This window comes from Pseudomonas sp. 2(2015) (assembly GCF_000955865.1).
GTDB lineage: Bacteria > Pseudomonadota > Gammaproteobacteria > Pseudomonadales > Pseudomonadaceae > Aquipseudomonas.
The window spans coordinates 111,078-337,935 of sequence record NZ_JYOF01000001.1; the positions used below are offsets into that span (position 1 = coordinate 111,078).

Genomic DNA, 226,858 nt, shown 5'->3' on the forward strand with positions numbered 1-226,858 from the left:
CTCGATCAGTGCATCGCCCAGCCACAGCCAGTCGTTGCCGTCGACATCCTGACCTTCGCCAGCGGTGCGCAACGCGGTAATTGCCGCCAGCGCCGCTTCGCGAGCCTCTTCGTCACGTTCGTGGGCAGCCAGCACCCGCGCCCGGCGCCGGTGCTGGTCGGCATCGTCCCAGGCCCGCAAGGCATGGCGGCCGGGGTTGATCAACGCCAGGGTGTGACGCACCTCGATGGCCTTGAGGGCAACGTCGAGGGTGGTGTGCTGCAGATCGTCGAAAATGCGGTAGCGCCGGTACTGTTCGATATCGAACGCCAGCGACTCGTTGCTCAGTTGCTGCAGGGCGTCGAGGGCCTGCAGCAGGCCTTGCTCGTCTTTGAGGTAGTTGCACAGGCGCAGCTGGTAGATCAGCAGGTTGACCTTGAGTTCGTTGCGCGCCTCTTCTGGCGTCGCCTCGATCAGCGCCTGGCCGTCGTCGGCCAGCACCGCCCTGGAGGCGTCGGCGTCTCCGGCGTTGACCCACAGCACGTGCAGACGGTCGATCGATTCCAGCGAGGCTGCCTTGAGCGGCTGGGCGCGCAGCAGGCCCAGCACGTGGTCGTCACCGTGTTCCTGATGTTCGACCTCAAGACGGTCGATGAATTGATCCAGCTGGATTCCGGACAGCACGGTGCTGTTCTGCGTCATTGTGAACTCCATTTGCGAATGACTGTGCATCGCCCGATGCGCCCTGCGCCGGCGCCCTTGAACGGGCCAACGGGTACTCGTGTACGTCGGCCCTGGACAGGCAACGATGACGAAAGGGATCGGGCAATACAGCGAGGTGCTGCACGCTACCAGTTGGCGTTTGAAAATCCAAGCGGGTGCGGGGTGTGGGCGCGCTGATTAATGCGCAAACAGCGGATCGACACTGTGCAGGCAGCGCTTGATCGAGTCGAGGTCCGGTGCCGGCGACAGGCACAGTTGAATCCTGGCATTGACCGGCACCGAGACCCGCGAGCAATCGGCGCGTTGCCCTTCATAGATCAGCGCATGGCGGATGCGCGGGTTGTCGTGGCAGAACTTCAACAGGTTGAACTGCCGGGAAGGCACCAGCACCGTGTTGACGATCAACAGGTCGAAGGGTGTGCCCTGTGCCCGGGTCGCGGCTTGCAACGCTTGAAAGCTACTCAAGTGGGCAACGCGGCTGTACCCCAGGCGGTTGAGCATGTTTTCTATCTTGCTTCGCTGATCCTGCTGCCGATCAGCGATCACTATGCGCAATGCTATGTTTGACATTCGGTAAACCTGACAGATGGGCTCCGCGAGTCTTTATAAACGCTGCGACTCGCTGAAGTACTGGCAAGGTTACCGTTGGTCGTGTGCAGAGACTCTAAGACAATTCTCAAACGCCCTTACGCCCAAGCCTTAAGGCGTGGTCAGGGTAATCAGGTAGGCGCCGGAACTCAGGGCCTTGCCGGAAGCATCCAGCAGCGCGTACTGCTGGTTGTAGTAACGCCCGGCCGTGCCGCTGTCGGCCACCAGCCTGACGTTGACCGGCGCATGGTCGGGCGTAGTGACCGAAGCCTGCGGGACGACCTGCTGCAGCTCGATGCGCGTACCCCGGGCCTGGGCCGGGCAATCGCTGAGGTTCAAGGCACCGGCCCGGGCCGAAGGCGTGCATGGCGACTCGACGATGCTGCCGGTGAAATTGATCACGCCCTGGGCAACCGGCGTGGCGGCCATGCAGGCCCCGCTCAGACCCAACAGCAACCCTGCAGCGATAGCAACATACTTACCATTCATGCCGACACTCCTGCGATAACGGTTGATACCTTGAGTGTCGGCCGGGCGGCGCAATGTTTAAGGATTGTCTGATAGGCAAAGTTGCGCTTTGCCAAGCAGGTCGCAGAACCGGACAAATAAGCCCCTGCGGGCTGGCCAACGCATCCGCCAGGGCTTATGTTTAAGGATTGTCTGATGTCTGCAGCATTCGCGACTCACTAGAGTCGGCGAATGAGATTAAAAAGCTACCTGCTGCAAATCAGCCCGCTTCTTTCCAGCCCCGAAGCTGCCCGCCGCTTGCTGCGGTTGTTCGCCGTGGTTTTGCTGATCGGCATCTTCAGCGGCGTGTACAACTTCCTGTTGTTCACCTTCAACAACGACATCTCCCAGCGTCGCGGCTACATGAGCAGCGCGATCGCCGAGGCGCACACTTTCTTCACCAACCGCGAGGCCTTGCTCGAGAGCCTGAGCCTGTCGGCGGTGCGCAAGTCGAAACAGGCAAGGCCCCTGGTCTACCTGCCGTCGAGCGAAGAAGTGCACCTGCAACTGGGCAGCACCAGCGACAACCGCTGGAGTATCTGGCTGACCCAGCGCATGCGCGACTACATGAAGGACAAGCAGGTCAGCCTGCTGTATGTCGACACCGGGCCGAACGCGCAGGTCAGGCGCCTGTACAACTCCGCCCCCGGGGTGCCGGGGTTTTCGCCGCGCATGCTTGAGCAGCTACAGGCGCTCAAGGACAACACCCCCTACCCCGCCGCCGAGCTGTGGCTGACCGACCAGACCGAGCAGCGCTCGTACCTGTACATCTTCATTCGCCTGGATGAGCGCGACGCCGAGTCGGGCTGGCTGGGCCTGGAAATGGACAGCCGCGAGGTGTCGGCGGCGCTCAATGACCAGAGCGCCGGTGAGTTCATGATGCTCAACTCCGAAGGCATGCTGGTGTTCACCAACAGCCACGATACGCAGTTGGGGCGGATGCTGCTCAACTCCCAGGGGGAAAACTTCTTCGGCTTTGTCGGCGACGGCTGGATCCCCGACCACCTGGTGATCCGCAAGCACCTGAAGTCCTCGGACTGGCAACTGGTGTACTCGATCGACCTGCTGGCGGTGCTGGCCGGGTTGTGGAAGCAACTGGTCGGCTCGCTGCTGTTCTGCCTGTTTACCGTGACCTTGATCCTGCTGCTGATGCGCCGCATCGAACATCGCTTCATCGCACCGGCGATCAACCGCATCCAGGCCCTGATCGAAAGCGAGGCGTTCAGCCGTGATGTGATCCAGACCGCGCCGGTGGCCTTGTGCGTATTGCGCCGCACCGACGGCAAGGTGGTGCTGGAAAACACCCTGGCACAACAATGGCTGGGCGATGGCCTGGAGCGCGATGTGCTGTGCGCCGGCTGGATCAGCCAGGCCTTCGCCAGCCAGCAAGCCGAGCGCAGCGATTACTTCGCCACCGCCGATGGTCGCCACCTGTACCTGAGCAGCGCGCCGACCCGCTACAACGGCGAGGACGTGCTGTTCTGCGCCTTCAGCGACATCAGTGCGCGCAAGCAGGTAGAAGCGGCGCTGGAAGAAGCGCGGCAATCGGCCGATGCCGCCAACGAGGCCAAGACGCTGTTCCTGGCAACCATGAGCCATGAAATCCGCACCCCGCTGTACGGCGTGCTGGGCACTCTGGAACTACTGGCGCGCACCCAGCTCGACGCCCAGCAGCGCGATTACCTGCACGCGATTGAAGGCTCGTCGGCGACCCTGTTGCAGTTGATCTGCGACGTGCTGGATGTGTCGAAGATCGAAGCCGGGCAACTGGCCCTGGAGCTGAGCGAGTTCTCGCCCGCGGAGCTGGTCCACGAGGTCATCCAGGGCTACAGCGCCGCGGCCCAGGGCAAGAACCTGCAGTTGTACGCCTGCTTCGATCCGCAACTGCCGGAGCGGCTGATTGGCGACGTGACGCGGATCCGCCAGATCCTCAACAACCTGCTGAGCAACGCAGTCAAGTTCACCGACAGTGGCCGGGTGGTGTTGCGGGTCAAGCTGATCAACCGCGATGGCGAGCGTTCAAGCCTGATGTGGCAGGTGTCAGACACCGGCAAGGGCATCGCCGAGGAAGACCACCCGTACATTTTCGAACCGTTTTACCAGACCGAAGGCAATACCAACGTGGTGGCCGGCACCGGCCTTGGCCTGCCGATCTGCCAGCGCCTGACCCAGTTGATGAACGGCCAGTTGCGCATGGTCAGCGAACTGGGCCTGGGCAGCAGTTTTACCCTGACCCTGCCACTGGAAGAAGCCTTGGCCAGCAGCGACCTGCCGGCCAAGGGCAGCCTGTTGCCCGAGACCATTTACGTAGTCTCACCGATTCGCGAGCTGGCGCAGTCGATCAGCGGCTGGCTGCGCCGCTGGGGCGCCCGGGCCCAGGTCGGGCGGCCGACGCCAGCGGATGCCGCCAGCGGCCACCTGCTGCTCGAGCTGCACCCCGGCAGCGCCGAGCAAGCGCTGGTGGCCGACTGGAGCGGGCCGCTGATCCTGGCAAGCGCCCATGGCTGCTGCGAGCCGCAACTGGAGGACGGCCGCTGGCAGGTCAACCTCAACCACCTCAGTGCTCTGTACCAGGCTGTCCGCCAGGCCCAGGGGTTGTGGATCGCCCGTACCGATGACCCGCAAAAGCGCGAAATACAAAAACTCGACCTGCACATCCTGGTGGCCGAAGACAACATCATCAACCAGTTGATCCTGCGTGATCAGCTCGAAGAGCTCGGCTGCACCGTCGAGCTGGCGGGGGACGGCACCGAGGCCCTGCAGTTGTGGAAAAGCGGGCACTTCGATGTGGTCCTGACCGATGTGAACATGCCCAAACTCAATGGCTACGAACTGGCCAGAGAACTGCGCCGCCAAGGCTGCTCGATCCCGATCATCGGAGCGACGGCCAATGCCATGCGCGGCGAAGCCGAACTATGCCTTGCAGCCGGAATGAATCATTGCCTGGTCAAGCCTTTCGCGTTGCGGGCCTTGTTCAACTATCTGGCGCCTTATCAAGAGACCTCTAATGAAGCCCTATAACATCTTGATCGTCGAGGACCACCCGTTCCAGCACATGTACTTGCAGCACCTGTTCAGCGAACTGGGCGATTTCCATTTCGAAGCGGCCCAGGACGGCAAGGAAGCACTGGAACACCTGCAGCGGCGTGACTTCGACCTGGTGCTGACCGACCTGCTGATGCCGGGCATGGACGGCGTGCAATTCATCCAGGGCCTGGCCAGGCTGCGCAGCAAGCCGGACCTGGCAATCATGAGCGCCGCCTCCAAGCGCATGCTCATGGCCGCAAGCCTGGTGGCCAAGAACCTTGGCGTCGAAGTGATCGGCCTGCTCTCCAAACCGGTCAAGCCCGATGCCCTGCGCAACCTCACCGATCAGCTCAACGGCAAGAACCGCAGTGCGCCGCCAGTGCCGCCGGCGGTGGCGCAATTCGACTACCAGGCGCTTATCCATGGGCTGAGCAACGGCCAGTTCCAGGCCTGGTTCCAGCCGAAAAAATCCCTCAGCAACGGCCGCATCGTTGCCGCCGAAGCCCTGGTGCGCTGGATGCACCCGGAGCAAGGCGTGCTGCTGCCCGGCGCGTTCCTGCCGGCGTTCAAGACCTTCGAACTGGAAGAGCGCCTGCTGTGGCTGATGCTCAAGCAGGCGATCCACGCCCAGGCGCGCTGGCGCCAGCAAGGGTATGACATTCCGGTATCGATCAACCTGCCGACCCACCTGCTCAACAGCCATGACCTGGCCGACCGCCTGCTGGAGTTCGTCCTGCATCACCAGGGCATCCCCGGCAAAATCTGCTTCGAGCTGATGGAGTGCTCGGTGCCCCAGGACATCAGTAATTTTTACGCCGGCGCCTGCCGCTTGCGCATCAAAGGCTTCGGCCTGTCCCAGGATGATTTCGGCAAGGGCTACAGCTCGTACATGAACCTGGTCTCGACACCGTTCACCGAGCTCAAGATCGACCGCGCCCTGGTCCAGGGCTGCCATGAAAACGAAAGCATGACCTCGGCGCTGACCAGCATCGTCGCCCTGGGCCGCAAGCTGGGGCTGACGGTGGTCGCCGAAGGGGTCGAGACGCCCCAGGAGCTGGCCCTGTTGCGCAAGATCGACTGCAACCAGGCCCAGGGTTTTCTGATTTCCCATGCGGTGTCGTCCGAGCAGTTCCAGCAACTGCTCACCAATGACGGGCCGGCCACCTTCTATTGAGTGGCCGCAGCGCCCTTGAACTGCCAGCAGAGGTACACTCCATCCAGCCACCATTACCGATACTGCGGAAGTTCCTGATGAAGCACGACAACGCCCTGCTGGAAAAACTCACCCGCAGTTCGTTGCGTCTGAACAAAGGGCTGATGGTGCTGCTGGGCCTGGCGTTGTTGTTGGTCGGCACCAGCTATTGGTCGTTTCAGCGCCTGATCGAAGAGCAGCACGATAACGTGCGCTTTCATTTTGCCCGGCTGATGGAAAACATCCGCGAGCAGGAAGTGTTCTTGCGCAGCCTGGCCCAGCGCAGCCACCAGGGCGAACTGCTCAAGGACGAGCATACCCAGGTGCGCTTGCTCAAAGCCTTGCCGGAAGAAGGTCCGAATATCTATCAGGGCCAGGAGTTTTCCTACTCCATGCCCTTTAGCGCCAAAATCGACCCGGAGAAAATCGCTGCCAGCGAATACGCCAAGATCTTCTCCCTCGGCGCGCACCTGGCGAGCTTCTACAGCGCCTTCTGGTCGACCTCGCACTACCAGTCGCCGCATGTGTTCCTGTTCAACCAGCACGGCAACTTCGACATCACCGTGCCAGCCGCCGGCCATGCAGGGGGCAAGACTGTCCCGCACAACGAAACCTTCGTCGACATTGTCAGGACCGTGATCGATCGCCTGCCACGCGACCATCAGCTGCTCCGCGAAGGTGAAGTCTGCTGGCAACACTATGGCCCGAGCGCCACCAGCCCCGGCCCGGCGCGCATGCTGGCGTACATCGGCATCCAGCTGGCGGCGGACGAGATACACATCAAGGGCGCCGATACGCGGGTGATGATCGCCAGCATCCTCGACCTGTCCCTGGCCAACGACTACGAACGCATCATGGAGTGGTCTATCTATGACCACTTCACCCTGGTGGCACCTTCCGGCCAGGTGCTGATCGGTGCGCTGTGGCCAGAATCGCCGTTGCATGAAGGGATCAACTTCAAGCCCGAAGGCCTGGTGTTCAAGCTGGTCAACCACAACGGCCCGGGGTGGACGGCGGTCTATGCCCTCAACTACCGCAGCTTCTTCGGCTATGCCCTGTGGCCGCTGGCAAGCCTTGGCGCCTTGCTGCTCGCAGTTGTGGCCATGGGCTGGGGCGCCAATCGCTGGTACCGCCGCCAGGTGATCCTGCCGGCGCGCCAGGCGCATGCCAGCATCGCCGAGAGTGAAGCCTTCAGCCGCGTGGTAATCGACACCGCGCCCACCGGCCTGTGCGTGGTGCGCCGCGCCGACAACCAGGTGCTGATGGAAAACCAGCGGGCCCAACAGTCGCCGGGCAGCGCCAAGCTGATCAGCGCCCTGGAGCGGCGCACCGACCAGGGCGAGGTAGGTGAAACCTACCTGGAAATCGACGGCCGGCACCTGCAGGTAGGTTTTGTCTCGACCCGCTACCAGGGCCAGGATGTGCGCCTGTATGCCTTCAACGACGTCACCCGGCATATCGAGGACGCCACGGCCCTGGAAGAAGCGCGGCGCGCCGCCGATGCCGCCAACGAAGCCAAGACCCTGTTCCTGGCGACCATGAGCCATGAAATCCGCACCCCGCTGTACGGCGTGCTCGGTACCCTCGAACTGCTCGGCCTGACCCGCCTGGAGCCGCGCCAGCAGGAATACCTGCAGACTATCCAGCGCTCGTCGGCGACTTTGTTCCAGCTGATCAGCGACGTGCTCGACGTGTCGAAGATCGAGTCCGGGCAGATGGCGATCGAAGCCATCGAGTTCTGCCCCCTGGACCTGATCGAAGACACCCTGCACACCTACGCCGCCTTCGCCCAGCGCAAGGGCTTGCAGCTCTATGCCTGCACCGACGCCGCGCTGCCCGAGCGCCTGCTCGGCGACCCGATGCGCATTCGACAGATCCTCAACAACCTGTTGAGCAATGCCATCAAGTTCACCGACACCGGCCGCGTGGTCCTGCGCACCCGGGTGCTGGCGCGAGAAGATGACAAGGTCAGCCTGGAGTGGCAGGTCACCGACACCGGCATCGGCATCTCCACGGCGCAGCAGGCCAAGCTATTCGAGCTGTTCTACCAGGTGCAGGACGCCTGCAGCGAAGGTGGCGCCGGCCTGGGCCTGCCGATCTGCTGGTGGCTCAGCGAAATGATGGGCGGGCAACTGAAAGTGGTCAGCGAACCGGGGCTGGGCAGCAGCTTCGCCCTGCGCATGAGCTTGCCAGTGCTGGCAGGCCATGCCACCAGCAGCGCGCCAGCTGCAGCCGCGTCGATGCCGGTTTACGTGCGCGCCCCGGTGCAGGAGCTGGCGCAATCGCTGGTCGACTGGCTCATGCGCCTGGGCGTACACGCAGCCCTGGCCCCCCAGCCACTGGTAGCCAAGCATGCCCCGGCGGTGTTGGTTGACGCACTGCCAGCGGCCAACGCCCCGGCCTGGCCGGGGCCAAGGGTGCTGTGCACGGCCGGCGGGCGCAACCCGCCGGAATACACCGGGCAGGGCTGGAATGTCGACCTGCACAACCTGCGCGCCATCGCTGATGCGGTGGGCATGGCCCGCCTGGGCGCGCCGCAGGCATCGCAGCAGGCCGCGCAGCAGCAGACCGACAATCTGCAGCTGCGCATCCTGGTGGCCGAAGACAACCCGATCAACCAGGCGATCATCAAGGAACAGCTCGAGGCCCTGGGCTGCACCGCGGTGGTCGCCAGCAACGGCGAGCAAGCACTGCACCTGTGGCAGCCCGAGGTCTTTGACCTGGTGCTGACCGACGTCAACATGCCGGTCATGAACGGCTATGAACTGGCCCGCACCCTGCGCGAGCATGATCCGCAACTGCCGATCATCGGCGTCACTGCCAACGCCATGCGCGAAGAGGGCATGCGCTGCATTGCCGTCGGCATGAACGCCTGGATCGTCAAACCGCTGAGCTTGCAGACCCTGCGCGGCCATCTGCTCAAGCTCTGCCGCCCGGCCTTGCACAGTGCCGCGGTGCGGGTCGAGCCAGACACCCTCACCGCTCCCGCAGCCGTCCCGGCCAGCGACAGCCTGCAGCTGTCAGAAAGGATGCGTCCGCTGTTCATCAGCACCATGCGCGATGACTTGCAGCTGATCCACTGCGCGCTGGAGCAAAGTGACGGTAGAATCGTCGCCCAAAGGCTGCACAGCATCGCCGGCGCCCTGGGCGCGGTACAGGCCAGTGAGCTGGCCGAGCACTGTACGGCGCTTGAGTGCCGCCTGGCTGGTGCGGTGCTGAATGCCTCACTGCGCCTTGAAGTGCAGCAGATACTGAGCCGGCTTGCCGCTGTTGTGGATGCGCTCGAGTAACAACAATCAGGCTTACCTGCGGCCGTATGGACACCCCCTAACCTTCTATACCGGTACTACGGACAGCCACTATGGACAAACTCAAAGTCATCATCGCGGACGATCACCCGATCGTGCTTCTCGGTGTGCGCGAACTGGTAGAACGTGACGAACGTTTTTGCGTGGTCGGCGAGGCCGTGTGCTCGAAAGGCCTGATCGAGCTGCTGGAGCAACAACCGGTGGACCTGGTGATCACCGACTACAACATGCCGGCCGACTCGCCTTATGGCGACGGGCTGAAACTGGTCGATTACCTGAAACGGCACTTTCCACACCTGCAGGTGCTGATCCTGACGATGATCTCCAATCACCTGATCCTCACCCGCCTGCATGAGCTGGGCGTGGTCGGGGTGATCCAGAAGAGCCAGTTGCACACCGAAATCCAGTTGGCGCTCAAGGCCGTGGCCCAGCAAAGCCAGTACCGCAGCCTGGAACCTGCAAAGACCTCGGTCATCGAAACCACGGCGGCGATCGAGGACCGCTTCGCCACCCTGTCACCCAAGGAGTTTGAAATACTGCGACTGTTTGTCGCCGGTAAAAGTGTCAGTGATATTGCCCGCAGCCAGAACCGAAGTGCCAAGACCATCAGCGCACAAAAGATTTCAGCCATGCGCAAACTTGATGTTAATAGTGACCAGGACTTACTGGCTTATTGTCTGGCGCGCAGTATCTTCAACTAAGTTACAGGGCAACAAGGTCAGCGGCCGATATAGACTTTGTTGCCAGAACGCCCGCCCCAGCTGGGCTCAGACCTTATAAGAATCGTCTGATGTTCGGTAAACACCCCCCGCTCTATTGTGTATTGGCATTTTCATGCAGCACTTTCCAACCAATACAAATGGACATCACCATGAAGAAGTTCTCACTGGCCCTTATCACCCTGTCCGTACTTGCAGCGTCCGGCGCTGCCCTGGCTGCGGACCCAACCCCGGTTCAAGGTGGCAGCGGCAAGATCACCTTCACCGGCGTGATCAACAACGACGCCTGCTCGGTTGACGGCGCCAACGCTGATCGCGTGATCTCCGTGGACATGGGCACTGTATCGATCAAGGACATGGGCACCGCTGAAAGCCCAGCCTCGGGCCGTGTAACCGGTAAAGACTTCAACCTCAACGTCAACTGCAACCTGGGCACCAAAGTCTCGATGATCTTTGACGCCGCCAGCGGCGGTTCGGGCCTGGTCACCGGCAAGAAAGTCCTGGCCCTGACCAAAGGCACCGGCACTGCAGCCAACGTCGGTATCGCCCTGCTCGACAGCAACGGCGCGCTGATCGACCTGAGCTCGAAAACCACCGCCATGATCCAGAGCGACATGCACGGTACCGGCGCTGCCGGTGGTGACGCGATCCTGAACTTCTCCGCCGCCTACGTCACCACTGGCGCAGCGGGCACTGCCACCGCCGGTCGCGGTGACGCCACCCTGCCGTTCATCCTGCAATACGAATAAGTCGTAGCGCCTGAACTGCTTTGTGCGAGGCCGCCCGGCCTCGCCATTGGCCCTGAAGCAAAACCCTGAATCAAACGGTACACACCATGTTGCGTCGTTCTATTCCCGCATGCCTGGGGTTGCTCGGCATGCTCATGGCCGGCCAGGCCATGGCCAGTATTTCGCTGAGTGCCACGCGGATTGTCTTTGATGGCAACCACAAGGAAGCCAACGTCACCGTGCGCAATGGCAACCAGGATGTGCTGATTCAATCCTGGGTCGACGACAGCGATGCCCAGCGCAGCGTGCCCTTTGCCGTAACCCCGCCACTGGCACGGGTGTTCGCCCGTGAACAGCAGTTGCTGCGGGTGCTGTACGAAGGTGCCGGGATGCCTGCGGACAAAGAGTCGGTGGTCTGGCTCAACGTCCAGGAAATCCCCCAGGCCGCGGCCGCCGCCAACACCCTGCAACTGGCCGTGCGCCAGCGCATCAAGATTTTCTTCCGCCCCGCAGGCTTGCCGGGCAACGCCCTGATGGCGCCGACCGAATTGCAATGGCAACTGCTGCGCCAGAACGGCAAGACCCTGTTGCAGGTCAGTAACCCGAGCCTTTATCACGTCTCGATGGCGGATATAAAACTTGAGGCGGGCAAACAAAGCGAACTGGCAGCGGACTCGACCATGGTCGCGCCGGGTGAAGTAAAGACATTCCCGGTTAAAACCCTGGGTGCTGAAAACAACGTGCGCCTGATTTTTTCCAGCATCAATGATTACGGTGCGCAAAATCAGTACACCACGACACTGTCCAGCGGCCAGGCAAGTACCGCTGCCGAAGCGCCGAGCAAACAATAACGGTTAATGCCCAGGCGTTAATCCTGCGCGTAACTGCGCCCCTCGCCGCGCCCAGTCGTTATTCGGGATACAAGGTTCCTTCGCATGTCTTTATCTTCCGGTAACAGGCCAACTCATTGCGCCGGCCAACGTGCGCGCGCTCAGTCTGCAACTGCCCGCCTGTGGAAGTTGAGCGCCCTGTCGCTGGCCGTGCTTGGCGCAATGCCGGTGCTGGCCGCGCAGGACGCCAGCGACGAGCAGCAACTGGAAGCCTTCAACACCACCTTCCTGCAAGGCGCACCTTCGTCGGTTGACCTGCAACTGCTACTGTCGGCCAACAGCGTATTGCCGGGCAACTACCGGGTCGACCTGTACAGCAACGAAGTGCTGGTGGGCCGGCGTGACATCGATTTCAACCGCAACCCGGCCACCGGCCGCGTCGAACCGTGCCTGACCCTGGAACTGCTGCAACAGCTGGGCATCGACCTGAACAAACTGCAGGCCCAGGGCAAGTTCGACCCGAACACCCCGCAAAGCTGCTACGACCTGCCGGCGCTGATCGACCAGGCCAGCCTGCGCTATGACGCCGCGCGCCTGCAACTGGCGGCCAGCGTGCCGCAAGTGGCAATGCAGCGCGGCATCCGTGGCTACGTCGACCCGGCGCTGTGGGATGACGGCGTGCCGGCGGCGTTCATCAACTACCAGTACAACAGCAGCCGCAGCGCCGGCGATGCCGACACGCGCATCGCCAATAACCTCGGCCTGCGCAACGGCATCAACCTCGGTGCCTGGCGCTTTCGCAACGAGTCAAACTTCACCAGCAGCACCGGTCGCCCGAGCACCTTCAAAAGCAATCGCAGCTATCTGCAACATGACGTCACGGCCATCAAGGGCCAGTTCAGCGCCGGGGACATCTTCAGCGACACCGACCTGTTCGACAGCGTGCGCTATCGCGGCGTGAAGCTTGCGTCCGACGAAGGCATGCGCGCCGACAGCGAACGCGGCTACGCGCCGATAATCCGTGGCGTGGCGCAAACCAACGCCACCGTCGAAATCCGCCAGAACAACTACATCCTGTACACCGCCAGCGTGCCGCCAGGGCCGTTCGAGATCAGCGACATCTACCCGTCCGGCTCCAACGGCGACCTGGAAATCACGATCGTCGAGGCTGACGGCCGCCGCCGGGTAACCACCCAGGCGTTCTCCAGCCTGCCGATCATGGTCCGTGAAGGCCAGGTCAAATACAGCGTCTCGGCCGGCCAGTTCAACAGCAACAGCGACGGCATGGCGACGCCGAACATTCTCAGCAGCACCCTGGCCTACGGCATCAGCAGCAGCCTCACCGGGATCATCGGTGTACAGGCCAGCGACAATTACAAGGCGCTGTCGCTGGGCGCCGGCAAGAACACTTCGCTGGGCGCGGTGTCGTTCGACGTCACCCATTCGAGCAGCCGCGCACTGGGGCAAACCACCCAGGGCAACAGTGTGCGCGCCCTCTACGCCAAGACCTTCACCGGCACCGACACCAACTTCACCCTGGCCGCGTACCGCTACTCCACCGAAGGCTTCCGCACCCTGACCGACCACGTCCAGGACTTGAGCAGCGACCTGGAGCGGCGCCCGGGCAACTCCAAGACCCGCACCGACCTGACCATCAACCAGAGCATGGGCCGCAACCGCGAACTGGGCAGCCTGTACGTCAACGCCAGCGACCAGCGCTACTGGAACCGCGGCGGCTCGCAGAGCTTTTCGGCCGGCTACAGCAACAACTGGGGCGAGGCCAGCTACAACCTCGGCGTCACCCGCACCAAGGATTTGGGCGACGGCTACGGCGGCTCAAGCAGCGATACCCAGTTCAACCTCTCGGTGTCTTTCCCGCTGGGCAGCCGCGCGCGGGCGCCGCGTGCGTTCATCACCACCAGCACACAAAAAGGCGGCGACAGCACCCAGGTTGGCGTCAACGGCTACCTGTCCGAGACCAGCGACACCTTCTATTCGGTCCAGGGCGGCAACAGCAGCTCCGGCGGCAACTCCGCCTCGGCCAACCTCAACACCCGCACCTCGGTGGCCGACATCACCCTGGGCTACAGCCAGGGCCGCGGCTACGACTCGCAGAACCTCAACGTATCGGGCTCGGTGGTTGCCCACCAAGGTGGCATCAACCTCGGCCAGACCGTCGGCGAAACCTTCGCCCTGGCCCAGGTGCCGGGCGTCAAAGGCGCCAAGATCAGCAGCTACAGCGGCGTCGAAACCGGGCACAACGGCTACGCAGTGATCCCCAACGCGCAACCATACCGGGTCAACTGGATCAGCCTGGACACCCGCGAACTGGGCGGCGACATCGAAATCGACAACGCTACCCAGCAACTTGTACCGCGCCGCGGCGCCGTGGTGGTTGCCCGCTATACCGGCAAGAGCGGGCGGCGGGTGCAGTTCGAACTGTTCGACGAACAGGGGGCGATGATCCCGTTCGGCGCCTCTCTGGAAGATGCCAGCGGCAAGCAACTGGCAATTTCCGACCCCAACGGCAAGGCGCTGGTGCTGCTTGAAGAAGACCAGGGCAGCCTGACCATCAAGTGGGGCGAGCGCCAGTGCAATGCGCCGTATAGCCTGCCGGAGCGGGACAAGGCGTTGAACTATGAGCGTCAGCGCTTGGTGTGCAGGCCGTAATCGTCAGTGCTAGGCGCGAAAGCTGCCCGGAGTGACCCCGACCACCTTCTTGAATGCCCGAGTCATGTGGCTCTGGTCAAAAAAGCCACAAGTGAAGGAAGCGTCGGCGATGCTCGCGCCAGCCCGCAGCAGACGCTGAACCTGGGCAATTCTTAGCTGGATCTGGTAGCTGTGGGGCGAAATTCCCACGCTGTTCTTGAATACCCGGATCAGGTAAAGCGGTTCCAACCCCACCAGACTGGCCAGGTGTTCCAGCGACAGTTGCTGGTCGAAATCCGCTTCAAGCTTGCTGCGTACTCGCTGCACCGCCTCCCTTTCACGTCCAATGACTGCAGGAATCAGCGCTCCGCTGCGTTCAAAGACCTGACTCAACAACCCCAATAGCAGGCTTTCACGCTCAAGGCTGCAAGGCGACTGCTCGAGCGCCTGGTGATGGTGGAGGAAGGTACAGGCCAGCGGCGGCAGGTGCTCGAACGCCGACGTGAACAGATGGATATGCTCATGCCCCTTGTGCCCAAACAGCGTCTGGTTGAGCCACTGCGGATCAAGGTAGAGCATGCGGTACATCCAGCCCTGCTCATGCCCTGGCAGCCCGTCGTGGATTTCGCCGGGGCTGATGGTCACCACACTGCCCGCGCCAGCCAGGTGGTTGCTACCCCGGTAATACATGCGCTCGGCGCCGCCGCTGATCACCCCGAGGGCATAGCGGTCATGGCAATGGCGGCCGAAAGCCTGCTTGCTGAAACGCGCCGACAGCAGTTCAGCGCCGCCTTCGGGTATGCGCGTGAATGTGACGAAGTCCTGAGTCGCAGCCATCTGCCTTGCACTTCCCTGCCAAGCCGCAGCATGTCCAGTTTTTTACAATACTGCCCGAAAAGCCCTGGGTAATGTTAGCCCTGCCGGCCTGCCCCGCCGTGGGTGCTGCTGGCTTCTGAGCCCGCTTGATCCTCATCAATGGAGTCGCCCATGTCGACCAACAGCAATCGCTCAATTCTCGAGCTGGCCATTGGCGGCCTGATGCTCAGCCTGTCGGCCCTGGCCGTTGCCTTTGCGCAGATCGGCGCTGGCGGTGCCGGCTTCTACCGCATGCTCTTCGCCTCGATGCTGTTCTGGCTGCTACTCAAGGTCCGGCGCCAACCGGTGCTGCTAAAAAACGCCAAGGCCCGCCGCTACACCGCCCTTGCCGGCGTGTTCCTGGCCATCGACCTGGTGCTCTGGCACCAGAGCATTTACATCGTCGGCCCCGGTATCGGCTCGATCCTGACCAATTGCCAGGTGTTCTTCATGACCTTCCTGGGTTTCTACCTGCTTAAGGAAAAGCCCTCTGGATACTTCATCATTTCCATTAGCCTGGCCTTCATCGGCCTGTACCTGTTGCTGATACCGGAAATGACCAGTGCCCTGGGGATCAAAGGCGTGGTGTATGGCGTTTTGTCAGGGCTGGCTTACGCAGTGTGCGTCTACTTTCTGAAGGTCAACACCGAACTGCCTGACGGCGGTGGTGACAAGATCGCACAGATGCTCAACCTCAGCCTGTGGGCGGCGCTGGTGCTGCTGGGCTATGCCCTGGTCAATGGCGAAAGTCTGGCGATCAACGACGGCCAGACCCTGCTGATGCTGGTGATCTATGGTGTGCTGGTGCAGTTCATTGGCTGGCTTCTGGTCAACCGCTCGATCGGCGCCATCAGCCTGGGCCTGGCCGGCTTGATCCTGCTGCTGGAGCCGGTCATCACCTACTTCATCGACATCGCCTTTCTCGGCAAAGCCAACTCGGCGCTACAGATCTGCGGCGCCTTGCTGACCATCGTCGCGGTGTACATCGGCTCGATCAAACCGCCGGTGAAGGCAGGCGCGGCACTGGCCGAAACGGCTTGAGCAGCTGGTTTCTCCCAAATACCAGGCGCAAAAACACAAAACCCCTGATTCTTATGCAGAATCAGGGGTTTCGCGTTTACATGTAATGGCGGAGAGATAGGGATTTGAACCCTAGGTACTGTTGCCAGTACAACGGATTTCGAATCCGTCCCGTTCGGCCACTCCGGCATCTCTCCAGTGGCGCGCATGATACCAGCAGTTTGCCGAAAGGCAAAGCCTGTTTGCGAAAAAAATTCGCGTGGTATCAGGCGCTTGCGTGAACTTGCCGGTTACAGCGGCACGCCCAGGCGTTTGGCAACTTCTTCATAGGCTTCGATAACGTCGCCCAGACCCTGGCGGAAGCGGTCCTTGTCCATTTTCTTGCGGGTTTCTTTGTCCCACAGGCGGCAGCCGTCCGGGCTGAACTCGTCACCGAGGACGATCTCGCCGTGGAATACGCCGAACTCGAGCTTGAAGTCCACCAGCAGCAGGCCGGCGTCGTCGAACAGCTTGTTCAGCACGTCGTTGACCTTGAGCGACAGCTCTTTCATCTTCGCCAGTTGCTCGGCGGTGCCCCAACCGAAGGCCACGACGTGGGATTCGTTGATGAACGGGTCGCCCTTGGCGTCGTCCTTGAGGAACAGCTCGAAGGTGTGCGGGGTGAGCTTCATGCCTTCCTCGACGCCCAGGCGCTTGACCAGGCTGCCGGCGGCGTAGTTACGCACGACGCATTCAACCGGGATCATGTCGAGCTTCTTGACCAGGCATTCGTTGTCGCCCAGCAGCTTGTCGAACTGGGTCGGGATGCCGGCTTCTTCAAGCTTTTGCATGATGAAGGCGTTGAACTTGTTGTTCACCATGCCCTTGCGGTCGAGCTGTTCGATGCGCTTGCCGTCGAACGCCGAGGTGTCGTTGCGAAACAGCAGGATCAAGCGGTCAGCGTCGTCGGTCTTGTAAACCGACTTGGCTTTGCCGCGGTAGAGTTCTTCACGTTTTTCCATGATGGGCTCCGCTTGCTAAATGATGGGCTAGGCGATTTCACGCCAGTCGAGCCCGGAATCCTGATTGGCCACTTGCAGCCAGTCCGGGTCGCAGCCGAGGGTATCGACGAAGCATTGCCGGGCCAGCTGTGGCTGGTTGTTCTTGCTGCTGAGATGGGCCAGCACCAGGTGTTGCAGGTTCTGCCAGTCCAGCTCCGACACCAGGCGCGCGGCCTGATGGTTGTTCAAGTGTCCGTAGTCGCCACCCACCCGCTGCTTGAGAAACATCGGGTAAGGCCCGCGTCCGAGCAGGTCGCGACAGTGGTTGGCCTCGATCAGCAGGGCGTCCAGGCCCTGGTAGCTGCTGAGCAGGGCCGTATCATACGAGCCCAGGTCGGTCAGCACGCCAAAGCGCCGGCTGCCATCGCCAAATACGTACTGCAGCGGCTCCAGCGCGTCGTGAGTGACGCCGACGGCGGTAACGCTCAGGTCGCCCAACTGCAAGGTGTCGTTGGCGGCCAGGAAGCCTGCGGCCTCGACCGGCTTGCGCATGCCGCGCAAGGTGCCGCGGCTGAGGTAGACCGGTACATTGTAGCGCCGCGACAGCAAGCCGACCCCATGCACGTGGTCGGCATGTTCGTGGGTAACCAGCACCGCGCTCAATTGCGCCGCAGAAACGCCGAGCAGCGCCAGGCGCCGCTCGGTTTCACGCAGGGAAAAGCCGCAGTCGACCAGTAGCAAGGTGTTGCCACTGGCGATCAGCGTGCCATTTCCCTGGCTTCCACTTCCAAGTACGGCGAAGCGCACTTAACCCAGGTTGTCCTGAATCACGCTCAGCACGCGGCGGGCAACGTCTGCCGGGGCCACGGTGTTGATGTTCTTCTCGACGGTGACCTGGACGCTTTCGCCCACCTTGCTCAGGCGAACCTGATAGCGTTCGGCACGGGCTTCACGCTCTTCCTTGCTCGGCGCACTGCCGAACAGGCGGCTGAAGAAGCCTGGCTGCTCTTTGGTCTCGGCCTTCTCGGCAAGGTTGATGTAGTACAGGCCCAGGCTGCGGTTGATGTCTTCAACGCGCCATTCACCCTGCTCCAGGGCACGGCCAACGCTGGACCAGGCGCGATCGAGGTCGGCGCCCAGGTTCAGTACCGGGTTGCCGCTGCCGTCTTCGCTGAGGCTGACGCGGCTCGGGGCATCGAAGTCGCGTGCAGCGAGCAACGACACCGAACCGCCCTTCTCGGCGCTGCGGGTCATGCTGGCAAGCATTTCGTCGACCAGGATGGCGTCAACACCGGTGTTGGCCGAACGTGCCGGGAATTCCTGCTCGGCAGTGCTGCCGGCCGGGCGTTCGACGGTCACGACGTAGACTTCACTGGTGTTGCGCTGCACGCCCGGCTCGATGCGGATGCGCGCACGGACTTCGTTGTCGCTGCTGCTCGAGGCACTGGCCAGGCGCTTGGCCATGGACGCCGAGAGCTCGTCGAAACGCTGCCAGGTGGTGTTGAACTCGCCGGTTTGCGGACGCTCTTCGGCAATCCGGAAGCCGTTGTCTTCAAAGAACTGACGGGCCACCGGCCAGACTTCGGCCGGCGAGCGCTGGGCCAGCACCCAACGCGAGCTGCCGCTCTTCTGCAGGCTGAAATCGCTGATGTCGGCCGCGGCGTTCAACGGCAGCGGACGCGGCACTTCAAATTCGCCCTTGACGTTGTCGTCGGCGACGTTGCGCGGGATCGGCAGCAGCGGGTCGAGCCGCTTGGCGCTGCTGACGTCCGGTGGTAGCTGCATTGGCGGCTTCTGGGTGGCCTCCAGATAATCGCTGCCACGGTCACGGAAGTAACCCTCTTCGCCCCAGAGCCAGCCGCAACCGCTGGTACTGGAGATGATCAAGGCAAGGGCGGAAAGACCAGCCAATCGCTTCATGCGGTGTACGTCCTCAATTAAAACTTCAGGCCGCACTGGCGCATCGCCTGGCGTACCGTATCGTGACAGGATTCGCTCAGCCAGGTCAGTGGCAGGCGGATGCCCTTGTGCATCAGGCCCATTTCAACCAAAGCCCACTTCACCGGAATCGGGTTGGCTTCGATGAACAGGTCCTTGTGCAGCGGCATCAGTTGTTCGTTGATTGCACGAGCCTTCTCGGCATTGCCCTCAAGGGCGGCTTCGCACAGATCGGCCATTTCTCGCGGGGCAACGTTGGCGGTCACGGAAATGTTGCCCTTGCCGCCCAGCAGGATCAGTTCGACAGCGGTCGGATCGTCACCGGACAGGACGATGAAGTCCTTGCTGACGCCGTCAAGGATGGCCTTGGCGCGCTTGAGGTCGCCGGTGGCCTCTTTGATGCCGATGATGTTCGGCACGCTCGACAGGCGGATCACGGTCTCGGCCTGCATGTCGCAGGAGGTGCGGCCAGGGACGTTATAGAGGATCTGCGGGATGTCGACGGCTTCGGCAATGTGCTTGAAGTGCTGGTACAGGCCTTCCTGGGTCGGCTTGTTGTAGTACGGCACCACCAGCAGGCAGGCATCGGCGCCGGCGTTTTTGGCGTTGCGGGTCAGGTGCACCGCTTCGCTGGTGGAGTTGGCGCCGGTACCGGCGATCACCGGGATGCGGCCGGCAACGCGCTTGACCACGAACTCGATGACCTTGATGTGTTCATCGACGTCCAGGGTCGCGGACTCGCCGGTGGTACCGACGGCGACGATGGCATGGGTGCCCTTCTCCAGGTGGAAGTCCACGAGCTTGCCGAGGCTGTCCCAATCAAGACGCCCTTGTGCATCCATGGGTGTGACCAATGCCACCATACTGCCCGCAATCATGAAACTGCTCCTGCCGGAAAAAGAGAGCGGTAATGGTACTGGCGCCATCGGCCTTGCACAAGCGAAGCAGGCGGGCGGAGCATTCCCCTCGGCGGCCATTTTCGCTACCCTTCTGTCTTTGATCGGTACATAGTGGCCCCCCGGGCTGCCGACAACGCGCGTAGCCAGCGCCGCAAGGCTCGATCCTGAGCCCCGGGCGCCTGCCTACCGGCCTTTTTGCCACGTCAGGTACCGACCGCTCATCGCTTTAGGAATGCTGCATGTCCACCCCCACCGTTCGCGAACAATTCCTTGTCATCAGCGCCCTGGGTGCCAATCCCATGGAGCTGACCAACATCCTGTGCCGGGCCAGCAACGACAATCGTTGCTCGGTCGTCACCTCGCGCCTGACCCGCCACGGCGAGTGCAGTGCCCTGGTTTTGCAGGTCGCCGGCAGCTGGGACGCCCTGGCGCGCTTCGAAGGCGCCCTGCCGGGCCTGGCCAAGAAGCACACCTTCACCGTCAACGTGGTGCGCAGCGCCGAGCTCGAAGTACGCCCGCTGTCGCTGCCGTACGTGGCCTATGTCAGCGCCGCCTACCGTCCGGACATCATCAACGAGCTGTGCCAGTTCTTCATCGACCACCATGTGGAGCTGGAGAACCTTACCTGCGACACCTACCAGGCCCCGCAGACCGGCGGCACCATGCTCAACGCCACCTTTACCGTGACCCTGCCGGCAGGTACCCAGATCAGCTGGCTGCGTGACCAGTTCCTGGACTTCTCCGATGCGTTGAACCTGGATGCGCTGATCGAACCGTGGCGCCCACAGAACCCGATGTAAGGAAGCTTTTCATGGCCGTTGAACTCGACCAACCCGTCGCCGATTTTGAGGCCCAGGCCACCAGCGGCCAGACCGTCAGCCTGGCTGGGCTTAAAGGCCAGCAGGTGGTGCTGTACTTCTACCCCAAGGACAGCACCCCGGGGTGCACCACCGAAGGCCAGGGTTTCCGTGACCAGCATGCAGCCTTTGCAGCGGCCAACACCCAGGTGTTCGGCGTATCGCGTGATGGCATCAAATCCCACGAGAACTTCAAGGCCAAGCAGGCCTTCCCCTTCGAGCTGATCAGCGACAAGGACGAAGCCCTGTGCCAGCTGTTCGACGTGATCAAGCTGAAGAAACTCTACGGCAAGGAATACCTGGGCGTGGACCGCAGCACCTTCCTGATCGACAAGGACGGCGTGCTGCGCAAGGAATGGCGCGGGGTGAAAGTGCCAGGGCATGTCGATGCCGTACTGGCGCAAGCGCAGGCGCTGAACAAGGCCTGATAGCGCTTTACCTGTGGGAGCTGGCTTGCCAGCGATTGCATCACCGCGCTGGCCGCAAGGGCCAATGCGCCTGTATCGCTGGCAAGCCAGCTCCCACAATGCTCAAAGCAGCGGCGCCACCACCGGCTCTCGCCGCGGCCAGGCATCCAGCACGGCCTTGAACAGGGTCGCCAGCGGGATGGCAAAGAAGATCCCCCAGAACCCCCACAGCCCGCCAAACAGCAGCACCGCGCAGATGATCGCCACCGGGTGCAGGCTCACCGCCTCGGAGAACAGCAGCGGCACCAGCACGTTGCCGTCCAGGGCCTGGATGATCGCGTACACCGCCATCAGGTAAATGAACTGATCACCCCAGCCCCACTGGAACAGCGCAATCAGGGTTACCGGTACGGTCACCACCACCGCGCCGACATAGGGCACCACCACCGACAGGCCGACCAGCAGGGCCAGCAACGCCGCATAGTTGAGCCCCAGGCTGATGAAGGCGATGTAGGTGGCCACGCCACAGATCAGAATCTCGATGCCCTTGCCGCGAATGTAGTTGGCGATCTGCCGGTTCATTTCTTCGGCCACCCGGGTCATCAGCGCCCGCTCCTTGGGCAGGTAGCCACTGACCCAATCGGCGATCTGCTCGCGGTCCTTGAGAAAGAAGAACACCAGGATCGGCACCAGCACCAGGTAGATCATGATGTTGACCAGCAGCGGCAGGCTCGACAGCGAGAAGGTCAGCGCCCACTGGCCGAACTTGCCGATCTCGCCGCGCATCACCTCGATGGCCTGCAGCACCTGCTCGTCGGAGACCAGGTGCGGGTAGCGCTCGGGCAACAGCAACAACAGCGACTGCCACTTGCCGAGCATGCCCGGCAGTTCATTGAACAGGGTGATCAACTGGTGCCAGAGCAGCGGCACCAGCACCAGCAGGAACACCGCCAGGGCGCCCATGAACAGCATGAACACCAGCCCGACCGCATAGCGCGTGGGCACCCGCAGGCGCTCCAGGGCGTTGACCAGGCCTTGCATCAGGAACGCCAGAACCATCCCCGCCAGCACCGGCGCGAGCATGCCACCGAGGGTCAGGACGGCGGTGAACGCCAGAAACAGCAAGACCGCCAGCACCACCGCTTCTTCATCGGAGAAGTAGCGCTGCATCCAGTCGCGAAGCACCTTGAACATTGACGATCCTTTAACAGAAAAAACTCAGGCCTTCTTCAGCCAGTAGGTGTAAACACCGGCCTCGGCCTCTTCGAGCAGCAGCGTATGACCGGCCAATCGGGCAAAAGTGCGAAAGTCGCGCTGGGAACCGGCGTCGGTGGCAATCACCTTGAGCACCGCGCCAGTGGCCAGGCGATTGAGCTCCATCTTCGCCTTGAGCAGCGGCAGCGGGCAGTTCAGCCCGCTGGCGTCGAGTTCGGCGTCATGGGTCGGGGTCTCGCTCATGGGGGTCTCCAGGCAGGAATGCGGGCACAGGTAGCATTTTGAACAAGCCCGGTAGGATACCGCCACTGGTCGCCAACGTGCGAGCGGGCTACAGTAAGGTTCTTTGTCGACCAGAGCTTCGTGCATGAATTTTCTGCGCCCTACCCTGCTGACGCTGGCCTGTTTGATGGCGCTCCCCAGCCATGCCGACGACCTGCCGTCACTCGGCGACGCCAGTTCTGCCATTGTCTCCCCGCAACAGGAACACCAGCTGGGCCGCGCCTGGCTCAGCCTGCTGCGGGGCAATGTCAACCAACTGAACGATCCCCAGCTCAAGGATTACGTCGAAACCAGCGTCTACCGCCTGGCCGAAACCAGCCAGCTGCAAGACCGGCGCCTGGAGTTCATCCTCATCGACAGCCGCGAACTTAACGCCTTTGCCGCCCCCGGCGGGATCGTCGGGGTCAACGGCGGGCTGTTCCTCAATGCCCAGACCGAAGGCGAATACGCCTCGGTACTGGCTCACGAACTGGCGCACTTGTCGCAACGCCACTTCGCCCGCGGCGTCGAGGCCCAGCAGCGCATGCAGTTGCCGATGATGGGCGCGCTGCTGATCGGTATCGTCGCCGCCGCGGCAGGTGCCGGTGATGCCGGTATTGCCGCAATTGCCGGCACCCAGGCGGCCGCCATCCAGGAGCAGCGGCGCTTCTCGCGGCAGAACGAACAGGAAGCCGACCGCATCGGTATCCTCAACCTTGAGAAGGCCGGCTATGATCCGCGCAACATGCCGACCATGTTCGAGCGCCTGATGCGCCAGTACCGCTACGACGCCAAGCCGCCGGAATTCCTCCTGACTCACCCGGTTACCGAATCGCGCATCGCCGACACCCGCAACCGCGCCGAACAGGCGCCCAAGGGTGGCACCGAAGACAGCATGCGCTACCAGCTGATTCGTGCCCGGGTGGCGCTGATCTACGAGGGCACCCCCGGCCTTGCCGCCAAGCGCTTCCAGGCCCAGCTCGACGAAAACCCGCAGATGGACGCCGCCCGCTACGGCCTGGCGCTGGCGCAGATCAAGGGCGGGCGCCTGAACGAGGCGCGCGAGAACCTCAAGCCGCTGCTGGCCAAGGCGCCCAACGACATCACCTACAACCTGGCGCAGATCGACCTGGACATCACCAACAACCGCCTGCCCGATGCCCAGCAACGGGTCGAGCGGATGCGCAGCCTGTACCCGGCCAACTACCCGCTGCAACAGGCGCGCATCGACCTGCTGCTCAAGCAGAACCGCCCTGCCGAGGCAGAGAAGGCGCTGGATGCGCTACTCAAGAACCGTCCTGAAGACCCGGACGTCTGGTATGACGTGGCGGAAGTGCGGGGCTTGTCGGGCAACACCATCGGCCTGCACCAGGCCCGCGCCGAATACTTTGCCCTGGTGGGCGACTTCGACCAGGCCCTGCAGCAGCTCGACTACGCCAAGCAGCGCGCCGGCAACAACTTCGTCCTGGCGTCGAAGATCGATGCGCGTCAGCGCGAGCTGATGGAGCAACAGCGGATGGTCAAGGACATGATGCGCTAAGCATCGCGGGGCAAGCCCGCTCCTACCGTAGGAGCGGGCTTGCCCCGCGAAGGCGTCGTCAGGCGTTACCGGACAACTTCATCCGCGCTGCCTGGGTGAAGTCGAGCATGCGCTTGAGCGGCTTGATCGCCTGGGGGATCAACGCCGGCTCAACGAAAATCTCGTTAGTGCCTTCGCGCAGGCACTGCAAGGTGCGCTCCAGGGTATTCATCGCCATCCACGGGCAATGCGCGCAGCTGCGGCAGGCCGCGCCGTTACCGGCGGTAGGCGCTTCGATAAAGATCTTGTCGGGGCACAGCTGCTGCATCTTGTAGAAGATGCCGCGGTCGGTGGCGACGATGAAGGTCTTGTTCGGCAGGGTCTGCGCCGCAGCAATCAGCTGGCTGGTGGAGCCCACTGCGTCGGCCAGGTCGATCACCGCCTCGGGCGACTCCGGATGCACCAGGATTGCCGCATCCGGGTACAGCGCCTTCATGTCGGCCAGTTGGCGCGACTTGAACTCTTCGTGGACGATGCAGGCACCGTCCCACAGCAGCATGTCGGCGCCGGTCTGTTTCTGGATATAGCGGCCCAGGTGCTGGTCCGGGCCCCAGATGATGGTCTCGCCGTTGTCCATCAGGCTTTCGACGATTTCCAGCGCGCAGCTTGAGGTCACTACCCAGTCGGCGCGGGCCTTGACCGCCGCCGAGGTGTTGGCATACACCACCACGGTGCGCTCGGGGTGCTTGTCGCAGAACGCCGAGAACTCATCCACCGGGCAGCCGAGATCGAGCGAGCAGGTCGCCTCGAGGGTCGGCATCAGCACGCGCTTTTCCGGAGTGAGGATCTTGGCCGTCTCGCCCATGAAGCGCACCCCGGCGACCACCACGGTCGAGGCCGCGTGGTTCTTGCCGAAGCGGGCCATTTCCAGCGAGTCGGACACGCAGCCGCCGGTTTCCTCGGCCAGGGCCTGGATCACCGGGTCGCAATAGTAGTGGGCAACCAGCACCGCATTTTGCGCCTTGAGTTCGGCGGCAATGGCGGCGCGGTAGTCGGCCTCTTGCTCGGGCGAAAGCGGCTTGGGCTGCTTGGCATCGAGGTGAGCCTGGACGAGAAGGCGTTCGGAAATCTGGGTCATGATCGCTGGACCTGCAGGCGCTTGAGCGCGTAAGTCGAGTGTATCACCGAGCCCTGGCAAATCGGCTACAGGCTCCGCAGGCAGGGCAATGCAGCCTTGCGCACAGAACCACGGACCAGCTGCGGCCTCGGGTTTTTATAGGATGCCGAAGGCTACAGATAATCGGATGAATTCAAAAGGTTTTTTTAGTGAAACAAGCCCGGGGCGGGCGCCCCGGGCCTGAACATCAACCGCCGGTCGCCTGCATTGCGCTGGCGTTGGCCATGATCACGCTGGCGAACTGCTCAACGGTCATCTTCTGGCCGTTGAAGTCGACCATGCCATCGGCATAGTGCAGCGAGGTAACAATGTCATTGCCCTCGACCTTGGCCATCTGGCTCTGCACCGCCATCATGCTGACCATTTCCCCGGCCTGGGCCGCTTGCTGGGCAACAATGGCAGCATCGGTCTGGCCTTCGAACTGCGCCTGCAGGATTGCCAGGTCGCCGATCATCGGCTTGGACAGCGACATCTTGCTCTGCAGCTGGGTGATCAACTGCTTGGACAGCTCCTCGGGCGGCAGCTCCAGGGAGGTCGGGTTAGCCAGGTCGACGCTGAAGCTGAAGCGGCTTTCGCCATTGGCAGTCTTGAACGACAGGTTCTCCAGGGCGATCTGCGGCTTGGCCGCCAGCAGACGCTGCACATCGCTGCGCACCTGGGCCGTTTCAGCCTCGGTCATCGCCAGGTCCGGCATGCCTGCACCTTCGGCAGCGGCCTGCTGGAACTCAGGCAGGCGGCTCTGGTACCAGCCGATCAGTGCCTGCATGGCCGGGATGTCGAGACGCTTGAGACTCCAGACCATCTCGCCGGCACCGATGGCCTTGCCGTCAAAGTTGATGTCGCCAACCTTGTATTCCATGCGTGCCGAGAGCTTGTCGCCGTCGTTCTTGTACTCGTTGTTCTGCGCCAGGCCCTTGAGCTTCAGGACCTTTTGCTCATCGCCGAAGGTGGCGACCGTATCAGCCACGGCCATATCCATCTTGCCGACATAGAAGCCGAACGGCGTCTTGGTCATGTCGCCGGTCAGGCTCAGGCCCTTGATCTCGACTTTCAGCACTTTGCTGTCAGGGTCGACCAGGTTCAGGCTCAGGCCGCCCGACTGGCCGGTGAGCTGCACGTGTTCGGCGCCTTCGTTGCCGTGGCCGGTGACTTCAAACCCGGAGAACTTCAGCGACGAGCCGTCCTTGCTCCACTCGATCGGCGCCACCTGGAAAGCGCTGTCCATCGAGCGATCGTAGCCGTAGGCAACCTGGCCTTGCAGCGGCGAAACGTCTTTGGTCAGGGCGAACCAGTCGGCGGTGGCCGCGTCTTTTTCCAGGCTGTAATGACTGGCTGCCATGACCGGCATCAGCTTCAGCGCCTTGACCCGCGACAGCGGCAACGGCCCGTGTTCGATCTGGTCGACAAAATTCAGCTCGAAGCTTTTGCTGTCTTCGCCAACCTGCAGGTTTTTTACCTTGAGGCGGTATTTGGCGGTACTGCTGAACAGATGGCTGTCCAGCGATACCAGCTCAAGCTCCACGAGGGTGTCCATACCCACCAGCGCCTGCTTGGTCTGGGCGTTGGATTCGGCGATGGTGGTTGCCAGCACGCCTGGCAGTTGCTTGCCGGTGTACCAGGCACCCGCGGTGCACACCGCTGCCACTGCCACTGCGAGGCCGAGTACGCCTGTAGATTTCTTCATGAATTGTTTCGCTTCCATTTGTAGAGAGTTGTTGCGTTGACTAAGCCTTGCGGCCTATTCGTTGACGTCCATGTACTCGCGGGCCCAGACGATGTAGTCGTCCGGTTGCGTGTAGGTATGGGTGAGTTCGGTGGCGCTCAGGTCCGAGGTGCTGCTGGTGATGCCGCGCTGCTCGCGCAGGCAGTCGTAGGTGGCCTTGATCGCGGCAAAGTAGGCGCCATGGCCATCGACGGCAATGCGCACGCCCAGCTCGGCCAGGCGCGCATCATCATGCAGTTGCGGGTTGCCGTAGGTGACCAGCATCAGCGGCACGCTCAGGTGCGCGGCAATCTGCTCCAGGTGTTCGAAGTCGCGGATACCGACAATGCACAAGGCGTCTGCGCCGGCGTTCTGGTAGGCCACGGTGCGGGCGATGACTTCTTCGGTGGCAATCAACGCCGCGTTGGTGCGGGCAATGATCGACAGCTCCGGATCAACCCGCGCCTCCAGCGCCGCGCGGATCTTGCCGACGCCTTCGGCGATGCTGATCAGGTCGGTGGACTTGCGCCCGAACTGGGCCGGCAGCAGGGTGTCCTCGATGGTCAGCGCGGCAATCCCGGCACGCTCAAGCTCGGTCACCGTCCGCATCACGTTGAGCGCGTTGCCATAGCCGTGGTCGGCGTCAGCAATTACCGGCAGTTGCGCCACCCGGCCGATCCGCGTCGCCTGCTCGGCGAATTCGCTCAGGCTGATCAGGGCAAAGTCAGGGGCGGCCAGCACCTGCAGGGAGGCCACCGAACCGCCGAGGATCCCCACCTCGAAGCCCAGGTCAGCGGCAATGCGCGCCGACATCGGGTCGAAAACAGAGGCGGTGTGGTAGCAGGCAGGTGAGGCAAGCAGTTGGCGGAACGCGCGACGCAGGTCTTGGTGGGAGGCTCTTGGCATGGTCTTTCCAGGCTATCGACTTCATTTAGTAGGTCGAACATTACCACTGCTGGCTATCTGACTGACAGCGCCACGCGCTTCAAGGTCTCGCTGGGCAGCTCCTTGAACAGCTTGCGGTAGCTGTCGGAAAACCGTCCCAGGTGCCAGAACGACCAATGCATGGCCACTTCGGCGACGGTGGTATCGCTGGGCGTGCAACTGAGCAATTCACGCCGTGCACTGTTGAGCCGGCGCAAGCGTAGCCACTGCGCCGGGGCCATGCCGGTGAAGGTCTTGAAGGCGTGCTGCAGCTGGCGCAGGGACACCCCGGCAACCTGCGAAAGCTCAAGCAGATTGAGGGTTTCTTCCGGGCAATCTGCCGCCCATTCGCCAACCTTGCGCATGATTGCGCGCTCTTCGGTACGCCGCCACAACGCCCCGCGATCGAGGCAGATACACGCGTTATCGAGGATGAACAGGCAGTCTTCCAGCAACTGCGCGGCCAATGCGTCCTGGCTTGGCGGGTCGATGGTCTGCGAGATGCGCGTGAGGGTGCCGCTCAGCCAGCGGCTGAACAGCTCGTTCTGCATCGAGTTCAACGGCGCCATGAACAGCCCGTCGAGGCGGGCGATGTCCAGGCTGTGGCGCTGGACGAATTCCGGGCCGAACACCACGGCCACTTCCTGGTAGTTCTCCGGGGTGATCCAGATGTTGCGGCTTTCGCCATTGAGCACGTAAAGGCTGTGATCGTTGCGGTCGAAACAGAACGCCAGGGAGCCGGCCGGCGCACTGAAATTCTGCTCGACCCGGGTGTTCATGCACTCTTCGTATATCTCCACGCCCTGCAAATCGAGGCAGCGCAGCTGGCCGGCGAAATGCCCGGGAGACATCTGTTGGTAATGCTGGGTCCAGCCCGGGGTGGCACGGACCTGTTCGGTGACATCGGCGGTGTTGAAAGCTTGAACCCGCAAAGGCGTTGACGCTGTCATGAGCTGCTCTTTATGCACTCTTTTGGTGCATTTTAGTCTTGCTGAAAGTGGATAGATCGAATGCGCAAGCGTCACCCAAGATAGACCTCAACGCGCTACAGGGGAAGCCGCTTGGGTGGCAAGCCGGTCGCAACTGCCGGTCCTGGCGTGGATAAAACCAACAACGAGGTCTTTATGAATGCCCCTTTCGATCAGCTGTCTGCGTGGCTGAAAGAACACAAGATTACCGAAGTCGAGTGCGTGGTCAGTGATCTGACCGGTATCGCCCGCGGCAAGATCGCACCGACCAACAAGTTCCTGCATGAACGAGGCATGCGCCTGCCGGAAAGTGTGCTTCTGCAAACGGTAACCGGGGACTTTGTCGACGACGACATCTACTACGACCTGCTTGATCCGGCCGATATCGACATGGTCTGCCGCCCGGATTCGGCGGCGGTGTACGTGGTGCCATGGGCCATCGAGCCGACCGCCGTGGTGATCCACGACACCTTCGACAAGCAAGGTAACCCGATCGAGCTGTCGCCGCGCAACGTGCTCAAGAAAGTCCTCAAGCTCTACACCGACAAGGGCTGGCAGCCCATCGTCGCCCCGGAGATGGAGTTCTACCTGACCCAGCGCTGCGAAGACCCGGACTTGCCGCTGCAGGCGCCACTGGGCCGTTCGGGCCGGGCCGAAAGCGGCCGCCAGTCGTTCTCGATCGATGCCGCCAACGAATTCGACCCGCTGTTCGAAGACGTCTATGACTGGTGCGAAGCCCAGGGCCTGGACCTCGACACGCTGATCCACGAAGACGGCCCGGCGCAGATGGAAATCAACTTCCGTCACGGCGACGCCCTCGACCTTGCCGACCAGATCACCGTGTTCAAGCGCACCATGCGCGAGGCGGCGCTCAAGCACAACGTCACCGCCACCTTCATGGCCAAGCCGGTGGGCGACGAGCCGGGCAGCGCCATGCACCTGCACCAGAGTGTGGTCGACATCGCCACCGGCAAGCCGATCTTCGTCGACGACAACGGGCAAATGAGCGAGCTGTTTCTGCATCACATCGGCGGCTTGCAAAAGTACATCCCCAAAGTGCTGCCGATGTTCGCCCCCAACGTCAACTCGTTCCGCCGTTTCCTGCCCGACACCTCGGCGCCGGTGAACGTCGAATGGGGCGAAGAGAACCGCACCGTGGGCCTGCGCGTACCGACCTCGAGCCCCGAGGCGATGCGCGTGGAAAACCGCCTGCCCGGCGCCGATGCCAACCCCTACCTGGCGATTGCCGCCAGCCTGCTGTGCGGCTACCTGGGCATGGTCGAGAAGATCAACCCCAGCGCTCCGGTCCAGGGCCGCGCCTACGAGCGGCGCAACCTGCGCCTGCCGATCACCATCGAAGACGCCCTGGCGCACATGGAAGACTGCCCGACCATCGAGCAGTACCTGGGCAGCAAGTTCGTCCGCGGCTACGTGGCGGTCAAGCGTGCCGAGCACGAGAACTTCAAACGGGTGATCAGCTCCTGGGAGCGCGAATTCCTGCTGCTCAGCGTCTGAGCCCGAGCTTGTAACAAGTATCGAAAACAACAATTCGAAAAGGTGTCGATATGCGTCCCATGAAAACAGTCGTAACTGCAACCCTGGCGCTGCTGGTCAGCGCCGTGGCTCAGGCCCAGCCCAGTGTCAGCGTGTACAACTGGACCGACTACATCGGTGAAACCACCCTGGCGGATTTTCAGGGCAGCACCGGTATCAAGGTCATCTACGACGTGTTCGACTCCAACGAAACCCTGGAAGGCAAGTTGCTCGCCGGTCGCACCGGCTACGACGTGGTCGTGCCTTCCAACCACTTTCTGGCCCGTCAGGTCAAAGCCGGGGCCTTTCTGAAACTGGACCGCGAGCAGTTGCCGAACTGGAAGAACCTCGACCCGGTGCTGCTCAAGTTCCTCCAGGAGAACGACGCCGACAACCTGCACTCGGTGCCCTACCTGTGGGGCACCAACGGCATCGGCTACAACGTCGACAAGGTCAAGCAGGTGCTGGGCGTCGACCACATCGATTCCTGGGCAGTGATGTTCGAGCCCGAGAACCTGAAAAAGCTCAGCCAGTGCGGCGTGTCGTTCATGGACTCGGCCGACGAACTGTTCCCGGCCATCCTCAACTACATGGGCAAGGATCCGCGCAGCGAAAAGCCTGAAGACTACAAGGCGGCCGAGGCCAAACTGCTGACCCTGCGCCCCTACATCACCTATTTCCACTCGTCCAAATATGTCTCGGACCTGGCCAACGGCGATATCTGCGTGGCCTTCGGCTATTCGGGCGACGTGTTCCAGGCCGCCAACCGCGCCAAGGAAGCCAACAACGGCGTGAACATCGCCTACGCCATTCCCAAGGAAGGCAGCAACCTGTGGTTCGACCTGCTGGCGATTCCTTCCGACGCCAGCAACCCGAAAGAGGCCTACGCCTTCATCAACTACCTGCTCGACCCGAAAGTGATCGCCAAGGTCAGCGGCGTGGTCGGCTACGCCAACGCCAACCCGCCGGCCAAGCAGTACATGGACGCGGAGCTGGTCAACAACCCCGAGGTGTACCCACCGCAAGCAGTGCTCGACAAGCTGTATGTGTCCAGCACCCCGACGCCGGCGATCATGCGCCTGATGACCCGCTCCTGGAGCAAAGTGAAGTCGAACAAATGAACCAGTACAGCCCTGAACACGCCCGCTCCTACTACAGCGCCACGGCCCATGACCTGGCGCCCTACCCTGCCCTGGGCGCCGATCTGCAGGCCGATGTCTGCGTGATCGGCGGCGGCTTCACCGGGGTCAACTGCGCCATCGAACTGGCCGAGCGCGGGCTTTCGGTGATCCTCCTCGAAGCCCGGCGCATCGGCTGGGGCGCCAGTGGTCGCAACGGCGGCCAGCTGATTCGCGGCATCGGCCATGAAGTCGATGGCTTTGCCCGCTACGTTGGCCAGGACGGAGTGAAGTACCTGCAACGCGCCGGCATCGAATCGGTCGAGGTGGTGGCCGAGCGCGTCCGCACCCACGGCATCGATTGCGACCTGCGCTGGGGCTTTTGCGAACTGGCCAACACCCCGGCGCAGTTCGCCGCCTTGCGGGCCGAGCAGCAAAGCCTGGCCGAGCAAGGCTACCGGCATGAAACCCAATTGATCGGGCCCGAGCAGATGCATCAGGTGGTCGCCTCCGACCTGTATGCCGGCGGCCTGATCGACCGCGGCTCGGGCCACCTGCATCCGCTCAACCTGGTGCTGGGCGAGGCACGCGTGGCCGAGACTCTCGGCGTGCGCATCTTCGAACAGAGCCCGGTGCTGGAAATCAGCCATGGCGCCACTGCGCAGGTACGCACCCGCCACGGCACGGTACGCGCCGGCAGCCTGGTGCTGGCCTGCAACGCCCACCTGGATGAACTGGAACCGCGCCTGAGCGGCAAAGTATTGCCCGCCGGCAGCTACATCATCGCCACCGAACCGCTGTCCCAGGCGCAGGCCGAGCAACTGATTCCGCAGAACCTGTCGCTGTGCGACCAGAAGGTTGGCCTGGACTACTATCGGCTGTCGGCCGACCGCCGCCTGCTGTTCGGTGGTGCCTGCCACTACTCCGGGCGCGACCCTGCAGATATCGCCGCCTACATGAAGCCGAAGATGCTCAAGGTGTTCCCGCAACTGGCCAGCACCCGCATCGACTTTCAGTGGGGCGGCAAGATCGGCATCACCGCCAATCGCTTCCCCCAGGTCGGCCGCCTGCAACAGCACCCGAACGTGTTCTATGCCCAGGGCTACAGCGGCCATGGCCTGAACGTCACCCACTGGACCGCGCGGCTGCTGGCCGAGGCCATTCACGCCGGGCACAGCCAGGGCCTGGATGTGTTCAGCGCGGTGCCGCACCTGACCTTCCCCGGCGGCAAGGCCCTGCGCTCGCCGTTGCTGGCGTTGGGGATGTTCTGGTACCGGCTGCGCGAGGTGCTGGGCTAAGGACGGTTAGCCGTCCGACAAACATCCTTCTTTTCCTTGCGACTGACCCAATTGCAGCTACTTTCAGTTAAGTCTTTGTTTCAGCGCATGACAGGCTTCGGAGGGAATCGAAGGATGATCGCAGGTCTCAAGCTCTACCCGCGCCAGCACGAGCTGGCCGCCAGAACCCTCGAAGGCTGCAAGCCCGGAGCTTTCGTCATCACCTTGCAGTAGGCCCTCAAGCGACTTGTAACGTTTGCTTCGCGCAACCCTGCGCATCGACCCGAACAGCGCCGAGGACCCTGCACATGAGGCTTCATCCAACCGCCCTTGCAGCCGGCCTGTTTGGCCTGATGGTGCTGCCCACCCACGCCGACAACGCCCGTGACTGGCAGAACCTGCCCAAAGACCTGAACATGGTCTTTGGCTACTACAACCGCATCGACTCCAACACCCCGATCGATACTTCGTTGCCCGTCGACGGCCTGTCGCTGGATGCCGACCTGTACATCCTGCGCTACGCCCGCTCGTTCGACATCGCCGGACGCAACAGCGCCATTCAACTACTGCAGCCTTATGCCGATGTTTCGGCGTCGTTCGACAACGCCCGGTTCTTCGACGGCACCAAACACAACGGTGGAATGGGCGACACTCAGGTGGTGTTCGTGCACAACCTGTTCGGCGGCCCGGCATTGAGCATGGAAGAGTTCACCCACTGGACACCGGAGACCTTCCTGACTGGCGCCGTGTGGCTGACCGTGCCCAATGGCGACTACGACAAAGACCGCGTGATCAACATCGGCGCCAACCGTTGGGTGATCAAGCCGGAAATCGCCTTCGGCCACCCCATCGGCCCGACCTGGCTGGAACTCAACACCTGGGTCTCGCTGTATGGCGATAACGACGACTACCAGGGCAACAGCAAGCTGGAGCAGAACCCGCTGTACGCCGTCGAGGGACATTACAGCTACACCTTCAACCGCGCCCTCTGGGCTTCGCTTGATGCCACTTACAGCACGGGCGGCGAAACCAGGGTCGATGGCGTGGGCCAGGACAACAAGCAGGAGAACGTCCTGCTCGGCGCCAGCATGGGCTTCATGCTCTCGCCGCAGTTTGGCGGCTTGATCGCCTACAGCGATACCGTCTCGGAACGCAACAAATCACCTGACGTTAACACCTGGACCTTGCGCTTGCAGTACGCCTGGTAAGGCCGCACCCCACCCGATTGCAACCGCCGCTGGATCGCAAAGGAGCTTGCCATGATCTTCAGAACCACCGCCCTGGCCCTGGCCATTACATTCTCAGCTCAGGGCGCCTTCGCTGCCGTGGAGCCGAAGGAAGCCAGCGAACTGACCAAATCCCTCAACGCCCAGGTGCTCAAAAGCCTGCCATTTGCCGACAAGCAGGATTTCGAGGATGCCAGGAAAGGCTTCATCGCCACCTTGAATCCAATGACCATCAAGGGCGCCGACGGCAAAGTCAACTGGGACCTTACCAGTTACGGTTTCATCAAGGGTGAAGCACCCGACACGGTGAACCCCAGCCTGTGGCGCATTGCCGAGTTGAACCTCAACAATGGCCTGTTCCAGGTCACCGATCGGGTTTATCAGATTCGCGGTTTCGATTTGTCCAACATGACCATCATCGAAGGCGACAGCGGCCTGATCATCATCGATCCGTTGGTCACCACCGAAGTGGCCAAGGCCGGGCTAGACCTGTACTACGCCAACCGCCCGAAAAAACCGGTGGTGGCGGTAATCTATACCCACAGCCATGCCGACCACTATGGCGGTGTCAAAGGCGTGACCACCGAGGAGGACGTCAAGGCCGGCAAGGTCAAGATCCTCGCTCCCGAAGGTTTCCTCGACGAAGCAGTGAGCGAAAATGTCCTGGCTGGTACCGCCATGAGCCGTCGCACCCTGTACCAGTACGGTGCCATGTTGCCGCGCAACGCTCGCGGGCAACTGGACGCAGGCTTGGGCAAGACCACCTCGATTGGCACTTTCACTCTGATTCCGCCCACCGACACCATCACCAGAACCGGTGAAACCCGTACGGTGGATGGCGTCGAGATGGAGTTCCAGATGGCTCCCGGTACGGAAGCGCCATCAGAGATGCTGATTTGGTTCCCGCAGTTCAAGCTGCTCAACACCGCCGAAGACGCCACCCACACCCTGCATAACCTCTACACCCTGCGTGGTGCGCAGGTACGCAACGCGGCCAACTGGTGGAAGACTCTGAACCAGGCCATCAACCAGTATGGCGACAAGGTCGAAGTGGTACTTGCGCAACACCACTGGCCGACCTGGGGCCAGGAACGAATCGTAAGTTTCATGGCCGACCAGCGCGATATGTTCAAGTACCTCCACGACCAGTCGCTGAACCTGGCCAACAAGGGCTACACCATGACCGAGATCGCCGAACAACTGGAGCTGCCCTCCAGCATCGGCGAAAAATGGCACAACCGTGGGTACTACGGTTCGGTCAACCACGACGCCAAGGCCGTCTACCAGCGCTACCTGGGCTGGTACGACAGCAACCCCGCCAACCTGCATCCACTCCCGCCTGCCGAGGCCGGCAAGAAGTATGTCGAATTCATGGGCGGAGCCGACGCGATACTGGCCAAGGCCCGCGAATCGATCGCCAAGGGTGACTACCGCTGGGCCGCTGAAGTGCTCAAACATGTAGTTTTCGCAGACCCGGACAACAAGGCGGCTCGTGAACTGCAGGCCGATGCCTTCGAGCAGTTGGGCTATCAGACCGAAAACCCGACCTGGCGCAACGAATACCTGATGGGTGCCTTTGAGCTGCGCAACGGCGTGCCGGACCTGCCGGCAATCAGCACCGCCAGCCCGGACATGGTCGCAGCCATGAGCCCGGAGCTGCTGCTGGACTACATGGGGGTGCGCCTCAACGGCCCGAAAGCGGCAAGCAAACAGCTTCGCCTGAACTGGAAGCAACCTGACGGCAGCAATTACGCCATCGAGCTGCGCAATGGCGTGCTCATCTACAGTGCAGGCAAAACCCTGGACAAGGCCGATGCCACCCTCAGTGTCGACAAGCTCGGTTTCGCCGGGCTGATGATGGGCGGTTCGACTCTGGACAAGGAAGTCGCCGATGGCCGGGCCAAGGTCGAAGGTAGTCAGGACAAGGTCAGTGAGCTGCTAGCGCTGCTGGATAACTTTCCGGGAATGTTCAACATAGTCACCCCTTGAGCAGTGTGCCGGCTCGAACCCAGGTTCGAGCCGGGCACTTCAGCCGGCCGCCGGCAACACGCTCAGCGGATCGATCGGCTTGCCGTTCTGGCGGATTTCGAAGTACAGCTGCACGCGGTCGGTATCCAGGTCGCCGGCTTCGGCGATCTTCTGGCCCTTGCTGACGGTCTGGCCTTCCTTGACCAGCAACTTGCTGTTGTGGCCGTAGACGCTGGCATGGGCGGTGCCATGCTGGAGGATGATCAGGTTGCCGTAGCCACGGATGTTGGTCGCGAACGCCACTTTGCCGCCGAGGCTGGCGTACACCGGCTGGCCCGGGGTGGCGGCGATGCGGATGCCTTTGTTGAGCTTGTCGGCGGACGAATAGCGGCGGATTACCGTACCCTGCAACGGCCACGCCCAGCCGCGCAGGGTGACCTTGGTGGTCGGCGTCACGGGCCTGGCCTTGCTGGCAGTGCTGGTGGTGCGCGTGGTGGTTTTCGAGCCGCCGAAGCGGATGGTCTGGCCGACATTCACCGCGTAGGGCGCACTGATGCCGTTGTAGCGCGCCAGCTCCTTGAAGTTCCAGCCATGGCGCGAGGCAATCGAATACAGGGTATCGCCGCGCTTGACCTTGTAGGTGCCGGCCACGACTTTGTTGGCGGAGCTACCGGGGCTTGGGGAATGCGAACTGCATGCGGACATCGCCAGCATTACGGCGATCAGAACAAACCTGAAAAACACACCACTTCCTTTTCCCGGAGACGCCGTTGACGAGGGCGCTACTATAAATCAGTCCGCCGCGTTACGCGGCAATGTCCGTGCAAGTTCGATAAAAGCCCGGGTCGCGGGCGAGATGATGCGCTCATCGACCACCGCCAGCCCCACCCTCCGCTTGACCGGCGGATCGAGCGGGCGCTGCACGTAACCCTGGGTAGGCCGCAGCGGCAAGGATGATTGCGCGACAATGCTCAGGCCGTCACCGCGGGCAACCATCTCCAGGGTGCTGAGCAGTTGCGAGGTGCGGTAGCGAACCCGGGGTTGCAGCCTGGCGGCAAGAAACAGCCGCGAGACGATCTCGGCCGAACCTGCCTCGGTCAGCACGAAAGGGTCGAGGCACAGCTGCCTGAGCGTCACTGAAGGCAGCTGCGCCAGCGCATGGTCAGCGGGCAGCAGCGCAACCATCTGGTCCTCCAGCAGCGGGTAGCTGTCGAACTGCTCTTCAGGCAGCACCACGAAGCCGACATCGATGCGCCGCTCCTGCAGCCAGTGCAGTACCTGGCGGTCCGGGCCTTCGTCGACATGCACCTCGATACCGGGGTACGCCTGGCGATAGGCGGCAAGAATCGCCGGCAGTAAACGCACCGACGCCGTCGGCCCGAACGAGCCGATACGCAGCGTCCCTTGCTTCATGCCACGGGCATCGAGGGCTTCCTGGCGCAGGGTTTCAGCCAGTCCGAGCATGGCCTGCGCCCGTTGCAACAGGCGGCTGCCGATATCGCTCGGTTCGATCTGCCCCTGCCGACGCTCGAACAAGGCAACGCCCAACTGCTGCTCGAGGGCGCGAATGGCGTGGGACACCCCTGATTGCGAGATTTTCAGTTGCGCAGCCGCGAGGGTGAAGCTTTTGCGCGCGGCGACGACGGCAAAGATTTCCAGCTGGGTCAAAGTCATCGGCAGACCATGAGCGATTGCTCATTTCCCTATGAGTTGGCATTCGGACAAGTATGGCGTATCACCTCTACGCCGTCAGCCGGGGCCAACGATGCCGTCTCAGCTTTGCACCTACCTGAAACTCGCACTGGTCTCGATGATCTGGGGCGGCACCTTTGTCGCTGGCCGCGCCCTGGCCAGCGGGATCGACCCGCTGCTGCTCGGCAGCCTGCGCTTTGCCCTGGCCAGCCTGGTGCTGGTGATCATCTTGCTGGTGTCGAAAAAAGGCTTTGTCCGGGTGACCAAGACCCAGGCCATGCAGATCGCCGGCCTGGGGTTTGCCGGCATCTACGCCTATACGCTGTTCTTCTTCCATGGCCTGCAATACACCGATGCCTCCCGGGCTTCGCTGATCGTGGCGAGCAACCCTGCGGTCATGGCGATCATGGCCTACCTGTGTTTCAGGCAGCGCCTGGGCCGAGCGCAGGTGCTCGGCGTCGCCCTGTGCCTGCTGGGGGCCGGCTGGGTGGTGCTGGCCCGGGCGCCCGCAGCGATTGGCCAGGGCAGTTGGCTCGGCGATGGCTTGATCTTCGGCTGCGTGCTGAGCTGGGTGTTTTTCAGCATGTTCTGCACCAGGCTGGTGACGCAGATCGGCGCGCTGTACACGGTGACCTACGCAGTGTTCGCCGGGGCAGCAATGCTCGGCGTGCACGCCCTGGTGATTGGCAGCATGAGCATGAGCTCATTGCGCTTGTTGTCGATGCGCGACCTGATTAGCCTGGGGTACCTGGGCGCACTGGGTTCGGCGCTGGCGTACGTGCTGTATTACGACGCCATCGCCAGGATCGGCGCGACCCGAGCCGGCAGCTTCATCGCCCTCAACCCGCTGACCGCCGTGGTAGCCGGAGCCTTGCTGCTAGGCGAGCAACTGACTGGCGCCATGCTCGCCGGCGGCACCTTGGTAATCACCGGCATCCTGCTGGTCAACCGCATACCTGCAGCGCTCAGTTGTCCTGCTTCCAGTGCAGGTTCACCTTGCCGGACTGACCAGGAACCAGGTTGACTGCGCCCAGTTGCTGCACGCCATTGCGCGAGGCGACCAGGTTGTAATGACCCGGCGGCAGCTTGACGTAGACCATCGGCCCGACCTGGCTCAGTTGCAGCAGGGTTTGCCCCTGCACGCCCTGGATCGTCAGGTCGACATCCGGCACGTACTTGTTTTCCGGGCCGGTCGAGAAGGTCAGGTGCAGGTTGTAGCCCTGAACCTGCTGAATGGCCCGCGACTCATCGATACCGATACCGCCAGTGACATAACTAATGCCATTCTGCTCCTGGGGCTGCAGCTTGACCCCGGACGCATCGACAGGCTCCTGGTACTCCGAAGCCTGCAAGTGCTGCGCTGGCCAGGCCAGCAGTACAGCGGCCAATGCCGTGAATAACGCGAGTGTGCTGAAGGATTTCATTGCCATGACTCCTGCGCGACAGCGTCCAGACCATTTTACCCCCCTCGTTCCCACGGCTTAGATCGATTCGGCGCAGGGCGCGCGGGCGATACAATGAGGGTTTCGCCGCGTGCTAGAGTCTGCGGCCCAATCCGAAGGTGGACCACGAATGGAACTCTCCCCCGCCGAACATCAGCTGTTGCAGGACCACCACCTGGCCCTGTTCGAAGGCTGCGTGATCTTCGATACTCAACCTGCAATCGACGCCGCCACCCTGGCGCGGATCGAAGCCCAACTGAGCGGCCCGCTACCCGCAGGGCTGTTGCAGCTGTGGCAGACCTGCCTGGGCGGTCGCGTCGGTTACGACCTGGAGGTGGTTTACGACGGCCATCGCCACCCGTTCTCCTTCAGCGAGCTGTTCTACCCGGATAGTGACGGCTACCGCGACCTCTGGGGCTGGATCGAGCACGAACAGGAGCAAGCCGAAGAAGCCGCCCGGGAACACGGCCGCCCCTGGAACGGCAAGCTCGACTACCTGCCGTTCGGCGGATTCGAATATCTGGAGCGCTTGTACGTGTGCGTCACCCCGGGCCCCAACCATGGCGCGGTGATCGCCTGGAGCCGCGGGCTGCCGCCAGCCTGGGCCGGCAGCCTGCACCAGGACAGCCTGGCACGCATCGCCGACGACATCGCCGGGCTGTTCCACCTGCTGGCCTATGAACAAGACCCGTTCGACCCGCAGGCCGAGTACAGCAGCGCCAGCGAACTGCTCGAAGCGCTGGATGAACTGCAAGCAGCCGGTGAGTCGGGCGTGACGCTCAAGGCGCGGCTTGAGACCTTGCTACGCGAACGAGTACTGGACTGGCGCCCGGCACTGGCTGACGGCAGCCTCGCCGGACAACCACGCCTGCGCCAACTGGCGCTGCTCGATGCGGCCAGCCATGGCGATATCGAGCGCCTGGCAGCCCTGCGCAGGGCCGGCTGCGACCTGAGCGAAACGTTGCGTGGACACGGCGCCAGCCTGGAATGCTGCCTGCAGCATGGACACCTGGAAGCTGCCAGTTGGTTGCTCGACCAGGGCATGCCGGTGCAAGCCGACACGCTGCTGGTAGGCGCTGCGCAGGTAACGCCGGCGCTGGCCAAGCGCTTGCTGGGCCTGGGGGCGATTAGTGAACCCAGTGCGGTGCTCAGCGCCATCGCCCAGGACCACCTGGACAGCGCCGAGATCATGGCCCGGCCACTGCTTGAAGCCTCGCCGGACAGTGCCAGTGCCTTGCAAAAGGCGTTGCTCGAACGCGCCGAGCAGCAGCGGCGCGATGCCAAGCGGATCAAGGCCGGCACGTTGTACAGCAACCTCAGTGCCGCCGACTACCTGGCCGAAGCCGAACGCATCGACGCGCTGCGCCAGCGCCTGTTCAACTGACTGTCAGCCGTTACGGGCCTTGATGTAGGCAAGAAAGCTATCAAGGTCCGAGCTGCTGAGCATCCGCGAGACAGCTTTGACTTCATCCATGGGCCAGTCCCACCAGGCCGCTTCGAGCAAGGTGTTGCGCACCTCTTCGTCAAACCGCCACCTGATCTGCTTGCACGGGTTGCCGCCGACCACCGCAAACGGCGGCACATCGCGGGTCACCAGCGCACCGGCGGCGACAATCGCGCCATGGCCGATGGTCACGCCCGAGAGGATCACCGCGTTGGTGCAGATCCAGCAGTCGCTGCCGATCACCACATCGCCCTTGCTCGGCGCATAGTCCTTGATGTCCTTGACGGCATCGACCATGGCCGGGAACGGGTAAGTGGTCAGCCAGTCGGTACGGTGCTCACCGCCGAGCAGTATCTGTACGCCCGCTGCGATCGAGGTGTAGGAACCGATCTTCAGCACTGTATCGTCACCGAACTCGACAACTTCCGGAATCCCGTAGGTGCCCACCCCGACGCTATAACGTGGGTAACGCAGCCTGATCTTTTCTGCCGCACGCTCAAGCTTGTCCATCGAGCGCAGTCGTTTGCGCTCACGCCGCTGTTTCAAGAGGTCGAATAACTTCACAAAGGGGTCCTTGCTGATCAACGGTGCAGTACGAGGCGCTTCAGGCGTTTGAATGTGGTGCGGTTGTAATGGCGTAGCGGGATCGAGCGCAACAGCTGCCAGGCAAATTTCTTGTCGGCGACCACCGCATACTTCAATGCCTTGTTGATCAGCACCGTCCTGCCCTTCTGATAGCCAGGGTGCGCCTTGAAGGGCGCCATCGCCAGCATATCGGCATCCAGCAGGACCTTGAACTTTCTCGACAGGTTGTTGGGGTGGCGGCGATAGCGCGTCACGCACACCGGCAACTCGTGAATCTGGTAGCCCTTGCTGGCGATCCTGAGGGTGATCTGAAAATCCTGGACCTTGATCGCCGGGTCGTAGAATTGCGCCGCGCGCATCGCCTGCATGCGGTACAACGCGCCCGGCGCACCGATGACCACTGCCTCGCGGACGATCTGGTCGAAGCTAAAGGTCTTTACCTCGGTGCGCTGCTGGGTCTTGGTTTCGGCGCCATCGCTGTCCATGTAGGCGATCAGGGCGCCGACGCAGCCGACCTCGGGGTGCTCGTCCAGGTACCTGGCCCTGACGCTGAGCGAATGCGGGAGCATGATGTCGTCCAGGTCCGGAGTGGACACATACACGCCCCGGGCATGCTTGAGGCCATTGTTCAGCGTGGCACTGACGCCCTGATTGTGCTGGGTCAGCAAGGTGAAAGCGTAGGTATCCTGCAGCGCCCGGAGCATGGCCAGGCTGTTGTCCGTCGAGCCATCGTCGACAATGATCACCTCGAAGTTGGGGTAATCCTGGGCAAAGATGCTCTGCAGCGCGGCCTCAAGGTACTTCTCGGCGTTGTAGCAAGGAGCGACGACCGAGATCAGTGGCGGCGACTGGGAAGGCTGCTGGGCGTGTTCTTGGGTCATTACGGGTAAAAGCCTTATGCCGGCCTCACGACGGAGGCGGGTCATCTTTGAGTTCGAAGTGGCACCATGATGCTGGAACTCTGCCTGGTTGTCATGGTTCGCTCCAGAAACATGTCGAAACACCTACAGCTGCAAGAAAGGTAAGCGGCGAGATTATCATCAGCAGCGTAACTGCTAATAATTCTCATAAACACTTACATTTAATTTTCACTGGGGTGAAACTTTACATGTCTTGCGAACTTGCTCGTGGTCGTTCATCACATTCCTTCATGGCTTCAGCACTGGGCCTTGCCGTCGCTTCGACATCAAGCTATTCGCTCGCCGAGAAGGCGTCCAGCCCGCCTATGGAGCTGGGCAATATCAACATCGATGCCAAGGCCAGCAGCGACTACAAGACTGAACGCTCGGCGTCGGGCAAGTACACCACCACCCTGCTCGACACCCCGCAGACCATCACCGTGGTGCCCTCCCAGGTAATCAAGGAGCAGCAGGCCCTGAGCCTGCGCCAGGTCCTGTCCAACGTCTCCGGCATCACCTTCAACGCCGGCGAAGGCGGTGGCGGCTCGGGCGACAGCATCAACATCCGCGGCTTCTCGGCCAACAGCAATATCCAGATCGACGGCTTGCGCGACAGCGCCCAGACCAACCGCACCGACACCTTCAATGTCGAGCAAGTCGAAGTCATCAAAGGCCCCAACTCGGTGTTCGGCGGTGCCGGCACCACCGGCGGCAGCATCAACATCATCAGCAAGCAGCCCCAGGACCAGGCCTTCACCCGCCTGGGCGGCAGTGTCGGCACCGACAGCTACTACCGCATGACCCTGGACAGCAACCAGCCGCTGGAGGGCGTAGGGCATGACAGCGCGTTTCGCATCAACCTCATGGGCCACCAGAATGATGTGGCCGGCCGCGAACAGATCGACCGTGAACGCTGGGGGCTCGCCCCATCGCTGCGCCTGGGCCTGAGCGAATCCACGCGCCTGACCCTGAGCGCCTTCCACCAGGTCGATGACAACCTGCCCGACTACGGCGTACCGGCCCTGGACGGCAAACGCCTGGCCGGCGTCAGCCGCGAAGACTACTTCGGCTGGAAGAACCTCGACAAGGAAGAGATCGAGCAAAGCTCGTTCACCGCCAACTTCGAACACGACTTCAACGACAACCTGCGCCTGCAAAACCTTACGCGCTACAGCCACATTGCCCGCGATACCACGGTTTCGGCTTCGCACGTCAACACCACCGGCCTGCCGCCTGGCCGCTATCGCCCCGCCGGCCCCCAGGGCTACGGGCGCGACGCGACCACCGAAATGTGGATCAACCAGACCAACCTGATCAGCAACTTCAAGCTGCTGGGCATGCGCCATGACCTGGTCACCGGCATGGAAGTGTCACGCGAAACCATGGACCTGAAGACCTACGGCTACGGCTTGAGCAACGCCCTGTATCCGGCCAATGGCTATGACTTGAGCAACCCGCCGGGGCATTGGTCGGGGCCGGCCAACAAGGCCACCAGCGGCTATACCGACACCGAACTGACCAACCAGGCGCTGTACATCTTCGATACCATCGCCCTGCATGAGCAATGGGACCTGAACCTGGGCCTGCGCTACGACAAGTTCAAAGGTCAGGCCCAAGGCTACGACGCCGGGCATGTACGCACCTCCGACTTCGACTCCACCGACGAGAAACTCAGTGGCCGTGCCGGGCTGGTCTACAAACCGACTGAGAACGGGCGTATCTACCTGGCCTGGGGCAACTCCTTCAACCCTTCGGCAGAGAGCCTGGCCTCCACCGGCGGCGGCCTGAGCGCGGCCACCGAAAACCTCGCCCCGGAAAAGAACGAAACCTGGGAACTGGGGACCAAATGGGAGCTGCTCGACAAGCGCCTGGAACTGGACGCGGCGCTGTTTCGGGTAGAAAAGACCAACGCCCGCGAAACCATGGCCGACGGCTCCACCCAACTGGCCGGCAAGCAGCGTGTACAGGGCGTCGAAGTCGGGGTCACCGGGCATATCACCGAGCAGTGGGATGTGTTCGCCAACTACACCTTCCTCGACAGTGAAACCCTCAAGGCCGCCAACACTGCAGCCGGTATCGCCCGTGAAGGCCAGGCCCTGGGCAACACCCCGCCGCGCTCGCTGAACCTGTGGACCACTTACCAGCTGCCGGCCGGCTGGACCCTGGGCTATGGCGCGCGTTATGTCAGCGAACGCAACGTCACCTCCAGCACCAGCGCCAAGCTTGACGCCTACTGGCTGCACAACGCCATGGTGGCGTACCGGGTCAACGAAGACCTCGACCTGCAGCTGAACGTCAACAACCTGTTCGACAAGGATTACGTTGAGCGTGTGCGCCAGCAGAACGGCACCGATGCGCGTTCTTCGGCCATAGAGTACGGCGATGCGCGTTCGGCGATTCTGTCGGCGACCTACGCGTTCTGATAGGTAGGAAACGAAAAAGCCCGCGACCTTTGCAGGACGCGGGCTTTCTCTTACAGCGTATGGTGGGTCGTGTAGGATTCGAACCTACGACCAATTGGTTAAAAGCCAACTGCTCTACCAACTGAGCTAACGACCCGTTGGATGGCGCGTATAATACTGATTTCTAACAGGAAATCAACACCCCATCGCAAAATAATTTAAAAATATCTGGTCGGGTCCTCTACACCGGCGGCTTTAAAGCCGTCGGCGCGCAGGCGGCAGCTGTCACATTTGCCGCACGCACGGCCTTGATCGTCGGCCTGATAGCAGGAAACGGTCAGGCTGTAATCCACCCCGCGGGCCATGCCGGCCTGGACGATCTGCGCCTTGCTGAGGTTCTGCAGCGGTGCCTGTATGCGAAAGCCGTTGCCTTCGACACCGGCTTTGGTAGCCAGGTTGGCCATGCGCTCGAACGCCTCGACGAACTCCGGGCGGCAATCCGGGTAACCGGAATAGTCCACGGCATTGACGCCGATGAAGATGTCGCGGGCTTCCAGTACTTCTGCCCAGCCCAGGGCCAGGGACAGGAACACCGTATTACGTGCTGGCACGTAAGTGACCGGGATGCCTTCGCTCGGCGCTTCAGGTACATCGATGCTGCTGTCGGTCAGGGCCGAGCCGCCAATACCGTCCAGGCTCAGGCCGATGACCTTGTGTTCGACCACGCCCAGGTCGCGGGCAACCCGCGCTGCGGCGTTGAGCTCGGCGCGGTGGCGCTGGCCGTAGTCGAAGCTCATGGTGTAGCAGCTGTAGCCCTCGGCCTTGGCCATGGCAACAACAGTGGCCGAGTCGAGGCCGCCGGAAAGCAGAATTACCGCACGTTTCTCAGTCATTGCATCACTCCTGTCAGCGTCCCGGTTCGTCGTTCCACAGCAGTTTGTGCAGCTGCATCTGGAAACGAACCGGCAAATTATCGGCCACGATCCAGTCGGCCAGGTCGGTGGCGCTCACCTGGTGGTGGCTGGGCGAGAAGAGTACGTCGCCAGCGCGTTTTTCCAGGCCATATTGAATGAGCTTGGACACCGCCCAATCGTAGTCTCCACGGGAACAGATAACGAACTTGACCTGGTCATTCGGGGTCAGCAGCTCGATATTCTCGTAACGGTTGCGGTGAACTTCCTCGGAGCCTGGGGTTTTCAGGTCGACCACGCGACTGACCCGAGTGTCGACCCTGGAAATATCCAGGGCGCCACTGGTCTCCAGCGAAACCTCGTAACCGGCGTCGCACAGTTGCTTGAGCAAAGGGATGGCATTGGGCTGGGCCAGCGGCTCGCCGCCGGTGACGCAGACATAGCGCGGCTTGAAGCCGGCGACCTGGTCGAGGATCGAGTCGAGGGTGCGGATGCTGCCGCCACTGAATGCGTACTCGCTGTCGCAATACTGGCAACGCAGCGGGCAGCCGGTGAGGCGGACGAATACCGTGGGCAGCCCAGCGGTACGCGTTTCACCCTGCAAAGAGTAAAAAACTTCGGTAATGCGTAATGTGTCTTGCATAGTCGCCACGGGCGTAACAGCTAAACAGGCTGTCCGCCTCCGTCAGGCACTGCTGAGAACCCGTCATCGCGTAGTTCGCAGCAGCGTGTTTCATAAAAGGGCAGTGATTCTAACGAAAAAACCCGCGACTAGCGCGGGTTTCTTTTAAAACGGCTGGTTCAGAGCTTTTGCAAATCGCGCTGGGCCAGTTGTGCAGCCGAGGTACCCGGGTACTGGGTAACCACCTGCTGGAGAATGCCCTTGACCCGGTCGGTGTGACCCAGGCGGCGTTCCACGTCGGCGAGCTTGTACAGCGAATCCGGCACCTTGTTGTGCTTGGGATACAGCTGGCTCACTTTGGCAAAGGCTTGCCCTGCCGCTTGCAGGTCACCTTTGGCCAGGTTTACTTCACCGAGCCAGTACTGGGCGTTGCCGGCGTACTGGCTGTTCGGGTACTTGCGCAGGAAGGCGTTGAACGCCTGGCTGGCCTTGTCGAAATCCTTGGCTTTGATCAGGTCGAAAGCAGCGTCGTAATAGAGCTTCTCTTTCGCCGGATCGCCAGGTTCGCTGCTGGCGGCAGGCTGCTGGCCGGTGGCAGCACCGGTGGCAGCGCCTGCAGCAGCACCGGCGGCTTCGCCACCGGCTGGGGAATTGGGCGGAGTGGCGGCAGGTGCAACACCGCTTCCGATACGCCGATCCAGGTCCTGGTAACGCTCCAGGCTCTCCTGTTTCATGCGTGACACGTCATTTTGCAGCTCTTCAATGACGCCTTGTTGACGCGCTATCTGCTCCTGCATTTGCTGCAGTTGCATGAACAGCTGGCCCTGTGCCGAGGCAGGGGCCGTAACCCCTCCCCCGGCATAGGCGCCGTTCGTACCATAACCCGCAGGCGGATAGCTGCTTGCGCCGCTATAGCCTGCGTTGTCATCAACAACAGGAACCTCAGCCCAGGCCATGAGAGGCAGGGTGAGAGCCAGGACGGTTACAGCACGACGGCACGTTCGCATATCGAATTACTTACGCAGTTCGACGCGACGGTTCTGAGCCCAGGACTGCTCGTCGTTACCGGTAGCAACTGGACGCTCTTCGCCGTAGGAAACCAGTTCCAGCTGGGCAGGAGAAACGCCTTGCAGTACCAGGTAGCGTTGAACGGCTTTCGCACGACGCTCGCCCAGAGCCATGTTGTATTCGCGAGTACCACGCTCGTCGGTGTTACCTTCCAGAACGACGCGAGCGCCGTTGCCTTTCAGGTCCTTGGCATGAACGTCCAGAGCGCGCATGGCTTCTGGCTTCAGGTCCGAGCTGTCGTATTCGAAGTAGAAGGTGGTGATTGCGCGCAGAGCAGCTTCTTCGCTCAGGCTGCCGTCAACAGCGCCAGTGTTGGCACCGTAGCCAGCGTTAGGATCAACCTGGCCTTGACCAGCATCGTCGCCGCCTTTCGAGGAGCAACCTACAGCTACGGCCATGGCCAGAGCCAGCGCAGCAAACTTACCAAACTTCAGCATTTCCATCGTGAAACTCCTAATGAACCCCAGTGTGTTAAGTAAAACGTAAAGCGCCGCGTCAGTTCAGGTAAGGGGACCAGGACGGTTCTCTGACTTCGCCTTGAGCGGTAGGAAGCGGGAGCCTCACGCGTCCGTTGAGAGAGACGAGCATCAAGACTCCCCGGCCCTGCTGGCGGGTGGCGTAGATTAGCATGGTGCCGTTGGGCGCAACAGTGGGTGACTCATCAAGACTTGTTTCCGAGAGAATCTTTACACTGCCGCGTTGCAAATCTTGTGCAGCCACTTTGAAGTTGGTGAAACCTTGTTGGCGATGAATCATCACCAGGGTCTTTTCATCCGCCGACAGTTTAGGGTTGGCGTTGTAGTTACCCACGAAAGTTACCCGCTCTGCACCACCACCGGAAACATTGGTTTTGTAGATCTGTGGTTTACCACCGCGGTCGGAGGTGAAGTAGATGGTCGAGCCATCTTTACCCCAGAACGGTTCGGTGTTGATACCCGGGCCTGCAGTCACGCGTGACAGCTGGCGCGAACCCATGTTCATCACGTAGATGTCCGGGTTGCCGTCCTTGGACAGCACGAACGCCAGGCGCGAACCGTCCGGCGACCAGGCTGGCGCACCGTTGAGGCCTTCGAAGTTGGTGATCTGCTCACGGCGACCGGTATCGATATGCTGGACGAAGATGCGCGGACGCTTCTGCTCGAACGACACGTAGGCAATGCGCTTGCCGTCTGGTGCAAAGCGCGGCGACAGGATCGGCTCACGCGACTGCAGCAGGGTTACCGCCCGCGCACCGTCGTAGTCCGAACGCTGCAGGGTGTAACGGGTGTTGTTGGTCGAGAAGCGCTCGGCGGTCACGTAAAGCATGCGGGTAGAGAATGCACCCTTGATGCCGGTGAGCTTTTCGAACGACTGGTCGGCGATGTAGTGCGACATGTCGCGCAGTTGATCGACGCTGCCCGAGACGCTGCCGGTCAGCACTTGCTGCTCGGTGGCGACGTTGAACAGCGCGTACTGCACCTGCAGGCGGCCGCCGGACGGGACGATACTGCCGACCATCACGTACTGGGCGCCCAGGGCTTTCCAGTCACGGAAGATCACTTCGCTGGCCTGGCTCGGCTGGCTGATCATGTTCTGGCGCGGGATCGGCGAGTAATAACCGGAGTTGCGCAGGTCATTGCCGATGATGTCAGCCATGTCTTCAGGCAGCACGCTGCCGCCCTGCAGCCCGAACGGCACGACCGCGATCGGCGTGGCGCGATCGCTGCCGCTGGTGACCAGAATGTTCTTTTCATCTGCTACGGCCAACCCTGCTGCACAGCAGAGAACGACCAGCAGTCCTCGAAGAAGGTTAATCACAAGGCTAGATCCTCAGGTGTGAATGTCATCTTGAATGAACGATAGGGATTGAATTCGCTCGGTTTCAAGCCCTGCATTTCGGTTAAACGACCAATGTTCTTGACCGCTGCCACAGCCGAGCTGTCAAACGGACCGTCACCACTGGAGCGGGCTACGCTCACCGAGGTAATGGTGCCGTCCGGCAACATGCCGATCTGCAGGACCACCGTCATGTTCTTGCGCGCAGAAGGCGGACGTGCCCAGCCCTCGGCCGCACGTGCACGGATCAGGTCGTCGAAATCGCCGGCTACCTGGTCACCCTGCTCGTCAGCCAGGGCCTGCTGCCGTTCGGTGGTATCGGACAGAAGCTCGGCCAGGGCCTGGGCTTTCTTGTCTTCCGCCGCCTTGCGGGCTGCATCCTGTGCCTTCTTCTTGGCCGCATCAGCTGCGGCTTTCTTCTTGGCGTCTTCGGCGGCTTTCTTCTTCGCCTCTTCAGCCGTTGCTTTTTTCTTGGCGTCCTCGGCCGCCTTCTTCTTGGCGTCCTCGGCTGCTTTTTTCTTGGCTTCTTCAGCCGCCTGCTTCTTGGCCTCTTCGTCAGCCTTTTTCTTGGCTTCCTCTTCGGCCTTCTTCTTGGCGATGTCAGCCTGTTGCTTCTCGGCAGCCTTCTTCGCCTCTTCGGCTTTCTTGGCTTCGGCGGTTTTCTTCGCTTGCTCGGCCTTCTCGGCCTGTTCGGCTTTCTTCGCTTCAGCTTCGGCTCGCGCCTCTTCGGCCTTTTGAGCCGCTTCTTCTTTCTTTTGTTCCGCAGCCTTCACTGCCTGCTGCTCGACCTTCTTCTGTTCCATCTGTTCTTCTTCGGTTTGACGCGAAGCAGTCTTCTTGGCCTCACCGGCAATCTTCTGATTGGTCTGGGTGGTGGCCTGGCTCTTGGATTTGAGCTGGTACAGGGTTGCCTGGACAATAGGCTTGGCCGGCGGCAGCTCCGGGGTCATGGCAAAGCTGACGAACAGCATGCCGAACACCAGAACGTGCAGCGCAATGGCCCAGACACTGGGCCAGAAATAGCTTTCCGAGGCGGATGGCTCTCGCTGTTGCATCAGGGCGCCTCGGTAATCAGGCCAACGTTACCGACACCTGCCTTCTGCAACCCGCCCATGGCACCCATGACCGCGCCGTAGTCGACGGACTTGTCGCCACGGATGAAGACCTGGGTCTGCTTGCCCTGGTCACGGCCGGCGCTGATGATCTTGGTCACGGCGTCGGTCATTTGCGGCAAGGTCATGGCCTTGTCCATCTGCTTGTCGGTGTCGACTTCGCTGCCAAGGTTCCAGTAGTAGGTCTTGTCAGCCTTGATCGAAATGGTCAGGACCTGGGTGTTGTTGTCCTGCGGCAAGGCTTCACTGGAAACCTTGGGCAGGTCGACCTTCACGCCCTGGTTGAGCATCGGTGCGGTCACCATGAAAATCACCAGCAGTACCAGCATCACGTCGATGTATGGCACCACGTTCATTTCGGCGACCGGCTTGCGTTTGTGGCGAACTCGGGCCATGGGCTTTTACCTGATCACTCTTCGCTGGTGTGCACTTTACGGTGCAGGATGGCCTGGAACTCGTCGGCGAACGTGTAGTAACGGCCGATCAAGACTTCACTGCGGGCAGCGAAACGGTTGTAGGCAATAACCGCAGGGATCGCGGCGAACAGGCCGATCGCGGTGGCGATCAGGGCTTCGGCGATACCCGGGGCCACGGTGGCCAGGGTCGCTTGCTGCGCCGAGGCCAGGCCACGGAAGGAGTTCATGATGCCCCAGACGGTACCGAACAGGCCGATGTACGGGCTGGTGGAACCGACGGTGGCGAGGAACGGCAGGCTCTGCTCGAGCTTCTCTTCCTCGCGGGAGATGGCTACGCGCATGGCCCGGCCAACGCCTTCCATGACCGCGTCCGGGTCGACGCCTGGCTGTTGGCGCAGACGCGAGAACTCTTTGAAGCCGGCGCGGAACACCTGCTCTACACCCGAATCCGGGTCCGGGTTGCTGCCAGCCTGACGATACAGCTTGGACAGGTCGATACCCGACCAGAAGCGCTCTTCAAAGCTGTCCAGCGCACGACGACCGGCGCGCAGCATGGTGCTGCGCTGGAAAATCATGATCCATGACGTTACCGATGCGGCCACCAGAATCAGCATGACCAGCTGCACCACGATGCTGGCATTGCTGACCAGGCTCCACATGGAGGTATGGTCGACGACGTTAGCTTCCACGCTTAATCTCCTGCATTTGAATGAGTACCCGGATCGCCCGCCTCGGCAAAGGCCGCGCGCAGCGCTTGGGGGATGGCCCGGGGTTTGAAAGTATCGGCGCGCACACAGGCCACCAGGAACTGCCCCTCACAGAGCAGCGTTGCATCTTTTTCGCGCCACACCTGCTGCACGAAGCGCAGGCTGGCGCGGTTCAATTCAAGCACTTGCGCGGTAACCCGCAACTCGTCGTCCAGCCGCGCTGGCGCGTGATAGCGCGCCTCGCTGGAATGGACCACGAACAGCAGGTTGTCCTGCGCCAGTGCCGACTGGGCAAAGCCCAGGTCACGCAACCGCTCGGTGCGGGCACGTTCCATGAATTTCAGGTAATTGACGTAATACACCACGCCGCCGGCATCGGTATCTTCGTAATAGACACGACAACGATGTGCGAACGGCTCTAGCTCGTTTTGCGCGCGCATACTCTAGTGCTAACTCCTCAGCTTGCCAATCCGCCCCGGCAACTGTTTTTCATCGATTATGTCGTATTGCCAGCGCGACTGAGGCATGCCCGCGGATAGGACCACAGAAACGCTGGATAAATCTGTCATTCATCGGTCTGGGCGGAAAAACCCTCGCCGCTGATCGATTCGCCCAGGCGGTTGGGAATGTTCAGGCCGAAATGCAGGTAGGCATGCCGGGTCACCACCCTGCCCCGTGGCGTGCGCATGATGTAGCCCTGCTGGATCAGGTAGGGCTCGAGCACGTCTTCGATGGTGTGTCGCTCTTCGCTGATGGCCGCGGCCAGGCTGTCGACCCCCACCGGGCCGCCGTCGAACTTCTCGATCATGGTCAGCAGCAAGCGCCGGTCCTGATGATCGAAACCGCGCTCGTCGACGTCCAGCAGGTTCAGCGCCATGTCGGCCACCGGCTTGGTGATGTGGCCCTTGCCACGCACCTCGGCGTAGTCGCGCACCCGCCGCAGCAGGCGGTTGGCAATCCGTGGCGTGCCACGGGCGCGGCGGGCGATCTCGAAGGCACCTTCGTCTTCAATGGGCAGGCCGAGAATGCCACCGGAACGGCTGACGATGGTCGCCAGGTCCTCGGTGTTGTAGAACTCAAGGCGCTGGACGATGCCGAAGCGGTCACGCAGCGGGTTGGTCAGCATGCCGGCACGGGTGGTGGCGCCGACCAGGGTGAACGGCGGCAAGTCGAGCTTGATCGAACGCGCCGCCGGCCCCTCGCCGATCATGATGTCAAGCTGGAAGTCTTCCATGGCCGGGTACAGCACTTCTTCGACGATGGGCGACAGGCGATGGATTTCGTCGATGAACAGCACATCGTGCGGCTCAAGGTTGGTCAGCAACGCGGCCAGGTCACCCGGGCGTTCGAGGATCGGCCCGGAAGTGCTTTTGATCGACACGCCCATTTCCTGGGCAATGATATTGGCCAGGGTGGTCTTGCCCAGGCCCGGCGGACCGAAGATCAGGGTGTGGTCGAGGGATTCGTTGCGCCCGCGGGCGGCCTGGATGAACAGCGCCATCTGTTCACGCACCACCGGCTGGCCGATGTATTCGGCCAGGCGCAATGGGCGGATCGCCCGGTCCTGGACCTCTTCACGGTCGCGCCCGGTGGCGGCTATCAGTCGATCGGCTTCAATCACTTAGATCATTCCCTTCAGGCTGCGACGGATCAGCTCTTCGCTGCTCAGGCCCTTGGCATCCACGGCGGCGACCGCCTTGCTCGCTTCCTGGGGCTTGTAGCCCAGGGAAATCAGCGCGCTGACGGCGTCGGCCTCGGCGCTGGAAACGCTGGCAATCGGCAGTGGACCATTGGGCACAAGGGCAAACATGGCCGGGGAGGTTTCCCAGGCCTTGAAGCGGTCCTTGAGTTCGACCAGCAGGCGTTCGGCGGTCTTTTTACCAACCCCCGGCACCTTGACCAGGGCCGAAGCATCCTGGGCCTGGACACAGCGTACCAGTTCGTCGACCTCCAGGCCCGACATCAATGCCAGGGCCAGCTTGGGCCCCACGCCATTGAGGCGGATCAGCTCGCGAAACAGCTCGCGCTCGCGCTTTTCATGGAAGCCATACAGCAGGTGGGCGTCTTCGCGCACCACCAGGTGGGTGTGCAAGGTCACCACTTCGCCAACCTTGGGCAGGCGGTACAGGGTGGTCATCGGCACTTCGAGCTCATAGCCCAGGCCGTTGACGTCGACAATCAGGTGCGGCGGCTGTTTTTCAGCCAGGGTGCCGCGCAAACGTCCAATCACGTTCCGATCCTTCCTCATGGGTACCGGCAAGCGACCGGTCAACCCTAACAGCAAATGCAATGGCCGATGGCATTGCCCAGGCAAAATTTGTTTCAGCAGATGATGCTATCAGAGCCGCAAGCGCCCGCTGCGACTGCGCGCCGTGCCCAGGCCGTGTGGCACCAGGCTTGAGCGGGTATGGGCATGGCACAAGGCGATGGCCAGGGCGTCGGAGGCATCGATCTGCGGCTTTTGCGTCAGTTTCAGCAGGTGCATGACCATCATCTGCACCTGCTCCTTATTGGCCCCACCGGTGCCGGCCACCGCCTGCTTGACCTGGGTGGCGCTGTACTCGGCGATTTCCAGGCCTTCTTCGATAGCCGCGACGATCGCCGCGCCGCGGGCCTGGCCGAGCTTGAGCGCCGAGTCGGCGTTGCGCGCCATGAACACCCGCTCGATGCCCATGGTCACCGGGCCGTGCTGGCGGATGATTTCGCGCACGCCGCGAAAGACGATCTGCAGACGCTCCGGCAGCTCGCCGGCGCCGGTACGGATGCAGCCCGAAGCCACGTACTCGCAACCCCGCCCACTATGGCGCACCACGCCATAGCCGGTAATGCGCGAGCCGGGGTCGATGCCAAGAATCAGAGTCATACGTCTTTGCGCCATAGTAAAAACAGAAGCCGGACCGGCTCGCAGGTGCAATGCAACTGCAGGCAGATCCGGCCTCGGGCCGGTAGGAGCGGGCTTGCCCCGCGATTGCGCACTACCACCCAATCGCATCGCGAGGCAAGCTCGCTCCCACCTAAATGAACAACTTGAGACTAGCCGAGCTGTTCCATGACTTCGTCAGGAATTTCGGCATTGGAGTAGACGTTCTGTACGTCGTCCAGGTCTTCAAGCATGTCGATCAGCTTGAGCACCTTCTGTGCGCCGTCCAGGTCGAGTTCGGCGCTGGTGGTCGGCTGCATGACGATTTCCGCGTCAGCGGCCTTGAAACCGGCCTCTTCCAGGGCGTTGCGCACGGCATAGAAGCTGTTGAACGAGGTAAACACGTCGAACGAACCGTCCTCGTTGCTGACCACGTCGTCGGCATCGGCTTCCATCGCCGCTTCCATCAGCGCGTCTTCATCGACGCCGGCGGCGAAGCTGATCTGCCCCTTGCGCTCGAACAGGTAAGCCACCGAACCGTCGGTGCCGAGGTTGCCGCCGCATTTGCTGAAGGCATGACGCACAGCGGCGGCGGTACGGTTGCGGTTGTCGGTCATGGCCTCGACCATGATCGCCACGCCGCCCGGGCCGTAACCTTCGTAGCTGAGCTCTTCGACGTTGTCGGCTTCGGCCGTACCAGCACCGCGGGCAACCGCCCGGTCGATGATGTCGCGGCTCATGTTCGCCCCCAGCGCCTTGTCCAGGGCCAGGCGCAAGCGCGGGTTGGAGGCAGGATCGCCGCCGCCCTGCTTGGCGGCAACGGTCAGCTCACGAATCCACTTGGTGAAGATCTTGCCTCGCTTGGCATCCTGGCGCTCTTTGCGGTGCTTGATGTTTGCCCACTTGGAATGACCTGCCATAACGCACTCCGAATCCTTTGTAACAATGCCACGCCGCGGCCGCGCTCACGCCCGGCCGAGACCTTTAAATTCATGCGCCTTAACGCAAAGGCGCATCCATCTGGATGCGCCCGGGGCCTGCTTACTCAGCCTTGGGCTGTTCGCGCAGACGGATATGCAACTCACGCAGGGCCTTGGCATCGACCAAGCCAGGGGCCTGGGTCATGACGCACGCGGCGCTCTGGGTTTTCGGGAAGGCAATGACTTCGCGAATCGACTGGGCGCCGGTCATCAGCATCACCAGACGGTCAAGGCCGAAGGCCAGGCCGCCGTGCGGCGGTGCGCCGAACTTCAGGGCGTCGAGCAGGAAGCCGAACTTCTCTTCCTGTTCAGCCGCTTCGATACCCAGCAGACGGAAGACCGCCTGTTGCATCTCTTTGCGGTGGATACGGATCGAACCGCCACCCAGCTCGGTACCGTTGAGGACCATGTCGTAAGCACGCGACAGCGCAGTGGCCGGGTTGGCCTCGAGCTCTTCGGGGCTGCATTTTGGCGCGGTGAACGGGTGGTGCAGCGCGGTGAAGCTGCCGTCGTCGTTCTCTTCGAACATCGGGAAGTCAACCACCCACATCGGGGCCCACTCGCAGGTGAGCAGGTTGAAATCGTTACCGACCTTGATACGCAGGGCGCCCAGCGCCTCGCTGACAATCTTGGCCTTGTCGGCGCCGAAGAACACGATGTCGCCATCGACCGCACCAACGCGATCGAGGATCACGTTGAGGTTGGCCTCAGGGATGTTCTTGACGATCGGAGACTGCAGGCCTTCAACGCCCTTGGCGCGCTCGTTGACCTTGATGTAGGCCAGGCCCTTGGCACCGTAGATGCCGACGAACTTGGTGTACTCGTCGATGCGGCTGCGCGGCATGCTCGCGCCACCTGGCACGCGCAGGGCGGCAACACGGCTCTTCGGATCGTTGGCCGGGCCGCTGAACACCTTGAATTCGACGTCCTTGAGCTGGTCGGCAACGTCGACCAGTTCCAGCGGGTTACGCAGGTCAGGCTTGTCGGAACCGTAGCGGCGCATGGCTTCTTCGAAGGTCATGTGCGGGAATTCACCGAATTCCAGGTCCAGGACTTCCTTGAACAGCTTGCGGATCATGCTTTCGGTCAGGCCCATGATCTCGGACTCATCGAGGAAGCTGGTCTCGATGTCGATCTGGGTGAATTCCGGCTGACGGTCGGCGCGCAGGTCTTCGTCACGGAAGCACTTGGCGATCTGGTAGTAGCGGTCGAAACCGGCAACCATCAGCAGCTGCTTGAACAGCTGGGGCGATTGCGGCAGGGCGAAGAAGCTGCCGGCGTGGGTACGGCTCGGCACCAGGTAGTCACGCGCGCCCTCAGGGGTGGCACGGGTGAGGATCGGCGTTTCGACGTCGAGGAAGCCGTTTTCGTCGAGGAAGCGACGGATGCTGGTGGTGATGCGCGAACGCAGACGCAGCTTCTCGGCCATCTCTGGACGACGCAGGTCGATGAAGCGATAGCGCAGGCGGGTTTCTTCGCCAACGTCGGAGTATTCGTTGAGCGGGAACGGCGGGGTTTCCGCTTCGTTCAGCACGGTCAGCTCATAACCCAACACTTCGATGGCACCCGAGGCCATGTTGGCGTTGACTGCGCCAGCCGGACGCGGACGCACCTTGCCGGTAATCTGCACCACGTATTCGCTGCGCACGCGGTCGGCGGCGGCGAAGCTTTCTGCGCGATCCGGGTCGAAAACGACCTGGGCCATGCCTTCGCGATCACGGATATCGAGGAAAATCACCCCGCCGTGGTCGCGGCGACGATGGACCCATCCGCAAAGGGTAATTTCCTGACCTTCCAGGCTCTCGTTCAGTTGGCCGCAATAATGGCTGCGCATCATGATGGTGGTTTCGCTTCTCGTCATTCGTATGTTCAGTGGAGGCCTTGCAGCCCCAAAGGGCTAATAGTGCAAGACCCTGCCGGTGCAATCAACTCAGTCGGCCTTGTCGCCGCCTGCCAGGTTCTTTTTCGCACCGGTCTTGAAGTCGGTTTCGTACCAGCCGGTACCACCCAGGCGGAAGCCCGGGGCCGAAATCAGCTTCTTCAGCGCTGGCTGCTCACACGCCGGGCAATCGGTCAGCGGCGCGGCGCTGAGCTTCTGGAGGACTTCCAACTGGTGGTTGCAGGAAGCACATTGATAGTCGTACATGGGCATAGGCGTGTCTCGTTAACCACAGCGCAGGCTGGTTCGGGCAGTAAAGCGCGGGATTATATATGGTTAAGGAGTGCTGTGCAGCCCGGCAACCGACTAGCGTGCCACTGGCAAGCCGAGCAAATAGACCACGCAGACCACGCGGATCAGCCCGCTGAAATTTTTTACCCCGCCATGACGCAGGTGTACCTCACGGTCGATGTAAGACAACACGGCATTGACCGAGCACTGATTGGCCTTGGCGATGCGTTCAAGAATAGTCCAGTAGATCTCTTCCAGGCGCAGACAGGTGGCAAAGCCGTTGAGGCGCACCGACCGCGACAGCGGCTGGGCCAGGCCCATGTTGAAATTGGCCTCGAAAGGGTCGACGCCATCCTTGTGCGGCACGCAGGCTACGCGCCCCGTGCGATTCATCCATGCCGACATAGTCGTACCACGCCACTGTTTAACCGGGAAACAAACCCGCGTGCGTTATGCACGCGGGAACATGCCCTTAATAAAGCGCTGTGTAACGTGGCGGTGCCAGCAGACACCCTAACTCTGAATGTAGGAATACTCGGCACTGGAGCCGGTACTTTAAAACACCGGAAAGTGCTTCCGTACTAACTGAAATGCCCGAACTTCGCACAAAAGTTCGGGCATTCGAATAACAGGGTTAAATCTGCCGGTTACTTGCCTTCAAGTAGCGAGCGCAGCATCCAGGCGGTTTTTTCATGCACCTGCATGCGCTGGGTCAGCAGGTCAGCCGTCGGCTCGTCGCTGACCTTGTCGAGCAGCGGGAAAATGCTGCGCGCCGTGCGGGTTACCGCCTCCTGGCCTTCGACCAGTTGTTTGATCATTTCGTCAGCAGGCGGCACGCCCTCTTCTTCCTTAATAGAAGAAAGCCGCGCGTAGATCGAGTACGCCCCGGGTGCCGGGAAGCCCAGCGCGCGAATACGCTCGGCGATCGAGTCGACCGCCAGGGCCAGTTCGTTGTACTGCTCTTCGAACATCAGGTGCAAGGTACGAAACGCAGGGCCAGTGACGTTCCAGTGAAAGTTGTGGGTCTTCAGATAAAGTACGTAGGTATCCGACAACAGGCGCGACAAACCATCGACGATGGACTTGCGATCTTCTTCGCTGATACCGATATCGATTGCCATGTAGTTCCCCTTTCCTTAGTGCTTGCTGATCAAGCCGGTACAAACCACTGTACCAAGAGTTTTCCACCCCTGCAGCCTCATGCCTGCGACACAAGGCTGCAGGCCGCGCGACACACGGTTGGCCGCTGATTTGAGAAGCCCGGGGCTTTGCTGTTAAATAGGCAGCGTGCCGCCCGCGCCGATTGTCATTGCCCGGGCGCATAGGCTGGCCTTCTCACGTTTTTGCGCTTTTTTACCCGTGCGCGCCGTGAAGCCAGCTCTTCCTGTGATCCGCCTTATCAATGTGAGCCAACCAACATGTTCAAGATCGTCCACCTGTTGACGGGCGTTGCAGCTTTGCTGCTGTCCTTCATACCCAGCCTCAGAACCGAAGCCATACCCTTCCTGCAGCAACCGGAGGCGGTTTACCTGGCGCTTTTCGGCCTGCTTAACCTGCTCATCGCTCCTGTGCTCGCACAGCACTACCGGGGCGTGCGCCAGCAACTGCAGCGCGCTGCCAGTGCCTTGCTGGTGCTTACCGTGATCCTGCAGACCGTGACCTTGCTGGCCCGTCCGGAGCTTGGCAACCTGCCAGCCCTGGCTTGCGCCCTGCTGGCCACCATCCTGCACTTGATTGCCGGTTTTGCCAAAAGCGCTGTGGCCCGTAGCCAGAACACCCAGTACGACATGTCCAATCGCGATACCGGCACGGTGAAGTGGTTCAACACGTCCAAGGGTTTCGGCTTTATCTCCCGCGATTCGGGCGATGACATCTTCGTCCACTTCCGCGCCATTCGCGGCGAAGGCCACCGGGTGCTGGTCGAAGGCCAGCGCGTGGAGTTCTCGGTGATGAACCGCGACAAGGGCCTGCAGGCCGAAGACGTGATCGCCGCCCCACGGCGCTGATCAGCAGCAACAAAAAAACCGCGACGGCATCACTGCCCATCGCGGTTTTTTTTCGCCCCCGAATCAGTAATGCGGCGGCGGTGCCTCTTCTTCACTGGCCTCGTACTGGCCGACCATCTCTTCATAGCGCTTGAGCAGTGCTGCCATCTGCAACTGCAGGCGCTCAACGACGCGCTGCTGTTCGACCAGCACATCATTCAAGGCCAGCAGGGTATCGTCCTGAAAGGCCAGCCGGCTTTCCAACTCGGTCACGCGCGCTTCAAGGGTCATGATTCAAGCCTCCGCGAACTGAAAATCGTCAACCAATACCTCGGCCAGGCGCAAACGGATCTCAGCCACCTGTTGTGGCGCATATTCAATTGCAGGTTTATTGCCCCACACAGGTGCCGGCCAGGCCGGATCAGAACGATGACGAACAATCACATGCATATGTAGCTGGCTAACTACATTGCCGAGGGTTGCCACGTTCATTTTGTCGGCGGCAAAGACGTCCTTGAGGATCTGGGCCAGGGCGTTAGTTTCTTTCCAGAGTTGCTGCTGATCGCTGTCATCAAGTTGAAACAATTCGCTGATTTCGGCCCGACGCGGCACCAGGATAAACCAGGGATAGTTGCCATCCCTACTCAGCAACAGACGACAAAGAGGAAAGTCCCCCAGGCAAAAGGTGTCTTGTTGAAGACGTTGATCCAGAACAAACACTACGAAATCTCCTACAACAGCTTAATACCTTGCTCACACGACCCTCCGTGAGCCACTGCCAGCAGGATACTCCTGATCGCTCGTCGGGGCATTGCCTGCTGCCTTATTAATGAAGCAATGCACCGAATTAGCCCCTTCCCCTCACCCAAAAGGCCTAGGCGTACGTCGGTGTTACGCTGCCCGGGCAAGGAAACGCTACTTTTCGCACCAAAATGAAGCCGTCCGTCGGCGTTTCGCCCAGTGAACATCCACAAACTACTCAGCTTTAGCCTTCAACGGTAACGCTTTGACTTTACGGGCAACTTTTGCCCTTATTCCAACGGGATCGGCCACGGCGAACCAAAAGTTCTTTGACCCCCGGTTTATCGGCACCTGAGGCCCCTGCGGTGGTGGAAAAGTGAAAATTTCGTGAAGCTGTTCGATTTTGTGCACGCTTGTTGCATTGTCATCCGCCACGGTCGGCACGCCCTCTGCACTGATGCAGCGAGCGGCGACAAATAACAACAGCTGCATGGGTTAACCAGGGAGTTTCGGGGGGCAGGGGCTAGATTGTTTTTACCTATCCTTAATCCGCTTGAAACAGCGCTGGAGTTGTACGGCCCGCGAAACCCGGGGCGTGGTTTGCGACAAGGACATAACTGTTAGCGACATGACCGTAAAGTTACCGAAAGGTTCTCGACAGGCATATCGCCAACGCCGGTCAGCGTGATATACATTTCCGCCGACACAAAAAGAAAGAGCCGCGCTGTATAAAAAAACCAAACAGCGACGGCAGTACTCTTCCTAAAAACCAAAGGAGCAAATCACGATGCGCGTGATGAAGTGGAGCATAATCGCCCTGGCTGTTGCAGCCGGCACCTCGCAATTGGCAGTGGCCTCTTCTCAGGATGAGTCCAAGGGTTTTGTTGAAGACAGCAAACTCAATGTCAAAACCCGCATGCTGTACTTTAGCCGTGACTTCCGTAACGTGCCTAACGGCGACCAAAGCCGCGTTGAAGAAACCGGCCTGGGCTTCCTCGGCACCTACCAGTCGGGCTTTACCCAAGGCACCGTAGGTTTCGGTGTCGACGCCATCGGCATGCTCGGCCTGAAACTGGACAGCGGCAAAGGTCGCGCCGGCACCGGCCAGTTCCCGCTGGGCGCAGATGGCCGTTCGCAGGACTCGTTCTCCGAAGGTGGCGCGGCGGTCAAGTTCCGCATCTCCGACACCGTGCTGAAGTACGGCACCCAGTTCACCGCCCTGCCGGTTCTGGCAACCGACGACAGCCGCCTGCTGCCTGAAACCGTCGAAGGTTTCCTGGTGACCAGCAAGGAAATCAAAGGCCTTGAGCTGAATGCCGGTCACTTCACCGCCCTGAATGCTCAATCGCAGTCCTACCACGACAGCATCGGTGGCAAGAACCGCACTACCGGGATCAAGAACCCTGGCCTGACCCAGGCTGACGTGTTCGGCGGCACCTATGCCTTCACCGACACCCTGAGCACCAGCCTCTACTACTCCAAGGTCGAAGACTACTGGCGTAAATACTACGCCAACGTCAACTGGGCACTGCCGATCAACGACAACCAAGGCCTGGTGTTCGACTTCAACATCTATGACACCAAGAGCGACGGCAAGGCCAACGTTACCGCCTTCGATGGTGACAAACTTGATAACCGTGCGTTCAGCCTGTCGGGCGCCTACAACATTGGCGCGCACACCTTCACCCTGGCCTACCAGAAGGTTACCGGTGACGGCGACTATGCCTACGGCATCGACGGCGGCGGCACCATTTTCCTGGCCAACTCCATCGCTCGTTCCGACTTCAACGCCGAAGACGAGAAATCCTACCAGGCACGTTACGACCTGAACTTCGCCGAATACGGCGTTCCAGGCCTGAGCTTCATGACCCGTTATGTCAAGGGTACCGGCGCCAACGTCACTGGCACCGACAACGGCAAGGAATGGGAACGCGACATCGAGGCCAAGTACGTTCTGCAGGAAGGTCCGGCAAAAGACCTGAGCCTGCGTGTACGTCAAGCCACCTACCGTTCGGGTGACGGCGTTTACTACGGTTCGCCATCGATCGACGAACTGCGCCTGATCGTCGAGTACCCGCTGAGCATCCTGTAAGCCTCGGGCTTTCAGTATCCCCAGTACGAAAGGGCCCGGCACTGCCGGGCTTTTTCTTGTCTGAATTCGGGCTGACAACGCCTTCGTGCTCCGGCATCCTGTACGCCACCGAATCGCCCCCGTACAATGCGGGGTCATTTAAAGTCTTAAGCAACCGACAACGGCCTACCATGCGCACCAGTCAATATTTGCTCGCAACTCAAAAAGAAACCCCTTCCGACGCGGTCGTCATCAGCCACCAGCTGATGCTGCGTGCCGGCATGATCCGCAAGCTCGCATCCGGCCTTTATACCTGGCTGCCGATGGGCCTGCGGGTAATGCGCAAGGTCGAAGCCGTGGTCCGCGAGGAAATGAACGCCGCTGGCGCCCTTGAAGTGCTGATGCCGGCCATCCAGCCTGCCGAGCTGTGGCAGGAATCCGGCCGCTGGGAACAGTACGGCCCGGAGCTGCTGCGCCTCAAAGACCGTCACGGTCGCGAGTTCTGCGTGGGCCCGACCCACGAAGAGGTCATCACCGACCTCGCCCGCAACGAGCTCAACAGCTATAAACAGCTGCCGCTGAACATGTACCAGATCCAGACCAAGTTCCGTGACGAGATCCGTCCGCGCTTCGGCCTGATGCGTGGTCGCGAGTTCATCATGAAGGACGCCTACTCCTTCCATGCCGATCCGGCTTCCCTGCAGCAAACCTACGATCGCATGCACCTGGCGTACAGCAACATCTTTACCCGCCTGGGCCTGGACTTCCGCCCAGTGCAGGCTGACACCGGCTCGATCGGTGGCAGCTACTCCCACGAATTCCACGTGCTGGCCGAGTCCGGTGAAGACGATGTGATCTTCAGCGACAGCTCCGACTACGCCGCCAACATCGAGAAGGCCGAAGCCATCCCACGGGAAACCGTGCGCCCGGCGCCGACCGAAGAGCTGCGCCTGGTCGACACCCCGGACGCCAAGACCATCACCCAGCTGGTCGACAACTATGGCCTGGCGATCGAAAAGACCGTCAAGACCCTGATCGTCCACGCCGCCGAAGAAGGCAAGCTGATTGCCCTGATCGTCCGTGGCGACCACGAGCTCAATGAAATCAAAGCTGCCAACCTGGCAGAAGTTGCCAGCCCGCTGGTCATGGCCAGCGACGAAGAGCTGCGCGACGCCATTGGCGCCGGCGCCGGTTCCCTCGGCCCGCTGAACCTGCCGCTGCCATGCATCATCGACCGCTCGGTTGCGCTGATGAGCGACTTCGGCATCGGTGCCAACATCGACGACAAACACTACTTCGGCGTCAACTGGGAGCGCGACCTGCCAGTTCCGCAAGTGGCCGACCTGCGCAACGTCGTCGAGGGCGACCCAAGCCCGGATGGCAAGGGCACCCTGGTGATCAAGCGCGGCATCGAAGTCGGGCACATCTTCCAGCTCGGCACCAAGTACAGCGAGGCACTCAAGTGCCAGGTACTGGGCGAGAACGGCAAGCCGGTAACCCTGAGCATGGGTTGCTACGGTATCGGCGTATCGCGTGTGGTGGCTGCGGCCATCGAGCAGAACTACGACGAAAACGGCATCATCTGGAGCGATACCCTGGCACCCTTCCAGATCGCCCTGGTGCCGCTGCGCTACGAGACCGAACAGGTTCGCGAAGCCACCGACAAGCTGTATGCCGAGCTGACCGCTGCCGGCTTCGAAGTGCTGCTGGACGACCGCGACAAGAAGACCAGCCCGGGGATCAAGTTCGCCGACATGGAACTGATCGGCATCCCGCACCGCATCGTCATCAGCGACCGCGGCCTGGCCGACGGCAACCTGGAATACAAGCACCGCACCGAGCGTGACGCACAGCCGCTGCCAGTGGCCGAGGTGCTGTCGTTCCTGCAAGCCCGCATTCGTCGCTAAGCCAACGCAAGAGTAATCATGTTCAAGCGAAGTACCATCAACCTGGGGGGCGCCGCACTGTGCGGCGCCCTGCTCCTCAGCGGTTGCGCCAACCAGATGTCCCAGCGCAGCGAGCACGAGGAGCGCATCGAGCGCAAGCTGCTCGAACACAGCCTGCAGATCGATGTTGGGGACCCCAAGGTACTCGAGCTGCCGCAACGGCGTGTGCGCATCCACGAACAGAAAAACTTCGAAGTCACCGAGTTCGAGGTTACCCGTCGCTACGATCGCTACACGCCTTACCAACCCTGGCGCGAAGTCTATGAGATTCCGCTGGGTGCGGTGGCGGTGGTGGCCGGTGTCGGCGCCAACGTGGTCAATGTCTTTGCCCTGGGCAACCTGCCCGACAGCGTGACCCATGACTGGTTGAGCTATGGCTTCGACGGCCTCAACCCGTTCATGAACGCCCAGTCCAACGGTCGTGCCCAGCAGAACCTGGCGGGCATCACCGAAGTGCAAAAGGACAAGCGCCAGGAATACACCAGCGTCCCCTGGAGCGAGCGGCCGGTGTCGGTCAAGGCCGGCAAGATCGACCATGAGCTGACCACCGACCGCAATGGCGTGCTGCACCTGAACCTGCTCGACAGCCCGTTCAGCGAGCAGAACCTGACCCACATCGGCACCCTGCACCTGCAGGTGGTCGATGAAGACAACAACGTGCGTGGCGATGCCAGCCTGCTGATCAGCGCCGGCCTGCGCGGCAAACTGGTGGAAGCCCACGAACTGATTTTCGATGATCTGGAAGACGACGAAGTCAGCCAGTGGGTGCATCGGGTCAAGCGCCTGTCGGAGCTGGGCCTGGAAGAAGAAGCCAGTGAACTGGAGCAAAGCCTGATCGAGCTGACCCGCAACGATCCGGAGCTGCAACAGGAATTCCTTAAGTCGCTGACCAAGGACGCCGGCCGCCTGGTTGCCGACCCTGGCGCGCACTGACCTTCGCTGTACCCGGAGAGCGCCAGCCTGCTGGCGCTGCCCTCCTCACTCCCGAGTGAACAGCTCCAGCTGTTCATGCGCACCGCGCAAATCCTGCAAGCGCACACCAATCCCCAACAGCCTCACCGGCTTGCCGCCACGGGCAAAGGCCTGGCTGAGCAAGTGTTGATAGCTGCCCAGGTCACGCCCCGCCCCTGACTGCTCAAGGGTGGTCTGGCTGAAATCATGGAACTTCACTTTGACGAACGGCTTGCCCGGGCGATAACTGTCGTCGATGCGGGCCATGCGCCCGGCCAGGGTTTCCATCAGCTCCGGGAGTTTTTCCAGGCAACTGGCCAGGTCAGGCAGATCGGTGTCGTAGGTGTTTTCGACACTGACCGACTGACGCCGGCTGTCATTTTGCACCGGACGGTCATCGATACCCCGCGCCAGCCCCCACAACCGCTCACCAAAACTGCCGAATTCACGGGCCAGGGCCAGGCGACTCCAGTCGCGCAACTCCAGGCAGGTGATGATGCCCAGGCGGCCCATCTTGTCGGCGGTGACCTTGCCTACGCCATGCAGCTTGCTCACCGGCAAGGCAGCCACGAAGTCTTCGACTTCATTCGGAGTGACCACAAACAGGCCATTGGGCTTGCGCCAGTCGCTGGCGATCTTGGCCAGGAATTTGTTCGGCGCCACGCCAGCCGACACAGTGATATGCAACTGTTGGGCAACCCGACGGCGAATATCGGCGGCAATCCGTGTAGCGCTGCCCGCAAACCAGGAACTGTCCGACACATCCAGGTAAGCCTCGTCCAGCGACAAGGGCTCGATCAGGTCAGTGTATTCGCGAAAGATGCCGTGAATTTCCCGCGAGGCTTCTTTATAGGCATCCATGCGCGGCTTGACGATCAGCAGGTCCGGGCACAGCTTGAGGGCATGGTGCGAAGACATCGCCGAACGCACGCCGAACGCCCGCGCCTCATAGTTGCAGGTAGCGATCACCCCGCGCCGCTCCGCCGAACCGCCCACCGCCAGCGGCCGCCCGACCAGACGCGGGTCGTCGCGCATTTCGATGGCGGCGTAGAAGCAATCGCAGTCGATATGGATGATCTTGCGTTGAGACATAGGGAGCGTAAGAACAGGTTTAAAGTGATGTAAGCAGTATCTCACCCGCTAGCGGCCCATGCATCACAACTAATTCATTCCCCCCCGGAACCTCTGCAAGGCCCGCCCTTGCTGCCTTGCAGCCCTTTTCAGCGGCGCTAAGCGATTGAAGGAGAAAGGATTTCTGCAAACAGGCTATTGACAGCCCCGGGCAAAACTGTAGAATCTCATCTCACAGGCGCGGGATGGAGCAGCCTGGTAGCTCGTCGGGCTCATAACCCGAAGGTCGTCGGTTCAAATCCGGCTCCCGCAACCAGATTCAGGAAAGGCCACTCTCACGAGTGGCCTTTTTCTTTGCCCGGAATAAAGCCCCAGGTAATTTTTTATTGTAAATCAACAATTAAGCGTTGACAGCCAAGCTCAACGCTGTAGAATCCGCCCCACAGACGCGGGATGGAGCAGTCTGGTAGCTCGTCGGGCTCATAACCCGAAGGTCGTCGGTTCAAATCCGGCTCCCGCAACCAAACAACAGAAAAGGCCACTTTGAAAAAAGTGGCCTTTTTTGCGTCTGCCTTCCAGCTAATCAGCCCGCCCCCTGAACGCCCTTCGCCGCTCAGGCAATATGAAACTTCTTTAACTATCCTCAAGGTGCTCAGCGGCCCGATCATATCGGACATTACGCTTCCAAAGGGATTGGTACTTTGACCGGATACACCCTGCTTCCCCTGCGCAAGCCACGAGGTGGCTGATGCGCACCCAGACGCCTGAAACACAAGCCCCTGTGACCGTCGCATTACCCAATGCCGAGCAACGCCTGCGCTGGCTCGAACGCCTGAGCAAGTACCGCCAGCCCATCGGCCTGGGCGTAACCTTGCTGCTGTTCGCTGTCGCCCTGATCGCCTGCCGTCACCTGCTCAGCGAGCTGGACATCTATGCCCTGCATGATTCGCTGCTCAGCGTGCCGCCGCCAGCATTGGCCGGCGCACTGCTGGCGACGGTGGCCGGCTTCGTCATCCTGCTGGGGTACGAGTGGTCGGCCAGCCGCTATGCCGGCGTCCAGCTACCGGCTCGCACCCTGGTAATGGGTGGCTTCAGCGCCTTTGCCATCGGCAATGCCATTGGCCTGTCGCTGCTGTCCGGTGGCTCGGTACGCTATCGCCTGTATGCGCGCCATGGCATCGGCGCCGCCGAAGTGGCGCGTATGACCCTGTTCGCCAGCCTTTCCCTCGGCTGCGCGTTGCCGCCGCTCGCCGCCCTGGCGACCTTGAGCAACTTGCCGGCTGCAGCTTCAGCCTTGCACCTGGCGCCTGCGTTGCTGGCAGCGATCGCCCTGGCGGTACTGGGCTTGAGCGGCGCACTGGTCTATGGCCTTTATCGTCGTCGCCTACCCGAACAACCCCAGGCTGACAACCTGCTAGTACAAGTAGGCCGGCGTACTCTGCGCTTGCCGGGCGCACGCCTGACCCTGCTGCAACTGCTCATTACTGCCCTGGACGTAGCCGCTGCCGCCACCGTGCTGTACCTGCTGCTGCCCGAGGCGCCGCCGTTTGGTGCCTTCTTGCTGGTCTACCTGCTGGCGCTGGCGGCCGGGGTGCTCAGCCATGTGCCCGGTGGCGTTGGGGTGTTCGAGGCGATCCTGCTGGCGGCCTTTGCCGACAAGCTCGGCGCCGCGCCACTGGCCGCCGCATTGCTGCTTTATCGCCTGATCTATGTGGTGCTGCCACTGCTGCTGGCCTGCGTCCTGCTGCTGGCCAGCGAAGCCAAGCGCCTGCTGTTTGCCCAGCAAGCGATCAGGGCCGCTTCCGGGCTCGCAGCCCCGGTGCTGGCGGTGCTGGTGTTTCTCTCCGGCGTGGTGCTGCTGTTTTCCGGCGCCACCCCGGAAATAGACGAGCGTCTGGAGCATCTGGGCTTCCTCGTACCGCACCGGTTGATCGACGCGTCGCACTTCGGCGCCAGCCTGATTGGCGTCCTCTGCCTGCTGCTGGCCCAGGGCCTGCGCCGGCGCCTGTCGGCCGCCTGGATCCTGACCACCGTCCTGCTGCTGGTCGGCGCCCTGCTCTCGCTGCTCAAAGGTTTCGACTGGGAAGAAGCCAGCATCCTGACCTTCACCGCCTGCCTGCTGGCGGTGTTCCGCCGTTCCTTCTATCGCCCCAGCCGCTTGCTCGAACTGCCGTTCTCGCCGGTTTACCTGGCGGCCAGCGCCTGTGTACTGGGCGCTTCGGTGTGGCTGCTGCTGTTTGCCTATCAGGATGTGCCCTACAGCCATCAGCTGTGGTGGCAATTCACCCTCGACGCCGATGCCCCACGCGGCTTGCGCTCGGCCCTGGGCAGCGCGGTACTGCTGGTGATCGTCGCCCTGACCTGGCTGCTGCGCACCGCGCGCCCGGTTATTCACCTGCCCAGCGCCGACGAGCTGCAACGCGCCAACGCCATCCTGCAAGCCTCCGACCAACCCGACGGCGGCCTGGCCCTGACTGGCGACAAAGCCTTGCTGTTCCACCCCAACGACGATGCCTTCCTTATGTATGCACGTCGCGGCCGCAGCCTGGTGGCGCTGTACGACCCGATCGGCCCGGCCCACGAGCGCGCCGAAATGATCTGGCAGTTCCGCGACCTGTGCGATGTACACCATGCCCGCCCGGTGTTCTACCAGGTTCGGGCCGAGAACCTGCCCTTCTATATGGACATCGGCCTGACCGCAATCAAACTGGGCGAAGAAGCCCGGGTCGACCTCAAGCGCTTTGACCTAGAAGCCAAGGGCAAGGAGATGAAAGACCTGCGCTACACCTGGAACCGCGGCGGCCGCGACGGCCTGAGCCTGGAAGTGCACGAGCCGGGGCAGGCTCCGCTGGAAGAACTCAAGACCATCTCCGACGCCTGGCTCACTGGCAAGAACGTGCGCGAGAAAGGCTTCTCCCTCGGCCGTTTCAGCCCGGAGTACCTGCAGCACTTCCGGATTGCCCTGATCCGTTTCGAAGGGCGCCCGGTGGCCTTTGCCAACCTCCTGGAAACCCGCAGCCTGGAGCTGGCCAGCCTCGACCTGATGCGCGCCCACCCGCAGGCGCCCAAGCTGACCATGGAATTCATGATGATCGGCCTGATCCAACACTATAAGCAGCACGGCTATGGGCGCTTCAGCCTGGGCATGGTGCCACTCTCCGGGCTGCAACCACGGCGCGGCGCACCGCTGACCCAGCGCCTGGGCTCGATGGTGTTCCAGCGCGGCGAGCAGCTCTATAACTTCCAGGGCCTGCGCCGCTTCAAGGACAAGTTCCAACCGGACTGGGAACCTCGCTACATGGCCGTGCCGGCCGGACTCGATCCGCTGGTGGCACTGGCCGACACCGCCGCCCTGATCGCGGGCGGCCTGACTGGATTGGTGAAACGCTGATGATTCGACGCTACTGGCTGTACCTGCTGGTTCCCCTGCTGCTGGCCTTGCTGGCTGCCGCTCTTGGCTTCTGGCTGTGGACCCGGCCGGCCCCCGAAGCCTCCCTTGAGCACCTGAGCCTGGCCGATGGCAGCAGCCTGGTCCGGGTCAACCCCGGCACCCGGGCCAAGGCCCGCGTGGCCATCGCCGTGCCCCCGGACCAGGCCCTGAGCGACAAGCAACTGCTCGACCTGAGCCAGAGCGGCGAGGCGCAGATGGTCCAGGTGGTCCTGCCGCCAGCCGATTGCAACAAGCAGCAACAGGCGCTGCAGCAAGCCATGCAGCAACTCAAGGGCGCGCCGACCCTGGTAGCCGGTATCGGCCCGGGCGCAGCCCAGGCCTGGAGCTGGCTGGCCAGCCAGAGCGATGACAAGGCCCTGGCCATCTCGGTGGACTTCAACCTCGAACAACCCGGCTGCGCCACGCCGCTGCCCAAGTCCGCCGCCCACGGCCACTGGAGCGTGGCCTGGAACGACAACCCGGATGACGCCAGCGCCGCCTTCGTGCGCGACCAGGCCAATGCCGAGACCAGCATCAGCGACTACGACATCCACCTGCCGCAGGTACTCAAGGCGCAACTGACCCAGGCACTGGTGGGTGAGGACGGCAACGCCATGAGCATCCCGGTAGTCGAAGTACCTGCCGGGCAAACCACCGACACCGTCACCCTGTTTCTCTCGGGCGATGGCGGTTGGCGCGACCTGGACCGCGACGTCGCCGGCGAGATGGCCAAGCTCGGCTATCCGGTGGTGGGCATCGACACCCTGCGCTACTACTGGCAGCACAAGACCCCGGAACAAAGCGCCATCGACCTCTCCGAGCTGATGCAGCATTACCGGCAGAAATGGGGCACCAAGCGTTTCGTACTGACCGGCTACTCGTTCGGCGCCGACGTCTTGCCGGCGATCTACAACCGCTTGCCGGCCGAAGACCAGAAGCGCATCGATGCCGTGATCCTGCTGGCCTTTGCCCGCAGCGGCAGCTTCGAGATCGAAGTCGAGGGCTGGCTGGGCAATGCTGGCAAAGAGGCACCGACCGGGCCGGAAATGGCCAGGCTGCCAGCGTCCAAAGTGGTCTGCGTGTATGGCGAGGAAGAGGCCGACGAGAGCGGCTGTACCGACCATACTGCAGTCGGCGAGCGCCTGAAGCTGCCTGGCGGGCATCACTTCGACGAGAACTACCCGGCGCTGGCCAAGCGCCTGATCGGCGATATCGAGAACCGCCAGGGCAAGACCAGCGTCGCCGAGCAGGATTGAAGCGCGCCTCCGGCGCGCAGCTGCAAGCTACAAGTCTCAAGCGCCGCTTGAGACTTGTAGCTTGCCGCTCCCTATATCTCTACCTGAGTGCCAAGTTCGATCACCCGGTTCAACGGCAAGTTGAAAAACCTCAGGTTGCCGTTGGCATTCTTCAGCAAGAAGGCAAACAGCAGCCCCCGCCAGCGCGACATGCCCACCAGCCGCGACGGGATCACCGTTTCGCGGCTGAGGAAATAGGTCGTGCGCATCGGGCTGAAATCCAGCCCTTCCAGGTGACAGAGCTTCAATGCCGCCGGCACATCCGGCTCATCCATGAAGCCAAAGTGCAACAGCACCCGGTAGAAACCCTCGCCATACGCCTCGACCTCGAAGCGCTGCTGCGCCGGCACCCGCGGGGTGTCCTCGCTGACCACGGTCAACAGCACCACCTGCGAGTGCAGCACCTGGTTGTGCAGCATGTTATGCAACAACGCGTGAGGCACGGCATCCGCCCGTGCGGTGAGAAACACCGCCGTGCCTTCGACCCGATGCGGCGGCTGCACGCGAATGCTGCTGATGAACAGCGGCAACGGCAGGCTGCCTTCGTCCAGGCGTTCGACCAGAATCTGCTTGCCGCGCTTCCAGGTGGTCATCAAGACAAACAGGACAATCCCCGCCAGCACCGGAAAAGCCCCGCCCTGAACGATTTTCGGCACGTTGGCGGCAAAGAACAGGCCATCGACAAAGAGAAAGCCCAGCAAAATCGGCACCGCCAGCAGCGGCGGCCACTTCCACAGCAGCAACATCACCGTCGACACCAGCAGCGTGGTCATCAACATGGTGCCAGTCACTGCCACGCCATAGGCCGAGGCCAGCGCCCCGGAAGACTCGAAGCCCAGCACCAGCAGGATCACCCCGACCATCAGCGACCAGTTCACCGCACCTATATAGATCTGCCCCTGTTCGTCACTGGAGGTGTGCTGGATTTGCATGCGCGGCACATAGCCAAGCTGAATGGCCTGGCGGGTCAGGGAGAAGGCCCCGGAAATCACCGCCTGGGAGGCAATCACCGTGGCCAGGGTGGACAAACCGACCAACGGTATCAACGCCCAGTTCGGCGCCAGCAGATAGAACGGGTTGCGCGCTGCCTCCGGGTTTTGCAGCAACAGCGCGCCCTGGCCGAAATAGTTGAGCACCAGCGCCGGCAGCACCAGGGCAAACCAGGCGCGGGCAATGGGTTTGCGGCCAAAGTGGCCCATGTCGGCATACAGTGCTTCAGCGCCGGTCAGGGCCAGCACCACGGCGCCAAGAATCGCCACGCCCATGCCCGGGTGAACAATAAAGAAGCGCACCGCCCACACCGGGTTGAAAGCCTTGAGCACCTCCGGGCTCTGGGCGATGCCATGCACGCCCAGAGCGCCGAGCACCACGAACCAGGTGACCATCACCGGACCAAAGAGGATGCCAATGCGCGCCGTGCCATGCTTCTGGATCAGGAACAGCGCCACCAGCACGATCAACGCCACCGGTATCACCCAGTGGTCGATGCCGTCGAAGGCCAGCTCCAGGCCCTCTACCGCCGACAATACCGAAATCGCCGGGGTGATCATGCTGTCGCCGTAGAACAGCGCCGCGCCGATCAGGCCGCAGCCGACCATCAGCGCCTTGAGCTTGGGGTACGGCGCCGAGGCGCGCCGGGCCAACGCCGTCAAAGCCATGATGCCGCCCTCGCCCTGGTTGTCGGCGCGCAGGATGAACACCACGTACTTGATCGTCACCACCCAGATCAGCGACCAGAAGATCAGGCCGAGGATCCCCAGCACCCCATCATGATTGACCGGTACGCCGTAACCGCCCGAAAACACCTCCTTGAGGGTATACAACGGGCTGGTGCCAATATCGCCGTAAACCACTCCGACCGCTGCCACCAGCAGGCTCAACGGCTTTGCCACCGAATGCCCGGAATCGGCCTGACTACTTGCCTGAACCATCCATCACTCCCGCCACCAGGCCCCTTGCACCAGACACAGGCACACTGCCGCGAAGCATAGCTGAGCGTTCGTCGCATTTCTGCTGGTCAAGTGACTTTGCGCTCGCTAGAATTGCGCACTTTTTGATCAGAGGCGCCCAAAGCGCCCATCAGGTTTGCCCGCCGGCCCGGCCAGGCAAGCCCTTCAATACCGAGGTTAGCCATGTCCACCACTCCTACGCCCACCACGCCCAAGGTCGGCTTCGTTTCCCTGGGTTGCCCCAAGGCCCTGGTCGATTCCGAGCGCATCCTGACCCAGCTGCGCATGGAAGGTTATGAAGTCGTGCCCACCTACGAGGACGCCGACGTAGTGGTGGTCAACACCTGCGGCTTCATCGACAGCGCCAAGGCCGAGTCCCTGGAAGTGATTGGCGAAGCCATCAAGGAAAACGGCAAGGTCATTGTCACCGGCTGCATGGGTGTCGAGGAAGGCAGCATCCGTGACGTGCACCCCAGCGTGCTCTCGGTAACCGGCCCGCAGCAGTACGAGCAGGTGGTCAATGCCGTGCACGAAGTCGTGCCGCCGCGCCAGGACCATAACCCGCTGATCGACCTGGTGCCGCCACAGGGCGTCAAGCTGACCCCGCGCCACTACGCCTACCTGAAGATTTCCGAGGGTTGCAACCACAGCTGCAGCTTCTGCATCATCCCGTCGATGCGCGGCAAGCTGGTCAGCCGCCCGGTCGGCGAAGTGCTGAGCGAGGCCGAGCGCCTGGTCAAGGCCGGGGTCAAGGAAATCCTGGTGATCTCCCAGGACACCAGCGCCTACGGCGTCGACGTCAAGTACAAGACCGACTTCTGGAACGGCCGCCCGGTCAAGACGCGCATGCTAGAGCTGTGCGAAGCGCTGAGCAGCCTCGGCGCCTGGGTGCGCCTGCACTATGTGTACCCGTACCCGAACGTCGACGACGTGATCCCGCTGATGGCGGCCGGCAAGATCCTGCCGTACCTGGACATCCCGTTCCAGCACGCCAGCCCGAAAGTGCTCAAGTCGATGAAACGCCCGGCGTTCGAAGACCGCACCCTGGCGCGCATCAAGAACTGGCGCGAGCAGTGCCCGCAACTGGTGATCCGTTCGACCTTCATCGTCGGCTTCCCGGGTGAAACCGAAGAAGACTTCCAGTACCTGCTCGACTGGCTGACCGAAGCCCAGCTCGATCGCGTCGGCTGCTTCCAGTATTCGCCGGTCGAAGGCGCCCCGGCCAACGACCTGGGCCTGGACGAAGTGCCGGACGACATCAAGCAGGAGCGCTGGGATCGCTTCATGGCCCACCAGCAGGCGATCAGCACCGCCCGCCTGCAACTGCGCATCGGCAAGGAAATCGACGTGCTGATCGATGAAGTCGAAGATGAAGGCTCGGTCGGCCGCAGCTTCTTCGATGCTCCGGAAATCGACGGCAACGTGTTCATCGATGGCAACCACGGCTTCAAGCCGGGCGACACCGTTCGCTGCCGGGTGACCGACGCCGACGAGTACGATATGTGGGCCGAACCGATCTGATCCGGCGCCAATAAAAAAATGCCCTGCCAGCGATGGCGGGGCTTTTTTTTGCAACTATCGTTTCCTCAATCACCACGAGGAGACCATCGTAATGCGCAGGCACATGACCGTGCAGACACCCAGCCTGCGCGACTACCCGGAGCTGGCGCGGGTGTGGGAAGCGTCCGTGCGCGCCACCCACGACTTTCTCCCCGACAGCTACATCTGCCTGCTGCGTGAGCTGCTACTGAACCAGTACCTGGACGCGGTAATGCTGATTTGCTGCAAGGACGCCAGCCAGCGTATCCGCGGCTTTGCCGGGGTCGCTGGCGGACGGGTGGAGATGCTCTTCATCGACCCCGAGGCGCGCGGCCAGGGCCTGGGCGCAAGTCTGCTGCGGGTGGCCATCGACGAGCTGCACGCCGAGCAACTGGACGTCAACGAACAGAATGCCCAGGCCCTGGGCTTCTACCTGCGCCAGGGCTTTGAAGTGGTCGGCCGCTCAGAAACGGACGGCATGGGCCAGCCCTACCCCCTACTTCACATGAGGCTAATTCGTACGCAGTCTGTCCGCACCGACTGAAGGCTTGTGTAATCCCCCTCTGAAATGCCGCGAAAGCGCAGATTAATGGCCGGATCGACGAATGTTACCGGCCCCAAGCCCGTCCAGGCAGTTACAATAGGCACCTTTCCCTGTGTCTACGGCTGTCGTCATGTCTGAACCCATTCGCCTTTCCAAACGCCTTATCGAACTGGTCGGTTGCTCCCGGCGCGAGGCCGAGCTGTACATCGAGGGCGGCTGGGTCACGGTGAACGGCACCGTGATCGACGAGCCGCAATTCAAGGTCACCGATCACAAGGTCGAACTGCGCCAGGGCGCCAAGGCCGAAGCCCTGGAGCCGGTCACCCTGCTGCTCAACCAGCCCGCCGGGCTCGACGTCGATGCCGCCTGCGCCAGCATCAGCGCCGACAGCCTCTCGCCGGAGCACAGCTATAGCCGTCGTCCGCTCAAGGGCCACTTCGCCCGCCTGAGCTGCGCCGCGCCGCTGCAAGAAGGCGCCAGCGGCCTGCAAGTGTTCACCCAGGACTGGCGCGTGACCCGCAAGCTCGATGCCGACCTGACCAAGCTCGAGCAGGAATACATCGTCGAAGTCACTGGCGAAATGATCACCCACGGCCTGGAACGGCTGAACCGCGGCTTCACCTGGAAAGGCAACGAGCTGCCGAAGATCAAGGCCAGCTGGCAGAACGAGACGCGCCTGCGCATGGTCCTGAAAAACCCGCCTGCCGGGCTCATCGACCTGCTCTGCCGCAGCGTCGGCGTCACCCCGGTGAGCATGCGCCGCATCCGCCTCGGTGGCGTCGCCATGAGCAAGCTGCCGCTGGGCCAGTGGCGCTACCTGGCAGCCAGCGAAAAATTCTAAGCAACACGGCGCCGCCACCCAGGAGGCGCCCCTGAACAGGATTGTCCCGATGATTCACAACGATGTACTGCGCAGCCTGCGCTACCTGCTGGACGTCAACGACGCCAAGCTCACCGATATCATCAAGCTGAGCGGCTTCGAAGTATCCACCGCCGATATCGCTACCTACCTCAAGAAGGAAGAAGAGGAAGGCTTTGTGCGCTGCCCCGATGAAGTCATCGCCCATTTCCTCGATGGCCTGGTGATCTTCAAGCGCGGCAAGGACGATAGCCGTGCGCCGCTGCCGGTCGAACTGCCGGTGACCAACAACATCGTCATGAAGAAGCTGCGCGTGGCCTTCGAGCTTAAAGAGGACGACCTGCACGCGATTCTCAAGGCCGCCGACTTCCCGGTGTCCAAGCCAGAGCTCAGCGCCCTGTTCCGCAAGGTCGGGCACAACAACTACCGCCCGTGCGGCGACCAGTTGCTGCGCAACTTCCTCAAGGGCCTGACCCTGCGGGTTCGTGGCTGAGCCGACGATGAACTACAGCGTTGCTCCCATCGGCCACGTGCGCTCCTGCTTCAAGGAAAAGTTCGCCATTCCGCGTCAGCCGCAACTGGCGCCGGCCGCCCGTGGCGTGCTGGAGCTGCTGCCACCCTACGACAACGGCGAGGCCGTTGCCGGCCTTGAGCAGGTCAGCCATGTCTGGCTGCTGTTCCTGTTCCACCAGGCGCTGGAAGACAAACCGCGGTTGAAGGTGCGCCCGCCTCGGCTGGGGGGCAACAAGTCCATGGGGGTGTTTGCCACCCGTGCCACCCACCGGCCCAATGGCATCGGTCAGTCGGTGGTCAGGCTGGAGAAGGTCGAGGCTGACCGCTTGTGGCTGTCGGGCATCGACCTGCTTGATGGCACCCCGGTATTGGATATCAAGCCTTACGTGCCCTACGCCGATGCCGTGGCCGACGCGACCAACCAGATGGCTGACGCGCCACCTGCGCCGATTGCCGTGAGCTGGAGCGATACTGCCCTGCCCCAGGCCCGCGAGCACGCCTTGCGCCTGGCCGAGCCGCTGGTGGAGCTGATCGAACAATGCCTGGCCCAGGACCCGCGCCCGGCCTACCAGGTGCCGCCGCCCGAGCGCGTGTACGGGGTTAGGTTCTGGGATGTGCAGGTGCGCTGGCACTACCCGCAACCGGATCAGATCCGGCTGCTGGAAGTGGTGATGGACCTGTAGGTACCGTCCTGCTCTTCAATGGGCCTGGCTGGCGAGCCAGTGGGAGCGGGCTTGACCCGCGATGAGGCCAGTACAGCCAGCACATCAGGTATTGCCTGGATTGCGACCGCTTCGCGCTCGATCGCGGGGCAAGGCCCGCTCCCACAAATCCGCGGCATGCAGACCCGCTACTTCAGGCACAAAAAAAAGCAGGCCGAAGCCTGCTTTTTTTGTATTCAATGTCTTATTTCTCGACGAATGCACGCTCGATCAGGTAATCACCCGGCTCACGCATACGTGCCGAGATCTTCAGGCCGAAGCTGTCGAGCACTTCGCTGGTCTCGTCGAGCATGCTCGGGCTACCGCAGATCATCGCGCGGTCGTCCTGCGGGTTGATCGGCGGCAGGCCGATGTCGCTGAACAGCTTGCCGCTGCGCATCAGGTCGGTCAGGCGGCCCTGGTTCTCGAATGGCTCGCGGGTCACGGTCGGGTAGTAGATCAGCTTGTCACGCAGCGCTTCACCGAAGAACTCGTTCTGCGGCAGGTGCTCGGTGATGAATTCGCGGTAGGCGACTTCGTTGACGTAGCGCACGCCGTGGACCAGGATGACTTTTTCGAAGCGCTCGTAGGTTTCCGGGTCCTGGATGACGCTCATGAACGGCGCCAGGCCAGTGCCGGTGCTGAGCAGGTACAGGTGCTTGCCCGGGTTCAGGTCGTCGAGTACCAGGGTGCCGGTAGGCTTCTTGCTGATGATGATTTCATCGCCTTCCTTCAGGTGCTGCAACTGGGAGGTCAGCGGGCCGTCCGGCACCTTGATGCTGAAGAACTCCAGATGCTCTTCCCAGTTCGGGCTGGCAATCGAATAGGCGCGCATGAGCGGGCGGCCGTTTGGCTGTTGCAGGCCGATCATCACGAACTGACCGTTCTCGAAGCGCAGGCCCGGATCGCGGGTGCACTTGAAGCTGAACAGGGTGTCGTTCCAGTGGTGAACACTGAGGACACGTTCGTGGTTCATGTTGCTCATGTACGGGCTCCTGAAGAAAAACGCGGCGCTAAGCGAGAGCGCGATTGCGCAATAGTTTAGTGCCAGCGACAATATCTGTTAAATGAATTATCAAGATATGTCTTATCGGTTATATAGATATGCGATTTACCCTTCGTCAGCTCCAGGTGTTCGTTGCCGTGGCCCAGTACCAAAGCGTCTCGCGGGCCGCCGGAATACTGGCGTTATCGCAATCGGCCGCCAGTACATCGATCACCGAACTTGAGCGCCAGTCCAGCTGCCAGCTGTTCGACCGCGCCGGTAAACGCCTGAGCCTCAACGCTCTGGGCCATCAACTGCTGCCCCAGGCGGTGGCCCTGCTCGACCAGGCCAAGGAAATCGAGGACCTGCTCAACGGCAAGTCCGGTTTCGGCTCGCTGGCGGTGGGCGCGACCCTGACCATCGGCAATTACCTGGCCACCCTGCTGATCGGCAGCTTCATGCAGATCCACCCGGAGAGCCAGGTGAAGCTGCATGTACAGAACACTGCGCATATCGTGCAACAGGTTGCCCATTACGAAATTGATCTGGGTCTAATTGAAGGCGACTGCAACCACCCGGACCTGGAAGTGCAGCCGTGGGTCGAGGACGAGCTGGTGGTGTTCTGCGCGCCGCAGCACCCCTTGGCCAAACGCGGCCAGGCGAGCATGGAAGAACTCACCCATGAGGCCTGGATCCTGCGTGAACAGGGCTCGGGCACCCGCCTGACCTTCGATCAGGCCATGCGTCACCACCGCTCCAGCCTCAACATACGCCTGGAGCTGGAACACACCGAGGCGATCAAGCGCGCGGTCGAGTCGGGCCTGGGCATTGGTTGCATCTCGCGCCTGGCCCTGCGCGACGCATTTCGCCGCGGCAGCCTGGTGCCGGTGGAAACCCCCGAACTGGACCTGGCCCGGCAGTTCTTCTTCATCTGGCACAAGCAGAAGTACCAGACCTCCGCCATGCGCGAGTTTCTCGAACTGTGCCGCAGCTTTACCGCAGGCGTCAGCCGCAGCGACGAGATCGTTCTGCCGACCATCGCTTAAAGCAGGATCACCGCCCAGGTCAGGCCAACCATGCTCAAGGCCACGAACTGGGCGGCACTGCCCATGTCCTTGGCGTTCTTCGACAACGGGTGGCGATCGAGGGAAATGCGGTCGATCGCCGCCTCCACCGCCGAATTGAGCAATTCGACGATCAGCCCCAGCAAGCACACAGCGATCAGGATCGCCCGCTCGGCACGGCTGACATCCAGCCAGAAGGCCACCGGAATCAACACAACGTTGAGCAGCACCAGCTGACGGAACGCTGCCTCACCGGTGAACGCAGCACGCAAGCCATCGAACGAATAGCCGGCGGCGTTGAAAATACGTTTAAGGCCGGTCTGGCCCTTGAAAGGCGACGACATAGAAGGTCACTTCATCCACTGAAAACGCTGCAGCCTAATGTAGGCGGGATCAAAAAAGCGTGAAGGCCAATGGCCTTAACTGGCTGAAACCGATTCCAGTTGTTGCAGCAGCAAGGCGGCCTGGGTACGGGTCCGTACCCCCAGTTTGCGGAAAATTGCCGTCACATGCGCCTTGATGGTCGCTTCCGACACACTCAACTCGTAAGCGATCTGTTTGTTCAGCAGGCCTTCACAGACCATGGTCAAGACCCGGAACTGTTGCGGCGTAAGACTCGCAAGGCCTTCGCTGGCGGCCTTGGCCTCGGCGGAAACGTCAACTTTCTCGAATGCCTGCGGTGGCCACCAGACTTCGCCATCGAGGACCTTCTGCACGGCATCCTGAATCACTTCCAGCGGGCTTGATTTGGGAATGAAGCCACTGGCGCCGAACTCACGGGACTTGACCACGACCGCGGCTTCTTCCTGAGCCGAGACCATCACCACCGGAATCTGCGGGTACTGCCCGCGCAGCAACACCAGCCCGGAGAAGCCGTAGGCGCCCGGCATGTTCAGGTCCAGCAGCACCAGGTCCCAGTCGGCTTTTTCGGTCAGGCGGGTTTCCAGTTCGGCGATGCTTGCCACCTCGACCAGGCGTACATCCGGGCCCAGGCCCAGGGTAACGGCCTGGCGCAGTGCGCTGCGAAACAGCGGGTGGTCATCGGCAATCAGGATTTCGTATGTGGCCATCGATCTAATGATCCTGTTCTGTGCAGGCGCAGGAAAGGAAGAATAGGCGCCTGGCGGGCAACTCGAGGCGACGGCAACGCCGTCTGCCCAAACGGCACATCGAGGCCAGGAAAAACAGCGTTTCAAGCCATCGTCGTGCTCGAATCGGCGCCAAGGATGCCGAGCCAGGACCGGGTGGTCAAGCTCAATACCCGCCCTGCTCGCCCACCCTGGCCACCAATCTGCCCATTATGCCGCAAAGTGCCGCGCCTGCCCCTTGTACTATAGGAAGGTATGCAAACGCTGGTGCACGGTGTCCTGCTCATCCAGTGGCAGTTGATGCTTGGCACTCAGGTAATGGGTGGTGAACACGTCCAGGTAGGCATCCAGTGCCTCGGCCGCACGTTGATCACCGGCCAGCTCCAGGCACATGGCGGCCACTTCGGCGGTGCAGAAGTGATCGTCGCGCTTGGAGCGACGCAGGCGGTAGCGCGAAATCTGCTCGGGCTGCAGGCTCAGGACCGGGAAGCGGTTCAAGTACGGGCTTTTGCGAAACATCTTGCGCGCTTCGGTCCAGGTGGCGTCCAGCAGGATGAACAGCGGGCGCTTGCCCGGTACCCGCTGCACCTCGTTGACCACCCGCCCAGGCTCGACGAACTCGCCAGGGAAAACAATGTACGGCTGCCAGTGCGGCTGCTCGAGCAAGGCCAGCAAAGTCTCGTCGACCGCCGTACGCTGCCAGCCGAAGGCCGAGGTGTCGGCGATCAGGTCGGCGATCAGCCAGCCGGTGTTGGTCGGCTTGAGTGGCTCGGTGTCATGCATCAGCAGGCAGATGCCCGAATCAGCCGGTACTTGCGGGCGCCAGGCGCACAGGCAATAACTGGGGATCACCCGGCACTGCGGGCAGCGCGGCGCCCGCGAACCACGGGCAACGAAGGGTTTGACACTGCGCGCCAGGCGCTCGGCGCGCAGACGCGATACGGCATGGCTCATGACTGGGCACAACGTGGGCAATAAAGGGATGGCACTGCACGGACTCGGCAAGACGGAAATCCCGGGCAGTTTATCAGAGCCTGCCTACGGGTAGACTGGATTTGCCGTGCAGCTAAAGCAGCGACTCCTTATAATCTTCCACCTGTCGCTACCCGCTGGCCTTGCCGTTGCGCCGTGACGGAACACCGTGCGCCGTTGTTGGTCCAATTGCCAGTTACCGAACCAGGAGAGATTCATGCTGCGTTTCATCGTCCCGTCCCTGAGCCTGTTGCTTGCCCTGCCCCTGGCGGCCAATGCCGCGTCCAAGCAGGAGTACGAGCTGAGCCGGATGCTGCAAAAAGTTGCCACGCAAAGCAGCGTCGGCACGCCGCGGGCGATCAACGAAGACATCCTCGACCAGGGCTACACCGTCGAAGGCAAGCAACTGATCAACCACCTGAGCGTGCTGCCAAGCCATGCGCAAAAGATGCAGGCCGACCCCAACCGGGTACGCAGCCAACTGGGTGACAGCGTGTGCAAGAACACCGGTTATCGCCTGCTGATGGAAAAAGGCGCGGTGCTGACCTATCGCTTTACCGAGTACAAGACCAACCGCCCGGTCAGCGAACAGGCCTTCAACGCCGCCAGCTGCGGCCTGAAGCTCAAGAAGTAACGGCCTTAGGCAACCCGCTCCCTGTCGCGCCGCTGTTTTTCATCGGCGCGCAGTTCGGCCACCAGGGCCTGGATGTACCGCGAGTGCCGCTCCCCTCCCCCCAGCCGTCGCAGGCACTCCTGTTCAAGGCTCAGGTTGTTGGCCTGCGCCGCGCTCTGAAGCATCTGGAATAGCTGCTCGTCGAGCTCAAGGTTAAGCCGTTGCATGCTGCAGCCTCCCTGCATCGCGCTGACTCGCTCTGAGCTTCAGTTAACCAGACCCTCACAATGATTGGATCCCAGCTGACGAGCGGTTCCACTGCGGCGCGATACTGCGCGGATCATTCGGCATAAACACGCGCCAGGGTCTAGATTGATAGCAACCACCCTGTAATTTTTGGGCAAGCAAAGGGGGTTGCCCATGGATGCCTTGCGCTGCACCCGAAGCCATGAAGAACAATAAGTTGTATGGACCCATTACCACTGCACTGAGACCTTGCAGGTCTACTGCAATGCTCGGGGGTCACACTCGAGCCACGGCAGCCAGCGACACATGCAGTGTCGCGGCCGGGCAGCCCATTGCCGCCCGGTCAGAGGTTTTGCTGCAGAAGGAGACGCTTGAATGCCTTACCAACCGAATGAACTGCTATCGAGTCACTTCAGCAACAATGGAATCGACCTGAGCAAGATCGAAGAACAACTGAACCTGGTTGCGCCCAACAGCCCCAACCTGCCGCTGTACCGCGACATGATGCTGACCGTCCTGCGCATGGCCCATGACGACCGCAACCGCTGGAACGCCAAGATTACCCTGCAGGCCCTGCGCGAACTCGATCACGCCTTTCGTACCCTCGAACAGTACAAAGGCCGACGCAAGGTTACGGTGTTCGGCTCGGCCCGCACGCCGATCGAACACCCGATGTATGCCCTGGCCCGGGAACTGGGGGCGACTCTGGCCCGTTCCGACCTGATGGTCATCACCGGCGCCGGTGGCGGGATCATGGCTGCCGCCCATGAAGGCGCCGGGGTGGAGCACAGCCTGGGCTTCAACATCACTCTGCCGTTCGAGCAACACGCCAACCCCACGGTGGACGGCACCGACAAGTTGCTGCCGTTCCACTTCTTCTTCATTCGCAAGCTGTTCTTCGTCAAGGAAGCCGATGCCCTGGTGCTGTGCCCGGGCGGCTTCGGCACCCTGGATGAAGCACTGGAAGTACTGACCCTGATCCAGACCGGCAAAAGCCCGCTGGTGCCAGTGGTACTACTGGACTCGCCCGGCGGCAGCTTCTGGCAGGAGGCACTGAATTTCATTACCCGCCAACTGGAAGAGAACCGCTACATCCTGCCCAGCGACATGAAACTGCTGCGCCTGGTGTACAGCGCCGACGAGGCAGTGGAAGAAATCAACCAGTTCTATAGCAACTACCACTCCAGCCGCTGGCTGAAGAACCAGTTTGTGATTCGCATGCAGCATCCGCTTAGTGAAGCCGCGCTGTTTGACTTGCAGGAGGGATTTGCGGACTTGCGCCTGAGCGGCAATTTCCATCAGCACGCCTATGGCGGCGAGCAGCATGACGAGGCGCGCTTCAGTCATTTGACCCGCCTGGCCTTCGCCTTCAACGGGCGCGATCAGGGGCGCCTGCGCGAGTTGGTCGACTTCATCAACCTGTCGGAGAACTGGGCCAAGCCAGAGCCCATGCACACTACCCAGCGGGCAAGGGAAGCGTTGAAAGTCACCTGAGCCGTCAGTCGTCCAGCCCTCGGCCGCTCAACAGGCGGCCGACCGACTCCATGGAAAAACCACGGTAAACCAGAAAACGGGTTTGCTGGGCGCGGCTGCGCGGATCGACAGGCAACTGACCGGCAAACTTGCGCTGCCAGACATCCTGCAACAGCGCCGACCAGTCCACCCCGCATTCACGCAGGGCCTGGTCAATGTCACCGCGGTGCAGCCCGCGCTGGCCCAGCTCCTCACGAATACGCGCAGGGCCGTAGCCCGAGCGTGAACGGTAGCTAATGAAACTTTCCAGGTAACGGGCTTCACTGAGCAGGCCCTCTTCCGTCAAACGGTCAAGTTCCTGGTCAATCAATTCGGCGGGGGCGCCGCGCTGACGCAACTTGCGCGTCAGCTCGACTCGACCGTGCTCGCGACGTGCGAGCAGGTCCATGGCTGTCCGCCTTACGGCGACGGGGGTATCGAGTACGGCGGACATGGGTGCGATCAGTAGCCGGCTTCAGCTTCGGTTTCGTCTTCAGGCTCGGCGGCTACCGCAGCAGCCTTGCCAGCCGCTTCAACGGCGCCGGCATTGAGCAGCTTGTCGCGGATCTGCTTCTCGAGCGTCGCGGCGATTTCCGGGTTCTCCTGGAGAAACTTGGCCGAGTTGGCCTTGCCCTGACCGATCTTGCTGCCCTGGTAGCTGTACCAGGCACCGGATTTTTCCAGGAAGCCGTGCAGCACGCCGAGGTCTATGATCTCGCCGTTGCGGTAGATGCCCTTGCCGTAGAGGATCTGGAATTCAGCCTGACGGAATGGCGGCGCCACCTTGTTCTTGACGATTTTGACCCGGGTTTCGCTACCAACGACTTCGTCGCCTTCCTTCACCGCGCCGGTACGGCGGATGTCGAGACGGACCGAAGCGTAGAACTTCAGCGCGTTACCACCGGTGGTGGTTTCCGGGCTGCCGAACATCACGCCGATCTTCATGCGGATCTGGTTGATGAAGATCACCAGGCAGTTGGCGTTCTTGATGTTACCGGTGATTTTACGCAGCGCCTGGGACATCAGGCGAGCCTGCAGGCCCACGTGCATGTCACCCATTTCGCCTTCGATCTCGGCCTTGGGTACCAGCGCCGCCACGGAGTCGACGATGATCACGTCAACGGCGTTGGAGCGCACCAGCATGTCGGTGATTTCCAGGGCCTGTTCACCGGTATCCGGCTGCGAGACCAGCAGGTCGTCGACGTTGACGCCCAGCTTGCCGGCGTATTCCGGGTCCAGGGCGTGCTCGGCGTCGACGAAGGCACAGGTAGCGCCGGCTTTCTGCGCCTGGGCGATGACCGACAGGGTCAGGGTGGTTTTACCCGACGACTCAGGGCCGTAGATTTCGACGATACGACCTTTTGGCAGACCGCCAATGCCCAGGGCAATGTCCAGGCCCAGGGAGCCGGTGGAAATGGCCGGAATCGCCTGGCGCTCGTGGTCGCCCATGCGCATGACCGCGCCTTTACCGAATTGACGCTCGATTTGCCCCAGGGCCGCAGCCAAGGCGCGCTTCTTGTTGTCGTCCATTGAAGTCCTCACGTAATCGATAGGGCCTGACGGCCAGAACACCTGTATAAGTAGCCAGTATTATTCCACAGGGTTTTGTTCCCGCCTACCCCCGATGTGCGATTTACTCTGCACCAAGGTGTAACAAGCCCTCTAGCGCGGCGATTACCGTTTGTCGGCGCACCGCATCGCGGTCGCCATCGAAGTGCCGGCGCTCGCTGCTGACATGGCTGCCATCGGCCCAGGCCAGCCATACGGTACCCACCGGTTTTGCCGGCGAGCCACCGTCGGGCCCGGCCACGCCGCTGACCGCCACGGCAAACCGCGCGCCGCTGGCCGCCTGGGCGCCACGGACCATGGCCTCGACCACTTCCTGGCTGACCGCCCCGACTTGCGCGAACAACCCCTCGGGCACCGCCAGCTGGCGGCTCTTCTGGCTGTTGGAGTAGGTCACGTACCCGGCCTCGAACCAGGCCGAGCTGCCGGGAATGCGCGTTATGGCCTCGGCGATGCCGCCGCCGGTGCAAGACTCGGCAGTGCTCACCTGGGCGTTGAAACGGCGCAAGTGCTCGCCCAGGCGGGCGGACAGTGCTGTGATCGGGTCCATGCCAAGCTCCTTGTTCAGTGCAGTTGCTTGCGCCGCGCCAATACTTCACGGGGGAAGCGAAACAGCAGGTTGTAACTGAAAAATGTCATCACGTAGAACGCCAGCAGTGACAACATCGCGACAAACGGAAACAACACCACGCTCTGCCCGAAAAAGCGAAATTTGCGCGAGTGGGTGGCGAAATCGGTGTAGGCAAAATAGTTCTGGTAGACCAGAAAAGCATCCAGCAGCACACAGCCCAAAGCGATCAAGGCATATTTTGCGATTGAAACCCGGGGCGGGGCCTCGGGCTGCAGCCGCGATCGTCTCATGATGCAGACCGTGATCCACACGGAGAAAACCGGCGCAGCCACGGCAATGTAGTTGCCGATGGCCTTGGCCGTCAGCGGGAACAGCGACGACCAGCCCCCCACCCGGCCCAGCAGGCAACCGTCGAGAAAGCGTTCGAGCTCAAAGTAGCCGCCCTCCTGGGCCAGGGCAGGAACCTGCCAGGCGAGCAGGACGATCGGCAGCAGGCTGACAGCAATGAGCACGTAGGGAATATGCAGGTAAGCCCCCTGCTGCTCGCTTCCTTTCGCCACGTTCATCCTTTCACCCGCCCTCTGTTTTGCTCGTCAGGGTGCTACGGTATCGAGCACCAGCTGGTTGAACGACTCCATGGCCTGCGCATCGATGTAAGACGAAACCGCAGCCAGAATCACTCCGGTGGCAATGATACCTGCACCGGCGGCCAAACCGGGTGCCAGCACCAGTGCCAGGCCTGCCCCCAGCAGGGCACCGGCGCCAGCGCCCACCAGCGTGCCCACGGCGATGCTTTCAAGCTCGAGCAAAAACGGCTTCCATTCACCGCTGCTGAAGCCGCTCGCCGCCTTCTGCGCCAGGGTCGTCGCCTGGACCATCTTGCCGGTAACCCCAAAGGCTTTGCCCAGGCGCTGGAAGTTGTCGGCGTAGGTTGCCACATCCAGGGCGTTGAGGGCCTGGGCAATGGCAGCGGTGTCCTTCTGGTTCATTTTGAAGCCCGGGTTGCGCGTGAGCTTTTCAAACGCCTGCATGGCTTGGTCATAACTTTTCACCGTCTTGCCAGAAATGCCTTCCTTCAGTTGTTCCGCAGCCTTGCCCATCTGTGTGCCGAAGCGGCTGGAGACCTCCTTGCCGACATCACTGGCAAAGGCCAACGCACTTTTGTAAGCCTCCTGCTCCGCCGCCTCGCGCGCTTGCGCCTGCAGCTTGTCGAGCTTTTCCTGCAGCATGGCATTGGCACTGAGGTCGACATGCAGGCTCAGACCTGCGCTGAGCACGTCCATTACCTGGTCGATGGCCGGCGGAATGTGGTCGTCGTCGAGGGTTTTCAGCTCGGCGACCATCCTGTCGATGTTGCGCTCGAGCAGCTCGCTGCCCGGCGAGGTGGACAGGCGCAGGCGGTTGAACTTGATCAGCTCATCGCGCTTGGCCATCATCGCCTTCACCACCCCGATGGAGCGTTCGAGTTTTTGCGCCTGGCTCAGGGCAGCGTCACTGCCAGCAGCGGCTTCAGCGGCTTTTTGCTCGGCGTCGAGCGTAGCCGGCAGGTTCCTCTCCTTGACCACGAAGCTGCCGCGAATCTCGTCGCGCACCTCGAGGATCTGATAGGGAAGAATGCCCCAGACCCCGACGCCAACATCGTAGTAGGCATCGATACTGGGCCAGCCATTCCCGGACAACACCGATTCGACGACGGTGGAGTTGAACACCATCGCGCCACTGAACGCCGGGCCTCCGGTTCTGGTGACGCCATCGATCGATACCGACACCGAACCGACCACCGAGCTGATGTTGCCACTGCCCCAGAAGCCGCCGAGCATCCCACCACTACCGGCACCGCTATCGCTGTTGCCGGGTGGGATCCCACGATCGACAACAATATTTTTTTCACCCATTACAAAGTCCTTTTCGTTAAAACGTAATTAAATAAATGTGCGCTCAGCGCACCAGCCCGCGCACGTACGCCTGGCACGCGCGCAAGGCGATCAGTCCGCGGTCACCGTCGTCGGTGATGGCGATAATTCGTTGCGCATGCGCCGGCTCAAGTCGGGCGCGTACGGGGTCATGATCCACGCTGCCGGTGCCGGGGGCGGCAGGCAGGCCGGCGCAACCGGCGGCATCGCGCTCGACCAGGACCGACAGCCGCACATCAGCAGTAGCCAGGCGATCACGCAGGCGTGCCTGAGTCTGTTGAGCATCGAGTAGCTCCTGATAATGGTGTTGCTCGCTGACCGCCAGGCGCTGCGCCAGCCCCTGGCGTTGCAGGCGCTCGGCGACCAGTTGCGCGGCAGCGGATTCAGCCTGGGCTTGCCACTCGCGCTCGTGCTGCGCCGCTTGCTCCGCCAACTGCCGGCCCATGCGCCAACTCTGGACTTGCCAGCTCAGCGCACAGGCCAGCAGCGTCAATAGCAGCCACGCCCCAAGTTGCAGGCGGCTCAACACAGCACCTCTCGGGCCCGCGCCCAGAGCCGCAGGCGATCTTCCAGGCCGTTGAGCCCGCCATTGATATGCCGGGTGATACGGTTGAACTCGCCGCGGTCAGCCAGCTGGTTGAGGCCGCGCGAGTGCCAGAACCAGGCCGCCGACTCGGCTGCCCATTGTGGTTGTTCGAGCAGTTGCGGTTGCTTGAGCAAACGCTCATCGCCAAACAGGGCCATGCTGCAGGCCCGGTAATTGTTGCGCCCGGTGACCTGGATCAGGCCGCGGCCGCAGTACAGCTGGCCGTCGCCATCGGCCTCGGGACTATTGCCCAGGCGCAGGGCCAGGGTGCCGGTGTCGTAGCGCGCCAGGTAACGGTCGTTGCCCAGCTCTTTGACGTAGCGCAACTGGCCGGACTCATGGCCGACCTGGGCGAGAAAAGCCGCCTGGCGCCGTGGGGTGTCGATGTCCCAGCGGGCCATGGCCAGGTTCAGTGCAGGTAGAAAAACGCCCGCATTCAGGCGGGCGTTGGGGAACACGGCAGCAAGTTGCTCCAGGGTCATAGGGGGTTCCTCATCCTTGGGGTTCAAAGGGGCTGCAACTGGACCGTGCGCAGCCCTGGCCGGCTTTTGGCCTGCTTGCCCCTGGCCTTGGCTTTGCCTTTATTGCCGCCGTTGCAGTCGACCGACGTCGCCCAGCCACTGGAGCTGAAGGTGTGTTCGACCGACTCGATCAGGTACTCACCATCCAGCCCGTCCTTGAAACCCTGGGTGAGGATCAGGCGCTCGGCAAACAGGTCGGTGCGCCCGGCCATTTCCAGGCGCACACTGGCAGTGCTGCGGTTGAACGCTGCCAGGCGTGCCTTGGCAGCCTGCTCGGCAGCAGCCTTGTTGGGGTAAACATGACGGTCGCTGTGCACCGGCTGCAGCCCAGCGGGCGAGGCATCGTTAGCCAGCTCGACAGTCTTCAGCTCGCCGCTTTTGGGATCCTGGTGACGGGTTTGCACAGCCTTGTGCGTGCCCTTGTCCGCCAGGCGAATCTGCCAGCGACTGACATCGCGACGGTTGATGGTCACCACGCCCAGGGCCTGCCCGCTGGCGCTGTGCCCGGCCTGACGCGACAGCACCAGCAACTTGCCGTCGCCGATCTTGGCCGTGCAGTCGTATTGCCTGGCCAGGCGGGTGATGAAGTTGAAATCCGACTCGTTGAGCTGGTCAACCCTGGGCAGCCGCGTGCTCACCGGGCAAACCGGCTGCCAGCCATTGCGCGCGGCAATGTCACGCACGATTTGCTGCAGCGGCACGTCCTCCCAGCTACCGCTGCGAATGCTTTTGCCGGTACCGCGCATGTCGCTGGCCTTGCCGCGGATGACGATGCTGTCTGGGGGGCCGGACAGCTCGATTTCATCCACGGTGTAGCGCCCCAGGCGCGTCAATACCTGGCCGGCATAGCCCAGGTGCACCTCGATCATCGCCCCCCGTGCCGGCAACGTCACCGCACCATCGCGGTCGTCGATGCGCAGCTCGAACTCGTCGGATTCCATTCCGGGCTTGTCCGAGGTCCGCAAGGACAGCAAGCGGTCGTTGATCAGTTCGGTGATGTCCTTGCCATCGGCAACAAGACGAAACACTGGCTGCATGGTTCAGGCTCCAGAAATGAATGACCCCGCACGCGGCGGGGTCTGGTGAGAATGGTTGTCGACGAGCGTCAATCCCACAGCTGCACCGTAGCGTCGCTCGCCGCGGGTAACGCCGGCAGCAGGATCTGTACCCCGGCACGAAATGGCTGGGGCTGCTCGGCCAGGCCCTGGTTGGCGCCCAGCACGGCCTCGAGTGTGCCGTTCAGGTGGCCGTAGTAGTGCTGGCACAAGGTGTCGAGCACATCGCCTTCAGCGGTTCTGCAGGTCGTCGCCATAGCTCACAAACTCCAGTGAGAAACCTTGTTTTCGCGGAATGCCGCCAGCCAGCAGATTGCTCTGGTCTTCATCGACGCCGGTCAGGCACCAGGTGCCCAGGACCTCGCCGTAACCGCTGGTGAGGGTTAGCGGCTGCAATTGCCGGCCGATACTGCGCAGCGCCTGCAACTGGCCAAGCCCGCCCTTGAAGCCTGGGAAGATCGCCCCTTTGATGCTGATTTTCTCGTCACCCAGGCCCACTGCCTGCTGGGCGGTGCTGCGCGTCAGACGCTCCTGCCCGGCCCAACGGAAGCTCGTCTGCCTGCGCAGTTCATCGAACGCGGCGGTGTCGAGGTTGAAGTAGTAAGCGGGTGATTCGGGCTTGAGTGGTTGCACAATCAGCAAATGCGGGAACGGCTTGACTGCCTCTGCCGCCGGCGTCGCTTCGGGGGCGAAGCTGCTGGTCGGCAGGATATTGGCCAGGGACGGGCTGATCTTGCCCGCCACCCGGTTGATCGCGGCGCTGACCCGGCCAATCTGGGTCTTCACCGTGGCGACGCCGTCACGCACCTGCGCCACCACCGCCACGGCCCGGTCGTATTTTGCCAGCGCCTGGTCGACAGTGGCCTGGGCCTTGTTGATCGCGCGCAAGCTGCGCTGCAGCTTGGCACCAATGGCGGGCCCGACAAAGGGCAGCGCCTCGAGCTCGGCGGCGGCACCGACGAACTCGGCGGCGGCCTCCTTGACCGGCGCCAGCATTCCGTCCGCGCTGCGCCGCCCTGCTTCGCCCGCTGCCACCAGGGCGCCGAGCCCGGATTGCAACTGGTCCATGTAGGTCATGGCACCTCCTTAAGCAACATGAGGAACGTCGTACAGCTGACGACTGGTGGATTGGCGGATCAGTTCATCGAACTCCCGCCGGACAATGGCGCCCACTTGCTGAGCAAGCGGAAGAGGATCGCTGATCCCGCCCTGAACCGAAATGGTGGGAGCAAAGGTGATTTGCTGAACCAGTTGCGGTGGCTGGGCTGCGCCTGCTTGCCCTGCACCGGGGACACTGGCAATTGCCACCGGTTCGCTGGCTGTCAGCTCCATTGCCCGCACAGCCCTGCCCAAATTGCGCTCTGGCTGATCACTTGGGCGGTCTTCGCTGTCTGCAGACCGAGGTGCTGATCTTCCCTGATCAGTCTCTGCTTCAGGGGCAAACCAGGACTTGGCTAGCGCGCTACCGAGCTGGTCACCATACAAACCGCCCAGCAGGGCGCCGATCACAGGGCCCACCACCGGGACCGGAGCACCGAGCGCAGCCCCGGCAAGCGCGCCAGCAAGCCCACCTGCAGCACCTGCGTAGCCTTCGGCTTTCTGTTCGGCCGATTGCGCATACCGCGCCGTGCTGAGCGCTTTGATTCCAGCACCGAGCACAGCCAGACGCGCGACCGCCTTGACCCCGGACCACATCCTGCTCGCAATCCCTGGAGCAGATGGCCGAGGCAGTGGATCCTTGGGTGGCTGAGTTAACGTGGCCTTGAACGCCGGCAATGCGCCAACAACAGCCGTGCCCACAAGCGCAACTGACCCGGGACCTTCCATCCTTGGCGGCCTCGAACCGTCGGGTGCGGGTGCTGTCGTTGAGTGCCCGCCTTTACCCTGGTCACCCGGGCATGGCTTGCACTGGCCTTCAGCGGGTGGTGACGGCTTGCAGGCAACAGGTACAAACCAGTTTTTTGTCATCCAGCCCATTAGATTCTGGCTTGCAGGCTCACCATGGGATGGGCTGAGCAAAGGCCCCGGGCTCGCTGTCGGCGAGGACAACCCTAACAGTCTCGTCAGGACTGGCATCAGTTCGGCCTTGGGAGTGTTCGTCGTCTCAGCACGCAATAGCGAGACAGGCGCCAGAGGGACTTTTGAACTGTTCGCAGGTGCGGACGCGATCGGCTCGTCCATGAAGCTTGCCCCCAGGAGTTTCCCCACTTGTCCTCCAAGCGACTCCCCCAACCGTCCTCCAAGGCGTTCACCCAGTACAGCACCAATCGGCCCCAATCGCGCTCCAATGGCCTCCCCGGCCCTCGAGCCTATAAGGCTACCGGCACTTTCCCCGTAACTCTCAGCCTTTTCCTCCGGGGTTTGATCACTGCGGTACGTTTTAAAAATCTCGTAACCAGTCTCGGCATAATCGAGCTTTCTGCTCAGCTTTTCAGCGGCATCGCTTGCTTTGTCTTTCAACGACGGTGGGCGCGCCTGGCTGTTACCAGGAGAAGCCGGAAGCGGATTCTGGCTGGAACCCAGTTGCGCTGTACTTTCGATTTTTTTGCTACCCGCTGACGCGGGAACAGCGACTGAAGCCGCCTTTCCAGGTTGGACAGCGGTAGTGCCTGACCCACCTTTGCGTGCCCCCCTCGCAAGCGCCAGCAGCATCAGGCCCAGTGACAATCCATCGCCCTCCGGCCCCGCTGCTTGCTCTGGATCACTTGGCGTTAAACCTGGCTCAAGGCCTGGCCCAGCCTGTTCGGGCATACCCGGGGTGATGCCCAAACGCGCCTTGGCTGGCTTCAACCCAAGGGCCAACTTCATCAACCCCAGCGACAGCACATCAATACCTGCAACATTAACCACCAACGGGTTGCTGCTTGCCGGCTTGACTGGTCCCGCCACTGCGTATTCTGCGTTAACGACATCTTCACTCGATGCTGCATCTTGATCGTATGACCCGCGCACCGCCTCCTGCGGAACCTGGGTTTTACCCAGGATGTTCTGGTCAGACTGCGTCAGCGTCTTGATACGTTCCAGGACCGTGTTGAAAACGGTACCCACCATCAGGGTGACGGTGGTACCAATCTGCGGTTCAAACCCCTGTTTGCGCACGATCTGATCCCCCTTTGCATGGGCTATCTGCTCAATCCGTGAGCCACCAGACCATGTCGTTGAACGACATGGTCATGATTTCGCCGGCGCTAAAATTCAGCTCTTTGGCGAGCCGTTTTGCCGCCGCTTTCTGCAGCCCGGGATCAAAGCTCGTCGTCTTGCACCAGACGAAAATAGCCCGCCTGCAGGCGGCCATAGTCCTTGAGCGACAGGCCCTCAAGGTCCTTGACCCCAACTTCGGCCAGCGAGGCAAAGAGGTTCAGCTCGCGCTGCTCGTCATCGCCACTGGCCGCCGACTGGGCGGTGCGGATGTCGCGCACGGTGGGTGCACGCAGTGACAGGCTGTCGACCTGCATGCCATTGGCTTCACTGGCCTTGCTCAGTTGAACGACGACGCGTTCGGCACTGACATTCAGCCAGCTCGGCATTTTCGCGGTTTGAGTCATGTCGCCTCCTTACAGGCCCAGGGCCGAACGTTGGGCGGCGAGCTGGTCGACGCCGTTGATGACGCGCTTCATGCCCAGCGGATCGATTTCGTAGACCAGGCGGCCGTCGACTTCGAGCTTGTAGTAGGTCACGGCCACGTTGTGCTTGATCTCGGCCTTGTCGCCCGGCTTCCAGTCGCCCATGTCGACTTCTTTGAGCGCGCCGCGCAGGGTGACGATGACCGGAGTGACCTTGCCCTTGAGGCCCTTGAAGGCACCGCGGAAGGTGCCGTTGAAAGCCGAGCCGTCGGCCAGGCCGAAGAACTTCAGCGACTCACGGCGCACGCCGGTGGTGACGAAGCCTGCCTCCTGTTTTTCCATGCCCTGGTCGATTTCGATCGCCATGTCCATGCCGCCGGCACGGTGCTCCTCCATCTTCAGGGTAAGCTTGGGCAGGGTCAGGCTGGGCACGTCGCCTTGAAAGCTGACGCCATCGACGAACAGGTTCAGGTTTGCCAGGGTTTCGGGAATCATTGCCATGGTTATTGCTCCTTAAACGGCTTGGTCGAGGACTTCGGTCAACCACTGGTTGGTGACCTCGACACGGAAATTCGGGTTCTCGGCGGGCGGCACATCGGTGAAACGGATGTTCCAGTAGACCTTGCCCTGCTCCAGCTGGCTGGCAGTGTTCAGCTCGGGATCGGCGAACACTTCGAAATTGATGATTGCGCCCTGGGCTTTCAGATCACGCATGAACGCCTGCAGGCCTTCGGTCACGTCCTTGACGTAGGTCGCGGTGATCGAGCGATCGACCGCCCACTTGTGGCCATAGAGGATCGCGTCCATGACGATGTCCATGGTCCGCACGCGGGTGACAAAGGCCCACTTCGGGTCGCTGCTCAAGGTACGGTTGCCCCACAGGCGGAAGCCGTCATCGCGGATCACGGTGGTGATGTTGGCGTTGTTGAGCAGGTTGGCGCGGCAGGTGGCGTCGCCATCCAGGTACTCGATCGAGCGGCTGGTGCCGGTGATGCCGACGAACTCCTTGTTCGATGGCGAGGCCCAGAAGCCATACTCGCTGTCGGTCCAGGCAAACAGGCCAGCAACCCAGGCCGACGCCGGCGCATCGAGGGTGGCGCTTTTGCCGGTGTCCCAGTACTGCACGCCCGGGTCTACCAGGTAGGCACGCTTGGCGCCGAAGTTCTCGGCGTAGGCGATGGCTGCTTCATCGGTGCTGTTCGGGCCATCGATAATGGCCAGGCCGCGCAGCTTGTCGGCCAGGGCCACCAGCGCGGTACCGACCGCCAGGGTCGAGCTGTGCTTTGGCGTCACCAGCAGGCGGGGCTGGGCGTTGAACCGGCTCTTGCCGTCCAGCAGTGCTTGCAGGCCGGTGCGTTTGCCGTCGGCCAGCACGCCGCCGATGATCGCCGAAGTCTGCGCAGCCTCTTCTTCGAGCTTGGCCACACCGCAGGCGACGATCACCGCCTTGGCGCGGCTGTAGATCGCCTGGCAGGCGCGGGTGATAGCCGAGTCGGCGCCGAAGGCGGCAATGGCCTCACGCTCGCTGGTGATCAGCACCAGGTCGTTGGCCTTGGCGGTTGCAGTCGGGCCTTCGGTGAAGGTATCGACTAGGCCGATGATCGAGGAAGAAGGCAGCGCGATGGAACGTGCGCCGGTGTCGACGTTGGTTACGGTAACGCCGTGGAAGAATCCACTCATGGGTAAGTCTCCAGAAATGCGAAGGCCCCGCGGTGCGGGGCCTTCAGAGGGTTTGTTGCGGGTAGGAAAAAGCCCCGGCGGTGCGGGGCTTTATTGGGTTTGGGTGATGAGCCAGGTGGGTGCAGTTGGGCGCTGTCGCAGCTCGGGGAAAAGCTCTGCTTGCGGCCATTCCCGCAGCTCTGCTCGATAGAGTTGAAGCTCTTGATACTGCTCCGAACTTAGTGTGGTTTTCCCGGATTCCAGTTCGTCACGATGACGGGCAACTACATCGTCGGTCTCCCTGAGTTGGGCGTCCCGCCACTTCTTCTCTATGCCGGCAATCACCTCAGGCGGCAAAGGTGGGCGCTCTTTGGTCATTGGACGACCATCTTGATCCGCGTAAATCACTCGACCTTGCGATTGTTCTTCGAGTATACGTGCGTGGTGTTCTGCCGTTATCGAAACACTGTCAGCGGGCCATGTATTGCTGGCCTCATAAGAATTACGTAATTGCGCCGGGTAAAACGCCAACTCACTCGCGGAGAAAACATATTCGCTCATGGTGTACGGTTCCTCTTTATCAATAACCGATTGCGATGTAACTGATGCTGCGCGCATTGGGCGATAACCCCGCATTCGGAACGCCTTCAGATCGGAATGTGACGTTTTGCCTGGTCCACCCAATCACACGAGCAAATGAATCATCATCACCGGTCGCGCCGTTGACAGTTGTGGGTATGCACATGAGGCAATAATTAGGAAATGCCATATGGAAAACTGAGGAATAGTTTGCTTCAGCCGGCGTGAATACTGAACCGTACTGGATGATCATGCCGGTCTGAGCATCCCGCCAGAATCCTGATGCGCCGCCGAAAGCGGAAGTGTTCGCGATGCCCAAAATATTTCGGGCCGAAGGGACGTCTCCCGCGGACATCAGTGACTGCCCAACGGCGCCTGTGTGCTCCGTTGTGTAAATCTTTGCATTGGGCCCCCAATGCAAGTCTCCCGCCGCTGACATCAGCAACTGGCGAAACACCCTGTCACCCCAGTGAAATGTGATGGCGGGTGCGTACGTAATTGCACTTTGAGTGGTGCCCACCCGTGCTGTTTCACGAATCTGGATAGCCCCGTTGCGCCAGTCATTCCCAGGTGTTTTGGAATAGAACTCCGGAAACTGATCACTCGAAACACGTACGCCATCCGTTATCCCATATCCCGTAAGCGTCGTGGCTTTTGCTGCCTTGCCCGCCAAGGCATTGGTTATCGTTGAGGCGAAGTTCGGATCATTGCCCAGAGCCAGAGCAAGCTCGTTAAGTGTATCAAGGGCAGCCGGTGCGGCCGCGACCAGGCTATTGATAGCGTCGGTTACAAACTTGGTGGTTGCCGCCTGACTGTTACTGGTCCCGGGGACAGGTGAAGGCACAACCACGGTGCCGGTAAACGTAGGACTCACCAATGGTGCTTTGGCGACCAACAAGTTGTTTACTTGCGTCTGGCTATACGCATCGGTGATGCCATACCCCGCCAGCGTGGTTGCTTTGGCGGCCTTTGCAGCAAGCGCATTGGTCATGGTTACGGCAAAGTTCGGATCGTTACCCAGCGCGTCAGCAAGTTCTTTCAGCGTGTCCAACGTATCCGGAGAGGCCCCTACTAAAGCGGCAATAGCAGCTTTTACAAATGCAGTACTTGCTGCTTGTGTGCCATTTGCGGAAGCTGCGGCGGTAGGTACATTGACCACACCCGAAAATGTGGGGCTGGCCAACGGCGCCTTGCTTGCGAGGCCATTGACCATTGTGCCAGCAAAGTTAGGATCGTTATCTATGGCTGCAGCAAGCTTGTTCAGTTGATTCAGTAACCCTGGAGCGCCGTTGACAACACCGTCAATCGCCACCTGGATTGCAGCACTCGTAGCGGCCTTCGTGAACGCATCACCGATGCTGTAACCGGCCAAAGTCGTCGGGTTGTTTCCCTCAACCACAATGCCGCGATCGTTGGTTCTAACCTTGGTAAAAGTACCTGCCACCTTGTTCTTCGGTAAAACGCTCAAGATCGATGAGTCGACATACTCACGGGTCGCAAGAACAACAGACGGATCAATCTTCAACTGCACACTGGCAGTACTGGTCACGACAATGTTGAGCCGCACAATCTGCGTTTTACCGGTTCCCTGACTGAGCAGGGGCTTGAAACTGGGCGCACAGTTGGCTACTGCAACCAGATCACCGGCGGCGTCATACAGGCCAATCTCGCGAATCCACCAGCCACCCACATCCGGCGGTATCACTTGCTCGGCGATGATGATACTGGCGTTGTCCGGGTCAACCTTGACCTGGTTGAGCGGCGCCCTTCGGCGTTCGTTGATGAGTTTTTTCTGATCCCTCGACGGGATCGGGTCGGTCAGGTTGGCATCGCCAACCCCCATTTGTGCAAAGCTCCACGGCACGCCCAAGGCGTTGGCATTGGCCTGTTTGGCCTCGCCCACCGCCGTGAGGATGGCGAAGAACTGGCTTGTCTGGTCAGTCATGAGTACACGTCCAGGGTTTCAATTTGCTGTTCACGGCCCACAAGGCCATAGCTGCCGCGCACTTCAATGTCGTGAGAGGTCGGCGGATAAATGTCGATTTCATCGCCTTCAGAAAGGCTTATTCCCAAGCGCAGATAGCCACTGCTGGCGAGCGTGATTGCCAGCCCCGTCAGGTGGCGACTGACCGGCTTGGCGTCATCGATCAGGCGGGTCAGTTCCAGGTACATTGCTTCGGAGATTCCGTTCTCCAATACCCCGACCTGCAGCGCAAAAGTGCCCGGTGCGCCTTGCGGTACCGTCTGCCACCACTCCTGCACTTCGATCAGGTAACCCAGCGGCTCCACTACCCGGCGCAGCGCACCAATGGTGCCTTTATGGGCATGCACGTAGAACGCCGAGCGGATCACCGAGCGCTTGATTGCCTCCGGCCAGGTTTCATCCCAGCGGTCCACCGACCAGGCCCAAGCCAGCTGATGCAGCAGGTGCGCCGGGCAGGTGTCGGGGTTGTACAGCGTGCGCAGGGGGACGTCGGTGGTTTCAAACCCGGCAGCCTCGATGGCCTGTTCGAGATCGGTGCTGTTGAGCGGCAGCAGACTGTCCATGTCAGCTCCCCCGCGTCACGGTGATCCCTTCGCACCAGGCCGCTTGCGCCTGGGTCGGGCGGATGTCGGTCCAGTCGTTCAGGTCGACCCGGCTGACGCCGTTGATGTGCAACTGGGCGTCCACGCCCGAGCGGGCCACTTCGACACCCAGGCGCCGGCGCGGGTTGATCCAGGCTTGCAGGCGGCGTTTGCACTCGGCAAGCGTTGCTTCGATCTCCGGGCCGTTGCCGCTCATGTGCACCACGGCATCGATGCGGTAACGCAGAATTTGTGCGCCCTGAACCGTCAGGCGGTCACCCACCGGGCGCACGTCATCGTCATTGAGCTTGAGCCGCACGGTGTCCAACAGCGCAGCCGGGGCACTGCCATCGCCTTCGAGCGCCAGCACCGTCACCACCACCTGGGCCGGCAACGGGCTTTGGGCAGTGGCATCGACCACCAGCCCGGAAGCGTTGCGGGCATGCAGGATGTAACTGTTGCGCGGGCCCGCAGTGGTCAGCCCCTCATAGACCAGCTGCACCCGCTCGCGCAGGGCGTCGTCTTCTTCAAGCACTTGCGGCGTTGGCGGCACGCTGCTGGCGTCGGGTGCCTGCACCACCAGGCGCTGCAGCTGTACATTGGCCGCCAGTTGATCAAGGTCGGCGCCCTGCGCATAGGCCAGCATCAGCGCCTTGGCGGCATCGTTGACCCGTGCGCGGTTGAGCAGCTTGCGATAGGCGCCGACTTCCAGCAGTTTGTTCACCGGGTCGCTTTCGACTGTAGCGTCCCAGTTGTCGCCCATGTGCAACCGGAAGGTCGCCAGGTCAGCCTGGAACAGCGCCTCGAAATCGAGGTCTTCCAGAACCTGCGGCGCGGGCAGCGCCGAAAGATCCACACTACTCATGCCGTCACCTCCGGCGTGCTGCAGAAACGAAAACGCCCCGAAGTTCGGGGCGCTCAAAGCATGCGGCAAAGTGTCAGACGTTACCGACGTCGACCACACTTGCGCGAATGGCAGCAATGGCCTGATCGGCAATGGCTTCGGCTTCTTCATGGCTGCCGGCCTTGAGCGCGGACTGTTTGCCCTTCAGGCGGGCGGCGCGGATGGCGTAGAGGGCGGTTTTCCAGGCATGGGCTTCGGCGAGGATGCTTTCGGCCGCAGCTTGTGGAGTCAGATTGGCAGCGTCGCTCCAAGCCAGAACGGCAGGCGGCACATCACCTTTAAAAGACGCAGTAGAAAAGACTTTTGCCTCAACCTCAGCCAGTTGATATTCAATTACACGCAACGAACTGCCAACTGCGGCTGTACGTGCGTTGTCAGCAGCTTCATCGATCTGCTGCGCAGCGACAAGACGGGCAGCCCCAATAGGCAAACTCGCAAATGAATATCCCACATAGTTACTGTTATTGAATGTGATGTTAAGATTTTGATCTTGCATGTCAGCCTCAGAGTTTGAGTAAATTGGTAAGCAAGTAACTCAGGTTTCCAGGCGGGGTACCCGCTGGTACGCCCGGGAGAATAGAGCCCTCAAGCGCCGTAGGGATCACTGTGTTGGCTACCGAAAACACTACCGTACTGGCATTTGGCCCCACTATTTTCCCCACGAATGTGCCACGCAGCTCAAAAGCAATGTTGAACAAACGAATTGCCAGCGTCGCCGGCCCCAAGCTCCCAGCATAGGTAAGCGAGTAGTACGCATTGATCGGAGTACTGGAGGACTCGCCCGCAGGCAAGCTTACTGTGAGGTAGGCCAACTCAAGCGATACCGAGCCCACTTGCTGAAACCCGCCCATTGAGCGTTGGCCATTAGAGGTTATGTATTCATTTAGAATAAGCTTACGGCTTAATTCACTATCAACATCTCCACGAATAGTGACCCTACGATTGCGAACTACCAACGGAGAGGACAGTACGTAATCCTTAAGTAGAATGATTACGCAGCCACCGCCTTCCGGCGTTGCTGAAAGAGCTGCTGAGATAGTCTTCATCGGTGCAGCTTGAGTACCCAAGGCCAGGTCATCGCCTGCTGTGCCGTCAACATAGAACGTTCTTGCAATAGCCGGCACCGCCGCAACAGCCGCCGCCACTGCCGCATCAATCCCCGCCTTCTTGCCATTAAAGTAACTGATCAAATCAGTGGTTTTCGTCACCAGATTGGCAACATCAGTCTCAAGACTCATCGGTCTTATGCTCCGTGCATGTTTTCAATAACGAGTTTTTGCAGTGCGATGACCGCCGCTGCATTGCTCACTGTGGCGCTCAACAGGCCATCGCGGTCTGTGCTCTGGCGTTGCTCCGCCGCTTTCATACGTTCAATCAGGTTGGCAATCTGCTCACCTGCGATCCGCTGGCGCGTGGCCTGATCATCCAGCCGGTCCTGCTGTTGCAAGCCGCGCAGTTGCTCAGCAATCAACGCCGAGGCCTGGGCCGCCAGCGGCGCCGCCAAGGTCAGGTTGAGCCCGGTCGCACCGCTGACGATGGTCACGCTGTTGGCCGGCAAGGCCGCCAGTGACAGGTCGTAGGCGAGCAGCAGGTCAGTTCCTGCAGGCTTGTAGGCCAGGGCTTCAGTCGGGTGTGACCACACCGCCAGCAAGGTGCCGTCGCTGAGCAGAAAGCCGACTTCACGCACCCAGAAAGCGCGATCTCCATCCGCCACCGCGGTGAGGTGCAGCTGGCTATTGCCCAGGCGCTCGCCACCGGAAATTGGATACTTGGCGGTTTGCGCTTTCAGGCTTTTTTGCTCGGCATTCGGTGTGTAGCCCGAGGTGCCCAGCACCACATGGCTGATTTCGGCCGCCAGGCCGCTGTTGTCGGCCCGCCAGATCGCGGCCAGGCCGGCCTTGGTAATGACAGGTTGCAAGGGTGTACTCATAGCACTGCCTCCATCGTGCCGCGCACGACGATACGGGCCCGCGCCGCGTTGGCGACCTGCAGGCCCTGTTGCGCATTGATCGGAACGCCCGTGGCCTCGGCTGATCGCCGAACCAGGGCATAGAGGTTGGCGGCGTTGGCCAGGCGCAGGCCGCCGTCAAAGCCGGCGCCCAGGCGAAACTGGTAATGGCTGCGCTCGTTTTTCGCCGCATCGACCAGGGCACGCAGCCGGGCGTAGAGCTGTGGCGAAAGAATCGAGCCCTCGCCCGGGCGGTTGTCGTTGGCCCAGGCGGTCAGCTCGAAGGTGTAAGGCGCGGCGCCGGGAATCTGTTGCCACTCCCTGAATTGCGAATTGACCCGCACCGCCTTGAGCACCCGACGCACCGCGCCCACCGTGCCCTTGGTCTTGTGCACCGGAATCGCCTCGTGAATCAGCTCACGTTGCTGCGTTTCGGATTCTGCCGCCTCCCAACCGTCGACCTTCAGCGCCCAGGCAAGCCAGGGTAGAAAGTTCGGCGGGCAGCGGGCCGAGTCGGCCACACCGTGGATGATCTGCGCATCGATGTTCAGGTCGCAGGCTGCCGATAAGGCTTGCTCAAGCGCTGTGGAGTTCTGTGGCAGCAGACTCATGCGACCACCTCGGTGCTCAAGGTGATGCTGCGACAACTTGGATAGTGACGTTTGTCGCTGATGACATCCGCAGTCGGCTGGGTAATTCGCACCCGCCGAACGCCTGCGGTATGCAGTGCGGCGTAGATGGCTGAAATCGGCAACAGCCCTTGCAGTTGCCGGGCCTGGGCGATGGTGCCTTCCAGCGCGGCCCGAACCTGGGCTTGAACCACCAGCGGATCCGGCCCGGCTTCCAGCTCCAGAGCCGCGACCACGCTGAACTCGGTCGGCTGGCCAAGCTGCACGCGCGGCCGGTCGGTTAGCGGGCGCACGTCCTCAGCTGAAAGCGCAGCCTCCACGGCGCCAACCAGTTCGTTACCCGGCACCGGGCTGTCAATTCGAGGCAGCACAGCCAGCGAAACATCGCCCGGCAAGGGCTTGTCCAGCCCGGCATTGTAGTCACACACCAGGACAATGGCGCCGGCCGGCAGTTGCGCTTGCAACGCGGCACTGATCGACAGCCCCTTGAAGGTTGGCGAATCCACCGACACGCTGGCGACATTGGCCGAGGCGCTAAGCCCGTGAAATTCATAGGCGCCGCGACTACCGGCTACCGACAAAGCCTCAAGCGACAAGCGGGTGCGGTAGCGCAACTCGCTATCGCCCTCCAGCACCGCCACCACGGGGGGCACGGCATCGGGATCGGCAGGGGTAATCACCAGGCGCTGCACGCCATAGTCGGCCGCGCGATGGTCCAGGTCCGCGCCCTTGGCATAGGCCAGCAGGCTGGCCTTGGCCGCATCATTGATCCGGGCCCGGCCGAGCAGCTTGTGATAAGCCGCCACTTCCAGCAGCTTGACCACCGGATCGGACTCCAGCAGCGCACTCCATTGATCGCCCATCTGCAGGCGAAAATCCTCCAGCACCTGCTGATACAGCGTTTCGAATTCTAGGGTTTCCAGTACATCCGGTGCCGGCAGCAAGGAAAGGTCGATCATGCGACCACCTCCAGGCTGGTCGGTTGCGCCAGGTAGACCCCGGTCAACTGCAGCGTGACCTGCCCGCCCACCACCGCCGTGACCCTGACCCGTTCAAGCTTCAGACGCGGCTCCCAACGGCCCAGTGCGCGTGCCACCTCCGCCTGCACCGCGCTCTTCCAGCCTTCGTTGACCGGCAAATCGACGAAGCGGCGTAGCTTGCTGCCGTACTCCGGGCGCATGCGCCGGCTGCCCAGTGGCGTGGTGAGGATGTCTTCGATGGACTGGCGTAAATGTGCAATGCCGGACAACGGTTGGCCGCTCCGGCGATCCATGCCGATCATTGATGTTCTCCAGGCGTAAAAAAGCCCGCAGTGGGCGGGCTGGTTTTTTAGTGTTTGTGATTGGCGGTGTTGCCGCCGGTGTCGATGATCTTGCCACCGCCGAGGATGTCGCCGGTTACCCGCAGGGGTCCGTTGATCTGCACCTCGCCGGTCAGGGTGATGCTCGCGGCATTGGCGGTGATGGCCTGGTCGGTGACCACAGCCGAGCTGCCGCCGACCTTGATGCTGACGGTACCGCTGGGCAGTTCGATGCTGTAGCTGCGGGCCTGCCAGTCATAGACCAGTGAGCCACCATCTTCGAAACGCCAGACCTCGACATGCTCGCGGTTGTCCGCTGGTGCCCCGGCGTTGCCATACAGGCCAGGCACAAAAGTACCTTGCGCCGGCTCACCGCTCGGGCTGATCAGCACCCCTTGCTCGTTAAGGCTTGGCGCACGCCAGTGGCGGGCCTTGCCGGCGGCCTGGCTGTGCCAGCGCAACCAGGCGCTGGTCCAGCCAGCGCCGTCGGACACCCGAACCCGGGCAGCGGCAAGGTCAACGGCGACCACCCGGCAAGGAATCACCAGGCCGGCGAGCATGCGGTCATGCATGGCGCTGGCATAGCTCATTGCAGGTCCTCCGGCGACTGGTAGCCGCCCTCGAAGCCCGGCCCGGTGTCGGGGCTGAAGGCAAACGCCAGCGGGCCCGGTTGATCAGGCCATGGCCATTGCACGGTTCCCAAGTGTAGGATCTGCTGCCATTGCACCAACCAGCCAACGACAGGGGTTGCCCCCGGAGCCGGTTGAACAGGCTCGGCCAGCACACTCATCGCCGCTTCAACAAACTCCAGCTCCCAGAATTGTTTGCGCAACAGTACGATCAGCTGGGTAGCCAAAGTAACAGCTTCCAATGCCGCGTGTTGGCGAGCGGAGTCAATCACGATGCGCGCTTCAACGGTAGCGATAACGCACGAACGACCGTCGCCTGGATCATTTGCCGGTTTAAGGCTGGAAATGGAATGAAACAACGCTGGCAGCGCTGTGTGCTGGTCCGCCTGCCCATAGGCGTCGACGGTTTCAAACTGAGGCAAGGCGGCCTTGATAGTCGCGCTGATCGCCTCATGCAAACGGTTCAGTTCGCTCATGATCAGTCCTGTGTCGTGGAGCTCGCAAAGGCTATTCGCGGCTAAAAACAGGCAAAAATAAACCCGCCATAAGGCGGGTTCATCGAAGCTGTTGTAAAGGCACCCATGAGCAGCCGTTAGTTATCGGCTAGCCCGTAACAAACGTGTCTGGCGAAACCAGAGCCCACCGGCGAAGCTGCAGCAGATAAGCGTCATCATCATAAAGTAGGAAAAATAACGAATCAGCTCGTGGTTCTTGATTGAAGTGATCCGACGATCAAAGCGCCCATCGAAGACAACGCGCCCGTCACTATTCAGAACTTTGCGAATCTTCAGTTCGTCCTCCCCACCACTCGCAAGAACATCAACCATCACCCCAGGCGCCAGACCCGCGGCTTCGTAGAGTTCTTTCGAGACATAGACTATCTGTTTGGACGAGGGGCGCGGGTTCGCTTCAGTCAGCCGAACCTGAAAGTACACGATCGAACTGTCTTGGCGCATCTCGGTGGGGGCACTGACAATCTGCCCTTTGAACAGAGTCGGTGCTTCATCCCCGAGCTCGTCAAATGATTGAACAAAAAGCAGGAAGGTAAGCCCCATCAACAAAAAAACGCCTGCCATCCCTAGCAGAACCCTGATTTGCTCGTAGACTGTTTTTCCACGAAACAACGACAGCCAAGAGTCAGACATACACCATTCGCTTTTGCTGCAAAAAAGGATGCCCAACATCCATGGGCATCCGTCACCCTAACATAGAACAGTATCAGTAGTAGGCGTCCTGATTGCCTCGGCAGCAGCCGTAGCCATCCTGGTTGGGGTCGACGACAAAGATGTTGGGAATAACGACCCGCCCGAAGGGGTAAACCGCAGAGGGGTTGATCAGCGGTGGGCCGCCGCCACTGCCGCCCCAGCCACCGATATTCCCCGGCCCTGATGCGCCTGGCCCCTGCGGCTCGACAAGGGTACTGCCAAGCCCGACCTGGTTCGTTCGCGGATCCCAGTGATTGGCGGCAATTTTATTTGCATAGACACTCTGGATCTCGGCCAGGGTTGCCAACTTCAAGTCCGGCGCAACCCAATAATCCGGATAACTGGCCGCTGGGTTATCTTTGAAGTAGCGGTTCCAAAGCGGTTGAACGGTAGCCTTATAGAGGTTTTTCACCGCATCCGAGTTAATCATGCCAAGTACATTCACCGTCACAGCGATGCCGGTTAACAACAGACCGGCGGTGCCGACGGCTGTCGCCATGATGGTGATACTCGCGGCAATCCCCACGACATTACCTACCAAGCTTAAAACGTCACCAGGCTGGATAGGCTTACCTTCTTTAAAGTCAGCAGTGACCTTCAGAAAAGTCGTCGTCGCCGCAAAGGTATTGGTGGTGACGTTCAGAAACGGTACAAAGCCGTTTGTCATCGCAGTCACCGAGATGACACCGGTCACCGTTGCGGCCGTTTGAGCATTTTGATTAATCAGCTGGAAACCGTTTTTGTTCGAATTGAACTGGTCGACCAGTGAAGTTGCAGCGCCCCCTGTGGCTGCTGGTTTATCAACCACGCCAATGAAAATATCCATTTTACCTGACACGATTATCTCATCCTTTGATAATGGTTTTGAAGGCAAGCGTCATCCGCAACTGGTCGCAGCTGAGTGCAGGCGACCGGGCGTTGTGCGGTACGCTGCCGTTGAACACAACGATTCTTCCGGGTTTGGGTAAGACAGCCTTGATGATGTCGTTCTTCGGGTGGTCGTAAAAGACCAGTTCACCGCCCCATGAAGTTGGCCAAAACTCGTTGCAAAACATCAGAACCGTCTGCCCTTCTTCTCCGGGCTGATTATCCCGGTGGATCGGTGACTCCTGAGCAAAGGTCTGACCGTTGGCATACACCCCGATCAGCGTTGCATCCTGCATGTATTGCTGCTTGACCCGGGCCCAAAACGGAAAGAGAAATGACCAGGCATCAGAGGACTTCAACTCGTCCTCCGCGCATAGAAACTTTTGTCGACCAGCCCCTGCAATGAAGGTATGCCAACACGGCCTGGAATGAGTGGCCGTATTGACTGGCCAGCCGTAGCGCCAGATTGCCCCCTTCAATTGCTGGACGACCTTGCACTGCTCATCAACTGTGACAAAGTCATCAACGACCTGAACATCCTTCTCACCAAAACAAGTATCCATACTCCTCACCTCTTCTTCCTTCTGTAACGCCTTCGAGCGGCACCTTGTCCGGGTGTTGAACTCAGTGTTCACTCTCCCCCTTTGCACCACTTGCAGGTTCAACCCCCAAGCGCTTCGCCGCCCAGCGTTCATAAAGCCCGATGGCGACATCGGCGCCGGCCATGGCGGTAAGGCAACCAAAAGCGCTGGCGCTCCAGATCGACATGCCGCTGGCGTACAGCAGCATTACGGTGGACACACCGCAGACCATGCAGGCCCCCGAGCGCAATAAAAGGCGCCGAAAAAGCGCCCAGCCCCGGGCGCCGGCCTTGTCCGCGCGCCACATCTCTCCGGAAAGGCCGCCCAGCAAGGCCAGGACGATCACCAGCCAGATCGGCATTTCCAGTAACGTCTGTTGCTCGCTTGTCACTGTCCTGTCTCCTTGGTAGTTCCGCTCGGCAGCTTGCCGGCGGCGTTTGTTGTAGAACCGATCGCTCGGCATTCCAAAAAGCCCGGCCTCCCCAGGCTTTTCAGTAATGCGTTGTCGAACCGCCCGCCACGACTGGTGCGCTGGGCGACTCCGCTTCAAATTGTTCCTCCGGCCGCGGCCACCTGCCCGCCGGATAACTGCTTGTGGTGCTTTACGCTGCACACCCGGGCCAGTTGCCAACCCTCTGAACAGTTCAGGCCTGTTCATCGCTGCCTTTGTCACTACCGGTGTCGACCGGCTTGAGACAAAGATTATGCATTGATGCATATGCAGTCAATGCATTTGTGGAAATATTTATGCATGAGAAAATGCACCTGCGCATGTAGGCCTTCCCCTACCTGGGCTGGACCACTTTTCTGCAGGCGAAAAAAAACCCGCCGAAGCGGGTTTTCTGAGGACGCGGACTACTCAGCGGGCGTACATGCCCCACCAGAACACATGCCCAAGGATGCTGATCTGCTCTTCCTGCATCTGCTGGAAGCTGTAGTCTTCATCCGGGTGTTCGTCGCGGTTGAAGCTGCGCAGGCGAATACCGGTAGGCAGGCGGTAGAGCTGCTTGACCCGCAGCTGGCCGTTGTGATTGATGGCATACAGGTCGCCGTCGACGATGTCACCGATGCCGCTTTTACCGGCGTTGACGCCCACCGTGGCGCCGTCACGCAGTACCGGCAACATGCTGTTGCCGCGTACCGTCACGCACTTGGCCTGGTCAAACTGCACACCGTTGTGGCGCAGGCTGCGCTTGCCAAAGCGCAGGCTGGCCTTCTCGCTTTCTTCGATGACGAATCTTCCTGATCCTGCTGCCAACTCGACCTCGCGAAGAAACGGAATGGACACCTCGTCGTCCTCGACGGGGGTGTCGTCATCCCACAGGCTGATGTCGTTCAACTCAGCGTGGCTACGCGCGGGCGCGGCTTCGCGGCTGTCACCGAGCTCGAGGCGACCGCGCAACTGGTCGGTGCTGACACCGAAATACTCGGCGATCTTCGACACGTGCTTGTCAGAGGGATCGACGATCTTCTCGCTGAGAATGCGCGACAGGGTGGATTGCGGCACGCCGGTACGCCGATGCAGCTCCGTGGGGGAGAGACCGTGGCGATCGAGCAGTGCTCTGAGGACGGATGCTACGTTGCGTTTTTGCATAAAATGCATAATGCCGGGGCTAAACAAAGAATGCAATTGCCTTGATGCATGAGAGGGCATAAACGTCCTGAGCCACGAAAGCTTCTTACGCGGACGGTTGCGCTACGACGTTTTCCGGGGCCCCGTCGTGAACCCACCACTGGTCGACGGCACAACGCGACCATTAAGAACAAATTGTTCAACATCCACACGAGACCCTTGCAAGGTGGCATTTACCAAGACAGGCGCGCCTCCCGAGAAAGCACTTGATGTATTGACCCGCATGACCTTCGATTTAAAGTTGCACCACAGCGACTTAAACTTCTCAGCATCACCAAACCGGACTCCGCCACTGCCGACCGAATCAGCGACCCACTCGGTGATCTCAACTTCTCCAGCAGATACCCCGTACAGCGTGTTTCCGGTATCCTCGATTAAAGCATGCAGCCACTGAGCCTGAGTTTTTCCGTCATTTTTCTGATTCATGGATAAGCGCCGGATGTGGGTGTCCCAGCACCTGTTTACCCAGAGCCCCTTGATCTCGTTTGACTGCTCAATCCCATTGGAGTCTTGAAGCGTCGGGCATACCGTGTTTTCTGCCGCAAAAGCATCGATGACCAAATTGTCTATCCTGTGGCCAAAACCGGTGATATAAGCCCCATGAAAAGCGCTATTCTTTATATGCACAAATCCAAACGTGCAGTTTGATGGATTCCACCCATGACCATCGATCGCAAAAGCCGCTGCAGTATTGGGTCCGCCGGCATAGTCGATTACAAGCCGATCAATCCTCAAGCCGTCTGTACCTGCGTAGATATGCGCGCCCCGGCTCCCCCCCCCTGGGACAGCACTGTGTCGCTCTGGATCATTCAAGATCCAGCAACTTTCGATATAGCAATTTTTGCAATTGATAGTGCCCAGCCGATCGGTGGTCGTTAATACACCGGTAATACGAACATTCATCAGTGGAGTTTCATTGATTGCAGAGGCTCTCAGCAATGCTCCAACATCATCTGGCTTAGACTCGATATACTGCAAAGCGACACCATCAGCCGCTGTTACTCGATACCTATCGCCATTGAACTCAGATCGCTCACCCGACACGTTCCGAACCTGAATAGAATCGCCAACCTGAAAGCTATGTGCCGACTTGACATTTACCGTCACTACGCCAGCGGAGCGTTGTATCTTGGTAATTTCAAAAGATCTAGGCTGAGGTCCACTTATCATGTGAACAACGCCTCCCAGAACAGCCCCAGGCTGGAAGTGCATTCTTGCTCCGCTCAATGAACGGTTGAAATTTATACCTGTGGCATAGTACCCCGGAGGCCAGTAGACACCTGTCTCGACAGAGGCGAGGAGCATGGGTAACCAGTTTTTTGTATTCTCCCAGTTTGTTTTCCCATCTGGAACTATACCAAACTCCGCCACCGAGACCATGTGCTGGTCTTTGGCTGATGCGATTGCGGCTGACGTCATCAGAGGTCCAGAAATTGCTGCGGCAGCAGCTCCAAAAGCCGAAAATCTCAACAACTGACGACGCTTCAAAACATTCCCTCCCCTGGAAAAAGGTCTGGAATATACCATCAACTTCAGAGCGTAACGTCAGCGCAAGGCCGATTGGTAGCGCAACGAGCAGATGCTGCACTGACTGCCCCTCCTTCAGGCTTCACAACAGAGCCGCCCCCTAGAGGTCACTAGGACTGTGGTACCCTACCCGTCATCGAGATCACCCCAAGCATTGCACTGGAAGCTATGCCCGAATTTTGCCCCAGCGCCAGCTTAAAAAAGCCCTAACTAATTGATGAATAAAGCAATTTCTGATTTGTCCGCACACACCCCGATGATGCAGCAGTACTGGAAGCTGAAAAACCAGCACCCGGACCAGCTGATGTTCTACCGCATGGGCGACTTTTACGAGATCTTCTACGAAGACGCGAAGAAGGCTGCCAAACTCCTGGACATCACCCTGACCGCCCGCGGGCAGTCGGCGGGCCAGTCGATCCCCATGTGCGGTATCCCCTTCCATGCGGCCGAGGGCTACCTGGCCAAGCTGGTCAAGCTGGGCGAGTCGGTGGTGATCTGCGAACAGATCGGCGATCCGGCCACCAGCAAGGGCCCGGTCGAGCGCCAGGTGGTGCGCATCATTACCCCGGGCACGGTCAGTGACGAAGCGCTGCTCGATGAGCGCCGCGACAACCTGATCGCCGCCGTGCTGGGCGACGAGCGCCTGTTCGGCCTGGCTGTGCTGGACATCACCAGCGGCAATTTCAGCGTGCTCGAGATCAAGGGCTGGGAAAACCTGCTGGCCGAGCTCGAGCGCATCAACCCGGTCGAACTATTGATCCCCGACGACTGGCCCCAGGGCCTGCCGGCGGAAAAACGCCGTGGCGCACGTCGCCGTGCGCCGTGGGATTTTGACCGCGATTCGGCACGCAAAAGCCTTTGCCAGCAGTTCGCGACCCAGGACCTCAAGGGCTTTGGCTGCGAGAAGCTGACCCTGGCCATCGGCGCCGCCGGCTGCCTGCTCGGCTACGCCAAGGAAACCCAGCGCACCGCCCTGCCGCACCTGCGCAGCCTCAAGCATGAACGCCTGGACGACACCGTGGTGCTCGACGGCGCCAGCCGGCGCAACCTTGAGCTGGATGTGAACCTGGCTGGTGGCCGCGACAACACCCTGCAATCGGTGATCGACCGCTGCCAGACCGCGATGGGCAGCCGCCTGCTGACCCGCTGGCTGAACCGCCCGCTGCGCGACCTGAAAGTACTGCAGGCACGTCAGGGCTCGATTCGCTGCCTGCTCGACGGTTACCGCTTCGAGAAGCTGCAACCGCAGTTGAAGGAAATCGGCGACATCGAGCGTATCCTCGCCCGTATCGGCCTGCGCAACGCCCGTCCACGCGACCTCGCACGCCTGCGCGATGCCCTCGGTGCCCTGCCGGAACTGCAGAACGCCATGGCCGAGCTTGAGGCGCCGCACCTGGCGCGCCTGGCTGCCATTGCCGGGACCTACCCGGAGCTTGCCGACCTGCTGGCAAAAGCCATCATCGACAACCCGCCAGCGGTGATCCGCGACGGCGGCGTGCTCAAGACCGGCTACGACAGCGAGCTGGACGAGCTGCTGGCGATGAGCGAGAACGCCGGGCAGTTCCTCATCGACCTGGAAGCCCGCGAGAAAGCCCGCACGGGCCTGGCCAACCTCAAGGTCGGCTACAACCGTGTGCATGGCTACTTCATCGAGCTGCCAAGCAAGCAGGCAGAGCAGGCACCGGCTGACTACATCCGCCGCCAGACCCTCAAGGGCGCCGAGCGCTTCATCACCCCGGAGCTGAAAACCTTCGAAGACAAGGCGCTGTCGGCCAAGAGCCGCGCCCTGGCGCGCGAGAAGATGCTCTACGATGCCCTGCTGGAGAACCTGATCGGCCACTTGGCGCCGCTGCAGGACACCGCTGCGGCCCTGGCTGAGCTGGATGTGCTGAGCAACCTGGCCGAGCGCGCGCTGAACCTGGACTTGAACTGCCCGCAGTTCGTCGACGAGCCGTGCATGCGCATCACCCAGGGTCGCCACCCGGTGGTCGAGCAAGTGCTGACCACGCCGTTCGTGGCCAACGACCTGGCTTTGGATGACAACACCCGGATGCTGGTGATCACCGGTCCGAACATGGGCGGTAAATCCACCTACATGCGCCAGACCGCATTGATCGTACTGATGGCGCACATTGGTAGCTTCGTCCCGGCTGCGGCCTGCGAGCTTTCACTGGTGGATCGCATCTTCACCCGTATCGGCTCCAGCGACGACCTGGCCGGTGGCCGTTCGACCTTCATGGTCGAGATGAGCGAAACCGCCAACATCCTGCACAACGCCACCGAGCGCAGCCTGGTGCTGATGGACGAAGTCGGCCGCGGCACCAGTACCTTCGACGGCCTGTCGCTGGCCTGGGCCGCCGCCGAGCGCCTGGCGCAGCTGCGCGCCTACACGCTGTTCGCCACCCACTACTTCGAGCTGACGGTGCTGCCGGAGAGTGAGCCGCTGGTGGCCAACGTGCACCTGAACGCTACCGAGCACAACGAACGCATCGTGTTCCTGCACCACGTGCTGCCCGGCCCCGCCAGCCAGAGCTACGGCCTGGCAGTGGCGCAGCTGGCCGGCGTGCCGACGCCGGTGATTCAGCGTGCTCGCGAACACCTGGGCCGGCTGGAAACCGCCAGCCTGCCCCACGAAACACCTGTCTTGCAGCAAGGTGCACCGGCGGTACCGCACCAGAGCGACCTGTTTGCCAGCCTGCCGCATCCGGCCATCGAGAAGCTCGGAAAGCTGGACCTGGACAATATGACGCCGCGTCAAGCTATCGAAATGCTCTATACACTGAAGACTCTGTTATAACGCGCGCCCGCACAAGCTGATAGAATCCCGCGCGGTTTGGCGGCGCTGCAGGTTACTAGCCTGGCCTGCAGCCGAACAACCAAACCGAGCGGCCCTGTCTGGAGGGGCACCGCTGCCGTCGCCTGAGGAGAGAATTAGAAATGACCTTCGTCGTCACCGACAACTGCATCAAGTGCAAGTACACCGACTGCGTAGAAGTCTGTCCGGTGGACTGCTTCTACGAAGGCCCGAACTTCCTGGTCATTCACCCGGACGAGTGCATCGACTGTGCACTGTGCGAGCCTGAATGCCCCGCCGTCGCCATTTTCTCGGAAGACGAAGTGCCTGCCGGCATGGAGAACTTCATCGAGCTCAATGCCGAGCTGGCGGAAATCTGGCCGAACATCACCGAAAAGAAAGATTCGTTGCCAGATGCCGCCGAGTGGGATGGCAAGCCAGGCAAGATCGCCGATCTCGAGCGCTAAGCGCGGATCAACAAAAAAGGCCCTTCGAGGGCCTTTTTTAATGTTTGTTGCGGGCAAAAAAAAGGGGCGGTTTGACCCGCCCACATTTTTTCCGTAGTCCCTTTGTTCCCTTTCATCATCCTGATGAATCGCATCCTGCGATGTCCTTGGCTTTCATCCTTGAGAGCCTGTGTCAGTCCGTAGACACAGGACAAATATTAGCGCTTCCAAGATTTACCACAACAGCACAAAGCTCTCAAAAAGCTGCGGTAACCGTACTGTCACAAACAAATAAATCTTTATATATCAATAACTTAAACAAAAGCGCACACTGAAAACGACAACGATTTACTACAGCGTACAGCCAAGGCTTACACAACGAGTAAGCGATGGCTTACATGAACTAGAACAGTACCAACATCGCCGTCGGATCGCGCCCAAACCCGAATGTTTCCAGACCGCCATCGGGAAGCCGTTCACGGGTAAACCGCTGTTCTGCAGATGCAAAAACGCCCCGACATGTCGGGGCGTTCTTCACAACGATTTCACTGGCGTTACTGAAACAGCGACTCGCTGGACAGGCCATTCTTTTCAAGGATCTCACGCAGGCGCTTGAGGCCCTCTACCTGGATCTGCCGCACCCGTTCCCGGGTCAGGCCGATTTCCAGGCCGACATCTTCCAGCGTACTGCTTTCATGACCGCGCAGGCCGAAGCGGCGAATCACTACCTCGCGCTGCTTGTCGGTCAGCTCGCTGAGCCACTGGTCGATGCTCTGGGACAGATCGTCATCCTGAAGCAGTTCGCACGGATCAGTAGGACGGTCGTCGGTCAGGGTATCGAGCAGGGTTTTATCCGAATCCGGCCCCAGGGACACGTCCACCGACGATACCCGCTCGTTGAGCCCAAGCATGCGCTTGACCTCGCCGACCGGTTTTTCCAGCAGCGTGGCGATCTCTTCCGGGGACGGTTCGTGATCGAGCTTCTGGGTCAGTTCGCGGGCGGCGCGCAGGTAGACGTTGAGTTCCTTGACCACGTGAATGGGCAAGCGGATGGTACGGGTCTGGTTCATGATCGCCCGTTCGATGGTCTGCCGAATCCACCAGGTGGCGTAGGTAGAGAAACGGAAGCCGCGTTCCGGGTCGAACTTCTCGACTGCCCGAATCAGGCCGAGGTTGCCTTCTTCAATCAGGTCGAGCAGCGAAAGCCCCCGGTTGACATAACGCCGGGCGATTTTAACCACCAGGCGCAGGTTGCTTTCGATCATGCGCTTGCGCCCGGCCGGATCACCACGTTGCGACAGGCGCGCAAAGTGCACTTCTTCTTCCGGAGAGAGCAATGGCGAGAAGCCGATTTCATTGAGGTAAAGCTGGGTCGCATCAAGTGCCCGAGTGTAGTCGATGTACTTGTGCTGTTTGAGCGTAGCGCTCTGTTTAGCCTTGGTCCGAACCGTAGGTACAGCAGGTTCGTCTGACATCACATCCGTTTCCAAAACAATGCCGGTCTCCATCAGGAGAACCTCATCGTCGATGTCAAACTCCGGCACTTCTTTACTGAGAGCCATTGTTATAGTCCTTTGCTGAGTTCGAACTCAGACTCGAGCGGCGCCTTTATCCCTGGCAGCGCTGGAGCCTGTCCCCTCTACGCGAGGAACAGGCCGGGCCTAGCAATCAACGACGTGGCAGGAATTGCAGCGGATCGACAGGTTTGCCCTGGCGGCGAATTTCAAAATGAAGCTTCACCCGGTCTGTGCCCGTGGACCCCATTTCGGCAATTGTCTGCCCCACCTTGACCTGCTGTCCCTCCCGAACCAAAAGCCTGCGGTTGTGGCCGTAGGCACTGACGTAGGTATCGTTGTGCTTGATGATTACCAACTCGCCGTAGCCCCGCAAGCCACTCCCGGCGTAGACAACTGAACCATCAGATGCAGCAAAAACAGGCTGTCCCAAATCACCGGCGATATCAATGCCTTTATTCAAACTACCGTTTGAAGCAAATTTTCCAATCAGCACGCCGTTGGCCGGCCAGGCCCAGCCGGCCGTGGAGCGCCCTGCGGGGGGCACTTGCACGGGTGCTGTGGTAGTCGCCACCGGGGCAACCGGCACGGTGTTTGGCGTGCTTGCAGGCGCGGTGGTGGGCGGCGGCGTTATTGGTTTGCCGGAGCTGTCCAGCGGACGCTTGATGATGGTGGTCTTGCTTGAAGAAGATGGCGAGCTGGTGACCACGGTGGTGCCGACGACTGGCGCCGGGCCACTGGAGCGACCATCGAAACGGATCGCCTGGCCCGGACGAATGGTATACGGCGCAGCGATACCGTTGCGCGCGGCCAGGGCCTTGTAGTCCCAGCCATAGCGAAAGGCGATGGAGAACAGCGTGTCGCCGGGGCGCACCAGATATTGACCGGTGGTGACCACAGGGCGTTTGGGCGCGGCGTTGTTGCGATCGACCACCCGGACGCTGTTGGAAGACGTGCTCGAGCACCCCGTCACCAGCGTACCCACGGCCAGTGCAATCAGCAGAAGCTTGAAGCTCGATGGATCCTTGCGCTGCCGAATGTTTGTGTGACCCACCCGCCGCTCCCTCTAATGGTGACCGATGTAAAAAATGCAATATTGTTGCAATTATACCCGAGCGCGCCGCCATGCGGACGTCTGGCCATTGCTAAACGTGATCTGTAACAGACTATGGTAGCCCGCCAGATAGACAGGGCAATGCCGCCGAAATTCGCCCGGGCGAAAAAAAAGCCCGGTCAGGCCAGTGGCCCGGTGAGCAACGGCACAAAACGCACGGCGCCCAGCACCCGTCGCGAGAAGCCGTGTTCTTCGCGCACGATCAGCATCAACTGCTGGGTTTCACCGGCCGGCCCCACCGGTATGACCATGCGCCCGCCCGGGGCGAGCTGGTCGAGCAGGGCCTGGGGCACCTCGGGCGCGACCGCGGTGACGATGATGCCGTTGTAAGGCGCAAGTGCCGGCCAGCCTTCGCAACCATCGCCCCAACGGAACACCACGTTGCGCAGGTTCAGCTCGATCAGGCGCTCCTTGGCGCGGTCCTGCAGGACCTTGATACGCTCGACGGAAAACACCCGCTCGACCAGTTGCGCAAGAATTGCGGTCTGGTAGCCGGAACCGGTGCCGATCTCCAGCACCTTGTCCAGGGGACCGGCTTCGAGCAGCAGCTCGCTCATGTGCGCGACCATGAACGGCTGGGAGATGGTCTGGTTGTTGCCGATTGGCAACGCCGTGTCTTCGTAGGCACGGTGGGCCAGGGCTTCATCGACGAACAGGTGCCGAGGCGTGCGGCGCAGTACCTCGATCACCTTGGGGTTCGAGACCCCTTCCTCGATCAGGCGCTTGATCAGCCGTTCGCGGGTTCGCTCAGAGGTAAAACCGATACCATGGCGCATCAGATCATCCTGTTCGCGCATCAGAGTAAGCCCTCCAGCCAGCCGTCGAGGCGCTCGAAGGCATCGTTGAAGGTCCGGTCGAGCTGCAGCGGAGTGATCGAGACGTAGCCCTGCATCACCGCGTGGAAATCGGTCCCCGGGCCGCCATCTTCGGCATCACCGGCCACGGCGATCCAGTAGCCTTCCTTGCCCCGCGGATTGACCACCTTGGTCGGAGCCGCAGCGCGGGCGCGATGGCCCAGGCGGGTCAACTGAATGCCGCGGATGTGTTCCAGCGGCAGGTTGGGGATATTGACGTTGAGCACCGTACGAGGTGGCAGCTCGAGGCTGGCATGAGCCTCGACCAGCTTGCGGGCGAAGTAGGCAGCTGTCGGCAGGTTGTCGGGCAGGCGCGAGAGCAACGAGAAGGCAAACGAGGTACCGCCGAGAAAACGGCCCTCAAGCGCAGCAGCCACGGTGCCGGAATACAGCACGTCATCGCCAAGGTTGGCGCCCAGGTTGATCCCCGACACCACCATGTCCGGAGCGGTCGGCAGCAGGCCGTTGAGGCCCAGGTGGACGCAATCGGTCGGCGTGCCGTTGAGGCTGATAAAACCATTGGCCAGGGTTTGCGGGCACAGCGGCCGGTCGAGCGTCAGCGAGCTGCTGGCGCCGCTTTTGTCCTGGTCCGGGGCGATCACCACACATTCGGCATAATCCGCCAGCGCAGCATGCAGCGCGGCGAGACCGGGTGCGGTAACCCCGTCGTCGTTCGAAATCAGAATACGCATGGGCTGTCCGTCTGCCCTGCCGGCACCAGATCAACAAGCTCGCGCACCACCACGGTGGCGAAGCATCCGGCCGGAAGGACGAATTCCAGTTGCAGGATATCAGGCTCGGGATAATGCCACGTCAGCCCGCTAATGGGCAGTCGCAGAATGCGTCGTTCGTGACTCATGCCCGCCCGCGCCAGCCATTGGCACAAGGCGCCATGCTGTTCACCGATACGTTGCTCGAGTTCACTAGCCGCGCCGCTGGCGCCGGACTGCCCCTCGCCCCATAGCGGGCCGGTGGGGTGCAGGTCGAGAATTGCCAGGCGCGGATCGGAACATTCAGCCTCACCCGCCGGAAAAAAGCTGCGGCTGTCGGTAAACGCCAGCAGGTCACCGACCTGTGCCTGCTGCCAACTGCCGTCGGCGACACGCGCGGCCAGCACCTGGTTGAACAGGTAGCTACGGGCGCTGGAGAGCAGCCGCGAACGAACGTTGCGCTGCTCAGGCAAGGCCTGGCGGTTGGCCCACTCACGGGCGTCGTGGACATTGCCGCCGTCGTGACCAAAGCGCTGGGTGCCAAAGTAGTTAGGCACGCCCTGGCTACGGATTTGCTCAAGCCGTGCATCCAGCGCCGCACGTTCAGCCTTGAGGCCAGTGAGGCGCAAGGTGAAGCCGTTGGCCGAATGCGCGCCGCGCTGCAGCTTGCGTGAGTGGCGGGTCTGCTTGAGGATGCTCAGGGTGTGGTTTTCGGCGGCGCTCAGGTCCGGGTCGGCCTTGCCCGGCAGGTGCAGGCTGAACCACTGGCGGGTCAGCGCCTGGCGGTCCTTGAGGCCGGCGTAGCTGATGCTGCGCAGCGGCACGCCGGCGGCGCGGGCCAGGCGACGGGCAGCCTCTTCGGTGTTGAGGTCACGTTTTTCGACCCACAGCCACAGGTGTTCACCGCTGCCGCTGAGGGGAATGTCGAGTACTTCATCGACCTGGAAGTCTTCGGCGCTGGCCTTGAGAATTGCGCTGCCCAGCGCTTGGCCCGCAGCACGCGGGCCGAGCAGTTCGAGTTCGCTCATCATGCCGGCAGCAACAGGGCAACGGCGTGAACCGCGATGCCTTCCTCACGCCCGGTAAAACCAAGCTTTTCGGTGGTGGTGGCCTTGACGTTGACCTGATCCAGCTCGACCTGCAGGTCCTGGGCGATCAACTGGCGCATGGTGTCGATATGCGGGGCCATCTTCGGTGCCTGGGCAACGATGGTGGCGTCGATGTTACCGACCTTCCAGCCCTTGGCCTGAACGATCTGCACCACATGGCGCAGCAGCACGCGACTGTCGGCGCCCTTGAACTGCGGATCGGTGTCGGGGAAATGCTTGCCGATATCGCCCAGCGCCGCAGCGCCAAGCAGGGCATCGCTCAGGGCGTGCAGCACAACGTCGCCATCAGAATGGGCCAGCAGCCCGAACTTGTGCGCAATGCGCACCCCACCCAAGGTGATGAAATCGCCTTCCGCGAAGCGGTGCACATCGTAGCCGTGGCCAATACGCATAAAAAAACGCCCTGATTGAGTCAGGGCGTGATTCTACCTGCTTTGCCGGCGCTTGGGCTTGATTTGTAGGATCAGTTACCCGGGCCTATCAGCGCTGCGGCATGATGCCGCAAGTGGTCATCAATGAAGCTGGCAATGAAGTAGTAGCTGTGGTCATAGCCCGGTTGCAGGCGCAAGGTCAGCGGATGGCCCGCCACCCTGGCCGCCTGCTCGAGCACCTGCGGCTTGAGCTGGTTATCGAGAAAATCATCGCGATCGCCCTGGTCGACCAGCAGCGGCAAGCGCTCGCCAGCCTCGGCGAGCAACACGCTGGCATCCCACTCGCGCCAGCGCGCCCGGTCCTCACCCAGGTAGCGACTGAAGGCCTTCTGCCCCCACGGGCAATCCATCGGGTTGCTGATCGGCGCGAACGCCGACACCGAACGGTAACGCCCCGGGTTGCGCAAAGCGCACACCAGCGCACCATGGCCGCCCATGGAATGACCGCTGATACCGCGCTGACTTGAGGCCGGGAAATGCGCCTCGACCAATGCCGGCAATTCCTCCACCACATAGTCGTGCATGCGGTAGTGCTGGGCCCACGGCTGCTCGGTGGCGTTGAGGTAGAACCCGGCTCCCAGGCCAAAATCCCAGGCGCCGTCCGGATCAGCCGGCACCTGCGGCCCGCGCGGGCTGGTGTCGGGGGCGACTATGATCAAGCCAAGCTCGGCAGCCAGCTTGTGCGCACCGGCCTTTTGCATGAAATTCTCGTCGGTGCAGGTCAGACCGCTCAGCCAGTACAGGACCGGCAGCTTGCCGCCCTGCTCGGCCTGCGGCGGCAGGTACACGGCAAACACCATGTCGCAGCCGAGCACCTGGGAGCGATGGCGGTAGCGTTTATGCCAGCCGCCGAAGCTCTTCTGGCAAGAGATGTTTTCCAGGCTCATGGCAGACCTCAGAAGTGGATGACGCTGCGAATGCTCTTGCCTTCGTGCATCAGGTCGAATGCCTTGTTGATGTCTTCCAGGCCCATGGTGTGGGTGATGAAGGTATCCAGCGGGATTTCGCCTTTTTCCGACATTTCCACGTAGCTTGGCAGCTCGCTGCGGCCACGCACGCCACCGAAGGCCGAACCGCGCCAGACCCGGCCAGTCACCAGCTGGAACGGACGGGTGGAAATTTCCTGGCCGGCACCGGCAACGCCGATGATCACCGACTCGCCCCAGCCCTTGTGACAGCATTCCAGCGCCGCACGCATCAGTTGCACGTTACCCACGCACTCGAACGAGAAGTCGACGCCACCATCGGTGAGATCGACGATCACTTCCTGGATCGGACGGTCGTAGTCTTTCGGGTTGACGCAGTCGGTGGCACCCAGCTGTTTGGCGATCTCGAACTTGCTCGGGTTGATGTCCACGGCAATGATCCGCGAAGCCTTGGCCTTCACCGCACCGATGATCGCCGACAGGCCAATGCCGCCCAGGCCGAAGATGGCCACGGTATCGCCCGGCTTGACCTTGGCGGTGTTGAGCACCGCGCCGATACCGGTGGTTACGCCGCAACCGAGCAGGCAGACCTTCTCCAGCGGGGCTTCTTTCTGGATCTTGGCCACGGAGATTTCCGGCAGCACGGTGTACTCGGAAAAAGTCGAGGTGCCCATGTAGTGGAACAACTGCTGGCCCTTGTAGGAGAAGCGCGTGCTGCCGTCGGGCATCAGGCCCTTGCCCTGGGTGGCGCGGATGGCCTGGCACAGGTTGGTCTTGCCGGAGCGGCAGAATTTGCACTGACCGCACTCGGGGGTGTACAGCGGGATCACATGATCGCCAACGGCAACCGAGGTCACACCCTCACCGATGGCTTCGACGATGGCGCCGCCCTCGTGGCCGAGGATCGACGGGAAGATGCCTTCCGGGTCGGCGCCCGACAAGGTGTAGGCATCGGTATGGCAGACGCCGCTGGCGACCACGCGCAGCAGCACCTCGCCGGCCTTGGGCATGGCCACGTCGACTTCGACGATCTCCAGCGGTTTCTTGGCCTCGAAGGCAACGGCGGCACGGGACTTGATCATCAATCTTCTCCAGCAAGGGGTCAGTTCAGGCTTGCAGTGTAATTCATCGATATTTGATGAATAATCCAGGCAAAGACAAAACATTATTGCTGCACAGGGATAATCAATGAGCAATCTGTGGGAGGGTATCGACGAATTCGTGGCCGTCGCCGAAGCCGGGCAGTTCACCGCCGCCGCCGAACGCCTCGGGGTGTCGTCGTCCCACGTCAGCCGGCAGATCGCCCGCCTGGAAGAACGCCTGCAAACCCGCTTGCTGTACCGCAGCACCCGGCGGGTGACCCTGAGCGAAGCCGGGCAGACCTTCCTGCAGCATTGCCAACGCCTGCAGGACGGCCGCGAAGAAGCCCTGCGCGCCATGGGTGACCTGACCAGCGAGCCTAAAGGGCTGCTGCGCATGACTTGCGCCGTGGCCTACGGTGAGCGCTTCATCGTGCCGCTGGTGACGCGCTTCATGGCCGCCTATCCGCAACTACGGGTGGACATTGAACTGAGCAACCGCCCGCTGGACCTGGTGCATGAGGGCATGGACCTGGCCATTCGCCTGGGCCGTTTGCAGGACTCGCGGCTGGTGGCCACGCGCCTGGCGCCGCGGCGCATGTACCTGTGCGCGTCACCTGCGTATCTGGAACGCTACGGCCGCCCGCACAGCCTGTCGGAGCTGGCGCGGCACAACTGCCTGATCGGCAGCTCCGACAACTGGGCGCTGCAACTGGACGGGCGGGAGATCGGCCAGCGGGTTCAGGGCAACTGGCGCTGCAACAGCGGCCAGGCAGTGCTGGACGCGGCGCTGCAAGGGATGGGCTTGTGCCAGTTGCCGGACTACTACGTGCTTGAACACCTCAAAACCGGCGCGCTGGTGTCACTGCTGGAAGCGCATCAACCGCCCAATACCGCGGTGTGGGCGCTGTATCCGCAACAGCGGCATTTATCGCCGAAGGTGCGCAAGCTGGTGGATTATCTGCGCGAGGGATTGGCGGGGTTGCCTGAGTATCGAGGTGCCTGAAAAGCATCGCGGGGCAAGGCCGCTCCTACTGTAGGAGCGGGCTTGCCCCGCGAAGAGTGCTCAACCGCGCTTGGCCCAGCGCTGGCGCAGCCACTCGAGGTCTTCGGGGCGGGTGACCTTGATGTTGTCGCTGCGCCCTTCGATCAGGCGCGGCGCCTGCCCGGCCCATTCGATGGCCGATGATTCGTCGGTAATCGCCACGTCGGCCACCAGGCTGTCGGCCAGGGCCCGGTGCAAGGCACCGAGACGGAACATCTGTGGCGTGTAGGCCTGCCACACGGTACTGCGGTCGATTGTGCTGCTGACCCGGCCGTTGGCATCGGCGCGCTTGAGGGTATCGCGTGCCGGCACCGCCAGCAGTCCACCCACCGGGTCATCGGCAAGCTCTGCGAGCAAGCGGTCGAGGTCGCTGCGGGCCAGGTTCGGCCGCGCGGCGTCGTGCACCAGCACCCAGTCGCTGTCCGCCGCGCCCTGGGCGTGCAGCAGCAACAAGGCATTGAGCACCGAATCGGCACGTTCCTGGCCACCTTCGGCACGCTGGATACGGGGATCGCTGGCGCAGCGTAAACCGGGCCAGTAGGGATCGTCAGCGGCAACGCTGACCACCACCCCTTTGACACAGGGATGGTCAAGAAAACAGTCGAGGCTATGCTCGAGAATGGTCTGCCCGCCCAACTGCAGGTACTGCTTGGGACGGTCGGCAGCCATGCGGGCACCAACACCCGCGGCGGGGATCACGGCCCAGAAGGCCGGCAAGGTCGGGTTCATTGGGCAAGCTGGTAGAGGGTTTCGCCCTCCTTGACCATACCCAGTTCGTGGCGAGCCCGTTCTTCGACGGTTTCCATACCTTTCTTCAACTCCAGTACCTCGGCATCAAGCACACGGTTACGCTCCAGCAAACGCTCGTTTTCAGCGTGCTGGTCAGCGATCTGTTGCTTGAGTTCGGTGACCTGGGCCAGGCTGCCATTGCCCACCCACAGACGATACTGCAGGCCACCGAGCAGCAGGAGCAAGACGAGGAACAACCAATAAGGACTGCGCATCAGGGTATCCAGTGGAAAAGACCGCCACATCTGCAGGTCGCTGATGGCACGAAGCCTGGCCGAAGCCAGGCTTTGTGTTCAGACACCTGCAGCAAGGGCTTCTGAACGATCAGTATGACCGTTCAGCGCCGCTTTGCTGCGGTCTTTTTACCATCTCTTGCTTAGCCGCGAAACTCGGCACGGCCACGGTACACAGCCTTGCTGCCCAGTTGCTCTTCGATACGCAGCAATTGGTTGTACTTGGAGACGCGGTCGGAACGGCACAGCGAACCGGTCTTGATCTGGCCGGCAGCGGTACCCACGGCCAGGTCGGCAATGGTCGAGTCTTCGGTTTCGCCCGAACGGTGCGAGATTACCGCGGTGTAACCGGCAGCCTTGGCCATCTGGATGGCTTCCAGGGTTTCGGTCAGCGAGCCGATCTGGTTGAACTTGATCAGGATCGAGTTGGCGATGCTCTTGTCGATGCCTTCTTTCAAGATCTTGGTGTTGGTCACGAACAGGTCGTCACCGACCAGTTGCACCTTGGCGCCGATCTTGTCGGTGAGGATCTTCCAGCCAGCCCAGTCGGACTCGTCCAGGCCGTCTTCGATCGAGATGATCGGGAAGCGCTCGGTCAAGCCTTTGAGGTAGTCGGCAAAACCTTCGGCGTCGAACGACTTGCCTTCGCCGGACAGGTTGTACTTGCCATCTTCGTAGAACTCGCTGGCCGCGCAGTCCAGGGCCAGGGTCACGTCGGTGCCCAGCTTGTAACCGGCGTTGGCGATGGCTTCGGCGATGGCCGACAGCGCGTCTTCGTTGGATGCCAGGTTAGGCGCGAAACCACCTTCGTCACCGACAGCGGTGTTCAGGCCACGGGCCTTCAGCACAGCCTTGAGGTGATGGAAAATCTCGGTGCCCATGCGCAGCGCGTCGGAGAAGGTCTTGGCGCCAACCGGCTGAACCATGAACTCCTGGATGTCGACGTTGTTGTCGGCGTGCTCGCCGCCGTTGATGATGTTCATCATCGGAACCGGCATCGAGTACTGGCCTGGGGTGCCGTTGAGGTTGGCGATGTGCGCGTACAGCGGCAGGTCCTGGTCCTGGGCAGCGGCCTTGGCGGCAGCCAGGGACACGGCGAGGATGGCGTTGGCGCCCAGCTTGGCCTTGTTCTCGGTACCGTCCAGTTCGATCATGGCGCGGTCGAGGGCTTTCTGGTCAACCGGGTCCTTGCCCAGCAGCAGGTCGCGGATCGGGCCGTTGATGTTGGCAACTGCCTTGAGTACGCCCTTGCCCATGTAACGGCTCTTGTCGCCATCACGCAGCTCCAGCGCTTCGCGCGAGCCAGTGGAAGCACCGGACGGCGCGCAGGCGCTGCCGATGATGCCGTTGTCGAGCAGCACGTCCGCTTCTACGGTAGGGTTACCACGCGAATCGAGAACTTCACGACCTTTGATGTCGACGATTTTTGCCATTGTTGTAAGCACTCCAGAATTGACGAAAACAACGCAGCTGAGAAAAATCTTGCCGCTCGCCGGGCAATTTGAAACAGGCAGGCCCGGCGAAAGCAGACCCCTGACCCGAGGGTCAGAGGTTGAACGGGGGGTACTTTACCGGAGAATCGAGGATTACGCGGTTTCTACCGTCGGAAAACTCTTCACCAGGTCATCAAGTTGCTTGAGCTGGGCCAGGAAAGGCTCCAGTTTGTCCAGGCGCAGGGCGCAAGGACCGTCACACTTGGCGTTGTCCGGATCCGGATGCGCCTCGAGGAACAGGCCGGCCAGGCCCTGGCTCAGGCCCGCCTTGGCCAGGTCGGTGACCTGGGCGCGGCGACCACCGGCGGAATCGGCGCGACCACCCGGCATCTGCAGGGAGTGGGTGACGTCGAAGAACACCGGATACTCGAACTGCTTCATGATGCCGAAGCCGAGCATGTCCACCACCAGGTTGTTGTAACCGAAGCTCGAACCACGCTCGCAGAGGATCAACTGATCGTTACCGGCCTCTTCGCACTTGGTCAGGATGTGTTTCATTTCCTGGGGTGCGAGGAACTGGGCTTTCTTGATGTTGATCACCGCGCCGGTCTTGGCCATGGCCACCACCAGGTCGGTCTGGCGCGAGAGGAAGGCCGGCAACTGGATGATGTCGCAGACCTTGGCCACCGCAGCAGCCTGTTCTGGCTCGTGCACGTCGGTGATGACCGGCACGTTGAAGGTCTTCTTGATCTCTTCGAAGATCTTCATCCCCTCTTCCAGGCCAGGGCCACGGTAGGAGTTGATCGACGAACGGTTGGCCTTGTCGAAGCTGGCCTTGAACACGTAAGGGATACCGAGTTTCTCGGTAACCCGCACGTACTCTTCACAGACCTTCATGGCCAGGTCACGGGATTCCAGCACGTTCATGCCGCCGAACAGGACGAACGGCTTGTCGTTGGCGATCTCGATGTTACCGACACGAATGATCTTCTGGGTCATGAATCAGGCCTTGTTCTTTTGAGCCAGTGCCGCCTTGACGAAGCCGCTGAACAGCGGATGGCCGTCACGCGGGGTCGAGGTGAACTCCGGGTGGAACTGGCAAGCGACGAACCATGGATGATCCTGGGACTCGACCACTTCGACCAGCGCGCCGTCACCGGAACGACCGGAGACTTTCAGGCCGGCTTCGACCAGTTGTGGCAGCAGGTTGTTGTTCACTTCGTAGCGATGACGATGACGCTCGACGATCACGTCCTTGGCGTAGCAGTCGTGAACCTTGGAGCCGCTTGCCAGCTGGCATTCCTGGGCGCCCAGACGCATGGTGCCGCCCAGGTCCGAGGCTTCGGTACGGGTTTCGACTGCGCCGGTGGCATCTTCCCACTCGGTGATCAGGCCGACGACCGGGTGACCGCTGTTGCGATCGAACTCGGTGGAGTTGGCGTCTTTCCAGCCCATGACGTTACGGGCGAATTCGATGACCGCTACTTGCATGCCCAGGCAGATACCCAGGTACGGGACCTTGTTCTCGCGAGCATATTGCACGGCAGTGATCTTGCCTTCGACGCCACGCAAGCCGAAACCGCCTGGAACCAGGATCGCATCGGCGCCCTCGAGCAGGCTGGTGCCCTGGTTCTCGATGTCTTCGGAGTCGATGTAGCGCAGGTTGACCTTGGTGCGGTTCTGGATGCCGGCATGGCTCATCGCTTCGATCAGCGACTTGTAGGCGTCCAGCAGCTCCATGTACTTGCCGACCATGGCGATGGTGACTTCGTGCTCGGGGTTGAGCTTGGCGTCGACGACCTTTTCCCACTCGGACAGGTCGGCACCGTTGCATTGCAGGCCGAAACGCTCGACGACGAAGTCATCCAGGCCCTGGGCGTGCAGTACGGCCGGGATCTTGTAGATGGTGTCGACGTCTTCCAGGGAAATCACCGCACGCTCTTCGACGTTGGTGAACAGGGCGATCTTGCGGCGCGAGGAGACATCCACCGGATGGTCGGAGCGGCAGATCAGCACGTCTGGCTGCAGGCCGATGGAGCGCAGCTCCTTGACCGAGTGCTGGGTTGGCTTGGTCTTGGTCTCGCCAGCGGTGGCGATGTACGGCACCAGGGTCAGGTGCATCAGCATGGCGCGCTTGGAGCCCACTTCGACGCGCAGCTGACGGATAGCCTCGAGGAACGGTTGCGACTCGATGTCACCCACGGTACCGCCGATTTCCACCAGGGCCACGTCGGCGTCGCCGGCACCCTTGATGATGCGGCGCTTGATCTCGTCGGTGATGTGCGGAATGACCTGGATGGTCGCGCCCAGGTAATCACCACGGCGCTCTTTGCGCAGCACGTGCTCGTAGATACGGCCGGTGGTGAAGTTGTTGTTCTGGGTCATGGTCGTGCGGATGAACCGCTCGTAGTGGCCCAGGTCCAGGTCGGTCTCGGCGCCGTCATGGGTGACGAACACTTCACCGTGCTGGAACGGGCTCATGGTGCCCGGGTCGACGTTGATGTACGGGTCCAGCTTGAGCATGGTGACCTTGAGCCCCCGCGCCTCCAGGATGGCCGCCAATGAAGCCGAGGCAATGCCTTTCCCCAATGAAGAAACAACACCGCCCGTGACGAATATGTAGCGCGTCATGAAAAACCCTAGAAGTCTGCGTTAAAGCGGTCAGTGCCGCCGGGGAAAGCGAAGGAAGGCCGAAGCCCCCGATCACCTGCGTCAATCACAGTGCATCTTAAAAAACTGCCGCGTCTGGTCACACCGGGGGTTGGATACCCGGTTAGGAGCTCGCTAAACATTTTTAGAATCGCCCAGCAAAAAACTGCTTGGTAATCGGCAACTGCTGTGATTTCGGGGAAGCCACAGAAGCTGTATCAAGAAGGGAGCGTAGTCTACCCGAATGTGCCTTTCATCTCAAACCTTGCTCGCTCGTCGGCGCATGCCAATGCAATTGCCAGTCGCCCTGGCTCAGCCCCGGCAGGTTAGCGACCGCCAGCAATTGCCCGGCGCAATACAGCAACGGCAGGCGCGAACGGGCGAATGACGGCAGTTGCGCCTCGTTGAGCAGGCGCTTCAAGTCGCGCTGGCCGCGGCCGGCGATTGCCAGGGTTTCGCCGCCCTGGCGGTAGGCAATGTGCAAGGGGCCCTGCGGCAACGTGCCGCTGAGGCTGACACTGCCGTTGTGGCTCAAGGTCAGCGCTTTGTGCGGGTCAGCCCAGACCTGCCGGCCACCTGCAGGCATCAACCAGTCACCGGCCAGCCACCAGATACGGCCAGCGGCGCGGTGCAATTGGCCGTCGGTCAGTTGCCACAGTGGCCGTCCGTCGGATGCCGCATCGCGCAGGGCCTCCCAGCCTGCCCAGTGGCGGCTGTCGGGCAAGCGCGTGCGCGGCGCCAGCCAATATTGCAGGGCGTTGCGCTGGCGCGCCGGGGATAGCTCGCGCAGCACCTCGAGGTCGAGCGAGTCCAGGCCAAGCCAGTCGAACGCTGCCGGGGTCGCGGCCCGGACCAGGTCGTCCTGCGCCAGTTCATCGAGCAGGCCCTGGGCTTCGCTCAAGTGCTCGGCGCTGCGCGCGAGGTTTTGCGCGGCCTGCGGCCAGCGCTGCAGCAGTGCCGGGAACACCTGGTGGCGCAGGTAGTTGCGCGAGAATTGCGTATCGGTGTTGGACGGGTCTTCGATCCAGCTCAACTGCTGAGCCTTGGCGTACGCCTGCAGGTCGTTACGCGAAACACCCAGCAACGGCCGCAGCAACATGCCCTGCCCTAGCGGCCGCTGCCCGGGCATGGCGCCCAGGCCGCGCAGGCCGGCGCCGCGCAACAGGCGAAACAGCAAGGTTTCGGCCTGGTCTTCGCGGTGCTGGCCGGTCAACAGGATTTCGCCGGGATGCAAGGCAGCGGTAAAGGCGGCGTAACGCGCGTCACGGGCGCCCTGCTCAATGCTGGCGCCAGGGGCGACCTTGACCCGAATGATCTGCAGTTCAACGCCCAGGGCGTCGCACAGGCGCTGACAATGCGCCGGCCAGGCGTCTGCCGCAGCCTGCAGGCCGTGGTGGATGTGAATCGCGCGGATGGGCGGTATTGGCTGCTGGCGGGACAGGCTTGCCAGCAGGTGCAGGAGGACACTGGAATCCAGGCCGCCGGAGAGGGCGATGCACCAGGAGGGGGCGGTGAGCCAGGGGGACAGCTTGGTGTGAAGATCAATCATCAGCGTCGACCCGGTTGCGAGCGCTTTGCGCTCGATCGCGGGTCAAGCCCGCTCCCACAGTTTGCCTAGAGCCCTGTGGGAGCGGGCTTGACCCGCGATTGTCAGATCAGAGCCCGTAGCTCATCAGACGGTCATAGCGGCGCTTGAGCAGCGCGTCGTTGTCGAACTTCTTGAGCATGTCCAGTTGCTCGATCAGCTCGCCGCGAACGGTGGCGGACATTTTTGCCGGATCACGGTGCGCGCCGCCCAGGGGCTCGGCGATAACCTTGTCGACGATGCCCAGGCCTTTCAGGCGCTCGGCGGTGATGCCCATGGCTTCGGCTGCGTCGGAGGCCTTTTCGGCGGTCTTCCACAGGATCGAGGCGCAACCTTCCGGCGAGATCACCGAGTAGGTCGAATACTGCAGCATGTTCAGCTGGTCGCAGACACCGATGGCCAGTGCACCGCCGGAACCACCTTCACCGATTACGGTGGCGATGATCGGGGTTTTCAGGCGGGCCATGACCCGCAGGTTCCAGGCAATGGCTTCGCTCTGGTTGCGCTCTTCGGCGTCGATGCCAGGGTAAGCGCCCGGGGTGTCGATGAAGGTCAGGATCGGCATCTTGAAACGCTCGGCCATTTCCATCAGGCGGCAAGCCTTGCGGTAGCCTTCCGGGCGCGGCATGCCGAAGTTGCGGCGAACCTTTTCGCGCACTTCGCGGCCTTTCTGATGACCGATGACCATCACCGGCTTGTCGTCCAGGCGGGCGATACCACCGACAATCGCGGCGTCGTCGGAGAAGTGACGGTCACCGTGCAGCTCGTCGAACTCGGTGAAGATGTGCTCGATGTAGTCCAGGGTGTACGGACGGCGCGGGTGACGGGCCAGGCGGGCGATCTGCCAGCTGGTCAGGTTGCCGAAAATGCTTTCGGTCAGGGTGCTGCTCTTGTCTTGCAGACGGGCGATCTCATCGCCGATGTTCAGCGAGTTGTCATTGCCAACCAGGCGCAGCTCTTCGATCTTGGCTTGCAGGTCAGCAATCGGCTGTTCGAAATCCAGAAAATTCGGGTTCATAGGCATCCGTCTTGGGTCTACGGCCAGGCGGCCGGCCGGTTGATCCGTTTGGCGCCCTACCTTAAGGGATCAGGCGCATTCAGGTCGAGATTAAAAATTCATCGATATTGCAAAAAGACGTTCTCACGTCCGAACTGGTCACGCAGGGCCTGAATCAAGCCATCGGCCGGGTCGATGCGCCAGCTTTCGCCGAACTGCAACATGGCCTTGGCATCGCTGCCGGTGTATTCCATGGTGATCGGGCAGGCGCCGCGATGGCGCTTGAACAGCTCGCCCAGCCAGTTCAGCCGGTCGCCCTTGAGGGCATCGGCGTGCACTTTAAGGCGCAGGCTTTCGGCCAGGTTGGTGCGGGCATCTTCCATGCTCATCACGCGCTTGACCCGCAGGCGCAGGCCGCCGGAGAAGTCATCGTTGCTGACCTCGCCTTCAACCACCACCATAGCATCGGTCTGCAGCAGCGCCTGGTTGGCCATGAAGGCATCGGCAAACAGCGAGGCCTCGATGCGCCCGGAGCGGTCGTCGAGGGTGACAAAGCCCATCTTGTCGCCCTTCTTGTTCTTCATCACGCGCAGGGCAATGATCATCCCGGCGACGGTCTGGGTGTCGCGCGCAGGCTTGAGGTCAATGATGCGCTGGCGGGCAAAACGGCGGATCTCGCCTTCGTACTCGTCGATCGGGTGACCGGTCAGGTACAGGCCCAAGGTGTCTTTTTCACCACGCAGGCGCTCCTTGAGGGTCAGCTCGCGGGCCTTGCGGTGGTTGGCATAAACGTCGGCATCCTCTTCGACAAACAGCCCGCCGAACAGGTCGGCGTGGCCACTGTCGGCGGTGCGCGCGGTCTGCTCGGCCGCCTTGATCGCCTCTTCCATCGCCGCCAGCAGCACTGCACGGTTGCGGTCGATGTTGGCCTGGTAGGCCTTGAGCTCGTCATGGAAGTACGGGCCCAGGCGGTCCAGCGCGCCACTGCGGATCAAAGCATCGAGGGTGCGCTTGTTGATGCGCTTGAGGTCGACCCGCTCGCAGAAGTCGAACAGGTCCTTGAACGGGCCGCCGGCGCGGGCTTCGACGATGGCCTCGACCGGCCCCTCGCCCACGCCCTTGATCGCCCCCAGGCCATAGACGATGCGGCCATCGTCGTTGACCGTGAACTTGAAGTCGGAGGTGTTCACGTCCGGCGCATCGAGGCGCAGCTTCATGCTGCGCACTTCCTCGATCAAGGTCACGACCTTGTCGGTGTTGTGCATATCCGCCGACAGCACCGCGGCCATGAACGGCGCCGGGTAGTGGGTCTTGAGCCAGGCAGTCTGGTACGAGACCAGGCCGTAGGCGGCGGAGTGGGATTTGTTGAAGCCGTAGCCGGCGAATTTCTCTACCAGGTCGAAGATGTTGCCGGCGAGGTCCGGATCAATGTTGTTGCTGGCGCAACCTTCAATGAAACCGCCGCGCTGCTTGGCCATTTCCTCGGGCTTTTTCTTACCCATGGCCCGGCGCAGCATGTCCGCACCACCGAGGGTGTAACCGGCCATGACCTGGGCAATCTGCATCACCTGTTCCTGGTACAGGATGATGCCGTAGGTCGGTGCCAGAACGGGTTTCAGGCCTTCGTACTGGTAATCGGAGTGCGGGTAGGCAAGTTCCGCGCGACCGTGCTTGCGGTTGATGAAGTCGTCAACCATGCCCGATTGCAGCGGGCCGGGACGGAACAGCGCCACCAGTGCGATGAGGTCTTCCAGGCAGTCGGGCTTGAGCTTCTTGATCAGCTCCTTCATGCCCCGCGATTCAAGCTGGAACACCGCCGTGGTTTCGGCCTTTTGCAGCAGGTCGTAGGTCTTCTTGTCATCCAGCGGGATGAAGTCGATGTTCAGGTCATCCAGGCCTTTCTTGGCCTGTTCGCGGTTGATGGTTTCCATCGCCCACTTGATGATCGTCAGGGTACGCAGGCCGAGGAAGTCGAACTTCACCAGGCCTGCGGCCTCGACGTCATCCTTGTCGAACTGGGTGACCAGGCCGCCGCCCTCTTCATCACAGGCAATCGGCGAGAAATCGGTAAGCTTGGTCGGCGCGATAACCACGCCACCGGCGTGTTTACCGGTACCCCGGCAGACGCCCTCGAGCTTGAGGGCCATGTCCCAGATTTCCTTGGCGTCTTCATCGCTCTTGAGGAAATCGCGCAGGATCTCTTCCTGCTCGTAGGCTTTTTCCAGGGTCATGCCGACTTCGAAGGGGATCATCTTCGACAGGCGGTCAGCCAGGCCGTAGGACTTGCCCTGGACCCGCGCCACGTCGCGCACCACCGCCTTGGCCGCCATGGTGCCGAAGGTGATGATCTGGCTCACGGCATTGCGCCCGTAGGCGTCAGCCACGTATTCGATTACCCGGTCGCGGCCATCCATGCAGAAGTCGACGTCGAAGTCGGGCATCGATACCCGTTCCGGGTTGAGGAAACGTTCGAACAGCAGGTCATAGGCCAGCGGGTCGAGGTCGGTAATCTTCAGTACGTAGGCTACCAGCGAACCGGCACCCGAACCCCGGCCCGGGCCAACCGGCACGCCGTTGTTCTTGGCCCACTTGATGAAGTCCATAACGATCAGGAAGTAACCGGGGAAGCCCATCTGGATGATGATATCCAGCTCGAACTTCAGCCGGTCCAGATAGACCTGGCGCTTCTCTTGGTAATTCGGCGTGGTCTCTTTCGGCCACAACACCGCCAGACGCTCTTCCAGGCCCTCGTGGGAAACGTGACGCAGGTAGTCGTCGATACCCATGCCGTTGGGCGTCGGAAAGTCCGGCAGGAAGTGCTTGCCCAACTGCACCTGGATGTTGCAGCGCTTGGCGATCTCGACGGTGTTGGCAATCGCTTCGGGCAGGTCGCTGAACAGCTCGGCCATTTCTTCCGGGCTTTTCAGGTATTGCTGGTCGCTGTAGTTGCGCGAGCGGCGCGGGTCATCCAGCGCCCGGCCTTCACCGATGCACACGCGGGTTTCGTGGGCGTCGTAGTCGGACTGCTTGATAAAGCGCACATCGTTGGTGGCTACCAGCGGCGCGTCCAGCTTGTCGGCCAGGGCCACGGCGGCGTGCAGGTATTCTTCGTCACCGGCGCGGTTGGTGCGCTGCACTTCGACGTAGAAGCGCTCCGGGAACATCTGCATCCAGTCGCGCAGCAAGGCTTCGGCTTCGTCCGGGTTGCCATTGAGCAAGGCCATGCCGATGTCGCCTTCCTTGGCCGCGGACAGGGCGATCACGCCCTCGCTGGCTTCGGCGATCCACTGGCGCTCGATGATCACCAGGCCATTGCGCTGACCATCGACCCAGCCACGGGAAATCAACTCGGTGAGGTTGCGGTAGCCCTTGGCATCCATGGCCAGCAGGCAGATGCGCGACAGCGGCGCATCCGGGTCGCTGTTGGCCAGCCACAGGTCGGCGCCGCAGATCGGCTTGATGCCGGCACCCATGGCGTTCTTGTAGAACTTGACCAGCGAGCACATGTTGCTCTGGTCGGTAACCGCGACCGCCGGCATGTTCATCGCCGCCAATGCCTTGGCCAGCGGCTTGATCCGCACCAGGCCATCGACCAGCGAGTATTCGGTGTGCAGGCGAAGATGAACGAAAGAAGCCGACATGATGATCCTATAGCAGCACAAAACAACAAGGCCCGGATTGTACCGGGCCTTGATCAAAACAACAGCCAGTGCGGGGCGATCCTGACTACTGACGCCTGCCGCGCCCGGTCAGACCTCGGCAAATCCGCTGCTGATGGCGTCGCGGGCTTCGTAGGCGGCGCGTACCGGTGCGAACGAGCGCCGGTGAATCGGCGTCGGCCCCAGGCGCGCCAGGGCTTCGAGGTGCACCGGCGTCGGGTAGCCCTTGTGCCCGCCAATGCCGTAGCCGGGGTAGATCAGCTCGAACGCCGCCATCTCGCGGTCACGGGTGACCTTGGCCAGGATCGATGCCGCGGCAATCGCCGGCACCTGGCTATCGCCCTTGACCACCGGCGCCGCCGGTACCGACAGCTGCGGGCAGCGGTTACCGTCGATCAGCGCCAGTTTCGGGGTGACGCTCAGGCCTTCGACGGCACGTTGCATGGCCAGCATGGTGGCGTGAAGGATGTTGAGTTGGTCGATTTCCTCGACCTCGGCGCGGGCGATGCAGAAGCTCAGGGCCTTCTCACAAATTTCGTCATAAAGCTTTTCACGCTTGGCTTCGGTGAGCTTCTTCGAGTCGTTGAGCCCCAGAATCGGCCGCTGCGGGTCGAGAATCACCGCCGCCGTCACCACCGCGCCGCACAGCGGGCCACGGCCCACTTCGTCGACACCGGCGACCAGGTCCTCGACCAGGTTGAAGTCCAATCCCATTTGCATCTATCGGTTTTCCAGCAGGGCCAGCACCGCGTCAGCTGCCTGGTTCGAGGCATCGCGGCGCAGGGTACGGTGAATCTGGTCAAAGCCTTCGGTCTGCTGCACACCGCCGTGCACCAGTGGCGCCAGGGTCTGGGCCAGGGCCTCAGCAGTGGCAGCTTCCTGCAGCAACTCGGGCACCAGCATGCGCTGGGCCAGCAGGTTGGGCAGCGACACGTAGGGGCTTTTTACCAGGCGTTTCAAAATCCAGTAGGTCAGCGGCGCCAAGCGGTAGGCAACCACCATCGGCCGCTTGAACAGCAGCGCTTCGAGGGTGGCGGTACCTGAGGCGATCAGCACCGCGTCGCAGGCGGCCAGGGCCTGGTGCGAGCGACCGTCGAGCAGGGTCACCGGCAAGTCGCGGCCCTGGAGCATCTGCTCAAGCTGGGCACGGCGCTCGGCATTGGCACACGGGGAAATAAAACGCACCCCCGGCACCAGCTCGCGCAAACGCTGGGCGGTATCAAGGAACAGCGCGCCCAGGCGCCCTACTTCACCGCCACGGCTGCCGGGCATCAGGGCAACCAGCGGGCCGTCGGCCAGGCCCAGCTGTTCACGGGCAGCAGCCCGATCGGCGTCCAGCGGAATGCTGTCGGCCAACGGGTGGCCAACGAAGCGCACCGGCACGCCCTTCTCTTCATAGAATTTGGCTTCGAACGGAAACAGCGTGAGCATCAGGTCGCAACCTTCGCGAATCTTCAGCACGCGCTTCTGCCGCCAGGCCCAGACCGACGGGCTGACGTAATGCACGGTCTTGATCCCGGCCTTGCGCAGGTTCAGTTCGATGTTGAGGGTAAAATCCGGGGCATCGATGCCGATGAACACGTCCGGGCGCTCGGCGACCAGGGTCTGGATCAGTTCCTTGCGGCGCTTAAGCAGCTCGCGCAGGCGCCCTAGCACCTCGACCAGGCCCATCACCGCCAGGCGTTCCATGGGGAAGTACGAAGTCAGGCCTTCAGCCTGCATCAACGGCCCACCCACGCCAATGAAGCGTACCTGCGGATGACGCGCCTTGAGCGCGCGCATCAACCCGGCGCCGAGAATATCGCCGCTGGCCTCACCTGCCACCAGCGCTACACAAAGCTCGGCCATGTCAGCGGGTGATGCCGCGGGTGGAGTTCTGGATCGACTTGAGGAACACGTCGACTTCAGGGAACTGGGTAGCCGGCTCGGCCAGCTCGGCGATCGCCTGCTCGACAGTCAGGCCCTGGCGGTAGACCACCTTGTAGGCGCGGCGCAGGGCGTGAATGGCGTCTTCGCTGAAACCACGACGGCGCATGCCCTCAAAGTTCATGCTGCGCGCTTCGGCCGGGTTGCCGAACACCGTGACGTAGGCCGGAACATCCTTGCCGATCGCCGTGCCCATACCGGAAAAGCTGTGGGCACCGATGTGGCAGAACTGATGCACCAGGGTGAACCCGGAAAGGATCGCCCAGTCATCGACATGCACATGGCCAGCCAGCGCGGTGTTGTTGACCAGGATGCAATGGTTGCCGATGACGCTGTCGTGGCCGATGTGGGCATAGGCCATGATCAGGTTGTGATCACCCAGGGTGGTTTCCGAGCGGTCCTGCACGGTGCCACGGTGGATGGTCACGCCTTCGCGGATCACATTGTGATCACCGATCACCAGGCGCGTGGCTTCACCCTTGTACTTGAGGTCAGGGGTGTCTTCGCCTACCGAAGAAAACTGGTAGATGCGGTTGTGCCGACCGATGCGGGTCGGCCCTTTGAGAATCACGTGCGGACCGATCACGGTCCCCTCGCCGATCTCGACCCCGGCACCGATGATCGACCAAGGGCCTACCTCGACACCGTCGGCGAGCTTCGCCGATGGATCGATGATTGCCCGAGGGTCAATCAAACTCATAGTTTGCGTTCCGCGCAGATGATCTCGGCCGAGCATACCGGCTTGCCGTCGACCGACGCCTGGCACTCGAACTTCCAGATCTGGCGCTTGCAGCTGATGAACTTGGCCTCGAGGATCAGTTGGTCACCCGGCAGCACCGGCTGGCGGAAGCGCAGCTTGTCGGAACCGACGAAGTAGTACAGGGTACCGTCCGCAGGTTTGACGTCGAGCATCTTGAAGCCGAGGATACCGGCCGCCTGGGCCATGGCCTCGATGATCAGCACGCCCGGCATGATCGGGTGCGCCGGGAAGTGACCATTGAAGAAAGGTTCGTTGATGCTGACATTCTTGTAGGCACGAATGCGCTGGGCCTCGACGTCCAGTTCCACCACCCGGTCCACCAGCAGGAACGGGTAACGGTGAGGCAGGTATTCGCGAATCTCGTTGATGTCCATCATTTCGGGGGGAAGCCTGTAGTAAAGATAGGGAGCGCCGGTTTTCACACGGCGCTCCTTTAGCAAATCAAAGAGTCAGTCTAGGGCTGTTCGCTCTTGATCAGGAAATGGTATCAGCCTTCTGATGAAGCTTTATCGCCAGAGGTCACGGCGGCGAGACGCTTTTCCAGTTGTTGAAGGCGTTTTGACATCTCATCCAGCTGGCGAATTCGCGCGGCGCTTTTGCGCCACTCGGCCAGCGGCTGCATCGCCGTACCGGAAGAATAAGCGCCTGGCTCGGTAATCGAGCGCGTCACCATGGTCATCCCGGATACGAAAACGTTGTCGCAGACATCGATGTGTCCAACCATGCCGACACCGCCGGCAATGGTGCAATGCTTGCCGATCTTGGTGCTGCCGGAGATCCCGACACACGCCGCCATCGCCGTATGATCGCCGATCTGCACGTTATGGGCGATCTGGATCTGGTTGTCGAGCTTGACCCCGTCACCGATGCGGGTGTCGGCCAGTGCGCCGCGGTCGACCGCAGTGTTGACGCCGATCTCGACATCATCGCCGATGCTCACGCCGCCGATCTGGGCGATCTTCTGCCACACGCCCTTCTCGTTGGCAAAGCCGAAGCCTTCGCCGCCGATCACTGCGCCCGACTGAATGACCACACGCTTGCCGATACGCACGTCGTGGTACAGGGTCACCCGCGGGGCCAGCCAGCCGCCCTCACCGATCACGCAGCGCGCGCCGATGAAGCACTGGGCACCGATAGTCACACCCGGGCCGATCTGCGCACCGCTCTCGATCACCGCGCAGGCACCAATGCTGGCGCTGGCATCGACCTGGGCATCGGCGGCAACCACGGCGCTGGGATGAATTCCCGCTACAGCCCTGGGCTTTGGATCGAACAGGTGGGAGATGCGCGCGTAGGCGAGGTACGGGTCGGGAACAATCAGGGCGTTGCCGGCAAAACCTTCGGCGTCGGCCGGCTTGAGCAGGATCGCCGCCGCCTGGGTTTCACCCAGGTACTTGCGGTACTGTGGGTTGGCGAGGAAGCTCAACTGCCCAGGCCCAGCTTCCTGAAGGGTTGCCAGGCCAGTGATTTCCAGCTCCTCGGGGCCACTCAGGGTGGCTCCGAGGAACTCGGCCAGCTGACCGAGTTTCATGGTCACGGTCATGATCAACGGGACTGGTTCATGCGCTCGATGACCTGGCGGGTGATGTCGTACTGAGGTTTGACATCAATGACCGCGCCACGCTCGAGAACCAGGTCGAAACCGCCTTTCTTGATCACTTCTTCAACTGCGCCATCCAGCTTGGGCTTCAGTTGCTTGAGCATTTCGCGGTCGGCCACGGCCTTGGACTCGTTCAGCTCCTTGGACTGGAACTGGAAGTCACGGGCCTTTTGCTTGTATTCAAGCTCCAGGCGCTCGCGCTCTGGCTGGGCCATCTTGTCGCCACCGGCACGGATGCGGTCGGCAATGCCCTTGGCGCTGCTTTCCAGGTTCTTCAGCTTGGTCAGCTGCGGGCCGAATTTCTTCTCGGCATCGACGGCGTACTTCTTCGCCGCGTCCGATTCGAGCAGGGCCATTTGATAGTTCAGCACAGCAACCTTCATTTCGGCGAAAGCCGGGGTTGCGATCAGGGTCGCAGCCAGTACTGCCAGTTGAGTCAACTTACGCACGATGCACTCCTACAGAATCCGTTGTCGTTAGCAAGGGGCAGACCTTAGAAGGTCTGGCCCAGAGAGAATTGGAACACCTGGGTATCGGCTTCGTCCGGCTTCTTCACCGGCATTGCCAGGCTGAAGCTCAACGGACCGAGCGCGGTAATCCAGGTCACGCCCAGGCCGACGGAGCTGGCCAGGCCCGACAGGCCGACCTTCTCGCAGTCCGGCTTGGAACCGCAGTTGGTGTCGAAAACGTTACCCACATCCCAGAAGACCGAGGTGCGCAGCGAGCGTTGGTCCTTGACGAACGGCAGCGGGAACAGCAGCTCTACACCACCCTGGACGAGAACGTTACCACCAAATGGCAGCGGGTCCTGATCCGGGTCGGCGATGGTGCCCTGGTTACCGGTGACATCCGCGCCACGGCTCGGGGTACTGCGTGGACCGAGACTGCTGTCCTTGAAGCCACGAACCGAGTTGAAACCACCGGCGTAGTAGTTCTCGTAGAACGGCAGGCCCGAGGTACCGCCGAAACCGTCACCATAGCCCAGTTCGGTGTGCAGGCGCAGGGTGTAGTCGTTATTGATCGGCTTGAACAGCTGGCCACGGTAATCCAGCTTGAAGAACGACAGGTCGCTACCCGGGGTGGTTGCTTCCAGCACCAGGCTTTGCGAGTGACCGCGAGTAGCCAGTACGCCCTTGTTCAGGGTCGACTCGGACCAACCGGCCGAGGCCTTGAAGTTCAGGTACTTGTCGCCTTCTTCGTTAACGAACTTGAAGATCTCGTCAACGGTGTACTTACCGGTCTTGATCTCGTCCTGCTGTACGGTCAGGCCGAAGGTCAGGCGCGAGGTTTCGCTGATCGGGTAACCGACGCTGACACCGGCACCCAGGCTGTCGACCGCATAGCTGGCCACGTCGACGTCGAGGTCATCGTAGTCGGTGGTGCGATAGAAGGCGTTGTAGCCCAGGCTGACGCCGTCGGCAGTCCAGTAGGGGTCGACATAGCCGAAGTTGTAACGGCTCTGGTATTCACTGCGGGTCAGGCCCAGGGAAACCTTGTTACCGGTACCGAGGAAGTTGTTCTGGCTGATCGAACCACCGAGGATCAGACCTGCGCTCTGAGCGAAACCGACGCTGGCGGTGATCGAACCGGAGGCTTGCTCTTCAACGCTGTAGTTGACGTCGACCTGGTCGTCGGTGCCCGGAACGGCCGGGGTCTCGACGTTGACTTCCTTGAAGAAGCCCAGGCGCTCCAGACGGGTCTTGGACTGGTCGATCAGGTAGGTCGACGCCCAGCCGCCTTCCATCTGGCGCATCTCACGGCGCAGCACTTCGTCCTCGGACTTGGTGTTGCCACGGAAGTTGATGCGGTTGACGTAGGCACGCTTGCCCGGGTCGACCACAAACATGATGTCGACGGTGTGGTCTTCGTCGTGCGGCTGCGGCACGCCGTTGACGTTGGCGAAGGTGTAGCCCTCGTTACCCAGGCGACGGGTGATCAGCTCGGAGGTGGTGGTCATCACCTTACGCGAGAATACCTGGCCAGGCTGTACCAGCAGCAGCGACTTGACCTGGTCTTCAGGCACCTTGAGGTCGCCGGAAAGCTTGACGTCACGAACGGTGTACTTCTCGCCTTCGTTGACGTTGACGGTGATGTAGACGTGCTTCTTGTCCGGGGTGATCGACACCTGGGTGGAAGCGATGTCCATGTTGATGTAGCCGCGGTCCAGGTAGTAGGAACGCAGACGCTCCAGGTCACCGGAGAGTTTTTCGCGGGCGTACTTGTCATCGTTCTTGAAGAACGACAGCCAGTTGGTGGTCTTGAGCTCGAACAGGCCGATCAGGTCTTCATCAGCGAAGACGGTGTTGCCGACCACGTTGATGTGCTGGATGGCAGCAACGGTGCCTTCGTTGATCTTGATCTTCAGGCCCACGCGGTTGCGCGGCTGCGGCACCACTTCGGTGTCGACCTCGGCCGAGTAGCGGCCCTGGGCAACGTACTGGCGTTGCAGTTCGTTGCGCACGCCTTCAAGGGTGGCACGCTGGAAGATCTCGCCTTCGGACAGACCGGACTGCTTCAGACCCTTCATCAGGTCTTCAGTGCTGATCGCCTTGTTGCCTTCGATCTCGATGCTCGACACCGAAGGACGCTCGACCACGGTAATGATCAGGACGTTGCCGTCCCGGCTCAGTTGGATATCCTGGAAGAATCCGGTCTTGAACAGGGACCGGGTGGATTCCACCAGGCGCCGGTCATCGGCCTCATCGCCGACGTTCAATGGCAAGGCACCAAAAACGCTGCCCGCGGAAACCCGCTGCAGACCATTGACACGAATATCGGAGATGGTGAAGGACTCGGCGTGAACTTCAGCGATCATCAGTACGGCGAGAACCGCAGTTAGCAGCAGACGTTTCATGAAGTCCTTTCTTATTCCAACTGGCAATAAACGACCCGCCGCGGGACGCGGCAGGTTCGCAATTGAGCGAAGCTTTACAGTCGACCCAAATCGTTGATCAGGGCAAGCAACATCACCCCGACTACCAAACTGATACCGATCTGGATCCCCCAACCTTGCACCCGATCCGAGAGCGGACGACCACGCGCCCACTCGATCAGGTAGAACAGCAAATGCCCCCCATCCAGTACAGGAATGGGCAACAAATTAAGAACCCCCAGGCTAATGCTCAGGTAGGCGAGGAAATTCAGGAAATCTCCAACGCCGGACTGGGCCGAAGCGCCCGCCACTTTAGCAATGGTTATCGGTCCGCTCAAGTTTTTTACCGAGAGCTCGCCGAACAGCATTTTCTTCAGCGATTCGAGGGTCAGTACGCTCATGTTCCAGGTGCGTGAAAGCCCCTCCCCCACAGCCTCGAGCGGCCCATAGCTGACCTCGCGAAGCATGGCATCCGGCCATTTCACCGCCTTGACCCCGGCCCCGAGGTACCCCGTGGCCGATTGGCCTTCGCCACGGCTGGCCAGGGTTACCGGCAGCTCCAGCGGCGCGCCGTCACGCTCGATACGCAGGACAATCTTGCTGCCAGCGCGGCCACGCACGGTATCAACCACTTGTTGCCAGTCGTTCAGCGCCTGGCCGTCGAGGGCCAACAGACGGTCGCCGGTCTTAAGCCCGGCGGCCTGCGCCGGGCCCTTGGGGTCGAGTTCAGCCAGCACCGGCGGCAACGCCGGGCGCCACAGGCGCAGGCCCAGGGAGCGGATCGGGTCGGGCTCGTCGGCGCCCTTGAGCCAGTTGTTCAGGGTCAGCACGTGGGGGCTGTCGACGCTCGCACCCTCTTCCCGCACGCTGATGTGCAACTGGCCGCTCTCGCCCAGGCGACGGATCAGTTGCAGGTTGACCGCAGCCCAGCCACTGGTCGGTTTGCCATCAATGGAAACAATTTCCTGGCCTGCCTTGAGCCCGGCCACCTCGGCAATACTCCCGGCCTCGACCGCACCAATGACCGGGCGCTCCTGCTGGGTGCCGACCATGGCCAGGATCCAGAAGAAGAAGATCGCCAACAGAAAGTTGGCCACCGGGCCCGCCGCCACAATTGCGATACGCTGGCGCACCGATTTGCGGTTGAACGACTGCTCGACCTGGTCGCGTGGCACTTCGCCTTCGCGCTCATCGAGCATTTTCACGTAGCCGCCCAGCGGGATCGCCGCGACCACGAACTCGGTGCCATGGCGGTCGTGCCAGCGCAACAGCGGCATGCCAAAACCCACGGAGAAACGCAAAACCTTGACGCCGCAACGCCGGGCCACCCAGAAGTGACCAAATTCGTGAAAGGTGACCAGCACACCCAATGCCACCAGGGTGCCGATAATCATGTAGAGCGCACTCATGTCTCTCTCCGAATGACGTTCAGCGGCACCGGGCCTGACGCATTACTGCGCCAGACCTCAGCGGCCGTGATGAGCCAACCATTGTCCGGCCAGTTGCCGCGCGCGCTGATCGGCGGCAAACACCGCATCGAGCGACTCGACCGCAACCACCGGCTCCTGATCGAGCACTTGTTCGATCATACTCGCGATCTCGGGGAAGCGGATGCGCCGCTGGAGAAATGCCTCCACCGCCACTTCATTGGCCGCGTTGAGCATCGCCGGCGCACTGTTGCCTGCCTGCGCCGCCTCGCGGGCCAGGCGCAAACACGGAAAACGCTGCTCGTCCGGGGCCTTGAAGTCCAGGCGGGCAACCGCGAACAGGTCCAGTGGCGCCACCCCCGAATCGATCCGCTCCGGCCAGGCCAGGGCATTGGCGATCGGCGTGCGCATGTCCGGATTGCCCAGCTGGGCCAGCACCGACCCATCGACATAATCGACCAGCGAGTGGATCACACTTTGCGGGTGCACCACCACCTCGACCTGGCCGGGCCGGGCATCGAACAGCCAGCAAGCCTCGATCAACTCCAGGCCCTTGTTCATCATGCTTGCCGAGTCGACGGAAATCTTGCGGCCCATCGACCAGTTCGGGTGGGCACAGGCCTGCTCGGGGCTGACATCCATGAGCTCGGCCATCGGCGTTTCACGAAACGGCCCACCGGAGGCGGTCAACAGTATACGGCGCACGCCGACCTGGGCCAGGCCGCGGGAGTAATCACCCGGCAGGCACTGGAAGATCGCGTTGTGCTCGCTGTCGATCGGCAGCAGTACAGCGCCACTGCGTCGCACTGCCTGCATGAACAAGGCGCCGGACATCACCAGCGCTTCCTTGTTGGCCAGCAGCACCTTCTTGCCCGCCTCGACCGCCGCCAGGGTCGGACGCAGGCCGGCGGCGCCGACAATCGCCGCCATCACGGCATCGACCTCGGCAGCGGCGGCGACCTGGCACAAGCCCTCTTCGCCGACCAGTACCTCAGTAGCCGAACCCGCTGCTGTCAGCCCCTCGCGCAGTTGCTGTGCAGCCTCGGCCGAAGGCACCACGGCAAATACCGGGGTGTGACGCAGGCACAGGGCCAACAACTCCTGCAAGCGCGAATAGCCGCTCAGGGCAAATACCTGGTAACGATCCGGGTGACGGGCAATCACATCGAGGGTGCTAAGACCAATGGAACCGGTCGCACCCAGTACGGTAATACGCTGCACGCCGCTCACATCACGCCCCAATTGGCTGCCCAGAGCAGCACCGCAAACACCGGGATCGCCGCAGTGAGGCTGTCGATACGGTCCAGCACGCCGCCGTGACCGGGCAGCAGGTTGCTGCTGTCCTTGATCCCGGAGCGGCGCTTGAACATGCTTTCGGTCAGGTCACCCACCACCGATACCAGCACCACCACGCCTGCGCCCAACAAGCCCAGCAACAGCTCGCCGATGCTCCAGTCACGGTAGATACCCACCGCTGCGGTAATCACCAGGCTCAGGGCCAGGCCGCCATAGACGCCTTCCCAGCTCTTGCCCGGGCTGACCTGCGGGGCCAGCTTGCGCTTGCCGAAGGCACGGCCGGAGAAATACGCACCGATATCCGCCCCCCAGACCAGCACCATGACCGCCATGATCAGCCAGTTGCCCAGCGGCCATTGCTTGAGCAACACCAGGCCTTGCCAGGCCGGCAGCAGGATAAGCAAACCGATCAGCAAGCGGCAGGCCACGCTGGCCCACAGCTCGCTGCTGCGCGGGTAGGTCAGCACCAGCCAGGTCGCCAGGCCCCACCACAACACCGACGCGCCCAATACCCAGGGCGCCAGTTCCGGCATCAGGTAGAGCAGCATCAGCAGCCCCGCGACTACAGCCGCGTACGCCACCCGCAGGGCCTGGCCGACCAGGCCGGCCAGGCGCGCCCATTCCCAGGCGCCAAGGGTCACCACCACGCCGATGAACAGGGCAAAGTCGCCGCCGTTCAGCAGGAAGAAGCCACACAGGGCGATCGGCAACAGGATCAGCGCAGTAATGATGCGTTGTTTAAGCATTAAGCACGGGCTCCAGCTTCGACCTGCTCGCTGGTTTTCCCGAAGCGGCGCTGGCGCGAAGCGAAATCGGCCAGCGCAGTACGCATGGCCTCGTGTTTGAAGTCCGGCCAGAACAGGTCGGAAAAGTACAACTCGGCATAGGCCAGCTGCCACAGCAAGAAATTGCTGATGCGGTGCTCACCACCGGTACGGATGCACAGGTCGGGCAGCGGCAGGTCGCCTGTCGCCAGGCAGGTCTGCAGCAGCTCGGGGGTGATGTCGTCCGGGCGCAGGTGACCGGCCTGGACTTCCCGCGCCAGGCGCTGGGCGGCCTGGGCGATATCCCACTGACCACCGTAGTTGGCGGCGATCTGCAGGATGAATCGATTGGCGCCGGCGGTCGCCGCTTCGGCCTCACGCATGGCAGCCTGCAGCTCAGGGTGAAAGCGCGAGCGGTCACCGATGATGCGCAGGCTGATATTGTTGTCGTTGAGGCGCTTGGCTTCCCGGCGCAAGGCCGAGAAGAACAACTCCATCAACGCTCCGACCTCTTCGGCCGGGCGCTGCCAGTTCTCGCTGGAAAAGGCGAACAGGGTCAGCACCTCGACCTTGGCCTCGGCGCACACCTCGATGACCGCGCGCACCGCATCGACACCGGCCTTGTGCCCGGCGACACCGGGCAACAGGCGCTTCTTCGCCCAGCGATTATTCCCATCCATGATGATCGCGACATGGCGCGGCACCGATGGGGACACACCTTGCTTGGTCTTTTCCATTAAAAAAAGTCCCGACCCTTAAACGGCCATCAGGTCCTTTTCTTTCTCTTCGGTGGCCTTGGTGATCTGGGCCTCGGTATCTTTCGTCAGCTTGTCGATATCAGCGATGGCGCGACGTTCTTCGTCTTCGCTGATTTCCTTGTCTTTGACCAGCTTCTTCAGTTCACCCAGAGCATCGCGGCGAATGTTGCGCACAGCCACGCGAGCGTCTTCGGCCGCACTGCGCGCCTGCTTGGTGAAGCCCTTGCGGGTTTCTTCAGTCAGGGCTGGCATGGTGATCAGCAGCAACTCACCCAGGTTGGTCGGGTTGAGGTTCAAACCGGCGCTCTGGATGGCCTTGTCAACGGCAGCGAGCATGTTGCGCTCGAAAGCCACGACCTGCAGGGTGCGCGAATCTTTAACGGTGACGTTGGCGACGCCGCTGATCGGGGTGTCGGTACCGTAGTAAGGCACCATCACGCTTGCCAGGATGCTTGGGTGTGCCTTGCCGGTGCGAATCTGGCCAAACGCATAAGCCAGAGACTCCAGGGATTTCTGCATACGCGCTTGAGCGTCTTTCTTGATTTCGTTGATCATTTTTGAACTTCCTCGATCAGAGTTCCTTCAGCGCCGCCATGCACGATGTTCAGCAGGGCGCCGGGCTTGTTCATGTTGAAGACGCGCAGCGGCATCTTGTGATCGCGGCAAAGGCAGATTGCCGTCAGGTCCATCACGCCCAGCTTGCGATCCAGCACTTCATCGTAGGTCAGATGATCGAACTTCTCGGCATGCGGGTCTTTGAATGGATCTGCAGTGTATACACCATCGACCTTGGTTGCCTTCAATACCACGTCGGCATCGATTTCGATGGCGCGCAGGCAAGCGGCGGAGTCGGTGGTGAAGAACGGGTTGCCGGTACCGGCAGCGAAGATGACCACTTCTTTGGAGTTCAAGTGGCGCATGGCTTTGCGACGATCATAGTGATCGGTAACGCCAACCATGGAGATGGCCGACATGACGATCGCGGTAATGTTGGCGCGCTCAAGCGCATCGCGCATGGCCAGGCCATTCATCACGGTCGCCAGCATGCCCATGTGGTCGCCAGTGACGCGGTCCATGCCGGCTGCACTGAGCGCCGCACCACGGAACAGGTTGCCACCACCGATCACCAAACCTACCTGAACACCGATGCCGACCAACTGGCCGACTTCCAGCGCCATGCGATCCAGGACCTTGGGGTCGATCCCGAACTCTTCCGAGCCCATCAGGGCCTCGCCGCTAAGCTTGAGTAGAATGCGTTTATAGCGAGCTTGATAACCACTGCCCTGCTGAGCCATTGCGAATCTCTCCTGCGGCGTTTGAAAAAAATCTGGCGGGCTGTTTTCAGCCTGCGCGTAACTCTAGCGTGGCGCAGCTACTGCGCCAGCGAAAGGCGGTCTCGTAAACCGCTCCCGCTTTGACAAAGAGGCTGCGCGCGTGAGCGGGCAGCCTCTTCGGGGCGACAGAGGTGAATCTGTCTTATTGCTTGGCAGCAGCCAGCTGGGCAGCAACTTCTTCAGCGAAGTTGTCGACCGGCTTCTCGATGCCTTCGCCTACTTTGAAGTAGGTGAACGAAACGATTTCAGCACCGGCTTTCTTGGCCAGCTCGCCGACCTTGACTTCCGGGTTCATGACGAAGGCTTGCTCGACCAGCGAAGCTTCGGCCAGGAACTTCTTGATGCGACCGTCGATCATGTTGGCGACGATGTTCTCAGGCTTGCCCTTCATCTTCTCTTCGTTCAGCTGCATGAATACAGCCTTCTCGCGCTCGATTGCTTCAGCGGAGACTTCCGAAGGGTTGAGGAACTCTGGGTTGCTGGCAGCCACGTGCATGGCGATTTCTTTGGCCAGCTGGACGTCGCCGCCCTTCAGGACAACAGCAACACCGATCTTGTTACCGTGCAGGTAGGTACCGACAACGTCACCTTCAACGCGCACCAGGCGACGGATGTTGACGTTCTCACCAACCTTGGCAACCAGCGCTTCACGAGCAGCTTCACGCGAAGCGATCAGCGGAGCGGCGTCGGTCAGTTTTTCAGCGAAAGCCTGTTCAACGCTTTCAGCGACGAAGTTTTTGAAGTCGTCTTGCAGGGCCAGGAAGTCGGTCTGCGAGTTCACTTCCAGCAGGACGGCGGACTTGTCGTCGGCCTTGATGGCGATAGCGCCTTCAGCAGCAACGTTGCCAGCCTTTTTGGCGGCCTTGATGGCGCCCGAAGCACGCATGTCGTCGATGGCTTTTTCGATGTCGCCGCCGGCCTTGGTCAGGGCCTTCTTGCAGTCCATCATGCCTTCGCCGGTACGCTCGCGCAGTTCTTTGACCAGCGCTGCAGTAATCTCTGCCATTTCAAAATCCTCTTGGATAGGTTTTCAACCATTCCACCCGATACTGACGGGCGTTCAATTCTGTAAATCCACTTGCCAGCACTCATGCAGTAACAAGGTTGCAACGGCGATGCTGACAGGAGGATTTCAAGGTGGCAAAAAGGGGGCAAAGCCCCCTTTTCGCGTGCCGAGTAGACGCTAAGCGTCAGTTACTCAGGCTTCGGCAGCCGGTGCTGCTGCTTCTTCGGCGTACACTTCGGTACCGCCAGCAACGTTGTTGCGGCCACGGATCACGGCGTCAGCCATCGAACCCATGTACAGCTGGATAGCGCGGATGGCGTCATCGTTACCTGGGATGATGTAGTCAACGCCTTCTGGGCTGGAGTTGGTATCGACAACGCCGATGACCGGGATGCCCAGCTTGTTGGCTTCGGTGATAGCGATGCGCTCGTGGTCAACGTCGATCACGAACAGGGCATCAGGCAGGCCGCCCATGTCCTTGATACCGCCCAGGCTGCGATCCAGTTTTTCCAGATCACGGGAGCGCATCAGGGCTTCTTTCTTGGTCAGCTTGGCGAAAGTGCCGTCTTCGGCCTGGGTTTCCAGGTCGCGCAGACGCTTGATCGAAGCGCGGATGGTCTTGTAGTTGGTCAGCATGCCGCCCAACCAGCGGTGATCGACGTACGGCGAACCGCAACGTGCTGCTTCTTCAGCAACGATCTTGCCAGCGGAACGCTTGGTGCCGACGAACAGAATCTTGTTTTTGCCCTGGGCCAGACGCTCGACGAAAGTCAGTGCGTCGTTGAACATTGGCAGGGTTTTTTCAAGGTTGATGATGTGGATCTTGTTGCGCGCGCCGAAAATGTACTTGCCCATTTTCGGGTTCCAGTAACGGGTTTGGTGACCGAAGTGCACACCGGCCTTCAGCATATCGCGCATGTTGACTTGGGACATGATAGTTCCTTGATAAGTCGGGTTGGGCCTCCACGTATCCCAATGACCAACCCGTGATCCGCAGATCAAAGGCACCCAGGTCATCGTGTCGACACGTGTGTGGGTTTAGTGCTTCCGGAGCTATCCCCGGAAAGCGGCGCATTTTATACCACACAAGCTCGCCGAGCGAAACCCGAATTACCATAGAACGTCACCGGCTTTTGCACACACCGCCCATTAGCGCCAGAATGGCCCCTATATAAAGGCTGTATCAGCGCCATAGCCGCCTGAATCGGGCTTCGCTCTGTTAGAATCCGGCCTTTCCCCAGATTATTCGCGCCTTGCTGCGCCGTAGAGAGCCTGTAATGACCGTTACCATCAAAACCGCCGAAGACATCGAAAAGATGCGCATCGCCGGCCGCCTGGCCGCCGAAGTCCTGGAGATGATCGAAGAGCACGTCAAGCCCGGTGTCACCACCGAGGAGCTCGACCGCCTGTGCCACGACTACATCGTCAACGTCCAGCAGGCTATCCCGGCGCCGCTCAACTACAAAGGCTTCCCCAAGTCGATCTGCACCTCGGTCAACCACGTGGTCTGCCACGGCATCCCCGGTGACAAGCCGCTCAAGGATGGCGACACCCTGAACATCGACGTCACGGTGATCAAGGACGGCTACCACGGCGACACCAGCCGCATGTTCCACGTCGGCAACGTGCCCGTCTGGGCCGAACGCCTGTCGCAGATCACCCAGGAATGCATGTACAAGGCCATCGAGCTGGTCAAGCCGGGCTGCCGCCTGGGCGACATCGGCGAAGTAATCCAGAAGCACGCTGAAAAGAACGGTTTCTCGGTGGTCCGCGAATTCTGCGGCCACGGCATCGGCAAGGTGTTCCACGAAGAGCCGCAGATCCTGCACTACGGCCGCGCCGGCACCGGCATGGAACTGAAAGAAGGCATGACTTTCACCATCGAGCCGATGATCAACCAGGGCAAGGCCGACACCAAGGTGCTGGGCGACGGCTGGACCGCCATCTCCAAGGACCGCAAGCTCTCGGCCCAATGGGAACACACCCTGGTGGTGACCGCGACCGGTTACGAGATCTTCACCCTGCGCAAAGACGACACCATTCCTCGCACATCGGCCTGATTCTTACAGGAAAGCCTCTCGATGCCCCAGGTGGATCCCGAGCTGTTCGATCGCGGCCAGTTCCAGGCGGAACTGGCCCTCAAGGCAAGCCCCATCGCTGCCTTCAAGAAAGCCATCCGCCAGGCCGGCGAGGTGCTCGACAACCGTTTTCGCAGCGGTCGCGAGATCCGCCGGCTGATCGAGGACCGCGCCTGGTTCGTCGACAATATCCTGCAACAGGCGTGGAACCAGTTTACCTGGAGCGAAGATGCCGATATCGCCCTGATCGCCACCGGCGGTTATGGGCGCGGCGAGCTGCACCCCTATTCCGACATCGACCTGTTGATTCTGCTCGACAGCGCCGATCATGAAGTCTTTCGCGATTCGATCGAACGCTTTCTGACCCTGCTGTGGGACATCGGCCTGGAAGTGGGCCAGAGCGTGCGCTCGGTCGATGAATGCGCAGAACAGGCCCGTGCCGACCTGACGGTTGTCACCAACCTCATGGAAAGCCGCACCATTGCTGGGCCCGAGCACCTGCGCCAGCGCATGCTCGAAGTGACCAGCACCGCGCACATGTGGCCAAGCAAGGAATTCTTCCTGGCCAAGCGGGCCGAGCAAAAGGCCCGGCACCACAAGTACAACGACACCGAGTACAACCTTGAGCCCAACGTCAAGGGCTCGCCGGGCGGGCTGCGCGACATCCAGACGGTGCTGTGGATCGCCCGCCGCCAGTACGGCACCCTCAACCTGCACGCCCTGGCCGGCGAAGGTTTCCTGCTGGAAAGCGAGAACAACCTGCTGGCCTCGTCCCAGGAGTTTCTCTGGAAAGTGCGTTACGCCCTGCACATGCTGGCCGGGCGCGCTGAAGACCGCCTGCTGTTCGACCACCAGCGCAGCATCGCCGCGCTGCTGGGGTTTGGCGACGAGAACCCCAAGCGTGCCATCGAGCAGTTCATGCAGCAGTATTACCGGGTGGTGATGAGCATCGCCGAGCTCAGCGACCTGATCATCCAGCACTTCGAAGAGGTCATCCTCGACGACGACAGTGGCAACGCCCAGCCACTCAATGCCCGCTTCCAGCTGCATGACGGCTATATCGAGGCCGTGCGCACCAACGTGTTTAAACGCACGCCGTTCGCCATGCTGGAAATCTTCGTGCTGATGGCCCAGCACCCGGAAATCAAGGGCGTGCGCGCCGACACCATCCGCCTGCTGCGCGAACACCGACACCTGATCGACGACGAGTTTCGTAACGATATCCGCAATACCAGCCTGTTCATCGAGCTGTTCAAGTGCGAGATCGGCATCCACCGCAACCTGCGGCGGATGAACCGCTACGGCATTCTCGGCCGTTACTTGCCGGAGTTCGGTCTGATCGTCGGGCAGATGCAGCACGACCTGTTCCACATCTACACGGTCGATGCGCACACCCTGAACCTGATCAAGCACCTGCGCAAACTGCAGTACACCCCGGTTTCGGAGAAATTCCCGCTGGCCAGCAAGCTCATGGGCCGCCTGCCCAAGCCGGAGCTGATTTACCTCGCCGGGCTCTATCACGACATCGGCAAGGGCCGCCAGGGCGATCATTCCGAGCTCGGCGCGGTAGACGCCCAGGCCTTCTGCGCGCGTCATCAGTTGCCAAGCTGGGACAGCCGCCTGATCGTCTGGCTGGTACAGCATCACCTGGTGATGTCCACCACCGCCCAGCGCAAGGACCTCTCCGACCCGCAGGTGATCTACGATTTTGCCCTGCTGGTGGGCGATGAAACCCGCCTGGACTACCTCTACGTGCTGACCGTGGCCGACATCAACGCCACCAACCCCAGCCTGTGGAACTCCTGGCGCGCCAGCCTGCTGCGCCAGCTCTACACCGAGACCAAGCGCGCCCTGCGCCGCGGCCTGGAGAACCCGCTGGACCGCGAAGAGCAGATCCGCCAGACCCAGAGCGCGGCGCTGGACATCCTCATTCGCGAAGGCACCGACCCGGACGACGTCGAGCAGCTGTGGTCGCAACTGGGCGATGACTACTTCCTGCGCCATACCGCCGCTGACGTCGCCTGGCACAGCGATGCCATCCTCCAGCAGCCGGCAGACGGCGGGCCGCTGGTGCTGATCAAGGAAACCACCCAGCGCGAGTTCGAGGGCGGTACCCAGATCTTCATCTATGCCCCCGACCAGCACGACTTTTTCGCCGTGACCGTGGCGGCCATGGACCAGCTCAACCTGAACATCCATGACGCCCGCATCATTACCTCGAGCAGCCAGTTCACCCTCGACACCTACATCGTGCTCGACAACGATGGCGGCTCGATCGGCGACAATCCCGTACGGGTCAAACAGATTCGCGACGGTCTGACCGACGCCCTGCGTAACCCCGACGACTACCCGACCATCATCCAGCGCCGGGTACCGCGCCAGCTCAAGCACTTCACCTTTGCCCCGCAGGTGACCATCCACAACGATGCCCAGCGCCCGGTGACCATCCTCGAACTCAGCGCCCCCGACCGCCCCGGCCTGCTGGCGCGGATCGGCAAGATCTTCCTGGAGTTCGACCTGTCGCTGCAAAATGCCAAGATTGCCACCCTCGGCGAACGGGTCGAAGACGTGTTCTTCATTACCGACGCCGACAACCAGCCCCTGTCCGACCCGCAACTGTGCAGCCGCCTGCAGGATGCGATCGTCGAGCAACTGCGCGTCGACCAGGCGACCGGGGTGCCTTTGACCCGCCTGACCATTTGACCGTTTGACGAGACCTTGCGCCGATGAACAACGCTTTGAACCAGCTTCAGCCCTACCCGTTCGAGAAACTCCGCGCGCTGCTCGGCAGCGTGACGCCGGCGGCGGACAAACGCGCCATTGCCCTGTCGATCGGTGAACCGAAGCATGAGTCGCCGGCGTTCGTCGCCCAGGCCCTGGCCGACAGCCTCAAGCAAATGGCGGTGTACCCGACCACTGCCGGCCTGCCGGCCCTGCGCCAGGCCATCGTGCGCTGGTGCGAACAACGCTTTGGCGTACCGGCCGGCTGGCTGGATGCCGACAAACACGTATTGCCGGTCAATGGCACCCGGGAAGCGCTGTTCGCCTTCACCCAGGCGGTGGTCAATCGCGCCGATGACGGCCTGGTGATCAGCCCCAACCCGTTCTACCAGATCTACGAAGGCGCAGCCTTGCTGGCCGGCGCCACCCCGCACTACCTGCCATGCCTGGACAGCAACGGCTTCAACCCGGACTTCGATGCGGTGTCGGCCGAGACCTGGCAGCGCTGCCAGATCCTCTTCCTCTGCTCCCCGGGCAACCCCACCGGCGCCCTGGTGCCGATGGACACCCTGAAAAAACTGATCGCCCTGGCCGACCAGTACGATTTCGTGATTGCCGCCGACGAGTGCTACAGCGAGCTGTACTTCGACGAACAAAGCCCGCCGCCAGGCCTGCTCAGCGCCTGCGTCGAGCTTGGCCGCAGCGACTTCAAGCGTTGCGTGGTGTTCCACAGCCTGTCCAAGCGCTCCAACCTGCCGGGCCTGCGTTCGGGCTTCGTCGCAGGTGATGCCGAGATCATCAAGCCGTTCCTGCTCTATCGCACCTACCACGGCTGCGCCATGCCGGTGCAAACCCAACTGGCGAGCATTGCCGCCTGGAACGACGAACAACACGTACTGGCCAACCGCGACCTGTACCGCGAGAAGTTCGACGCAGTACTCGAAATCCTCGCCCCGGTGCTGGACGTGCAGCGCCCGGACGGCGGCTTCTACCTGTGGGCCAAGGTGCCAGGCGACGACGCAGCGTTCACCCGTGACCTGTTCGAAGCCCAGCACGTGACCGTAGTGCCGGGTTCGTACCTGTCGCGCGAAGTGGATGGCGTCAACCCAGGTGCCGGGCGCGTGCGCATGGCGCTGGTAGCGCCATTGGCCGAGTGCGTCGAGGCGGCCGGGCGGATTCGAGACTTCCTCACCCGCTGATGGATCGGCGGCATCGGAACAGCCGGTGCCGCCTGCCCTAAAAAAGCCGCAACTAAAGCTTTATCTACCACTAGATCCGGCGCCTGACTGGAGACACTTCACGCTCACGAACGAGAAGGACTCCCTCATGAGCGATCTGATCTTTTGCCGTTACCGCCACAACGTCGATCCGCAGCTTTCCTACGAAGCAGCCATCGCGGAAAACCCTGCCAATGCTCCCAGCCATTCAGGGTCGCGCAAAAAACGCGCGATTTATGGTTCCACCCGTCTCTGGCAGCCAGGGCGCACCCTGAAATTTTCGTTTCTGGGCTCACCCAGCACCGAACTGAAGTTGAAAATTCTCAATACAGGGAGCCAATGGGTGTCGCAGTCAGGCGCCAACCTCGGCATAGCCCTGTACCACGACAACTACCTGCAGGCCGATATCAGGATCAAGCTCGACCCCAAGGCCCTGCACAATGAGTCTGCCCTGGGAACTGACGCACTGCTGATCAAAACAAACGAAACCATGACCCTGAACGTCCTGCCGGACAGCGAATATTTCGAGCCGACCGTCCTGCATGAGTTCGGCCATGTCTTTGGCGCCACCCACGAACATCAAAACCCGTTAGCTGACATTCCCTGGAATGAAGACGAGCTCATGAAGGTCATGACCCAGCAGCGGGGATGGAGCGAGGCCGATGTACGCAGCCAGTTTCTGGAGAAGCAAACTGAAGCAAATACCTTGTTCACAACCTACGACCGCGAGTCGATCATGCATTATCCAATTGCGCAGTGGATGACCCTGGGTGACTGGGAAGTGGGGGCAAACAAGACGTTGAGCGAATATGATCTGGCATTCATGCGCCGAGCCTACCCCCTGGCCAACACACCTACCTGACCTGCCCCAGATTCGCCTCACTCATATCCAGCTCCCCCAGCACCTGACGCACCACATCATCACCTATCTGGTGCTGGCGGTGCAGGTTGTACAGCTCCAGGCGCTGGGCCCGCAGCGCCCGCAATCGCAAGCGCCGCTCCAGCTGGTCCATCTGTTCGGCCAGGGCCTGGGCTTCGGCGCTGTCGTTGAAGGTATCAAGCTGATGCCGGTATTCAGCCATCAAGCGCGCCTTGAGCTCGGCCGCCAGCGCGGCCTGCGAAGCGTCCAGCGGGGTGCCGGCCTCACTCAGGTCCTCTGCCTCAAGTGCATGAATCGCCGCTTCGGCCGTGCGGCGCCAGGCCTCCTGGGCTTCCTGACGCAGGGCGTCATCCGGGCTCTTGGTCACCCCGCGCAACAACAGCGGCAGGGCAATACAGGCCGACACCAGCGACAGCAGAATCACCCCGGCGGCGATGAAAATCAGCAAGTCGCGCTCCGGGAAGTCCTTGCCGGCGCTGATCAGCAGCGGCACCGACATGACACCGGCCAGGGTCACCGCCCCGCGCACACCGCCGACCGTCAACAGCCAGCAGGAACGCGCGTTGGGCATCAGCACCAGGTCCTCTTTACCACGCCAGCGGCGGATCACCCCGATCAGGCGCCAGATGCTCTGCACCCAGATAAAGCGCAAGGCCAGCAGTACCGCAAAGATCGCCACCACATCCAGGCAGCGCCACAGCAAGGTCGGCCACAGCGAGGCTTCGTGGCTGGTCACCGCCTTGATGATGTCGGGCAACTGCAGGCCCAACAACAGGAAGATCAAACCATTGAAGGCGAACTCCAGCAGCGACCAGACGCTGCGGTTGAGCAGGCGCGTGCTGGTCTGCCGGGGCAGCAGGTCAAGCCAGCTTTGCATCATCCCAGCCGCTACCGCCGAGAGAATGCCGGAGGCGCCCAGGCGCTCGGCCAGCACGTAGGCGGCAAACGGCAGCAGCAACATGAACACCACGTGGGTAGCCGGGTCATCCCAGCCACGGGCGATCATCCAGGCACGCAGGCGCCCGACCAGCCAGCTCAGGGCGACACCGATGGCCAGGCCGCCGACAGCCACCAGCACGAAGGTCAGGCTGGCCTCGGCCAGCGAGAACACGCCGGTGATTGCCGCGGCCAGGGCGAATTTGAAGGTCACCAGGCCCGAGGCGTCGTTCATCAGCGCCTCGCCCTGGAGCATGTGCATCAACGGCGTCGGCAAGCGATCCTGGGAAATGGCCGACACCGCCACGGCGTCGGTGGGCGACAGAACCGCAGCCAGGGCGAAGGCCACCGGCAAGGGAATGCTCGGCAAAATCCAGTGAATGAAATAACCGGCACCCACCACGGTAAACAGCACCAGGCCAACGGCCAGGGTCAGGATCGGCCCGCGCAACTTCCACAGATCGCGCTTGGGCATCCGCCAGCCATCGGAAAACAGCAGCGGCGGCAAAAACAAGAACAGAAACAATTCTGGGTCCAGGGCCACGTGCAGGCCCAGGGTAGGCCACGCCAGCAAGGCGCCAGCGCCGATCTGCACCAGTGGCAACGGCAGCGGGATAACCCGCCCGACCAGTTTGGAAACACTCACCAGCATCAGCAGGATGAGAACGGTGTAGGCTGATTGCATTCGGCGAGTCCTGTTCAATTCAAACGCATTCAATAACTTATGCGGGCCTGGGCACGGTTTTGCCATTGAAACGACATATTAGCCGCTTAGGCTGCCGGCGCACCGCTGCACAAAAGTCGCAGAACTGCCCAGAACCTGTAACACAATGCTACAAAGAGCCATGGCAACGCCAACCCAACGCCGCCGACCATGGCATAATCCTTCACCATTTTTTCCCAGGGGGGCAAGACATGACCAAACGCGACACGCCATTGCACCTTTATGGAATCAAGGCCTGTGACACCATGAAGAAAGCCCGCACCTGGCTCGAAGAGCAGGGCCTGGGCTACGATTTCCACGATTACAAGGCCCAGGGCATCGACCGTGCAAGCCTTGAGCGCTGGTGCGATGAACATGGCTGGCAAACGGTACTCAACCGCGCCGGCACCACCTTCCGCAAGCTCGACGACGCCCAGAAGGCCGATCTCGACCAGGCCAAGGCCATCGAACTGATGCTGGCCCAGCCGTCGATGATCAAGCGCCCTGTGCTCGACCTCGGCGAGCGGACCCTGGTCGGCTTCAAGCCTGATTTGTACGCGGCCGCCCTTCAGTAACCCGGCGCCGAGCTTTCATTCAATTTCGCAAGAGGTAACTGCATGTCCACTACCCTGTTCAGCCTGGCCTTCGGTGTCGGCACCCAGAACCGTCAAGGCGCCTGGCTGGAAGTCTTCTACGCCCAACCGCTGATCAACCCGGCTGCCGAGCTGGTCGCGGCCATCGCCCCGGTCCTGGGCTATGAAGGCGGCAACCAGGCGATCGCCTTCAGCACCAGCCAGGCCGCGCAGCTGGCCGAAGCCCTCAAGGGTGTCGATGCTGCCCAGGCCGCACTGCTGACCCGCCTGGCCGAAAGCAACAAGCCGCTGGTGGTCACCCTGCTGGCCGAAGACGCCGCACTGACTTCCACCCCGGAAGCCTACCTGAAGCTGCACCTGCTCTCGCACCGCCTGGTCAAGCCACATGGCCTGAACCTGGCCGGGATCTTCCCGCTGCTGCCAAACGTTGCCTGGACCAGCCAGGGCGCCGTCGACCTGGCCGAGCTTGCCGAGCAGCAACTGGAAGCGCGCCTGAAGGGCGAGTTGCTGGAAGTATTCTCGGTAGACAAGTTCCCGAAAATGACCGACTACGTCGTCCCTGCCGGCGTGCGTATTGCCGACAGCGCGCGTGTGCGCCTGGGCGCCTACATCGGCGAAGGCACCACGATCATGCACGAAGGCTTCGTCAACTTTAACGCCGGCACCGAAGGCCCGGGCATGATCGAAGGCCGCGTTTCCGCGGGCGTCTTCGTCGGCAAGGGTTCGGACCTGGGCGGCGGCTGCTCGACCATGGGCACCCTGTCCGGTGGCGGCAACATCGTCATCAAGGTTGGCGAAGGCTGCCTGATCGGCGCCAACGCCGGTATCGGCATCCCGCTGGGCGATCGCAACACCGTCGAAGCCGGCCTGTACATCACCGCTGGCACCAAGGTGAACCTGCTGGACGAGAACAACCAACTGGTCAAGGTGGTCAAAGCCCGCGACCTGGCCGGTCAGACCGACCTGCTGTTCCGCCGCAACTCGCTCAACGGCGCGGTGGAGTGCAAGACCCACAAGTCGGCCATCGAGCTGAACGAAGCGCTGCACGCCCACAACTAAGTGGTACCATCGGGTCTGGCCTAACGCCAGGCCCGATTTTCAGGTCCGATCATCATGTTCCAGCCCTCCCCCTGGCGCGCTGACTTCCCAGCCATCGACGCCCTGCAACGCCAGCACCAGACCTACCTGGACAGCGCCGCTACCACGCAAAAACCGCAAATTCTGCTCGATGCCCTGAGCCACTATTACGGCCATGGTGCTGCCAATGTGCACCGTGCCCAACACCTGCCCGGCGCCCTGGCTACCCAGGCCTTTGAGCGCAGCCGCGACAAGGTCGCCGGCTGGCTGAACGTCGCCAACAGTCAGCAAATCGTCTTCACCCACGGCGCCACCTCGGCCCTGAATCTGCTCGCCTACGGGCTTGAGCCGCTGTTCGAGGCCGGTGACGAGATTGCCATCAGCGCCCTCGAACACCATGCCAACCTGCTGCCCTGGCAGCAGCTGGCCCAGCGTCGTGGGCTCAAGCTGGTGGTGCTGCCACTGGACAGCCGCGGCCTGATCGACCTCAACATCGCCCTGCAACTGATTGGCCCGCGTACCCGGGTGCTGGCGGTCAGCCAGCTGTCCAATGTCCTCGGCGCCTGGCAGCCGCTGGAGCCGCTGCTGGCCCATGCCCAGGCCCAAGGTGCGCTAACCGTGGTCGACGGTGCCCAGGGCGTGGTCCACGGCCGTCACGACGTTCGCCAGCTGGGCTGCGATTTCTACGTGTTCTCCAGCCACAAGCTCTATGGCCCGGACGGTGTCGGTGTGCTCTACGGCCGCAGTGAAGCCCTGGCGCGCCTGCGGCACTGGCAGTTCGGCGGCGAGATGGTCCAGGTCGCCGACTACCACAGCGCCAGCTTTCGCCCGGCGCCCCTGGGTTTTGAAGCCGGTACGCCGCCGATTGCCAGCGTCATCGGCCTCGGGGCCAGCCTCGATTACCTGGCCGGCCTGGATGCCAATGCTGTTGCCGAGCATGAAGCCGGCCTGCACCGCCACCTGCTGCGTGGCCTCAACGACCGCGAAGGCATCCGCCTGCTCGGTCAGCCGCAAGTGGCCCTGGCCAGTTTCGTGGTCGAGGGCGTGCACAACGCTGACCTGGCCCACATGCTCACCGAACAGGGCATCGCCGTACGCGCCGGCCATCACTGCGCCATGCCGTTGCTGAAAAGCCTCGGCCTGGACGGTGCCATCCGCGTATCGCTGGGCTTGTACAACGACTCCGACGACCTGCAGCGCTTCTTCGACGCCCTGGATCAGGCCCTGGAGCTGCTGCGATGAGCCTGCCTGTCGCTGCGCAGCAAGCCCTCGATTCGTTCGAACAAACAGCCGGCTGGGAACAACGCGCGCGCCTGCTGATGCAATGGGGCGAGCACCTGGTGCCCTTGAGCGAAGAAGAAAAGTCCGAAGCCAACCGAGTCCATGGCTGCGAAAGCCAGGTCTGGCTGGTGGCGGCACAGCAAGATGGTCAGTGGCGCTTCAAAGGCGCCAGCGATGCACGGATCATCCGCGGTTTGCTGGCGCTGCTGCTGGTGCGGGTCGAGGGCCTGTCCAGCGCTGAGCTTGCGCAACTGGACCTGCCCGCCTGGTTCAACCAGCTAGGCCTGGGCCGCCAGCTCTCACCCTCGCGCAGCAACGGCCTGAACGCCGTGCTGCAACGCATGGCTCAGCTTGCCGCAGGTGTCTGAGCCTGGCGCTCGGACGGGCGCCGAGCGCCGGCCACAAGCTTTTCCACCGCTTTGCTGGCGGCGACCATGCCGAAGGTCGCGGTGACCATCATCACCGCGCCGAAGCCGCCGGAGCAGTCCAGCTTCACCCCTTCGCCAACAAAACTCTTCTGCAGACAGACGCTGCCGTCACCCTTGGGGTAGCGCAGCTGTTCGGTGGAAAACACACAGGGCACGCTGTAGTTGCGGGTTACCGTGCGGGAAAAGCCGTAGTCGCGGCGCAAGGTCGAACGCACCCGCGAGGCCAGCGGATCGTTGAAGGTCTTGTTCAGGTCGGCGACACGGATCTGGGTTGGATCGATCTGCCCGCCGGCGCCTCCGGTGCTGATGATGGTGACTTTGTGGCGCTTGCACCAGCCGATCAGCGCGGCCTTGGCCATGACGCTGTCGATGCAGTCAATCACACAGTCGATGTGTTCGCCGATGTACTCGGGCAGGGTTTCCTTGGTGACGAAATCCACCACCGCATGCACCTTGCACGCCGGGTTGATGGCCCGCAGGCGCTCGGCCATGACCTCGGCCTTGGCCCGGCCGATATTGCCTTCCTGGGCATGCAGCTGGCGGTTGGTATTACTGACGCAGACATCATCGAGGTCGAACAGCGAAATTTCGCCCACGCCGCTGCGGGCCATGGCTTCGGCCGCCCAGGAGCCGACCCCGCCGATACCGACGATAGCCACATGGGCCTCGCGCAGGCGCTGCAGGCCGTTGTCACCGTATAACCGGGCGACACCGGCAAAGCGTGGATCTTCTGTACTCATGGCCCAACCCCGAAAAAACCGGCGCGTATTATAGGCCTCTTGGGGTGCGATGACACCCTGCCGTGGCCGCCACCCGAGTCATGCATTGGTCAAGGCAGTTGTAATCCTGCTTTAATGTCCTATGCAATCCAAAGACTTGGACGACAAAAGTACGGGCTAAGAACTTCAGCTCCTGAAGCCAATCCAATCTTCTGCCACCGACCTGTTCTTACACAATCTGAGCAGGAAGCACGCAGGATTCGCGCCTCATGGCGCCCGCCCGTTCCACCTTTCGGAACCCGAACTATCTATGTCATCGCGTAAATTTGGTATCAACCTGGTAATAGTCATGGCTATCGCCGCGCTATTCACCGGGTTCTGGGCGCTGATCAACCGCCCGGTTTCCGCCCCCAACTGGCCGGAGCAGATTTCCGGTTTCTCCTATTCGCCGTTCCGCCAGGGCGAAAGCCCGCAAAAGGGCCAGTACCCCAGCGAGTACGAACTGCGCCAGGACCTCGAACAGCTCAGCAAGCTGACCGACAGCATCCGCATCTATACGGTGGAAGGTACCCAGGCCGAGATTCCGCGCCTGGCCGAAGAGTTCGGCCTGCGCGTGACCCTGGGGGTGTGGATCAGCCCGGACCTGGAGCGCAACGAACGGGAAATCGACAAAGCCATCGAACTGGCCAACAGCTCGCGCAGCGTGGTGCGGGTGATGGTCGGCAACGAAGCGCTGTTTCGCAAGGAAATCACCCCCGAAGCACTGATCCAGTACATGGACCGCGTGCGCGCGGCAGTAAAAGTCCCGGTGACCACCAGTGAACAGTGGCACATCTGGAAAGAACACCCGGAGCTGGCCAAGCATGCCGACCTGGTAGCTGCGCACATCCTGCCGTACTGGGAGTTCATCCCGATGAAGGATGCCGGCCAGTTCGTACTGGATCGGGCCCGCGATCTGAAGCAGCAATTCCCACGCAAACCGCTGCTGTTGTCTGAAGTCGGTTGGCCGAGCAACGGCCGCATGCGCGGCGGTGCCGATGCCACCCCGGCTGACCAGGCCATCTACCTGCGCACCCTGGTCAACAAACTCAACCGCCAGGGCTACAACTACTTTGTCATCGAAGCCTACGACCAGCCGTGGAAGGCCAGCGACGAAGGCTCGGTGGGTGCCTACTGGGGCGTGTTCAACGCTGCCCGCCAGCAGAAATTCAACTTCGAAGGCCCGGTGGTGGCCATTCCGCAATGGCGTGTGCTGGCGGTCGGCTCGGTGGTGCTGGCGATGCTCTCGCTGACCCTGCTGCTGATCGACGGCTCGGCCCTGCGCCAGCGCGGGCGCACCTTCCTGACCTTCATTGCCTTCCTCTGCGGTTCGGTGCTGGTGTGGATCGGCTACGATTACAGCCAGCAATACAGCACCTGGTTCAGCCTCACCGTGGGCTTTTTGCTCGCCCTCGGCGCCCTTGGCGTGTTTATCGTGCTGCTCACCGAGGCCCATGAACTGGCCGAAGCGGTGTGGATTCACAAGCGCCGCCGGGAGTTCCTGCCGGTGCAGGCCGACGCCGCGTACCGACCGAAAGTCTCGGTGCATGTGCCGTGCTACAACGAGCCGCCAGAGATGGTCAAACAGACCCTCAACGCCCTGGCCGCGCTGGACTACCCGGACTACGAAGTCCTGATCATCGACAACAACACCAAGGACCCGGCGGTCTGGGAGCCGATCAAGGCGCACTGCGAGATGCTCGGCGAGCGCTTCAAGTTCTTCCACGTCGCGCCCCTGGCGGGCTTCAAGGGCGGCGCGCTGAACTACCTGATTCCGCATACCGCCAAGGACGCCGAAGTGATCGCGGTGATCGACTCGGACTACTGTGTCGACCGCAACTGGCTCAAGCACATGGTGCCACACTTCGCCGATCCGAAGATCGCCGTGGTGCAATCGCCCCAGGACTACCGCGACCAGAACGAAAGCACCTTCAAGAAGCTCTGCTACAGCGAATACAAAGGCTTCTTCCATATCGGCATGGTCACCCGCAACGACCGTGACGCGATCATCCAGCACGGCACCATGACCATGACCCGCCGTTCGGTACTCGAAGAGCTGGGCTGGGCCGACTGGTGCATTTGCGAAGACGCCGAACTGGGCCTGCGGGTGTTCGAGAAAGGCTACTCGGCGGCGTATTCCCACGAGAGCTATGGCAAAGGCCTGATGCCCGACACCTTCATCGACTTCAAGAAGCAGCGCTTTCGCTGGGCCTATGGCGCCATCCAGATCATCAAGCGCCATGCCGCAAGCCTGTTGCGCGGCAAGGACTCGGAACTGACCCGTGGCCAGCGCTACCACTTCCTCGCCGGCTGGCTGCCGTGGATCGCCGATGGCATGAACATCTTCTTCACCGTCGGCGCCCTGCTGTGGTCGGCGGCGATGATCATCGTGCCGCAGCGGGTCGACCCGCCGCTGCTGATCTTCGCGATTCCGCCACTGGCGTTGTTCGTGTTCAAGGTCGGCAAGATCGTGTTCCTCTACCGCCGCGCGGTGGGCGTGAACCTCAAGGACGCCTTCGCCGCGGCCCTGGCGGGCCTTGCGCTGTCGCACACCATCGCCAAGGCGGTGCTGTACGGCTTCTTCACCAGCAGCATCCCGTTCTTCCGCACGCCGAAGAACGCCGACAGCCATGGCTTGCTGGTGGCGCTGTCAGAGGCCCGTGAAGAGCTGTTCATCATGTTGCTGCTGTGGGGCGCAGCGGCCGGGATCTACCTGGTCCAGGGCCTGCCGAGCAACGATATGCGCTTCTGGGTGACCATGCTGCTGGTGCAGTCGCTGCCCTACCTGGCGGCGCTGATCATGGCCATGCTGTCGTCACTGCCAAAGCCTGTGGATGCCGCGCAGCCGGCCCAGGCTTCCTGATCCCAGGGCTGCTTGCAGCCCATCGCTGGCAAGCCAGCTCCCACCTGCCGTCGTTGTGGGAGCTGGCTTGCCAGCGATAGGGCCCTGACAAACAGCGCAGATCCAAGGTCCTCAACCCCTGCTTTTGCTATAAGATAACCCCCCTCGAATTCGTGCCCTGCCTTGCCCCGGAGCTCCCCATGACGGCCCCAGCCGACCTCTCGCCTACCCTTGAACTGGCCTGCGACCTGATTCGCCGTCCGTCGGTTACCCCGCTGGACTTCGACTGCCAGAAACAGATGATGCAACGCCTGGGCGATGCTGGTTTCATGCTTGAGCCGATGCGCATCGAAGACGTCGACAATTTCTGGGCGACCCATGGCACCCAGGAAGGCCCGGTGCTGTGCTTTGCCGGCCATACCGATGTGGTCCCGACCGGCCCGGTGCAGGCCTGGCAGAACGATCCGTTCGATGCCCTGATCGATGCCGACGGCATGCTCTGCGGGCGTGGCGCGGCTGACATGAAAGGCAGCCTGGCCGCCATGGTAGTGGCCACCGAGCGCTTCGTCGCCGACTACCCCAACCATCGCGGCAAGGTCGCCTTCCTGATCACCAGTGATGAAGAAGGCCCGGCCCACCACGGCACCAAGGCCGTGGTCGAGCGCCTGGCCGCGCGCAACGAGCGCCTGGACTGGTGCATCGTCGGCGAGCCGTCGAGCACCAGCCTGGTCGGTGACGTGGTCAAGAACGGCCGTCGCGGCTCGCTCGGCGCCAAGCTCACGGTGCGCGGCGTACAGGGCCACGTGGCCTATCCGCACCTGGCCAAGAACCCGATCCACCTGGTCGCTCCGGCACTTGCAGAGCTGGCTGCCGAACACTGGGACGAAGGCAATGCGTTCTTCCCGCCGACCAGCTTCCAGATCTCCAACCTCAATTCCGGCACCGGCGCCACCAACGTGGTACCGGGCGAGCTGACCGCGCTGTTCAACTTCCGCTTCTCTACCGAGTCGACGGTCGAAGGCCTGCAGCAGCGGGTTGCCGCCATCCTCGACAAGCACCAGCTCGACTGGCACGTGGACTGGGCGCTGTCGGGCCTGCCGTTCCTGACCGAGCCGGGCGATTTGCTCGACGCAGTGTCGGCCAGCATCAAGGCGGTCACCGGCCGTGAGACTAAGGCATCGACCAGCGGCGGCACCTCCGACGGGCGCTTCATCGCCACCCTCGGCACCCAGGTGGTCGAGCTGGGCCCGGTCAACGCCACCATTCACCAGGTCAACGAGCGGATCCTGGCCAGCGACCTCGATGTGCTGACCGAAATCTACTACCAGACCCTGACCCGGTTGCTTGCCTGATGCTCACCTGCCCGATCTGCAGTGCCGCGCTGAGCACCCTCGCCAATGGCGTGGCCTGCCCGGCCGGCCACCGTTTCGACCGTGCCCGCCAGGGTTACCTGAACCTGTTGCCGGTGCAGCACAAGAACAGCCGTGACCCGGGCGACAACCAGGCCATGGTCGAGGCCCGCCGCGACTTTCTCAACGCCGGCCATTACGCCCCGGTGGCCCGCCGCCTGGCTGAGCTTGCCGCCGAACGCGCACCCGCGCGCTGGCTGGACATCGGCTGTGGCGAGGGTTACTACACCGCGCAAATCGCCCAGGCGTTACCCGAGGCTGACGGTTATGCCCTGGACATCTCCCGCGAGGCGGTCAAGCGCGCCTGCAAGCGCAACCCGGCGCTGACCTGGCTGGTGGCAAGCATGGCCCGGGTACCGCTGGCCGATGGCAGTTGCCAGTTCCTCGCCAGTGTCTTCAGCCCGCTGGACTGGCAAGAGGCCCTGCGCCTGCTGAGCCCCGGCGGCGGCCTGATGCGCGTCGGCCCGACCAACGAGCACCTGATCGAACTGCGCCACAAGCTCTACGATGAAGTGCGCGACTACAGCGACGACAAGCACCTGGCGCTGGTCCCCGAGGGCATGCACCACGCCCATAGCGAAACCCTGAAATTCCGCCTCAGCCTTGCCGATAGCAAGGCCCGCGCCGACCTGCTGGCCATGACCCCTCATGGCTGGCGTGCCAGCGCCGAGAAACGCGCGCGCGTCATCGACCAGGCCGAGCCTTTCGAGGTCACGGTATCGATGCGTTACGATTATTTTGTGCGCCAAGACTGAGCGCACCCGGAGCCCCTATGCGCCAACCCGATATCGAGATTTACCTGAAAGACGCCGAGGTCGACCACAAGCAGATCGCTGCCTGGCTCGGCGAAGCGCTTGGCCCGTGCAGCGACTGGCAGCAGAAAGGCCAGACCTACAAGTGCAGGGCCGGTAACATTCCAGTTACCTGGTTACCGAAGGCTGTGGGCAAATGGAACAGTCTTTACCTGGAGAGCGATCAGACCCCGTGGGATGATGACATTGCCTGCGCACGCGCAGCCTTTGCCGCGCTGAACGTCGAAGTGCGCTGTGCACCGGGCAGTTGGGTCGAGGAAGAAGGTGAAGAAGATGCCGATCGCTGGATCCGCATCAGTGCCGACGGTGAAGAGGAAATCACCTGGCGGACCAGCTGAAAACTGTCTTCGAAAAGGCCCGCCCCGGTCGTCCGGCGGCGGGCCTTTTCGCTGGAGGGCCCAGGCTCGAGGCTTGTGGCCCGGCGCTTACAGACCGACTACGTCTTCTGCCTGCAAGCCTTTCTGGCCCTGAGTCAGATTGTATTCGACCTGCTGCCCCTCGAGCAGGGTGCGATGCCCCTCCCCGCGGATGGCACGGTAGTGAACGAACACGTCCGCGCCACCTTCACGCTGAATGAAACCGTAACCTTTTGCGTCATTGAACCACTTTACACTTCCAGTCTCACGAGACGACATCTGCACTACTCCGGATTTTTATTTTGGAATCGCCTTGCATGCAGAGGGGTCACGGCCCCCTGCCGACGCAGCTTGCACAAATCTCTTGCAAGCGGCGGACCGAGTATATGACACACTTAAATTAATTTTCATGACCGGGGCGCTTTTTGCTGAACTTGCGCAGATACGGCACACTAGTCGACTGAGCAAATACTCAAAAATCTCATCCAGAGCACACACCGTATGACCCGTTCCCCCTTGCGCCGCCTGATCTTCGGCGCCCTGCGTCGCCTGTTGTACCTGTGGGTTCGCTCCGAGACCATCAACCAGTCATCCTTTACCCTGAACCTGGATCGCAGCCGGCCGGTGTTCTACGCCCTGCAGTCGCCGTCGCTCACCGACCTTGCGGTGCTCGATCGCGAATGCACCAAAGCCGGGCTGCCACGCCCGGTGCTGCCGGTCGCCGTCGGCACCCTGCACGAGCCGGCAGCGTTCTTCTACCTGACCCCGGAGCCCGACTGGCTCGGCCGCCAGGACAAGCGCGGCGCCCCGCCGACCCTGGCACGACTGGTCAACGCCATCAGCCAGCATGCCGAAGAAGACGCGCAGATCATCCCGGTCAGCGTGTTCTGGGGCCAGTCGCCGGCCAGCGAATCCAGCCCGTGGAAGCTGCTGTTTGCCGACAGCTGGGCGGTTACCGGGCGCCTGCGGCGCTTGCTCACCGTGCTGATCCTGGGGCGCAAGACCCGCGTGCAGTTCTCGGCGCCGATCCACCTGCGCGAGCTGGTGCAGCACAACAAGGGCCACGAGCGCACCGTGCGCATGGCCCAGCGCCTGCTGCGGGTGCACTTTCGCAACCTCAAGACCGCCGTCATCGGCCCGGACATCTCCCACCGCCGCAACCTGGTCAAGGGCCTGGTCCACGACCCGCTGGTGCGCCAGGCTATCGCCGATGAAGCCGAACGCGAGAAGATCCCGCTGGCCAAAGCCGAAGCCCAGGCCCTGCGCTACGGCAACGAGATCGCCTCGGACTACACCTACACCGCCATCCGCTTCCTCGAAGTGGTGCTGAGCTGGTTCTGGAACAAGATCTACGACGGCATCAAGGTCAACCACATCGAGCAGGTGCAGGGCATCGCCCCGGGCCACGAAGTCATCTATGTGCCGTGCCACCGCAGCCATATCGACTACCTGCTGCTGTCCTACCTGCTGTTTCGCAACGGCCTGACCCCGCCGCACATCGCCGCCGGCATCAACCTCAACATGCCGGTGATCGGCGGCCTGCTGCGCCGTGGCGGGGCGTTCTTCATGCGCCGCACGTTCAAGGGCAACCCGCTGTACACCGCGGTGTTCAACGAATACCTGCACACCCTGTTCACCAAGGGCTTCCCGGTCGAGTACTTCGTCGAAGGCGGCCGCTCGCGCACCGGGCGCATGCTCCAGCCGAAAACCGGCATGCTCGCCATTACCCTGCGCAGCTACCTGCGCTCCTCGCGCACGCCAATCGTCTTCGTGCCGGTGTACATCGGTTATGAACGGGTGCTCGAAGGCCGCACCTATCTGGGCGAGCTGCGCGGGGCGAGCAAGAAGAAAGAATCGATCTTCGACATCTTCAAGGTCATCGGCGCGCTCAAGCAGCGCTTCGGCCAGGTGGCGGTCAACTTCGGCGAGCCGATCCGCCTCGGCGCCTTCCTCGACCAGCAGCAACCCGGCTGGCGCGAACAGGAGCACGGCCCGCAGTTCCGCCCGGCCTGGCTCAACGAAACCACCTCGCGCCTGGGCGAGAAAGTCGCCCAGCACCTGAACGAGGCGGCGGCGATCAACCCGGTCAACCTGGTGGCCCTGGCGCTGCTCTCCACCAGCCGCCTGGCCCTGGACGAGCGCGCCCTGGCGCGGGTGCTGGACCTGTACCTGGCGCTGCTGCGCAAGGTGCCCTACTCGCCGCACACCACCCTGCCTGAAGGCGATGGCCTGGCGCTGATCAGCCACGTCAAGGGCATGGACCTGCTGGCCGAGCAAAGCGATGCGCTGGGCAAAATCCTCTACCTGGACGAGCAGAACGCCGTCCTGATGACTTACTACCGCAACAACGTGCTGCACATCTTCGCCCTGCCAGCCTTGCTGGCGAGCTTCTTCCAGAGCAGCTCGCGGATGAGCCGCGAACTGATCCTGCAGTACACCCGGGCCTTGTACCCGTACCTGCAATCGGAGCTGTTCATTCGCTGGGAGCTCGATGAGCTGGACGCGGTGGTCGACCAGTGGCTGGAGGCCTTCGTCGAACAGGGCCTGCTGCGCTTCGAGAACGGCGTGTACCTGCGCCCGGCACCGAGTTCGCGGCAGTTCGTGCTGCTGACCTTGCTGGCCCGGGCCATCACCCAGACCCTGCAGCGCTTCTACATGGCTACCGCGTTGCTGCTCAACAGCGGCCAGCACACCCTGAGCGCCGAAGAGCTGGAAGACCTGTGCGTGATCATGGCCCAGCGCCTGTCGATTCTGCATGGCCTGAACGCCCCGGAGTTCTTCGACAAGACCCTGTTCCGCCACTTCATCCAGACCCAGATCGAACAAGGCGTATTGCGCCCGGACAGCAACGGCAAACTTGGCTACCACGAAAAACTCAGCGAACTGGCCGAGGGCGCGGCCAAGCGCGTGCTGTCGGCAGAGGTGCGCCTGTCGATTCGCCAGGTCGCCCTGCAGCGCAGCGAAGAAGCCACCGAAACTGCGGTATAGGCCATACTGGCCAGTGCCTTTGGAGCAACACGAATCGAACCGCCTGGCGACCGCAACCGCGGCGCCGGCGCTAAGGAGCTACTGATGAAAAAACTGTCCCTGATCCTTCTTGGCAGCCTGCTGGCCGCGTGCAGCAGCACCCCTGAAGCCCCCAAGGCCAGCCTCGACGGCGAGGTCTTCTACCTGCAACGCATCGCCCTGCCGCCCGCCGCCACCCTGAGCGTGGCCCTGCAGGACGTGTCGCTGATGGACGCCCCCGCCGTTACCCTGGCCAGCCAGAGCGGCCCGGTCAAAGGCAATGTGCCGCTGCCCTTCCACCTGAGCTACGACCCGGCCCAGGTCAAGCCCGGCCACCGCTATGCAGTGAGCGCGCGGATCGAACTGGACGGCAAGCTGCTGTTCATCAACACCGAGCACCATGGCGTGCAACTTGATGGCAACGACCCGCAGCCGGTACGCATCAAGGTCGATGCCGTTCGTTGATTGATTGTTTTTCCTTCGTATAAGGATGCTGCCATGTTCCGCCCCGCTCTAACCTTCACCGGCCTGTGCGCCGGCCTGTTGCTGTCGGCCAGCGCCCTGGCGCTGTCGCTCGGCGACCTCTCGCAAAAAGATGCCTCCACCGGCCTCAAAGACGCCCTGACCCAGGGTGCCCAGGTAGCGGTGAAACAACTGGGTACCCCGGGTGGCTTCAGCAATAACCCGGATGTGCGCATCGAACTGCCCGGCAACCTGGGCAAAGTCGCCAAGAAGATGAAAGCCTTCGGCATGGGCGCCCAGGTCGATCAGCTGGAAACCAGCATGAACAAGGCCGCCGAGGCCGCCGTGCCGCAAGCCCAGGCGCTGCTGGTGGATGCCGTGAAGAAGATGACCGTGGACGATGCCAAGGGCATCCTCAGCGGCGGCAACGACTCGGCTACCCAATACCTGAGCAAAACCAGCCGCGAGCAGATCCGCGCCAAGTTCCTGCCGATCGTCAAGAAAGCCACCGACCAGGTCGGCCTGGCCCAGCAGTACAACACCTTCGCCGGGCAAGCAGCGACCCTGGGCGTGCTCGATGCCAAGAACGCCAACGTCGAAGGCTACGTGACCGAACAAGCGCTCAACGGCCTGTTCGAGATGATTGCCAAGCAGGAAGAAACCATCCGCCAGAACCCGGCGGCGGCAGCTACCAGCATTGCCAAGAAGGTGTTTGGCGCGCTGTAAGCGCCAGCTACAAGCTTCAAGCGGTAAGCCACAAGCAGTGTGAACAGCACCTCTTGCAGCTTGCCGCTTGTAGCTCTCAACTGCTCTTTCTGACCCTGAACCACGCCGCATACAGCGCCGGCAGGAACAACAGCGTCAACGCCGTCGCCACGATCAAGCCACCCATGATCGCCACCGCCATCGGCCCGAAGAACACGCTGCGTGACAGCGGGATCATCGCCAGCACCGCCGCCAGGGCGGTCAGTACGATTGGCCGGAAGCGCCTTACTGTCGCCTCGATAATCGCCTGCCAGCGGTCCAGCCCGGCAGCGATGTCCTGCTCGATCTGATCGACCAGGATCACCGAGTTGCGCATGATCATCCCCGACAGGGCGATGGTCCCGAGCATCGCGACAAAACCGAACGGCTGGCGGAACACCAGCAGGAACAGGGTCACGCCGATCAACCCCAGGGGCGCGGTGAGGAACACCATCACCGTGCGCGAGAAGCTGCGCAGTTGCAGCATCAGCAGGGTCAGGACCACGACGATGAACAACGGCACCCCGGCGTTCACCGATTTCTGCCCGCGAGTGGAGTCCTCCACTGTGCCACCCACGTCCAGCAGGTAGCCATCGGGCAGCTCGGCACGTATTGGGTCCAGGGTCGGCAGGATCTGCTTGACCAGGGTGACCGGCTGTTCCTTGCCATAGATGTCGGCGCGCACGGTGACGTTGGGCAGGCGGTTGCGGTGCCAGATCACGCCTTCTTCAAAGCCGTATTCCAGGGTTGCCACCTGCGACAGCGCCACACTGCGGCCATTGTCGGTAGGCACCGCCAGGCTCGGTAGGTTGGCAAGCTCGCTGCGCTCCTGCTGGGTACCGCGCAGGAGGATCTCGATCAGCTCGTTGTCCTCGCGGAACTGGCTGACCGCCGAGCCGGTCAGCGAGCTTTGCAGGAACTTCGCCAGGTTCGCCGTGCTCACCCCCAGGGCGCGGGCGCGGTCCTGGTCGATGTTCAGGTAGACCACCTTGCTCGGCTCTTCCCAGTCCAGGTGAACGTTGACCACGTGGGGGTTCTCGCGCACCTTGGCGGCCACTTTGCGGGCCAGGGCACGCACCTGCTCGATGTGCTCACCAGTGACCCGGAACTGTACCGGGTAACCCACCGGCGGGCCGTTTTCCAGGCGCGTGACCCGCGAACGCAGGTCGGGGAACTGCTCGTCGAGGGTTGCGATCAGCCAGCTACGCAGCTGTTCGCGCTCCTCGATGGTTTTCGCCAGCACCACGAACTGGGCGAAACTCGGCGCCGGCAGTTGCTGGTCGAGTGGCAAGTAGAACCGCGGCGAGCCGGTGCCGACATAGGCCACATAGTTGTCGATGCCGGCGCGTTCCTTGAGCAGCGCTTCCAGGCGCTTGACCTGATCGGCGGTGTTGCTCAGCGAGGCGCCTTCGGCCAGCTTCAGATCGACCATCAGTTCCAGGCGCCCGGAAGCCGGGAAGAACTGCTGGGGCACGAAACGGAACAGCAAGATGCTGCCGACAAACAGCGCGATGGTCGCCACGATCACCGTCTTGCGCCGCTCCACGCACCAGCCCACCAGGCGCCGCACGCGCTGGTAGAACGGCGTGCCGTAAGGGTCAGGGCCGCCTTCGGCGGTGCCGTGCTTGGCCGCATGCAGCTTGGCCAGGTCAGGCAACAGGCGCTCACCCAGGTACGGCACGAACACCACCGCGGCAACCCAGGAGGCGAGCAAGGCGATGGTCACCACCTGGAAGATCGAACGGGTGTATTCACCCGTGCCGGATTGCGCGGTGGCAATCGGCAAGAAGCCTGCGGCGGTGATCAGGGTGCCGGTGAGCATCGGGAAGGCGGTGCTGGTCCAGGCGTAGCTGGCGGCCTTGAACCGGTCGAAACCCTGCTCCATCTTGATCGCCATCATCTCCACGGCAATGATCGCATCATCCACCAGCAAGCCCAGGGCCAGCACCAACGCGCCGAGGGAGATCTTGTGCAAACCGATGCCGAAGTAGTACATGGCGGCAAAGGTCATCGCCAGCACCAGCGGAATGGCCAGGGCCACCACCAGGCCGGTGCGCATGCCCAGCGAGAAGAAGCTCACCAGCAAGACAATGGCCAGCGCTTCAACCAGCACCTGAACGAACTCGCCGACGCCGGTCTTCACCGCCGCTGGCTGGTCGGAGACCTTGCGCAGCTCCATGCCGGCCGGCAGGTTGTGGGCAATGCGGGCGAACTCGGTTTCCAGCGCCTTGCCCAGCACCAGAATGTCACCGCCAGCCTTCATCGACACCGCCAGGCCGATGGCGTCCTCGCCCATGAAGCGCATGCGCGGCGCGGGCGGATCGTTGAAGCCCCGGCGCACCTCGGCAACATCGCCGATACGGAAAGTGCGGTCACCGACCCGGATCGGGAACTGCTGGATCTGCTCGACCGTGGTAAAGCGCCCGCTGACCCGCAGTTGCAGGCGCTCGCTCGGCGTCTCGAAGAAGCCTGCGGTGCTCACCGCGTTCTGTTCTTCCAGCGCCTGTTGCACCGCTGCCAGGGGCAGGCCGAGGGTGGCCAGCTTGAGGTTGGACAGCTCGATCCAGATCTTCTCGTCCTGCAGGCCAAGCAGCTCGACCTTGCCGACATCCTTGACCCGCTGCAACTGGATCTGCACGCGGTCGGCGTAGTCCTTGAGCACGGCGTAATCGAAGCCGTCACCGGTCAGCGCGTAGATATTGCCGAAGGTGGTGCCGAACTCATCGTTGAAGAACGGCCCCTGGATACCCTGCGGCAAGGTGTGGCGGATATCGGCAACCTTCTTGCGGATCTGGTACCAGAGCTCGGGGATATCGGCCGAATGCATCGAGTCGCGGGCCATAAAGGTGACCTGCGATTCACCGGGCCGCGAGAACGAGACGATCTTCTCGTACTCGCCGGTTTCCATCAGCTTCTTTTCGATACGCTCGGTGACCTGGCGCGAGACTTCCTCGGCGCTGGCCCCTGGCCAGTTGGTGCGAATGACCATGGCCTTGAAGGTAAAGGGCGGGTCTTCGCTCTGCCCCAGCTTGGTGTAGGACAGCGCGCCGACCACAGCCAGCAAAATCATCAGGAACAGCACGATCTGCCGATTGCGCAAGGCCCAGGCGGAAAGGTTGAAACCCATCGGGACTTACTCCTTGGCCGCCAGATTCACCACACGATTGGACCGGTCCACCGGACGAACCTGCTGCCCTTCCTGGAGCACATGCACGCCGGCCGCCACCACCCAGTCCGAGGCATTCAGGCCTTCGAGCACCGGCACGCTGTTTTCACCGTAGGCACCCACCCGCACCGGTACGCGCTTGAGGGTGTTGTTGGCATCGACACGCCAGACGTAGGTCTGGCCGTTTTCTGCGGTCAGCGCCGAGAGCGGCACCGCCAGGGGAATGTTCTCGGCGTGCTGGATGTACACCCGGGCGCTTTGCCCAAGCTCGGCCGGCACCTTGCCGGCGGTAAAGGCGATGCGCGCAGCGAAGGTTCGCGAGCGCGGGTCGGCCGAAGGCGACAGTTCGCGAATCCGGCCATTGAAGCGTTGATCCGGTTGCGACCAGAGCTCCACCGCCACCGTCTGGCCGACCTTGAAGCGGCCAAAATTCTGCTCAGGCAGGCCGATCAGCACTTCGCGCTCGCCATCGGCGGCCAGGGTGAACACTGTCTGCCCCGCAGCCACCACCTGGCCCACCTCAACCTGGCGCTTGGCGATCACGCCGTCCTGGGACGCGCGCAGTACGGCATATTCTGCCTGGTTGCCGGCGACGTCGAACTCGGCGCGCACTTGCTTGAGCCGGGCCAGGCCAGCACGGTAGAGGTTTTCGGCGTTGTCGTATTGCGAATGGCTGACCATCTGCCGGTCGAGCAGGGTCTTGTAGCGGTCGCGCTCGGCCTTGACCAGGTTCAGGTTGGCTTCGGCAGCGGCCAATTGGGCACGGCTGGCTTCCAGTTGCAGGCGCACATCCTGGGGGTCGAGTTCGGCCAGTGGCTGTTCGGCCTTGACCCGCTGCCCCTCCTCGACCAGGCGCTTGCTGACCTTGCCACCGATGCGGAACGCCAGCTCCGGCTCGAAGCGCGCACGCACCTCGCCGGGGTAGCTGTCGGCGGCGGCGCTGGCCGGCTGCGGCTGCACCACCATGGCCGGACGAAGGGAAGTCTGCGGTGCGCTTTCCTGCCCGCAGGCAGCAAGCAACAGCACGAGACCAACGGGCAAAGCGAGGGGCAAGGCATGGCGCAACATGATGGATGACCTTTCGCGAATGGCGCTTTGAATATTTATACTGGCGGGTATATTAAATCAGGGAACCGGAGCGGGGAAGCAGGCCTGCGCGAGAAATCCCATATTTACGCCGGGAGCAGCGCGTCGATTTTTGCCCGCCGAAATGCCGGTCGCGATGTACCATGTGCACTTACTGGAATATGTAACTTTTCACTCATGCCCAAAGTCACCGCTGCTACCGGCCCCGGCCGGCCCAAGGACCTGGCAAAACGCCAGGCCATTCTCGAGGCAGCCAAGGCGCTGTTTCTAACCCTTGGCTATGCCAACACCAGCATGGATGCGGTCGCGACAGCGGCAGGTGTGTCAAAACTCACGGTCTACAGCCACTTTACCGACAAGGAGACGCTGTTCTCTTCGGCAGTGGTCGCCACCTGCACGGCGCAGTTGCCCGAGCTGATTTTCGAGCTGCCTGAAGGGGTACCGCTGGAACAGGTGCTGCTGAAGATCGGTCGCGGCTTTCAGGCGCTGATCAGCAGCGACCTGTCGGTCAAGCTGCACCGGCTGATCATGGCCCTGGGCAATCAGGACCCGAAACTCAGCCAGATCTTCTTCGAGGCCGGCCCGTTGCGGGTGCTGCACGAGATGGAGGCGCTGCTGCGCCAAGTGGATGCCCGCGGGCTGCTGCGCATTGAATTGCCGGCCAACGCCGCCGAGCACTTCTTCTGCCTGCTCAAGGGCGCGGCCAACTTCCGCCTGTTGCTCGGCTATGCCCCGGCGCTGGATGCCGAGGCCTCCGAAGCCCATGTGCAAGAAGTGGTGGCGCTGTTCATGCGCGCTTACCGACCTTAAGCCTTGAGGGCTTTTTTCGGATAGATGTCGTAGCGGCTGGATTTGCCTTCCAGGCAGTGGCTGGGCTTGGGCCCGTCGATGATCGGCGCCTTGCGCGGGCGCTTGACCACCACCCGGTGGCTGGCCAGGGCCAGGGCGGCTTCGAGCAGCGCCGGGGCGTCGAGGTCGTCACCAACCAGCGGGCGGAACACGCGCATTTCCTTTTTTACCAGGGCGCTCTTGTCGCGATGAGGGAACATCGGGTCGAGGTAGATCACCTGCGGCGGCTCACCCTGCCAGGTGCGCATACGCTCGATGGCATTGCCGGTGAGCAGTTGCATGCGCGCAACGATCGGGCCCACCTCGGCATCGCTGCGGGCGCGGGCCAGGCCGTCTTCGAGCAAGGCCGCGACCAGCGGCTGGCGCTCGATCAGGGTCATCTGGCAACCGAGGCTCGCCAGCACGAAAGCGTCCTTGCCCAGCCCCGCCGTGGCATCGAGCACCTGCGGGCGCACGCCCTGGGCGACGCCCACGGCCTTGGCGATCATCTGCCCGCTGCCGCCGCCGAACACCCGCCGGTGCGCCGCCGCGCCTTCGACAAAATCCACCCGCACCGGCCCCGGCGCCTGCGCACCGAGCTGCTGGATCTGCAGGCCATCGGCGCCGATCTGCACGGCAAAGCCTGCATTGTCATCGCTCAGCGGCAATCCCAGACGCCGCGCCCACTCGCCAGCCTGGGCCTGATAATCGGCCGTCAATGCCTCGACCCGGATGCCGCCGTCAGCCAGTTGCTCCACCATCAAATCCTGTACTCAAAAAAATTAAATGATCGTCGGCCGCGGCCGATATACGAAGTATTCGCTATTTTGCCAGACCAGCACCCTCTGCGACTGCCATGACCGACATTCTTCAGCTCAACTCAGGTTATATCTCGCCCGTCGGCGACTATGGCCGGCACAATACCCAGGCACTGGGCGGCGTCAGCCACCTGTGGCAGGATTTTTTTGCCCGCGCCCTGGCTGAGCAGCAAGGTCAGGAGGACGCGGCCAAGGCCGTGGCCACCGAGCAGTTCGACAAAGTCACCGGCGAGCCGCTGGGCGGCAGCCAGGTGCTGGCGCAGATCCACAACCAGCGCCTGTGCGATGTGCACGACACCGAACTGGCCCCGCCAGAGCCGCTGTTCCTGCCGATCGCCGAGCTTGAGCCGCAGCTGCTGGAAAAACTCGCGCCGCCGTTCAGCGCCGCCGAACTCATCGAGCAACAGCGCCAGCTGGATATCAGCAACACCTGGGTACGCCCGGTAGTCATGAGCCAGGGCCACCCGCTGCCCGCACCCGGCCCGGCACCACAGGCCAAACCGTTGTACCTGCCGATCGCCGAGTTCGAGATGGACCTGCTGGACAAGGCGCCGGAGCCCTTCGACGACGCCACCATGGCCGTGCAGCAATCGCAGCTGGACTTCGACAACCGCTGGGCTCGCCCGGTGGTGCTGAACAACGTGCGCATCGCCGCCTGAGCCTTAGCGGCAGATCTGCCAGAAGCCCATGTCCAGGTGAAAGTGATTGCGGTGTGCGGCGTTGTACTCAGGCCCCAGCACCGTGTTGAAACTGTCGCAGGCACTGGCGTGCACATCCCTTAAAAACTTCGCTTTGACGCCCTCCCCCGGCCAGTCCTTGAGCAACTGGATACGCTGCCCGTCCGCCAGGCGAAAGCCGGCGATATCCAGGGCATTGGCCGTGGCGTGCTGGCTCAGGCGGCCATTCTTGCGGTTGTACATGTTGCGACAGGCAAAGCTGCCCAGGTGATCGACCTGCACCACCGGCTGGGCAAAGGCGCGCTGTGCCGCCGGTTGCAGAGCGTGGCGCTCGAACAGCGCATAAGCCACCGCCAAGGGGCAACTGGCGAGAAAGCTGCTGCTCAGGCGCACCGACGAGCCTTCGACGCGCACCACGTTTTCCAGGGGGCACGGCGCATTGGCGGGGCTGTCGGCCTGTTTGCGGTAGCGCAGGCTGGAGGTGGCCAGGGCCTGCTCGCACAGCTGCGGATCATCCTCAAGGCGGCCCAATTTATACGGCGTAAGCAGGTTCGGCGGCTGGCGCACATCCAGCACCGCCCAGGGGTTCCAGGCATCCGGCAGATGCCAGCCCAGGCGCCAGGCAGCGCCCAGTGCAACAAACAGAATCAGACACAGTACCGCGAGCAATCCTTTGCGCATGGTCGATCAGCGCCTGAACAATGCATTGAGCTGGTCGAACGACAGCGCCTGGTCGGCGTAGTCAAAACAGCCTTGATCATGAATCTGCTGCGCAGCGTTGAAAAACGCCCCATAGGCGGCCCGCGCCAGCGATGAGCCGACGCTGATGCGCTTGACCCCCAGCGCTTGAACGTCGGCAAAACTCAAGCGCACACCGCTCAGGCCCATCAGCACATTGACCGGCTTCGGCGCCACCGCCTGGACCACCCGGCGGATCTCCTCGGCCGTGCGCAAGCCCGGCGCATACAGCACATCGGCACCGGCTTCGGCGAAGGCCTGCAGGCGGGCGATGGTGTCGTCCAGGTCCATGCGCCCGTGCAGCAGGTTTTCCGCGCGGGCACAGAGCATGAACGGAAAGTCCAGGCTGCGCGCGGCGGTGACGGCCGCCTCGACCCGCTCCACGGCGTGATAGAAGCTGTAGATTGGCTCGTCGGCATTGCCGCTGGCATCCTCGATCGAGCCGCCCACCAGGCCAATGGCGGCGCCCTGCAGGATCGCCTCGGCGCAACCCTTGGGGTCGTCGCTGAAACCATTCTCAAGGTCGGCAGCCACCGGCAATGCCGTGGCATCGACAATGGCGCGGGCATTGACCAGGGTTTCATCCAGGCTCATCGCCCCTTCGGCATCTGGCCGCCCCAGGGAGAACGCCAGGCCGGCGCTGGTGGTGGCCAACGCCTCGAAGCCGAGGCTGGCCAGCAGCTTGGCCGAGCCGGCATCCCAGGGGTTGGGAATGACAAAGGCGCCATCGCGCTCATGCAGGGCTTTGAAGGCTTCGGCACGCAGGGTTTGCACATCCATGATCTCGGCTCCCGGGCAGGCGGCAGGACGCGCTCAGAGCAGGCCGAGTTGTTCGGCTTCTGGCGTGCGGTCCAGTTCAGGCAAGGCCGCAAGCCCCGGCAGGCGCTCCATCAGGCCTTGATGAAAACGCCGGGCCAGGGCGGCGGCCAGGCGGTTGTCGGCAGTATGCAGGAAAACATAGGGGCTGCGCCCCTCCTCGATCCAGGCCGCGACCTTGTCCAGCCACGGCAGCAGAAACGGCTCGTTGGCGGCCAGCTCCGGGTGGCCGATGAAGCGGATCTGCGGGTGCTGGGTAAAGGCGGTCGGGCGAGGCGGCACGCGCGGCTTTTTCGACTGGGCGTGGAGCACCTCGGGCGTCTGTGAAGTACAACTGAACAACGCGCGAGGGTCGAGACAGATGCGCTCCACACCACGCTCAAGCAGCAGGCGGTTGAGCAGGCGCTCTTCCTCGCCCTTGCTGAAGAATGCCGCATTGCGCACCTCCACGGCGATGGGTACGCCAGCTTCGTCGATAAAGCTCACTAGCTCGCTCAGGCGCGCCGGGCCGAAGGTTGCCGGCAACTGCAGCCAGTACGGCGCAACCCGTGCGCCAAGGGGCTTGAGCAATTCGATGAAGGACTGGGCGGCGGCCAGTTGAGCGTGCAGGTCACCGCTGTGGCTGATGTCGCCGGGGAACTTGGCGGTGAAGCGAAAGTGCGCCGGCATCAGCTGCGCCCAGCGTTCGATGGTCGCCGGTGCCGGGCGGGCATAAAAGGTGGTGTTGCCTTCTACGGCATTGAAGACCTGGCTATACAGGCCGAGGAAGTCGCTGGTTTTAGCCTCGGCCGGGTACAGGTACTCGCGCCAGGCGTTTTCACTCCAGGACGGACAACCGACAAAATAGGGCAGCGTGGACAGACTCATCCATCAAATGTACAGGTCCAGCCCCAGTACTTCCATCTCCCAGTCAACGAAACCGGCAGTGGTCAGGTAGCTGGCCAGGGCATGGGCGGTGCGCTTGTTGCGCGCCCGCGGGAAGATCATGTCCTGAGGCCGCGCCGGCAGGCCGCCAGTGCGCGCCTGGCCGTGGCTGGCGCTGGCTTGCGCCTGTACTTCGAACTCGCCCGGCAGATCTTCGTCGTCCACGTCATCGGTACGTACCGGCGCTTTGCGCGGGGCTCGCTTGATGGGGTAGGACTGAGAAGAAAAACCGTCTATGCGCATGGCGATTACTCAGGAGCAGTGATGGCAATTTAGCAGCATCGCTGATCCTTCGCTAATGCCCGATTGATAACTGGACCACAGATCGGGCAAAAGGTTTTATTTTGCCTGGGAATAACCGACGAACTGCACTCAGCGCGCTTTCGGCGTGGCCACCTTGTCGCGCAGGTACACAGGTTGCGCGAGGTCGGCGGCAATCGCCTCGCCGCGCTGCCAGGCGAAGGTCGCCAGGCTCAGCAGGTCCTGGGCATGGGGCAGCAGGCTGGCGTCCTGGCCGCAGGCCTTGACCGCCAGGCGCTCGGCATAGCCCCAGCCAGTGCCCGCGCCAAACCAGTCGCCGCTGGCACCCTCGGGCAAGGCCACCTGCTCCGGTGGCAGCACCGCCTCCTTACCCTGCAGGCGCATTTCGCCGTCCACGTTGCGATAGCAGCCCCAGTAGACCTCGTCCATGCGCGCATCGATCGCCGCCGCCACTTGCTGCACGCCCTGCTCACGCATCGCGCGCTGGGCCAGCACGGCCAGGTTGGACACCGGCAGTACCGGCCGCTCCAGGGCGAAGGCCAGGCCCTGGACCACGCCAATGGCAATGCGCACGCCAGTGAAGGCGCCCGGGCCACGACCGAAGGCGATGGCATCGAGCTGTTGCAGGGTGACGCCGGCATCGGCCAGCAGTTGCTGGATCATCGGCAGCAGCTTCTGCGCGTGCAGGCGCGGGATCACCTCATAGTGGCTGGAAACCTTGCCATCATGCAGCAAGGCAACGGAGCAGGCTTCGGTGGCGGTGTCGAGGGCCAGCAAGGTGGTCATCGGGGGTTCCAGGGGCAAGAAAAAAGAGCAGCATTATAAACAACAACGGCCCGCAAGCGGGCCGTTGTCTGCACTACCGAGCGTCGATCAGCTCAGTGCGGCCAGGACCTTGGCGGTGATCGCGTCAACCGAGCCCACGCCTTCGATATGCGCGTACTTCGGCTTGCCAGCGTTGGCAGCCGAGAGCTTCTGGTAGAAGTCTACCAGCGGCTTGGTCTGGTCGTGGTAGACCGACAGGCGATGACGCACGGTTTCTTCGGTGTCGTCTTTGCGCTGCACCAGCGCTTCGCCGGTTTCGTCGTCCTTGCCTTCAACCTTTGGCGGGTTGTAGACAACGTGGTAAACGCGGCCCGAACCTTCGTGCACACGGCGGCCAGCGATACGCTGAACGATTTCTTCGTCTTCGACAGCGATTTCGACCACGGCGTCCAGCTCGACGCCAGCAGTCACCAGGGCTTCAGCCTGAGGAATGGTGCGCGGGAAGCCGTCGAACAGGAAGCCGTTGGCGCAGTCAGGCTGGGCAATACGGTCCTTGACCAGGTTGATGATCAGCTCGTCGGAGACCAGCTTGCCAGCGTCCATGATCGCCTTGGCTTCCAGGCCCAGCGGGGTGCCGGCCTTGACCGCGGCGCGCAGCATGTCGCCAGTGGAAATCTGTGGAATACCGAACTTTTCGGTGATGAACTTTGCCTGAGTACCTTTACCGGCCCCGGGAGCTCCCAGCAGAATTACGCGCATCTTGTGCTCCTCATTTTTTTGTAAGCAAATCAGTGGGTTTGCCACGCAGGGCCAATCCCGAAATTTGGGTGATGATCGTAATTTCGATCAAAAGGCTGCTCAAGATACACAGCGCCCGCAAGCCACACAAGCGCTCGAAAGTCGGAAAAACCCACGCACTGTGGCCACTTGCAGCACAGGTTGCGCCGAGCGCAACCTGTTGCTTTACAAGCATTCTGCCCTTCCTGGGCAAACCCTCGGCAAAGCGTTTTGCCAACTCAGCCGGTATTGCGCAAACCTGCCGCGATGCCGGCCACGGTGACCAGCAAGGCCTGCTCCAACGGGCTGTCCAGAGCGGCTTCACGCCCACGCGAGCGCGCCAGCAGCTCAGCCTGCAATAGATGCAGCGGGTCCAGATAGGTGTTGCGCAAGCGGATGAATTCCAGGGTTTCGGGGCTGTGCGCCAGTAGCACCGGCTGCCCGGTCAGCCCCAACACCACCTCGCACGCCTGCGACAATAGGTCGCGCAAATGTGCACCCAAAGGTCGCAGTTCTGGTTGCACCAGACGTTCGTCGTAGGAGCGGGCGATATCGGCATCGGCCTTGGCCAGAACCATCTCCAGCATGTCGATACGTGTGCGGAAAAACGGCCACTGCTCGCGCATCTCGGCCAGCAACGGCCCCTGGCCGCGAGCCAGGGCGTTGTTCAATGCCGCTTCCCAGCCGAGCCAGGCCGGCAGCATCAGGCGGGTCTGGGTCCAGCCGAAAATCCACGGGATCGCCCGCAGGCTTTCGATGCCACCGGCGCGGCGCTTGGCCGGGCGGCTGCCCAGCGGCAGGCGGCCGAGTTCCTGTTCGGGGGTGGACTGGCGGAAGTACTCGACGAACTCGGGGTTCTCGCGCACCACGCCGCGATAGGCCTTGACGCCGTCGGCAGCCAACTGGTCCATCAGCGCGCGCCAGGCCGGTTGTGGCGGCGGCGGTGGCAGCAGGGTCGCTTCGAGCACCGCCGCCAGGTAGAGGTTCAGGTTCTGCTCGGCGATGTCCGGCAAGCCGAATTTGAAGCGGATCATCTCGCCCTGCTCGGTAGTGCGCAAGCGCCCGGCCACCGAACCCGGCGGCTGCGACAGGATCGCCGCGTGGGCCGGGCCGCCGCCACGCCCGACGGTACCGCCACGGCCGTGGAACAACAGCAGTTCGACCTGCTGCTCGCGGCAGATGCGCACCAGGGTTTCCTGGGCGCGGTACTGGGCCCAGGCCGCGGCCGTGGTGCCGGCATCCTTGGCCGAATCGGAATAGCCGATCATCACCTCCTGCGGGCCGTGCAGGCCGGCGCGATACCCCGGCAAGCCCAGCAGGCGCTCCATCACCGGCCCGGCGTTGTCCAGGTCAGCGAGGGTTTCAAACAACGGCACCACGCGCATCGGCCGCAGCACGCCGGCCTCTTTAAGCAGCAACTGCACCGCCAGCACATCGGAAGCGGCGCCGGCCATGGAGATCACATAGGAGCCCAGCGAAGCTGCCGGTGCAGCGGCAATCTCGCGGCAGGTGGCGAGCACTTCGGCGGTGTCGGCCTGGGGCCTGAAGTAGCTGGGCAGCAGTGGCCGCCGGCTGTTGAGTTCCTGCTGCAGGAAGGCCACACGCGCGTCTTCATCCCACTCGGCATAGCGGCCAAGGCCCAGGTATTCGGTGATTTCACTCAGCGCCGAGGTATGCCGGGCGGCGTCCTGGCGCACGTCCAGACGCACCAGAAACAGGCCGAAGGTCACCGCCCGACGCAGGCAGTCGAGCAGTGGGCCATCGGCAATCACGCCCATGCCGCAAGCATGCAGTGATTCGAAGCACAGCTGCAGCGGCTCGAACAGTTCACGGTTGTCCTGCAGCACTTCAGCGGCCGGCGCTTGCGCCGTGGTCAGCGCGGCATGGGCCCAGGCGCGGGTGACCCGCAGGCGCTCACGCAATTGCTTGAGCACGGCGCGATAAGGCTCGGCCGACTCGCCCACCTTGGCCCTCAGCGCTTCGCTGGCCTGCTGCATCGACAGTTCGGCGGCCAGGGCATCGATATCGCGTAAAAACAGGTCAGCGGCCATCCAGCGCGCCAGCAACAGCACTTCACGGGTCACCGGCGCAGTGACATTGGGGTTGCCGTCACGGTCGCCGCCCATCCACGAGGCAAAGCGGATCGGCGCCGCCTCCAGCGGCAGGCGCAGGCCGGTGGCCTGGTGCAGGGCCTTGTCGACCTTGCGCAAGTGGTGTGGCACCGCTTGCCATAGCGAATGCTCAATCACCGCAAAGCCCCATTTGGCTTCGTCTACCGGGGTTGGCCGGGTGCGGCGGATTTCTTCGGTGTGCCAGGCTTCGGCGATCAGCCGCTGCAGGCGTTCGCGGATCTGCTCGCGTTCGGCGGGGGTCAGGTCGCGGTGATCCTGGGCAGCCAGTTGCGCGGCAATCGCGTCGTACTTCTGGATCAAGGTGCGCCGCGCCACCTCGGTCGGGTGGGCGGTAAGCACCAGTTCGATGCTGAGCTTGCCCAACTGCCGGGCCAGGGCATCGTCGCTGTGGCCGGCGGCCTTGAGCCGCGCCAGCAGTTCGGGCAGCACCCGCGCTTCGAAAGGTTCGGCCTGGCCGGCGTCGCGGCGGCGGATCAGCTGATACTGCTCGGCGATGTTGGCCAGGTTGAGAAACTGGTTGAAGGCCCGCGCCACCGGCAACAGCTGGTCTTCGGCGAGGTCATTGAGGGTCGAGCTCAGTTGCTCGGCGCTACCGCTGCGGTCGGCCTTGGCACTGCGGCGTATGTCCTCGATGGTCTGCAAAAACGCTTCGCCGTGCTGCTCGCGCACGGTATCGCCCAACAACTCGCCCAACAAATGAACATCTTCACGCAAGCGCACATCGATATCAGTCATCAGCCATGTCTCCGGCATTCGGGAAAACCGCTCTGGGTCCAGAGTGCCCCAGTAGCGCCCGGGCTTCAAGGCAGGGCCATGGCTGGGCCACAGGGTGAACTACGCTCAACACAGGCACACAGGAGACCATCATGAAAATCCGTGATCTTGCCCAGCATTGGGAACAGCACGCCAAAGGCTCGCTGAGCCCCACCGGCCATGTCCTGCACCTGGACATGGAAGCGGCGGCGCGCCTGGCGGCCCTGGCCGAGATGTACCCCAAGCGCCAACCCGAAGAACTGCTCGGCGAACTGCTCGGGGCTGCGCTTGAAGAGCTGGAAGCGAGCTTTCCGTATGTTCGGGGCGCGCAGGTGATCGCCACCGACGAAGAGGGTGACCCGCTGTATCAGGACATCGGTCCAACCCCGCGGTTTCTTGCCCTTTCACGCCGCTACCTGCACGAGATGAGCAACCCCAAAGAAGCCGGCAAGCCTTGATCAACCCCGCCTCCATCCGCGCTGCGAGCGCCCGCGCAGGCGCTCGCGTACCGCCGGCACGCCTGAAAGTTCAACGAAAAACCCACTGACCGATCAGTCAGAAAAAACCGCGAACAAGCGGCACTTTTTTCTGAACTATTCAAAAAACGCTTCGGTCACAGCCAATAGCCATCACGGCAAAACCCTTTCAGAACCGGGTCAGAGCAGTCCCGTAGCTGACGGGTCTCGCCGATGGACTGTTACGGAATTCGTTGTTCATCAGGAGTGATCCAATGGAGTTGACCACCATGAAGACCCGCACCGCAAACACCCCGTCCACTCACCTGCGCGGGCTCAAGCTGGCCGCGCTGGCACTGGGCAGCAGCCTGGTCCTGGCCGGCTGTGCCGGCAACCCACCTACCGAGCAGTACGCTGTCACGCAATCGGCGGTCAATTCCGCTGTCAGCGCCGGCGGTACCGAGTTTGCCGCCGTCGAGATGAAGGCTGCGCAGGACAAGCTCAAACAGGCGGAAATCGCCATGCACGACAAGAAGTACGACGACGCCAAGCGCCTGGCCGAGCAGGCCGAGTGGGACGCCCGCGTCGCCGAGCGCAAGGCACAGGCCGCCAAGGCCGAGAAAGCCGTACAGGATGCCCGCCAGGGCGTTCAGGACCTGCGTGAGGAAGGCATGCGCAGCGTCGAATGACGCCCGCCCACCGACCCGTGCATTCGTAATCGATCAAAGGATGAACCATTATGCGTAAACACGTGATGATCCCCGCCCTTCTGGCCCTGAGCGTTGGCCTGGCCGCCTGCTCGACGCAGCCGAACGCCAACCTGGAATCGGCCCGGACCAACTTCTCGGCCCTGCAGAGCAACCCGCAGGCCGCCAAGGTCGCGGCCCTTGAAACCAAGGACGCCCAGGACTGGCTGAACAAGGCCGACAAAGCCTACATGGACAAGGAAGACTCGAAAAAAGTCGACCAGCTTGCCTACCTGACCAACCAGCGGGTTGAAGTGGCCAAGCAGACCATTGCCCTGCGCACTGCCGAAGGCAACCTGAAAAACGCTGCCGCCCAGCGTGCCCAGGCGCGCCTGGATGCCCGTGATGCGCAGATCAAGAAGCTGCAGGACAGCCTCAACGCCAAGCAGACCGACCGCGGCACCCTGGTGACCTTTGGCGACGTGCTGTTCGACTTCGACAAGGCCACGCTCAAGAGCAGCGCCTACCCGAACATCACCAAGCTGGCGCAGTTCCTCCAGGAGAACCCTGACCGCAAGGTGATCGTCGAGGGCTACACCGACAGCAAGGGCAGCGCCAACTACAACCAGTCGCTGTCCGAGCGCCGCGCCGCGGCCGTGCGCATGGCGCTGGTACGTGCCGGTGTAGATCCGGCGCGCATCGTCGCCCAGGGCTACGGCAAGGAGTATCCGGTGGCCGACAACACCAGCAACTCGGGTCGCGCGCAGAACCGTCGGGTGGAAGTGACCATTTCCAACGACAACCAGCCGGTGGCGCCGCGTTCGGTCAGCCAGCTGAATTGATGGTTGCTGTGCAGTAACAAAAATCCCGCCGAGTCTGGCGGGATTTTTGTTTGTGTGGCCGGCGATTGGGCTGCAAAGCAGCCTCAGGGCTTACTGGACTTCTTGTGGGGTTTCCTGACCCAGGCAACGCACCGCCTGCTTCTTGTTGTTGACCAGCACACCCGTCAGGCCTTTTTGCGCGGTATCGAACAACACCAGCACGCCATCGACGCACTGCGCCACCTGGTTGGCCGGCTGCAGGGAGATCTTGTAGTCCTCGCCTGGGATGGTCTTGAGCATGGTGAAGTCGGACAGCAGCAAGGCATCCTCGGGCTTGGCGAAATGCAGGTAACCGTAGTACCACAGGGCCGCGACGGTACCGATGATGCTGCAGACTCCGGTAATGATCAGCGGGATGGCGTTGCGTTCTTCACTCATTGCGACTTCTCGTCAGGGTAGTTGGGGACTTCGGCCAGGCGCCGCAGCCCGTTGAAATGCATCGGGTCGTCCAGAAAGCGCAACATGACCTGGCGCCAGGTCTTGTCGGCAAAGGTCTGCACATGCCCGCCACGGGTCAGCTGCAACACCCTCGGGGGCGGCGCAGCCTGATACAACTGCAGGCCGTTGACCAGCGGCACGATGGGGTCGTCGATGCTGTGGAAGAACAGCTTGGGCGGGGCCTTGATCTGCGCGATCGAATGGATCGCACTGTCGCCATCGGGCACCAGCCACGACAAAGGCACCTGCAGCGGCCAGGTCAACCACGAATTGCTCAGGGCAAAGCGCCCGACCTGACGGTAGCTGGCCGGTACGCCATCGAAAACCATGGCCTTGAAGCGCTCGGCCTGGCGCGGATGCTCGGCCAGGTAATGGATAGCCATTGAGCCGCCCAGGCTCTGGCCCAGCAGGATCTGCGGCTTGCCCTGCACCTCGGGGGCCTGGTCCAGCCAGGCCAGCGCCGCGGCGATGTCCTGGTAGACCTCCGGCAGCCCGGGCTTGCCCTGCGACAGGCCGTAGCCGCGGTAGTCGAGCAACAGCACCTGATAACCCTGCTCCGGCAACCACCAGCTGCCGCCCAGATGCCAGGCCAGGTTGCCGCCATTGCCATGCAGGTGCAGCACCGTGCCCTTGACCTCGACACCGGCCTTGGCCGGCAGCCACCAGCCATGCAGGCGGGTGCCGTCGGCGGCGGTCAGGGTCACGTCGCGGTACGCGAGTTTGGCTTTCTCGGGGGTGAACGGCTGGCCAGGCTCGGGATAGAACAACAGCGAACTGCAACCGCCCAGACTCAGCAGCACCAGCAGCAGGCCCAGATGCCTGCGCCATGCTTCAGAGAATGTTCGAGTAATCGGCTTCAATCCGGTCCAGGCTCAGGTGGTTGAGGAAGTTGGAGAAACACATCCAGGCCGACAACGCGTTGAGGTCGCGAAACTGCTCAGGCAGGTACTTGGGCGGTTCCACCAGGCCTTCATCGACCAGTTGGCGCAAGGTGCGCATGTCTTCAAGGGTGGTCTTGCCGCAGAACAACAAGGGGATCTGTTCGAGCTTGCCCTTGCGCACGGCCAACTGAATATAGTTGTAAACCATGATAAAGCCCTTGAGATAGGACAAGTCCTTGGTAAACGGCAAACCATTGGGCACCGAGCCACGGAACACCCGGCTGGCGTTGCCGTAGCTCTCGGCCATCTCGAAGCCCTGGGCGCGGAAAAACTCATACACCTGCATGAAGTCGGCGCCCTCCTCGACCATATGGATGGCGCGGGTGCGGTTGGTCAGCTTGCGCAGGCGGCTGGGGTAGGAGGCGAAGGCGATCACTTCCATGAGGATCGCCAGGCCTTCCTGGGTCACGGTCGACGAGGGCGGGCCCTTGGCCAGGAAGGTGCAGATCGGCTGGTTGAGACCGTTGAGGGTGGTGCCGACGTGCACCAGGCCTTCGTGAACCTCCAGCGCGCGCACATCGCGGCTGTTGAACATGGCGTCGGCGCGGATCTTGATGTAGTCGGCGCCAGCGGCGGCGTCGGCGACGATACCGTCGGACTCGAACACGCGGATGGTGTCTTCGGCCTCGTTGAACACCTTGTTCAGGCGGCCCTGGAGCATCTCCACGGCCTGCTTGGCGGTGAGGTTCTTCGGCTCGTCCTTGAGGTCGCCACGGCCGTCGATGTTGTTCAGGTAGTCCGAGAGCATCAGGCCGAGGTCGGCCAGGGTCGGGTCACCGGCATGGAAGGCATCGGAGGCGGCGCCGTACAGTTCCTGGGAGATCAGGCCGAAATCCTCGGTGCCGCGCGCTTCGAGCATGCGCACCACCATGCGGTATTCCTTGCACATGCGCCGCATGATCTGCCCGACCGGGTTGAACTGGCCAAGCTGGCGGGTGATGTCGCGCTCGATGTTCTGGAACTCGAGCTTGACTGCCGCCGAGTCGAACGACAGCGGCCGGCCCTGGTAGTAGGCGCGGTCTACCGCTGGCAGCTCCTTGCCCTTGGCCTTGAGGAAACCCTGGCGGATATTGTCGTCCCACTTCACCGCATCGAGCACGCGAATGGGCGTTTGCGCCAGGACAATGCGATCAGACAGGGCACGTATCGTCTGCTGGTACTCGTCCACCCTACACTCCTTGAATTGCGCTGATTACTTGCCGGCCCGCTTGAAGCGCGCCACTTCGATGAACAGGTCGGAGTTGGCCGGGTCGTCCAGGTAAGCCAGGACGCGCTCGGCCGGGCTGTCGATTAGAACCCCTTCGCCGTTTTCTTCGGGCACCTCGATGCTGCGGCCGCTGAGTTCTTTCTTCTGCACGGCCTGGTTGACCTGCTCGACATCAAGGTTGTAGACCACCAGTTCCTTGTTATCGAGCACTTCAAAGCCGCCGATCAGGAAGTTGCCGCCCAGGCGCTTGGGCACGCCGGCCGAGAGGTACCAGCGATTGCCGTGCTGGGACACGGTGAAGGCGTACTCGTCGCGCTTCTTGTTCTTGCCGATGGCCACTGCCTTGTAGGCGTTGCCACCGCTGCGGCTGATCTGCAGGGTCAGCGGCTCGCCCCAGGCGTCCTTGCTGGTCCAGGTGCCGAGCAGGGCCTTGGGCGCAGGTTTGTTGCCCGGAATCGGCTCGTTGAAGGTGACCAGACAACCGCCAAGCAGCAAGAACGACAATGCCAACAGCAGGGTTCTGGCTTTCATCAACCTCTCCTTGAAATAGGTTCGCGCCTTACACCGACGCCAAGACCAGATGCAGGTACCGGGTAAGAATAGCGAGCATCGGCGCTTCAGCCTGGGCTTGTTCAGCGTCGAGCAGGCCCTGATATTCCATCTGCTCGATAATCGCCGTCAACACCAGGGCATCCTGTTGTGGCTGACACGAGCCTACCACCTGCAGCATCTGCACGGCGCCGCGCAGCAGAATCTGCTCGTGCAGCTTGACCAGCTCGGCCAGGCGCGGGCACAGCAGCGCCTCCTGGCGAAAGGCCTGCTCGGCCATCAGAAAGTCGCGGCGGTTATGCAATTGGCGCTGCACATAGTCGGTGGTCATCTTCGCCACTTCGTCGGCCAGGCGCGCCCGCCACTGCGGGCTGCCATCGCCCTGGGAGAGCAACTGGCGCAGCACCACCTCGGTGTTCTCCCAGAGCTTGGCCATGTAGGCCGCGCTGCGTTCGACATACTGGGCGAAGGTGTCGGTGAGCAGGTCTTCGATGTCCTTGAAGTAATAGGTAGTCGCCGACAGCGGCACGCCGGCCTCGGCTGCCACCGCGCGGTGGCGCACGCCGCGCACGCCATCACGCACGACGATGCGCATGGCCGCGTCGAGGATCTGCTGGCGGCGCTGCTCGCTGCCTTCGCGGCTGGCCTTGCGGCCCTGGTACTGCACGCTTTCGGCCACCGCTGTAGCCACGCAGGCGGCGCCTTGTTGAGTCATTGCAGGAGTCACTGCTGGTCTACCCCAAACGTTGGATCCGATCGATGAATTTCTTCCAGGCATGAAAAAGCCGCCCCGGAAGGCGGCTTGTTCAGTTCGCTCAGGCCTGTGGGCGCATGTGCGGGAACAGGATGACGTCGCGAATCGATGGCGAGTTGGTCAGCAGCATCACCAGACGGTCGATGCCGATGCCTTCACCGGCGGTTGGCGGCATGCCGTATTCCAAGGCACGGACGAAGTCGGCATCGTAGTGCATGGCTTCGTCGTCACCGGCGTCTTTCTCGGCCACCTGGGCCATGAAGCGCTCGGCCTGGTCTTCGGCATCGTTGAGCTCGGAGTAGGCGTTGGCGATTTCACGGCCACCGATGAACAGCTCGAAGCGGTCGGTGACGTTCGGGTTGTCGTCGTTGCGACGGGCCAGCGGCGAGACTTCGAACGGGTACTGGGTGATGAAGTGCGGCTGCTCGAGCTTGTGCTCGACCAGCTCTTCGAAAATCATCACCTGCAGCTTGCCCAGGCCTTCGAAGCCGAGCACCTTGGCGCCGGCTTTCTTGGCGATCTCACGGGCCTTGTCGATGTCCTGCAGGTCGGCGGCGCTGATCTCGGGGTTGTACTTGAGGATCGAGTCGAACACCGACAGGCGCACGAACGGCTCGCCGAAGTGGAACACCTTGTCGCCGTACGGCACGTCGGTGCTGCCCAGAACCAGCTGGGCCAGTTCGCGGAACAGCTCCTCGGTGAGGTCCATGTTGTCTTCGTAGTCGGCGTGGGCCTGGTAGAACTCGAGCATGGTGAACTCGGGGTTGTGCCGGGTCGAAACGCCTTCGTTACGGAAGTTGCGGTTGATCTCGAAGACCTTCTCGAAACCACCGACCACCAGGCGCTTGAGGTACAGCTCCGGGGCGATGCGCAGGAACATCTGCATGTCCAGGGCATTGTGGTGGGTTTCGAACGGCTTGGCTGCGGCGCCACCAGGAATGGTCTGCAGCATTGGCGTCTCGACTTCGAGGAAGTCGCGGGCCATCAGGAAGTTGCGGATGTGGGCGATGACCTGCGAGCGAACGCGGAAGGTGTGGCGGGTTTCATCGTTGACCATCAGGTCGACGTAGCGCTGGCGGTAGCGCTGCTCGGTGTCGGTCAGGCCGTGGTGCTTGTCCGGCAGCGGGCGCAGCGACTTGGTCAGCAGGCGCACGCTGGTCATTTCGACGTACAGGTCGCCCTTGCCGGAGCGCGCCAGGGTACCTTCGGCGGCGATGATGTCGCCCAGGTCCCAGGTCTTGACCGCGGCCAGGGTTTCTTCCGGCAGGGTCTTGCGGTTGACGTAGACCTGGATGCGCCCGGTCATGTCCTGGATCACCATGAACGAGCCACGGTTGAGCATGATGCGCCCGGCAACCTTGACCGGAATCGCTGCTGCTTCCAGCTCTTCCTTGGTCTTGTCGACATACTGTTTCTGCAGGTCGTTGCAGTAGCTGTCACGGCGGAAGTCGTTGGGGAAGGCGTTACCCTTGGCGCGCTCGGCAGCAAGTTTTTCCTTGCGCAGCGCGATCAGGTTGTTTTCTTCCTGTTGCAGGTCTTGCGATTCGGTCTTCAGGTCGCTCATGTCGTCATTCTTTCCATCAGGTATTCGTTGCCCTTTTCGGGCAGGGCGCGCGATGCCGGCGGGCGGCCGGGCATCGCGGCGGTGGTGTGCGGCTTACAGCCCCTGCTTGAGGCTCGCTTCCAGGTACTGGTCGAGGTCGCCGTCCAGCACCTTCTGGCAGTCGCTGCGCTCGACGCCGGTACGCAGGTCCTTGATACGCGAGTCATCCAGCACGTACGAACGGATCTGGTGGCCCCAGCCGATGTCCGACTTGCTGTCTTCCAGTGCCTGCGAGGCGGCGTTGCGCTTCTGCATTTCCAGCTCGTACAACTTGGCCCGCAGCATTTTCATGGCGGTGTCCTTGTTGGCGTGCTGGGAGCGTTCGTTCTGGCAGGCCACCACGGTGTTGGTCGGCACGTGGGTGATACGTACTGCCGAGTCGGTGGTGTTTACGTGCTGGCCACCGGCGCCCGAGGAGCGGTAGGTGTCGACGCGCAGGTCGGACGGGTTGATGTCGATTTCGACCTTGTCGTCGATCTCGGGCGACACGAACACCGCCGAGAACGAGGTGTGGCGACGGGCGCCGGAGTCGAACGGGCTCTTGCGCACCAGGCGGTGCACGCCGATCTCGGTACGCAGCCAGCCAAAGGCGTACTCGCCCTTGATGTGCACGGTGGCACCCTTGATGCCGGCGACTTCACCCTCGGAAAGCTCGATGATGGTGGCGTCGAAACCGCGCTTGTCGGCCCAGCGCAGGTACATGCGCAGGAGGATGTTGGCCCAGTCCTGCGCTTCGGTACCACCGGAGCCGGCCTGGATGTCCAGGTAGGCGTTGTTCATGTCCATCTCGCCGCTGAACATGCGACGGAACTCAAGCTGTGCCAGGCTTTCTTCCAGACCTTGCAGCTCGGTCACGACGTCGCTCGCGGCGCCTTCGTCATTTTCCTCGACGGCCATGTCGAGCAGGTCCTGGCAGTCGGCCAGGCCACCGGACATCTTGTCCAGGGTCTCGACGACCTGCGCCAGCATGGCACGTTCGCGGCCCAGGGCCTGAGCGTACTCGGGCTTGTTCCAGACGTTCGGGTCTTCGAGCTCGCGGTTGACTTCGATCAGGCGGTCATGCTTTTGATCGTAGTCAAAGATACCCCCGAATGGACTCGGAGCGCTCGGTGAGGTCCTTGATGGTGTTCAGGATCGGTTGGATTTCCATGGGCGGGCAGCTCTCGTGCGTATTCTGTAGAAAAGCCGGAGAGTATAGCGGAGTTACAGCTTCAAGCGGCAAGCTACAAGCGACAAGAGGCCGGAGAAAAACCCGGCGCCAGGTTTTTTCTTGCAGCTTGAAGCTTGCCGCTTGTAGCTACCGTCAATCCACCCCGACCTGGTTACGGCCGTTGTTCTTGGCCAGGTACAGGCCTTTGTCCGCTGCCGAAATCAGTTGCCGGCAATGGCTGCCGATACCCGGGGTAAGGGTCGCCAGGCCGATACTCACGGTGAGCACCGAGTCGGCGTTGGGCATGGTGTGGGCGATGTTCATCGCCGCCACGGTCTGGCGCAGTTTTTCCGCCACCAGGCGGGCGCCACCCGGCGAGGTGTTGGGCAGCACCAGGGCGAATTCCTCGCCACCGTAACGGGCCGGCAGGTCGCTGGGGCGGGCGCAGGAGGCGCGAATGGCTTCGGCGACCTTGCGCAGCGCTTCGTCACCGGCCAGGTGGCCGAAGGTGTCGTTGAACGACTTGAAATAGTCGACATCGATCATCAGCAACGACAACTGCGCCTGTTCGCGCATGGCCCGGCGCCATTCCAGCTCCAGGTACTCGTCGAAGTGGCGACGGTTGGAAAGCCCCGTGAGGCCGTCGGAGTTCATCAGCCGCTGCAGCACCAGGTTGGTGTCGAGCAACTGCTGCTGGCTGACGCGCAGGGCGCGGTAGGCCTCGTCGCGCTGCAGCAGGGTCAGGTAGGAGCGCGAGTGGTAGCGGATACGCGCCACCAGCTCGATGTTGTCCGGCAGCTTCACCAGGTAGTCGTTGGCCCCGGCGGCAAAGGCGGCGCTCTTGACCAGCGGGTCCTCCTTGGTCGACAGGACGATGATCGGGATGTCCTGGGTGGCCGGGTTGTTGCGGTATTCGCGCACCAGGGTCAGGCCGTCAAGGCCGGGCATGATCAGGTCCTGGAGAATCACCGTGGGCTTGATGCGCACAGCCTGGGCCACCGCCTGGTGCGGGTCGGCGCAGAAGTGGAAATCGATGTTCTCTTCGTGAGCCAGGCCACGCCGCACCGCTTCGCCGATCATTGCCTGATCGTCGACCAAGAGGACCATTGCCGAATTTTCATTCATGGTCGGAAAACCGTCGAGCGGTAAATCATTCATGCGCTGTCACCTGGTCACTGCCGGCCAGCCGGCGTGGCTCAATACATATCGTCATTTTGGAAAAATTTCCATCAATCGCGCGGCGATTCGCTCCAGAGGGCGAATTTCGACGGCGGCGTCTATCGCGGCGGCTGCCTTGGGCATGCCGTACACCGCGCTGCTCTGCTGATCCTGGGCGATGGTCAGAAAGCCCTGTTGGCGCATCAGCTTCAGGCCCTGGGCGCCATCGCGCCCCATGCCGGTGAGCAGTACGCCGACCGCGTCGCCGCGCCAGTAGCGGGCCACGCTTTCAAAAAATACGTCGATCGAGGGCCGGTAGATTTCGTTTACCGGCTCAGCGGTATAGGCCAGGTTGCCGTTCTTGAGCAGGCGAATGTGGTGGTTGGTGCCGGCCAGCAGCACCTGCCCCGGTTGCGGCGGCTCGCCTTCGCTGGCCAGGCGCACCGCCAGGCCCGAGGCGCTGCTGAGCCATTCGGCCATGCCGGCGGCGAACACCTGGTCAACGTGCTGGACCAGCACGATGGCCGCCGGAAAACTGCGCGGCAAGCCCTTGAGCAGCACTTCCAGGGCCGCCGGGCCGCCCGCCGAAGAGCCAATGGCAACCAGGCCCTGGCGCTGCGCGGCTTCTCGCACCGGCGCCGCCATGGCCCGGGTCGGGGTGCTGCGCTGCTGGCCGATCAGCCAGCCGATATTGAGGATCTTGCGCAGCAGCGGCGCTGCCGCTTCACGCGGATCGCCGGCGCCAAGGGCCGGAGTATCGACCACGTCAAGGGCGCCATGGCCCATGGCCTCAAACACCCGGTGGACGTTCTGCTGGCGGTCGACGGTGACGATAACGATGGCGCACGGCGTCTCGGCCATGATCCGCCGGGTGGCCTCGACGCCATCCATGACCGGCATGATCAAATCCATGAGGATCAGGTCCGGTAACTGCTCGGCACACAGCTTGACCGCATCGGCGCCATTGCTGGCGACCCAGATCACCTGATGGGCCGGTTCGAATGCCAACGCCCGGCGCAAGGCCTCCACGGCCATGGGCATATCGTTGACGATGGCGATTTTCATCCCTGCGCTCCCCCGATCAGCTCGACGACGGCGTCGAGCAAGGCATCATCGTGAAAACTGGCCTTTGCCAAATAGTAGTCGGCCCCGGCGTCCAGTCCACGGCGACGATCTTCTTCGCGGTCTTTGTACGACACCACCATCACCGGCAGCGATTGCAGGCGGCTGTCGCGCCGCAGCAGCGTGACCAGTTCGATACCGTCCATGCGCGGCATGTCGATGTCGGTGATCAGCAGGTCGAAGTCTTCGCTGCGCAAGGCGTTCCAGCCGTCCATGCCGTCGACCGCAACGGCCACTTCATAGCCCTTGTTGCTCAGCAGCTTGCGCTGCAGTTCGCGCACGGTCAGCGAGTCGTCGACCACCAGCACGCGCTTGCGCGCCGCCTCGCGCACGCTGCGCTGGCCGCGCTCGATACGCTCCAGGCGGCCGGTGCTGAGGAGTTTTTCCACCGAACGCAGCAGGTCTTCGACATCGATGATCAGCACCACCGCGCCGTCGTCGAGCAAAGCCCCGGCGGAAATATCCTGGACCTTGCCCAGGCGCGCATCCAGCGGCATCACCACCAGCACCCGTTCGCCGATCAGGCGCTCGACCGCCACGCCGTAGAGCATGTCGCGCTCGCGAATCACCACCACCTTGATGCTCTGCCCTTCGCCCTGGCTTGGCGGACGGTTGAGCAACTGACTGGCCGCAACCAGGCCGATATGCCGGCCCTCATGCCAGAAATGCTGGCGGCCCTCGATCTGCACGATGGCCTCGGCCGGCAGCTCCAGGGTGCGTTCGATATGTGCCAGCGGGAAGGCATAGGCTTCGGCGCCAACCTCGACCACCAGGCTGCGCACCACCGACAGGGTCAGCGGTACTTCGAGGTGAAAGCAACTGCCCTGGCCGCTGGTCTGGGTCAGCTCGATCGAGCCGCGCAACTGGCGAACCATGTGCTGCACGGCGTCCAGGCCGACACCGCGCCCGGACACCTCGGTAACCCGGTCACGCAGGCTGAAGCCGGGCAAAAACAGGAAGGTCAGCAGCTCGGCCTCGCTCATCTGCGCCACGGTTTCGGCCGGTGACAACTGGCGCTCGACGATGCTCTGGCGCAAGTGTGCCAAGTCGACGCCGCCGCCATCGTCGCTGATCTCAAGCACCAGCAACCCGGCCTGGTGCGAGGCACGCAGGCGGATCTGCCCTTCCAGGGGCTTGCCGGCCACCAGGCGCCGCTCGGGCGATTCGATACCGTGATCGACGGCATTGCGCAGCAGGTGGGTCAAGGGCGCTTCGAGCTTTTCCAGTACGTCGCGGTCGACCTGAGTTTTCTCGCCGTCGATGTCCAGGCGCACCTGCTTGCCCAGCGAGCGCCCGAGGTCACGAACCATGCGGCTTTGCCCGGTCAGCACATCGGCAAACGGACGCATGCGACAGGCCAGTGCGGTGTCGTAAAGCAGCTGCGCGCGCTGGCTGGCCTGCCAGCCGAACTCATCGAGATCGGAGGCTTGCTGCAACAGAATTTGCTGGGTCTCACCGAGCAGACGCTGGGCCTGGGCCAAAGCGTCCTGGACTTCGGCGCTCTGGCCGCTGCTTTCCAGTTGCTGCTTGAGGCCATCGAGGGCGCGGATACTTTGCCCGTGCATGCGTTTGAGGCGCTGCAGGGTGGCCAGGTAAGGCTTGAGCCGCTGGGTTTCGACCAGCGATTTGCTCGACAGGTCGAGCAGGCTGTTCAAGCGCTCAGCCGTGACCCGCAAGACCCGCTCACCGCCCTCGGTCGTGCGTTTGCCGCTGCGCACCGGCGCGGCTTCAACCTCGGGCTCGGGGTCAACGCTTGGCAGCTCGACCGCCAGTGGTTCGGGTTCGGGCTCGGGTTCCGGCAATGGCGGCGCTGCGATCGCAGGCGCTGCTGGTGCACCAGGGTCGAGCAACGCGGCCATCTGCACCAGAAAGGTCTGCACCGCGGCATCGATACTGGCATCGCCCGGCGTGGCGATGCGCATCAGCAGGTCGGTGCCCTGCAACAGCGCATCGATATGCTCCGGGCGCAGCAGCAAGCGGCCTTCCTGGGCGCCGACCAGGCAGTCTTCCATGACATGGGCGACGCTGACCCCGGCATCGACGCCGACAATCCGCGCCGCGCCCTTGAGCGAATGGGCTGCGCGCATGCACGCTTCAAGCTGGTCGGCCTGGGTCGGGTTGCGCTCCAGCGCCAGCAGCCCGGCACTGAGCACCTGGGTCTGGGCTTCGGCCTCCAGGCTGAACAGCTCGAGCAACGAGGCGTCGCGCATTTGCTCTGGGGTCATGACAGGCTCCGGTTCACGGCAGACAGCACTTGGTCTTCATCCAGCACGCGAACACTGCGTCCGCGCCATTGCAGCACCGCTGCGGTAAAACGCGTTTCGCCCTGCTCGGCCCCCAGGCGGACGGGGTCCAGAGCATGGATGCCGTCCACTTCATCGACCTGGACCACTACCGAGCCGCCGGCAGCGGCGATGATCAGCATGCGCGGCATGATCCGCGCCGAGGTTGGCGCCGAACCCTGGGTTTCAAGGCCGAGCAGGTCGCCCAGCGACAGGCAGGGCACCAGCGCGCCACGTACATTGGCCACGCCATGCAGCACCCGCGAGCGCTGGTGTGGCAGGGAATGCACCTGCTGCAGCGGCGCAACCTCGACCAGGCAGCGGGTGGCCAGCGCCAGCCACTCCTCGCCCAGGCGAAACAGCAGCAATGAGCGGCCACTGCTGGCTTGCTCAGGCGCCTCGCTCTGCTCGTGGGCTTCCTGAGACAACGAATAGCGGTCCAGCAGGCGCGTCGCTGCAGCGGCATAGACGTCGCAGTTGCGGCAGTGAATATGTTCATCAAGCAGCGGGCAGCTCTTGTCGCCGTGTACGCCGATACGGTTCCAGCAATCGTCGATGCTGGCGGCGTCACTGGCGACCAGTTGCACGTCGTTGTCACCCATCATTGCTCAGACTCCCGGTCAGCGCGCCGTGCGGCCCGTTCCTGCAGGCGCCGGGCGCCTGCGACATCACCTTGCGAAGCCAGCAGCGCGGCCAGGTGCACCAGTGCCTCCGGATGCTGGGGGTCAAGGTACAGCGCCTTGCGGTAATGGCTCAGGGCTTCGCCGCTGTCGCCGGCGGTATCACTGAGCAAGCCCAGCCAGTAGAACACCTGGGCAGTGGGCGGATACTGCTGCAGGTAACGGGTACACGCGGCCTGGGCCTCGGTGCTGCTACCGGCATTGGCCAGTTGGGCGATCTGCGCCAGCAATTGGCTGGCCGCATCCTGCGCGGCGGGCTTCGGCGGCGGCGCAATCGGCTTGAGCTTGCGCACCGTCAGCGGCGCCGGGCGCGGCACGCTGGCCGCCGTCACCGGCACTGTCAACGGCAAAGGGATCGCCAACGGCTTGCTCGGCGGCGCCGGCTGCATTTCAGCCTGGCGTACGTAGGCAAAGGATTGGGCAATGCCCACCGGGCGCATGCCCATGCGCGCCAGCAGGCTGCCTTCGGCCGGGCCGATGAACAGCACACCTTGCTCATGGATCAGGCTTTTGAGCACCTCGAACACCCGCTGCTGGGTGGGGACGTCGAAGTAGATCAGCAGGTTGCGGCAGAACACGAAATCGTAACTGCCCTCCCGGGCCTTGAGCGCCGGATCCAGGACATTGCCGACCTGCAGCTTGACCTGCTGGCGAACCCGCTCGTCGAGGCGCTGGCCTTCGTCGCTGTCGCTGAAGTGCCGCTCGCGAAAGTCTAGGTGCGAGCCACGGAACGAGTTGCGCCCGTACAGCGCCTGTTCGGCGCGATCAATCGAATTGGGGCTGATGTCCATAGCGTCGACGCGAAAGCTGTGCCCGGCAAAGCCGCCGTCGAGCAGGGCCATGGCAATCGAATACGGCTCTTCGCCGGTCGAGCACGGCAGGCTGAGGATGCGCAGCGGGCGCATGCCACCGAGCTCGGCCAGGCGCTTGCGCGCCAGGGTCACCAGGGCGTTGAACGACTCCGGATAACGGAAGAACCAGGTTTCCGGAACGATCACCGCCTCGATCAGCGCCTGCTGCTCCTGGCTCGACTGCTGCAGGCGCAGCCAGTAGTCATCCAGGTCGCGGGCTTCGAGGGTGGCGCAGCGCTGACGCAAGGCGCGCTCGACCATCGCTGCGCCGACCGAGGCGACATCCAGGCCGATCCGATCCTGCAAAAAGCGAAAGAAGCGCTGTTCGCCACTCATGCCAGGCCCTCGTCGCTCGCCGCCAGCTCAGGCGGGAACAACAGCTGGCGCACCTCGGCGCTGAGCAGGTCCTGTACACCGATGCACTGCAGCAAACCGTGGGCATCCTCGCGCACCGGCCCCAGGTAAGGCGCCTGCTGGTTGTCCAGGCCATAGGGCTGGAACTCGGCGGGGTCGCAACGCAGGGTATCGGTGGCCTGTTCGAGGATCAGCCCCAGCCGCAAGTGCGGGCGCAACGGGTCGGCACGGTAGTGCACCAGGACCAGGCGCGTGCTGGTGCGCACCGGCGCCGGCAAACCGAAGCTCAAGGCGCCGACGTCGATCACCGGTACCAGCGCGCCACGATGCGCCAGCACCCCGGCCACCCAGGCCGGGGTCTGGGCAATGGGCTTGAGCGGCAGGCGCGGCAGCACTTCGGCGACCTCATGGGCGTCCAGGGCAAAGCGCTGGTCGCCGATGCGAAACACCAGGTACAGGGTGCCGTGGGAGGCCGCATCCTGGTTGCGGCGAGGCTGAAGGTCGTTCATCGGCAGGTCAGACTTTGAACCGCGACACGCCGCCACGCAGGCCGGTGGCCACCTGGCTCAGTTCGTCAATGGCAAAGCTGGCCTGGCGCAACGATTCGACCGTCTGGCTGCTGGCATCGCCCAACTGCGCCAGGGCGTGGTTGATCTGTTCGGCGCCGGTGGCCTGGGCCTGCATGCCTTCGTTGACCATCAACACCCGCGGCGCCAGGGCCTGGACCTGGTGAATGATCTGGGTCAGTTGCTCGCCGACCTGCTGCACCTCGAACATGCCGCGGCGCACTTCTTCGGAGAACTTGTCCATGCCCATGACCCCGGCCGACACCGCCGACTGGATCTCGCGAACCATCTGCTCGATGTCGTAGGTGGCCACGGCAGTCTGGTCGGCCAGGCGCCGCACTTCAGTGGCGACCACGGCGAAACCGCGGCCGTACTCACCGGCTTTTTCCGCCTCAATGGCGGCGTTGAGCGACAGCAGGTTGGTCTGGTCGGCGACCTTGACGATGGTCACCACCACCTGGTTGATGTTGCCGGCCTTCTCGTTGAGGATCGCCAGCTTGTTGTTGACCAGATCGGCCGCGCCCATCACCTGGTGCATGGTCTCTTCCATGCGCGCCAGGCCCTGCTGGCCGGAGCCGGCCAGGATCGAGGCCTGGTCGGCGGCCGAGGTTACTTCGGTCATGGTCCGCACCAGGTCGCGGGAAGTCGCGGCGATTTCCCGCGAAGTGGCGCCGATTTCGGTGGTGGTGGCAGCGGTCTCGGTGGCGGTGGCCTGTTGCTGCTTGGAGGTGGCGGCGATCTCGGTCACCGAGGTAGTGACCTGCACCGACGAACGCTGGGCCTGGGACACCAGGTTGGTCAGTTCGCCCATCATTTCGTTGAAGCCGGTTTCGACCGCGCCGAACTCGTCCTTGCGGTCCAGATTCAGGCGCACGCTGAGGTCGCCGCCGCTGAGCTTGTCCAGGGCATGGACGATACGCTGCATCGGTGCGGTGATGGCGCGCATCAGCACCAGGCCGCAGATGGTTGCGGCGACAATCGCCAGCAACAGCGAGACGATCATGCTGAACTTGGCCGTGGCCACGGCGCTGACGATGGAGTCGGTGGCGGATTCGGCCGAATGACGGTTGCGCTCGATCACCCCGTTCAGGTGCTTGCGGCCATCGACCCAGGCCGGGGTCAGCACCTCGGCGAGCAGGCGCTGGGCTTCGGGGTAATCCTTCTTGCGGTAGGCCTCCAGGACGCTATCCACCGCTTTCAGGTAGCCCGCTTCGAGCTGGCCGAACTGGTCGAAGCTGGCCTGGTCGTCCTTCTCGCGAATGGTCGCCTGGTAGCTGGCCATGTGCTGTTTGAGGCGCTCTTCAAAGCCCTTGTACAGCTCCATGTCGGCCGAGGTGAGCTCGCGATGGTCACTCAGGCCCACCAGCTGCTGGGTCAGTACATAGCTGTCGACCCAGGCACTGCGGATCATGGAGCTGTAGTAGACCCCGGGGATGCTGTCGGTTCGCACCGCTTCCTCGCCGGACTCTATGGCCACCAGTCGCGAATAGGCAGCGACCACCATCAGCGACATGATGGCGATAATCACGGCGAAGCTCGCCAGGATCCGTTGGCGCAAGGTCCAGTTTTTCACAGTCAGCCCTCAAGTGTTCTACGCGAGCAGGAAAAATGGGCAGAGTATAGCCCAGCGGCTGCGCGCTTTTGCGGCTGACTTAACGGCTGGATCGGGCCAAACGGGCTAGATACTGGCCATTAGCCCGGTTTCATTGACTGGCAGCAAGTTTTACCTGGTTTTCCAGCTCGCTCTTGAGCGCCGGGTCAAGCTTGAGCTGGCGCGCCAGTTCGTCCAGGTAGGCACGCTCCATGAAATGCTCCTCGTCCACCAGCATGACACTGGCGATGTACATTTCGGCGGCCATTTCCGGGGTGCTGGCGGCGCGGGCGACGTCGGCCGGGTCCAGCGGTTTGTTCAGCTCGGCGTGCAGCCAGTGTTGCAGTTCCTGGTCGCTGGACAGCTTGACGAATTCGCCCTCGATCAGCGCCCGCTCGCGGTCATCGACATGGCCATCGGACTTGGCCGCTGCCACCAGCGCCTTGAGGATCGCCTGGCTGTGCTGCTCGACCTGGGCCGGCGGCAGGCGGTCGAGGGTTTGCGGCCCCCCCTGCACCGCAGTGCCCTGCTTGGCCTGCCAGTTGCCGTAGGCCTTGTAGGCGATCACCCCGAGGGCCGCCAGGCCGCCGTAGGTCAGGGCCTTGCCGCCGTACTTGCGAGCCTTTTTGTTGCCCAGCAGCAAGCCCATCGCCCCTGCCGCCAGAGCACCGCCGCCGGCACCGGAGAGCAGGCTGCCCAGGCCACCACCGCCCTTGCCGCCGAGCAGGTCGCCAAGGCCGCCGGATTTGCCGGCAGGGCTTTTGCCGCCCTGGTTCTGCAGCAGGTCCTGGCCGGATTTGAGCAGTTGATCAAGCAAGCCGCGGGTGTTCATGGGGCATCTCCATGGGGAGGAAAGAAGCCCAAAGAGTACTGCCGCAGGCTGAAGCGAAGCTGAATGCATTTGCTTCCAGATGTTGCCTACGCTTAAACCAGCTATACCTGCACTTTCACCGCCCCGAGATAATTCCAACAAGAGGGAACACCATGTTCGTGCACAAGACCGCCACGCTCTGCGCCCTGAGCACCGCCCTGCTGGCCAGCGCCAGCCTGCAGGCCGCCGAACCGCTGAAAGCCGTGGGCGCCGGCGAAGGCCAGCTGGATATCGTCGCCTGGCCGGGTTACATCGAGCGCGGTGAAAGCGACAAGGCCTACGACTGGGTAACCGGCTTCGAGAAGGACACCGGCTGCAAGGTCAGCGTCAAGACCGCCGCCACCTCCGACGAGATGGTCAGCCTGATGACCAAGGGCGGTTACGACCTGGTCACCGCCTCCGGTGACGCCTCGCTGCGCCTGATCGCCGGCAAGCGCGTGCAGCCGATCAATACCGCGCTGATCCCCAACTGGAAGAACCTCGACCCGCGGCTCAAGGACGGCGCCTGGTACGTGGTCAACCAACAGGTGTACGGCACGCCCTACCAATGGGGTCCGAACGTGCTGCTGTACAACACCGAGGTGTTCAAGCAGGCGCCGACCAGCTGGAGCGTGGTTTTCGAGCCGCAGGAGCTGCCCGACGGCAAGCCCAACAAGGGCCGGGTGCAGGCCTACGACGGGCCGATCTACATCGCCGATGCGGCGCTGTACCTGAAGTCGGCCAAACCTGAACTGGGCATCCACAACCCCTATGAACTGAACGAAACCCAGTACCAAGCGGTGCTCGACCTGCTGCGCCAGCAACATCCGCTGATCCACCGTTACTGGCACGATGCCACGGTGCAGATGAGTGACGTCAAGAACGAGGGCGTGGTCGCCTCCAGTTCCTGGGGCTACATGGTCAACGGCCTGCAAGCCGACAAACAGCCGGTGGCCTCGACCATTCCCAAGGAAGGCGCCACCGGCTGGGCCGACACCACCATGCTGCACAGCGAGGCCAAGCACCCCAACTGCGCCTACAAGTGGATGGACTGGTCGCTGCAGCCCAAGGTCCAGGGCGACGTAGCGGCCTGGTTCGGCTCGCTGCCCGCGGTGCCGGCGGCCTGCAGCGGCAGCGAACTGCTCGGCGCCGAGGGCTGCAAGACCAATGGTTTCGACCAGTTCGACAAGATCGCCTTCTGGAAGACCCCGCAGGCCGAAGGGGGCAAGTTCGTGCCCTATAGCCGCTGGACCCAGGACTATATTGCGATCATGGGCGGCCGTTAGGGCCCTGTCGCGGGGCAAGCCCGCTCCCACCTGAAGACGCGGGCTTGCTCCCTCTTGCTGGAGCTTCGCACCATGACCCTTGCAGTGCAGTTCACCAATGTCTCGCGCACCTTTGGCGAGGTCAGGGCGGTTGACCAGGTGTCGATCGACATCCACGACGGTGAGTTCTTCTCGATGCTCGGTCCCTCAGGGTCGGGCAAGACCACCTGCCTGCGCCTGATTGCAGGCTTCGAGCAACCCAGTGCCGGGTCGATCCGCATCCACGGTGAAGAGGCGGCGGGGTTGCCGCCCTACCAGCGCGACGTCAACACGGTGTTCCAGGACTACGCGCTGTTCCCGCACATGAACGTGCGCGACAACGTCGCCTATGGCCTCAAGGTCAAGGGCGTGGCCAAGGCCGAACGCCATGCCCGCGCCGAAGAGGCCCTGGCCATGGTTGCCCTGGGCGGCTATGGCCAGCGCAGGCCGGTGCAACTGTCTGGCGGCCAGCGCCAGCGCGTGGCCCTGGCGCGGGCGCTGGTCAATCGCCCGCGGGTGCTGCTGCTCGATGAACCGCTGGGAGCGCTGGACCTGAAACTGCGCGAGCAAATGCAGGGCGAGCTGAAAAAGCTGCAGCGCCAATTGGGCATCACCTTCATCTTTGTCACCCATGACCAGACCGAGGCGCTGTCGATGTCGGACCGCGTCGCGGTGTTCAACCGCGGCCGCATCGAGCAGGTCGACACTCCACGCAACCTGTACATGAAGCCGGCGACCACTTTCGTCGCCGAGTTCGTCGGCACCTCGAATGTGCTGCGCGGCGCATTGGCGCAGCAGCTCAATGGCAGCCAGCTGCCGTTCTCGATCCGCCCGGAACACATCCGCCTTGGCGACCAGCCGGCGGCCAGCAACGAAATCCAGGTCAGCGGCCTGCTCCACGATATCCAGTACCAGGGCAGCGCCACCCGCTACGAGCTGCAGCTGGACAACGGCCAGTTGCTGAGCATCAGCCAGGCCAACAACCAGTGGCAGGAACACGCCGCGCCCTGGCAGCCCGGCCAGCGCCTGCAGGCACGCTGGGCCCGCGAGGCGATGACGGCGTTGCAGGAAACCGTGCCCGGCGAGGGCCACTGAAATGACCCAGGCTCTGGCAAACAGCGCGCCGGGCGTCATGCGGCGCTTCTCGACCCTGCTCTACCGGCGCCCCAACCTGTACCTGGCGCTGCTGCTGGTGCCGCCGCTGCTGTGGTTTGGCGCGATCTACCTGGGGTCGCTGCTGAGCCTGCTGTGGCAGGGTTTCTACACCTTCGACGACTTCACCATGGCGGTCACCCCTGACCTGACCCTGGGCAACTTCGCTGCGCTGTTCAACCCATCGAACTTCGACATCATCCTGCGCACCCTGGGCATGGCCATCGCCGTGTCGCTGGCTAGCGCCGTGCTGGCCTTCCCCATCGCCTACTACATGGCCCGCTACACCAGCGGCAAGACCAAAGCGTTCTTTTATATCGCGGTGATGATGCCGATGTGGGCCAGCTACATCGTCAAGGCCTACGCCTGGACCCTGCTGCTGGCCAAGGGCGGCGTGGCCCAGTGGTTCGTCCAGCAACTCAACCTGGGGCCGGTGCTGCAGTTCATCCTCGCTATTCCCGGGGTCGGCGGCAGCACCCTGTCGACCTCGCACCTGGGGCGCTTCCTGGTGTTCGTGTACATCTGGCTGCCGTTCATGATCCTGCCGATCCAGGCTTCGCTGGAACGCCTGCCGCCGTCATTGCTGCAAGCCTCGGCGGACCTTGGCGCGCGGCCGCGACAGACCTTCATGCAGGTGATCCTGCCGCTGTCGGTACCTGGCATAGCCGCAGGCTCGATCTTCACCTTCTCGCTGACCCTGGGCGACTTTATCGTCCCGCAACTGGTCGGCCCGCCCGGCTACTTCATTGGCAGCATGGTCTATGCCCAGCAGGGCGCCATCGGCAACATGCCCATGGCTGCCGCCTTTACCCTGGTGCCGATCGTGCTGATTGCCGTGTACCTGACCATAGTCAAACGCCTGGGGGCCTTCGATGCACTCTGAACGCGCCTCGATCGGCCTGCGCCTGGCGGCCTGGGGCGGGCTGGTGTTCCTGCACTTCCCGATCCTGATCATCTTCCTCTATGCCTTCAACACCGAGGACGCCGCCTTCAGCTTTCCACCGCAGGGCTTGACCCTGAAGTGGTTCAGCGTGGCGTTTGCGCGCCCGGACGTGCTGGAGTCGATCAAACTGTCGCTGCAGGTCGCCTGCCTGGCGACGCTGATCGCCCTGGTGCTCGGCACCCTGGCCTCGGCGGCGCTGTACCGGCGCAGCTTTTTCGGCAAGGAGAGCATCTCGCTGATGCTGATTTTGCCCATCGCCCTGCCCGGGATCATCACCGGCATCGCCCTGCTCTCGGCATTCAAGACCCTGGGGATCGAGCCGGGCATTTTCACCATCGTCGTCGGCCACGCGACCTTTTGCGTGGTGATCGTCTACAACAACGTCATCGCCCGCCTGCGGCGCACCTCGCAGAGCCTGATCGAGGCGTCGATGGACCTGGGCGCCGACGGCTGGCAGACCTTTCGCTACATCGTTTTGCCCAACCTCGGCTCGGCACTGCTGGCCGGCGGCATGCTGGCCTTTGCCTTGTCGTTCGATGAAATCATCGTCACCACCTTCACCGCAGGCCACGAGCGCACCCTGCCAATCTGGCTGCTCAACCAGTTAAGCCGGCCGCGCGATGTGCCGGTCACCAACGTAGTGGCCATGTTGGTGATGCTGGTGACCATGCTGCCGATCCTCGGCGCCTATTACCTGACCCGCGGCGGCGAAAGCGTAGCCGGCAGCGGCAAATAACTCCTGGAGGACTGGACCATGCAAACCCGACTGTTAATCAACGGCCAACTGGTGGACGGCGAAGGCGCAGGCTACGCGGTGCTCAACCCGGCGCTGGGCAGCGTGCTGGTGGAAGTCAACGAGGCCAGCGAGGCCCAGGTCGATGCTGCCGTGCGCGCCGCCGACCGTGCCTTCGACAGCTGGTCGCAGACCACGCCCAAAGAGCGTTCGCTGTTGCTGCTCAAACTTGCCGACGCCATCGAGGCCCACGGCGAAGAGCTGGCCCGCCTGGAGTCGGACAACTGCGGCAAACCCTATGCCGCCGCGCTCAATGACGAGATCCCGGCGATCGCCGATGTGTTCCGCTTTTTTGCCGGTGCCAGCCGCTGTCTGGGCGGCTCGGCTGCCGGTGAATATTTGCCGGGGCATACCTCGATGACCCGTCGCGACCCGCTGGGCGTGGTCGCCTCGATCGCGCCGTGGAACTACCCGCTGATGATGGTTGCCTGGAAGATCGCCCCGGCGCTGGCCGCCGGCAACACCGTGGTGCTCAAGCCGTCGGAGCAAACGCCGCTGACTGCGCTGCGCCTGGCAGAACTTGCCAGCGAGCTGTTGCCGGCCGGCGTGCTGAACATTCTTTTCGGTCGCGGGCCGAGCGTCGGCACGCCGCTGGTGACCCACCCGAAAGTGCGCATGGTGTCGCTGACCGGCTCGATCCCAACCGGCGCCAACATCATCGCCAGCACCGCCGACAGCGTGAAGCGCATGCACATGGAACTGGGCGGCAAGGCCCCGGTGATCATTTTTGATGATGCCGATATCGACGCCGCGGTCGACGGCATCCGCACCTTCGGCTTCTACAATGCCGGCCAGGACTGCACCGCCGCCTGCCGCATCTATGCCCAAAGCGGCATCTACGAGCAATTCGTCGAAAAGCTCGGCAAGGCCGTGGCCAGCATCAAGCATGGCCTGCAGAACGACCCGGACACCGAGCTCGGCCCGCTGATCACCGCCCAGCACCGCGACCGGGTGGCGGCCATGGTCGAACGGGCGATTGCCCAGCCGCATATTCGCCTGGTCACCGGTGGCAAGGCGGTGGCCGGTGACGGTTTCTTTTTCGAACCTACGGTGCTGGCCGATGCCCAGCAGGATGACGAGATCGTCCGCCGCGAGGTGTTCGGGCCGGTGGTCTCGGTGACCCGTTTCGACGATGAAGCGCAGGCCCTGGCCTGGGCCAACGATTCCGACTACGGCCTGGCGTCGTCGCTGTGGACCGCCGACGTCGGCCGTGCCCATCGCGTTTCGGCGCGCCTGCAGTACGGCTGTACCTGGGTCAACACGCACTTTATGCTGGTCAGCGAAATGCCCCATGGCGGTCAGAAACTGTCTGGCTATGGCAAGGATATGTCCATGTACGGGCTGGAAGACTACACCTGCGTCCGGCATGTGATGTTCAAACATTAAGGTAAGGACACCCATGGAAATCACCCGACGCGACTTCATCAACGGAGTCGCCATCGGCGTCGCAGCGGGCCTGACCCCGCTGCAACTGCTTCAGGCGGCCCCCAGCGGGCGCTATTACCCACCGGCCTTGACCGGTTTGCGTGGCAGCCATGTCGGCGCCTTCGAAGTTGCGCACCAGATGGGTTGGGAGAAAAAGACCTTCGCCACCGACGCCCTGCCGATCAGCGAGGAATACGACCTGGTGGTGGTCGGCGGCGGCATCAGCGGCCTGGCGGCGGCGTTCTTCTATCGCGAGAAACATCCCGCCGCGAAGATCCTGATCCTCGAGAACCACGACGATTTCGGCGGCCACGCCAAGCGCAACGAGTTCAGCGCCGGTGGGCGGATGATCCTCGGTTATGGCGGCAGTGAAGCCTTGCAGTCGCCCAACCATCTGTACAGCAAGGAGGTCAACGGCCTGCTGCAAAAGCTTGGCGTCGATATCAAGCGTTTCGAGACCGCCTTTGACCGCAGCTTCTACCCCGACCTGGGCCTGTCGCGCGCGGTGTTCTTCGACCAGGAAACCTTCGGCGAAGACAAGCTGGTCACTGGCGACCCGACGCCGATGGTCGCCGACGACATCGCCCCGAGCCAGCTCAACGCCCGCCCGATTGCCGATTTCATCAATGACTTCCCCTTGCCCGCAAGCGACCGCAAGGCGCTGATCGACCTGCACCAGGCGCCGCGCGACTACCTGGCCGGCAAGTCGCTGGAGGACAAGACGGCCTATCTGGAGCGCACCAGCTACCGCGACTTCCTGCTCAAGGACGTCGGCCTGTCGGCCAGGGCGGTCAAGTACTTCCAGGGCCGCACCAACGACTTCATGGCCGTGGGCATCGATGCCGTCGCCGCTGCCGACGCCTACTCTGTCGGCTTCCCGGGCTTTGCCGCGATGAACCTGGCGCCGCTCAGCGAGGAAGCCAAGGCGGAGATGGAAGAGCCCTACATCTACCACTTCCCCGACGGCAACGCCTCGCTGGCACGCCTGCTGGTGCGCAGCCTGGTGCCATCGGTGGCGCCGGGCCAGAGCATGGAAGACATCGTCCTCGCCAATTTCGACTACAGCCAGCTCGACCGCGCCGGGCAACCGCTGCGCCTGCGCCTGAACAGCACGGCGGTGAGCGTGCGCAACGTCGCGGGTGGGGTCGATGTCGGCTACAGCCGCGCCGGGCAACTGGCCAAGGTGCGCGCCAAGCACTGCATCCTGGCCTGCTACAACATGATGATCCCCTACCTGCTGCGCGAGCTGTCGGCCGAACAGGCCCACGCCCTGAGCCAGAACGTCAAGTTCCCGCTGGTGTACACCAAGGTCATCGTGCGCAACTGGCAAGCGTTCCAGAAGCTTGGCGTGCACGAGATCTACGCCGCCACCCAGCCCTACAGCCGGATCAAGCTCGACTACCCGGTGAGCCTCGGCGGCTACGAACATCCACGCGACCCGGCGCAGCCCATCGGCCTGCACATGGTGTTTGTCCCGACCAGCCCCGACAGCGGCATGAGCAGCCGCGACCAGGCCCGTGCCGGACGCGGGCGCCTGTACGGCACCTCATTCGAGGTACTGGAAAGCCAGCTGCGCGAGCAGTTGCAACGCATGCTGGGTCCTGGTGGCTTTGACCACAACAAGGACATCCTGGCGATCACGGTCAACCGCTGGCCCCATGGTTATGCCTGCTCCACCAATACCCTCTACGACGACCCGGCGCAGATCGAGCAGTGGATGGAGCTGGCGCGCCAGCCCGTGGGCAAGGTCAGCATCGCCAACTCGGACGCGGCCTGGAGCGCCTATGCCCATGCGGCGATTGATGAGGCGTGGCGGGCGGTGGGGGAATTGGCCTAATTGCGCGGTGCCCGCATCGCGGGGCAAGGCCCGCTCCCACAAGATCTCCATCATCCTTGATACACCATCCTGAGAGCGGCACCGAACCTGTGGGAGCGGGCCTTGCCCCGCGATCGAGCGCGAAGCGCTCGCCATTCAGTCAATCGCGTAAATCAGACTCATGTATCGGCTGGTCGCGACTGGTAGCCCGTTGATACTGCGCCGGCCACACCGCCTTGTTGCCGCCCAGGTCGTCGTCGGCATGCAGCGGCCAGTACGGGTCGCGCAGCAGCTCGCGGGCGAGGAAGATGATATCGGCCTGCGCGGTACGCAAGATGGTTTCAGCCTGCATCGGGTCGGTGATCATGCCCACCGTCCCGGTGGCGATCCCCGCCTCTTCCCGCACTTTGGCCGCGAACTGGGTCTGATAGCCCGGCCCGGTCGGGATCTCGGCTTTTACCGAGGTGCCGCCAGAGGACACGTCGATCAGGTCCACGCCCAGTTTGCGCAGGCGCTTGGCCAGCTCCACAGTCTCATCCGGGTTCCAGCCATCCTCGACCCAATCAGTGGCCGATAGCCGCACGAACACCGGCAACTCGGCCGGCCACACCTCGCGCACCGCTTCGGTCACTTGCAGGGTCAGGCGGATACGGTTTTCAAAGCAGCTGCCGTACTGGTCACGGCGCTGGTTGCTCAATGGCGACAGGAACTGGTGCAACAGGTAGCCATGGGCGGCATGCACTTCGACCACCTTGAAACCGGCCTCAAGGGCGCGCCGGGCAGCGGCGACAAAGGCCTGGATGATCTCGCCGATCTGCGCTTCGTTCAGTTCGCTGGGGGCTGTGTGCTCCGGGTCGAAGGCAATTTTCGAGGGCCCCACTGGCACCCAGCCGCCATCGTCGACCTTGACGCTGCCATGCTTGCCCAGCCACGGCCGATGGGTGCTGGCCTTGCGCCCGGCATGGGCCAGCTGGATGCCGGGCACCGCGCCCTGGGCGGTGATGAAACGGGTGATACGCTGCAGCCCCGGGATCTGCGCGTCGTCCCACAAGCCCAGGTCTTGCGCGGTAATGCGCCCGTCGGCAGTCACGGCAGTGGCTTCGGTGAAAATCAGCCCGGCACCACCCACCGCGCGGCTGCCCAGGTGCACCAGGTGCCAGTCATTGGCCAGGCCGTCGACACTGGAATACTGGCACATGGGTGAGACGGCAATGCGGTTGGGCAGGATCAGCTGGCGCAGGGTATACGGCTCAAGCAGCAGGCTCATGGGGCACCTCTCAAATCAAGTGGTAAGGCTCCAGGTAGTTGACCGGCCGACTACAGAATCTTCCCCGCAGGTTCTTCGACCCATCATTCGAAGCCTAGACCACTTTGCCCCGTGAGATCAGCGCGGCTCGATATGCGCGATCATCAGTTGCACGCTTTCCTGGCCGCGAAACTCGTTGACGTCGAGCTTGTAGGCCAGCTCGACCCAGCGCACGGTGGGGTTGGGCCAGACTTCACGGTCGACGCCAAAGGCGATGCCATCGAGCTTGAGCGAACCGCATTCGCTCTTGAGCACCACCTTCAGGTGCCGCTCACCGACGACCCGTTGCTCGACCAGCTGGAACACCCCGTGGAACAGCGGCTCGGGGAAGTGCTGGCCCCAGGGCCCGGCGTTGCGCAAAGCCCGGGCCAGCTCCAGGTGGAACTCCTCGACCGCCAGGGTGCCGTCCGACAGCAAGCGGCCGGTGAGGTCTTCTTCACACAGCTGGCGACGGGTTTCTTCGTCGAAGGCCTGGGCAAAGGCCGGAAAGTTATCAGCCGGCAGCGACAGGCCGGCGGCCATGGCGTGGCCGCCGAACTTGCTGATCAACTGCGGATGGCGCGCCGCCACGGCATCCAGCGCATCGCGAATATGAAAGCCCGGCACCGAGCGCGCCGAGCCCTTGAGCATGCCGTCGCCGGCATCGGCAAAGGCGATGGTCGGGCGGTGGTAACGCTCTTTCAGGCGCGAGGCAAGGATGCCGATCACGCCCTGGTGCCAGTCCGGCTCGAACAGGCACAGGCCGAACGGCATCGATTCCAGCGGCAGGTCCTTGAGCTGGGCCAGGGCTTCGCGCTGCATGCCCTGCTCGATGGATTTGCGGTCCTGGTTCAGTTCGTCGAGCTGGCCGGCCATTTCCCGAGCCAGGTTGGCATCGTCACTGAGCAGGCACTCGATGCCCAGGCTCATGTCGTCCAGGCGCCCGGCCGCATTGAGCCGTGGGCCAAGAATAAAGCCAAGGTCGGTGGAGGTGATGCGCGCGTGATCGCGGCGGGCCACTTCAAGAATGGCCTTGAGCCCCGGCCGCGCCCGTCCGGCACGGATGCGTTCCAGGCCCTGGTGCACCAGGATACGGTTGTTGGCATCCAGCGGCACCACGTCAGCGACGCTGCCCAGGGCCACCAGATCGAGCAGCTCGCCAATGTTCGGTTGCGGCGCGTTGTCGTAGTGACCGAGGCTGCGCAACCGAGCGCGCAAGGCCATCAGCACATAGAAAATCACCCCGACCCCGGCCAGCGCCTTGCTGGGGAACTCGCAGCCCGGCTGATTGGGGTTGACGATGGCGTCGGCCGCCGGCAGCTCATGGCCAGGCAGGTGGTGATCGGTCACCAGGACCTTCAATCCCGCAGCTTTGGCGGCGGCCACGCCTTCGACGCTGGAAATGCCGTTGTCGACGGTGATCAGCAATTGCGGCTGGCGCTGCAAGGCCACTTCGACAATCTCCGGAGTCAGGCCATAGCCGTACTCGAAGCGGTTGGGCACCAGGTAATCAACATGGGCAGCACCCAGCAGACGCAGGCCGAGCAGGCCGACGGTGCTGGCGGTGGCGCCATCGGCATCGAAGTCGCCGACGATAAGGATGCGCTGGCGTTCTGCCAGTGCCGTCACCAGCAGGTCGACTGCCGCCTCGATGCCCTTGAGCTGCTGGTAAGGCAGCAGGCGCGCCAGGCTCTTATCCAGCTCGGCTGCCGATTGCACGCCACGGGCGGCATACAGGCGGGTCAGCAAGGGTGGCAGGTCGCCGAGAAAGGGCAACGTGGACGGCAACGGGCGGGGATCGATACGCATGGGGCGTTGGGGCTTCTCGTCAATCAGGGATGTTCGGCTTGAAAGGACGCGCGATCAGCGCTCGCCCATCAGCCATTGCAGCTGGACTTCGTGCTGGCCGCGATCGTCGGTGACGAACACCGTGCCTTCGCTGATCATCACGTCCCACTTGATCGCCCGCGGCATGTCCTTGGCCAGGGTTTCCAGAACTTCCTGGGGCACGGCGGCGATGTTGAGGTTTTTCAGGTTCTTGACCGCCGGCAGCACCTTGGTTTCCCACACGCGCAGGCTGCCATAGGCCAGCAGGCTGGTGCGCTCGGTGCGACGCGAGCACCAGGTCAGGCGATCGGCATCGGGCTGGCCGACTTCGATCCAGTGCAGGATGCGGTCGTCCAGGCTTTTTTCCCACACCGCCGCTTCGTCCACGTCCGACAGACCGCGGCCAAAAGACAGTTGCTCGTTGTACCACAGGGCGTAGGCCAGCAGACGCACGGCCATGCGCTCTTCGGTTTCCGACGGGTGACGGGCGATGGTCTGCTTGACGCTTTCGTACACGCCGCGGTCAAGGTCGGTGAGGTTCAGTTCAAACTTGTAGGTGGTGGATGGCTGGGCCATGGACGGGCTTCTTGCGGCAAGGAAAGTCGCCCAGTCTAACCGATCCGCATGTTCCTTGCGCCGCAGCAGTATCTGGGCGCGCCCAGCTATGATAAAAACGGGGGCCCTGACCCGCTGCCACGGACGCCTCATGCCTACGCCCAGCAAACCGCTCGCCGGCCTCAAAGTCATCGAACTCGGCACCCTGATCGCCGGCCCGTTCGCTTCGCGCATCTGCGCCGAATTCGGCGCCGAGGTAATCAAGGTCGAGTCGCCCGATGGCGGCGACCCGCTGCGCAAGTGGCGCAAGCTGTACGAAGGCACGTCGCTGTGGTGGTTCGTCCAGGCCCGCAACAAGCAGTCGCTCACGCTCAACCTCAAGCATGCCGAAGGGCTGGATATTCTCAAGAAGCTGCTGGCCGAGGCCGACATCCTGATCGAGAACTTCCGCCCCGGGGTGCTGGAAAAACTCGGCCTGGGCTGGGACGTGCTGCACGCCCTCAACCCGAAGCTGGTGATGGTGCGCCTGTCCGGCTTCGGCCAGACCGGGCCGATGAAAGACCAGCCGGGGTTTGGCGCCGTCGGCGAATCCATGGGCGGGCTGCGCTACATCACCGGTTTCGAGGACCGCCCGCCGGTACGTACCGGCATCTCCATCGGTGACTCGATTGCGGCCTTGTGGGGCGTGATCGGGGCGTTGATGGCCCTGCGTCATCGCGAAGTCAACGGCGGCCAGGGCCAGGTGGTGGATGTCGCCTTGTATGAGGCGATATTCGCCATGATGGAAAGCATGGTGCCGGAGTTCGACGTGTTCGGCTTTATCCGCGAGCGTACCGGCAACATCATGCCCGGCATCACCCCCTCCTCCATCCACACCAGCGCCGATGGCAAGCACGTGCAGATCGGCGCCAATGGCGATGCGATCTTCAAGCGCTTCATGCTGGCCATCGGCCGCGATGACCTGGCCGACGATCCGGCGCTCGCCAGCAATGACGGCCGCGACCTGCGCCGCGATGAGTTGTACGGGGTGATCGACCGCTGGGCGCGGACCTTGCCACTGGATGCGCTGATGCAGGTGCTCAATGAGGCCCAGGTACCGGCCAGCCGCATCTACAGTGCCGAAGATATGTTCAGCGACCCGCAATTTCTCGCCCGCGAGATGTTCCTGCAAGCCAAGCTGCCCGACGGCACGCCGTTCAAGATGCCGGGAATCGTCCCCAAGCTCTCGGACACCCCCGGCTCCAGCGAATGGGTCGGGCCGGAGCTTGGAGCCCACACCGAGCAGGTACTGGCCGGGCTGGGTTATGACACAGCTGCGATTGCCCGGCTACGCACGCAAGGCGCAGTCTGAACACGGCACTACTCAAGTTGCGTGGCAACGGTGGAGACCTGGACATGACCCATCACTGGCAAGCGAGCATGCGTCGTGGATTGCCGCTGTTGCTAGGTCTGTTGCTTTGCCTGGGCCTGCCCGCTCCGGCCTCGGCCAAGGAGCGTTTGTTCTGGTTGTTGCGCGACTTGCCGCCGCTGACCATTTTCGAAGGCACCGGCAAGGGCCAGGGGGTGATCGACCGCTTGCTGCCGCTGCTGATCGAACAGATGCCCGAGTACGATCACAGCATCGTCCGGGTCAACCGCGCCCGCGGCATCCAGATGCTCCAGGCGCCCACCTTCACCTGCGACCCGACCCTGCTGTGGACCCCGGAGCGGGCGCGCTATGTGCATTTCTCGATCCCCAGCCTGGGCGTGCTCAGCAGCGGCCTGGTGGTCCGGCGCAAGGACCAGCACCTGCTTGACCCCTACCTGCACAACCAGCAGGTCGACCTGCAGACGCTGCTCGGCAGTACCGCGCTCAAGCTGGGTGTGGTGGCTCAGCGCAGCTACAGCCCGGCGGTTGATGAACTGCTCAAGACCCTGCCCGACACTACCCTCAGCCGCCACTACGGCAATGACGCAGTGACCAGCTTGCTGCAAATGCAGCAGCATGACCGCCTGCAACTGGTGCTCGGCTACTGGCCGGAAGTGCGCTACCTGCTGCAACAGCAAGGCTGGCCCAGCGACGACTATGCCTTCTACCCGATCCAGGGAGTCGAGCAGTACCAGTTGCTGCGGGTCGGCTGCTCCGACACGCCGCTGGGGCGCGAAGCCATCAGCCATATCAACAAACTGCTCCTGGCGCTGCGCAACGACACCTTGCCCGACCTGTACGCCCAGTGGCTGGCGCCGCAAATGCGCGAACAGTACCTGCACGACAGCCTGCACCTGTTTGGCGAGCACCCCTGAGGCCCGATCGCAGGCAAAAAGAAACCCCGAACGGTGGGGAGGCCGCCCGGGGCTAAACAAAAGCCCATAGGGCTTCGCACGACAGCTTCACGACATCGGAGCAAAATCCCGATCAGCTGTCCTTGTTAGGTCTGATTGCCTTGCCCGGCAAAGGTTCCGTCACACCCTGGCGCTGATCGAGCGGCCTTGCTGCAGATGGCGCTGCGCCGCGATGACGCAAGGCTGCAGGCGGCCCTCTACAATCAGCAGGTCACGCTGCAGGCCATCGACCAGGTCGACCAGCAGGCGCTGGTCCTGCAATTGGCTGGGCTTGACCGTGCGCTGCAGCACGCTGCGGTTGGTTTCGTCGGTCAGGCGCAGGTCGAAATCACAGCCGGTGCTCAGGCGCACCAGCCTGACCCGGTACGGTGCCAATGCTTGACCAAGCAACAATCTGATACATTCCATCTCATTCATTGTTCACCTACCTGTCGAGAAGGGGTCTTTCACTGACCCTGAGGCAGCCGGAAAAGTTCTCTCAGTGCGATTTCCTTTACCCAGCATGCCCGGCAAAAATGACAGATTGAAATCCAGCACGTTGAGCGGAGCCTGCCTGTGACAGCCCCTGCCCCCAGTGAACTGCGCATCATCCTGGCCGATGACCACCCGATCTTTCGCATCGGCCTGCGCGCCGTGCTCGAGCAGCTTCCGGGCATTCGCGTAGTGGGCGAAGCTGGCGGCCCGCTGGAGCTCACGACCCTGCTGCAAAGCCTGGAATGCGACGTGCTGGTGACCGACTTCATGATGCCGCTGGAGCAGCAGAACGATGGCTTGAAGCTGCTCGAACAACTGCGCCGGCACCATCCGCAGTTGCCGCTGCTGGTGGTGACCATGCTCAACAATGCCGGGCTGTTCCGGGCCATGCTGGCCCTGGGCGTCAATGGCCTGCTGAGCAAGGCCAGCCTGGCCGACGAATTGCCCCAGGCCATCGCCCGCCTGCGCAGCGGCAAGATTTACCTGGCCGATTCGGTGCAGCAGTTGCTGTTGCAGGACGGTGCCGTGCGTGAAGACCTGGCCCGCGACCAGACGGCGTTGTCGCCGCGCGAGCTGGAAGTCGCCCGCCTGCTCGCCGGCGGCCACACGGTCGGCCAGATCGCCACCCTGCTCAACCGCAGCAAGCAGACAGTGAGCAGCCAGAAGGTCAGTGCCATGCGCAAGCTGGGCCTGGCCAATGACGCCGCGCTGTACCTCTATTTGCAGGAGCACGGCCTGGGCTGAAGGCTGTTCACGCCCTGCGCCGCAGCCTGGCCTCGGCCGGCTCACGCTCGAGCATCCACCGGCGCAGGTCCTGCCCCGCCATCGGCCGGGCAATGAAATAGCCCTGCATGATCGGGCTGCCCAGGGCCTTGATCGCCATCAGGTCATCCACCGTCTCGACGCCCTCGACCACCACGTTCAGGTCCATGCGCCGGGCCATGATCAGCGCCCCCGCCACCACCGCCGCCTTACGGCCATCATCGGCCATGCCCCGGACAAACTCGCTGGGCAGTTTCAACTCGCTGAATGGCAGTTCGAGCAGGCGCTGCAGATTGGACACGCCCATGCCGAAATCATCGATCGACAGTTGGCAGCCCTGGATGCGCAGGTGCAGCAGCCCTTCGAGCTGGGTGCTGTCGAGCTGGCAGCTGTGGGTTTCGATGACTTCCAGGGTCAGGGCGCTGGCCGGCACGTCATGGCGCTTGAGGGCCGCGACGACCTGCGCGGCGAAATCATCGCGGGCGAGCATCAGCGGGGCGATGTTGACCGCCACGGGTAATGGCTGGCCGCTGGCGAGCCTGGCCTGGGCACTGAATGCCAGGGCCTGGTCGAGTACGTGCCAGCTGAGTGCCTCCAGCAACCCGGCGCCTTCAATCAAGGGGAAGAACTGCGCCGGGCTAAGCAAGCCAAGGCTCGGGTGTTGCCAACGTACCAACGCCTCCACCCCGACCAGGGCACCGTCGAAACCCACCTTGGGCTGGTAATGGGCCTGCCACTGCGCCTGGCTCTGCGCCAACTCGGCGGGCGACATGGCCAACAGCTCGGCATGGGCCGGTGCGGCGAGCGCCTGGGGCGAATCGCCGGGCTCGTCGAGGTAGCGGCGCATCAGCTTGTGCAGGGAAACGCTGCAAGCCGGCTTCTGCAGACTGCCGAGCACCCGCAAGCCCAACTGTCGCGCCAGGTCGGCAACGCTATCGAGCACACCACGTTCGGCGCTGCTGAGGATAATCAAGGCCGCCGCCAGGCCGCTGTCAGCCAGGTGACGGATCAGCTCCAGGCCGTCCTGGCCGTCCATGTGCAGGTCGCAGATGGCGATATCGACCCGCCCGCGCCGGGACAGCGTCTGCCGTGCGCCGTCGACCGACTCTGCCGTCAGCACATCGAAGACGCCATTGGCATTGAGCATCTGATGCAAGGCCATCAGTTGGAAAGGATGATCCTCGAGAATCAGAACCTTAAGTGAGTGCATGAAAATTTCCCCGCAGTAGCCGATCTGAACGACAGCACTGTGCAACTCTAGGAAAATTGACCTAGGACGCCCATAGGACATGTCCTAAAGTTCAGGTGACATTTTCCACAGCTCTTGTTCAATGTCCTGATTCAACTGGTCGATTGCCGCCTGCAATGCTGCCCATCCCGGGTCGGCAGCCTGCGTCGAGCGCACCTGGCTGGCCTTTTCCAGTTGCGCGCACGCCTGCGCCAGGGGCAGCGCATCAATCAGGCAGGCGACGCCCTTGAGGCGGTGCAATGCCACGCCAATGGCTTCCCAGCCTTGGGTCTGGACGGCAGAGGCGAGCAAAGCGGACTCTTCCCGCAGGTTTTTGCGCAACTCCTCAAGCATGCGCCGCAGTACCGCATTGTTGGCCTGGGTCATCTTCTGCAGGGTATCCATCCTGAAGCTGGGCCGCGCGGCCAGCCTGTCGATCACCGCGACAAGCTGGGCCAGCGCGACCGGCTTGACCAGGCATTCATCCATGCCGGCCTCCAGGCAGCGGGCGCGCTCCTCTTTCATAGCGTTGGCGGTGCAGCCAACGATGGCGATCGCTGGGCGCTGGCTGTCGCGCTCCAGGCGGCGGATGCCACGGGCCAGCGCATAGCCGTTCATCACCGGCATGTTGCAATCGCTGAGCACCAGGTCGAAATCGCCGTCCTGCCAGGCCTGCAGGGCACTCTGGCCGTTCTCCACGGCCAGCACCTCATGGCCGAGGAATTCCAGTTGCTGGCTGAGCACCAGGCGGCTGGCCGAAAGGTCATCGACCACCAGAATCCGCCGCGCCGGCCCGCCCGCCAGCCCACGCGTCGGCGCTGGCGCTACAGGCTCGGCAGCCAGCGCTTCGAGGGTCAGCTCGACACTGACCTCGGTACCTTTGCCCGGCACGCTACGCAGGGCAATGTTGCCGCCCATCAACTCGACCAATTGCCGGCAAATGCTCAGGCCCAGGCCCGAGCCGCCATATTCGGCACCCGCGCCTGCCTGAGCGAAGGGCTGGAACAGCGCGCTCTGCTGTTGCTTGCTGATACCGATGCCGGTGTCACGCACACACAAGCGCAAGCCAACGCCCTGCAAACTGTCGCAGCCCGTGCGGCTGACCTGCAGCTCTACCAGGCCCAGGTGGGTGAATTTCAGGGCGTTGCCCAGCAGGTTGGTCAGCACCTGGCGCAAGCGCAGCGGGTCGAACCAGTACACCCCTTCTGCTTCGCTGGCCAGTTGCAGGCGCAAGTCCAGGCCCTGAGCCAGGGCCTGGGCCTGGAACTGCTCGACGATAGCCTTGAGAAACGGCGCCAGTGCCCGGGCCTGGGGTTCGAGCTGCAGGCTGCCGGCCTCGATCCGGGCAAGGTCGAGGCTGTCACCGATCAGGGCGATCAGCTCACGGGCTGATTGATGGGCGGTTTCCAGCCGCCGGGACGGCTGCTCGCCACGGTCCAGGGTGGTTTCCCGCTCAAGTTCGAGCAGGCCGATGATCACCGCCATGGGCGTGCGTATCTCGTGGCTCATGGTCGCCAGAAAGGTACTTTTGGCCTGGTTGGCCTGCTCGGCCTGCTGCCGGGCTTCGACCAGCGCCACCTCCAGTTGCTTGCGCTCGGTGATGTCGATCCAGCCCCCCAGCAGGCCTTGCAGCTGGCCGTCGGCACTGTAGAACGGCACGGTCCACTGGTAGGCATCGGTGCGCTGGCCGTCAAACTCGATACAGCGGTCGGCGAACACCGGTTGCGGATCTTCGAGCAGGCTCAGGTAATCGGCATGCAGTTGCCTGGCCAGCGCCTCGGGAATGACATCGATGTCTGTCAACCGCCGGCCCTTGACATCTTCCAGGCGCATCGAGAAGGCCTGTTCGTAGCTTTTGTTGCAGGTGATCAGCCGCCCTTCCAGGTCGCGCACGTAGATCGGGTTGGGGATCCCGTCGAGCAGTGCACGCTTGAACGCCAACTGGTCGTTGAGGGCTTGCTCAGCCTTTTGCCGCTGGTTGATCTGCGCGCGCAGGCGACTGCTCCAGACCAGCGACACCAGCCCGAACAGCACCGCTGCCGCCACGGTCCAGTAGATCCATGGCGCAATCCGCTGCCAGGCCGGCGCGGGTGGCGCCAGCGCGCCCAGCCACTTCATGCGCACGGTGCGCAACTCGGCAACCGGGAAGGCTTCCAGAGCCTTGTTGAGGATGCTTTCCAGCTCCGGAGCGCTGCGCCGTACCGAGAACCGGTCCGGTGCCCACTTGCCCTCGACTCCACGCCCGACCTTGAGCACCGGGTCGTTGCCGATCACGCTGTAGGCGCCGATTTCGCTGTCGATGGTGGCCAGGGCTTCGCCGTTGCGGACCTTTTCCCGGGCTTGCTCCAGCGAGTCCACCAACAACAGGCGAATACCCGGGTGATCCTCGCGAAGGGTGCTCTCCAGCGCATGCTGCGCCGGCAGTGCCAGGGTCTGCCCGGCCAGTTCGTCCAGCGACGCCAGGCCCAGTTGCGGCGCACGAACGATGAACACCCAGCTCTGCCCGCCAATGGAATGCGTGAACCCGAGAAACTCGCGGCGCTCCGCGGTTTCACTGAGGGTTGTGCTCATGTCGGCCTGCCCGCTCCTGAGCAGTTCCAGGCTCTGGGCAATCGATTCGGACGGCGCATAGTCAAACTGCAGGCCCGTCATCTGCGCAATGGTCGCCAACACATCGCTGTTAAGCCCCACCCAGGCGCCCTGGCGAGTGCGGAACAGGTAAGGCGGATACTGGCTACCAACCACGGTCACCCGCGGATGGCTGGCGATCCAGCGGCGCTCGGCGACGCTCAGCTCGACCCGGTGATGAGCCACGTCCGAGCCCAGGCCGGAGGTCCAGCGGCCAAGAATTTCGCGGCGCACCGACTCCTCGATACTGGCCAGCGCCTGGTTGAACATCTCCTGCAGTAGTCGGTCTTCGGCACGCACGGCAAAGGCGAAGCCAATCGGCGGCAAGGCGCTGGGGCCGACCACCTGCAGGCCCAGGTACGGACGCAGCGCATTGAAGGCGCGGATGATGATCTCGTTGCCGACAAACGCATCCACTTCACCCTGGTTGAGCGCCTCCAGGGCACTGCTGAGGTTGGGCGCCAGCAGCACCTGACTGTCGGGATAAACCTGGTGCATGACCCGGGTGTCGGCATAACCGTCGAGCAGGACCACTTTCTTCCCCGCCAGCGACTTTGGCGGCACCGGCGCGCCGCCACGCACCACGACCATGGAGCGGTCCGGAATGTAATCGTCGGAGAACGCCAGGCCCGCCACGCTGCGTTCAAAGCCGTTGGCGCTGGTCAGGACATCGATGTCGCCATGGCGCAAGGCCTCGATCGCCTCCTCGCGCTTGGCGAAGGCCAGCACCTGGGTTTTCACCCCCAGGCGTTCGGCAACCAGGCTCAGGTAGTCGGCGCTGATGCCCTGGTAGCGGTTGCGGTCGATGGTGATGTCCACCGGCTCGTAGTCGGCAAACGAGATACCGACCCGCAACACCCGCGCCGGGCCCAGCCATTGTTGCTGGGCCGCGGTCAATGGCATCGGCCCAAGCTCGGTGAACGGCGGTACCAGGGTAAAGGGCAGGCTCTGGGCGGCCTGGGCCCAGGGCCCGATACCCAGCCAGAACAGGCAGGCCAGCAACAGCCCTGTTGTGCGTCGATGTCCGGTGCTCATTGATACCCTTGATCCGTTGCTGCAAACCATTGCCAGTGTAGAAATAAAAAAGCCCGTCAGAGACGGGCTTTGTTGTGCCGATCAGTCGATCAGAGCGGTTTGCCGCGATTACCGTGCTGGCTGACGAAAGCCTGAACGGCTTTCAGGTCATTGGCCAGTACCGTGCACTTCTCTTCGCGGGCGAACAGGTCAGTCAGGTGCGCCGGCAGTTCCAGAGCCTTGCCGACACCGGCCTTCTCCACCGCTTCCGGGAACTTGACCGGGTGCGCAGTGCCCAGCACCACCATCGGCGTGTCCAGGCTGCGGCGGCACTCGCGTGCGGCCTTGACGCCGATCGCGGTGTGCGGGTCGAGCACCTCACCGGTCTGGGCAAAGACGTCGGCGATGGTTTCGCAGGTTTGCGCATCATCGACCGCCAGCGAATCGAACAGCTTGCGCGCTTCGGTCCAGCGATCCTGTTCGACGCTGAAACCGCCGCCCTGCTTGAAGTTGTCCATCAGCCCGGCGATGGCCGCGCCATTGCGACCGTGCAGGTCGAACAGCAGGCGTTCGAAGTTCGACGAAACCATGATGTCCATGGACGGCGACAGGGTTGCGTGCAAGGTTTCCTTGACGTACTGGTTGCCGCTCATGAAGCGGTGCAGGATGTCGTTGCGGTTGGTAGCGACGATCAGCTGGCTGATCGGCAGGCCCATGTTGCGCGCCAGGTAGCCGGCGAAGATGTCGCCGAAGTTGCCGGTCGGAACCGAGAACGCCACCGAACGCGCCGGGCCGCCCAACTGCAGGGCTGCATGGAAGTAGTAAACGATCTGGGCCATGATCCGCGCCCAGTTGATCGAGTTCACCGCCACCAGGCGGGTGCCCTTGAGGAAGCCCTGGTCAGCGAAGCTGGCCTTGACCATTTCCTGGCAGTCGTCGAAGTTGCCTTCGATGGCGATGTTGTGGATGTTCTCGCCGAAGATGGTGGTCATCTGCCGGCGCTGAACTTCCGACACGCGCTGGTGCGGGTGGAGGATGAAGATATCGACGTTGTCGCAACGGCGGCAGCCTTCGATGGCGGCGGAACCGGTATCACCACTGGTGGCGCCGATGATCACCACGCGCTCGCCACGCTTGGCCAGCACATGATCAAGCAGGCGGCCGAGCAGTTGCAGGGCGAAGTCCTTGAACGCCAGGGTTGGGCCATGGAACAGCTCCAGCACCCATTCGTTGCTGTTCAGCTGACGCAGCGGTGCAACCGCGGCATGGGCGAACTCGCCGTAGGTTTCTTCGAGAATCTTCTTGAAATCGGCATCGGCGATGCTGCCGGTGACGAACGGGCGCATCACCCGGAAGGCCAGCTCGTGGTAGGGCAGGCCGGCCCAGGAAGCGATTTCTTCCTGGGTGAAACGCGGCAGGTTTTCCGGCACGTACAGGCCGCCGTCGCTGGCAAGGCCAGCCAGCAGCACGTCTTCAAAGTTCAGGGCCGGTGCCTGGCCGCGGGTACTGATGTAGCGCATTTTTGCAAACCTTCGGTTTGAGCTTCAAGCTTCAAGCTTCAAGCTGCAAGTCACCGCAGTCCCGCTGTGATCTTGCCGCCTGCCGCTTGCCACTTGCCGCAGTTGTCAGTTGAGTTGTTCGACGCGGATACGCACGACGTTGCCGACCACATCCTGCAAGGCTTCCAGGGCGGTGATGGCGTCGTTCATGCGTTGCTCGATCACTCGATGAGTGAGCAGGATCATGGGCACCAGGCCGTCCTGTTCCTCGACTTCCTTCTGCATGATCGATTCGATATTGATGCCGCGCTCGGAAAGGATGCTCGCCACCTGGGCCAGCACGCCCGGGTGATCCTTGGCCTGGATGCGCAGGTAGTAGGCGCTTTCGCAGGCTTCGATCGGCAGGATCGGGTGGGCCGACAGCGAGTCAGGCTGGAAGGCCAGGTGCGGTACGCGGTTCTCCGGATCAGAAGTCATGGCGCGAACCACATCGACCAGGTCGGCAATCACCGACGAAGCGGTAGGCTCCATGCCGGCGCCAGCACCGTAGAACAGGGTCGAACCGGCAGCATCACCGTTGACCATCACGGCGTTCATCACGCCGTTGACGTTGGCGATCAGGCGGTCGGCCGGGATCAGCGTCGGGTGCACACGCAGCTCGATACCGTTGGCAGTGCTGCGGGCCACGCCCAGGTGCTTGATGCGATAACCCAGCGCTTCGGCGTAGTTGACGTCAGCGGTGGTCAGCTGAGTGATGCCTTCGGTGTAGGCCTTGTCGAACTGCAGCGGGATACCAAAGGCGATGGACGCCAGGATGGTCAGCTTGTGCGCGGCATCGATGCCTTCGACGTCGAAGGTCGGGTCGGCTTCGGCGTAACCCAGGGCCTGGGCTTCGGCCAGCACGTCGGGGAACGCACGGCCTTTTTCACGCATTTCGGTGAGGATGAAGTTGCCGGTACCGTTGATGATCCCGGCCACCCAGTTGATACGGTTGGCCGACAGGCCCTCACGGATCGCCTTGATCACCGGGATGCCACCGGCCACAGCCGCTTCGAAGGCGACGATAACGCCCTTCTCACGGGCCTTGGCGAAGATCTCGTTGCCGTGCACGGCAATCAGCGCCTTGTTGGCGGTGACCACGTGCTTGCCGTTGTCGATGGCCTTGAGCACCAGCTCGCGGGCAATGGTGTAGCCGCCGATCAGCTCGATGACAATGTCGATTTCCGGGTTCGTTGCGACCTCGAACACATCAGCGGTAATGGGGGTACCGGTAATCTGGCAATTCGGGTTTGGCGAACGCATGGCAATCTGTGCCACTTCAATACCACGCCCGGCACGGCGGGCGATCTCCTCGGCGTTACGCTTAAGTACATTGAAGGTACCGCCACCGACGGTCCCCAACCCACAGATGCCTACTTTGACCGGTTTCACTGTGAACTCCCCATGAAACGACCGGCTGGCAGCCGATCGTGAAACTGCCGTCACCCCAAGGCAACGGCTTGCGATTGAATTACTTGGCCAGGGCCAGCTTGGCCACTTGCGGCGCCGGCTGGTAGCCCGGAATCACCTGGCCGTTTTCCAGGACGATGGCCGGCGTGCCGTTGACGCCGATCGACTGGCCCAGGGCGAACTGCTTGCCGACCGGGTTGGCGCACTTGGCGGCCTTGATTTCCTTGCCATCGATCATCTTGTCCAGCGCCGCCTTGCGGTCGCTCGAACACCAGACCGCCTGCAACTGCTCGTCACCCGGCGAACCCAGGCCCTGACGCGGGAAGGCGACGTAGCGCACTTCGATACCGCGACGGTTGAGCTCAGGCACTTCGGCGTGCAGCTTGTGGCAGTACGGGCAGGTGGTGTCGGTGAACACGGTGATGTGCGACTTGGTTTCGCCCTTGGCAGGATAAACCACCATCTCGGCCGCTGGAATGGCATTGATGGTCTTGGCGATGGCCTGCCGTTCGGTCTTCTCGGTCAGGTTGACCGGCTTGCCGTCCTGGATCTGGAACAGATAGCCCTGCATGACGAACTGGCCATCCGCGCTGGCGTACAGCACGCGGCCGCCTTCGAGCTTGACTTCATACAGGCCGTTGAGCGGGCTGCTGGCAACGCTATCGACCGGCACGCCCAGTTCCAGGGACTGCAGGGTCTTGCGGATCGCCTGCTCGGCGTTGTCGGCGGCAGCGGCAAAGGTGCTGACCAGCGCCAGGGCGGCGGCGGCGAAAATCTGGGTCACGCGCATGGGAACTCCTGAGGGCGGACGGGGGGCCGGATGCAGCACGCCCGTACTGAAAACGGGGTGTCATTGCGGCCCTCGGTGCAAACCGGTCAAGCCTACCACAGAAGCGGCGACGGTCGGAGGCGTGCTCGATCGGGAGCGCAAGGCAGATAGCGCCAGGTGTCGGTGATCGACATTTACCGACAAATCTTGTCCAGATGGCCCAAGGCATAGCTGCACGTACGTTGGGCGCCGGGTTGTATGTTCTGTAAGTGGATGAAGAATTTGCGCGCCTGCTCGCTCATGACCCTGACAAATTCATCTTTATCGGCGGCGACAGACACCTCGCGGTGGCAATTGACGCTCACCTGCAGACGACCATTGGCATGGGTCAGTTTGACTTCGATTGGCTGGTCCGGAAAAAAGCAGCTGAACGATTGACCCTCGCTGACCTTCAGCAGTCCTTCTGACAAATAGCTCCACAGGTCGTCGACGTAATCAAACATGCTTTGATCAATAAGACGTTTACCATTGATAGATAGAACCAAAGCCCCTTCAATTTGATCCAGGTGGCGTACCTCGCCTTGAAACTCAAAAAAGTCAACGAAACCGTCGGCGATTTTAATGTAGGTTTCAACGATGATTCTATTTTTCATGCTCACCCTTGAATGTAATCACCGACTGCAAACATCTAGAGCGGATATTCACCAGCCGTTACAGATGAAACAGCTAAACCACCTCAACCACTGCAACGTACCGTCTGCCTTCATACACTTTCAAAGAACACCCTTTTCTTAGTAAAGAGGATGGCGCGTTCTCCACCAGAAAATAGGCTTTACCAAGACCGGTTCTGCTACCGACATCTTCTGTATTGCTTTCTATTTCCAACACTAGACTCCAGTTCGTCTCTATCCCTGATTCATTTCGAAGCAGGTCGGTCGTAACATAAAAAGGTGTTTTGTGAGGCAGCACGGCTTTCCCGCCTAATTGCTCATCGAGCCAACGCACTCTGACATCAACAATTTTTTTCATTTTATTTTCCTCCACAAGCTATCCGGCGAGTCCATTTCGGTTTGACTTTAGCTTTATTGAGATCACTGATCTCTATGTACCTAGCTTTACCAATTGCATCTAGGTTTGCACTAGAGAATGCCGCGTTAGCAATTTTGTCAGGTACTTTTACCTGAACAATCCGGAAATCACCGCCATGCCCCATCGTTTTCCCCCACGTCACAGCGTCTTTATAGGACTCAGCGAACCACTTTCCTTCCATGGTTCCGTGAGATGACCATGTTCCGGTTTTCATTAGGCTGGAATATTCATCAAGGCTCATGGACCTGTACAGGGTCGTTTCCAATCCTAGCGGGTCGATCCACCGTACTGGATTCTGAGCGTATTGATAGAGATTGGAGCCTCCCAACAAGCCAATCGGGTCGGGTTGGGTGAACCGCCCGATATCCGGGTCATAAAACCGAAACGTGTTGTAGTGCAGGCCCGTCTCACGGTCCAGGTACTGGCCCTGAAACCTGAGGTTCTGTTCCTCGATGAAATGCGCCTCGCGCACTTCCTGCAGGGTATTGCCCCAGACCTGATACCGCGCCTGCCAGACCGCCTCGCCACTGTCGTCCGTCAGCTGTTCGGGCAGGCCATTGAGATCGTTATGGTAGTAGCGCACCTGCTGGTGCAGCCCCGTACCGTCAACCCGCGCCAAGGGTTCGTGGCTGTCTTCGACATACAGGTACAGGCTGGTCTGGCTGTATCGATGCTCCTGTAGCAAGCGCAGGCCATCCCAGGCGAAGCGGGTCTGGTCGAGCAGATTGCCCTGATCGTCGTATTCGCTTTTCTCGACACGCCGCCCCAGCGGGTCGTAGCGCATGTTCAGTACCCGTTCGCGCCCACCGTGCTGGCTGCGCACCTGGATCAGGCGGTGCTCGGCGTCGTAGCTGAAGTGCTGGATGCCACGCCGGCTGCTGCGTTTCTCGATCAGGCGGCCGAACCCGTCATAGCGATAGCGTTTGTCCTGGTAGGTGAGCAAGCGGTTATGGCGCACCAGGCCGATGCCGGCTTGCGGCCCATCGAGCAGGTTGGCGGCGGCGTCGTAGGCGAAGGCTTCGCTTTGGCCCTGGCCGGCGTCCTGGCTGGCCATGATCCGCCCGCTGGCATCGTAGTGCAGCAGTTGCTGGTGCTGGCCGCCGGGCTGCTGGTTGAAACGGCTGGTCAGGTTGTCTGCCGGGTCGAAATCGAAGCGTTGCTGCACGGCGGCCGGCAGTTGCGGCGGTTGCTGGCTTGGGCGGCGCAGGCGCGAGCGCAAACGGCCGCTGCGGTCGTACTCGCTGCGGGTACTGACTCGCCCCTGGGTGCGCAACACTTCGCGGTGCAGGCGATCGCGCTCGAAATCGCTGATCACCTTGCCGTCGAGGTTGAGCTGGTGCAGATGACCGCTGCCGTAATACAGGCGGTTGAGCCAGCGGCCATCGGGCAGCTGAGTCTGGATCAGGTTGCCCAGTTCGTCGTAATGATGCTGCAGCACTCCGCTGGCACTGTGTTCCTCCAGCAGTTGGCCTAGGGCGTCGTAAGCGAAGGCCAGTTGTTCGCTGTTGCCTGCCTTGTCGGTGAAGTTGATGGCCGTCAGTTGATCGAGAGGATCGTAGCTGTACAGGGTTTCGCCATCGTCGGTGTGCTTTTTGATCAAGCGCCCGACCGCATCCCGGTGCAGGTGATGGATGATCGCTTCGACACTGCCGTGGGGAGTGGGGAGGTACTCAACGCAACTGAGGTTATCCAGCCGGTCGTAGTGATAGCGGCTGGCGCTGCCGTCCAGGTCCTGCTGCTGGCTCAAGCGGTCAACCTGGTCCCAGGCAAACCGGTAGCTCTCGCCATTTTCATTGGTCAGCACCAGCAGTCGCCCGTAGGCGTCGTAACTGAACTGCACCCGCCGACCCTGCGGGTCGATACGCTGTTGTACCTGGCCGCGTCGGGTATAGCGGTACTGGGTAGTGTGCCCGGCGGGGTCGGTATAGCTGCTGAGCTGGCCGTTGCGATCATGCTGATAGTGCTGGTTGCGCCCGTCCGGCAGTTGCGAACCGAGCAGGCGGCCCTTGGCGTCGTGCTGGTACTCGGTGCGCTCGCCCAGGGCGTCGGTGACCGCCTGCAGATGGCCGCGCCGGTCATAGCTGAAACGGGTCGGATACCCGGAGCAATCGACCTGTTCAATGAGCAGCCCCTGTTCGCTCCAGCGCAAGTACTTGT

At 62.3% G+C, this 226,858-nt stretch carries 215 protein-coding genes and 4 tRNA genes (1 of these 219 running past the window's edge); 67 read left to right on the plus strand and 152 right to left on the minus strand.

Annotated features, from left to right (window positions below):
* The 3 genes from UB48_RS00545 to UB48_RS00555 all read right to left on the minus strand — a co-directional run.
* Window positions 1-681: the beginning of a hypothetical protein gene (locus tag UB48_RS00545; RefSeq protein ID WP_045193494.1), read on the minus strand. It extends 1,647 nt beyond the left edge of the window; only the first 681 of its 2,328 coding nucleotides appear in the window; it begins with the start codon at window positions 679-681; the stop codon falls past the left edge of the window.
* A gap of 198 nt (window positions 682-879) precedes the next feature.
* On the minus strand, window positions 880-1,203 hold the full coding sequence (locus UB48_RS00550) for a chemotaxis protein CheY (protein ID WP_230090928.1): 324 nt from the start codon (window positions 1,201-1,203) through the stop codon (window positions 880-882).
* 198 nt (window positions 1,204-1,401) lie between these two features.
* Window positions 1,402-1,779: a hypothetical protein gene (locus UB48_RS00555; protein ID WP_045193496.1), complete on the minus strand. Its 378-nt coding sequence runs from the start codon at window positions 1,777-1,779 to the stop codon at window positions 1,402-1,404.
* A gap of 210 nt (window positions 1,780-1,989) precedes the next feature.
* Here UB48_RS00555 and UB48_RS00560 point away from each other — a divergent pair, with 210 nt between their 5' ends.
* The 7 genes from UB48_RS00560 (at window position 1,990) to UB48_RS00590 (ending at window position 14,271) form a co-directional block, all read left to right on the plus strand.
* The gene (locus UB48_RS00560; RefSeq protein WP_045193497.1) at window positions 1,990-4,818 is read left to right on the plus strand and encodes an ATP-binding protein; all 2,829 of its coding nucleotides are present in this window, start codon (window positions 1,990-1,992) and stop codon (window positions 4,816-4,818) included.
* Window positions 4,805-5,998 carry an EAL domain-containing protein gene (locus UB48_RS00565; protein WP_045193498.1) on the plus strand — a complete coding sequence of 398 codons (1,194 nt, stop codon included), beginning with the start codon at window positions 4,805-4,807 and terminating at the stop codon, window positions 5,996-5,998. Before UB48_RS00560 ends, UB48_RS00565 begins: the two co-directional genes overlap by 14 nt.
* 77 nt (window positions 5,999-6,075) lie before the next feature.
* On the plus strand, window positions 6,076-9,306 hold the full coding sequence (locus UB48_RS00570; protein WP_045193499.1) for a hybrid sensor histidine kinase/response regulator: 3,231 nt from the start codon (window positions 6,076-6,078) through the stop codon (window positions 9,304-9,306).
* Between the two features lie 71 nt (window positions 9,307-9,377).
* Window positions 9,378-10,025: a response regulator gene (locus UB48_RS00575; RefSeq protein ID WP_045193500.1), complete on the plus strand. Its 648-nt coding sequence runs from the start codon at window positions 9,378-9,380 to the stop codon at window positions 10,023-10,025.
* Between the two features lie 170 nt (window positions 10,026-10,195).
* A complete protein-coding gene (locus UB48_RS00580; RefSeq protein WP_045193706.1) occupies window positions 10,196-10,792 on the plus strand; it encodes a fimbrial protein in 597 nt (198 codons plus the stop codon).
* Between the two features lie 86 nt (window positions 10,793-10,878).
* Entirely contained in the window at window positions 10,879-11,622 is a 744-nt protein-coding gene (locus UB48_RS00585; RefSeq protein ID WP_045193501.1) for a molecular chaperone, read from the plus strand.
* 201 nt (window positions 11,623-11,823) lie between these two features.
* Window positions 11,824-14,271 carry a fimbria/pilus outer membrane usher protein gene (locus tag UB48_RS00590; protein ID WP_275558594.1) on the plus strand — a complete coding sequence of 816 codons (2,448 nt, stop codon included), beginning with the start codon at window positions 11,824-11,826 and terminating at the stop codon, window positions 14,269-14,271.
* Window positions 14,272-14,280: 9 nt separating this feature from the next.
* Here the strand turns inward: UB48_RS00590 and UB48_RS00595 are convergent, their stop codons facing one another.
* Window positions 14,281-15,087, minus strand: coding sequence for an AraC family transcriptional regulator (locus UB48_RS00595; RefSeq protein ID WP_045193503.1), 807 nt, complete (start codon window positions 15,085-15,087; stop codon window positions 14,281-14,283).
* A 150-nt stretch (window positions 15,088-15,237) separates the two neighbouring features.
* Here UB48_RS00595 and UB48_RS00600 point away from each other — a divergent pair, with 150 nt between their 5' ends.
* Window positions 15,238-16,146 (plus strand): DMT family transporter, encoded by a 909-nt coding sequence (locus UB48_RS00600; protein ID WP_045193504.1) that lies wholly within the window; start codon window positions 15,238-15,240, stop codon window positions 16,144-16,146.
* A gap of 86 nt (window positions 16,147-16,232) precedes the next feature.
* Here the strand turns inward: UB48_RS00600 and UB48_RS00605 are convergent.
* The 5 genes from UB48_RS00605 to dapA all read right to left on the minus strand — a co-directional run bounded on the left by UB48_RS00605 (window position 16,233) and on the right by dapA (window position 19,921).
* A tRNA-Ser gene (locus UB48_RS00605) sits at window positions 16,233-16,322 on the minus strand.
* Between the two features lie 93 nt (window positions 16,323-16,415).
* A complete protein-coding gene (gene purC / locus UB48_RS00610) occupies window positions 16,416-17,126 on the minus strand; it encodes a phosphoribosylaminoimidazolesuccinocarboxamide synthase (protein ID WP_045193505.1) in 711 nt (236 codons plus the stop codon).
* Window positions 17,127-17,153: 27 nt separating this feature from the next.
* Window positions 17,154-17,912 carry an MBL fold metallo-hydrolase gene (locus UB48_RS00615; RefSeq protein WP_045193507.1) on the minus strand — a complete coding sequence of 253 codons (759 nt, stop codon included), beginning with the start codon at window positions 17,910-17,912 and terminating at the stop codon, window positions 17,154-17,156.
* Entirely contained in the window at window positions 17,913-19,025 is a 1,113-nt protein-coding gene (bamC, locus tag UB48_RS00620; RefSeq protein ID WP_045193508.1) for an outer membrane protein assembly factor BamC, read from the minus strand.
* A 17-nt stretch (window positions 19,026-19,042) separates the two neighbouring features.
* A complete protein-coding gene (dapA, locus tag UB48_RS00625; RefSeq protein WP_045193509.1) occupies window positions 19,043-19,921 on the minus strand; it encodes a 4-hydroxy-tetrahydrodipicolinate synthase in 879 nt (292 codons plus the stop codon).
* A 260-nt stretch (window positions 19,922-20,181) separates the two neighbouring features.
* On the opposite strand from dapA, the gene UB48_RS00630 reads away from it, so the two are divergent.
* Together UB48_RS00630 and UB48_RS00635 are read left to right on the plus strand one after the other, a co-directional pair.
* Window positions 20,182-20,742, plus strand: a complete 561-nt coding sequence (locus UB48_RS00630; protein WP_038996628.1) for a glycine cleavage system protein R — start codon at window positions 20,182-20,184, stop codon at window positions 20,740-20,742.
* Between the two features lie 11 nt (window positions 20,743-20,753).
* Window positions 20,754-21,227, plus strand: coding sequence for a peroxiredoxin (locus tag UB48_RS00635; RefSeq protein WP_045193510.1), 474 nt, complete (start codon window positions 20,754-20,756; stop codon window positions 21,225-21,227).
* A 102-nt stretch (window positions 21,228-21,329) separates the two neighbouring features.
* Here UB48_RS00635 and UB48_RS00640 read toward each other — a convergent pair whose 3' ends face one another.
* Together UB48_RS00640 and UB48_RS00645 are read right to left on the minus strand one after the other, a co-directional pair.
* A complete protein-coding gene (locus UB48_RS00640) occupies window positions 21,330-22,400 on the minus strand; it encodes an AI-2E family transporter (protein WP_045193511.1) in 1,071 nt (356 codons plus the stop codon).
* Window positions 22,401-22,424: 24 nt separating this feature from the next.
* On the minus strand, window positions 22,425-22,664 hold the full coding sequence (locus UB48_RS00645) for a sulfurtransferase TusA family protein (RefSeq protein WP_045193512.1): 240 nt from the start codon (window positions 22,662-22,664) through the stop codon (window positions 22,425-22,427).
* A 124-nt stretch (window positions 22,665-22,788) separates the two neighbouring features.
* On the opposite strand from UB48_RS00645, the gene UB48_RS00650 reads away from it, so the two are divergent.
* A complete protein-coding gene (locus UB48_RS00650) occupies window positions 22,789-24,222 on the plus strand; it encodes a M48 family metalloprotease (protein WP_045193514.1) in 1,434 nt (477 codons plus the stop codon).
* A gap of 58 nt (window positions 24,223-24,280) precedes the next feature.
* On the opposite strand, the gene nadA is transcribed toward UB48_RS00650, so the two are convergent.
* From nadA to UB48_RS00670, 4 genes are all read right to left on the minus strand, one after another.
* Window positions 24,281-25,339 (minus strand): quinolinate synthase NadA, encoded by a 1,059-nt coding sequence (gene nadA, locus UB48_RS00655; RefSeq protein ID WP_045193515.1) that lies wholly within the window; start codon window positions 25,337-25,339, stop codon window positions 24,281-24,283.
* Window positions 25,340-25,565: 226 nt separating this feature from the next.
* Entirely contained in the window at window positions 25,566-27,062 is a 1,497-nt protein-coding gene (locus UB48_RS00660; RefSeq protein WP_045193516.1) for a YdgA family protein, read from the minus strand.
* A 54-nt stretch (window positions 27,063-27,116) separates the two neighbouring features.
* Window positions 27,117-27,986 (minus strand): oxaloacetate decarboxylase, encoded by an 870-nt coding sequence (locus UB48_RS00665; protein ID WP_045193517.1) that lies wholly within the window; start codon window positions 27,984-27,986, stop codon window positions 27,117-27,119.
* 53 nt (window positions 27,987-28,039) lie between these two features.
* On the minus strand, window positions 28,040-28,954 hold the full coding sequence (locus UB48_RS00670; RefSeq protein ID WP_045193518.1) for a helix-turn-helix domain-containing protein: 915 nt from the start codon (window positions 28,952-28,954) through the stop codon (window positions 28,040-28,042).
* A 174-nt stretch (window positions 28,955-29,128) separates the two neighbouring features.
* Between UB48_RS00670 and UB48_RS00675 the strand changes: the two genes are divergently transcribed.
* From UB48_RS00675 to UB48_RS00695, 5 genes are all read left to right on the plus strand, one after another.
* On the plus strand, window positions 29,129-30,487 hold the full coding sequence (locus UB48_RS00675; RefSeq protein ID WP_045193707.1) for a glutamine synthetase family protein: 1,359 nt from the start codon (window positions 29,129-29,131) through the stop codon (window positions 30,485-30,487).
* 50 nt (window positions 30,488-30,537) lie between these two features.
* Window positions 30,538-31,626, plus strand: a complete 1,089-nt coding sequence (locus UB48_RS00680; RefSeq protein ID WP_045193519.1) for a polyamine ABC transporter substrate-binding protein — start codon at window positions 30,538-30,540, stop codon at window positions 31,624-31,626.
* Window positions 31,623-32,921, plus strand: a complete 1,299-nt coding sequence (locus UB48_RS00685) for an FAD-binding oxidoreductase (RefSeq protein WP_045193520.1) — start codon at window positions 31,623-31,625, stop codon at window positions 32,919-32,921. Before UB48_RS00680 ends, UB48_RS00685 begins: the two co-directional genes overlap by 4 nt.
* Before the next feature lie 332 nt (window positions 32,922-33,253).
* A complete protein-coding gene (locus UB48_RS00690) occupies window positions 33,254-34,108 on the plus strand; it encodes a transporter (RefSeq protein ID WP_045193708.1) in 855 nt (284 codons plus the stop codon).
* Between the two features lie 51 nt (window positions 34,109-34,159).
* Window positions 34,160-36,115 carry an alkyl/aryl-sulfatase gene (locus tag UB48_RS00695; protein ID WP_045193521.1) on the plus strand — a complete coding sequence of 652 codons (1,956 nt, stop codon included), beginning with the start codon at window positions 34,160-34,162 and terminating at the stop codon, window positions 36,113-36,115.
* Window positions 36,116-36,154: 39 nt separating this feature from the next.
* Here UB48_RS00695 and UB48_RS00700 read toward each other — a convergent pair whose 3' ends face one another.
* Both UB48_RS00700 and UB48_RS00705 read right to left on the minus strand, forming a co-directional pair.
* Window positions 36,155-36,838, minus strand: a complete 684-nt coding sequence (locus UB48_RS00700) for a peptidoglycan DD-metalloendopeptidase family protein (protein WP_045193522.1) — start codon at window positions 36,836-36,838, stop codon at window positions 36,155-36,157.
* Between the two features lie 48 nt (window positions 36,839-36,886).
* On the minus strand, window positions 36,887-37,768 hold the full coding sequence (locus UB48_RS00705) for a LysR family transcriptional regulator (RefSeq protein WP_045193524.1): 882 nt from the start codon (window positions 37,766-37,768) through the stop codon (window positions 36,887-36,889).
* A gap of 91 nt (window positions 37,769-37,859) precedes the next feature.
* Here UB48_RS00705 and UB48_RS00710 point away from each other — a divergent pair, with 91 nt between their 5' ends.
* Window positions 37,860-38,810 (plus strand): DMT family transporter, encoded by a 951-nt coding sequence (locus UB48_RS00710; protein ID WP_045193525.1) that lies wholly within the window; start codon window positions 37,860-37,862, stop codon window positions 38,808-38,810.
* On the opposite strand, the gene UB48_RS00715 is transcribed toward UB48_RS00710, so the two are convergent.
* Window positions 38,752-39,210 (minus strand): hypothetical protein, encoded by a 459-nt coding sequence (locus tag UB48_RS00715; protein WP_045193526.1) that lies wholly within the window; start codon window positions 39,208-39,210, stop codon window positions 38,752-38,754. The genes UB48_RS00710 and UB48_RS00715 overlap by 59 nt on opposite strands.
* Before the next feature lie 148 nt (window positions 39,211-39,358).
* Between UB48_RS00715 and UB48_RS00720 the strand changes: the two genes are divergently transcribed.
* Window positions 39,359-40,612 (plus strand): SMI1/KNR4 family protein, encoded by a 1,254-nt coding sequence (locus tag UB48_RS00720; RefSeq protein WP_045193527.1) that lies wholly within the window; start codon window positions 39,359-39,361, stop codon window positions 40,610-40,612.
* 3 nt (window positions 40,613-40,615) lie between these two features.
* Here the strand turns inward: UB48_RS00720 and UB48_RS00725 are convergent, their stop codons facing one another.
* Together UB48_RS00725 and UB48_RS00730 are read right to left on the minus strand one after the other, a co-directional pair.
* Window positions 40,616-41,236 (minus strand): CatB-related O-acetyltransferase, encoded by a 621-nt coding sequence (locus UB48_RS00725; RefSeq protein ID WP_045193528.1) that lies wholly within the window; start codon window positions 41,234-41,236, stop codon window positions 40,616-40,618.
* Between the two features lie 17 nt (window positions 41,237-41,253).
* The gene (locus UB48_RS00730; RefSeq protein WP_045193529.1) at window positions 41,254-42,138 is read right to left on the minus strand and encodes a glycosyltransferase family 2 protein; all 885 of its coding nucleotides are present in this window, start codon (window positions 42,136-42,138) and stop codon (window positions 41,254-41,256) included.
* A 227-nt stretch (window positions 42,139-42,365) separates the two neighbouring features.
* Between UB48_RS00730 and UB48_RS00735 the strand changes: the two genes are divergently transcribed.
* Window positions 42,366-44,579 (plus strand): TonB-dependent siderophore receptor, encoded by a 2,214-nt coding sequence (locus tag UB48_RS00735; protein ID WP_045193530.1) that lies wholly within the window; start codon window positions 42,366-42,368, stop codon window positions 44,577-44,579.
* Between the two features lie 60 nt (window positions 44,580-44,639).
* On the opposite strand, the gene UB48_RS00740 is transcribed toward UB48_RS00735, so the two are convergent.
* From UB48_RS00740 to UB48_RS00825, 18 genes are all read right to left on the minus strand, one after another.
* Window positions 44,640-44,715 (minus strand) — tRNA-Lys (locus UB48_RS00740).
* A gap of 61 nt (window positions 44,716-44,776) precedes the next feature.
* On the minus strand, window positions 44,777-45,451 hold the full coding sequence (queC, locus tag UB48_RS00745) for a 7-cyano-7-deazaguanine synthase QueC (RefSeq protein ID WP_045193531.1): 675 nt from the start codon (window positions 45,449-45,451) through the stop codon (window positions 44,777-44,779).
* A gap of 13 nt (window positions 45,452-45,464) precedes the next feature.
* Window positions 45,465-46,112: a 7-carboxy-7-deazaguanine synthase QueE gene (gene queE / locus UB48_RS00750; protein WP_045193532.1), complete on the minus strand. Its 648-nt coding sequence runs from the start codon at window positions 46,110-46,112 to the stop codon at window positions 45,465-45,467.
* A gap of 158 nt (window positions 46,113-46,270) precedes the next feature.
* The gene (gene ybgF / locus UB48_RS00755) at window positions 46,271-47,098 is read right to left on the minus strand and encodes a tol-pal system protein YbgF (protein ID WP_045193533.1); all 828 of its coding nucleotides are present in this window, start codon (window positions 47,096-47,098) and stop codon (window positions 46,271-46,273) included.
* A 6-nt stretch (window positions 47,099-47,104) separates the two neighbouring features.
* Window positions 47,105-47,602 carry a peptidoglycan-associated lipoprotein Pal gene (pal, locus tag UB48_RS00760; protein WP_010223188.1) on the minus strand — a complete coding sequence of 166 codons (498 nt, stop codon included), beginning with the start codon at window positions 47,600-47,602 and terminating at the stop codon, window positions 47,105-47,107.
* A 52-nt stretch (window positions 47,603-47,654) separates the two neighbouring features.
* Entirely contained in the window at window positions 47,655-48,935 is a 1,281-nt protein-coding gene (gene tolB, locus UB48_RS00765; protein WP_230090946.1) for a Tol-Pal system beta propeller repeat protein TolB, read from the minus strand.
* A gap of 17 nt (window positions 48,936-48,952) precedes the next feature.
* Window positions 48,953-50,029 (minus strand): cell envelope integrity protein TolA, encoded by a 1,077-nt coding sequence (tolA, locus tag UB48_RS00770; protein ID WP_045193536.1) that lies wholly within the window; start codon window positions 50,027-50,029, stop codon window positions 48,953-48,955.
* Complete coding sequence (gene tolR / locus UB48_RS00775) at window positions 50,029-50,481, minus strand: protein TolR (RefSeq protein ID WP_045193537.1); 453 nt, start codon at window positions 50,479-50,481, stop codon at window positions 50,029-50,031. Before tolR ends, tolA begins: the two co-directional genes overlap by 1 nt.
* A gap of 14 nt (window positions 50,482-50,495) precedes the next feature.
* A complete protein-coding gene (tolQ, locus tag UB48_RS00780; RefSeq protein WP_010223192.1) occupies window positions 50,496-51,191 on the minus strand; it encodes a protein TolQ in 696 nt (231 codons plus the stop codon).
* Window positions 51,192-51,193: 2 nt separating this feature from the next.
* Complete coding sequence (ybgC, locus tag UB48_RS00785; protein ID WP_045193538.1) at window positions 51,194-51,649, minus strand: tol-pal system-associated acyl-CoA thioesterase; 456 nt, start codon at window positions 51,647-51,649, stop codon at window positions 51,194-51,196.
* A 125-nt stretch (window positions 51,650-51,774) separates the two neighbouring features.
* Entirely contained in the window at window positions 51,775-52,830 is a 1,056-nt protein-coding gene (gene ruvB / locus UB48_RS00790) for a Holliday junction branch migration DNA helicase RuvB (RefSeq protein ID WP_045193539.1), read from the minus strand.
* On the minus strand, window positions 52,831-53,439 hold the full coding sequence (gene ruvA / locus UB48_RS00795; RefSeq protein WP_010223195.1) for a Holliday junction branch migration protein RuvA: 609 nt from the start codon (window positions 53,437-53,439) through the stop codon (window positions 52,831-52,833).
* Between the two features lie 108 nt (window positions 53,440-53,547).
* A complete protein-coding gene (gene ruvC, locus UB48_RS00800) occupies window positions 53,548-54,072 on the minus strand; it encodes a crossover junction endodeoxyribonuclease RuvC (protein ID WP_045193540.1) in 525 nt (174 codons plus the stop codon).
* Window positions 54,073-54,242: 170 nt separating this feature from the next.
* Entirely contained in the window at window positions 54,243-54,989 is a 747-nt protein-coding gene (locus tag UB48_RS00805) for a YebC/PmpR family DNA-binding transcriptional regulator (protein ID WP_045193541.1), read from the minus strand.
* 121 nt (window positions 54,990-55,110) lie between these two features.
* Window positions 55,111-56,886, minus strand: a complete 1,776-nt coding sequence (gene aspS, locus UB48_RS00810) for an aspartate--tRNA ligase (protein ID WP_045193709.1) — start codon at window positions 56,884-56,886, stop codon at window positions 55,111-55,113.
* Window positions 56,887-56,979: 93 nt separating this feature from the next.
* On the minus strand, window positions 56,980-57,201 hold the full coding sequence (locus UB48_RS00815) for an FmdB family zinc ribbon protein (protein ID WP_045193542.1): 222 nt from the start codon (window positions 57,199-57,201) through the stop codon (window positions 56,980-56,982).
* Window positions 57,202-57,294: 93 nt separating this feature from the next.
* Window positions 57,295-57,624, minus strand: coding sequence for a ribbon-helix-helix domain-containing protein (locus UB48_RS00820; RefSeq protein ID WP_045193543.1), 330 nt, complete (start codon window positions 57,622-57,624; stop codon window positions 57,295-57,297).
* Between the two features lie 242 nt (window positions 57,625-57,866).
* Window positions 57,867-58,340 carry a Dps family protein gene (locus UB48_RS00825; RefSeq protein ID WP_045193544.1) on the minus strand — a complete coding sequence of 158 codons (474 nt, stop codon included), beginning with the start codon at window positions 58,338-58,340 and terminating at the stop codon, window positions 57,867-57,869.
* Window positions 58,341-58,637: 297 nt separating this feature from the next.
* On the opposite strand from UB48_RS00825, the gene UB48_RS28140 reads away from it, so the two are divergent.
* Window positions 58,638-59,225 (plus strand): cold-shock protein, encoded by a 588-nt coding sequence (locus UB48_RS28140; RefSeq protein ID WP_045193545.1) that lies wholly within the window; start codon window positions 58,638-58,640, stop codon window positions 59,223-59,225.
* Window positions 59,226-59,288: 63 nt separating this feature from the next.
* On the opposite strand, the gene UB48_RS00835 is transcribed toward UB48_RS28140, so the two are convergent.
* The 3 genes from UB48_RS00835 to UB48_RS27625 all read right to left on the minus strand — a co-directional run bounded on the left by UB48_RS00835 (window position 59,289) and on the right by UB48_RS27625 (window position 60,437).
* The gene (locus UB48_RS00835) at window positions 59,289-59,495 is read right to left on the minus strand and encodes a SlyX family protein (protein WP_038996659.1); all 207 of its coding nucleotides are present in this window, start codon (window positions 59,493-59,495) and stop codon (window positions 59,289-59,291) included.
* Window positions 59,496-59,498: 3 nt separating this feature from the next.
* A complete protein-coding gene (locus UB48_RS00840) occupies window positions 59,499-59,924 on the minus strand; it encodes an HIT domain-containing protein (protein ID WP_045193546.1) in 426 nt (141 codons plus the stop codon).
* 255 nt (window positions 59,925-60,179) lie between these two features.
* Window positions 60,180-60,437: a hypothetical protein gene (locus UB48_RS27625; protein WP_156160148.1), complete on the minus strand. Its 258-nt coding sequence runs from the start codon at window positions 60,435-60,437 to the stop codon at window positions 60,180-60,182.
* A gap of 295 nt (window positions 60,438-60,732) precedes the next feature.
* Between UB48_RS27625 and UB48_RS00845 the strand changes: the two genes are divergently transcribed.
* The 3 genes from UB48_RS00845 (at window position 60,733) to UB48_RS00855 (ending at window position 64,895) form a co-directional block, all read left to right on the plus strand.
* Window positions 60,733-62,037, plus strand: coding sequence for an OprD family porin (locus UB48_RS00845; RefSeq protein WP_045193547.1), 1,305 nt, complete (start codon window positions 60,733-60,735; stop codon window positions 62,035-62,037).
* 170 nt (window positions 62,038-62,207) lie between these two features.
* Window positions 62,208-63,923, plus strand: a complete 1,716-nt coding sequence (locus UB48_RS00850; RefSeq protein WP_045193549.1) for a proline--tRNA ligase — start codon at window positions 62,208-62,210, stop codon at window positions 63,921-63,923.
* Window positions 63,924-63,941: 18 nt separating this feature from the next.
* On the plus strand, window positions 63,942-64,895 hold the full coding sequence (locus UB48_RS00855; RefSeq protein WP_045193550.1) for a lipoprotein: 954 nt from the start codon (window positions 63,942-63,944) through the stop codon (window positions 64,893-64,895).
* A 45-nt stretch (window positions 64,896-64,940) separates the two neighbouring features.
* Here UB48_RS00855 and dinB read toward each other — a convergent pair whose 3' ends face one another.
* Window positions 64,941-66,005 (minus strand): DNA polymerase IV, encoded by a 1,065-nt coding sequence (gene dinB, locus UB48_RS00860; RefSeq protein ID WP_045193551.1) that lies wholly within the window; start codon window positions 66,003-66,005, stop codon window positions 64,941-64,943.
* A gap of 218 nt (window positions 66,006-66,223) precedes the next feature.
* On the opposite strand from dinB, the gene UB48_RS00865 reads away from it, so the two are divergent.
* The 4 genes from UB48_RS00865 (at window position 66,224) to UB48_RS00880 (ending at window position 70,670) form a co-directional block, all read left to right on the plus strand.
* Window positions 66,224-66,300 (plus strand) — tRNA-Met (locus tag UB48_RS00865).
* 131 nt (window positions 66,301-66,431) lie between these two features.
* Window positions 66,432-66,508: transfer RNA gene (locus UB48_RS00870), tRNA-Met, on the plus strand.
* 224 nt (window positions 66,509-66,732) lie between these two features.
* Window positions 66,733-69,375, plus strand: a complete 2,643-nt coding sequence (gene mprF / locus UB48_RS00875) for a bifunctional lysylphosphatidylglycerol flippase/synthetase MprF (protein WP_045193552.1) — start codon at window positions 66,733-66,735, stop codon at window positions 69,373-69,375.
* Window positions 69,375-70,670 (plus strand): virulence factor family protein, encoded by a 1,296-nt coding sequence (locus UB48_RS00880; RefSeq protein WP_045193553.1) that lies wholly within the window; start codon window positions 69,375-69,377, stop codon window positions 70,668-70,670. The genes mprF and UB48_RS00880 overlap by 1 nt, the downstream gene beginning before the upstream one ends.
* Before the next feature lie 71 nt (window positions 70,671-70,741).
* On the opposite strand, the gene UB48_RS00885 is transcribed toward UB48_RS00880, so the two are convergent.
* Complete coding sequence (locus tag UB48_RS00885) at window positions 70,742-72,640, minus strand: potassium transporter Kup (protein ID WP_045193554.1); 1,899 nt, start codon at window positions 72,638-72,640, stop codon at window positions 70,742-70,744.
* Window positions 72,641-72,841: 201 nt separating this feature from the next.
* Between UB48_RS00885 and rimO the strand changes: the two genes are divergently transcribed.
* The 5 genes from rimO to tsaA all read left to right on the plus strand — a co-directional run bounded on the left by rimO (window position 72,842) and on the right by tsaA (window position 76,796).
* Window positions 72,842-74,179 (plus strand): 30S ribosomal protein S12 methylthiotransferase RimO, encoded by a 1,338-nt coding sequence (gene rimO / locus UB48_RS00890; protein WP_045193555.1) that lies wholly within the window; start codon window positions 72,842-72,844, stop codon window positions 74,177-74,179.
* Between the two features lie 91 nt (window positions 74,180-74,270).
* Window positions 74,271-74,741, plus strand: coding sequence for a GNAT family N-acetyltransferase (locus UB48_RS00895; RefSeq protein WP_045193556.1), 471 nt, complete (start codon window positions 74,271-74,273; stop codon window positions 74,739-74,741).
* A 130-nt stretch (window positions 74,742-74,871) separates the two neighbouring features.
* Complete coding sequence (locus UB48_RS00900) at window positions 74,872-75,582, plus strand: rRNA pseudouridine synthase (RefSeq protein WP_045193557.1); 711 nt, start codon at window positions 74,872-74,874, stop codon at window positions 75,580-75,582.
* Window positions 75,583-75,631: 49 nt separating this feature from the next.
* Window positions 75,632-76,093: a DUF1456 family protein gene (locus UB48_RS00905; protein WP_045193558.1), complete on the plus strand. Its 462-nt coding sequence runs from the start codon at window positions 75,632-75,634 to the stop codon at window positions 76,091-76,093.
* Between the two features lie 7 nt (window positions 76,094-76,100).
* A complete protein-coding gene (gene tsaA, locus UB48_RS00910; RefSeq protein WP_045193559.1) occupies window positions 76,101-76,796 on the plus strand; it encodes a tRNA (N6-threonylcarbamoyladenosine(37)-N6)-methyltransferase TrmO in 696 nt (231 codons plus the stop codon).
* A gap of 223 nt (window positions 76,797-77,019) precedes the next feature.
* On the opposite strand, the gene fpr is transcribed toward tsaA, so the two are convergent.
* The gene (gene fpr / locus UB48_RS00915) at window positions 77,020-77,799 is read right to left on the minus strand and encodes a ferredoxin-NADP reductase (protein WP_003222277.1); all 780 of its coding nucleotides are present in this window, start codon (window positions 77,797-77,799) and stop codon (window positions 77,020-77,022) included.
* Window positions 77,800-77,918: 119 nt separating this feature from the next.
* On the opposite strand from fpr, the gene UB48_RS00920 reads away from it, so the two are divergent.
* On the plus strand, window positions 77,919-78,845 hold the full coding sequence (locus tag UB48_RS00920; protein ID WP_045193561.1) for a LysR family transcriptional regulator: 927 nt from the start codon (window positions 77,919-77,921) through the stop codon (window positions 78,843-78,845).
* Here the strand turns inward: UB48_RS00920 and UB48_RS00925 are convergent.
* From UB48_RS00925 to UB48_RS00935, 3 genes are all read right to left on the minus strand, one after another.
* Window positions 78,842-79,207: a diacylglycerol kinase gene (locus tag UB48_RS00925; RefSeq protein ID WP_038996675.1), complete on the minus strand. Its 366-nt coding sequence runs from the start codon at window positions 79,205-79,207 to the stop codon at window positions 78,842-78,844. The genes UB48_RS00920 and UB48_RS00925 overlap by 4 nt on opposite strands.
* Before the next feature lie 75 nt (window positions 79,208-79,282).
* The gene (gene erdR, locus UB48_RS00930; protein ID WP_045193562.1) at window positions 79,283-79,933 is read right to left on the minus strand and encodes a response regulator transcription factor ErdR; all 651 of its coding nucleotides are present in this window, start codon (window positions 79,931-79,933) and stop codon (window positions 79,283-79,285) included.
* Between the two features lie 261 nt (window positions 79,934-80,194).
* A complete protein-coding gene (locus UB48_RS00935; protein ID WP_045193563.1) occupies window positions 80,195-80,905 on the minus strand; it encodes a tRNA-uridine aminocarboxypropyltransferase in 711 nt (236 codons plus the stop codon).
* A 235-nt stretch (window positions 80,906-81,140) separates the two neighbouring features.
* Here UB48_RS00935 and UB48_RS00940 point away from each other — a divergent pair, with 235 nt between their 5' ends.
* The gene (locus tag UB48_RS00940; RefSeq protein WP_045193564.1) at window positions 81,141-81,557 is read left to right on the plus strand and encodes a quorum-sensing-regulated virulence factor family protein; all 417 of its coding nucleotides are present in this window, start codon (window positions 81,141-81,143) and stop codon (window positions 81,555-81,557) included.
* Window positions 81,558-81,562: 5 nt separating this feature from the next.
* Here UB48_RS00940 and UB48_RS00945 read toward each other — a convergent pair whose 3' ends face one another.
* The gene (locus UB48_RS00945) at window positions 81,563-81,763 is read right to left on the minus strand and encodes a hypothetical protein (RefSeq protein WP_045193565.1); all 201 of its coding nucleotides are present in this window, start codon (window positions 81,761-81,763) and stop codon (window positions 81,563-81,565) included.
* Between the two features lie 394 nt (window positions 81,764-82,157).
* Between UB48_RS00945 and UB48_RS00950 the strand changes: the two genes are divergently transcribed.
* Window positions 82,158-83,276 (plus strand): LOG family protein, encoded by a 1,119-nt coding sequence (locus UB48_RS00950; RefSeq protein WP_045193566.1) that lies wholly within the window; start codon window positions 82,158-82,160, stop codon window positions 83,274-83,276.
* 4 nt (window positions 83,277-83,280) lie between these two features.
* On the opposite strand, the gene recX is transcribed toward UB48_RS00950, so the two are convergent.
* From recX to UB48_RS27635, 32 genes are all read right to left on the minus strand, one after another.
* Window positions 83,281-83,748 (minus strand): recombination regulator RecX, encoded by a 468-nt coding sequence (gene recX / locus UB48_RS00955; RefSeq protein ID WP_045193567.1) that lies wholly within the window; start codon window positions 83,746-83,748, stop codon window positions 83,281-83,283.
* Between the two features lie 8 nt (window positions 83,749-83,756).
* Entirely contained in the window at window positions 83,757-84,824 is a 1,068-nt protein-coding gene (gene recA, locus UB48_RS00960; RefSeq protein WP_045193568.1) for a recombinase RecA, read from the minus strand.
* Window positions 84,825-84,927: 103 nt separating this feature from the next.
* Entirely contained in the window at window positions 84,928-85,410 is a 483-nt protein-coding gene (locus UB48_RS00965; protein WP_045193569.1) for a CinA family protein, read from the minus strand.
* Window positions 85,411-85,424: 14 nt separating this feature from the next.
* A complete protein-coding gene (locus UB48_RS00970; RefSeq protein WP_156160149.1) occupies window positions 85,425-85,991 on the minus strand; it encodes a hypothetical protein in 567 nt (188 codons plus the stop codon).
* Between the two features lie 33 nt (window positions 85,992-86,024).
* The gene (locus UB48_RS00975) at window positions 86,025-87,326 is read right to left on the minus strand and encodes a colicin-like pore-forming protein (RefSeq protein ID WP_045193571.1); all 1,302 of its coding nucleotides are present in this window, start codon (window positions 87,324-87,326) and stop codon (window positions 86,025-86,027) included.
* 43 nt (window positions 87,327-87,369) lie between these two features.
* Complete coding sequence (locus UB48_RS00980) at window positions 87,370-87,870, minus strand: lysis system i-spanin subunit Rz (RefSeq protein WP_045193572.1); 501 nt, start codon at window positions 87,868-87,870, stop codon at window positions 87,370-87,372.
* A complete protein-coding gene (locus UB48_RS00985; RefSeq protein ID WP_045193573.1) occupies window positions 87,867-88,412 on the minus strand; it encodes a glycoside hydrolase family 19 protein in 546 nt (181 codons plus the stop codon). Before UB48_RS00985 ends, UB48_RS00980 begins: the two co-directional genes overlap by 4 nt.
* A 23-nt stretch (window positions 88,413-88,435) precedes the next feature.
* Window positions 88,436-89,488: a phage late control D family protein gene (locus UB48_RS00990; RefSeq protein ID WP_045193574.1), complete on the minus strand. Its 1,053-nt coding sequence runs from the start codon at window positions 89,486-89,488 to the stop codon at window positions 88,436-88,438.
* Window positions 89,489-89,556: 68 nt separating this feature from the next.
* The gene (locus UB48_RS00995; protein WP_045193575.1) at window positions 89,557-89,763 is read right to left on the minus strand and encodes a tail protein X; all 207 of its coding nucleotides are present in this window, start codon (window positions 89,761-89,763) and stop codon (window positions 89,557-89,559) included.
* Complete coding sequence (locus UB48_RS01000) at window positions 89,738-90,583, minus strand: phage tail protein (protein WP_045193576.1); 846 nt, start codon at window positions 90,581-90,583, stop codon at window positions 89,738-89,740. The genes UB48_RS00995 and UB48_RS01000 overlap by 26 nt, the downstream gene beginning before the upstream one ends.
* Before the next feature lie 9 nt (window positions 90,584-90,592).
* Window positions 90,593-92,605, minus strand: coding sequence for a hypothetical protein (locus UB48_RS27630; protein WP_156160150.1), 2,013 nt, complete (start codon window positions 92,603-92,605; stop codon window positions 90,593-90,595).
* 143 nt (window positions 92,606-92,748) lie between these two features.
* Entirely contained in the window at window positions 92,749-93,051 is a 303-nt protein-coding gene (locus UB48_RS01010) for a phage tail assembly protein (protein WP_045193580.1), read from the minus strand.
* A 9-nt stretch (window positions 93,052-93,060) separates the two neighbouring features.
* Window positions 93,061-93,570, minus strand: coding sequence for a phage major tail tube protein (locus UB48_RS01015; protein WP_045193582.1), 510 nt, complete (start codon window positions 93,568-93,570; stop codon window positions 93,061-93,063).
* A gap of 12 nt (window positions 93,571-93,582) precedes the next feature.
* Complete coding sequence (locus UB48_RS01020; protein ID WP_045193584.1) at window positions 93,583-94,749, minus strand: phage tail sheath family protein; 1,167 nt, start codon at window positions 94,747-94,749, stop codon at window positions 93,583-93,585.
* 90 nt (window positions 94,750-94,839) lie between these two features.
* Window positions 94,840-95,289 (minus strand): phage tail assembly chaperone, encoded by a 450-nt coding sequence (locus UB48_RS01025; RefSeq protein ID WP_045193585.1) that lies wholly within the window; start codon window positions 95,287-95,289, stop codon window positions 94,840-94,842.
* A 19-nt stretch (window positions 95,290-95,308) separates the two neighbouring features.
* A complete protein-coding gene (locus UB48_RS27020; RefSeq protein ID WP_052676453.1) occupies window positions 95,309-97,252 on the minus strand; it encodes a phage tail protein in 1,944 nt (647 codons plus the stop codon).
* Window positions 97,249-97,854, minus strand: coding sequence for a phage tail protein I (locus UB48_RS01040; RefSeq protein WP_045193586.1), 606 nt, complete (start codon window positions 97,852-97,854; stop codon window positions 97,249-97,251). Before UB48_RS01040 ends, UB48_RS27020 begins: the two co-directional genes overlap by 4 nt.
* A 1-nt stretch (window position 97,855) precedes the next feature.
* The gene (locus UB48_RS01045; protein ID WP_045193587.1) at window positions 97,856-98,737 is read right to left on the minus strand and encodes a baseplate J/gp47 family protein; all 882 of its coding nucleotides are present in this window, start codon (window positions 98,735-98,737) and stop codon (window positions 97,856-97,858) included.
* Window positions 98,738-98,810: 73 nt separating this feature from the next.
* Window positions 98,811-99,272: a hypothetical protein gene (locus UB48_RS01050; protein ID WP_045193588.1), complete on the minus strand. Its 462-nt coding sequence runs from the start codon at window positions 99,270-99,272 to the stop codon at window positions 98,811-98,813.
* Between the two features lie 7 nt (window positions 99,273-99,279).
* Window positions 99,280-100,014 (minus strand): hypothetical protein, encoded by a 735-nt coding sequence (locus tag UB48_RS01055; RefSeq protein WP_045193589.1) that lies wholly within the window; start codon window positions 100,012-100,014, stop codon window positions 99,280-99,282.
* 5 nt (window positions 100,015-100,019) lie between these two features.
* Entirely contained in the window at window positions 100,020-100,706 is a 687-nt protein-coding gene (locus UB48_RS01060) for a phage tail protein (protein WP_045193590.1), read from the minus strand.
* Window positions 100,703-101,335 carry a phage tail protein I gene (locus tag UB48_RS01065; protein ID WP_045193591.1) on the minus strand — a complete coding sequence of 211 codons (633 nt, stop codon included), beginning with the start codon at window positions 101,333-101,335 and terminating at the stop codon, window positions 100,703-100,705. The genes UB48_RS01060 and UB48_RS01065 overlap by 4 nt, the downstream gene beginning before the upstream one ends.
* Window positions 101,332-102,312: a baseplate J/gp47 family protein gene (locus UB48_RS01070; protein ID WP_045193592.1), complete on the minus strand. Its 981-nt coding sequence runs from the start codon at window positions 102,310-102,312 to the stop codon at window positions 101,332-101,334. Before UB48_RS01070 ends, UB48_RS01065 begins: the two co-directional genes overlap by 4 nt.
* Complete coding sequence (locus UB48_RS01075; protein WP_045193593.1) at window positions 102,309-102,635, minus strand: GPW/gp25 family protein; 327 nt, start codon at window positions 102,633-102,635, stop codon at window positions 102,309-102,311. The genes UB48_RS01070 and UB48_RS01075 overlap by 4 nt, the downstream gene beginning before the upstream one ends.
* 47 nt (window positions 102,636-102,682) lie before the next feature.
* Window positions 102,683-103,243, minus strand: coding sequence for a phage baseplate assembly protein V (locus UB48_RS01080; RefSeq protein WP_045193594.1), 561 nt, complete (start codon window positions 103,241-103,243; stop codon window positions 102,683-102,685).
* Window positions 103,240-103,758, minus strand: a complete 519-nt coding sequence (locus tag UB48_RS01085) for a hypothetical protein (RefSeq protein WP_045193595.1) — start codon at window positions 103,756-103,758, stop codon at window positions 103,240-103,242. The genes UB48_RS01080 and UB48_RS01085 overlap by 4 nt, the downstream gene beginning before the upstream one ends.
* A 120-nt stretch (window positions 103,759-103,878) precedes the next feature.
* Window positions 103,879-104,427, minus strand: coding sequence for a hypothetical protein (locus UB48_RS01090; RefSeq protein WP_156160151.1), 549 nt, complete (start codon window positions 104,425-104,427; stop codon window positions 103,879-103,881).
* A gap of 73 nt (window positions 104,428-104,500) precedes the next feature.
* The gene (locus tag UB48_RS01095) at window positions 104,501-105,325 is read right to left on the minus strand and encodes a hypothetical protein (RefSeq protein ID WP_156160152.1); all 825 of its coding nucleotides are present in this window, start codon (window positions 105,323-105,325) and stop codon (window positions 104,501-104,503) included.
* A 7-nt stretch (window positions 105,326-105,332) separates the two neighbouring features.
* The gene (locus UB48_RS27910) at window positions 105,333-105,917 is read right to left on the minus strand and encodes a 2OG-Fe(II) oxygenase (RefSeq protein ID WP_177329127.1); all 585 of its coding nucleotides are present in this window, start codon (window positions 105,915-105,917) and stop codon (window positions 105,333-105,335) included.
* Between the two features lie 61 nt (window positions 105,918-105,978).
* Window positions 105,979-106,326 carry a phage holin family protein gene (locus UB48_RS01105; protein WP_045193597.1) on the minus strand — a complete coding sequence of 116 codons (348 nt, stop codon included), beginning with the start codon at window positions 106,324-106,326 and terminating at the stop codon, window positions 105,979-105,981.
* A 468-nt stretch (window positions 106,327-106,794) separates the two neighbouring features.
* Window positions 106,795-107,538: an XRE family transcriptional regulator gene (locus UB48_RS01110; protein WP_045193598.1), complete on the minus strand. Its 744-nt coding sequence runs from the start codon at window positions 107,536-107,538 to the stop codon at window positions 106,795-106,797.
* A 93-nt stretch (window positions 107,539-107,631) separates the two neighbouring features.
* Window positions 107,632-109,056, minus strand: coding sequence for a hypothetical protein (locus tag UB48_RS27635; protein ID WP_156160153.1), 1,425 nt, complete (start codon window positions 109,054-109,056; stop codon window positions 107,632-107,634).
* A gap of 268 nt (window positions 109,057-109,324) precedes the next feature.
* On the opposite strand from UB48_RS27635, the gene mutS reads away from it, so the two are divergent.
* Both mutS and fdxA read left to right on the plus strand, forming a co-directional pair.
* Window positions 109,325-111,892 (plus strand): DNA mismatch repair protein MutS, encoded by a 2,568-nt coding sequence (mutS, locus tag UB48_RS01120; RefSeq protein ID WP_082075369.1) that lies wholly within the window; start codon window positions 109,325-109,327, stop codon window positions 111,890-111,892.
* A gap of 140 nt (window positions 111,893-112,032) precedes the next feature.
* Window positions 112,033-112,356, plus strand: a complete 324-nt coding sequence (gene fdxA, locus UB48_RS01125; RefSeq protein WP_010224804.1) for a ferredoxin FdxA — start codon at window positions 112,033-112,035, stop codon at window positions 112,354-112,356.
* A gap of 533 nt (window positions 112,357-112,889) precedes the next feature.
* Here fdxA and rpoS read toward each other — a convergent pair.
* The 8 genes from rpoS to UB48_RS01165 form a co-directional block, all read right to left on the minus strand.
* Entirely contained in the window at window positions 112,890-113,897 is a 1,008-nt protein-coding gene (rpoS, locus tag UB48_RS01130) for an RNA polymerase sigma factor RpoS (protein ID WP_045193601.1), read from the minus strand.
* Window positions 113,898-114,003: 106 nt separating this feature from the next.
* Entirely contained in the window at window positions 114,004-114,903 is a 900-nt protein-coding gene (locus UB48_RS01135; RefSeq protein WP_045193602.1) for a peptidoglycan DD-metalloendopeptidase family protein, read from the minus strand.
* Window positions 114,904-115,082: 179 nt separating this feature from the next.
* Window positions 115,083-115,760, minus strand: coding sequence for a protein-L-isoaspartate(D-aspartate) O-methyltransferase (locus UB48_RS01140; protein ID WP_045193603.1), 678 nt, complete (start codon window positions 115,758-115,760; stop codon window positions 115,083-115,085).
* Window positions 115,760-116,509 (minus strand): 5'/3'-nucleotidase SurE, encoded by a 750-nt coding sequence (gene surE, locus UB48_RS01145; protein ID WP_045193604.1) that lies wholly within the window; start codon window positions 116,507-116,509, stop codon window positions 115,760-115,762. The genes UB48_RS01140 and surE overlap by 1 nt, the downstream gene beginning before the upstream one ends.
* On the minus strand, window positions 116,497-117,555 hold the full coding sequence (gene truD / locus UB48_RS01150; protein WP_045193715.1) for a tRNA pseudouridine(13) synthase TruD: 1,059 nt from the start codon (window positions 117,553-117,555) through the stop codon (window positions 116,497-116,499). The genes surE and truD overlap by 13 nt, the downstream gene beginning before the upstream one ends.
* Window positions 117,555-118,028: a 2-C-methyl-D-erythritol 2,4-cyclodiphosphate synthase gene (gene ispF / locus UB48_RS01155; protein WP_045193605.1), complete on the minus strand. Its 474-nt coding sequence runs from the start codon at window positions 118,026-118,028 to the stop codon at window positions 117,555-117,557. The genes truD and ispF overlap by 1 nt, the downstream gene beginning before the upstream one ends.
* 71 nt (window positions 118,029-118,099) lie before the next feature.
* Complete coding sequence (gene fghA, locus UB48_RS01160; RefSeq protein WP_045193607.1) at window positions 118,100-118,954, minus strand: S-formylglutathione hydrolase; 855 nt, start codon at window positions 118,952-118,954, stop codon at window positions 118,100-118,102.
* 8 nt (window positions 118,955-118,962) lie between these two features.
* Complete coding sequence (locus tag UB48_RS01165) at window positions 118,963-120,075, minus strand: S-(hydroxymethyl)glutathione dehydrogenase/class III alcohol dehydrogenase (protein WP_045193608.1); 1,113 nt, start codon at window positions 120,073-120,075, stop codon at window positions 118,963-118,965.
* A 106-nt stretch (window positions 120,076-120,181) separates the two neighbouring features.
* Here UB48_RS01165 and UB48_RS01170 point away from each other — a divergent pair, with 106 nt between their 5' ends.
* Entirely contained in the window at window positions 120,182-121,078 is an 897-nt protein-coding gene (locus UB48_RS01170) for a LysR substrate-binding domain-containing protein (protein ID WP_045193609.1), read from the plus strand.
* 60 nt (window positions 121,079-121,138) lie between these two features.
* Here UB48_RS01170 and ispD read toward each other — a convergent pair whose 3' ends face one another.
* The 23 genes from ispD to rpsB form a co-directional block, all read right to left on the minus strand.
* Complete coding sequence (gene ispD / locus UB48_RS01175) at window positions 121,139-121,846, minus strand: 2-C-methyl-D-erythritol 4-phosphate cytidylyltransferase (protein WP_045193610.1); 708 nt, start codon at window positions 121,844-121,846, stop codon at window positions 121,139-121,141.
* Window positions 121,843-122,121: a cell division protein FtsB gene (gene ftsB, locus UB48_RS01180; RefSeq protein WP_038996723.1), complete on the minus strand. Its 279-nt coding sequence runs from the start codon at window positions 122,119-122,121 to the stop codon at window positions 121,843-121,845. The genes ispD and ftsB overlap by 4 nt, the downstream gene beginning before the upstream one ends.
* A 161-nt stretch (window positions 122,122-122,282) precedes the next feature.
* Window positions 122,283-123,572: a phosphopyruvate hydratase gene (gene eno / locus UB48_RS01185; RefSeq protein ID WP_045193612.1), complete on the minus strand. Its 1,290-nt coding sequence runs from the start codon at window positions 123,570-123,572 to the stop codon at window positions 122,283-122,285.
* Window positions 123,573-123,725: 153 nt separating this feature from the next.
* On the minus strand, window positions 123,726-124,571 hold the full coding sequence (gene kdsA, locus UB48_RS01190) for a 3-deoxy-8-phosphooctulonate synthase (protein ID WP_045193613.1): 846 nt from the start codon (window positions 124,569-124,571) through the stop codon (window positions 123,726-123,728).
* 3 nt (window positions 124,572-124,574) lie between these two features.
* A complete protein-coding gene (locus UB48_RS01195; protein WP_038996727.1) occupies window positions 124,575-126,203 on the minus strand; it encodes a CTP synthase in 1,629 nt (542 codons plus the stop codon).
* 271 nt (window positions 126,204-126,474) lie between these two features.
* Window positions 126,475-127,770 carry a tRNA lysidine(34) synthetase TilS gene (gene tilS, locus UB48_RS01200; protein ID WP_045193614.1) on the minus strand — a complete coding sequence of 432 codons (1,296 nt, stop codon included), beginning with the start codon at window positions 127,768-127,770 and terminating at the stop codon, window positions 126,475-126,477.
* A gap of 106 nt (window positions 127,771-127,876) precedes the next feature.
* Complete coding sequence (locus UB48_RS01205; RefSeq protein ID WP_045193615.1) at window positions 127,877-128,824, minus strand: acetyl-CoA carboxylase carboxyltransferase subunit alpha; 948 nt, start codon at window positions 128,822-128,824, stop codon at window positions 127,877-127,879.
* 98 nt (window positions 128,825-128,922) lie between these two features.
* Window positions 128,923-132,444: a DNA polymerase III subunit alpha gene (dnaE, locus tag UB48_RS01210; protein WP_045193616.1), complete on the minus strand. Its 3,522-nt coding sequence runs from the start codon at window positions 132,442-132,444 to the stop codon at window positions 128,923-128,925.
* 108 nt (window positions 132,445-132,552) lie between these two features.
* Complete coding sequence (gene rnhB / locus UB48_RS27640; RefSeq protein ID WP_045193617.1) at window positions 132,553-133,182, minus strand: ribonuclease HII; 630 nt, start codon at window positions 133,180-133,182, stop codon at window positions 132,553-132,555.
* Window positions 133,183-134,310 (minus strand): lipid-A-disaccharide synthase, encoded by a 1,128-nt coding sequence (gene lpxB / locus UB48_RS27645; protein WP_045193618.1) that lies wholly within the window; start codon window positions 134,308-134,310, stop codon window positions 133,183-133,185.
* Between the two features lies 1 nt (window position 134,311).
* Complete coding sequence (gene lpxA / locus UB48_RS01225; RefSeq protein ID WP_045193619.1) at window positions 134,312-135,088, minus strand: acyl-ACP--UDP-N-acetylglucosamine O-acyltransferase; 777 nt, start codon at window positions 135,086-135,088, stop codon at window positions 134,312-134,314.
* Window positions 135,085-135,525, minus strand: a complete 441-nt coding sequence (fabZ, locus tag UB48_RS01230; RefSeq protein ID WP_010224833.1) for a 3-hydroxyacyl-ACP dehydratase FabZ — start codon at window positions 135,523-135,525, stop codon at window positions 135,085-135,087. The genes lpxA and fabZ overlap by 4 nt, the downstream gene beginning before the upstream one ends.
* A 110-nt stretch (window positions 135,526-135,635) precedes the next feature.
* The gene (gene lpxD / locus UB48_RS01235; protein ID WP_176794295.1) at window positions 135,636-136,697 is read right to left on the minus strand and encodes a UDP-3-O-(3-hydroxymyristoyl)glucosamine N-acyltransferase; all 1,062 of its coding nucleotides are present in this window, start codon (window positions 136,695-136,697) and stop codon (window positions 135,636-135,638) included.
* Window positions 136,694-137,197, minus strand: coding sequence for an OmpH family outer membrane protein (locus UB48_RS01240; RefSeq protein WP_038996736.1), 504 nt, complete (start codon window positions 137,195-137,197; stop codon window positions 136,694-136,696). Before UB48_RS01240 ends, lpxD begins: the two co-directional genes overlap by 4 nt.
* A 44-nt stretch (window positions 137,198-137,241) precedes the next feature.
* Complete coding sequence (bamA, locus tag UB48_RS01245; RefSeq protein WP_045193621.1) at window positions 137,242-139,602, minus strand: outer membrane protein assembly factor BamA; 2,361 nt, start codon at window positions 139,600-139,602, stop codon at window positions 137,242-137,244.
* A 74-nt stretch (window positions 139,603-139,676) separates the two neighbouring features.
* Window positions 139,677-141,029 (minus strand): RIP metalloprotease RseP, encoded by a 1,353-nt coding sequence (gene rseP / locus UB48_RS01250; protein ID WP_045193622.1) that lies wholly within the window; start codon window positions 141,027-141,029, stop codon window positions 139,677-139,679.
* A gap of 57 nt (window positions 141,030-141,086) precedes the next feature.
* Window positions 141,087-142,277, minus strand: coding sequence for a 1-deoxy-D-xylulose-5-phosphate reductoisomerase (gene ispC / locus UB48_RS01255; RefSeq protein WP_045193624.1), 1,191 nt, complete (start codon window positions 142,275-142,277; stop codon window positions 141,087-141,089).
* Entirely contained in the window at window positions 142,274-143,089 is an 816-nt protein-coding gene (locus UB48_RS01260) for a phosphatidate cytidylyltransferase (protein ID WP_045193625.1), read from the minus strand. Before UB48_RS01260 ends, ispC begins: the two co-directional genes overlap by 4 nt.
* The gene (gene uppS, locus UB48_RS01265) at window positions 143,089-143,844 is read right to left on the minus strand and encodes a polyprenyl diphosphate synthase (protein ID WP_010224846.1); all 756 of its coding nucleotides are present in this window, start codon (window positions 143,842-143,844) and stop codon (window positions 143,089-143,091) included. The genes UB48_RS01260 and uppS overlap by 1 nt, the downstream gene beginning before the upstream one ends.
* A gap of 18 nt (window positions 143,845-143,862) precedes the next feature.
* The gene (frr, locus tag UB48_RS01270; protein WP_045193626.1) at window positions 143,863-144,420 is read right to left on the minus strand and encodes a ribosome recycling factor; all 558 of its coding nucleotides are present in this window, start codon (window positions 144,418-144,420) and stop codon (window positions 143,863-143,865) included.
* Window positions 144,417-145,160 (minus strand): UMP kinase, encoded by a 744-nt coding sequence (gene pyrH / locus UB48_RS01275; RefSeq protein WP_010224848.1) that lies wholly within the window; start codon window positions 145,158-145,160, stop codon window positions 144,417-144,419. The genes frr and pyrH overlap by 4 nt, the downstream gene beginning before the upstream one ends.
* A 181-nt stretch (window positions 145,161-145,341) precedes the next feature.
* On the minus strand, window positions 145,342-146,205 hold the full coding sequence (gene tsf / locus UB48_RS01280; protein WP_045193627.1) for a translation elongation factor Ts: 864 nt from the start codon (window positions 146,203-146,205) through the stop codon (window positions 145,342-145,344).
* 192 nt (window positions 146,206-146,397) lie between these two features.
* Window positions 146,398-147,138 (minus strand): 30S ribosomal protein S2, encoded by a 741-nt coding sequence (gene rpsB / locus UB48_RS01285; RefSeq protein WP_045193628.1) that lies wholly within the window; start codon window positions 147,136-147,138, stop codon window positions 146,398-146,400.
* 344 nt (window positions 147,139-147,482) lie between these two features.
* Here rpsB and map point away from each other — a divergent pair, with 344 nt between their 5' ends.
* The 4 genes from map (at window position 147,483) to UB48_RS01305 (ending at window position 153,083) form a co-directional block, all read left to right on the plus strand.
* Window positions 147,483-148,265 (plus strand): type I methionyl aminopeptidase, encoded by a 783-nt coding sequence (gene map, locus UB48_RS01290; RefSeq protein ID WP_045193630.1) that lies wholly within the window; start codon window positions 147,483-147,485, stop codon window positions 148,263-148,265.
* Between the two features lie 21 nt (window positions 148,266-148,286).
* Window positions 148,287-150,986, plus strand: a complete 2,700-nt coding sequence (locus UB48_RS01295; RefSeq protein ID WP_045193631.1) for a [protein-PII] uridylyltransferase — start codon at window positions 148,287-148,289, stop codon at window positions 150,984-150,986.
* A 23-nt stretch (window positions 150,987-151,009) separates the two neighbouring features.
* Complete coding sequence (gene dapC / locus UB48_RS01300) at window positions 151,010-152,203, plus strand: succinyldiaminopimelate transaminase (RefSeq protein WP_045193632.1); 1,194 nt, start codon at window positions 151,010-151,012, stop codon at window positions 152,201-152,203.
* A gap of 127 nt (window positions 152,204-152,330) precedes the next feature.
* A complete protein-coding gene (locus tag UB48_RS01305) occupies window positions 152,331-153,083 on the plus strand; it encodes a M12 family metallopeptidase (protein ID WP_045193633.1) in 753 nt (250 codons plus the stop codon).
* Here the strand turns inward: UB48_RS01305 and UB48_RS01310 are convergent.
* Window positions 153,076-154,722, minus strand: coding sequence for a Na+/H+ antiporter (locus UB48_RS01310; RefSeq protein WP_045193634.1), 1,647 nt, complete (start codon window positions 154,720-154,722; stop codon window positions 153,076-153,078). The two genes, UB48_RS01305 and UB48_RS01310, sit on opposite strands and share 8 nt — an antisense overlap.
* A gap of 230 nt (window positions 154,723-154,952) precedes the next feature.
* On the opposite strand from UB48_RS01310, the gene UB48_RS01315 reads away from it, so the two are divergent.
* From UB48_RS01315 to UB48_RS01330, 4 genes are read left to right on the plus strand one after another with little or no spacing between them, the layout of a single operon-like run.
* The gene (locus tag UB48_RS01315; protein ID WP_045193636.1) at window positions 154,953-155,315 is read left to right on the plus strand and encodes an ArsC family reductase; all 363 of its coding nucleotides are present in this window, start codon (window positions 154,953-154,955) and stop codon (window positions 155,313-155,315) included.
* 42 nt (window positions 155,316-155,357) lie between these two features.
* Window positions 155,358-156,392, plus strand: coding sequence for a 2,3,4,5-tetrahydropyridine-2,6-dicarboxylate N-succinyltransferase (gene dapD / locus UB48_RS01320; RefSeq protein ID WP_045193637.1), 1,035 nt, complete (start codon window positions 155,358-155,360; stop codon window positions 156,390-156,392).
* Window positions 156,393-156,446: 54 nt separating this feature from the next.
* A complete protein-coding gene (locus UB48_RS01325; RefSeq protein ID WP_045193638.1) occupies window positions 156,447-157,652 on the plus strand; it encodes an aminotransferase class V-fold PLP-dependent enzyme in 1,206 nt (401 codons plus the stop codon).
* Window positions 157,649-158,059, plus strand: coding sequence for a SufE family protein (locus UB48_RS01330; protein WP_045193639.1), 411 nt, complete (start codon window positions 157,649-157,651; stop codon window positions 158,057-158,059). The genes UB48_RS01325 and UB48_RS01330 overlap by 4 nt, the downstream gene beginning before the upstream one ends.
* Here the strand turns inward: UB48_RS01330 and tcdA are convergent.
* Complete coding sequence (tcdA, locus tag UB48_RS01335) at window positions 158,038-158,859, minus strand: tRNA cyclic N6-threonylcarbamoyladenosine(37) synthase TcdA (protein ID WP_045193641.1); 822 nt, start codon at window positions 158,857-158,859, stop codon at window positions 158,038-158,040. The genes UB48_RS01330 and tcdA overlap by 22 nt on opposite strands.
* Window positions 158,860-159,148: 289 nt before the next feature.
* Here tcdA and UB48_RS01340 point away from each other — a divergent pair, with 289 nt between their 5' ends.
* The 4 genes from UB48_RS01340 to UB48_RS01355 all read left to right on the plus strand — a co-directional run bounded on the left by UB48_RS01340 (window position 159,149) and on the right by UB48_RS01355 (window position 164,278).
* A complete protein-coding gene (locus tag UB48_RS01340; RefSeq protein WP_045193642.1) occupies window positions 159,149-161,740 on the plus strand; it encodes a glycosyltransferase in 2,592 nt (863 codons plus the stop codon).
* Window positions 161,741-161,919: 179 nt separating this feature from the next.
* Window positions 161,920-163,071, plus strand: a complete 1,152-nt coding sequence (dapE, locus tag UB48_RS01345) for a succinyl-diaminopimelate desuccinylase (RefSeq protein WP_045193644.1) — start codon at window positions 161,920-161,922, stop codon at window positions 163,069-163,071.
* Window positions 163,071-163,883 (plus strand): putative RNA methyltransferase, encoded by an 813-nt coding sequence (locus tag UB48_RS01350; RefSeq protein WP_045193645.1) that lies wholly within the window; start codon window positions 163,071-163,073, stop codon window positions 163,881-163,883. Before dapE ends, UB48_RS01350 begins: the two co-directional genes overlap by 1 nt.
* Window positions 163,884-163,900: 17 nt before the next feature.
* Window positions 163,901-164,278: a hypothetical protein gene (locus tag UB48_RS01355; RefSeq protein ID WP_045193646.1), complete on the plus strand. Its 378-nt coding sequence runs from the start codon at window positions 163,901-163,903 to the stop codon at window positions 164,276-164,278.
* Between the two features lie 87 nt (window positions 164,279-164,365).
* Here UB48_RS01355 and UB48_RS01360 read toward each other — a convergent pair whose 3' ends face one another.
* The gene (locus tag UB48_RS01360; RefSeq protein WP_038996759.1) at window positions 164,366-164,575 is read right to left on the minus strand and encodes a cold-shock protein; all 210 of its coding nucleotides are present in this window, start codon (window positions 164,573-164,575) and stop codon (window positions 164,366-164,368) included.
* A gap of 222 nt (window positions 164,576-164,797) precedes the next feature.
* Here UB48_RS01360 and plsB point away from each other — a divergent pair, with 222 nt between their 5' ends.
* The 3 genes from plsB (at window position 164,798) to UB48_RS01375 (ending at window position 168,490) form a co-directional block, all read left to right on the plus strand.
* Entirely contained in the window at window positions 164,798-167,284 is a 2,487-nt protein-coding gene (gene plsB / locus UB48_RS01365; RefSeq protein ID WP_045193647.1) for a glycerol-3-phosphate 1-O-acyltransferase PlsB, read from the plus strand.
* Between the two features lie 84 nt (window positions 167,285-167,368).
* Window positions 167,369-167,767: a YbaY family lipoprotein gene (locus tag UB48_RS01370; RefSeq protein WP_038996762.1), complete on the plus strand. Its 399-nt coding sequence runs from the start codon at window positions 167,369-167,371 to the stop codon at window positions 167,765-167,767.
* A gap of 33 nt (window positions 167,768-167,800) precedes the next feature.
* Window positions 167,801-168,490: a DUF4197 domain-containing protein gene (locus UB48_RS01375; RefSeq protein ID WP_045193648.1), complete on the plus strand. Its 690-nt coding sequence runs from the start codon at window positions 167,801-167,803 to the stop codon at window positions 168,488-168,490.
* A gap of 76 nt (window positions 168,491-168,566) precedes the next feature.
* On the opposite strand, the gene UB48_RS01380 is transcribed toward UB48_RS01375, so the two are convergent.
* Window positions 168,567-171,635, minus strand: a complete 3,069-nt coding sequence (locus UB48_RS01380; protein ID WP_045193649.1) for an efflux RND transporter permease subunit — start codon at window positions 171,633-171,635, stop codon at window positions 168,567-168,569.
* A gap of 6 nt (window positions 171,636-171,641) precedes the next feature.
* The gene (locus UB48_RS01385) at window positions 171,642-172,742 is read right to left on the minus strand and encodes an efflux RND transporter periplasmic adaptor subunit (RefSeq protein WP_045193650.1); all 1,101 of its coding nucleotides are present in this window, start codon (window positions 172,740-172,742) and stop codon (window positions 171,642-171,644) included.
* A gap of 195 nt (window positions 172,743-172,937) precedes the next feature.
* Between UB48_RS01385 and UB48_RS01390 the strand changes: the two genes are divergently transcribed.
* Window positions 172,938-173,570, plus strand: coding sequence for a TetR/AcrR family transcriptional regulator (locus tag UB48_RS01390; RefSeq protein ID WP_045193651.1), 633 nt, complete (start codon window positions 172,938-172,940; stop codon window positions 173,568-173,570).
* Here UB48_RS01390 and UB48_RS01395 read toward each other — a convergent pair.
* Window positions 173,567-174,349, minus strand: coding sequence for a class I SAM-dependent methyltransferase (locus tag UB48_RS01395; RefSeq protein WP_045193652.1), 783 nt, complete (start codon window positions 174,347-174,349; stop codon window positions 173,567-173,569). The two genes, UB48_RS01390 and UB48_RS01395, sit on opposite strands and share 4 nt — an antisense overlap.
* A gap of 95 nt (window positions 174,350-174,444) precedes the next feature.
* Here UB48_RS01395 and UB48_RS01400 point away from each other — a divergent pair, with 95 nt between their 5' ends.
* Complete coding sequence (locus tag UB48_RS01400) at window positions 174,445-175,065, plus strand: hypothetical protein (RefSeq protein ID WP_045193653.1); 621 nt, start codon at window positions 174,445-174,447, stop codon at window positions 175,063-175,065.
* Between the two features lie 3 nt (window positions 175,066-175,068).
* Here the strand turns inward: UB48_RS01400 and UB48_RS01405 are convergent, their stop codons facing one another.
* From UB48_RS01405 to ppc, 8 genes are all read right to left on the minus strand, one after another.
* Complete coding sequence (locus tag UB48_RS01405) at window positions 175,069-175,752, minus strand: extensin family protein (protein ID WP_045193716.1); 684 nt, start codon at window positions 175,750-175,752, stop codon at window positions 175,069-175,071.
* Window positions 175,753-175,770: 18 nt separating this feature from the next.
* Window positions 175,771-176,601, minus strand: a complete 831-nt coding sequence (locus UB48_RS01410) for an oxaloacetate decarboxylase (protein ID WP_045193654.1) — start codon at window positions 176,599-176,601, stop codon at window positions 175,771-175,773.
* Between the two features lie 33 nt (window positions 176,602-176,634).
* Complete coding sequence (locus tag UB48_RS01415) at window positions 176,635-177,504, minus strand: DUF72 domain-containing protein (protein WP_045193655.1); 870 nt, start codon at window positions 177,502-177,504, stop codon at window positions 176,635-176,637.
* A gap of 3 nt (window positions 177,505-177,507) precedes the next feature.
* A complete protein-coding gene (locus tag UB48_RS01420) occupies window positions 177,508-177,804 on the minus strand; it encodes a hypothetical protein (RefSeq protein ID WP_045193656.1) in 297 nt (98 codons plus the stop codon).
* A 129-nt stretch (window positions 177,805-177,933) separates the two neighbouring features.
* Complete coding sequence (gene tsaB / locus UB48_RS01425; protein WP_045193657.1) at window positions 177,934-178,608, minus strand: tRNA (adenosine(37)-N6)-threonylcarbamoyltransferase complex dimerization subunit type 1 TsaB; 675 nt, start codon at window positions 178,606-178,608, stop codon at window positions 177,934-177,936.
* 87 nt (window positions 178,609-178,695) lie between these two features.
* Window positions 178,696-179,346, minus strand: a complete 651-nt coding sequence (adk, locus tag UB48_RS01430) for an adenylate kinase (protein WP_045193658.1) — start codon at window positions 179,344-179,346, stop codon at window positions 178,696-178,698.
* A 10-nt stretch (window positions 179,347-179,356) separates the two neighbouring features.
* Complete coding sequence (locus UB48_RS01435; protein ID WP_045193659.1) at window positions 179,357-179,560, minus strand: hypothetical protein; 204 nt, start codon at window positions 179,558-179,560, stop codon at window positions 179,357-179,359.
* Window positions 179,561-179,603: 43 nt separating this feature from the next.
* The gene (gene ppc / locus UB48_RS01440) at window positions 179,604-182,231 is read right to left on the minus strand and encodes a phosphoenolpyruvate carboxylase (protein ID WP_045193660.1); all 2,628 of its coding nucleotides are present in this window, start codon (window positions 182,229-182,231) and stop codon (window positions 179,604-179,606) included.
* 131 nt (window positions 182,232-182,362) lie between these two features.
* Between ppc and UB48_RS01445 the strand changes: the two genes are divergently transcribed.
* From UB48_RS01445 to UB48_RS01455, 3 genes are all read left to right on the plus strand, one after another.
* Window positions 182,363-182,707: a hypothetical protein gene (locus tag UB48_RS01445; RefSeq protein ID WP_045193661.1), complete on the plus strand. Its 345-nt coding sequence runs from the start codon at window positions 182,363-182,365 to the stop codon at window positions 182,705-182,707.
* A gap of 272 nt (window positions 182,708-182,979) precedes the next feature.
* Window positions 182,980-183,393, plus strand: a complete 414-nt coding sequence (locus UB48_RS01450; protein ID WP_045193662.1) for a DUF4398 domain-containing protein — start codon at window positions 182,980-182,982, stop codon at window positions 183,391-183,393.
* 50 nt (window positions 183,394-183,443) lie between these two features.
* Complete coding sequence (locus tag UB48_RS01455) at window positions 183,444-184,232, plus strand: OmpA family protein (RefSeq protein ID WP_045193663.1); 789 nt, start codon at window positions 183,444-183,446, stop codon at window positions 184,230-184,232.
* Between the two features lie 90 nt (window positions 184,233-184,322).
* Here the strand turns inward: UB48_RS01455 and UB48_RS01460 are convergent, their stop codons facing one another.
* From UB48_RS01460 to UB48_RS01530, 15 genes are all read right to left on the minus strand, one after another.
* On the minus strand, window positions 184,323-184,649 hold the full coding sequence (locus tag UB48_RS01460; RefSeq protein ID WP_010224896.1) for a hypothetical protein: 327 nt from the start codon (window positions 184,647-184,649) through the stop codon (window positions 184,323-184,325).
* A complete protein-coding gene (locus tag UB48_RS01465; protein ID WP_045193665.1) occupies window positions 184,646-185,569 on the minus strand; it encodes an alpha/beta hydrolase in 924 nt (307 codons plus the stop codon). The genes UB48_RS01460 and UB48_RS01465 overlap by 4 nt, the downstream gene beginning before the upstream one ends.
* Window positions 185,541-186,818, minus strand: coding sequence for a flavohemoglobin expression-modulating QEGLA motif protein (locus tag UB48_RS01470; protein ID WP_045193667.1), 1,278 nt, complete (start codon window positions 186,816-186,818; stop codon window positions 185,541-185,543). Before UB48_RS01470 ends, UB48_RS01465 begins: the two co-directional genes overlap by 29 nt.
* A gap of 24 nt (window positions 186,819-186,842) precedes the next feature.
* Window positions 186,843-187,388 (minus strand): hypothetical protein, encoded by a 546-nt coding sequence (locus UB48_RS01475; protein ID WP_045193668.1) that lies wholly within the window; start codon window positions 187,386-187,388, stop codon window positions 186,843-186,845.
* Between the two features lie 28 nt (window positions 187,389-187,416).
* The gene (locus tag UB48_RS01480) at window positions 187,417-188,121 is read right to left on the minus strand and encodes a TetR/AcrR family transcriptional regulator (RefSeq protein ID WP_045193669.1); all 705 of its coding nucleotides are present in this window, start codon (window positions 188,119-188,121) and stop codon (window positions 187,417-187,419) included.
* Window positions 188,122-188,221: 100 nt separating this feature from the next.
* Window positions 188,222-189,724 (minus strand): lysine--tRNA ligase, encoded by a 1,503-nt coding sequence (gene lysS / locus UB48_RS01485; RefSeq protein WP_045193670.1) that lies wholly within the window; start codon window positions 189,722-189,724, stop codon window positions 188,222-188,224.
* Window positions 189,725-189,817: 93 nt separating this feature from the next.
* Window positions 189,818-190,913 (minus strand): peptide chain release factor 2 gene (prfB, locus tag UB48_RS27650; protein WP_143013309.1). Its coding sequence is split into 2 segments (ribosomal slippage): window positions 189,818-190,840 and window positions 190,842-190,913, totalling 1,095 coding nucleotides; the frame shifts between segments, so codons are not numbered across the junction.
* A gap of 153 nt (window positions 190,914-191,066) precedes the next feature.
* On the minus strand, window positions 191,067-192,071 hold the full coding sequence (locus tag UB48_RS01495; RefSeq protein WP_045193671.1) for a PleD family two-component system response regulator: 1,005 nt from the start codon (window positions 192,069-192,071) through the stop codon (window positions 191,067-191,069).
* 51 nt (window positions 192,072-192,122) lie between these two features.
* Window positions 192,123-193,136 (minus strand): chemotaxis response regulator protein-glutamate methylesterase, encoded by a 1,014-nt coding sequence (locus UB48_RS01500; protein WP_045193672.1) that lies wholly within the window; start codon window positions 193,134-193,136, stop codon window positions 192,123-192,125.
* Window positions 193,133-195,418 (minus strand): hybrid sensor histidine kinase/response regulator, encoded by a 2,286-nt coding sequence (locus UB48_RS01505; protein ID WP_045193674.1) that lies wholly within the window; start codon window positions 195,416-195,418, stop codon window positions 193,133-193,135. Before UB48_RS01505 ends, UB48_RS01500 begins: the two co-directional genes overlap by 4 nt.
* Complete coding sequence (locus UB48_RS01510) at window positions 195,415-196,080, minus strand: chemotaxis protein CheW (protein WP_045193675.1); 666 nt, start codon at window positions 196,078-196,080, stop codon at window positions 195,415-195,417. The genes UB48_RS01505 and UB48_RS01510 overlap by 4 nt, the downstream gene beginning before the upstream one ends.
* Window positions 196,077-197,342 carry a protein-glutamate O-methyltransferase CheR gene (locus tag UB48_RS01515; protein WP_045193677.1) on the minus strand — a complete coding sequence of 422 codons (1,266 nt, stop codon included), beginning with the start codon at window positions 197,340-197,342 and terminating at the stop codon, window positions 196,077-196,079. Before UB48_RS01515 ends, UB48_RS01510 begins: the two co-directional genes overlap by 4 nt.
* On the minus strand, window positions 197,339-197,869 hold the full coding sequence (locus UB48_RS01520; RefSeq protein ID WP_045193678.1) for a chemotaxis protein CheW: 531 nt from the start codon (window positions 197,867-197,869) through the stop codon (window positions 197,339-197,341). The genes UB48_RS01515 and UB48_RS01520 overlap by 4 nt, the downstream gene beginning before the upstream one ends.
* A gap of 7 nt (window positions 197,870-197,876) precedes the next feature.
* A complete protein-coding gene (locus UB48_RS01525; RefSeq protein ID WP_045193679.1) occupies window positions 197,877-199,499 on the minus strand; it encodes a methyl-accepting chemotaxis protein in 1,623 nt (540 codons plus the stop codon).
* Window positions 199,500-199,629: 130 nt separating this feature from the next.
* Entirely contained in the window at window positions 199,630-200,349 is a 720-nt protein-coding gene (locus UB48_RS01530) for a tellurite resistance TerB family protein (RefSeq protein ID WP_045193681.1), read from the minus strand.
* A 152-nt stretch (window positions 200,350-200,501) separates the two neighbouring features.
* Between UB48_RS01530 and ydcS the strand changes: the two genes are divergently transcribed.
* The 6 genes from ydcS (at window position 200,502) to UB48_RS01560 (ending at window position 207,821) form a co-directional block, all read left to right on the plus strand.
* Complete coding sequence (gene ydcS, locus UB48_RS01535; RefSeq protein WP_045193682.1) at window positions 200,502-201,653, plus strand: putative ABC transporter substrate-binding protein YdcS; 1,152 nt, start codon at window positions 200,502-200,504, stop codon at window positions 201,651-201,653.
* A 72-nt stretch (window positions 201,654-201,725) separates the two neighbouring features.
* Window positions 201,726-202,766: an ABC transporter ATP-binding protein gene (locus tag UB48_RS01540; protein ID WP_045193684.1), complete on the plus strand. Its 1,041-nt coding sequence runs from the start codon at window positions 201,726-201,728 to the stop codon at window positions 202,764-202,766.
* A gap of 1 nt (window position 202,767) precedes the next feature.
* Entirely contained in the window at window positions 202,768-203,706 is a 939-nt protein-coding gene (locus tag UB48_RS01545) for an ABC transporter permease (RefSeq protein ID WP_045193686.1), read from the plus strand.
* Entirely contained in the window at window positions 203,696-204,502 is an 807-nt protein-coding gene (locus UB48_RS01550) for an ABC transporter permease (RefSeq protein WP_045193687.1), read from the plus strand. The genes UB48_RS01545 and UB48_RS01550 overlap by 11 nt, the downstream gene beginning before the upstream one ends.
* Before the next feature lie 18 nt (window positions 204,503-204,520).
* Window positions 204,521-205,945, plus strand: a complete 1,425-nt coding sequence (locus UB48_RS01555) for a gamma-aminobutyraldehyde dehydrogenase (protein ID WP_045193689.1) — start codon at window positions 204,521-204,523, stop codon at window positions 205,943-205,945.
* A 13-nt stretch (window positions 205,946-205,958) separates the two neighbouring features.
* Window positions 205,959-207,821 carry an FAD/NAD(P)-binding protein gene (locus UB48_RS01560; RefSeq protein ID WP_045193690.1) on the plus strand — a complete coding sequence of 621 codons (1,863 nt, stop codon included), beginning with the start codon at window positions 205,959-205,961 and terminating at the stop codon, window positions 207,819-207,821.
* Between the two features lie 139 nt (window positions 207,822-207,960).
* Here the strand turns inward: UB48_RS01560 and UB48_RS01565 are convergent, their stop codons facing one another.
* The 3 genes from UB48_RS01565 to UB48_RS01575 all read right to left on the minus strand — a co-directional run bounded on the left by UB48_RS01565 (window position 207,961) and on the right by UB48_RS01575 (window position 211,488).
* Window positions 207,961-209,067, minus strand: a complete 1,107-nt coding sequence (locus UB48_RS01565) for an NADH:flavin oxidoreductase/NADH oxidase (RefSeq protein WP_045193692.1) — start codon at window positions 209,065-209,067, stop codon at window positions 207,961-207,963.
* 117 nt (window positions 209,068-209,184) lie between these two features.
* Window positions 209,185-210,894, minus strand: coding sequence for a single-stranded-DNA-specific exonuclease RecJ (gene recJ / locus UB48_RS01570; protein ID WP_045193693.1), 1,710 nt, complete (start codon window positions 210,892-210,894; stop codon window positions 209,185-209,187).
* Between the two features lie 54 nt (window positions 210,895-210,948).
* Window positions 210,949-211,488, minus strand: a complete 540-nt coding sequence (locus UB48_RS01575; RefSeq protein ID WP_045193694.1) for a YaeQ family protein — start codon at window positions 211,486-211,488, stop codon at window positions 210,949-210,951.
* Between the two features lie 130 nt (window positions 211,489-211,618).
* Between UB48_RS01575 and UB48_RS01580 the strand changes: the two genes are divergently transcribed.
* Window positions 211,619-212,818 (plus strand): CaiB/BaiF CoA-transferase family protein, encoded by a 1,200-nt coding sequence (locus tag UB48_RS01580; RefSeq protein ID WP_045193696.1) that lies wholly within the window; start codon window positions 211,619-211,621, stop codon window positions 212,816-212,818.
* Window positions 212,819-212,862: 44 nt separating this feature from the next.
* Window positions 212,863-213,750 (plus strand): TIGR02285 family protein, encoded by an 888-nt coding sequence (locus tag UB48_RS01585; RefSeq protein ID WP_156160154.1) that lies wholly within the window; start codon window positions 212,863-212,865, stop codon window positions 213,748-213,750.
* A 159-nt stretch (window positions 213,751-213,909) separates the two neighbouring features.
* Here UB48_RS01585 and UB48_RS01590 read toward each other — a convergent pair whose 3' ends face one another.
* Window positions 213,910-214,197: a DUF3509 domain-containing protein gene (locus UB48_RS01590; RefSeq protein WP_045193720.1), complete on the minus strand. Its 288-nt coding sequence runs from the start codon at window positions 214,195-214,197 to the stop codon at window positions 213,910-213,912.
* 147 nt (window positions 214,198-214,344) lie between these two features.
* Between UB48_RS01590 and UB48_RS01595 the strand changes: the two genes are divergently transcribed.
* Complete coding sequence (locus UB48_RS01595) at window positions 214,345-215,007, plus strand: response regulator transcription factor (protein WP_045193697.1); 663 nt, start codon at window positions 214,345-214,347, stop codon at window positions 215,005-215,007.
* Between the two features lie 7 nt (window positions 215,008-215,014).
* Here UB48_RS01595 and UB48_RS01600 read toward each other — a convergent pair whose 3' ends face one another.
* The 8 genes from UB48_RS01600 to UB48_RS01630 form a co-directional block, all read right to left on the minus strand.
* Entirely contained in the window at window positions 215,015-216,235 is a 1,221-nt protein-coding gene (locus UB48_RS01600; RefSeq protein WP_045193721.1) for an EAL domain-containing protein, read from the minus strand.
* 84 nt (window positions 216,236-216,319) lie between these two features.
* The gene (locus UB48_RS01605) at window positions 216,320-219,784 is read right to left on the minus strand and encodes a transporter substrate-binding domain-containing protein (RefSeq protein ID WP_082075370.1); all 3,465 of its coding nucleotides are present in this window, start codon (window positions 219,782-219,784) and stop codon (window positions 216,320-216,322) included.
* Window positions 219,785-220,005: 221 nt separating this feature from the next.
* Window positions 220,006-221,415, minus strand: a complete 1,410-nt coding sequence (gene thrC, locus UB48_RS01610) for a threonine synthase (RefSeq protein WP_045193698.1) — start codon at window positions 221,413-221,415, stop codon at window positions 220,006-220,008.
* A 105-nt stretch (window positions 221,416-221,520) separates the two neighbouring features.
* Window positions 221,521-222,825 carry a homoserine dehydrogenase gene (locus tag UB48_RS01615; RefSeq protein ID WP_045193699.1) on the minus strand — a complete coding sequence of 435 codons (1,305 nt, stop codon included), beginning with the start codon at window positions 222,823-222,825 and terminating at the stop codon, window positions 221,521-221,523.
* 79 nt (window positions 222,826-222,904) lie between these two features.
* On the minus strand, window positions 222,905-223,633 hold the full coding sequence (gene dsbC / locus UB48_RS01620; protein WP_045193700.1) for a bifunctional protein-disulfide isomerase/oxidoreductase DsbC: 729 nt from the start codon (window positions 223,631-223,633) through the stop codon (window positions 222,905-222,907).
* Between the two features lie 173 nt (window positions 223,634-223,806).
* Window positions 223,807-224,265: a hypothetical protein gene (locus UB48_RS01625; protein ID WP_045193701.1), complete on the minus strand. Its 459-nt coding sequence runs from the start codon at window positions 224,263-224,265 to the stop codon at window positions 223,807-223,809.
* 73 nt (window positions 224,266-224,338) lie between these two features.
* Window positions 224,339-224,641, minus strand: coding sequence for a hypothetical protein (locus UB48_RS27655; protein WP_156160155.1), 303 nt, complete (start codon window positions 224,639-224,641; stop codon window positions 224,339-224,341).
* A 1-nt stretch (window position 224,642) separates the two neighbouring features.
* On the minus strand, window positions 224,643-226,858 hold a 2,216-nt coding region (locus tag UB48_RS01630; protein WP_275558591.1), incomplete at its 5' end, for an RHS repeat-associated core domain-containing protein.

Coding starts and splice junctions, on each gene's coding strand:
- UB48_RS00550 (WP_230090928.1), bottom strand. CDS start 1,203: ATGCTCAACCGCCTGGGGTACAGCCGCGTTGCCCACTTGAGTAGCTTT.
- UB48_RS00555 (WP_045193496.1), bottom strand. CDS start 1,779: ATGAATGGTAAGTATGTTGCTATCGCTGCAGGGTTGCTGTTGGGTCTG.
- UB48_RS00560 (WP_045193497.1), top strand. CDS start 1,990: ATGAGATTAAAAAGCTACCTGCTGCAAATCAGCCCGCTTCTTTCCAGC.
- UB48_RS00565 (WP_045193498.1), top strand. CDS start 4,805: ATGAAGCCCTATAACATCTTGATCGTCGAGGACCACCCGTTCCAGCAC.
- UB48_RS00570 (WP_045193499.1), top strand. CDS start 6,076: ATGAAGCACGACAACGCCCTGCTGGAAAAACTCACCCGCAGTTCGTTG.
- UB48_RS00575 (WP_045193500.1), top strand. CDS start 9,378: ATGGACAAACTCAAAGTCATCATCGCGGACGATCACCCGATCGTGCTT.
- UB48_RS00580 (WP_045193706.1), top strand. CDS start 10,196: ATGAAGAAGTTCTCACTGGCCCTTATCACCCTGTCCGTACTTGCAGCG.
- UB48_RS00585 (WP_045193501.1), top strand. CDS start 10,879: ATGTTGCGTCGTTCTATTCCCGCATGCCTGGGGTTGCTCGGCATGCTC.
- UB48_RS00590 (WP_275558594.1), top strand. CDS start 11,824: ATGCCGGTGCTGGCCGCGCAGGACGCCAGCGACGAGCAGCAACTGGAA.
- UB48_RS00595 (WP_045193503.1), bottom strand. CDS start 15,087: ATGGCTGCGACTCAGGACTTCGTCACATTCACGCGCATACCCGAAGGC.
- UB48_RS00600 (WP_045193504.1), top strand. CDS start 15,238: ATGTCGACCAACAGCAATCGCTCAATTCTCGAGCTGGCCATTGGCGGC.
- purC (WP_045193505.1), bottom strand. CDS start 17,126: ATGGAAAAACGTGAAGAACTCTACCGCGGCAAAGCCAAGTCGGTTTAC.
- bamC (WP_045193508.1), bottom strand. CDS start 19,025: ATGAAGCGATTGGCTGGTCTTTCCGCCCTTGCCTTGATCATCTCCAGT.
- dapA (WP_045193509.1), bottom strand. CDS start 19,921: ATGATTGCGGGCAGTATGGTGGCATTGGTCACACCCATGGATGCACAA.
- UB48_RS00630 (WP_038996628.1), top strand. CDS start 20,182: ATGTCCACCCCCACCGTTCGCGAACAATTCCTTGTCATCAGCGCCCTG.
- UB48_RS00635 (WP_045193510.1), top strand. CDS start 20,754: ATGGCCGTTGAACTCGACCAACCCGTCGCCGATTTTGAGGCCCAGGCC.
- UB48_RS00640 (WP_045193511.1), bottom strand. CDS start 22,400: ATGTTCAAGGTGCTTCGCGACTGGATGCAGCGCTACTTCTCCGATGAA.
- UB48_RS00645 (WP_045193512.1), bottom strand. CDS start 22,664: ATGAGCGAGACCCCGACCCATGACGCCGAACTCGACGCCAGCGGGCTG.
- UB48_RS00650 (WP_045193514.1), top strand. CDS start 22,789: ATGAATTTTCTGCGCCCTACCCTGCTGACGCTGGCCTGTTTGATGGCG.
- nadA (WP_045193515.1), bottom strand. CDS start 25,339: ATGACCCAGATTTCCGAACGCCTTCTCGTCCAGGCTCACCTCGATGCC.
- UB48_RS00660 (WP_045193516.1), bottom strand. CDS start 27,062: ATGAAGAAATCTACAGGCGTACTCGGCCTCGCAGTGGCAGTGGCAGCG.
- UB48_RS00665 (WP_045193517.1), bottom strand. CDS start 27,986: ATGCCAAGAGCCTCCCACCAAGACCTGCGTCGCGCGTTCCGCCAACTG.
- UB48_RS00670 (WP_045193518.1), bottom strand. CDS start 28,954: ATGACAGCGTCAACGCCTTTGCGGGTTCAAGCTTTCAACACCGCCGAT.
- UB48_RS00675 (WP_045193707.1), top strand. CDS start 29,129: ATGAATGCCCCTTTCGATCAGCTGTCTGCGTGGCTGAAAGAACACAAG.
- UB48_RS00680 (WP_045193519.1), top strand. CDS start 30,538: ATGCGTCCCATGAAAACAGTCGTAACTGCAACCCTGGCGCTGCTGGTC.
- UB48_RS00685 (WP_045193520.1), top strand. CDS start 31,623: ATGAACCAGTACAGCCCTGAACACGCCCGCTCCTACTACAGCGCCACG.
- UB48_RS00690 (WP_045193708.1), top strand. CDS start 33,254: ATGGTGCTGCCCACCCACGCCGACAACGCCCGTGACTGGCAGAACCTG.
- UB48_RS00695 (WP_045193521.1), top strand. CDS start 34,160: ATGATCTTCAGAACCACCGCCCTGGCCCTGGCCATTACATTCTCAGCT.
- UB48_RS00705 (WP_045193524.1), bottom strand. CDS start 37,768: ATGACTTTGACCCAGCTGGAAATCTTTGCCGTCGTCGCCGCGCGCAAA.
- UB48_RS00710 (WP_045193525.1), top strand. CDS start 37,860: ATGCCGTCTCAGCTTTGCACCTACCTGAAACTCGCACTGGTCTCGATG.
- UB48_RS00715 (WP_045193526.1), bottom strand. CDS start 39,210: ATGAAATCCTTCAGCACACTCGCGTTATTCACGGCATTGGCCGCTGTA.
- UB48_RS00720 (WP_045193527.1), top strand. CDS start 39,359: ATGGAACTCTCCCCCGCCGAACATCAGCTGTTGCAGGACCACCACCTG.
- UB48_RS00730 (WP_045193529.1), bottom strand. CDS start 42,138: ATGACCCAAGAACACGCCCAGCAGCCTTCCCAGTCGCCGCCACTGATC.
- UB48_RS00735 (WP_045193530.1), top strand. CDS start 42,366: ATGTCTTGCGAACTTGCTCGTGGTCGTTCATCACATTCCTTCATGGCT.
- queC (WP_045193531.1), bottom strand. CDS start 45,451: ATGACTGAGAAACGTGCGGTAATTCTGCTTTCCGGCGGCCTCGACTCG.
- queE (WP_045193532.1), bottom strand. CDS start 46,112: ATGCAAGACACATTACGCATTACCGAAGTTTTTTACTCTTTGCAGGGT.
- ybgF (WP_045193533.1), bottom strand. CDS start 47,098: ATGCGAACGTGCCGTCGTGCTGTAACCGTCCTGGCTCTCACCCTGCCT.
- pal (WP_010223188.1), bottom strand. CDS start 47,602: ATGGAAATGCTGAAGTTTGGTAAGTTTGCTGCGCTGGCTCTGGCCATG.
- tolA (WP_045193536.1), bottom strand. CDS start 50,029: ATGCAACAGCGAGAGCCATCCGCCTCGGAAAGCTATTTCTGGCCCAGT.
- tolR (WP_045193537.1), bottom strand. CDS start 50,481: ATGGCCCGAGTTCGCCACAAACGCAAGCCGGTCGCCGAAATGAACGTG.
- ybgC (WP_045193538.1), bottom strand. CDS start 51,649: ATGCGCGCGCAAAACGAGCTAGAGCCGTTCGCACATCGTTGTCGTGTC.
- ruvC (WP_045193540.1), bottom strand. CDS start 54,072: ATGACTCTGATTCTTGGCATCGACCCCGGCTCGCGCATTACCGGCTAT.
- UB48_RS00805 (WP_045193541.1), bottom strand. CDS start 54,989: ATGGCAGGTCATTCCAAGTGGGCAAACATCAAGCACCGCAAAGAGCGC.
- aspS (WP_045193709.1), bottom strand. CDS start 56,886: ATGATGCGCAGCCATTATTGCGGCCAACTGAACGAGAGCCTGGAAGGT.
- UB48_RS00815 (WP_045193542.1), bottom strand. CDS start 57,201: ATGCCCATGTACGACTATCAATGTGCTTCCTGCAACCACCAGTTGGAA.
- UB48_RS00820 (WP_045193543.1), bottom strand. CDS start 57,624: ATGTCGGCATGGATGAATCGCACGGGGCGCGTAGCCTGCGTGCCGCAC.
- UB48_RS00825 (WP_045193544.1), bottom strand. CDS start 58,340: ATGGCAATCGATATCGGTATCAGCGAAGAAGATCGCAAGTCCATCGTC.
- UB48_RS28140 (WP_045193545.1), top strand. CDS start 58,638: ATGTTCAAGATCGTCCACCTGTTGACGGGCGTTGCAGCTTTGCTGCTG.
- UB48_RS00835 (WP_038996659.1), bottom strand. CDS start 59,495: ATGACCCTTGAAGCGCGCGTGACCGAGTTGGAAAGCCGGCTGGCCTTT.
- UB48_RS27625 (WP_156160148.1), bottom strand. CDS start 60,437: ATGCAGCTGTTGTTATTTGTCGCCGCTCGCTGCATCAGTGCAGAGGGC.
- UB48_RS00845 (WP_045193547.1), top strand. CDS start 60,733: ATGCGCGTGATGAAGTGGAGCATAATCGCCCTGGCTGTTGCAGCCGGC.
- UB48_RS00850 (WP_045193549.1), top strand. CDS start 62,208: ATGCGCACCAGTCAATATTTGCTCGCAACTCAAAAAGAAACCCCTTCC.
- UB48_RS00855 (WP_045193550.1), top strand. CDS start 63,942: ATGTTCAAGCGAAGTACCATCAACCTGGGGGGCGCCGCACTGTGCGGC.
- dinB (WP_045193551.1), bottom strand. CDS start 66,005: ATGTCTCAACGCAAGATCATCCATATCGACTGCGATTGCTTCTACGCC.
- mprF (WP_045193552.1), top strand. CDS start 66,733: ATGCGCACCCAGACGCCTGAAACACAAGCCCCTGTGACCGTCGCATTA.
- UB48_RS00880 (WP_045193553.1), top strand. CDS start 69,375: ATGATTCGACGCTACTGGCTGTACCTGCTGGTTCCCCTGCTGCTGGCC.
- UB48_RS00885 (WP_045193554.1), bottom strand. CDS start 72,640: ATGGTTCAGGCAAGTAGTCAGGCCGATTCCGGGCATTCGGTGGCAAAG.
- rimO (WP_045193555.1), top strand. CDS start 72,842: ATGTCCACCACTCCTACGCCCACCACGCCCAAGGTCGGCTTCGTTTCC.
- UB48_RS00895 (WP_045193556.1), top strand. CDS start 74,271: ATGCGCAGGCACATGACCGTGCAGACACCCAGCCTGCGCGACTACCCG.
- UB48_RS00900 (WP_045193557.1), top strand. CDS start 74,872: ATGTCTGAACCCATTCGCCTTTCCAAACGCCTTATCGAACTGGTCGGT.
- UB48_RS00905 (WP_045193558.1), top strand. CDS start 75,632: ATGATTCACAACGATGTACTGCGCAGCCTGCGCTACCTGCTGGACGTC.
- tsaA (WP_045193559.1), top strand. CDS start 76,101: ATGAACTACAGCGTTGCTCCCATCGGCCACGTGCGCTCCTGCTTCAAG.
- fpr (WP_003222277.1), bottom strand. CDS start 77,799: ATGAGCAACATGAACCACGAACGTGTCCTCAGTGTTCACCACTGGAAC.
- UB48_RS00920 (WP_045193561.1), top strand. CDS start 77,919: ATGCGATTTACCCTTCGTCAGCTCCAGGTGTTCGTTGCCGTGGCCCAG.
- UB48_RS00925 (WP_038996675.1), bottom strand. CDS start 79,207: ATGTCGTCGCCTTTCAAGGGCCAGACCGGCCTTAAACGTATTTTCAAC.
- erdR (WP_045193562.1), bottom strand. CDS start 79,933: ATGGCCACATACGAAATCCTGATTGCCGATGACCACCCGCTGTTTCGC.
- UB48_RS00935 (WP_045193563.1), bottom strand. CDS start 80,905: ATGAGCCATGCCGTATCGCGTCTGCGCGCCGAGCGCCTGGCGCGCAGT.
- UB48_RS00940 (WP_045193564.1), top strand. CDS start 81,141: ATGCTGCGTTTCATCGTCCCGTCCCTGAGCCTGTTGCTTGCCCTGCCC.
- UB48_RS00945 (WP_045193565.1), bottom strand. CDS start 81,763: ATGCAACGGCTTAACCTTGAGCTCGACGAGCAGCTATTCCAGATGCTT.
- UB48_RS00950 (WP_045193566.1), top strand. CDS start 82,158: ATGCCTTACCAACCGAATGAACTGCTATCGAGTCACTTCAGCAACAAT.
- recX (WP_045193567.1), bottom strand. CDS start 83,748: ATGTCCGCCGTACTCGATACCCCCGTCGCCGTAAGGCGGACAGCCATG.
- recA (WP_045193568.1), bottom strand. CDS start 84,824: ATGGACGACAACAAGAAGCGCGCCTTGGCTGCGGCCCTGGGGCAAATC.
- UB48_RS00965 (WP_045193569.1), bottom strand. CDS start 85,410: ATGGACCCGATCACAGCACTGTCCGCCCGCCTGGGCGAGCACTTGCGC.
- UB48_RS00975 (WP_045193571.1), bottom strand. CDS start 87,326: ATGGGTGAAAAAAATATTGTTGTCGATCGTGGGATCCCACCCGGCAAC.
- UB48_RS00985 (WP_045193573.1), bottom strand. CDS start 88,412: ATGACCCTGGAGCAACTTGCTGCCGTGTTCCCCAACGCCCGCCTGAAT.
- UB48_RS00990 (WP_045193574.1), bottom strand. CDS start 89,488: ATGCAGCCAGTGTTTCGTCTTGTTGCCGATGGCAAGGACATCACCGAA.
- UB48_RS00995 (WP_045193575.1), bottom strand. CDS start 89,763: ATGGCGACGACCTGCAGAACCGCTGAAGGCGATGTGCTCGACACCTTG.
- UB48_RS01000 (WP_045193576.1), bottom strand. CDS start 90,583: ATGACCTACATGGACCAGTTGCAATCCGGGCTCGGCGCCCTGGTGGCA.
- UB48_RS01010 (WP_045193580.1), bottom strand. CDS start 93,051: ATGACTCAAACCGCGAAAATGCCGAGCTGGCTGAATGTCAGTGCCGAA.
- UB48_RS01015 (WP_045193582.1), bottom strand. CDS start 93,570: ATGGCAATGATTCCCGAAACCCTGGCAAACCTGAACCTGTTCGTCGAT.
- UB48_RS01020 (WP_045193584.1), bottom strand. CDS start 94,749: ATGAGTGGATTCTTCCACGGCGTTACCGTAACCAACGTCGACACCGGC.
- UB48_RS01025 (WP_045193585.1), bottom strand. CDS start 95,289: ATGAGCGAATATGTTTTCTCCGCGAGTGAGTTGGCGTTTTACCCGGCG.
- UB48_RS27020 (WP_052676453.1), bottom strand. CDS start 97,252: ATGACTGACCAGACAAGCCAGTTCTTCGCCATCCTCACGGCGGTGGGC.
- UB48_RS01040 (WP_045193586.1), bottom strand. CDS start 97,854: ATGGACAGTCTGCTGCCGCTCAACAGCACCGATCTCGAACAGGCCATC.
- UB48_RS01045 (WP_045193587.1), bottom strand. CDS start 98,737: ATGAGTAGTGTGGATCTTTCGGCGCTGCCCGCGCCGCAGGTTCTGGAA.
- UB48_RS01050 (WP_045193588.1), bottom strand. CDS start 99,272: ATGCAAGATCAAAATCTTAACATCACATTCAATAACAGTAACTATGTG.
- UB48_RS01055 (WP_045193589.1), bottom strand. CDS start 100,014: ATGAGTCTTGAGACTGATGTTGCCAATCTGGTGACGAAAACCACTGAT.
- UB48_RS01060 (WP_045193590.1), bottom strand. CDS start 100,706: ATGAGTACACCCTTGCAACCTGTCATTACCAAGGCCGGCCTGGCCGCG.
- UB48_RS01065 (WP_045193591.1), bottom strand. CDS start 101,335: ATGAGTCTGCTGCCACAGAACTCCACAGCGCTTGAGCAAGCCTTATCG.
- UB48_RS01070 (WP_045193592.1), bottom strand. CDS start 102,312: ATGATCGACCTTTCCTTGCTGCCGGCACCGGATGTACTGGAAACCCTA.
- UB48_RS01075 (WP_045193593.1), bottom strand. CDS start 102,635: ATGATCGGCATGGATCGCCGGAGCGGCCAACCGTTGTCCGGCATTGCA.
- UB48_RS01080 (WP_045193594.1), bottom strand. CDS start 103,243: ATGAGCTATGCCAGCGCCATGCATGACCGCATGCTCGCCGGCCTGGTG.
- UB48_RS01085 (WP_045193595.1), bottom strand. CDS start 103,758: ATGAGCGAACTGAACCGTTTGCATGAGGCGATCAGCGCGACTATCAAG.
- UB48_RS01090 (WP_156160151.1), bottom strand. CDS start 104,427: ATGTCTGACTCTTGGCTGTCGTTGTTTCGTGGAAAAACAGTCTACGAG.
- UB48_RS27910 (WP_177329127.1), bottom strand. CDS start 105,917: ATGGATACTTGTTTTGGTGAGAAGGATGTTCAGGTCGTTGATGACTTT.
- UB48_RS01110 (WP_045193598.1), bottom strand. CDS start 107,538: ATGCATTTTATGCAAAAACGCAACGTAGCATCCGTCCTCAGAGCACTG.
- fdxA (WP_010224804.1), top strand. CDS start 112,033: ATGACCTTCGTCGTCACCGACAACTGCATCAAGTGCAAGTACACCGAC.
- rpoS (WP_045193601.1), bottom strand. CDS start 113,897: ATGGCTCTCAGTAAAGAAGTGCCGGAGTTTGACATCGACGATGAGGTT.
- UB48_RS01140 (WP_045193603.1), bottom strand. CDS start 115,760: ATGCGCGAACAGGATGATCTGATGCGCCATGGTATCGGTTTTACCTCT.
- surE (WP_045193604.1), bottom strand. CDS start 116,509: ATGCGTATTCTGATTTCGAACGACGACGGGGTTACCGCACCCGGTCTC.
- truD (WP_045193715.1), bottom strand. CDS start 117,555: ATGAGCGAACTCGAACTGCTCGGCCCGCGTGCTGCGGGCCAAGCGCTG.
- ispF (WP_045193605.1), bottom strand. CDS start 118,028: ATGCGTATTGGCCACGGCTACGATGTGCACCGCTTCGCGGAAGGCGAT.
- fghA (WP_045193607.1), bottom strand. CDS start 118,954: ATGAGCCTGGAAAACATCTCTTGCCAGAAGAGCTTCGGCGGCTGGCAT.
- UB48_RS01165 (WP_045193608.1), bottom strand. CDS start 120,075: ATGATCAAGTCCCGTGCCGCCGTTGCCTTCGAGGCCAAGAAACCGCTG.
- UB48_RS01170 (WP_045193609.1), top strand. CDS start 120,182: ATGAGCAATCTGTGGGAGGGTATCGACGAATTCGTGGCCGTCGCCGAA.
- ispD (WP_045193610.1), bottom strand. CDS start 121,846: ATGAACCCGACCTTGCCGGCCTTCTGGGCCGTGATCCCCGCCGCGGGT.
- ftsB (WP_038996723.1), bottom strand. CDS start 122,121: ATGCGCAGTCCTTATTGGTTGTTCCTCGTCTTGCTCCTGCTGCTCGGT.
- eno (WP_045193612.1), bottom strand. CDS start 123,572: ATGGCAAAAATCGTCGACATCAAAGGTCGTGAAGTTCTCGATTCGCGT.
- kdsA (WP_045193613.1), bottom strand. CDS start 124,571: ATGACCCAGAAGATCATTCGTGTCGGTAACATCGAGATCGCCAACGAC.
- UB48_RS01195 (WP_038996727.1), bottom strand. CDS start 126,203: ATGACGCGCTACATATTCGTCACGGGCGGTGTTGTTTCTTCATTGGGG.
- tilS (WP_045193614.1), bottom strand. CDS start 127,770: ATGATTGATCTTCACACCAAGCTGTCCCCCTGGCTCACCGCCCCCTCC.
- UB48_RS01205 (WP_045193615.1), bottom strand. CDS start 128,824: ATGAACCCGAATTTTCTGGATTTCGAACAGCCGATTGCTGACCTGCAA.
- dnaE (WP_045193616.1), bottom strand. CDS start 132,444: ATGTCGGCTTCTTTCGTTCATCTTCGCCTGCACACCGAATACTCGCTG.
- rnhB (WP_045193617.1), bottom strand. CDS start 133,182: ATGCAAATGGGATTGGACTTCAACCTGGTCGAGGACCTGGTCGCCGGT.
- lpxB (WP_045193618.1), bottom strand. CDS start 134,310: ATGGCCGAGCTTTGTGTAGCGCTGGTGGCAGGTGAGGCCAGCGGCGAT.
- lpxA (WP_045193619.1), bottom strand. CDS start 135,088: ATGAGTTTGATTGACCCTCGGGCAATCATCGATCCATCGGCGAAGCTC.
- fabZ (WP_010224833.1), bottom strand. CDS start 135,525: ATGATGGACATCAACGAGATTCGCGAATACCTGCCTCACCGTTACCCG.
- bamA (WP_045193621.1), bottom strand. CDS start 139,602: ATGAAACGTCTGCTGCTAACTGCGGTTCTCGCCGTACTGATGATCGCT.
- rseP (WP_045193622.1), bottom strand. CDS start 141,029: ATGAGTGCGCTCTACATGATTATCGGCACCCTGGTGGCATTGGGTGTG.
- UB48_RS01260 (WP_045193625.1), bottom strand. CDS start 143,089: ATGCTTAAACAACGCATCATTACTGCGCTGATCCTGTTGCCGATCGCC.
- uppS (WP_010224846.1), bottom strand. CDS start 143,844: ATGGAAAAGACCAAGCAAGGTGTGTCCCCATCGGTGCCGCGCCATGTC.
- frr (WP_045193626.1), bottom strand. CDS start 144,420: ATGATCAACGAAATCAAGAAAGACGCTCAAGCGCGTATGCAGAAATCC.
- pyrH (WP_010224848.1), bottom strand. CDS start 145,160: ATGGCTCAGCAGGGCAGTGGTTATCAAGCTCGCTATAAACGCATTCTA.
- tsf (WP_045193627.1), bottom strand. CDS start 146,205: ATGGCAGAGATTACTGCAGCGCTGGTCAAAGAACTGCGCGAGCGTACC.
- rpsB (WP_045193628.1), bottom strand. CDS start 147,138: ATGTCCCAAGTCAACATGCGCGATATGCTGAAGGCCGGTGTGCACTTC.
- map (WP_045193630.1), top strand. CDS start 147,483: ATGACCGTTACCATCAAAACCGCCGAAGACATCGAAAAGATGCGCATC.
- UB48_RS01295 (WP_045193631.1), top strand. CDS start 148,287: ATGCCCCAGGTGGATCCCGAGCTGTTCGATCGCGGCCAGTTCCAGGCG.
- dapC (WP_045193632.1), top strand. CDS start 151,010: ATGAACAACGCTTTGAACCAGCTTCAGCCCTACCCGTTCGAGAAACTC.
- UB48_RS01305 (WP_045193633.1), top strand. CDS start 152,331: ATGAGCGATCTGATCTTTTGCCGTTACCGCCACAACGTCGATCCGCAG.
- UB48_RS01310 (WP_045193634.1), bottom strand. CDS start 154,722: ATGCAATCAGCCTACACCGTTCTCATCCTGCTGATGCTGGTGAGTGTT.
- UB48_RS01315 (WP_045193636.1), top strand. CDS start 154,953: ATGACCAAACGCGACACGCCATTGCACCTTTATGGAATCAAGGCCTGT.
- dapD (WP_045193637.1), top strand. CDS start 155,358: ATGTCCACTACCCTGTTCAGCCTGGCCTTCGGTGTCGGCACCCAGAAC.
- UB48_RS01325 (WP_045193638.1), top strand. CDS start 156,447: ATGTTCCAGCCCTCCCCCTGGCGCGCTGACTTCCCAGCCATCGACGCC.
- UB48_RS01330 (WP_045193639.1), top strand. CDS start 157,649: ATGAGCCTGCCTGTCGCTGCGCAGCAAGCCCTCGATTCGTTCGAACAA.
- tcdA (WP_045193641.1), bottom strand. CDS start 158,859: ATGAGTACAGAAGATCCACGCTTTGCCGGTGTCGCCCGGTTATACGGT.
- UB48_RS01340 (WP_045193642.1), top strand. CDS start 159,149: ATGTCATCGCGTAAATTTGGTATCAACCTGGTAATAGTCATGGCTATC.
- dapE (WP_045193644.1), top strand. CDS start 161,920: ATGACGGCCCCAGCCGACCTCTCGCCTACCCTTGAACTGGCCTGCGAC.
- UB48_RS01350 (WP_045193645.1), top strand. CDS start 163,071: ATGCTCACCTGCCCGATCTGCAGTGCCGCGCTGAGCACCCTCGCCAAT.
- UB48_RS01355 (WP_045193646.1), top strand. CDS start 163,901: ATGCGCCAACCCGATATCGAGATTTACCTGAAAGACGCCGAGGTCGAC.
- UB48_RS01360 (WP_038996759.1), bottom strand. CDS start 164,575: ATGTCGTCTCGTGAGACTGGAAGTGTAAAGTGGTTCAATGACGCAAAA.
- plsB (WP_045193647.1), top strand. CDS start 164,798: ATGACCCGTTCCCCCTTGCGCCGCCTGATCTTCGGCGCCCTGCGTCGC.
- UB48_RS01370 (WP_038996762.1), top strand. CDS start 167,369: ATGAAAAAACTGTCCCTGATCCTTCTTGGCAGCCTGCTGGCCGCGTGC.
- UB48_RS01375 (WP_045193648.1), top strand. CDS start 167,801: ATGTTCCGCCCCGCTCTAACCTTCACCGGCCTGTGCGCCGGCCTGTTG.
- UB48_RS01380 (WP_045193649.1), bottom strand. CDS start 171,635: ATGGGTTTCAACCTTTCCGCCTGGGCCTTGCGCAATCGGCAGATCGTG.
- UB48_RS01385 (WP_045193650.1), bottom strand. CDS start 172,742: ATGTTGCGCCATGCCTTGCCCCTCGCTTTGCCCGTTGGTCTCGTGCTG.
- UB48_RS01390 (WP_045193651.1), top strand. CDS start 172,938: ATGCCCAAAGTCACCGCTGCTACCGGCCCCGGCCGGCCCAAGGACCTG.
- UB48_RS01395 (WP_045193652.1), bottom strand. CDS start 174,349: ATGGTGGAGCAACTGGCTGACGGCGGCATCCGGGTCGAGGCATTGACG.
- UB48_RS01400 (WP_045193653.1), top strand. CDS start 174,445: ATGACCGACATTCTTCAGCTCAACTCAGGTTATATCTCGCCCGTCGGC.
- UB48_RS01410 (WP_045193654.1), bottom strand. CDS start 176,601: ATGGATGTGCAAACCCTGCGTGCCGAAGCCTTCAAAGCCCTGCATGAG.
- UB48_RS01415 (WP_045193655.1), bottom strand. CDS start 177,504: ATGAGTCTGTCCACGCTGCCCTATTTTGTCGGTTGTCCGTCCTGGAGT.
- UB48_RS01420 (WP_045193656.1), bottom strand. CDS start 177,804: ATGCGCATAGACGGTTTTTCTTCTCAGTCCTACCCCATCAAGCGAGCC.
- tsaB (WP_045193657.1), bottom strand. CDS start 178,608: ATGACCACCTTGCTGGCCCTCGACACCGCCACCGAAGCCTGCTCCGTT.
- adk (WP_045193658.1), bottom strand. CDS start 179,346: ATGCGCGTAATTCTGCTGGGAGCTCCCGGGGCCGGTAAAGGTACTCAG.
- UB48_RS01435 (WP_045193659.1), bottom strand. CDS start 179,560: ATGCTTGTAAAGCAACAGGTTGCGCTCGGCGCAACCTGTGCTGCAAGT.
- ppc (WP_045193660.1), bottom strand. CDS start 182,231: ATGACTGATATCGATGTGCGCTTGCGTGAAGATGTTCATTTGTTGGGC.
- UB48_RS01445 (WP_045193661.1), top strand. CDS start 182,363: ATGAAAATCCGTGATCTTGCCCAGCATTGGGAACAGCACGCCAAAGGC.
- UB48_RS01450 (WP_045193662.1), top strand. CDS start 182,980: ATGGAGTTGACCACCATGAAGACCCGCACCGCAAACACCCCGTCCACT.
- UB48_RS01455 (WP_045193663.1), top strand. CDS start 183,444: ATGCGTAAACACGTGATGATCCCCGCCCTTCTGGCCCTGAGCGTTGGC.
- UB48_RS01460 (WP_010224896.1), bottom strand. CDS start 184,649: ATGAGTGAAGAACGCAACGCCATCCCGCTGATCATTACCGGAGTCTGC.
- UB48_RS01475 (WP_045193668.1), bottom strand. CDS start 187,388: ATGAAAGCCAGAACCCTGCTGTTGGCATTGTCGTTCTTGCTGCTTGGC.
- UB48_RS01480 (WP_045193669.1), bottom strand. CDS start 188,121: ATGACTCAACAAGGCGCCGCCTGCGTGGCTACAGCGGTGGCCGAAAGC.
- lysS (WP_045193670.1), bottom strand. CDS start 189,724: ATGAGCGACCTGAAGACCGAATCGCAAGACCTGCAACAGGAAGAAAAC.
- UB48_RS01495 (WP_045193671.1), bottom strand. CDS start 192,071: ATGAATGATTTACCGCTCGACGGTTTTCCGACCATGAATGAAAATTCG.
- UB48_RS01500 (WP_045193672.1), bottom strand. CDS start 193,136: ATGAAAATCGCCATCGTCAACGATATGCCCATGGCCGTGGAGGCCTTG.
- UB48_RS01505 (WP_045193674.1), bottom strand. CDS start 195,418: ATGACCCCAGAGCAAATGCGCGACGCCTCGTTGCTCGAGCTGTTCAGC.
- UB48_RS01510 (WP_045193675.1), bottom strand. CDS start 196,080: ATGATGGGTGACAACGACGTGCAACTGGTCGCCAGTGACGCCGCCAGC.
- UB48_RS01515 (WP_045193677.1), bottom strand. CDS start 197,342: ATGAGTGGCGAACAGCGCTTCTTTCGCTTTTTGCAGGATCGGATCGGC.
- UB48_RS01520 (WP_045193678.1), bottom strand. CDS start 197,869: ATGAACGACCTTCAGCCTCGCCGCAACCAGGATGCGGCCTCCCACGGC.
- UB48_RS01530 (WP_045193681.1), bottom strand. CDS start 200,349: ATGAACACCCGCGGCTTGCTTGATCAACTGCTCAAATCCGGCCAGGAC.
- ydcS (WP_045193682.1), top strand. CDS start 200,502: ATGTTCGTGCACAAGACCGCCACGCTCTGCGCCCTGAGCACCGCCCTG.
- UB48_RS01540 (WP_045193684.1), top strand. CDS start 201,726: ATGACCCTTGCAGTGCAGTTCACCAATGTCTCGCGCACCTTTGGCGAG.
- UB48_RS01545 (WP_045193686.1), top strand. CDS start 202,768: ATGACCCAGGCTCTGGCAAACAGCGCGCCGGGCGTCATGCGGCGCTTC.
- UB48_RS01550 (WP_045193687.1), top strand. CDS start 203,696: ATGCACTCTGAACGCGCCTCGATCGGCCTGCGCCTGGCGGCCTGGGGC.
- UB48_RS01555 (WP_045193689.1), top strand. CDS start 204,521: ATGCAAACCCGACTGTTAATCAACGGCCAACTGGTGGACGGCGAAGGC.
- UB48_RS01560 (WP_045193690.1), top strand. CDS start 205,959: ATGGAAATCACCCGACGCGACTTCATCAACGGAGTCGCCATCGGCGTC.
- UB48_RS01565 (WP_045193692.1), bottom strand. CDS start 209,067: ATGAGCCTGCTGCTTGAGCCGTATACCCTGCGCCAGCTGATCCTGCCC.
- recJ (WP_045193693.1), bottom strand. CDS start 210,894: ATGCGTATCGATCCCCGCCCGTTGCCGTCCACGTTGCCCTTTCTCGGC.
- UB48_RS01575 (WP_045193694.1), bottom strand. CDS start 211,488: ATGGCCCAGCCATCCACCACCTACAAGTTTGAACTGAACCTCACCGAC.
- UB48_RS01580 (WP_045193696.1), top strand. CDS start 211,619: ATGCCTACGCCCAGCAAACCGCTCGCCGGCCTCAAAGTCATCGAACTC.
- UB48_RS01585 (WP_156160154.1), top strand. CDS start 212,863: ATGACCCATCACTGGCAAGCGAGCATGCGTCGTGGATTGCCGCTGTTG.
- UB48_RS01590 (WP_045193720.1), bottom strand. CDS start 214,197: ATGGAATGTATCAGATTGTTGCTTGGTCAAGCATTGGCACCGTACCGG.
- UB48_RS01600 (WP_045193721.1), bottom strand. CDS start 216,235: ATGCACTCACTTAAGGTTCTGATTCTCGAGGATCATCCTTTCCAACTG.
- UB48_RS01605 (WP_082075370.1), bottom strand. CDS start 219,784: ATGCCATTGACCGCGGCCCAGCAACAATGGCTGGGCCCGGCGCGGGTG.
- thrC (WP_045193698.1), bottom strand. CDS start 221,415: ATGCGCTACATCAGTACCCGCGGCCAGGCACCGGCCCTGAACTTTGAA.
- dsbC (WP_045193700.1), bottom strand. CDS start 223,633: ATGCGCGTGACCCAGATTTTCGCCGCCGCCGCCCTGGCGCTGGTCAGC.
- UB48_RS01625 (WP_045193701.1), bottom strand. CDS start 224,265: ATGAAAAATAGAATCATCGTTGAAACCTACATTAAAATCGCCGACGGT.
- UB48_RS27655 (WP_156160155.1), bottom strand. CDS start 224,641: ATGAAAAAAATTGTTGATGTCAGAGTGCGTTGGCTCGATGAGCAATTA.